The organism is Pontibacillus sp. ABV4_188 (genome assembly GCF_056311905.1).
In genome coordinates, this window is sequence record NZ_CM149975.1 from 2590935 (window position 1) to 2821620 (window position 230686).

General features: G+C 40.1%; 229 protein-coding genes, 7 tRNA genes, 1 other RNA gene, 1 pseudogene, 2 riboswitches and 1 other annotated feature (1 of these 241 running past the window's edge). Of the genes and pseudogenes, 53 read left to right on the forward strand and 185 right to left on the reverse strand.

The genetic code is table 11. From position 1 onward, the window contains the following. From ACYX4O_RS13400 to ACYX4O_RS13420, 5 genes are all read right to left on the reverse strand, one after another. Window positions 1-565, reverse strand: partial view of an ABC transporter permease gene (locus ACYX4O_RS13400; protein WP_476351571.1) — the 5' portion only. 515 nt of this gene lie to the left of the window's left edge; only the first 565 of its 1080 coding nucleotides appear in the window; the start codon lies at window positions 563-565; its stop codon lies off the left edge, out of view. Further along, window positions 558-1379 (reverse strand): ABC transporter permease subunit, encoded by an 822-nt coding sequence (locus ACYX4O_RS13405; RefSeq protein ID WP_476351572.1) that lies wholly within the window; start codon window positions 1377-1379, stop codon window positions 558-560. The genes ACYX4O_RS13400 and ACYX4O_RS13405 overlap by 8 nt, the downstream gene beginning before the upstream one ends. Before the next feature lie 156 nt (window positions 1380-1535). Next, entirely contained in the window at window positions 1536-3329 is a 1794-nt protein-coding gene (locus ACYX4O_RS13410) for a sulfatase family protein (RefSeq protein WP_476351573.1), read from the reverse strand. A 160-nt stretch (window positions 3330-3489) separates the two neighbouring features. Then, window positions 3490-4533 carry a zinc-binding dehydrogenase gene (locus ACYX4O_RS13415; RefSeq protein WP_476351574.1) on the reverse strand — a complete coding sequence of 348 codons (1044 nt, stop codon included), beginning with the start codon at window positions 4531-4533 and terminating at the stop codon, window positions 3490-3492. Between the two features lie 121 nt (window positions 4534-4654). Beyond that, window positions 4655-4852, reverse strand: a complete 198-nt coding sequence (locus ACYX4O_RS13420; RefSeq protein ID WP_036781972.1) for a cold-shock protein — start codon at window positions 4850-4852, stop codon at window positions 4655-4657. A 391-nt stretch (window positions 4853-5243) separates the two neighbouring features. Here ACYX4O_RS13420 and ACYX4O_RS13425 point away from each other — a divergent pair, with 391 nt between their 5' ends. Next, the gene (locus ACYX4O_RS13425; RefSeq protein WP_476351575.1) at window positions 5244-6368 is read left to right on the forward strand and encodes a 5,10-methylene-tetrahydrofolate dehydrogenase; all 1125 of its coding nucleotides are present in this window, start codon (window positions 5244-5246) and stop codon (window positions 6366-6368) included. Between the two features lie 104 nt (window positions 6369-6472). Here the strand turns inward: ACYX4O_RS13425 and ACYX4O_RS13430 are convergent, their stop codons facing one another. Further along, on the reverse strand, window positions 6473-7387 hold the full coding sequence (locus ACYX4O_RS13430) for a phosphatidate cytidylyltransferase (RefSeq protein WP_476351576.1): 915 nt from the start codon (window positions 7385-7387) through the stop codon (window positions 6473-6475). A 122-nt stretch (window positions 7388-7509) separates the two neighbouring features. Here ACYX4O_RS13430 and ACYX4O_RS13435 point away from each other — a divergent pair, with 122 nt between their 5' ends. Continuing rightward, the gene (locus ACYX4O_RS13435) at window positions 7510-8016 is read left to right on the forward strand and encodes a hypothetical protein (protein WP_476357133.1); all 507 of its coding nucleotides are present in this window, start codon (window positions 7510-7512) and stop codon (window positions 8014-8016) included. Window positions 8017-8685: 669 nt separating this feature from the next. On the opposite strand, the gene paaX is transcribed toward ACYX4O_RS13435, so the two are convergent. From paaX to ACYX4O_RS13500, 13 genes are all read right to left on the reverse strand, one after another. Next, the gene (gene paaX / locus ACYX4O_RS13440; protein ID WP_476351577.1) at window positions 8686-9567 is read right to left on the reverse strand and encodes a phenylacetic acid degradation operon negative regulatory protein PaaX; all 882 of its coding nucleotides are present in this window, start codon (window positions 9565-9567) and stop codon (window positions 8686-8688) included. A 117-nt stretch (window positions 9568-9684) separates the two neighbouring features. Further along, entirely contained in the window at window positions 9685-10461 is a 777-nt protein-coding gene (locus tag ACYX4O_RS13445) for an enoyl-CoA hydratase-related protein (protein ID WP_476351578.1), read from the reverse strand. A 12-nt stretch (window positions 10462-10473) separates the two neighbouring features. Further along, a complete protein-coding gene (locus tag ACYX4O_RS13450) occupies window positions 10474-11673 on the reverse strand; it encodes an acetyl-CoA C-acyltransferase (RefSeq protein WP_476351579.1) in 1200 nt (399 codons plus the stop codon). Next, on the reverse strand, window positions 11670-12536 hold the full coding sequence (locus ACYX4O_RS13455; RefSeq protein ID WP_476351580.1) for a 3-hydroxyacyl-CoA dehydrogenase: 867 nt from the start codon (window positions 12534-12536) through the stop codon (window positions 11670-11672). The genes ACYX4O_RS13450 and ACYX4O_RS13455 overlap by 4 nt, the downstream gene beginning before the upstream one ends. A gap of 93 nt (window positions 12537-12629) precedes the next feature. Further along, window positions 12630-14150 (reverse strand): aldehyde dehydrogenase family protein, encoded by a 1521-nt coding sequence (locus ACYX4O_RS13460; protein WP_476351581.1) that lies wholly within the window; start codon window positions 14148-14150, stop codon window positions 12630-12632. 18 nt (window positions 14151-14168) lie between these two features. Beyond that, complete coding sequence (locus tag ACYX4O_RS13465; protein ID WP_476357135.1) at window positions 14169-14942, reverse strand: enoyl-CoA hydratase-related protein; 774 nt, start codon at window positions 14940-14942, stop codon at window positions 14169-14171. A 10-nt stretch (window positions 14943-14952) separates the two neighbouring features. After that, window positions 14953-15729, reverse strand: coding sequence for an enoyl-CoA hydratase/isomerase family protein (locus tag ACYX4O_RS13470; RefSeq protein ID WP_476351582.1), 777 nt, complete (start codon window positions 15727-15729; stop codon window positions 14953-14955). Continuing rightward, the gene (locus ACYX4O_RS13475; protein WP_188655271.1) at window positions 15722-16030 is read right to left on the reverse strand and encodes an EthD family reductase; all 309 of its coding nucleotides are present in this window, start codon (window positions 16028-16030) and stop codon (window positions 15722-15724) included. Before ACYX4O_RS13475 ends, ACYX4O_RS13470 begins: the two co-directional genes overlap by 8 nt. Before the next feature lie 64 nt (window positions 16031-16094). Continuing rightward, the gene (gene paaD, locus ACYX4O_RS13480) at window positions 16095-16580 is read right to left on the reverse strand and encodes a 1,2-phenylacetyl-CoA epoxidase subunit PaaD (protein WP_476351583.1); all 486 of its coding nucleotides are present in this window, start codon (window positions 16578-16580) and stop codon (window positions 16095-16097) included. Window positions 16581-16605: 25 nt separating this feature from the next. Further along, complete coding sequence (gene paaC / locus ACYX4O_RS13485) at window positions 16606-17418, reverse strand: 1,2-phenylacetyl-CoA epoxidase subunit PaaC (protein ID WP_476357137.1); 813 nt, start codon at window positions 17416-17418, stop codon at window positions 16606-16608. Beyond that, window positions 17418-17768, reverse strand: a complete 351-nt coding sequence (paaB, locus tag ACYX4O_RS13490; RefSeq protein WP_188655273.1) for a 1,2-phenylacetyl-CoA epoxidase subunit PaaB — start codon at window positions 17766-17768, stop codon at window positions 17418-17420. The genes paaC and paaB overlap by 1 nt, the downstream gene beginning before the upstream one ends. Window positions 17769-17783: 15 nt before the next feature. Then, window positions 17784-18743, reverse strand: coding sequence for a 1,2-phenylacetyl-CoA epoxidase subunit PaaA (paaA, locus tag ACYX4O_RS13495; protein WP_476357139.1), 960 nt, complete (start codon window positions 18741-18743; stop codon window positions 17784-17786). A gap of 440 nt (window positions 18744-19183) precedes the next feature. Further along, complete coding sequence (locus ACYX4O_RS13500; RefSeq protein WP_476351584.1) at window positions 19184-19795, reverse strand: hypothetical protein; 612 nt, start codon at window positions 19793-19795, stop codon at window positions 19184-19186. A 158-nt stretch (window positions 19796-19953) separates the two neighbouring features. Between ACYX4O_RS13500 and ACYX4O_RS13505 the strand changes: the two genes are divergently transcribed. Both ACYX4O_RS13505 and ACYX4O_RS13510 read left to right on the forward strand, forming a co-directional pair. Beyond that, window positions 19954-21144, forward strand: a complete 1191-nt coding sequence (locus tag ACYX4O_RS13505) for a M14 family metallopeptidase (RefSeq protein ID WP_476351585.1) — start codon at window positions 19954-19956, stop codon at window positions 21142-21144. A 199-nt stretch (window positions 21145-21343) separates the two neighbouring features. Continuing rightward, window positions 21344-22759, forward strand: a complete 1416-nt coding sequence (locus tag ACYX4O_RS13510; protein ID WP_476351586.1) for a hypothetical protein — start codon at window positions 21344-21346, stop codon at window positions 22757-22759. 48 nt (window positions 22760-22807) lie between these two features. On the opposite strand, the gene ACYX4O_RS13515 is transcribed toward ACYX4O_RS13510, so the two are convergent. After that, window positions 22808-23530 (reverse strand): DUF421 domain-containing protein, encoded by a 723-nt coding sequence (locus tag ACYX4O_RS13515; protein WP_476351587.1) that lies wholly within the window; start codon window positions 23528-23530, stop codon window positions 22808-22810. A gap of 214 nt (window positions 23531-23744) precedes the next feature. Here ACYX4O_RS13515 and ACYX4O_RS13520 point away from each other — a divergent pair, with 214 nt between their 5' ends. From ACYX4O_RS13520 to ACYX4O_RS13530, 3 genes are read left to right on the forward strand one after another with little or no spacing between them, the layout of a single operon-like run. Further along, window positions 23745-25304 carry a spore germination protein gene (locus ACYX4O_RS13520; protein WP_476351588.1) on the forward strand — a complete coding sequence of 520 codons (1560 nt, stop codon included), beginning with the start codon at window positions 23745-23747 and terminating at the stop codon, window positions 25302-25304. A 13-nt stretch (window positions 25305-25317) separates the two neighbouring features. Next, entirely contained in the window at window positions 25318-26409 is a 1092-nt protein-coding gene (locus ACYX4O_RS13525) for a GerAB/ArcD/ProY family transporter (RefSeq protein ID WP_476351589.1), read from the forward strand. Next, window positions 26406-27575, forward strand: a complete 1170-nt coding sequence (locus ACYX4O_RS13530) for a Ger(x)C family spore germination protein (RefSeq protein WP_476351590.1) — start codon at window positions 26406-26408, stop codon at window positions 27573-27575. Before ACYX4O_RS13525 ends, ACYX4O_RS13530 begins: the two co-directional genes overlap by 4 nt. 32 nt (window positions 27576-27607) lie before the next feature. Here the strand turns inward: ACYX4O_RS13530 and ACYX4O_RS13535 are convergent, their stop codons facing one another. Further along, window positions 27608-28597: a sodium:calcium antiporter gene (locus tag ACYX4O_RS13535; RefSeq protein ID WP_476351591.1), complete on the reverse strand. Its 990-nt coding sequence runs from the start codon at window positions 28595-28597 to the stop codon at window positions 27608-27610. A gap of 136 nt (window positions 28598-28733) precedes the next feature. Between ACYX4O_RS13535 and ACYX4O_RS13540 the strand changes: the two genes are divergently transcribed. Beyond that, entirely contained in the window at window positions 28734-29927 is a 1194-nt protein-coding gene (locus ACYX4O_RS13540; RefSeq protein ID WP_476351592.1) for a cation:proton antiporter, read from the forward strand. Between the two features lie 579 nt (window positions 29928-30506). Here the strand turns inward: ACYX4O_RS13540 and ACYX4O_RS13545 are convergent. The 8 genes from ACYX4O_RS13545 to ACYX4O_RS13580 all read right to left on the reverse strand — a co-directional run bounded on the left by ACYX4O_RS13545 (window position 30507) and on the right by ACYX4O_RS13580 (window position 40607). After that, on the reverse strand, window positions 30507-31811 hold the full coding sequence (locus tag ACYX4O_RS13545) for a dihydrolipoamide acetyltransferase family protein (protein ID WP_476351593.1): 1305 nt from the start codon (window positions 31809-31811) through the stop codon (window positions 30507-30509). Between the two features lie 21 nt (window positions 31812-31832). Beyond that, window positions 31833-32816, reverse strand: a complete 984-nt coding sequence (locus ACYX4O_RS13550) for an alpha-ketoacid dehydrogenase subunit beta (RefSeq protein WP_188655285.1) — start codon at window positions 32814-32816, stop codon at window positions 31833-31835. Between the two features lie 15 nt (window positions 32817-32831). Further along, a complete protein-coding gene (locus tag ACYX4O_RS13555) occupies window positions 32832-33776 on the reverse strand; it encodes a thiamine pyrophosphate-dependent dehydrogenase E1 component subunit alpha (protein ID WP_188655322.1) in 945 nt (314 codons plus the stop codon). A gap of 69 nt (window positions 33777-33845) precedes the next feature. Next, window positions 33846-35267, reverse strand: a complete 1422-nt coding sequence (gene lpdA, locus ACYX4O_RS13560; protein ID WP_476351594.1) for a dihydrolipoyl dehydrogenase — start codon at window positions 35265-35267, stop codon at window positions 33846-33848. 14 nt (window positions 35268-35281) lie between these two features. Then, window positions 35282-36391, reverse strand: a complete 1110-nt coding sequence (buk, locus tag ACYX4O_RS13565; protein WP_476357141.1) for a butyrate kinase — start codon at window positions 36389-36391, stop codon at window positions 35282-35284. 11 nt (window positions 36392-36402) lie between these two features. Next, complete coding sequence (gene bcd, locus ACYX4O_RS13570; RefSeq protein WP_476351595.1) at window positions 36403-37497, reverse strand: branched-chain amino acid dehydrogenase; 1095 nt, start codon at window positions 37495-37497, stop codon at window positions 36403-36405. Between the two features lie 15 nt (window positions 37498-37512). Next, entirely contained in the window at window positions 37513-38418 is a 906-nt protein-coding gene (gene yqiS, locus ACYX4O_RS13575) for a phosphate butyryltransferase (protein WP_476351596.1), read from the reverse strand. Between the two features lie 110 nt (window positions 38419-38528). Beyond that, a complete protein-coding gene (locus tag ACYX4O_RS13580) occupies window positions 38529-40607 on the reverse strand; it encodes a sigma-54 interaction domain-containing protein (RefSeq protein ID WP_476351597.1) in 2079 nt (692 codons plus the stop codon). A gap of 139 nt (window positions 40608-40746) precedes the next feature. On the opposite strand from ACYX4O_RS13580, the gene ACYX4O_RS13585 reads away from it, so the two are divergent. The 3 genes from ACYX4O_RS13585 (at window position 40747) to ACYX4O_RS13595 (ending at window position 43861) form a co-directional block, all read left to right on the forward strand. Further along, entirely contained in the window at window positions 40747-40980 is a 234-nt protein-coding gene (locus ACYX4O_RS13585) for a DUF2627 family protein (protein WP_476351598.1), read from the forward strand. 243 nt (window positions 40981-41223) lie between these two features. After that, window positions 41224-43137 carry a DUF294 nucleotidyltransferase-like domain-containing protein gene (locus ACYX4O_RS13590; RefSeq protein WP_476351599.1) on the forward strand — a complete coding sequence of 638 codons (1914 nt, stop codon included), beginning with the start codon at window positions 41224-41226 and terminating at the stop codon, window positions 43135-43137. A gap of 1 nt (window position 43138) precedes the next feature. Beyond that, complete coding sequence (locus tag ACYX4O_RS13595) at window positions 43139-43861, forward strand: 3'-5' exonuclease (protein ID WP_476351600.1); 723 nt, start codon at window positions 43139-43141, stop codon at window positions 43859-43861. 104 nt (window positions 43862-43965) lie between these two features. Here ACYX4O_RS13595 and ACYX4O_RS13600 read toward each other — a convergent pair whose 3' ends face one another. The 29 genes from ACYX4O_RS13600 to ACYX4O_RS13740 form a co-directional block, all read right to left on the reverse strand. Further along, window positions 43966-45321, reverse strand: a complete 1356-nt coding sequence (locus ACYX4O_RS13600; protein WP_476351601.1) for an aspartate kinase — start codon at window positions 45319-45321, stop codon at window positions 43966-43968. A 375-nt stretch (window positions 45322-45696) separates the two neighbouring features. After that, window positions 45697-46482, reverse strand: coding sequence for a sporulation transcription factor Spo0A (gene spo0A / locus ACYX4O_RS13605; RefSeq protein WP_188655292.1), 786 nt, complete (start codon window positions 46480-46482; stop codon window positions 45697-45699). A 363-nt stretch (window positions 46483-46845) separates the two neighbouring features. Then, on the reverse strand, window positions 46846-48171 hold the full coding sequence (gene spoIVB / locus ACYX4O_RS13610; protein WP_476351602.1) for a SpoIVB peptidase: 1326 nt from the start codon (window positions 48169-48171) through the stop codon (window positions 46846-46848). 197 nt (window positions 48172-48368) lie between these two features. Next, on the reverse strand, window positions 48369-50102 hold the full coding sequence (recN, locus tag ACYX4O_RS13615; RefSeq protein ID WP_476351603.1) for a DNA repair protein RecN: 1734 nt from the start codon (window positions 50100-50102) through the stop codon (window positions 48369-48371). A gap of 29 nt (window positions 50103-50131) precedes the next feature. After that, complete coding sequence (gene ahrC / locus ACYX4O_RS13620) at window positions 50132-50581, reverse strand: transcriptional regulator AhrC/ArgR (protein ID WP_476351604.1); 450 nt, start codon at window positions 50579-50581, stop codon at window positions 50132-50134. Window positions 50582-50714: 133 nt separating this feature from the next. After that, window positions 50715-51527, reverse strand: coding sequence for a TlyA family RNA methyltransferase (locus tag ACYX4O_RS13625; RefSeq protein ID WP_476351605.1), 813 nt, complete (start codon window positions 51525-51527; stop codon window positions 50715-50717). Window positions 51528-51531: 4 nt separating this feature from the next. After that, window positions 51532-53424: a 1-deoxy-D-xylulose-5-phosphate synthase gene (gene dxs, locus ACYX4O_RS13630; protein ID WP_476351606.1), complete on the reverse strand. Its 1893-nt coding sequence runs from the start codon at window positions 53422-53424 to the stop codon at window positions 51532-51534. Between the two features lie 19 nt (window positions 53425-53443). Further along, the gene (locus tag ACYX4O_RS13635) at window positions 53444-54040 is read right to left on the reverse strand and encodes a hypothetical protein (protein WP_476351607.1); all 597 of its coding nucleotides are present in this window, start codon (window positions 54038-54040) and stop codon (window positions 53444-53446) included. Between the two features lie 703 nt (window positions 54041-54743). After that, window positions 54744-55628: a polyprenyl synthetase family protein gene (locus tag ACYX4O_RS13640; RefSeq protein WP_476351608.1), complete on the reverse strand. Its 885-nt coding sequence runs from the start codon at window positions 55626-55628 to the stop codon at window positions 54744-54746. Window position 55629: 1 nt separating this feature from the next. Beyond that, window positions 55630-55878, reverse strand: a complete 249-nt coding sequence (locus tag ACYX4O_RS13645) for an exodeoxyribonuclease VII small subunit (protein WP_188655299.1) — start codon at window positions 55876-55878, stop codon at window positions 55630-55632. Beyond that, on the reverse strand, window positions 55871-57223 hold the full coding sequence (xseA, locus tag ACYX4O_RS13650; RefSeq protein ID WP_476351609.1) for an exodeoxyribonuclease VII large subunit: 1353 nt from the start codon (window positions 57221-57223) through the stop codon (window positions 55871-55873). Before xseA ends, ACYX4O_RS13645 begins: the two co-directional genes overlap by 8 nt. A gap of 2 nt (window positions 57224-57225) precedes the next feature. Next, the gene (folD, locus tag ACYX4O_RS13655) at window positions 57226-58095 is read right to left on the reverse strand and encodes a bifunctional methylenetetrahydrofolate dehydrogenase/methenyltetrahydrofolate cyclohydrolase FolD (RefSeq protein WP_476351610.1); all 870 of its coding nucleotides are present in this window, start codon (window positions 58093-58095) and stop codon (window positions 57226-57228) included. 19 nt (window positions 58096-58114) lie between these two features. Next, the gene (gene nusB / locus ACYX4O_RS13660; RefSeq protein WP_476351611.1) at window positions 58115-58504 is read right to left on the reverse strand and encodes a transcription antitermination factor NusB; all 390 of its coding nucleotides are present in this window, start codon (window positions 58502-58504) and stop codon (window positions 58115-58117) included. A 170-nt stretch (window positions 58505-58674) separates the two neighbouring features. Further along, entirely contained in the window at window positions 58675-59631 is a 957-nt protein-coding gene (locus ACYX4O_RS13665; RefSeq protein WP_476351612.1) for a nuclease-related domain-containing protein, read from the reverse strand. A gap of 635 nt (window positions 59632-60266) precedes the next feature. Beyond that, window positions 60267-60686 carry an Asp23/Gls24 family envelope stress response protein gene (locus ACYX4O_RS13670; RefSeq protein ID WP_188655303.1) on the reverse strand — a complete coding sequence of 140 codons (420 nt, stop codon included), beginning with the start codon at window positions 60684-60686 and terminating at the stop codon, window positions 60267-60269. An 18-nt stretch (window positions 60687-60704) separates the two neighbouring features. Then, complete coding sequence (accC, locus tag ACYX4O_RS13675; protein WP_345239605.1) at window positions 60705-62060, reverse strand: acetyl-CoA carboxylase biotin carboxylase subunit; 1356 nt, start codon at window positions 62058-62060, stop codon at window positions 60705-60707. A gap of 12 nt (window positions 62061-62072) precedes the next feature. Further along, window positions 62073-62564, reverse strand: a complete 492-nt coding sequence (accB, locus tag ACYX4O_RS13680; RefSeq protein WP_476351613.1) for an acetyl-CoA carboxylase biotin carboxyl carrier protein — start codon at window positions 62562-62564, stop codon at window positions 62073-62075. Window positions 62565-62781: 217 nt separating this feature from the next. Continuing rightward, a complete protein-coding gene (locus ACYX4O_RS13685; RefSeq protein WP_476351614.1) occupies window positions 62782-63363 on the reverse strand; it encodes a SpoIIIAH-like family protein in 582 nt (193 codons plus the stop codon). 14 nt (window positions 63364-63377) lie between these two features. Continuing rightward, on the reverse strand, window positions 63378-64025 hold the full coding sequence (spoIIIAG, locus tag ACYX4O_RS13690) for a stage III sporulation protein AG (protein WP_476351615.1): 648 nt from the start codon (window positions 64023-64025) through the stop codon (window positions 63378-63380). Then, a complete protein-coding gene (spoIIIAF, locus tag ACYX4O_RS13695; protein WP_476351616.1) occupies window positions 64022-64642 on the reverse strand; it encodes a stage III sporulation protein AF in 621 nt (206 codons plus the stop codon). The genes spoIIIAG and spoIIIAF overlap by 4 nt, the downstream gene beginning before the upstream one ends. An 11-nt stretch (window positions 64643-64653) precedes the next feature. After that, window positions 64654-65832, reverse strand: a complete 1179-nt coding sequence (spoIIIAE, locus tag ACYX4O_RS13700) for a stage III sporulation protein AE (RefSeq protein ID WP_476351617.1) — start codon at window positions 65830-65832, stop codon at window positions 64654-64656. Between the two features lie 27 nt (window positions 65833-65859). Further along, window positions 65860-66249: a stage III sporulation protein AD gene (spoIIIAD, locus tag ACYX4O_RS13705; protein ID WP_207527690.1), complete on the reverse strand. Its 390-nt coding sequence runs from the start codon at window positions 66247-66249 to the stop codon at window positions 65860-65862. A gap of 13 nt (window positions 66250-66262) precedes the next feature. After that, window positions 66263-66469 carry a stage III sporulation protein AC gene (spoIIIAC, locus tag ACYX4O_RS13710; RefSeq protein WP_036782069.1) on the reverse strand — a complete coding sequence of 69 codons (207 nt, stop codon included), beginning with the start codon at window positions 66467-66469 and terminating at the stop codon, window positions 66263-66265. Between the two features lie 20 nt (window positions 66470-66489). After that, a complete protein-coding gene (gene spoIIIAB / locus ACYX4O_RS13715; protein ID WP_036782071.1) occupies window positions 66490-67002 on the reverse strand; it encodes a stage III sporulation protein SpoIIIAB in 513 nt (170 codons plus the stop codon). Next, window positions 66947-67924, reverse strand: coding sequence for a stage III sporulation protein AA (spoIIIAA, locus tag ACYX4O_RS13720; RefSeq protein WP_476351618.1), 978 nt, complete (start codon window positions 67922-67924; stop codon window positions 66947-66949). The genes spoIIIAB and spoIIIAA overlap by 56 nt, the downstream gene beginning before the upstream one ends. Before the next feature lie 337 nt (window positions 67925-68261). Further along, a complete protein-coding gene (gene efp, locus ACYX4O_RS13725) occupies window positions 68262-68825 on the reverse strand; it encodes an elongation factor P (RefSeq protein ID WP_188655310.1) in 564 nt (187 codons plus the stop codon). A gap of 25 nt (window positions 68826-68850) precedes the next feature. Further along, window positions 68851-69915 (reverse strand): M24 family metallopeptidase, encoded by a 1065-nt coding sequence (locus ACYX4O_RS13730; RefSeq protein WP_476351619.1) that lies wholly within the window; start codon window positions 69913-69915, stop codon window positions 68851-68853. Between the two features lie 12 nt (window positions 69916-69927). After that, window positions 69928-70359, reverse strand: coding sequence for a type II 3-dehydroquinate dehydratase (aroQ, locus tag ACYX4O_RS13735; RefSeq protein ID WP_476351620.1), 432 nt, complete (start codon window positions 70357-70359; stop codon window positions 69928-69930). An 85-nt stretch (window positions 70360-70444) separates the two neighbouring features. Beyond that, window positions 70445-70981, reverse strand: a complete 537-nt coding sequence (locus ACYX4O_RS13740) for a YqhR family membrane protein (RefSeq protein ID WP_476351621.1) — start codon at window positions 70979-70981, stop codon at window positions 70445-70447. Window positions 70982-71111: 130 nt separating this feature from the next. Here ACYX4O_RS13740 and ACYX4O_RS13745 point away from each other — a divergent pair, with 130 nt between their 5' ends. Together ACYX4O_RS13745 and ACYX4O_RS13750 are read left to right on the forward strand one after the other, a co-directional pair. Then, window positions 71112-72071 (forward strand): DUF1385 domain-containing protein, encoded by a 960-nt coding sequence (locus tag ACYX4O_RS13745; RefSeq protein WP_476351622.1) that lies wholly within the window; start codon window positions 71112-71114, stop codon window positions 72069-72071. 33 nt (window positions 72072-72104) lie between these two features. Continuing rightward, window positions 72105-72500: an SA1362 family protein gene (locus ACYX4O_RS13750; RefSeq protein ID WP_476351623.1), complete on the forward strand. Its 396-nt coding sequence runs from the start codon at window positions 72105-72107 to the stop codon at window positions 72498-72500. 19 nt (window positions 72501-72519) lie between these two features. Here the strand turns inward: ACYX4O_RS13750 and ACYX4O_RS13755 are convergent, their stop codons facing one another. The 4 genes from ACYX4O_RS13755 to ACYX4O_RS13770 form a co-directional block, all read right to left on the reverse strand. Then, window positions 72520-73410 carry a patatin-like phospholipase family protein gene (locus tag ACYX4O_RS13755; protein WP_476351624.1) on the reverse strand — a complete coding sequence of 297 codons (891 nt, stop codon included), beginning with the start codon at window positions 73408-73410 and terminating at the stop codon, window positions 72520-72522. Window positions 73411-73789: 379 nt separating this feature from the next. After that, on the reverse strand, window positions 73790-74224 hold the full coding sequence (gene mntR, locus ACYX4O_RS13760; protein ID WP_476351625.1) for a transcriptional regulator MntR: 435 nt from the start codon (window positions 74222-74224) through the stop codon (window positions 73790-73792). A gap of 73 nt (window positions 74225-74297) precedes the next feature. Continuing rightward, on the reverse strand, window positions 74298-75329 hold the full coding sequence (gene splB / locus ACYX4O_RS13765) for a spore photoproduct lyase (protein WP_476351626.1): 1032 nt from the start codon (window positions 75327-75329) through the stop codon (window positions 74298-74300). Between the two features lie 514 nt (window positions 75330-75843). Beyond that, window positions 75844-78399 carry a vitamin B12-dependent ribonucleotide reductase gene (locus tag ACYX4O_RS13770; protein ID WP_476351627.1) on the reverse strand — a complete coding sequence of 852 codons (2556 nt, stop codon included), beginning with the start codon at window positions 78397-78399 and terminating at the stop codon, window positions 75844-75846. Window positions 78400-79087: 688 nt separating this feature from the next. On the opposite strand from ACYX4O_RS13770, the gene ACYX4O_RS13775 reads away from it, so the two are divergent. Then, a complete protein-coding gene (locus ACYX4O_RS13775; RefSeq protein ID WP_476351628.1) occupies window positions 79088-79468 on the forward strand; it encodes a rhodanese-like domain-containing protein in 381 nt (126 codons plus the stop codon). 71 nt (window positions 79469-79539) lie between these two features. Here ACYX4O_RS13775 and gcvPB read toward each other — a convergent pair whose 3' ends face one another. The 3 genes from gcvPB to gcvT are packed head-to-tail and all read right to left on the reverse strand — an operon-like array spanning window position 79540 to window position 83455. Next, window positions 79540-80991, reverse strand: a complete 1452-nt coding sequence (gene gcvPB / locus ACYX4O_RS13780; protein WP_476351629.1) for an aminomethyl-transferring glycine dehydrogenase subunit GcvPB — start codon at window positions 80989-80991, stop codon at window positions 79540-79542. Next, window positions 80984-82330 carry an aminomethyl-transferring glycine dehydrogenase subunit GcvPA gene (gcvPA, locus tag ACYX4O_RS13785; protein ID WP_476351630.1) on the reverse strand — a complete coding sequence of 449 codons (1347 nt, stop codon included), beginning with the start codon at window positions 82328-82330 and terminating at the stop codon, window positions 80984-80986. Before gcvPA ends, gcvPB begins: the two co-directional genes overlap by 8 nt. A gap of 24 nt (window positions 82331-82354) precedes the next feature. Next, the gene (gcvT, locus tag ACYX4O_RS13790) at window positions 82355-83455 is read right to left on the reverse strand and encodes a glycine cleavage system aminomethyltransferase GcvT (protein ID WP_476351631.1); all 1101 of its coding nucleotides are present in this window, start codon (window positions 83453-83455) and stop codon (window positions 82355-82357) included. A gap of 97 nt (window positions 83456-83552) precedes the next feature. Then, window positions 83553-83633, reverse strand: a riboswitch (glycine riboswitch). Window positions 83634-83636: 3 nt separating this feature from the next. Then, window positions 83637-83729, reverse strand: a riboswitch (glycine riboswitch). A gap of 148 nt (window positions 83730-83877) precedes the next feature. On the opposite strand from gcvT, the gene ACYX4O_RS13795 reads away from it, so the two are divergent. Together ACYX4O_RS13795 and ACYX4O_RS13800 are read left to right on the forward strand one after the other, a co-directional pair. Then, complete coding sequence (locus ACYX4O_RS13795) at window positions 83878-85548, forward strand: DEAD/DEAH box helicase (protein ID WP_476351632.1); 1671 nt, start codon at window positions 83878-83880, stop codon at window positions 85546-85548. Next, window positions 85526-86380, forward strand: coding sequence for a YqhG family protein (locus tag ACYX4O_RS13800; RefSeq protein ID WP_476351633.1), 855 nt, complete (start codon window positions 85526-85528; stop codon window positions 86378-86380). Before ACYX4O_RS13795 ends, ACYX4O_RS13800 begins: the two co-directional genes overlap by 23 nt. A gap of 117 nt (window positions 86381-86497) precedes the next feature. Here ACYX4O_RS13800 and ACYX4O_RS13805 read toward each other — a convergent pair whose 3' ends face one another. The 3 genes from ACYX4O_RS13805 to ACYX4O_RS13815 are packed head-to-tail and all read right to left on the reverse strand — an operon-like array spanning window position 86498 to window position 87440. Beyond that, window positions 86498-86677 carry a YqzE family protein gene (locus ACYX4O_RS13805; RefSeq protein ID WP_036782096.1) on the reverse strand — a complete coding sequence of 60 codons (180 nt, stop codon included), beginning with the start codon at window positions 86675-86677 and terminating at the stop codon, window positions 86498-86500. 49 nt (window positions 86678-86726) lie between these two features. Next, entirely contained in the window at window positions 86727-87221 is a 495-nt protein-coding gene (locus ACYX4O_RS13810) for a shikimate kinase (protein WP_476351634.1), read from the reverse strand. A 12-nt stretch (window positions 87222-87233) separates the two neighbouring features. Then, window positions 87234-87440 (reverse strand): hypothetical protein, encoded by a 207-nt coding sequence (locus ACYX4O_RS13815; RefSeq protein ID WP_476351635.1) that lies wholly within the window; start codon window positions 87438-87440, stop codon window positions 87234-87236. A 111-nt stretch (window positions 87441-87551) separates the two neighbouring features. Here ACYX4O_RS13815 and ACYX4O_RS13820 point away from each other — a divergent pair. Next, window positions 87552-87851, forward strand: a pseudogene (locus ACYX4O_RS13820) (ATPase, T2SS/T4P/T4SS family); the annotation flags it as partial. Window positions 87852-88026: 175 nt separating this feature from the next. Here ACYX4O_RS13820 and ACYX4O_RS13825 read toward each other — a convergent pair. From ACYX4O_RS13825 to ACYX4O_RS13835, 3 genes are all read right to left on the reverse strand, one after another. Continuing rightward, the gene (locus tag ACYX4O_RS13825; RefSeq protein ID WP_476351636.1) at window positions 88027-88386 is read right to left on the reverse strand and encodes a hypothetical protein; all 360 of its coding nucleotides are present in this window, start codon (window positions 88384-88386) and stop codon (window positions 88027-88029) included. A 65-nt stretch (window positions 88387-88451) separates the two neighbouring features. Beyond that, the gene (locus ACYX4O_RS13830) at window positions 88452-89024 is read right to left on the reverse strand and encodes a hypothetical protein (RefSeq protein WP_476351637.1); all 573 of its coding nucleotides are present in this window, start codon (window positions 89022-89024) and stop codon (window positions 88452-88454) included. Next, window positions 89021-89248 carry a hypothetical protein gene (locus ACYX4O_RS13835; protein WP_476351638.1) on the reverse strand — a complete coding sequence of 76 codons (228 nt, stop codon included), beginning with the start codon at window positions 89246-89248 and terminating at the stop codon, window positions 89021-89023. The genes ACYX4O_RS13830 and ACYX4O_RS13835 overlap by 4 nt, the downstream gene beginning before the upstream one ends. 522 nt (window positions 89249-89770) lie before the next feature. Here ACYX4O_RS13835 and comGA point away from each other — a divergent pair. The 8 genes from comGA to ACYX4O_RS13875 all read left to right on the forward strand — a co-directional run bounded on the left by comGA (window position 89771) and on the right by ACYX4O_RS13875 (window position 93783). Beyond that, on the forward strand, window positions 89771-90763 hold the full coding sequence (gene comGA / locus ACYX4O_RS13840; RefSeq protein ID WP_476351639.1) for a competence type IV pilus ATPase ComGA: 993 nt from the start codon (window positions 89771-89773) through the stop codon (window positions 90761-90763). Continuing rightward, entirely contained in the window at window positions 90741-91808 is a 1068-nt protein-coding gene (gene comGB / locus ACYX4O_RS13845) for a competence type IV pilus assembly protein ComGB (RefSeq protein WP_476351640.1), read from the forward strand. Before comGA ends, comGB begins: the two co-directional genes overlap by 23 nt. A 14-nt stretch (window positions 91809-91822) precedes the next feature. Beyond that, a complete protein-coding gene (comGC, locus tag ACYX4O_RS13850) occupies window positions 91823-92128 on the forward strand; it encodes a competence type IV pilus major pilin ComGC (RefSeq protein ID WP_476351641.1) in 306 nt (101 codons plus the stop codon). Further along, the gene (gene comGD, locus ACYX4O_RS13855; RefSeq protein WP_476351642.1) at window positions 92121-92561 is read left to right on the forward strand and encodes a competence type IV pilus minor pilin ComGD; all 441 of its coding nucleotides are present in this window, start codon (window positions 92121-92123) and stop codon (window positions 92559-92561) included. The genes comGC and comGD overlap by 8 nt, the downstream gene beginning before the upstream one ends. Next, the gene (locus ACYX4O_RS13860) at window positions 92545-92886 is read left to right on the forward strand and encodes a hypothetical protein (RefSeq protein WP_476351643.1); all 342 of its coding nucleotides are present in this window, start codon (window positions 92545-92547) and stop codon (window positions 92884-92886) included. The genes comGD and ACYX4O_RS13860 overlap by 17 nt, the downstream gene beginning before the upstream one ends. After that, window positions 92846-93415, forward strand: coding sequence for a competence type IV pilus minor pilin ComGF (locus tag ACYX4O_RS13865; RefSeq protein WP_476351644.1), 570 nt, complete (start codon window positions 92846-92848; stop codon window positions 93413-93415). The genes ACYX4O_RS13860 and ACYX4O_RS13865 overlap by 41 nt, the downstream gene beginning before the upstream one ends. Further along, on the forward strand, window positions 93387-93647 hold the full coding sequence (locus ACYX4O_RS13870; RefSeq protein ID WP_476351645.1) for a hypothetical protein: 261 nt from the start codon (window positions 93387-93389) through the stop codon (window positions 93645-93647). Before ACYX4O_RS13865 ends, ACYX4O_RS13870 begins: the two co-directional genes overlap by 29 nt. A gap of 64 nt (window positions 93648-93711) precedes the next feature. Then, window positions 93712-93783 (forward strand) — tRNA-Gln (locus tag ACYX4O_RS13875). Between the two features lie 41 nt (window positions 93784-93824). On the opposite strand, the gene ACYX4O_RS13880 is transcribed toward ACYX4O_RS13875, so the two are convergent. Beyond that, window positions 93825-94211 carry a Spx/MgsR family RNA polymerase-binding regulatory protein gene (locus ACYX4O_RS13880; RefSeq protein ID WP_188651557.1) on the reverse strand — a complete coding sequence of 129 codons (387 nt, stop codon included), beginning with the start codon at window positions 94209-94211 and terminating at the stop codon, window positions 93825-93827. 195 nt (window positions 94212-94406) lie between these two features. Here ACYX4O_RS13880 and ACYX4O_RS13885 point away from each other — a divergent pair, with 195 nt between their 5' ends. Both ACYX4O_RS13885 and ACYX4O_RS13890 read left to right on the forward strand, forming a co-directional pair. Next, a complete protein-coding gene (locus ACYX4O_RS13885; RefSeq protein ID WP_476351646.1) occupies window positions 94407-95096 on the forward strand; it encodes a helix-turn-helix transcriptional regulator in 690 nt (229 codons plus the stop codon). Between the two features lie 92 nt (window positions 95097-95188). Next, window positions 95189-95431 carry a DUF2626 domain-containing protein gene (locus ACYX4O_RS13890; RefSeq protein ID WP_036782116.1) on the forward strand — a complete coding sequence of 81 codons (243 nt, stop codon included), beginning with the start codon at window positions 95189-95191 and terminating at the stop codon, window positions 95429-95431. A 36-nt stretch (window positions 95432-95467) separates the two neighbouring features. On the opposite strand, the gene ACYX4O_RS13895 is transcribed toward ACYX4O_RS13890, so the two are convergent. Beyond that, window positions 95468-96091, reverse strand: coding sequence for an MBL fold metallo-hydrolase (locus ACYX4O_RS13895; protein ID WP_476351647.1), 624 nt, complete (start codon window positions 96089-96091; stop codon window positions 95468-95470). A gap of 165 nt (window positions 96092-96256) precedes the next feature. Between ACYX4O_RS13895 and ACYX4O_RS13900 the strand changes: the two genes are divergently transcribed. Beyond that, window positions 96257-96439, forward strand: a complete 183-nt coding sequence (locus ACYX4O_RS13900) for a DUF2759 domain-containing protein (protein ID WP_036782120.1) — start codon at window positions 96257-96259, stop codon at window positions 96437-96439. A 43-nt stretch (window positions 96440-96482) separates the two neighbouring features. Here ACYX4O_RS13900 and ACYX4O_RS13905 read toward each other — a convergent pair whose 3' ends face one another. The 8 genes from ACYX4O_RS13905 to ACYX4O_RS13940 form a co-directional block, all read right to left on the reverse strand. Beyond that, window positions 96483-97256 carry an ABC transporter permease gene (locus ACYX4O_RS13905; RefSeq protein WP_476351648.1) on the reverse strand — a complete coding sequence of 258 codons (774 nt, stop codon included), beginning with the start codon at window positions 97254-97256 and terminating at the stop codon, window positions 96483-96485. A 30-nt stretch (window positions 97257-97286) separates the two neighbouring features. Beyond that, the gene (locus ACYX4O_RS13910) at window positions 97287-97985 is read right to left on the reverse strand and encodes an ABC transporter ATP-binding protein (protein ID WP_476351649.1); all 699 of its coding nucleotides are present in this window, start codon (window positions 97983-97985) and stop codon (window positions 97287-97289) included. A gap of 264 nt (window positions 97986-98249) precedes the next feature. Then, the gene (locus ACYX4O_RS13915; RefSeq protein ID WP_476351650.1) at window positions 98250-99137 is read right to left on the reverse strand and encodes a M14 family metallopeptidase; all 888 of its coding nucleotides are present in this window, start codon (window positions 99135-99137) and stop codon (window positions 98250-98252) included. A 177-nt stretch (window positions 99138-99314) separates the two neighbouring features. Beyond that, window positions 99315-101177, reverse strand: coding sequence for an LTA synthase family protein (locus ACYX4O_RS13920; RefSeq protein ID WP_476351651.1), 1863 nt, complete (start codon window positions 101175-101177; stop codon window positions 99315-99317). Between the two features lie 322 nt (window positions 101178-101499). Then, on the reverse strand, window positions 101500-102459 hold the full coding sequence (locus tag ACYX4O_RS13925) for an ROK family glucokinase (RefSeq protein ID WP_476351652.1): 960 nt from the start codon (window positions 102457-102459) through the stop codon (window positions 101500-101502). 5 nt (window positions 102460-102464) lie between these two features. Beyond that, a complete protein-coding gene (locus tag ACYX4O_RS13930; RefSeq protein ID WP_476351653.1) occupies window positions 102465-102674 on the reverse strand; it encodes a YqgQ family protein in 210 nt (69 codons plus the stop codon). 89 nt (window positions 102675-102763) lie between these two features. Next, window positions 102764-104218 (reverse strand): spore germination protein, encoded by a 1455-nt coding sequence (locus ACYX4O_RS13935; protein ID WP_476351654.1) that lies wholly within the window; start codon window positions 104216-104218, stop codon window positions 102764-102766. A gap of 67 nt (window positions 104219-104285) precedes the next feature. Further along, a complete protein-coding gene (locus ACYX4O_RS13940) occupies window positions 104286-105329 on the reverse strand; it encodes a M42 family metallopeptidase (RefSeq protein ID WP_476351655.1) in 1044 nt (347 codons plus the stop codon). Window positions 105330-105420: 91 nt separating this feature from the next. On the opposite strand from ACYX4O_RS13940, the gene ACYX4O_RS13945 reads away from it, so the two are divergent. After that, a complete protein-coding gene (locus ACYX4O_RS13945; RefSeq protein ID WP_476351656.1) occupies window positions 105421-106308 on the forward strand; it encodes a hypothetical protein in 888 nt (295 codons plus the stop codon). On the opposite strand, the gene ACYX4O_RS13950 is transcribed toward ACYX4O_RS13945, so the two are convergent. The 5 genes from ACYX4O_RS13950 to rpmG all read right to left on the reverse strand — a co-directional run bounded on the left by ACYX4O_RS13950 (window position 106272) and on the right by rpmG (window position 110409). Further along, the gene (locus ACYX4O_RS13950; RefSeq protein ID WP_476351657.1) at window positions 106272-107807 is read right to left on the reverse strand and encodes a rhomboid family intramembrane serine protease; all 1536 of its coding nucleotides are present in this window, start codon (window positions 107805-107807) and stop codon (window positions 106272-106274) included. The genes ACYX4O_RS13945 and ACYX4O_RS13950 overlap by 37 nt on opposite strands. 88 nt (window positions 107808-107895) lie before the next feature. Beyond that, a complete protein-coding gene (locus ACYX4O_RS13955) occupies window positions 107896-108084 on the reverse strand; it encodes a sodium:proton antiporter (RefSeq protein ID WP_476351658.1) in 189 nt (62 codons plus the stop codon). A gap of 53 nt (window positions 108085-108137) precedes the next feature. After that, a complete protein-coding gene (locus ACYX4O_RS13960; protein ID WP_476351659.1) occupies window positions 108138-109100 on the reverse strand; it encodes an L-lactate dehydrogenase in 963 nt (320 codons plus the stop codon). 120 nt (window positions 109101-109220) lie between these two features. Then, window positions 109221-109781 carry a 5-formyltetrahydrofolate cyclo-ligase gene (locus ACYX4O_RS13965; protein ID WP_476351660.1) on the reverse strand — a complete coding sequence of 187 codons (561 nt, stop codon included), beginning with the start codon at window positions 109779-109781 and terminating at the stop codon, window positions 109221-109223. Between the two features lie 478 nt (window positions 109782-110259). Continuing rightward, window positions 110260-110409 carry a 50S ribosomal protein L33 gene (rpmG, locus tag ACYX4O_RS13970; protein ID WP_036782142.1) on the reverse strand — a complete coding sequence of 50 codons (150 nt, stop codon included), beginning with the start codon at window positions 110407-110409 and terminating at the stop codon, window positions 110260-110262. 252 nt (window positions 110410-110661) lie between these two features. Between rpmG and ACYX4O_RS13975 the strand changes: the two genes are divergently transcribed. Together ACYX4O_RS13975 and ACYX4O_RS13980 are read left to right on the forward strand one after the other, a co-directional pair. Further along, entirely contained in the window at window positions 110662-111051 is a 390-nt protein-coding gene (locus ACYX4O_RS13975; RefSeq protein WP_476351661.1) for a hypothetical protein, read from the forward strand. Then, window positions 111048-111539 (forward strand): hypothetical protein, encoded by a 492-nt coding sequence (locus ACYX4O_RS13980; protein ID WP_476351662.1) that lies wholly within the window; start codon window positions 111048-111050, stop codon window positions 111537-111539. Before ACYX4O_RS13975 ends, ACYX4O_RS13980 begins: the two co-directional genes overlap by 4 nt. A gap of 491 nt (window positions 111540-112030) precedes the next feature. Here ACYX4O_RS13980 and ACYX4O_RS13985 read toward each other — a convergent pair whose 3' ends face one another. From ACYX4O_RS13985 to ACYX4O_RS14065, 17 genes are all read right to left on the reverse strand, one after another. After that, window positions 112031-112822 carry a DUF817 domain-containing protein gene (locus ACYX4O_RS13985; protein ID WP_476351663.1) on the reverse strand — a complete coding sequence of 264 codons (792 nt, stop codon included), beginning with the start codon at window positions 112820-112822 and terminating at the stop codon, window positions 112031-112033. Between the two features lie 229 nt (window positions 112823-113051). Continuing rightward, the gene (ltrA, locus tag ACYX4O_RS13990; protein ID WP_476357143.1) at window positions 113052-114311 is read right to left on the reverse strand and encodes a group II intron reverse transcriptase/maturase; all 1260 of its coding nucleotides are present in this window, start codon (window positions 114309-114311) and stop codon (window positions 113052-113054) included. Window positions 114312-114900: 589 nt separating this feature from the next. Continuing rightward, a complete protein-coding gene (gene phoU, locus ACYX4O_RS13995; protein WP_476351664.1) occupies window positions 114901-115557 on the reverse strand; it encodes a phosphate signaling complex protein PhoU in 657 nt (218 codons plus the stop codon). A 39-nt stretch (window positions 115558-115596) separates the two neighbouring features. Next, window positions 115597-116364: a phosphate ABC transporter ATP-binding protein PstB gene (pstB, locus tag ACYX4O_RS14000; protein ID WP_476351665.1), complete on the reverse strand. Its 768-nt coding sequence runs from the start codon at window positions 116362-116364 to the stop codon at window positions 115597-115599. A gap of 43 nt (window positions 116365-116407) precedes the next feature. Beyond that, the gene (gene pstA, locus ACYX4O_RS14005) at window positions 116408-117286 is read right to left on the reverse strand and encodes a phosphate ABC transporter permease PstA (RefSeq protein WP_476351666.1); all 879 of its coding nucleotides are present in this window, start codon (window positions 117284-117286) and stop codon (window positions 116408-116410) included. Window position 117287: 1 nt separating this feature from the next. Further along, window positions 117288-118232 carry a phosphate ABC transporter permease subunit PstC gene (gene pstC / locus ACYX4O_RS14010; protein WP_476351667.1) on the reverse strand — a complete coding sequence of 315 codons (945 nt, stop codon included), beginning with the start codon at window positions 118230-118232 and terminating at the stop codon, window positions 117288-117290. Window positions 118233-118337: 105 nt separating this feature from the next. Continuing rightward, a complete protein-coding gene (locus ACYX4O_RS14015; protein WP_476351668.1) occupies window positions 118338-119336 on the reverse strand; it encodes a PstS family phosphate ABC transporter substrate-binding protein in 999 nt (332 codons plus the stop codon). A 258-nt stretch (window positions 119337-119594) separates the two neighbouring features. Then, window positions 119595-121778 (reverse strand): peptidoglycan D,D-transpeptidase FtsI family protein, encoded by a 2184-nt coding sequence (locus ACYX4O_RS14020; protein WP_476351669.1) that lies wholly within the window; start codon window positions 121776-121778, stop codon window positions 119595-119597. Between the two features lie 80 nt (window positions 121779-121858). Continuing rightward, window positions 121859-123133 carry an MFS transporter gene (locus tag ACYX4O_RS14025; protein ID WP_476351670.1) on the reverse strand — a complete coding sequence of 425 codons (1275 nt, stop codon included), beginning with the start codon at window positions 123131-123133 and terminating at the stop codon, window positions 121859-121861. Window positions 123134-123323: 190 nt separating this feature from the next. Beyond that, window positions 123324-123935, reverse strand: coding sequence for a superoxide dismutase (locus ACYX4O_RS14030; RefSeq protein WP_476351671.1), 612 nt, complete (start codon window positions 123933-123935; stop codon window positions 123324-123326). A 251-nt stretch (window positions 123936-124186) separates the two neighbouring features. Further along, window positions 124187-124262 (reverse strand) — tRNA-Phe (locus tag ACYX4O_RS14035). A 160-nt stretch (window positions 124263-124422) separates the two neighbouring features. Continuing rightward, window positions 124423-124515: transfer RNA gene (locus ACYX4O_RS14040), tRNA-Ser, on the reverse strand. Window positions 124516-124536: 21 nt separating this feature from the next. Then, window positions 124537-124613: transfer RNA gene (locus tag ACYX4O_RS14045), tRNA-Ile, on the reverse strand. Window positions 124614-124620: 7 nt separating this feature from the next. After that, window positions 124621-124696 (reverse strand) — tRNA-His (locus tag ACYX4O_RS14050). An 86-nt stretch (window positions 124697-124782) separates the two neighbouring features. Then, a tRNA-Met gene (locus ACYX4O_RS14055) sits at window positions 124783-124859 on the reverse strand. Between the two features lie 2 nt (window positions 124860-124861). Continuing rightward, window positions 124862-124936, reverse strand: a tRNA-Asn gene (locus ACYX4O_RS14060). Window positions 124937-125515: 579 nt separating this feature from the next. After that, complete coding sequence (locus ACYX4O_RS14065; RefSeq protein WP_476351672.1) at window positions 125516-127171, reverse strand: Na/Pi cotransporter family protein; 1656 nt, start codon at window positions 127169-127171, stop codon at window positions 125516-125518. A 228-nt stretch (window positions 127172-127399) separates the two neighbouring features. Here ACYX4O_RS14065 and ACYX4O_RS14070 point away from each other — a divergent pair, with 228 nt between their 5' ends. Next, window positions 127400-127879 (forward strand): DUF1189 family protein, encoded by a 480-nt coding sequence (locus tag ACYX4O_RS14070; protein WP_476351673.1) that lies wholly within the window; start codon window positions 127400-127402, stop codon window positions 127877-127879. 29 nt (window positions 127880-127908) lie between these two features. Here ACYX4O_RS14070 and ACYX4O_RS14075 read toward each other — a convergent pair whose 3' ends face one another. Then, window positions 127909-129399, reverse strand: coding sequence for a methyl-accepting chemotaxis protein (locus ACYX4O_RS14075; protein ID WP_476351674.1), 1491 nt, complete (start codon window positions 129397-129399; stop codon window positions 127909-127911). Between the two features lie 357 nt (window positions 129400-129756). Continuing rightward, on the reverse strand, window positions 129757-130389 hold the full coding sequence (locus ACYX4O_RS14080) for an NfeD family protein (RefSeq protein ID WP_476351675.1): 633 nt from the start codon (window positions 130387-130389) through the stop codon (window positions 129757-129759). Between the two features lie 120 nt (window positions 130390-130509). Between ACYX4O_RS14080 and ACYX4O_RS14085 the strand changes: the two genes are divergently transcribed. After that, on the forward strand, window positions 130510-130896 hold the full coding sequence (locus ACYX4O_RS14085) for a LysM peptidoglycan-binding domain-containing protein (protein WP_476351676.1): 387 nt from the start codon (window positions 130510-130512) through the stop codon (window positions 130894-130896). Window positions 130897-130996: 100 nt separating this feature from the next. Continuing rightward, window positions 130997-132109, forward strand: coding sequence for a flavodoxin-dependent (E)-4-hydroxy-3-methylbut-2-enyl-diphosphate synthase (ispG, locus tag ACYX4O_RS14090; RefSeq protein WP_476351677.1), 1113 nt, complete (start codon window positions 130997-130999; stop codon window positions 132107-132109). Window positions 132110-132146: 37 nt separating this feature from the next. Here ispG and ACYX4O_RS14095 read toward each other — a convergent pair whose 3' ends face one another. Then, window positions 132147-132614 (reverse strand): hypothetical protein, encoded by a 468-nt coding sequence (locus tag ACYX4O_RS14095; RefSeq protein WP_476351678.1) that lies wholly within the window; start codon window positions 132612-132614, stop codon window positions 132147-132149. A 192-nt stretch (window positions 132615-132806) separates the two neighbouring features. Then, on the reverse strand, window positions 132807-133514 hold the full coding sequence (locus ACYX4O_RS14100; RefSeq protein ID WP_476351679.1) for a lytic transglycosylase domain-containing protein: 708 nt from the start codon (window positions 133512-133514) through the stop codon (window positions 132807-132809). A gap of 197 nt (window positions 133515-133711) precedes the next feature. On the opposite strand from ACYX4O_RS14100, the gene ACYX4O_RS14105 reads away from it, so the two are divergent. Both ACYX4O_RS14105 and ACYX4O_RS14110 read left to right on the forward strand, forming a co-directional pair. Then, entirely contained in the window at window positions 133712-133984 is a 273-nt protein-coding gene (locus tag ACYX4O_RS14105) for a DUF2624 domain-containing protein (protein ID WP_476357145.1), read from the forward strand. Window positions 133985-134104: 120 nt separating this feature from the next. Beyond that, the gene (locus ACYX4O_RS14110; RefSeq protein WP_476351680.1) at window positions 134105-135004 is read left to right on the forward strand and encodes a deoxyribonuclease IV; all 900 of its coding nucleotides are present in this window, start codon (window positions 134105-134107) and stop codon (window positions 135002-135004) included. A 222-nt stretch (window positions 135005-135226) separates the two neighbouring features. Here the strand turns inward: ACYX4O_RS14110 and ACYX4O_RS14115 are convergent, their stop codons facing one another. Next, window positions 135227-136555: a DEAD/DEAH box helicase gene (locus ACYX4O_RS14115; RefSeq protein ID WP_476351681.1), complete on the reverse strand. Its 1329-nt coding sequence runs from the start codon at window positions 136553-136555 to the stop codon at window positions 135227-135229. A 206-nt stretch (window positions 136556-136761) separates the two neighbouring features. Here ACYX4O_RS14115 and ACYX4O_RS14120 point away from each other — a divergent pair, with 206 nt between their 5' ends. Then, window positions 136762-137709: a 4-hydroxy-3-methylbut-2-enyl diphosphate reductase gene (locus ACYX4O_RS14120; protein ID WP_476351682.1), complete on the forward strand. Its 948-nt coding sequence runs from the start codon at window positions 136762-136764 to the stop codon at window positions 137707-137709. Window positions 137710-137747: 38 nt separating this feature from the next. On the opposite strand, the gene ACYX4O_RS14125 is transcribed toward ACYX4O_RS14120, so the two are convergent. The 23 genes from ACYX4O_RS14125 to rpsU all read right to left on the reverse strand — a co-directional run bounded on the left by ACYX4O_RS14125 (window position 137748) and on the right by rpsU (window position 159164). Next, a complete protein-coding gene (locus tag ACYX4O_RS14125) occupies window positions 137748-138245 on the reverse strand; it encodes a peroxidase-related enzyme (protein WP_476351683.1) in 498 nt (165 codons plus the stop codon). A gap of 17 nt (window positions 138246-138262) precedes the next feature. After that, window positions 138263-139384 (reverse strand): Nif3-like dinuclear metal center hexameric protein, encoded by a 1122-nt coding sequence (locus ACYX4O_RS14130; protein WP_476351684.1) that lies wholly within the window; start codon window positions 139382-139384, stop codon window positions 138263-138265. Further along, window positions 139377-140087, reverse strand: a complete 711-nt coding sequence (locus ACYX4O_RS14135; protein ID WP_476351685.1) for a tRNA (adenine(22)-N(1))-methyltransferase — start codon at window positions 140085-140087, stop codon at window positions 139377-139379. Before ACYX4O_RS14135 ends, ACYX4O_RS14130 begins: the two co-directional genes overlap by 8 nt. A 766-nt stretch (window positions 140088-140853) precedes the next feature. Continuing rightward, window positions 140854-141237 carry a cytochrome c550 gene (gene cccA, locus ACYX4O_RS14140; protein ID WP_476351686.1) on the reverse strand — a complete coding sequence of 128 codons (384 nt, stop codon included), beginning with the start codon at window positions 141235-141237 and terminating at the stop codon, window positions 140854-140856. A 101-nt stretch (window positions 141238-141338) separates the two neighbouring features. Beyond that, on the reverse strand, window positions 141339-141875 hold the full coding sequence (locus tag ACYX4O_RS14145) for a hypothetical protein (protein WP_476351687.1): 537 nt from the start codon (window positions 141873-141875) through the stop codon (window positions 141339-141341). A 100-nt stretch (window positions 141876-141975) separates the two neighbouring features. Then, complete coding sequence (rpoD, locus tag ACYX4O_RS14150) at window positions 141976-143100, reverse strand: RNA polymerase sigma factor RpoD (protein WP_188651484.1); 1125 nt, start codon at window positions 143098-143100, stop codon at window positions 141976-141978. A 36-nt stretch (window positions 143101-143136) separates the two neighbouring features. Further along, entirely contained in the window at window positions 143137-145011 is a 1875-nt protein-coding gene (dnaG, locus tag ACYX4O_RS14155) for a DNA primase (protein WP_476351688.1), read from the reverse strand. 453 nt (window positions 145012-145464) lie between these two features. Beyond that, window positions 145465-146271, reverse strand: coding sequence for a pyruvate, water dikinase regulatory protein (locus ACYX4O_RS14160; RefSeq protein ID WP_476351689.1), 807 nt, complete (start codon window positions 146269-146271; stop codon window positions 145465-145467). A 19-nt stretch (window positions 146272-146290) separates the two neighbouring features. Next, on the reverse strand, window positions 146291-146920 hold the full coding sequence (ccpN, locus tag ACYX4O_RS14165; RefSeq protein ID WP_476351690.1) for a transcriptional regulator CcpN: 630 nt from the start codon (window positions 146918-146920) through the stop codon (window positions 146291-146293). A 260-nt stretch (window positions 146921-147180) separates the two neighbouring features. Continuing rightward, window positions 147181-147924: a DNA repair protein RecO gene (gene recO, locus ACYX4O_RS14170; RefSeq protein WP_476351691.1), complete on the reverse strand. Its 744-nt coding sequence runs from the start codon at window positions 147922-147924 to the stop codon at window positions 147181-147183. A 26-nt stretch (window positions 147925-147950) separates the two neighbouring features. Beyond that, window positions 147951-148097, reverse strand: a complete 147-nt coding sequence (locus tag ACYX4O_RS14175) for a YqzL family protein (protein WP_476351692.1) — start codon at window positions 148095-148097, stop codon at window positions 147951-147953. 95 nt (window positions 148098-148192) lie between these two features. Continuing rightward, window positions 148193-149095, reverse strand: coding sequence for a GTPase Era (gene era / locus ACYX4O_RS14180; protein ID WP_476351693.1), 903 nt, complete (start codon window positions 149093-149095; stop codon window positions 148193-148195). An 832-nt stretch (window positions 149096-149927) separates the two neighbouring features. Then, on the reverse strand, window positions 149928-150299 hold the full coding sequence (locus ACYX4O_RS14185; RefSeq protein WP_476351694.1) for a diacylglycerol kinase family protein: 372 nt from the start codon (window positions 150297-150299) through the stop codon (window positions 149928-149930). After that, entirely contained in the window at window positions 150274-150741 is a 468-nt protein-coding gene (gene ybeY / locus ACYX4O_RS14190) for an rRNA maturation RNase YbeY (protein ID WP_476351695.1), read from the reverse strand. The genes ACYX4O_RS14185 and ybeY overlap by 26 nt, the downstream gene beginning before the upstream one ends. A gap of 2 nt (window positions 150742-150743) precedes the next feature. Further along, window positions 150744-152885 (reverse strand): HD family phosphohydrolase, encoded by a 2142-nt coding sequence (locus tag ACYX4O_RS14195; RefSeq protein ID WP_476351696.1) that lies wholly within the window; start codon window positions 152883-152885, stop codon window positions 150744-150746. A gap of 60 nt (window positions 152886-152945) precedes the next feature. After that, on the reverse strand, window positions 152946-153905 hold the full coding sequence (locus ACYX4O_RS14200; RefSeq protein WP_476351697.1) for a PhoH family protein: 960 nt from the start codon (window positions 153903-153905) through the stop codon (window positions 152946-152948). A gap of 3 nt (window positions 153906-153908) precedes the next feature. Further along, window positions 153909-155096: a sporulation protein YqfD gene (gene yqfD / locus ACYX4O_RS14205; RefSeq protein WP_476351698.1), complete on the reverse strand. Its 1188-nt coding sequence runs from the start codon at window positions 155094-155096 to the stop codon at window positions 153909-153911. Between the two features lie 16 nt (window positions 155097-155112). Then, window positions 155113-155400 (reverse strand): sporulation protein YqfC, encoded by a 288-nt coding sequence (gene yqfC / locus ACYX4O_RS14210; protein WP_188651467.1) that lies wholly within the window; start codon window positions 155398-155400, stop codon window positions 155113-155115. Between the two features lie 79 nt (window positions 155401-155479). Beyond that, window positions 155480-156013 carry a hypothetical protein gene (locus ACYX4O_RS14215; RefSeq protein WP_476351699.1) on the reverse strand — a complete coding sequence of 178 codons (534 nt, stop codon included), beginning with the start codon at window positions 156011-156013 and terminating at the stop codon, window positions 155480-155482. Window positions 156014-156047: 34 nt separating this feature from the next. Continuing rightward, a complete protein-coding gene (gene floA, locus ACYX4O_RS14220; RefSeq protein ID WP_036785767.1) occupies window positions 156048-157037 on the reverse strand; it encodes a flotillin-like protein FloA in 990 nt (329 codons plus the stop codon). Between the two features lie 12 nt (window positions 157038-157049). Further along, window positions 157050-158342, reverse strand: coding sequence for an NfeD family protein (locus ACYX4O_RS14225; protein WP_476351700.1), 1293 nt, complete (start codon window positions 158340-158342; stop codon window positions 157050-157052). Window positions 158343-158528: 186 nt separating this feature from the next. Then, window positions 158529-158975: a GatB/YqeY domain-containing protein gene (locus tag ACYX4O_RS14230; protein WP_188651461.1), complete on the reverse strand. Its 447-nt coding sequence runs from the start codon at window positions 158973-158975 to the stop codon at window positions 158529-158531. Between the two features lie 15 nt (window positions 158976-158990). Next, a complete protein-coding gene (gene rpsU / locus ACYX4O_RS14235) occupies window positions 158991-159164 on the reverse strand; it encodes a 30S ribosomal protein S21 (RefSeq protein ID WP_036785757.1) in 174 nt (57 codons plus the stop codon). A 425-nt stretch (window positions 159165-159589) separates the two neighbouring features. Between rpsU and ACYX4O_RS14240 the strand changes: the two genes are divergently transcribed. Further along, entirely contained in the window at window positions 159590-160519 is a 930-nt protein-coding gene (locus ACYX4O_RS14240; protein ID WP_476351701.1) for a Na/Pi symporter, read from the forward strand. Window positions 160520-160766: 247 nt separating this feature from the next. Here the strand turns inward: ACYX4O_RS14240 and ACYX4O_RS14245 are convergent. The 14 genes from ACYX4O_RS14245 to gpr form a co-directional block, all read right to left on the reverse strand. Next, window positions 160767-162124, reverse strand: a protein-coding gene (locus ACYX4O_RS14245; RefSeq protein ID WP_476351702.1) for an IS3 family transposase whose coding sequence is annotated in 2 segments (ribosomal slippage) — window positions 160767-161656 and window positions 161656-162124 — 1359 coding nt in all. Because the reading frame shifts where the segments join, the coding sequence is not laid out codon by codon here. Window positions 162125-162629: 505 nt separating this feature from the next. Further along, window positions 162630-163301, reverse strand: coding sequence for a deoxyribose-phosphate aldolase (gene deoC / locus ACYX4O_RS14250; RefSeq protein ID WP_188651457.1), 672 nt, complete (start codon window positions 163299-163301; stop codon window positions 162630-162632). Window positions 163302-163466: 165 nt separating this feature from the next. Beyond that, window positions 163467-164828: a tRNA (N(6)-L-threonylcarbamoyladenosine(37)-C(2))-methylthiotransferase MtaB gene (gene mtaB / locus ACYX4O_RS14255; protein WP_476351703.1), complete on the reverse strand. Its 1362-nt coding sequence runs from the start codon at window positions 164826-164828 to the stop codon at window positions 163467-163469. A 4-nt stretch (window positions 164829-164832) separates the two neighbouring features. After that, entirely contained in the window at window positions 164833-165585 is a 753-nt protein-coding gene (locus ACYX4O_RS14260) for a 16S rRNA (uracil(1498)-N(3))-methyltransferase (protein WP_476351704.1), read from the reverse strand. Between the two features lie 18 nt (window positions 165586-165603). Further along, a complete protein-coding gene (gene prmA / locus ACYX4O_RS14265) occupies window positions 165604-166542 on the reverse strand; it encodes a 50S ribosomal protein L11 methyltransferase (RefSeq protein WP_476351705.1) in 939 nt (312 codons plus the stop codon). 29 nt (window positions 166543-166571) lie between these two features. Continuing rightward, entirely contained in the window at window positions 166572-167696 is a 1125-nt protein-coding gene (gene dnaJ, locus ACYX4O_RS14270) for a molecular chaperone DnaJ (RefSeq protein WP_207527769.1), read from the reverse strand. A 187-nt stretch (window positions 167697-167883) separates the two neighbouring features. Beyond that, the gene (gene dnaK, locus ACYX4O_RS14275; protein WP_476351706.1) at window positions 167884-169710 is read right to left on the reverse strand and encodes a molecular chaperone DnaK; all 1827 of its coding nucleotides are present in this window, start codon (window positions 169708-169710) and stop codon (window positions 167884-167886) included. Between the two features lie 38 nt (window positions 169711-169748). Further along, a complete protein-coding gene (gene grpE, locus ACYX4O_RS14280) occupies window positions 169749-170330 on the reverse strand; it encodes a nucleotide exchange factor GrpE (RefSeq protein ID WP_308422049.1) in 582 nt (193 codons plus the stop codon). Window positions 170331-170453: 123 nt separating this feature from the next. After that, on the reverse strand, window positions 170454-171497 hold the full coding sequence (hrcA, locus tag ACYX4O_RS14285) for a heat-inducible transcriptional repressor HrcA (protein ID WP_476351707.1): 1044 nt from the start codon (window positions 171495-171497) through the stop codon (window positions 170454-170456). Window positions 171498-171584: 87 nt separating this feature from the next. Continuing rightward, the gene (hemW, locus tag ACYX4O_RS14290) at window positions 171585-172733 is read right to left on the reverse strand and encodes a radical SAM family heme chaperone HemW (protein ID WP_476351708.1); all 1149 of its coding nucleotides are present in this window, start codon (window positions 172731-172733) and stop codon (window positions 171585-171587) included. A gap of 161 nt (window positions 172734-172894) precedes the next feature. Beyond that, on the reverse strand, window positions 172895-174718 hold the full coding sequence (lepA, locus tag ACYX4O_RS14295) for a translation elongation factor 4 (protein ID WP_476351709.1): 1824 nt from the start codon (window positions 174716-174718) through the stop codon (window positions 172895-172897). 606 nt (window positions 174719-175324) lie between these two features. Then, window positions 175325-175681: a DUF3679 domain-containing protein gene (locus ACYX4O_RS14300; protein WP_476351710.1), complete on the reverse strand. Its 357-nt coding sequence runs from the start codon at window positions 175679-175681 to the stop codon at window positions 175325-175327. 14 nt (window positions 175682-175695) lie between these two features. After that, entirely contained in the window at window positions 175696-176874 is a 1179-nt protein-coding gene (spoIIP, locus tag ACYX4O_RS14305) for a stage II sporulation protein P (protein ID WP_476351711.1), read from the reverse strand. Between the two features lie 71 nt (window positions 176875-176945). Next, a complete protein-coding gene (gene gpr / locus ACYX4O_RS14310; protein WP_476351712.1) occupies window positions 176946-178049 on the reverse strand; it encodes a GPR endopeptidase in 1104 nt (367 codons plus the stop codon). 175 nt (window positions 178050-178224) lie between these two features. Here gpr and rpsT point away from each other — a divergent pair, with 175 nt between their 5' ends. After that, the gene (rpsT, locus tag ACYX4O_RS14315) at window positions 178225-178491 is read left to right on the forward strand and encodes a 30S ribosomal protein S20 (protein WP_345239781.1); all 267 of its coding nucleotides are present in this window, start codon (window positions 178225-178227) and stop codon (window positions 178489-178491) included. A gap of 739 nt (window positions 178492-179230) precedes the next feature. On the opposite strand, the gene holA is transcribed toward rpsT, so the two are convergent. Then, a complete protein-coding gene (gene holA, locus ACYX4O_RS14320) occupies window positions 179231-180268 on the reverse strand; it encodes a DNA polymerase III subunit delta (RefSeq protein ID WP_476351713.1) in 1038 nt (345 codons plus the stop codon). A gap of 340 nt (window positions 180269-180608) precedes the next feature. On the opposite strand from holA, the gene ACYX4O_RS14325 reads away from it, so the two are divergent. After that, window positions 180609-180743: a YqzM family protein gene (locus tag ACYX4O_RS14325; RefSeq protein WP_036785709.1), complete on the forward strand. Its 135-nt coding sequence runs from the start codon at window positions 180609-180611 to the stop codon at window positions 180741-180743. Between the two features lie 96 nt (window positions 180744-180839). Here ACYX4O_RS14325 and ACYX4O_RS14330 read toward each other — a convergent pair whose 3' ends face one another. The 3 genes from ACYX4O_RS14330 to ACYX4O_RS14340 form a co-directional block, all read right to left on the reverse strand. Then, the gene (locus tag ACYX4O_RS14330) at window positions 180840-183065 is read right to left on the reverse strand and encodes a DNA internalization-related competence protein ComEC/Rec2 (protein ID WP_476351714.1); all 2226 of its coding nucleotides are present in this window, start codon (window positions 183063-183065) and stop codon (window positions 180840-180842) included. A 16-nt stretch (window positions 183066-183081) separates the two neighbouring features. After that, on the reverse strand, window positions 183082-183660 hold the full coding sequence (locus ACYX4O_RS14335; RefSeq protein ID WP_476351715.1) for a ComE operon protein 2: 579 nt from the start codon (window positions 183658-183660) through the stop codon (window positions 183082-183084). 66 nt (window positions 183661-183726) lie between these two features. After that, window positions 183727-184305, reverse strand: coding sequence for a helix-hairpin-helix domain-containing protein (locus ACYX4O_RS14340; RefSeq protein WP_476351716.1), 579 nt, complete (start codon window positions 184303-184305; stop codon window positions 183727-183729). An 82-nt stretch (window positions 184306-184387) separates the two neighbouring features. Between ACYX4O_RS14340 and comER the strand changes: the two genes are divergently transcribed. Next, the gene (comER, locus tag ACYX4O_RS14345; protein ID WP_476351717.1) at window positions 184388-185209 is read left to right on the forward strand and encodes a late competence protein ComER; all 822 of its coding nucleotides are present in this window, start codon (window positions 184388-184390) and stop codon (window positions 185207-185209) included. Window positions 185210-185284: 75 nt separating this feature from the next. Here the strand turns inward: comER and ACYX4O_RS14350 are convergent, their stop codons facing one another. The 8 genes from ACYX4O_RS14350 to ACYX4O_RS14385 are packed head-to-tail and all read right to left on the reverse strand — an operon-like array spanning window position 185285 to window position 190323. Then, on the reverse strand, window positions 185285-186028 hold the full coding sequence (locus ACYX4O_RS14350) for a class I SAM-dependent DNA methyltransferase (RefSeq protein ID WP_476351718.1): 744 nt from the start codon (window positions 186026-186028) through the stop codon (window positions 185285-185287). A 1-nt stretch (window position 186029) separates the two neighbouring features. Beyond that, window positions 186030-186398, reverse strand: coding sequence for a ribosome silencing factor (rsfS, locus tag ACYX4O_RS14355; protein WP_476351719.1), 369 nt, complete (start codon window positions 186396-186398; stop codon window positions 186030-186032). A 3-nt stretch (window positions 186399-186401) separates the two neighbouring features. Then, a complete protein-coding gene (gene yqeK, locus ACYX4O_RS14360) occupies window positions 186402-186983 on the reverse strand; it encodes a bis(5'-nucleosyl)-tetraphosphatase (symmetrical) YqeK (protein ID WP_476351720.1) in 582 nt (193 codons plus the stop codon). Further along, window positions 186970-187539: a nicotinate-nucleotide adenylyltransferase gene (locus ACYX4O_RS14365; RefSeq protein WP_476351721.1), complete on the reverse strand. Its 570-nt coding sequence runs from the start codon at window positions 187537-187539 to the stop codon at window positions 186970-186972. The genes yqeK and ACYX4O_RS14365 overlap by 14 nt, the downstream gene beginning before the upstream one ends. Window positions 187540-187553: 14 nt before the next feature. Continuing rightward, window positions 187554-187844, reverse strand: coding sequence for a ribosome assembly RNA-binding protein YhbY (gene yhbY / locus ACYX4O_RS14370; protein ID WP_476351722.1), 291 nt, complete (start codon window positions 187842-187844; stop codon window positions 187554-187556). Next, window positions 187838-188686 (reverse strand): shikimate dehydrogenase, encoded by an 849-nt coding sequence (aroE, locus tag ACYX4O_RS14375; protein ID WP_476351723.1) that lies wholly within the window; start codon window positions 188684-188686, stop codon window positions 187838-187840. The genes yhbY and aroE overlap by 7 nt, the downstream gene beginning before the upstream one ends. Before the next feature lie 18 nt (window positions 188687-188704). After that, a complete protein-coding gene (gene yqeH, locus ACYX4O_RS14380; RefSeq protein WP_476351724.1) occupies window positions 188705-189805 on the reverse strand; it encodes a ribosome biogenesis GTPase YqeH in 1101 nt (366 codons plus the stop codon). Continuing rightward, complete coding sequence (locus ACYX4O_RS14385; RefSeq protein ID WP_476351725.1) at window positions 189793-190323, reverse strand: YqeG family HAD IIIA-type phosphatase; 531 nt, start codon at window positions 190321-190323, stop codon at window positions 189793-189795. Before ACYX4O_RS14385 ends, yqeH begins: the two co-directional genes overlap by 13 nt. A gap of 421 nt (window positions 190324-190744) precedes the next feature. Here ACYX4O_RS14385 and sda point away from each other — a divergent pair, with 421 nt between their 5' ends. From sda to sigK, 8 genes are all read left to right on the forward strand, one after another. Further along, window positions 190745-190885: a sporulation histidine kinase inhibitor Sda gene (gene sda / locus ACYX4O_RS14390; protein ID WP_084599643.1), complete on the forward strand. Its 141-nt coding sequence runs from the start codon at window positions 190745-190747 to the stop codon at window positions 190883-190885. 188 nt (window positions 190886-191073) lie between these two features. After that, on the forward strand, window positions 191074-193407 hold the full coding sequence (locus tag ACYX4O_RS14395) for a Na+/H+ antiporter subunit A (protein ID WP_476351726.1): 2334 nt from the start codon (window positions 191074-191076) through the stop codon (window positions 193405-193407). Window position 193408: 1 nt separating this feature from the next. Further along, window positions 193409-193747, forward strand: coding sequence for a Na(+)/H(+) antiporter subunit C (locus tag ACYX4O_RS14400; protein WP_476351727.1), 339 nt, complete (start codon window positions 193409-193411; stop codon window positions 193745-193747). Continuing rightward, window positions 193740-195221 carry a Na+/H+ antiporter subunit D gene (locus tag ACYX4O_RS14405; RefSeq protein WP_476351728.1) on the forward strand — a complete coding sequence of 494 codons (1482 nt, stop codon included), beginning with the start codon at window positions 193740-193742 and terminating at the stop codon, window positions 195219-195221. The genes ACYX4O_RS14400 and ACYX4O_RS14405 overlap by 8 nt, the downstream gene beginning before the upstream one ends. 6 nt (window positions 195222-195227) lie before the next feature. Then, a complete protein-coding gene (locus ACYX4O_RS14410) occupies window positions 195228-195704 on the forward strand; it encodes a Na+/H+ antiporter subunit E (protein ID WP_476351729.1) in 477 nt (158 codons plus the stop codon). Window positions 195705-195720: 16 nt separating this feature from the next. Then, a complete protein-coding gene (locus tag ACYX4O_RS14415; protein ID WP_476357148.1) occupies window positions 195721-196014 on the forward strand; it encodes a Na(+)/H(+) antiporter subunit F1 in 294 nt (97 codons plus the stop codon). Further along, complete coding sequence (gene mnhG / locus ACYX4O_RS14420) at window positions 195995-196363, forward strand: monovalent cation/H(+) antiporter subunit G (RefSeq protein WP_188651399.1); 369 nt, start codon at window positions 195995-195997, stop codon at window positions 196361-196363. Before ACYX4O_RS14415 ends, mnhG begins: the two co-directional genes overlap by 20 nt. Before the next feature lie 209 nt (window positions 196364-196572). Then, window positions 196573-197292 carry an RNA polymerase sporulation sigma factor SigK gene (sigK, locus tag ACYX4O_RS14425; protein WP_188651397.1) on the forward strand — a complete coding sequence of 240 codons (720 nt, stop codon included), beginning with the start codon at window positions 196573-196575 and terminating at the stop codon, window positions 197290-197292. A gap of 264 nt (window positions 197293-197556) precedes the next feature. On the opposite strand, the gene ACYX4O_RS14430 is transcribed toward sigK, so the two are convergent. From ACYX4O_RS14430 to ACYX4O_RS14440, 3 genes are all read right to left on the reverse strand, one after another. Continuing rightward, entirely contained in the window at window positions 197557-197790 is a 234-nt protein-coding gene (locus tag ACYX4O_RS14430) for a YrhC family protein (RefSeq protein ID WP_476351730.1), read from the reverse strand. 70 nt (window positions 197791-197860) lie between these two features. Then, a complete protein-coding gene (gene mtnN / locus ACYX4O_RS14435; protein ID WP_476351731.1) occupies window positions 197861-198553 on the reverse strand; it encodes a 5'-methylthioadenosine/S-adenosylhomocysteine nucleosidase in 693 nt (230 codons plus the stop codon). 55 nt (window positions 198554-198608) lie between these two features. Beyond that, the gene (locus ACYX4O_RS14440) at window positions 198609-199355 is read right to left on the reverse strand and encodes a YrrS family protein (protein ID WP_476351732.1); all 747 of its coding nucleotides are present in this window, start codon (window positions 199353-199355) and stop codon (window positions 198609-198611) included. Window positions 199356-199491: 136 nt separating this feature from the next. Here ACYX4O_RS14440 and ACYX4O_RS14445 point away from each other — a divergent pair, with 136 nt between their 5' ends. Beyond that, window positions 199492-199770 (forward strand): hypothetical protein, encoded by a 279-nt coding sequence (locus tag ACYX4O_RS14445; RefSeq protein ID WP_476351733.1) that lies wholly within the window; start codon window positions 199492-199494, stop codon window positions 199768-199770. 7 nt (window positions 199771-199777) lie between these two features. Here the strand turns inward: ACYX4O_RS14445 and ACYX4O_RS14450 are convergent, their stop codons facing one another. The 18 genes from ACYX4O_RS14450 to ACYX4O_RS14535 all read right to left on the reverse strand — a co-directional run bounded on the left by ACYX4O_RS14450 (window position 199778) and on the right by ACYX4O_RS14535 (window position 218862). Beyond that, entirely contained in the window at window positions 199778-201484 is a 1707-nt protein-coding gene (locus tag ACYX4O_RS14450) for a peptidoglycan D,D-transpeptidase FtsI family protein (RefSeq protein ID WP_476351734.1), read from the reverse strand. A 652-nt stretch (window positions 201485-202136) separates the two neighbouring features. Beyond that, a complete protein-coding gene (gene greA / locus ACYX4O_RS14455; RefSeq protein ID WP_476351735.1) occupies window positions 202137-202613 on the reverse strand; it encodes a transcription elongation factor GreA in 477 nt (158 codons plus the stop codon). A 186-nt stretch (window positions 202614-202799) separates the two neighbouring features. Beyond that, window positions 202800-203432 carry a uridine kinase gene (udk, locus tag ACYX4O_RS14460; protein ID WP_345239822.1) on the reverse strand — a complete coding sequence of 211 codons (633 nt, stop codon included), beginning with the start codon at window positions 203430-203432 and terminating at the stop codon, window positions 202800-202802. Window positions 203433-203577: 145 nt separating this feature from the next. Continuing rightward, the gene (locus tag ACYX4O_RS14465) at window positions 203578-204216 is read right to left on the reverse strand and encodes an O-methyltransferase (protein WP_476351736.1); all 639 of its coding nucleotides are present in this window, start codon (window positions 204214-204216) and stop codon (window positions 203578-203580) included. A gap of 120 nt (window positions 204217-204336) precedes the next feature. Then, complete coding sequence (gene mltG / locus ACYX4O_RS14470) at window positions 204337-205455, reverse strand: endolytic transglycosylase MltG (protein WP_476351737.1); 1119 nt, start codon at window positions 205453-205455, stop codon at window positions 204337-204339. A 448-nt stretch (window positions 205456-205903) separates the two neighbouring features. Then, window positions 205904-206188, reverse strand: a complete 285-nt coding sequence (locus ACYX4O_RS14475) for a DUF1292 domain-containing protein (protein ID WP_036785625.1) — start codon at window positions 206186-206188, stop codon at window positions 205904-205906. A 9-nt stretch (window positions 206189-206197) separates the two neighbouring features. Further along, on the reverse strand, window positions 206198-206617 hold the full coding sequence (gene ruvX, locus ACYX4O_RS14480) for a Holliday junction resolvase RuvX (protein WP_188651375.1): 420 nt from the start codon (window positions 206615-206617) through the stop codon (window positions 206198-206200). A 1-nt stretch (window position 206618) separates the two neighbouring features. Further along, window positions 206619-206885: an IreB family regulatory phosphoprotein gene (locus ACYX4O_RS14485; protein WP_036785619.1), complete on the reverse strand. Its 267-nt coding sequence runs from the start codon at window positions 206883-206885 to the stop codon at window positions 206619-206621. 90 nt (window positions 206886-206975) lie between these two features. After that, window positions 206976-209621, reverse strand: coding sequence for an alanine--tRNA ligase (gene alaS / locus ACYX4O_RS14490; protein ID WP_476351738.1), 2646 nt, complete (start codon window positions 209619-209621; stop codon window positions 206976-206978). A 379-nt stretch (window positions 209622-210000) separates the two neighbouring features. Continuing rightward, window positions 210001-211068: an AI-2E family transporter gene (locus tag ACYX4O_RS14495; RefSeq protein ID WP_476351739.1), complete on the reverse strand. Its 1068-nt coding sequence runs from the start codon at window positions 211066-211068 to the stop codon at window positions 210001-210003. 615 nt (window positions 211069-211683) lie between these two features. Beyond that, window positions 211684-211839, reverse strand: a complete 156-nt coding sequence (locus ACYX4O_RS14500) for a DUF3918 family protein (protein ID WP_188651370.1) — start codon at window positions 211837-211839, stop codon at window positions 211684-211686. A gap of 24 nt (window positions 211840-211863) precedes the next feature. Next, on the reverse strand, window positions 211864-212052 hold the full coding sequence (locus tag ACYX4O_RS14505) for a hypothetical protein (RefSeq protein ID WP_036785611.1): 189 nt from the start codon (window positions 212050-212052) through the stop codon (window positions 211864-211866). Window positions 212053-212197: 145 nt separating this feature from the next. After that, complete coding sequence (gene recD2, locus ACYX4O_RS14510; protein ID WP_476351740.1) at window positions 212198-214534, reverse strand: SF1B family DNA helicase RecD2; 2337 nt, start codon at window positions 214532-214534, stop codon at window positions 212198-212200. A gap of 15 nt (window positions 214535-214549) precedes the next feature. Next, complete coding sequence (locus tag ACYX4O_RS14515) at window positions 214550-215221, reverse strand: tetratricopeptide repeat protein (protein ID WP_476351741.1); 672 nt, start codon at window positions 215219-215221, stop codon at window positions 214550-214552. Between the two features lie 246 nt (window positions 215222-215467). Then, window positions 215468-216580, reverse strand: coding sequence for a tRNA 2-thiouridine(34) synthase MnmA (mnmA, locus tag ACYX4O_RS14520; protein WP_476351742.1), 1113 nt, complete (start codon window positions 216578-216580; stop codon window positions 215468-215470). Between the two features lie 13 nt (window positions 216581-216593). Then, window positions 216594-217739 (reverse strand): cysteine desulfurase family protein, encoded by a 1146-nt coding sequence (locus ACYX4O_RS14525; RefSeq protein WP_476351743.1) that lies wholly within the window; start codon window positions 217737-217739, stop codon window positions 216594-216596. Between the two features lie 21 nt (window positions 217740-217760). Then, window positions 217761-218180, reverse strand: coding sequence for a cysteine metabolism transcriptional regulator CymR (gene cymR / locus ACYX4O_RS14530; RefSeq protein ID WP_188651362.1), 420 nt, complete (start codon window positions 218178-218180; stop codon window positions 217761-217763). Continuing rightward, on the reverse strand, window positions 218113-218862 hold the full coding sequence (locus tag ACYX4O_RS14535) for a YczE/YyaS/YitT family protein (protein ID WP_476351744.1): 750 nt from the start codon (window positions 218860-218862) through the stop codon (window positions 218113-218115). Before ACYX4O_RS14535 ends, cymR begins: the two co-directional genes overlap by 68 nt. Window positions 218863-219143: 281 nt before the next feature. On the opposite strand from ACYX4O_RS14535, the gene ACYX4O_RS14540 reads away from it, so the two are divergent. Beyond that, a complete protein-coding gene (locus tag ACYX4O_RS14540) occupies window positions 219144-220421 on the forward strand; it encodes a replication-associated recombination protein A (RefSeq protein WP_476351745.1) in 1278 nt (425 codons plus the stop codon). Window positions 220422-220533: 112 nt separating this feature from the next. Beyond that, the gene (locus ACYX4O_RS14545; RefSeq protein WP_476351746.1) at window positions 220534-221253 is read left to right on the forward strand and encodes an RsfA family transcriptional regulator; all 720 of its coding nucleotides are present in this window, start codon (window positions 220534-220536) and stop codon (window positions 221251-221253) included. 33 nt (window positions 221254-221286) lie between these two features. Here the strand turns inward: ACYX4O_RS14545 and ACYX4O_RS14550 are convergent, their stop codons facing one another. The 5 genes from ACYX4O_RS14550 to ACYX4O_RS14570 all read right to left on the reverse strand — a co-directional run bounded on the left by ACYX4O_RS14550 (window position 221287) and on the right by ACYX4O_RS14570 (window position 226176). Continuing rightward, a complete protein-coding gene (locus ACYX4O_RS14550; RefSeq protein WP_476351747.1) occupies window positions 221287-222042 on the reverse strand; it encodes a tRNA threonylcarbamoyladenosine dehydratase in 756 nt (251 codons plus the stop codon). Between the two features lie 139 nt (window positions 222043-222181). Beyond that, window positions 222182-222373, reverse strand: a non-coding RNA gene (ssrS, locus tag ACYX4O_RS14555) — 6S RNA. Between the two features lie 81 nt (window positions 222374-222454). Continuing rightward, window positions 222455-224248, reverse strand: a complete 1794-nt coding sequence (aspS, locus tag ACYX4O_RS14560; protein ID WP_476351748.1) for an aspartate--tRNA ligase — start codon at window positions 224246-224248, stop codon at window positions 222455-222457. Between the two features lie 2 nt (window positions 224249-224250). Continuing rightward, complete coding sequence (gene hisS, locus ACYX4O_RS14565) at window positions 224251-225528, reverse strand: histidine--tRNA ligase (protein ID WP_476351749.1); 1278 nt, start codon at window positions 225526-225528, stop codon at window positions 224251-224253. A 103-nt stretch (window positions 225529-225631) separates the two neighbouring features. Then, window positions 225632-225861 (reverse strand) — a binding site (T-box leader). Between the two features lie 138 nt (window positions 225862-225999). Next, a complete protein-coding gene (locus ACYX4O_RS14570) occupies window positions 226000-226176 on the reverse strand; it encodes an RNA polymerase subunit sigma-70 (protein ID WP_476351750.1) in 177 nt (58 codons plus the stop codon). 164 nt (window positions 226177-226340) lie between these two features. On the opposite strand from ACYX4O_RS14570, the gene ACYX4O_RS14575 reads away from it, so the two are divergent. After that, window positions 226341-227834 carry an N-acetylmuramoyl-L-alanine amidase gene (locus ACYX4O_RS14575; RefSeq protein ID WP_476351751.1) on the forward strand — a complete coding sequence of 498 codons (1494 nt, stop codon included), beginning with the start codon at window positions 226341-226343 and terminating at the stop codon, window positions 227832-227834. Window positions 227835-227960: 126 nt separating this feature from the next. Here the strand turns inward: ACYX4O_RS14575 and dtd are convergent, their stop codons facing one another. Beyond that, the gene (gene dtd, locus ACYX4O_RS14580) at window positions 227961-228407 is read right to left on the reverse strand and encodes a D-aminoacyl-tRNA deacylase (protein ID WP_476351752.1); all 447 of its coding nucleotides are present in this window, start codon (window positions 228405-228407) and stop codon (window positions 227961-227963) included. A gap of 11 nt (window positions 228408-228418) precedes the next feature. Beyond that, entirely contained in the window at window positions 228419-230626 is a 2208-nt protein-coding gene (locus tag ACYX4O_RS14585; protein WP_476351753.1) for a RelA/SpoT family protein, read from the reverse strand. Window positions 230627-230686: the final 60 nt, after the last annotated feature.

Sequence of the window (230686 nt, forward strand, 5' to 3'; positions counted from 1 at the left end):
CTTCAACGTATTCTTTCTTCACAATTTCTTTTGTTTGTTTACGTACCGATGCAATTGTACTTGGCAAACTCAACACTGTCATCACAAAGATAAACACGTATATTAGCTCAATAGACTTAAGATTTGGATTGATGGTAATAGGTTGAAGAACAAAATATAAAATTAAAAACACCGGGATGTAACTAACGGAGTTTTCGACGGCTTTCCAAAAGGACCATTCTGATTTAAAAGACCCGGCATAAAGGCCAATCACACTACCTAGCACCATCTTAAGTAATGCTGTTGCAATTGCAATTCCTATTGTATATTTTGCCCCGTATAAAAGCTTTGTTAAGAGGTCGTACCCATACTTATCCGTTCCAAGTGGATAGTCAGGGACCGTAAATGCTTGCACAGGCGGTGCTACCACAATCCCTTTTCCGTCTACGATTTGATATTCTACTTCTACTTTATGATCTAAAGGGTGTAAAGCTAGATTTGGACCTGCTATAGCAATAAAGATAAACCCTAACACAAGGAAGAAGCCTATATACAATGGTAAATTCATTTGACGAATTCTATTCATAGATTAAACCTTTTCTGAATAAGAAGAGAATAAATTTCATAATTAGAAACACACATAAAGCAATAATGAGTAAGGCACATAACCCAAGTAACGTTGCCGGAAAATCCTTCACAGCAAATATGTAATGGGTCAATCCGATTACATTTAATAGATATTCTACGATAAATAGATTTCCAATCGTAAGGGATAGTCCCTTCGTCAATTCAGCATGTATAAATGGTTGCATATTTCGATACACATACTGCAAGTTAATCGTAGTGATATCCAATCCTTTCGAAACCGCTGTTCGAACATAATCTTCTCCACTTAATTGCAGAAAGCGAACATGTATAAGCTTCAAGAAATAAAGGGCGGGTGCAATCGATAACACTATTACAGGGAACCAAAAATGAGCTGTATTTTTATCGGGCATAAAACTCATCACACGAATGCCCGTCCATTGATAGATTTGAACACCAAGGACAACTGAAAAGATAATAATGATAAAATCAGGTATAATGGCAATCACTTCAATGAGCCCACGAAATAGACGAAATACTTTAAAACGAGCAACAAATAATCCTAGCACTAGTGCAAACGTTAATCCTAATAGCATAGCTACTAGTAAGAGGATAAACGTTCTGACCATGCGTTCTATAAATGCAGCGTCTATACGATTTAGCCAATCTATAGAAGGAATACTTTGCAACAGTTCAATCATCATTCCATACTCAATTTTTACACCTTCGAATGAATTTATAATTACAAATGGTGCAGAAGAAACAAACAACAAAATAAGAATCATTACCCCACCTTGTATGATCGAGTTTTTCATACTCCACCTCCCATACATATATTGCCATAATATTGTCATAATTGTAATAGTTTTCAGTAAAAAAAGAATAACCTAAGCGTCCAAATACGACACTCAGGTTATTAAAGTGGTTACTTTTACTGAATCATAATCATTCGTACTTTATCCCTTATTGATCTATCTATCGTTACAAGATGGCATACCAGGTACAGAGCCGCTTGTTGGAGATAATCGCTTTTGACGACATTGTTCTTCAAGTGCTGAATTTAATAGATTCATGATAACCCTTGATTCAGGTGTCTGAAACGCTTCGTTCGCTAAGTTCTCTTCTTCAAGAGGATCTAGAGTAAGGTTATAAAGCTCAAATTGATCAGGGACAGGCTCTTCCTTTGTTTCCGTAATACACAGACCTATCTTGTCGTCGCACTCTTTATAGCTTTCTCCTCGTTGTAGAACGGTCTGATCATCAATACCTGGATTACTCCAAAATTGTGGGTTATCAAAATATCTCGAAAACTTCCATACTTCCTCTGTCCGGTCTTTCCCGGTTAACAATGTTGTAATAATGGCTTCTATATGATTCGGTTGCACGACTGACTCATAAGACTTACCTGACACACTTACTTGATTCAACCCTCTAGTGAAATCGTCATCTGTCATAAAATAAATCGGTTCATTTGCACGGAAAAAATGCGTCTTCCCTTTCAATAATGGTGATAAATCACGCCCTACTAGTGGGTGCACTTCAGTATGACTTTTTGCTAATTCGTTCTGTATCTGTGACGGGTCTACACCAGCCAGCCCCAACATCGTTGGTAATACATCGACATGACTGGTAATCATGTCTGTACATTCTCTCCCCGAAAAAAGTTTAGGATTATGAATAATCAAGGGAACATGTATGGATTCTTCATACGTGTTATACCATTTCTGATAGAGTTCGCCATGCGCTCCTAACAATTCTCCATGATCCGATAAAAACAAGACTATCGTATCTTCATAGAAGCAAGACTGCTGAAGCGTCTTAAATACTTTTAGCATATCTTCATCGACCTTTTTTTGGAGGGAATAATAAAGTTGACGATAAAACAAATTGTCCCTTATTGGCTGCAAGGCAAGTGGGTAGGTACGCTTGTAGCTCTCTTGAGCATCAGGCTTCGTTGAAAGAGACTCATTACTCGTCGGGGCTTTAGGGATATGGGGAACAGATGGATCAATCGGAAAATTAAAAAGGGGACTAAGCTCTGTTAACTCTCCAAAAACTGCTATATCATGAGGATTTACGAAAGAACACATGATAAGCCAAGGGGAGAGATCCTCATCTGCTTCAAGAGAGTGAATTAATTGGGCGGTCTCATCTGCATAAATCTGGTCTCTCCCAGCAATTCCAATAGCTGCCGAAGAACCTGTATTACGCGGAGAACTGCCATGAGGTTCAGGACCCACCCATCCTGAAAAACCGTACTGATCTAAACGGTCTCCAAGAAGGTACTTATTTACGTTAGCCGGTATTGGCACCCCGGTTTGAGAGTAGCTTGGATATGCATTTTTCGTACCCGGAATGAGAATATCTTCTTCAGAAGCGTGCCATTTCCCTTTCCAAAATGTCCGATAACCTGCAGACCTGAAGTAATGGCCAAACGTTGGAACCGCGTTTGGATCAAGCCAAAACATATCCGGATCATAAGCACCCTTAGCTGCCCCACTCGTTTGTGTTACCCCATGCAAAGATGGATACTGTCCTGTATATAGAGTGGCCCGACTAGGTGAACAAGCTGTACTTCCAGCATAATGGCGTTGAAATTCCACCCCATTTTCCTTCAGGAGTTCTTGGGTAACAAGATATTCCTTTCGCCATTTCTTAATCTCAGCAGTCTCATAAACGGATGGGTACCGCTCCTGATCCACCATTAATATAAGAAAATTAGGCTTTTTTTGGCGCTGTTTTGATCCCTTCTCGAATTGACTCATCAGTTCTCCCCCTTACTGTTATGAAAATGACTCAACCTAATTATGTATACGTAACTGTATTCAAGTCTATTCAGTTAAAAGGGATCTTGCTGAGTTGATAATCTCTAAGCCAAAAAAAGAGAGAAGAACACACCGGCTCTTCTCTCATCACTTTCCTTTTCTATTCTTCTTCTGGTACCAATACAATTTTTCCAACTTTCCCAGATTGTTTAAAATATGTTTGAGCTTCTTTCGCTTCACTGAGTGAGAACGTTCGATCAAGCACTGGTTTAATTTTCCCTTCAGAGATCGCTTGAAGCATTCGCTTAAATTCTTCCCGCGTCCCTAATACGGATCCATAGAATGTAAGATGCTTTAAGTATAATGTTCTAAGATCAAGTTCAGTCTTCTGTCCGCCCGCGGAACCTGACGTACAAAACTTCCCGCCTTTTTTTAATACATGAAGAGAAGTATTAAATAATGGATCCCCAACTACATCAAGAACGGAGTCAATAGGACCACCATTTGCCTCTAGTATTTCCTCAGCTAAATTGTCTGACTTATACGAAACGACATGTGTTGCACCAAGTTCTTTCATCTTACCTTCAAGAGCCAAGTCTCCAACAACAGCGATTACCTTTGCTCCAAATACGCGAGCAGCTATTTGCACGTTTAGTGAGCCAACTCCACCGTTTGCCCCTGTCACCAAAACGGTCTCTGATGCGTTAGGCTGAATTTGCTCGACCATATGCCAAGCTGTCATTCCACTTACCGAAAAGACAGCACTCTCGACGTAATTCGTGAGGGGCATGTTGTAACACAAATCTGCTGGCCAAACAACATACTCAGCGTAACCACCATCATATTCTGATCCGATAAACGACATATCTTCTGAAATATGCTCAGACCCTTCTTCTCCACTTGAAGTGAACGGGAAAAGAACAACAGATTTCCCCATCATTGAATCACTTACCTCTTCTCCAACTTCCACAATCTCTCCCGTAATATCTGAACCTGGCGTACGTGGAAATTGCACCCCTTCTGGACGCCATCCGGATTTCGACCCAGTGCCATATGCTCCTTCTCTCATCCATATTTCTGTATTGTTAATTCCGCAAGCCATCACTTTAACGAGAACTTCACCAGATTTAGGGGTAGGTCTCTCAACTTCTCGAACCTCTAGTTTGTCTACTTCTCCGTATCCTGTTACTTGAACTGCTTTCATTAAAATCCTCCTGTTGATGCTTATTATGTATGTTTAGATTCCTATTTGTTGAGCTTAATTATTCATTATATCATAAAAAAAGAAGCTCCCCAATTGGAGAGCTTCTTTCCATTTCGTTCAATTACTTTTGAACGTTAGCAGCCTGTGGGCCACGGTCGCCTTCAACAACTTCGAAAGAAACTGCTTGGCCTTCTTCTAGAGTTTTGAAACCTTCTTCTTGGATAGCAGAGAAGTGAACGAATACATCGTCTTGACCTTCTACTTCAATAAATCCGAATCCTTTTTCTGCGTTGAACCATTTTACTGTACCTTGTAACATGTTTGTTGCCTCCTGCGTGGATCCAGTCCACATTGTATTACTATTATTGCTCTCTAAATTCATTCCAGACTAAAGTACTTTCTTCCGAGTAACTTTTTCTTTCATTATAAATCCGAACAAGAATAAGTAATTACTACTTTAACAGTGAGGGCTCATTTCGTCAACTAGATGCTTAAAAAAATTTATTTTTCTACTCCTTCCTCTAAGCCAAAATAGTGTTTTGAAACTAAAAAAACAGCCTCACTTTGTTAATACGCTCCAATTTGATCAGCCTTTATTCCTAAAACATTTTTCTAACATAATATATTCATATAAAACTAGTTTCAAATGAAAGAGTGAGTGGAAGATACATATTGTTAACTGATCAATAAGTGAAGGAGGTGAATCAGAAGTGAGTGACATTACAGTAGGATTAGTCCCTGCTCCAGAATTGCCTGAAAAGATGGCCCAAAAGTTAACTCAAATCCTACCCGGATTGCTAGTGGATCAGATCGATTCTTCTGTAGAGTGGGGAGTTGATGTAATCATTGACCCTATAACCGGAGCAGCTGAAACCGCTGATGAAATTATAGAGGAAACCGAAATTCGTAAACAAAAGAACAAATGGGATTATGCGATTTGCCTTACAGACTTACCGATTTATGAAAACGGTAATATTGTGCTAGCTGACATTAATAAAGGGCGTGGCATTTCACAAATATCCTTACCTGCCTTCGGCTCTGTTCCTATGAAAAAACGGCTTAAGGAAGTAGTTCTTGAAGCAATTAGTGAACTTCATTATTATCATAACAATACTTCTGAAGAACATCAGAGAAAAAAGAGAATTCCAAAACTTTTCTCTCCAATTCGCAAAATAGTGCCAGATGATGACGAAGACAACCTGCGCTATATTGTCATCCCTAAACTAAACGGAAGAGTACGTGTATTGATGGGAATGGTCTACGCGAATCGTCCATGGACAATCTTCCCTTCATTTAAAAGTGTTGTAGCTGTAGCTTTTGCGACAGGTACATACGGTTTAATCTTCCCAACTCTATGGCAACTTAGTGCAGCTTTTCAATCCATTCGTTTTATTGGTCTAATGCTGACAGCTTTATCAAGTATGATTATATGGATCATTTTAGCTCATAATTTATGGGAAAAACCTTCTCATCGTAGCAAATATAATTTAAGAAGACTTTATAACATCGTCACCGTTATAACTCTGAGCTTAGCTGTATTACTGTATTATGTAATGCTTCTCATCCTATTCTTCTTAGCCGTACGAGTCTTCGTACCTGCTGAATTATTTGCAGCAGAAGCTGGTTTAGAGGGTGAAGCAGGAATGATTGATTACATCAAACTTTCTTGGCTTGCCACTTCTGTAGCAACTCTAGCTGGTGCAATTGGAGCTGGTCTTGAGAATGATGAACTCGTTCGAAACATTACCTATGGATACAGACAGAAACGTCGGTATAAAGAAATACAAAACGATTCTAGTGACAATAGAGAAGCACACGAAACACAAGATGCGTAAGGCAGAAGCTAGTAAGCTTCTGCCCCTTTTTTGTAATACGTAAATGCCCAATTACTCTTTCAGCACCATTTGTTACTTGTGTTAAGATAAGTATTTATCTATTGTTACATAAAATCAAAGAAATACCTCGTAACATGAAAGAATACAGGGGCTGTATACGTTAAACTATCAATTCTGCTTAAATACTTACCTTGAAGGGTTTCAAATTTCTCCTTATCTCCTATAAGCAAATCTCGCTTCAGTACAGATACAGTCAAACTACCAAAATATCCGGTTATGCTAATTAGCACCCCAGACAAAACACCGTATTCAATACCAAAAGGAGTAAAATAGGGATAGAGTACATAAGAAACAATAGTTGTTGTGAGGAAGGCACCAATAAAACCTTCCCAAGATATATTAGGGTTAGACGTTGGCACAACTTTATGACGTCCAAAGTAAAGTGAAATAATAGAATGAACGACATCATTTACCTGCGTTAGAACAATTAGATACAGTACAAGATTCGGACCATACTCTGGCGATGCCGATGAATAAAATGCTAAGTGACTCAAACCAAAAACCATGAGCATCATACCCCATTGCGTAAAACTCACAGAACGCAAGAAACCTAATGTCCCTTTTCCAATAATTCGGGGGACAGGTAAGAATAAGAATACATAAATGGGAATGAAGACGATAAACATTCCATACCATCCTATATAAATCCAAAGAAATTGAAGCGGAATCATAAGATAAGACCATAAAAATAGCCGCCTATCTGATTTCCTTGTTTTCATCATGGAAAAGTATTCTTTCAAAGAGTAAAAGCAAAGGATCATTATGGAAAACAAAGAGACAATAGGGTTAAATAAAGTTGCAAAGCAGAAGATCACAAACATCCCCCACCATGTCTTCACACGAAACAAAATACCCGTAAAGTCTTTATCAGGCTGCTTCTTCTTAAAACCATAAAGAGCTAGGGTTGCTGTGCATAAACCGATAAAAACTACAGATAGGGTCACAATTTTTTCTATCATAGAATCCTCCCCTCCAAACACACAAACTACATCTATTTTAAACAATTTCTTATATAATGAAAATAAAGGAAATTCTAAGAAAGGGGAATCATACAGTGAATCACTTAAACTATGTATATATTATGCTATCTGATACAGGAACCCTCTTCACTTCGCTTATAAAGAAGTATACGAAAGCACCCTACAATCATGCTTCTCTTTCTTTTGACCCGCATTTAAAGGATATGTACAGTTTCGGCCGAAAGAACCCAAATAACCCCCTTAACGGAGGCTTTGTAAAAGAAGATATTGAGAACGGAACATTTAGCAAGTATCGTAATACCATGTGTGTAATTTATCGCCTTAAAGTTACTGACAGGGAAAAAGAAAAAATGAAAAGGATTCTTGAGGTTTTTCAGAGGAATAACCACAAATTCTTATATAATATCCTTGGGCTTGTTGGCGTGTCTATGAAAGAACCTGTGGAATTCAGCAATTCATATTTTTGCTCTCAGTTCGTCGCAGAAATACTGAACCGCTCTGGTATTCAACTATGGGATAAACTCCCTGCTCTTGTTACACCCGATGACTTCAGAGAGAACGATCGACTAGAACTCGTTTATGAAGGGCGATTGATTGATTACATATAATATCGATTACGGACTTCTATAAAATAGGCTCTGTTAAAGTTTAATGTTATTATTCTTTATAATAAGCTAGTTCAAGAATAGGGCAGGATTGTTGAAGACTCGAAGCTGAGACACTGCGTCGTGTATGTGGCCGTTACGCTTTTAAGTGCTAGGGCAGGCTAGGGGACAACTCGCTTTCCTGCGGGGAGCTGGGAAGCCTCCTCAATCGCTACGCGCTTTCCGGGGTCTCCCCTAAGCTCCCTACCCCGCGGGAGTCTCGCAGTCCCCTAGCCTGCCCTAACGTTTATGGGATGAACGGCCACTCATCAAGATCGCATTAAAGCCCCCACCTAACATATTCGGCTCGCTCCCGTCTCTCCCCATTTGGCAAAGGTGGGCCTGGAAATTGCGAGACTCCTGCGGGAGAAAGAGCTAGACGAGATCCCACAGAGAGCGAAGCGAACGAGGAAGCTCGACAGCTCACCCGCGGAAAGCGAGTGATTTCCAGGCCCACCTTACGCTCCATAAAAGTTGACGGGAGCGTTTCTCTATTCATAGCAAGACGAGATCCTTTTGAATTCAAGTCTTCCGTATAAGGGGGCTTATATGTAGCAAAATCAACACTAAACATTAACAGAGCCATAAAATTAAAAGACACACCTTTAAACAAAGGTGCGCCATACAAGTCTATTACTCTTTATCAAGCATAAGTGGATGAGATAGAACGTCGTACCCTTTATCTTTTAAGGTCATTTCATTCCCATCGCTAAAGACTTGCTCGAAAAAGCGGTTTGCGGGTTCTGCGAGTTCTTTGTAATAGTCACTAAAGAGGGAACCTGCGTAACTCCCATACCATTTCTCAGGTAAGAGCTCTTCTGGTAAGCCTGGGTCTATGAATAAGAATTTCCTATATTCGTGAACGAGTTTGGTTCGTTCTACAAAGCATTCTGCATCGCTCATGGCGCCACTTTTTATCTTGTTCTTATCAATGATAAATTTCTGACTGTAATGGGCAATAAATGCATTGTACTTCTCATTAATCTCGCCAATATCCCAACTATTCTCTACTAACCTCTGATTGTCATGAGGGCCATCGTAAGATGCTATGAAAAAGTCTACATATTCTTCAATCTCATACTTCTCAATGAGGGAATAAACTTTTTCTTCAAGCTGGTTGGGCGATATCCAAAGGCTGTTGGTCATCGTACCAAATCCGCTCCATACAAGCTCTTTCCGAAGTTCATCACGTAAGTTACGCTTTTCTTCTGGAATCGTGTAAAAAAGCATACGCCATTTCCCATCCCATGTTTCTGGATTTAATTTAAAAATACGATTCCCTGCTTCTTCCATCCGCTTTAAGCCTATGTCAGTTAGTGAATAGTAGCTTTTATTCCCTTGCTTCTGGGCCTTAAGCCACCCTTGCTTGCTCATACGAGAAATGGCTGCACGAACAGCCTGCTCATTATGACCAAACTCTTTCAGCAACCGAATCAAGCTCCCAATCCAGATTTTATTGCCGTAATGTCGTATATAATCCCCATAAAGGGTAAAAATCATTGATCTAGTATTCATCCCCGTAACATCCTTTATCTCTTTTTTCATCGTATTCAGAAAACTATTACGATTATATCATGAATATGGGAAAAGGCACATGAATTGAGGACGATCGACTCTTAAGATCTTTCACACTTAGTTACCTGTAAACTGAGGAGCACGTTTTTCTCCGAAAGCTTCTAAAGCTTCCACTCGATCTTTAGTCGGGATAGTAATCTCATAGGCTTTCGATTCAATCGCTAGCCCTGTACAAAGATCAACCTCAGCTCCTTTACTTATAGCATGTTTGGCTTGTTGTACAGCTACTGGTCCGTTGGCAAGCATGGATGATGCTAATTCCTTACATCGGTTTAACAAATTCTCACGCTCTACTACTTCCATAAGCAGTCCATACTTATACGCTTCCTCTGATGTGATCTTCTTAGCTGTTAAGATTAACTCTTTCGCTCTCATATCCCCAATTAAACGCGGGAGACGCTGGGTACCCCCGGCCCCTGGGATAATGCCCCAACTCGTTTCAGTAAGACCCATCTTCGTATCCGCAACAGCATAACGGAAGTCGCAAGCGAGCATAAGCTCAAAACCTCCGCCAAATGCATATCCATTCACAGCAGCAATGGTCGGTTGAGGTAGCTCAGCTACAGCTTGAAATACATCACCTATCTTTTTTACATTCCTCCGTACTTCTGCCTCTGTTAACGTCTTCCTTTCTTTCAAGTCAGCGCCAGCACTGAACGCTTTCTCACCTGCTCCTGTAAAGATCACACAACGCACATTAGGATGTACATGTAATCGTTCTACAACATCCCCAAGTTCTTGCAACATGGCAAAGTTAAAACAATTTAACGCTTCCGGTCTTGATAACGTTACATAAGCAATGTGATTGTTTATTTCCCAATGAATGCCTTCCATTATATATCCTCCTTATATGTTCTCAACAATCGTAGCAATGCCTTGACCTACTCCAACACACATAGTAGCTAGCCCAAGTTCTACATCTTGCTTTTTCATCTCATGGATAAGAGTTGTTAAGATCCTCGCACCACTCGCACCAAGAGGGTGACCGAACGCAATTGCTCCGCCGTTAACATTTACTCGTTCAGGTGATAACTCGAGCTGCTTCATGCACTCTAGCGATTGGGAAGCAAACGCTTCATTTAGTTCCACTAATCCAAAATCAGAAGAAGTAACTCCAGCACGAGCCATAGCCTTTCTAGTTGCAAAGATTGGTCCAAGCCCCATAATTCTCGGTTCTAGTCCCGCCGTTGCTGAAACGCGGTATTTAACAAGCGGTGTAAGCCCTAATGAACTGGCTTTTTCAGCGCTCATTATTAATAAAGCGGACGCTCCGTCATTGATTCCTGAAGCATTGCCTGCAGTAATCGTACCATTTGGGAAAAGCGGCTTCAGTGTGTTTAACTTCTCAAGTGTGGTCGTCGGACGAGGGTGCTCATCTGTTTCGATAACAATTTCGTTCCCTTTTCGATCGAAGTAAGTCACAGGAACGACTTCTTCATTAAACCTTCCTGATTCCATAGCAGTTTTCGCTTTTTGTTGACTATGGAAAGCAAACTCATCCTGGTCCTCACGTGTTACACCAAATTCTTTCGCAACGTTCTCTGCGGTCTCTGGCATGCTGTCTGTCCCGTATACTTCAGCCAAACGATCGTTAACGAAACGCCAACCTATTGTTGTATCAAACATCTCGCGATTACCGCGGGAGTATGATGTTTCAGGTTTCCCCATCACATAAGGGGCTCGTGTCATACTTTCTGTTCCACCTGCTATGAAAATATCCCCTTCTCCAACCATAATAGCCCTTGCAGCGTAATTCACAGCATCAAGACCAGACCCACATAAACGATTTAAAGTTGTGCCTCCTACTTCTACAGGCATTCCGGCTAATAAAGCAGACATCCTTGCTACGTTCCGATTTTCCTCGCCCGCCCCATTTGCATTACCAAATACGACCTCCTCCACTTCGAGAGCGTTAAGATCAGGATTTCGTTCAAGAAGAGCCTTTATAACCAGGGCTCCAAGGTCATCAGGACGGATATCCTTCAATGCTCCTTTGTACCTTCCAATCGGAGTGCGAACAGCATCTACAATGACAACTTCTTTCATACAAGTTCACCATCCTTTGAATAGTCATACACTCCGCGGCCAGTCTTTCGACCGAGACGTCCTGCACTGACATATTGTTCAAGGAGAGGAGCCGGGCGATATTTCTCACCTAACTTCTCATGTAAATATTTTAGGTTATTCAAGCGAGCATCAAGACCTACTAAGTCTCCAAGTTCAAAAGGCCCCATCGGATAATTCAGTCCTAATTTAATAGCTTTATCGATTTCCTCAGGGCTCCCAACCCCTTCTTGCAACATATAAAATGCTTCATTTCCAACGAGCGCGCTGATCCGACTTGTTACGAACCCAGGGAACTCGTTAACTACAACTGTCTCTTTCCCCATCTGGTGAGCAACATTTTGAATCACATCTGCTGTCTCGTCAGAAGTTTCTAACCCTCTCACGATTTCAACAAGAGGCATTTTATGAACAGGATTAAAGAAATGCATTGCAATAACTTGTGATGGCCTCTTTGTAAATGAGGCAATTTCAGTTGGACTCATCGTGCTTGTATTTGTAGCGAAATAACAACTTGCTGGAGAATACGCATCAGCCTTTTCAAAAACACTCTTTTTAATATCTGCTTTTTCAGGCACAGCTTCGATTAAAAGATCAGCCCCTGAAGCCGCTTCTTTTAGAGATGTAGAAAAGTGAAGATGCGCTTGAGCTTCGTTACATGCTTCTACCGACAACTTCTCTCGCTTAACCCCTTTATCAAATATGGAATCTAACTCCGCCTGTGCAGCGGTTAATTGTTCCTCTTGTATATCAACAAGTGTTGTTTCAAAACCTCCACAAGCGCTCACATACGCAATTCCACGCCCCATTACACCTGATCCGACAACGACTATTGATTTAACCATTATGTAGGCCTCCTCTTATTGGTTTGTACTTACCTTTTTGATGAAAAGAAAAGAATGCGAGGCGCTTGTTTTTAGCGCTCGCATTCTTTAACCTTATTCTACACCGAGTGGATTTAAAGGACGGTTGCCGTAGTAGGAAAGAATGCTCTTCGTTTCCGTATAAAGATCAAGCGTCTCTGTGCTCAATTCTCGGCCAAATCCTGACTGCTTATAGCCGCCAAACGGGGTTCCTGGGAAGGCTGAGAATGGGCAATTCACCATTACAATACCAGCTTTAATGCCATTCGCAACGCGTGTTGCCTTGCCATGATCCTTTGTCCAGATTGCAGAACCTAATCCATATTCGCTGTCATTTGCTAATTTAAGAACTTCTTTTTCATCGCTAAATTTCATTACGACAACAACAGGTCCGAAGATTTCTTCTTGAACCACTTTCATATCGTGGGTAACATCCGCAATTACGGTTGGCTCATACCAGTGGCCATTTTCAAATCCGTCTACTTTCGCTTCCTGTCCACCAGCTAGGATCGTTGCACCATCTTCTTTAGCTGATTGAACATATCCATCGATGACTTCTACCTGATCACGGTTAATGATGGAACCAATATGCGTACCTTTATCCATCGGATTCCCTAATACAAGGCGCTTTGTTTTAGCTACAAATTTCTCCATAAACTCATCATATATATCTTCGTGAACGTACATACGAGAGCGAGCTTCACAGGATTGACCCGTGTTATAGAAAATCCCAAATAAAGATCCGTCCACAGCAGCATCTAGGTCAGCATCGTTAAAAACAATATTAGGCGACTTCCCACCAAGTTCAAGCGTGACACGTTTTAGCGTTTCAGACGCTTTCCCCATAATGTTCTTTCCGATTGGTGTTGAACCTGTGAAAGCGACTTTATCGACACCTTTATGTTCAACAAGATAATTTCCTATCTCCGATCCGGAACCAGGAACGACGTTAACAACGCCTTCTGGTACTCCTGCTTCTGTACAGATCTCAGCCATAACGAGTGCTGTAAGAGGGGTAAGAGAGGCAGGTTTCACAATCACACTACATCCTGCCGCAATAGCGGGAGCGATTTTCCACGCAGCCATCATCATTGGATAGTTCCATGGAATAATCTGAGCACAGACACCTACCGGCTCTTTTTCTGTGTAGTTATGGAATTGACCTGGTACAGGATTCACTTCTCCTTTATGACCTACAATCGCACCTGCATAAAATTCAAAGTCTTCGATGGCTTGCATAACCTGACCTTGAGCAGCGGCAAGTGTTTTCCCACTGTTTAAAACTTCAAGCTCAACAAGTTCGTTAAATCGTGAACGCATTATGCCTGCAATTTTGTTCAAAGTGCGAGAACGCTTACCAACCGGGAACTTCTTCCACTTTCCATAATCAAAAGCATTTCGAGCTGCTTCAACTGCGCGCTCCGCATCTTCTGTTGTGGCTTTTGCTACTGTTGCAAGTGGTTCGCCTGTAGCTGGGTTGTATGTAGTAAATGTTTCCCCTGAAGTTGATTCAACCCGCGCTCCGTTAATAATCATTGAGTAGTGATCACGCTTCATTGCCATTTGTTCCATTTTCGTTTCTTGTGCAGTTGCCATTCCATCCACTCCTTCTTATTATTGTCCTTGAAATTCAGGCTTTCGTTTATTCAAAAATGCTTGAACACCTTCATGGTGGTCTTTTGTTAATCCAGCAATTCGTTGTCCATAAGCTTCTTTCTCAAGATAGTCATGGAGATCCATCTGCCAGCCGGCTTTCATATTCCGTTTGATAAGGCCAATTGCTTTTGTAGGCATAGAAGCAAGTCGTTCAGCAAACGCCCTTACTTGTTGATCCCACTCTGCTGCAGGAATAACCTTAGTTACTAGGTTGAGCTCTTTAGCCTCGTCAGCTGAGATTTTTTCACCTAATATGGCAAGCTCTAGCGCTTTGGCATGACCTACAATTTTAGGCAGGTTGTATAGGTTCGCCGCATCAGGTATAAGCCCTACATGAATGAATGCTTCTAGAAAACTAGCATTCTCGGAAGCTAAGCGGAAATCACACGCTATTGCTAGACTAAATCCAGCTCCAGCGGCTACACCATTTACAGCCGCGATAATTGGCTTCTCACAACGGTCAATCTCTTTGACCATTGGGCCGTAGCTGTTCCTGAGAACTTCACCAAGGTCTATGGATTCATCCACCCCGCTTAGATCTTGCCCAGAACAGAAGGCACGACCGGCACCGGTAATGACAATGGCTCTGACACCTTCGTCCGTTGAAGCCTCTTTCACCGCTTTACGAACATCATGATTCAGCTTATGAGTAAACGCATTTAGTTTATCTGGTCGATTCAAGGTGATTGTTGCTACGCCATTTAACACTTCATACAAAATGGTATCCCCCATATTGCCACCTCTACTTCCCTTTAAATTGCGGGCTTCGCTTTTCCATAAAAGCACTCATGCCCTCTTTTTGGTCTTCTGATGAGAATAACAAGTAGAAGTTTTTCCTTTCGAACTTCATCCCTTCATCAAGAGGGTAGTCCACAGCTTTATCTACTGCTTCTTTAATGAGTCTGACTGCTAATGGAGGCTGTTTGGCAACCTTTTTAGCATACTTCATCGTTTCTTCTAGGAGGAGTTCTGGTGCGATCAGACGATTGACAACTCCAAAATGAAATGCTTCTTTAGCAGACATCTTCTCTCCAGTCAGAAGCCATTCAAGGGCCTTTCGTTTCCCCATAATTTTCGTTAATTGCTGTGTCCCACCTGCACCTGGCATAACGCCAAGGTTCACTTCCGGGAAACCAAATTGAGCCGTTTCAGTCGTAAATAAAAGATCACATGCAAGAGCTAATTCAAAACCGCCTCCAAGGGCAAATCCATTTACAGCGCCTATAATCGGTTTCTTAATAGATAGAAGACGATCCCAATCAGCAAACTGATCAAGTAGTTCAAGGTCTATAGGAGAATCCCCAGCCATTTCATGAATGTCAGCACCAGCTGCGAAAGCCCTTCCCTTTCCTGTAATAACCATTACACCGACCTCTGGATCTCGATCGAAAGCAGTCATTAATTCCACCAATTCGCTTACCATCGGACGATTGATCGCGTTCAGAACTTCAGGACGGTTTAATTCAATAAGTCCTACCCCATCCACCACCGTCGCTTCAACGAATTGCAGATTATGCATCAACTTCCTCACCAATCATCATCGTGACAAGCTCTCCTGCAAATCCCATAACATCTTTACCAGAAGCTTTTGCTTCATCTGTCTTCATCGCTGTCTTTAACGCCTCATGGCTATCGTAGTACATTTCACACATAAGGTAATACTTACCTTCACCGCCCATTGGACTTCCGACGATTTTTGTTACTTTCATATCACGAAGTCCAGGGATTTTGGCCGTAATCGGGCTATGTGTATTCCAGTAATGCTCATCGAACGCTTCCTTGTCTTCCGGGTGTTTGTACAACGCGATCATTTTCACCATTTGTTCCATCTCCTTTAAGTTTTAATAGATTGGTTTCAAAGAATACTAGAATCTCGAGTTAGCCTTACATCGTTGAGACTGGCTTCATCGCTTCAAATGGATTTTTACAGGACTTGCAGTATAAAATACTTCTACAAGCTGTTGGACCAAAGATATTATCCATAGTTGTATAAGTTGAGCCACAATATGGACAATCTACATGCCATTCCCCTGTCGATTCCATTTTTGTAGGAGGAGGAGCAATACCGAAATCTTTCAAACGCTCTCTCCCTTGAGCTGTAATTCGATCAGATGTCCAAGGAGGGCTGTAAATGAACTTCACCTCTACCGATTGCACCCCTTCGATTGTGAGAAGCTCATTCTTGACGTTTTTCTCGATGATCTCAAGGGCAGGACATCCCATAAAGGTTGGTAATAAAGCTACATAAGCTTCGCCTTCTTCTACCTCCACGTGCTCCACCATTCCCAAATCGATTATACTGACAGAATCGATCTCTGGGTCTTTCACATTTTCTAACGCCTCTTCTACGGAATTCAACACAAGTGTCATAGACTTCCCCTCCCAATGATGCGTTTTACCAGATTGCTGCAGGGTCTTGTCGGTACACTGCACTAAGCGTTTTGATCGCATCCGTTAGATCTTCAGTATGTTCTAACGCTCGCCCATTTCCTCGTTTCATCATTGGTTCTAATGTTACTTGGACTCCACAATCATCACACATGGCTTCAACCTCATGTAGCCAACGCTTTTTTAGAAACTCTTCTCCTTCAATTAACCCTGCTTCCGTTATCTTTTTCTCGTGAGGCCCCAGTGCAAGAATTCCACCGACATCTTCCATTGAGCGTGAAACAGCACTAAGCATGCGCTCCCTGGCCTCTCCAGGAATTGTCACGAGCTGTTTAAACCACGTTTTCCAGTGCATCAAATGGTAATAAAGCTCCGTGTTCACTTTAATTGCAACATGGGAAAGCGGTTCATAGGATGATGATTGCAATGAATCAATTCGGATCTTTTTAGCTTGTGTGTAAAAGTAATGACGGACCACAGCAAATGCCCAGTCATATCGAGGTTCTTCCAAGTAGTGTCCTGGACCGTTCACCTCTTCAAGTAAAATGGCATTTCTTCGTTCCTCAGGCTTTCTAGCGTGAGCAAGATCATTTGCAACACCTAGTCCTAGGTCTTCTAGAAGTTGATAATACATCGTTGCGTGCCCCATCGTATCCTGACTAATAGAAGAAAAAGCAACATCTTCTTCAATATGGGGAGCAAGACCAAGCCATTCTGATCCTCTATAAGCCACGATAAAATCATCATCAGCCAACTGGAATAAAAGCTCTTTTAAAGCCTCTTCATGTCCTTGTGCTTTAACGTCCTCCGGTGTCTTCATCACTTGTCGTCCCCTCCCCATGACAATATCTCTTTCTCATCTAACATCCCTTGCTCTTTATCACGCCATTTTTTCTTTAAGTAACCATAACCTTTGGTGTTTCGATATTCCTTGTTATCCAAACGCTGCAAGGCTTCACGTTCTTCTTGATTAAACATGCGGATATCAGATCGCTTCACAACCCAAATATCCACTACTGGTTCTCTGCGCATAAAGTTTTCTTGCGCCATTACCACTGCTAGCTCATGGTTCGGTGCGAGTAAACTAAATTGATGCTGAAACGGTGATTTAAATGTACGTTTACTGAATACTTCAAACTCCTGATAAAATTCTCTTCCTTTATCCCCCACTACTTTTCCTCCTTCTTATATAGCTTCGTTTGATGGGCTTAACGCCTCTCGTACCCATGCGTTATTCTCATAAGAAAGTTGACGTAAGCGGAGGCGTTCTTTCGATTTAGGTCCATTGTTTCGGACGATTTCTTTAAATTCATTCCAATCTGGCTGCTTGTAAACCCAAAGCCCTTTTTCTTCGTCATATCGCATAGTAGGATCTGGCAACTCTAATCCAAGTGATAGAACCCTTGGAATATATTTTGTGAAAAAGTCTTGTCTTAACTGTTCATTGGTTTTCGTACGAATCTTGTATTTAATCGTAGTATCTTGCTTAGAGGAGCCGGTCGTGTCAGCTGCTGCTGGGCCGAAGAACATAAGTAATGACTCCCACCAGCGGTTTAAGGAATCCTGAACGAGCGCTTTTTGTTCTTCCGTTCCTTCAGCTAGTGCCATAATAATCGCTTCCCCGTGTTGAGCATGAAAGACTTCTTCTGCGCAAATACGTTGTAAAGCCCGTGCATATGGTCCGTATGAGGCTTTCAACATATTGGTTTGTGTAATGATCGCTGCGCCATCTACAAGCCAACCGATTAATCCTGCATCTCCCCAGGTTGGAGCTGGCATATGGAAGACGTTATGAAATTTAAGACGACCTGTGAACAGGTCCTGCATAATGTCTTCACGATTTCTCCCATAGGGTTTCATCAAGTCTTCGGCTACACGCAAAAGAAGCTGTCCGTGCCCCATTTCGTCTTGTACCTTTGCCATAATTCCAAGTTTCCTTCTTAAAGTAGGAGCTTTAGGTACCCACTCTTTCTCCGGTAACGCTCCCATAATTTCACTAATGCCATGCATCGAAATTAATTTAATTAACGTCATACGATATTCTTCAGGCATCCAGTCTTCTGCTTCAATCTTCTCACCCGCTTCAACCCTTTGCATAAAGTGATTATGCTTTTCTTCATCAGATAGGCGTTCAAAAACTGTCATCGTTGTCATTCAAGATCCTCCTTTTTCATTACGCTAGCTAAAAAACTTCCTCCATTTGTTCCTCAAAACCTCTTAACCACCCATTGCATAAATGGAAGACGAAACAAATAAAGCGCTTACAATTTACCTTTAATAAAAAATCAAATTTTACATTTGATTATATGACGGATTTTTATCGTAATTAAAAACTTCTGTAATACTATTTACAACAAACATACAGTTAAAATAGATAACTGTCAACATATTTATCTGAAAATTTTAATTAATTAAAATTAGTTATAGCTACTCTAGATCCTTCTACTGAAGGAAAACTCTCGTCTTGCTTCGTGTTGAACATGATCTTTGTAAGCTGAATGAAAAGCACTTGTTTATAAATAAAAAACGCCAAGCATGGTGATGACTTGGCGTTCTTTATTTGGACAAAATATAATTTTAATCAATTAATTCCCGATTCTATTCGTAATATATAGCGCTCCTTTATGAGTTACTATCATAAATATGGCCGAACCAATGAGATCCAACCTTGGATGTATCAAGACTGATTCAAGAGCGTTAAGAGGGATCCCTTCTGGTAGACAGTAGACAGTAGTTAAAGATGTCTCCACTCCAAACCATGCTCCCGCAAACAGAAATAGACAAGCGGGAGTTATCGCTAAGAAACTCCATTTGGCAATTAGGGGCGTTTGGGTAGAAGGATATATAAAGAAAGGGCGCCAAGCATCAATAGAGAGTGAAAAAAGAATCCAAGTTATCCAAGAACCTGATAGAAACTCTACTCCAATGAAAGGTGCAGCGTGTTGAAGCGTGAGAATGATGGAGAAAAGTGCTAACGATATTGGTGAGGTAAAGGCCATTTTTCTTGGGACAATTGATGACATACTATAAAGAATCATAGGAGGAATGACAAAATATAGAAAACTCACAAAAGCCATATGAACCGGGATCGATTGTATCGTGTTATACCCAAATATGCATCCAATCGAAATGAATAGTGCCGTTACCATCACGAATCCTTTAGCAGAATGGAAAAAGGAAAGTTTCATAACGTTCACCCACTTTCCCTCTCATCCTACGTCTTTAAGCTTGGATCTATGCTATTCTTTTGCCTCTAATAATACTCACTAATTTGCATAACCTTTCCAAATTAGTCTTCTTACAGCATCTAAACCTTCATATACTATAAAGATGCACGGCTAAGGAGGTTTTCAGAATGAATGTAACTGTACGTCAAGGTGATTCACTTTGGTATTACAGTCAATTGTTTGGTCTGCCGTTTCAGCTGATCGTGGATTCTAACCGGGACAGTAACCCCAATCAGCTTTTTATAGGTCAGTCTGTTCAAATCCCCGGATTTGTTACCACTAATGTGCGTATTACTGCAGGTGATTCGTTATGGTCAATCGCAAAGCAACGCGGTATCCCAGTTGATGCCATTTTAGTAACAAATCCAAACATCAATCCAAACACACTGCAAATCGGGCAACTTATTCGGGTACCCGTTCGAGTTACATGGCGAGTTGTAAATGGAAAAGAGAATTACACCTATGAGTTGATGATGAATGATATAAGACAGCTTGTTGCCATTTATCCTTTTATTATAAATGAATCAATTGGAAATTCTGTTATGGGGAAAACACTACCGGAACTTAGAATTGGAAGGGGTTCTAAACGCCTTCATATGAATGGGTCTTTTCATGCGAACGAATGGATTACAACACCTATTATTATGAGGTTCCTTAATGAATTCTTAGTAGCTTTAACAAATCAAGATCAGATTAGAGGAGTTAGCATGCTTCCATTTTATGAACTCGTTCTATTGTCTACCGTTCCAATGGTTGATCCTGATGGGGTAGATTTAGTGATTGAAGGATTACCTGATGAGGAGCCCTACCGAACTAACGTGTTAGATATTAATGAGGGAAGTACAGACTTTTCGTCCTGGAAGGCCAATATTAAAGGTGTAGATTTAAATAACAACTACCCTGCAAAATGGGAGATTGAAGCAGAACGGAAAGAACAACAGCCCGCTCCATTTAACTATCCAGGACCTTTCCCTCTATCAGAACCGGAGTCGATTGCGATGGCTGAATTAACTTACGCGAGAGACTTTGCACGAATTCTCACATTCCACACACAAGGCGAGGTGATCTTTTGGGGATTTGAAAACTTGGAGCCTCCTGAAGCAGAGGTGATCGTAGACGAATTTGCACGTGTAAGTGGCTATCGCCCGATTCGGGAAATAGACAGCTTCGCAGGTTACCGGGACTGGTATATCCAAGAATACCAAAGACCAGGCTATACGATCGAATTAGGCAAAGGCATTAGCCCCCTGCCCCTTACCCAATTTGATGAAATCTATCAAGAAGCACTAGGCATCTTCCTCGCCAATCTATACATGTAGCCTCTTTATCCCTTTATAGAACCACAGCGTGCCAGACACCGTTTATTGCACTAAAGGATTGCAGGGTGTCTGGCACGCTGTTTCTCTTTAACGTACTAAATTGCGCGAAAGCCTTTACAATGCACTTTAGGGGATAATTTGTGTACCTTGTGTTACGATATGAAAGCTAGCACTTCAGAGTCAGATTGGAGCTTTCATAATGATACGTTTTGCTAAAATAGGCTATACATTCTTTATTAGCTTATATGCTATTATGCACTTTTTTGTTTATTTTGCAGGAAACGAGTCTGCTTCGACCTTGTTATCTATATTTGGACTGTTCGCATTCTTGTTAGGATATTTCTTCTTGCCTATTAAGCAGGCATCGATTTCCCTACTCCTAATCGTGATTGCACTAATCATTCACTTTACAGCAGGGACCTCTCTCATAGACGGGATTGTATCAGGCTTTGGTGTAATGAGTGGCCTTATCGCGCTATTGCTCATTGTACCTATGATTAGTTGGGTTTTAGAAGAAAAGCCTTATATTGAAGCGGTCATTAACTTCGCCCAGAATCTTCTTAACACGAGTCGGAAATTTTACTTTGGGATGATGGTCATCACCCAAATCATTTCCTATTTCCTTCTATTCGGGTCTATCCCAATGGTATATGGTATGGTAAATGATTTTCTCAGCAACCAAAAAGGAGAGGCTTGGGAAAATTATAAAGGGACTGCCATGCTACGAGCTTTCTCCCTTACAACAATGTGGGTAGTTAGTATTCCGAGCTTCATCTTTGCTGTTGATGCTCTTGGAGCTTCCTTATCCTTATCTATATTACAAGGATTTGTCATTTCGCTCGCGGGAATTATGCTTTCTGTTCTCTTCTCTTATTACCAAGAACGCCATTATGGTGTAGATCTGACAGAGGGAATTCAAGAAGAATTAAGGAAGATAGCTGAAGAGAAGAAAGATGAAACCAAAGGGAATCGCGATGTATATGAATTTGCATTATTATTTATATCTCTTTTCGGGACGATTTTCCTTTTAAATGCATTATGGTCTGCGGAACTACTGCTTATTATCCCTATTGTGATCGTATTTTGGGTCCTTCTGTATTTCCTTGTTCGCACGAAGCTGTCTGCTATTATTACAAATGCGAAGACATATATACGTAAGGATATTCCTAATAAAGGTCAGCAGTTCTCCATTCTTCTCGCAGCAGGATTTCTCATTAACTCTGTTAATCAATCTGGGTATGGGACATACATTGTCGATGGGATCTTTTATCTAACAGATGCCGTACCTTTCCTAAACTTCTTATGGGTACTGCCGTTTGTAGTCATTATCCTTGGATTTATTGGACTCGGTCCCCTAACTGTTATTGTCCTTGTATCAGGAATTTTACAAGGTGTCGACTTACCGTATCCTCCGGAAATTGTAGTGCTTGGAATAACATCTGGAAGTGTCATATCCATTATGCTCTCGCCACTTATTCTGCCGTCGATTATATTAAGTTCTGTCAATCGATTGAGTATAATTAAGAATGGGCTGCTATTCAATTACAAATATGCCATTGCTTTTTATTTTATGGTACAAATCTATTTACAACTATTTATTGTGCTATTCTTGTAAAAAAAAGGTGAACCCATGTGGAGGTTCACCTTTTTTTAGTTTCAAACGTTAATGTTCAATCGGAGGAAGGTCATCTATTGTTGCTTCTTTTAAGGAAAACGTACAGACTCCTGTTGAGGTAAGTGCCCCATAGAAAACTCGACTTTCATCAGGGATATCTTGATGATTCATCTGTTCTCTTATCCAGCTCTCCTCCTTCCCCATCCTCCTCAGTACATCCTTTTGAATGATCCCATCTAAAATAATGGGAATCTCATAGTTATTTCCTGGTTTTTGAATATGTAAATCTGCACGTAACACAGGTTCAACATCAGGCTTTCGTTTTACCGACAAGCGTCCATTAGGTTCCACTATCGCCATTTCAACATCCGTCGTATGAAAAATACCTTGTTCCCTAAGCATTTGTAATACATTATCAACTGAGTATTGAATACGCTTCAAATTTGAACGTTTCCATTCACCATTATAAATCACAATGGTAGGCTCAAACGTTAACCATTTCCCAATCGTTTGCTTCTTCAGCTTTAATAGGACAATCGCTTTTTGAAGCAGTGCGATAACCATTATAGCAACTACCGTATGGATATGATGAATGTTTGGGTCAGCAATATCTGCTCCTACAACAGAGCCAAGTACAAGTACGGTTAGAAAATCAATAACAGGGAGTTCTCCGATAGATCGTTTCCCCATAAACAGCCCTATAGCAAGCATTAAAGGCAAGATGGTAACAATTCTTCCAATTACCTTCACGGAATCCATAACAATATCCATCTGATTCTCTCCTTTTTAAACAATGAGTTTGTAAATGAATGCATAATCTATCACCAAAATATCTCATAATAAACAAAAGGTGATAAAGATGAAAATCATTGTTGATCATTTACCAAGTATTCCCGTTTTAATAGGAGCTTTATTCGCCTGGGCCGTTCCATTTGGGATCAGGCAATTTGTCATTTGGCTACAAAAAGAGTAAAAGGAGTCTTCTATGAAAAAGTTTCTTAATCGATTACTCTTTCAACACGCACAAAAGAAATCAAAACATATAAACGAACCTATTGAGTCCTCTCCCCTTCACCAAGAAAGACTTACCGGGGAGTTACAGAATGACATTCAAACTATACAAGCTCTGCTTGGGAACAGCTTCGACCTTAAAATAGTAAAGTTTACATCAGATCCATATGCATATGACGGAGCTTTTTTATTCATTGAGGAATTAACAGATACGGCCGTTGTACATGAACAACTCAAATCCATCAGAAGTTTAAGTGAAACCACGTATCTATCGGTTTTAAGTCCTGAAACCATGCGGAGAGATGTATTGACGATCAGTGAATCCTCAATAGTCGACACTCTTCATCAGTGTATTTCACATTTATTACAAGGAAACACTCTCATTCTTTCTGACAATTTCAATGATGGTATTATTTTAAATTCGAGAAAGATGCCCCAACGCAGCATACAAGCTCCATCATCAGAATCTGTTGTTCGCGGACCAAGAGATGGTTTTGTAGAAACTCTCCTCTTAAACATAGGTTTAGTCCGAAAACGTTTAAAAGATCCAGATTTACAGCTAGATTATTTTAAAGTTGGGGAGCGTTCTAAGACAGACGTTGTCGTCATGTCTATAAATGGATTAACGAACCCTAAAATCGTCCAGGAAGTAAAAAACAGACTAAATAAAATAGACATCGATAGCGTGCAAGAGTCTGGTGTTATTGAACAATTAATTGAAGAGAATTCACTATCTCCTTTTCCACAGGTTCAGGTAACAGAAAGGCCGGACACTGTTGCAGGCTCCCTGGCAGAGGGAAGAGTTGCTATTATAGTGGATCATACACCCTTTGTGTTGATTGCACCACTTACCATTAATTCTTTTTACCAAAGTGCTGAAGACTACTATGAGCGGTGGATCTACTCCTCCCTCATTCGTATATTACGAGTCGCGGCTGCGTTAATTGCGCTATGTCTACCATCAATATATGTAGCTTTGATCTCGTATCATCAGGGTCTCATTCCTACTGACCTGGTTATTTCCTTAGCAGGTAGCCGAGAAGGTGTGCCCTTTCCATCAATTGTTGAAGCACTCCTAATGGAAGTCACTATTGAAATACTAAGAGAGGCAGGGATTCGTTTACCTAATCCAGTAGGTCAAGCCGTCGGAATTGTAGGAGGTCTTGTTATTGGAGAGTCTGCTGTCTCAGCTGGCCTCGTAAGTCCTATGATGGTTATTGTAGTAGCCCTAACAGCCATCTCTTCCTTCGCTTTACCTCAGTATTATGTAGGGGTTTCTTTACGTATTTTGCGATTTCCAATTATGGTATCGGCTGCGCTTTTAGGATTATACGGGATCGTAATGGCTCTTATCTTATTATCCATTCATCTAGTCCGCTTAAAAAGTTTTGGCGTGTATTATCTAGAACCCCTTGTTCCATACAATCCTAAAGGGTGGAAAGACATGTTTATACGTACACAAACAAAAAGCCTTAAATCAAGACCGGATATGCTTCATCCACAAGACAAGAAACGAATGAGCTCAAAGAATTAAGGGAGGACTACAAATGAAACCAGCTTTGAATTCAAGTGAGCTCACTCAAAATCAAGTTACGATTGGCATTAGCCTTACTGTTCTAGGGGTTGGTATGATTACTCTCCCCCGGGAAGTATTCACAGCTTCAGGTGCGGCCTCCGGTTGGGTGAGTGTTCTTCTAACAGGAATCTTAGCAGGTGGAGTAATGTTCTTAATGATTGCATTGAATAATCGATATCCAGGTATGTCTTACTATCAATATAATCGCATTATTGTTGGATCGTGGATCGGGGGATTCATAACACTCATTACATCCATTTACTATGTTACATTTGCTGCGTTTGAGACCAGGGCTATGGCTGAACTTATTCAGATGTTCATTTTAGACCGTACCCCCGTATCCTTTACTATGTTGATCTTTATAGGGACAGCTGTCTACTTAGTCCTAGGCGGATATTCCGCTATTTTCCGATTATTTGAGCTTTATTTTCCTGCTATTATTTTCTTCACTTTATTAATCATGATTTTAAGTGCTAATCAATTTGAAATGAATCACATTCGCCCTTTTTTTGAAGGTTTTTCACCTATTATGAAAGGGATGGGTGCTACTGTCTTATCCTTTGTCGGGATTGAAATCATTTTATTTATTCAAGCTTATATGAGAAAACCTGAACGTGCGAAGAAAGCAGTTGTATACGGAATAGCTATCCCGACTGCGCTATATGCCATTATTGTTATTATGGTCGGAGGCATTATGGGCGTTGGAGAAACCATGACCCTTGTTTATCCACTAATGGAGCTTGCCAAATCAATCGAAATACGAAACTTCTTTTTTGAGCGATTTGAAACGTTCTTTATTCCACTTTGGATTTTGTCTATTTTCACAACGTTAGCCATTGCCTTTTATCTAGCTGCTCTTGGGGTTAAGACAGTATTTAACGTAAAGAAAGAGACAGCTGTGTTCTCAATCATTCCGATTATTTATATCCTAGCCATGACTCCAAAGAATATAAACGAAATGTTTACAATGGGGGTTTGGCTTGGTTATAGCATGTTAGCAATTGGAGTTGGTATTCCCCTTATCCTTTTACTAGTCTCTATACTGAGGAGGCAGAAGCATTGAGGACCATTTGTATTTTAATTCTGGCTGCATTTATACTTACTGGTTGCTGGGATCACCGCGAAATCGAAGAGCTTGGCATCATTACTGGAGTTGCTATTGATCAACCAGAAGATACGGATCAATCTCATATGCTTTCTGTGACAAATCAATACGTCTTGCCACAGTCCATATCTTCACAAGTAAAAAGCGGGATCTCAGGTAATAAACCCTATGTTAACGAGACCGTTACGGCGCCATCCGTCCTGCAAACCATTCGAGAGCAATCAAAGTTTGTAAGTCGTCCACCTTACTATTACCATTTGAAGACGATTGTAATAAGTAAGGAACTTGCCGAAAGCACAGACCTTTTAAAGTTAACCTATTTCTTTAACAGAGACCATGAAATTAGAAGGAGTGTTCAAGTATTCATTTCAGACGAAAAAGCCAAGGATTTGTTCACCATTACTCCAGAAGAAGATAAAGTCCCTTCTATCTACTTAGACAAGATTACTCATAATTACGCAACAAAGACTGCTGAAATGGCTCCGTCTATTTCACTTGGCGATATGTCTAAATACTTCTCCCATCAAAAAAGTTTTGTTATACCATTCGCTTCACTCAAAGAGAACGCAGTCTATATAGACGGTGGTATTATTATTAATGCCGATTCAAAGAAAGCGGTTGGCGTTCTTACAAAAGATGAAACAAGAACGTTTAACTGGATAAACGAACGATCTCAAGGAGGAGTAATTGAAGTATTTGGTTTGAAAGAAGATCAAGAACACCCTTTCACTTTTGAAATAAAAAAAATGACCAGTAAGGTAAAACCATTTTATGAAAAAGGTGAATTGACCTATGACATTCACTTTTCCTTCCAAGGAAAACTTGGCGAAGATTGGAGCTATGCATCAGACCAGTTTGATCAAGAATATGTAGAGAAACAAGAAAAAGCAATTGAAGAAGACATACGCTCAATGGTTGTCCATTCTATCGAAAAAGCACAGAAAGAGCACAAAGTTGACTATTTTGAATTAATGGAACCTTTTCGTATAAACTATACAAAAGATTGGTACAAGGTTAAAGACGAATGGAACCAGTTTTTTACGAAGGCCACCTTCAATATTGATGTATCCGTAGTGGTAGAACATTATCAAGACGTGGGAAGAAAATTACCATTCACTCCATAAAAAAGGTCTACTCATCATGAGTAGACCTTTTTTTATTTCATCTGATATACAGCTAGCGTTGCAACAACATATAAACACACAATTAATAAAGGTGGTGTGATATAGAGAAGAGTTGAGCGCTCTTTCTTTCGTGTAATGCTGTACAAAATAACAAATACAACGATAATAGACGAAACACTTGTCACAATATTCGAAGGGCTCGCATGCGCTAGAAGGTTATTTTTGAAGTAGATTGCATCCGTAAATGACAGCAACATAATGTTAAATGCGTTACTGCCAAGCAACGAAGTAACCCCCATACTATAGTTCCTCAATTTTAAGGCTGTAATTACACTTACAGCATCAGGCAAGGAAGTGCTCGCGCCAACTAAAAAGGAACCGACGAAAGAAGAGCCTAAACCTGTAATAGAAGCGATCTTGTCAGCCGTTATCGTTAATACAGATCCAACAACCATAATCGCTACTGCACACAATGTGAAGCGTAACACAACTTGCTTATACGTATAATTCGCATACTTTTCATTTTTTCGACTTCTCCGTTTTACTTTCTCTTCAGTTTTTCGATTTACCCAACGTACCCCAATAATGTACACAAGTACAAGGATTATGGAGAAAAGACCAATATGGTATATCTGAGCGGGTACATCAATCATTAACCCTGCCACTACAATTAATGTCATAAGAATAACAAGGTAACTATAGAGCTTACTACCTATGTCCGCTTTGCCCATTATTTGTGTCTTGCGGTAAATGATATCTAATATGGCTAACGCTAATAAATTAAATAAATTACTTCCTAACAAGTTCCCGATTGCTAAATCAGGACTGTCTATTGAAATCGCTGTGACACTTGCTGTTAATTCAGGTAGGGAAATAGCTGCTCCAATCAGAATTCCCATAAATGAAGAGGAGGTTTTACTCTTTTCACTTAATCCATCCCCAAACATTGCTAACCTACTGGCTACAAAATAAGCTAAAATAGCTGATACAATAAATAATCCAAAAATTAAAAACTGACTCATTATTCACTTCTCCTAAGTAAAGGATTCGACTATTATCAATTCCCCCATAGAACTAGCGTAAACTAGAAGATTTTACCCATTTCAAAGGATTTAAAATTTCAAGATATGGGAAATGGGTAAATCAGGAGGTGCACACATGAATCCAACCCAATTAATCCTTTTACTGTTTATTGGTTATCTCGTTTTTAGCCTTGATAAAAGACAAGAAAATATCCCTGTTCCACCGGTTTTGGTGAGCATTGGAACTTTGCTCTCCTTCATTCCCTTTTTTCATTCAATTAACCTAACAGAAACAACTCTTTATGATGTATTCCTACCTGCTTTGCTCTTTACCTCTGCATATCGCTACCCGCCAAAAGCTTTAAAAGAACATGCAGGTCTGATTGCTGTATTAAGCACAATCGGATTGCTTTTTACTGCCCTTTTATTTGGCGCGATTACCTTTTTTATTGGCGGGATCGTTGTACCTATCACCTTCATTGGCGCGATGGTTGTGGCTTCTATTCTTACACCTACGGATCCAGTTTCTGTTGTATCCATCTTGAAGCAGTCTGCTGACAACCCAAAAATCGCCGATGTCGTCGAAGGAGAATCAATGATTAATGATGGCACGAGTATTGTCTTATTTACTTTCTTATCTGGTATGTTTATCCATGATGAGAATCTCTCACTAACTTCCTTTATAAATGAATTTCTTCTTGTTTCGATCGGAGGTATCGTTCTTGGAGTCTTCTGTGGGTTTGCTGTTAGTAAAGCCGTACACTTCACCCATCACAAAGAATACCAGGTCATGCTGAGTATTATATTAGCTTACGGCATTTTCCTTATAGCTGAGCACATTGGCGTTTCAGGTGTTTTAGCTACAGTAAGCGCAGGAATTATGTTGAGCTGGGAGTTTGATCACACTAATAAAGGAGACCATTACCGAGAATCTTTAGATGGCTTCTGGGACATTGTAGAACCTACCATTCTATCCATCGTCTTCTTGCTAATTGGGATTGAAGCTTCTAGATATTTGCTCTTTGACTATTGGTATTTATCTTTACTAATCTTTTTAGCCTCTCTTCTCATCCGTTATTTCGTAATGGTAGGAACCATAAAATTATTTCCTGCCTGGAGGCGAGAACTGAACGGTAGAGAAATTGCTCTTATAAGTTGGTCAGGAATTAAAGGGACCATGTCTGTTGTCCTTATCCTTACATTACAAGCCGAAAGCAGCGCTGAAGGAACCGACATCCTTTTGTCACTTTCCTTTTCAGTCGTCTTGATCTCCCTCATTGTCCAGAGTCTTGGAATCTTCCCTTTGAGCCGAGCTTTGTTGAAAAAGTAAAGTTAACTTTATATTTCCTTATAGTTTAGGCATTGTTGATTTTATTTGTCTCATATAAGCCTCCTTATACGGAATAATTGAAGCTGAGACACTTTTGGGTGGATTGGGGCGTTACGTTTGTTGAGTGCTTAGGGTGTCTGGGGAACGACTCGCTTTCCGCGGGCGAGCTGTCGAGCCTCCTCCCTCACTGCGTTCAGTCCGGGGTCTCGTCAACCTCTTTCTCCCGCAGGAGTCTCCCCGTTCCCCAGCCACCCCTGGCCATAAATTTACTAACGCCCTCAACTTAAGGGTGGTGAGAGTTGCAAGATTTCCCTATTCGGCATGTTTCCGTTACACCCTTTATGGCTGAGGTGGTTCGGGAAATTGCGAGACTCCTGCGGCAGTAGGAGCCTAGGGGAGACCCCGCAGAGAGCGCTAGCGAACGAGGAGGCTTCCCAGCTCGCCGTGGAAAGCGAGTGATTTCCCGAACCACCTTACGCTTCCATTAAGCAAACGGAAACATACTCTCAACCTTGTGTCTCTCAAAATCCAGTCCCCAATAAAAAACCCTCTGAGTTAAGGACTCAGAGGGTTTACTATTTAGTACACAGAAGTGTTTTCTTTTGTCATTGTTTCTAGGATCTCTTTTACGCGAGCTAGGAAATTACCAGCTACTAGACCATCTAGAACACGGTGGTCAAGTGATAAGCATAGGTTGACCATATCTCGGGCTGCGAACATCCCGTTCATATAGACCGGCTTTTTCACAATTGATTCAACTTGAAGAATGGCTGCCTGTGGGTGATTGATTACACCCATTGACTGCACAGATCCAAATGAACCTGTGTTATTTACTGTGAAGGTACCACCTTGCATATCATCATTGGTTAATTTTCCATTACGAGCTTTAGTAGCCAGGTCTGTAATGTCTTTTGCAAGGCCTTTTATGCTCTTATCATCCGCATCTTTGATGACAGGAACAAACAGTTCATTTTCTTTCGCTACGGCGATATTTAAGTTAATCGCTTTGCGTTGAATGATTTTATCGCCTGCCCATGTGCTGTTTAGCTGTGGATATTCCTTCAGTGCCTGAGCTACTGCCTTTACGAAGAATGAGAAGAATGTAAGGCTAAAGCCTTCTTTTTGTTTGAAATCTTCTTTAACAGAGTTTCGATACTCTACAAGGTTCGTTACATCCACTTCTACCATCATCCATGCGTGTGGGATTTCGGTTTTTGATTTGACCATATTTTGGGCAATCGCCTTACGTACTCCAGTGACCGGAATCTCAACGTCTCCTTCATTAGCTGTTGGTTGAGGACCACTAGATTGTTTAGCAGGTTGTGGCGCTTTAGCTTCTTTTGTTTCTTTTGCAGGTTGTGATTCTTGAACCTGCTCTTTTTGCTTAGGCGTTTCAGTTGCTTTAGGAAGATCGCCAGAAGCAATGATCTTCTCAATATCTTTTCGAGTAATACGTCCGCCACGACCTGAGCCTTGAACTTGATTCAGATCTATATCATTTTCTTGCGCCATTCGCATGACGGCAGGAGAATAACGCTTTTTCATCGGCTGATCTTCATCATCAGGTGATCCTACGCCATCTTTTTCAACTGGGGTCTCTGGTTTCTCGGAAGCACTTGATTCCTCTGAAGCCTCTCCAGAAGCCTCTGTTTCGATATAGCAGATTAAGTTTCCTACTTCAATCGTTTCTCCTTCTTCTGCAACGAGCTCGACAATTTTGCCACTAAAAGAAGATGGTACCTCTGCATTTACTTTATCCGTCATCACTTCAGCTATTGGGTCATACTTCTCTACTGTGTCCCCAACGGAAACGAGCCATGAACTAATTGTTCCCTCTGTGACACTCTCCCCGAGCTGAGGCATGTTAATCTTTTCTTTAGCCAACTGCTAGCCCCTCCTTCATTCCTAGAATTCAGCAAGATCACGCATTGCTTTTTCAACTTTATCAGGATTCATCATGAAATACTTTTCCATTGGCGGTGAGTATGGCATGGACGGTACATCCGGACCAGCCAATCGTTTAACAGGCGCATCGAGGTCAAATAAGCAATTTTCTGAGACAATTGCAGATACCTCACCGATAATACTACCTTCTTTATTATCTTCTGTAATAAGAAGAACTTTCCCGGTCTTCTTCGCTGCCTCAATAATAGCTTCTTGATCTAATGGGTAAACCGTACGAAGGTCTAGAATGTGAGCGTCAATGCCTTCTTCAGCCAGTTTCTCTGCTGCTTGAAGGGCAAAGTGAACACAAAGACCATAAGTAATCACCGTGATATCTGATCCTTCTCGTTTAACATCCGCTTTCCCTATAGGAAGGGTATAATCATCTTCTGGAACTTCGCCTTTAATTAAGCGATACGCTCGTTTATGTTCAAAAAATAAGACAGGGTCATCATCACGGATGGCAGCTTTCAATAGTCCTTTCACATCATATGGTGTAGAAGGCATCACAATTTTCAAGCCTGGTTGGTTTGCAAATACAGATTCAACAGATTGAGAGTGATAAAGAGCACCATGTACACCGCCACCATATGGAGCACGAATAGTCATCGGTACATTCCAATCATTATTTGAGCGATACCTTGTCTTCGCTGCTTCAGAAATGATTTGGTTAACAGCAGGCATAATGAAATCAGCAAACTGCATTTCAGCTACAGGACGCATTCCATACATCGCTGCACCAATCCCAACACCTGCGATTGCAGACTCTGCAAGAGGTGTATCGATTACGCGCGCTTCTCCAAACTTATCATACAGTCCGTCCGTAGCACGGAATACGCCTCCGCGCTTCCCTACATCTTCTCCTAACACAAATACTTTCTCATCGCGTTCCATTTCTTCATGCAACGCTTGTGTAACTGCTTGAATATAAGACATTACTGGCATATTCGTTCCCCCTCCTTACTCGTCCTCAGCGTATACGTATTTCAATGCGCTCTCAGCTTCTGCATATGGTGCTTGCTCTGCGTAATCAGTCGCTTCATTGATGAGAGATTTCATTTCGTCTTCTAACTCTTTGTCTTTGTCTTCCGTTAACACACCTACTTCTTGTAAGTATGCTTTAAAGGTAACAAGAGCGTCTTTCTTCTTCGCTTCTTCTACTTCTTCTCGCTCACGGTACGTACGATCATCATCATCACTTGAGTGTGGAGTCAGACGATAAGATACCGTTTCAATAAGCGTCGGTCCCTCGCCATTACGAGCGCGATCGGCAGCCCCTTTCACTGCTTCATAAACAGCAAGCGGATCATTGCCATCAACCGTATATCCCGGCATACCGTATCCAATGGCACGATCAGAAACTTTCTCACATGCTAACTGCTTCTCTAGCGGAACTGAAATCGCATATTTATTGTTCTCTACCATTACAATGACCGGCAGTTTATGAACACCTGCAAAGTTAAGACCTTCGTGGAAGTCACCTTGGTTGGATGACCCTTCTCCTAATGTTACTAAGGAAACGAAATTTTTCTTTTCCATCTTTGCTGCAAGAGCAAACCCTACAGCATGAGGAACCTGTGTTGTTACCGGAGAAGATCCAGTTATAATACGATTACTCTTCTGTCCAAAATGGCCAGGCATTTGACGACCACCTGAGTTTGGGTCTTCTGCTTTCGCGAATCCAGATAACATTAAGTCTTTGGCTGTCATACCGAAAGATAATACAACACCCATATCGCGATAATATGGAGCGACATAATCTTGTTCACGATCTAACGCATAAGACGCCCCTACTTGCGCTGCTTCTTGTCCCTGACAAGAAATAACAAATGGGATCTTCCCTGAACGATTTAATAACCACATTCTTTCATCAATGCGACGAGCAAGTAGCATCGTACGATACATATCTAATACTTCTTCGTCTGAAAGGCCTAGTTTTTGGTGACGATTCTCAGTCACAAAAATCCCTCCTTATTATCCGTGAATTTGTTTTCCGTCTACGGCTAAAGCCGCTTCCCCCATCACTTCAGAAAGTGTTGGATGAGGATGAATGCTATGTGCAACTTCCCAAGGAGTTGCATCTAATACTTTGGCGAGTCCGGCTTCTGAAATCATATCGGTTACATGAGGGCCAATCATATGAACACCCAGAAGGTCATCTGTATCCTGATCGGCAACGATTTTTACAAACCCATCAGATTTTCCGTATACAAGTGCTTTCCCAACGGCTTTAAAAGGAAACTTGCCAACCTTTACGGTGTAGCCCTGTTCTTTTGCTTGGTCCTCAGTTAAACCTACACTCGCAGCTTCAGGATTTGAATAAATACAAGATGGAACTTGCTCCATATTCATAGGCATGGGGTCTTGGTCTGTCATATGTTCAACTGCTGTAATGCCTTCATGGGAAGCTACATGCGCTAACTGCATACCACCTATAACATCTCCAATTGCATAAATGTGCGATTCCTTCGTTTGATAGAATTTGTTCGTTTGGATGGCTCCGTTTTCAACCACAATGTCCGTATTTTCAAGTCCAATATTATTTACATTCGGGGATCGCCCAACTGACACAAGCATGCGATCAGCAGAATACGTCTTAGTTTCACCCTTATGTTCTGCCTGAACTTCTACACCTTTTTCTTTCTTTAAGGTTTCGCCAAGAACTTTAGCACCTGTTACGATCTTGACGCCCTTTTTCTTCATAAGACGTGTCATTTCTTTCGAGATATCTTTATCTTCAGTAGGAAGAATACGATCGGTATATTCGAGTACCGTCACCTCAACACCAAAATCAGTCAGCATCGAAGCCCATTCAATTCCAATAACGCCTCCTCCAACAATAACAATAGACTCTGGAAGTTCTTCCATACTTAAAGCTTCATCAGATGTCATCACATATTCTTCATCTACTTCAAGTCCTGGAAGTGTTCTTGGACTTGAGCCGGTTGCTATTAAGACGTTTTTTGGTATGAGCATTTGGTTTTCATCCCCATTATTCATTTCAACAGAGATGGTTCCTGCAGAAGGTGAAAAGATACTTGGTCCCAAAATGCGTCCGAATCCTTCATAGACGTCAATTTTACCCTTTTTCATCAATCCTTTTACACCAGTATGTAACGTATCAATGATGGATTGTTTACGTTCTTGTACTTTAAAGAAATTAAGAGTGGGAGGTTCTGTCTCAACTCCAAATGTATCCGCTTTCTTCGTTTGTTCGAATACTTCTGCACTTCGAAGTAATGCTTTAGAAGGGATACACCCTTTATGAAGACAAGTCCCTCCTAACTTTCCGCTTTCAACAATTGCTGTTTTTAACCCCAGTTGAGAGGCACGAACAGCAGCTACATAACCACCTGTCCCGCCTCCAAGTACAACTAAATCATATTCATTAGCCAATGAAATTTCCCCTTTCATCCGATTGGGTTCGGATAGTGTTTCGGTTGCTCTTCTTGGCGTAACACACGAAGTGTCCCTTCATTGAGAGCTTGCAATTCATTTTCCCCAGGATAGATTAAGCAGTCAGCAATCCAGTTTACACGTTCAGTAATCATAGAAACAAATGATTTCCCAAAGGCGAGGCCTCCGGTAAGGGCAATTGCATCAACTTTACCGCCTAAAACGGCACTCATTGAACCGATCTCTTTTGCCACCTGATAAGCCATTGCATCAAAGATTTGACGAGCTTCTTCATCTCCTTCTTCAATACGCTTCTCTACTTCTCGAGCATCGTTTGTTTCCAGATATGCCATGATGCCACCTTGCCCTACTAGTTTTTTCATCACTTCTTCACGATAATATTCTCCAGAGAAACACATGGATACAAGATCACCAGCTGGAACGGTGCCCGCTCGTTCAGGTGAAAAAGGTCCATCTCCATGGAGACCATTGTTCACATCAATAACCTTACCATGATGGTGGGCACCTATCGTAATTCCTCCGCCCATATGAGTCACAATGACATTAAGCTCCTCATAGGGTTGACCAAGTTCATCTGCTACTCGACGTGCCACAGCTTTTTGGTTTAAAGCATGAAAGATACTCTTTCTAGGAATTTCAGGCACTCCTGAGATTCGTGCAACTTCCTCCATTTCATCCACTACGACCGGGTCTACAATAAAGCTAGGAATATTCAAGCTCTCAGCGATCTCATTAGCAATAATCCCACCAAGATTTGAAGCATGCTCTCCGTTATATCCCATTTTTAAATCATTTAACATTTCTTCATTAACTGCATACGTCCCCCCTTCAATAGGACGAAGCAGTCCTCCTCTTCCACATACAGCATCTAATTTTGAACTACTGATGCCCTCATGATGAAGGGCATCGAGTATGGTTTTTTTTCGAAATTCAAATTGATCGATGATGCGTGGGAATTGAGAGGTTTCTTCCGATGTATGGCGAATCGTTTCTTCGAAAATGCATTGGTCATCGTTAAATACTCCGATTTTAGTTGATGTTGATCCTGGATTGATGACTAGAACGCGATACGATTGTTGCAAGATGTTTCCCCTCCACTCCATACTTCGTTTCATTAACGGCGGCTTAAGATATTGTGACCGTTCTGTAAGAATTTACTTTGTGTTCTACGGCGTTTTTCAATACGCTCTTCAGCCATTCGGTCAGCTGCTTTGTATGTTGGAATGTTGTCACGACGAGCAATATCGAAAACTTCCATGACATTGTCGTAGAGACCTTCTACTTTCTTCATAGCACGTTCTTGGTTATACCCGTACAGCTCATCTGCTACGTTGATTACACCACCAGCATTAATGACATAGTCCGGTGCATACACAATGCCCATTTCGTGAATTTGATCTCCGTGACGCTCTTCTTTAAGCTGATTATTAGCTGCCCCTGCTATAACTTTAGCTTTCAATTGAGGAATCGTATCGTCATTAATTGTAGCCCCGAGCGCACAAGGAGAGTAAATGTCACAATCAACACTGTAGATCTCATCTGGCTCTACAGCTTTCGCTCCGAAATCTTCAACTGCGCGAGCAACTGATTCTTTGTTTATATCCGTTACAATGAGCTGTGCACCTTCTTCGTGCAGGTGCTTACAAAGGTTATAAGATACGTTTCCAACACCTTGAACAGCAATGACTTTTCCTTCAAGAGATGGAGAACCATAAGCTTCCATTGCAGCTGCTTGCATGCCACGGTAAATCCCGTAAGCTGTTACAGGAGATGGGTCACCAGAAGAACCAAACGCAGGAGAGATCCCTGTTACATAATCTGTTTCCTCATGGATTGTATCCATATCATGGACAGTTGTGCCGACATCTTCTGCTGTAATATAACGGCCATTTAACCCTTGAATATAACGACCAAAGGCACGGAACATTTCTTCATTTTTATCTTTTTTAGCGTCTCCGATAATAACCGCTTTACCACCACCAAGGCCTAATCCTGCAGCAGCGCTTTTGTACGTCATACCTTTCGCTAAGCGAAGGGCATCTTCAATCGCTTCTTCTTCACTATCATATGACCACATACGTGTACCACCAAGGGCTGGTCCAAGTGTTGTATCGTGAATAGCTATAATCGCTTTTAGTCCTGAAGCTTCATCTTGGCAAAATACTAGTTGCTCGTAATCGTATTCTTTCATATATTTAAAAATTTCCATGGTTCATTTCCCCCTCTATTTTTCTTCAGAAGTTAATAGTGCTAGCGCTAATGAATATAATTTACTTTCAGCTGTATCAGAACGTGACGTGAGAACAATTGGTGCTTTAGCACCGCTAATAACTCCAGCCACTTTCGCTCCAGCAAAATAGACAAACGATTTATACAAAGCATTCGCAACCTCAATAGCAGGAACGAGTAAAATGTCTGCTTGACCCGCTACATCGGATTGAATTCCTTTTTGACTGGCCGCTTCAAATGAAACGGCATTATCAAAAGCTAGAGGTCCATCAACTATACAATCTTTAATTTGCCCTCTTTTTTGCATTTGAGTTAAGGATGCAGCATCAATAGTTGCTTGCATCGTTGGATTCACAACTTCCACAGCTGCAAGTGGCGCTACTTTTGGCATTTTAATACCTAGCCCTTCGGCCACTTTCACAGAGTTTGATATAATTTGAGCTTTCTCTTCTAGTGTTGGGGTTATGTTCATCCCTGAGTCAGTTAGAAGAACAAAGCTGTCACGATTTGGCACTTCAAAAACCGCTACGTGAGATAACACCTTTCCATCTCTTAATCCAAACTCTTTGTTAAGGACAGCTTTCAATACCATTTTTGTATCGATTTGCCCCTTCATAACCACATCAGAGTAACCCTCTGACACTGATTTAACTGCTTCAGTTGCGGTTAGGGATTGTTCCGGAACGTGCTTCACGTCTGTTCTTTCATCAGAAAGGTCTAGCCCAACCATTTCTGCTACTTGTTGAATTTCGCTTTCATCACCCACAAGAAGAAAATTAGCAAGATCATGTTCTAAAGCGTGTTTTACTGCTGTTAATACTTCCTTGTCAGCCGCCTGGGCGACAGCTACTCTTTTCTTTGATTTTCGATCAACTTTTTTGAGTATGTCTTGCAATTTCACAAAATCACCTTCCCATCACTCTCACATTACTACTTATGCAAAAACCATGCCAACTTAATTGCTTTGAAAACGCTTTTTTCGACAACATCAGCAATGCAGTGTTTTGCATACTATGAAAAATCTTGCATGCTAGTTTTTTCAATTCCATATTTTTCAAGTTTATAATACAAGTTTCGTATCGAGACCCCTAAGGCTTTTGCTGTCTTGGTTTTATTTCCTTCACAAGACCGAAATGCCTCTCTTATAACCTTTCTCTCGTAATCTTCAAGCGACTGCTGCAATGTTTGCCCTTCCCATTCTTTTGAAGGTTCTTCTTTCAGCACAGGATTTTTAGGGTGCTCAAAAAGCTCAGGCAAGTGAGATAGCTTCACTTCCTCTTCATTCATATTCATATAAATCATAGCTCTACCGATAATATTCTCCAGTTCCCGCACATTTCCAGGCCAATTATATTGTTCTAAATAACGCAGGGCCTCTTCAGAAATATCATTAACATTACGGCCATAATCTTGGTTAATCTTATGGATTAAATGGTAAACCAAAGAGGAGATATCAACATTCCTTTCTCTAAGCGGGGGAATGAATATTGGCAATCGGTTAAGGCGGTAGTATAAATCTTCCCTAAAACTCTTATCCATAATGGCTTTCTCCATCTTTACATTAGTAGCCGCAATTACTCGCACATCAATAGAGATCGGTTTCGTCCCACCAACACGGACGATCTCATTCTCCTGGAGAACCCTTAATAACTTAGCCTGCATAGGCAAGGACAACTCGCCTATTTCATCCAAGAATATACTCCCGTGATTAGCTTCTTCGAAATAACCGCGTTTACCACCACGTTTAGCGCCTGAGAAAGCACCCTCTTCGTAACCAAACAATTCACTTTCCAATATCGATTCTGCAATCGCGGCGCAATTCACACGAATAAATTTATTATGCCGACGATTGCTTTCATTATGAATGGCATGAGCAAACAACTCTTTACCTGTACCAGATTCCCCTCTCAACAAGACCGTAGCAGGAGTTTTAGCACCTACCTTCGCTTGCTCAAGTGCAAGAGTCATTTCTGGCGAATCTCCAATAATATCATCGAAGGTATATTTAGCTTCAAGACTTCTTATAATTTGCCGAGCTTTTTTAAGTTCACTTGTTAATGAACGGATTTCTGATACGTCATGAAGAATACCTACACTACCTTTTAACTTTCCATCCACAATCACGGGAGCAACATTTACGAGAACTTCTTTATTCGAAGGTCCGACACTCATCCGCACCCCACGGACGGCACGCCTCGTCTGAAGAACACGCATATGCATACTTTCTCCCTCAGATATATCAGCCGTTGCAGGCTTGCCTACAATATCTTTTTCTGTAAGCCCTGTGATTCGCGTGTAAGCCGGGTTAATCATAATCCCCATTCCATTTTCGTCTACCACAGAAATCGCTTCTTCAGAAGAATGTATAATAGCTTCCAACATCGTTTTAACTTCTTTTAGATCCGTAACTTGCTCAGCCAAATCCACAACTTCTGTAATATCATTAAATACCGCGAAAGCACCTAAAACTTCTTGATTCGACCCGATAATAGGGATTCTCGTTGTAATAATCTTACGTCCATTTTCGAGCTCAAGCTTTTGATTTACTTCTTTACGGCGAACCCGCAAGACATGGGACAACCTTGATGTGGGAATTATTTCGTGAATAGGCTTGTCCATCGCTTCTTTTCTAGTCGTTCCTAGAATGCGCTCTGCACTCCTGTTCATAAATGTCACATCTTCCGATTGATCAATCACAATCATACCGTCATGAATGGCACTTAGAATGAGTTCTTGCTTATGAGTCTGCCTCTTAAGCTCTGACAATAATTCGTTCTTCTCTTCTAGCAGTTCTGATGTTATGTAAGCAACAGAACCAGGGATTACAACCGTTTTCTTCGACCTCGCCTGAAGCAACTCTTCAAAAACCTCTTCATCGCCCGTAGCTTCAATGACAATATCCACATCCTGATTCAAATGCCTTTTCCAATCTGTTCCCGTCGGTATACCCTCACGCCTCGCTAATTGCATACCAGGAGCCTGCTCTTCTGTATCTACAACAGCAACAATTTCCATCATTTCCGTGCCGCCTAAGAGGGTCAACAGAGCAGTCCCTCCTTTGCCAGCACCTACCACTAACACTCTCTTCATCCGCATCCACACCTTGCAATTATTTGCATACTTTTATCTTAGGTGAATCTGCACTTTTTAGCAAGCGTAAGGAGGCTAGGAAGACCTCAAATTCTCTGATATACTACAATTGGAAAGAGCAAAAAGGGGAGACAAACTAATGGCTCGATTTATGGCAATGGTGATCTTATTTGCTCCTGGAGCACTAGCTGTTTTAGGGTTCAAACTCATGCGTGATAGCTTGTTCGGAATCGTACAACCTCTTTTATTTCAGGTGTGGATTCAATTCGCATTCGGACTCCTCTTATTTTTAGGAGGATTAGCCTTTATTGGTGGATTCATTCTTTATCGTGACAAGAAATCCGGAAAGACTAAAGGACGCTTTAAAGTTTAAACAACAATAACACCCCATTAAGAAGACCACCCAATTGTTGGGGGTCTTTTTTTAAACGAACTTACCACACCCGCACCAAGGAATAATCAGTGCATCTAAAAGAGATGAATTTATTCTACACGTTGGTGATCTTTGATGCAAAGAATTCATGTTAACTTTCCTCACACTCTATGTAATATTCTACAAGTTGTTTACAATTTGGTATACTCTAATGAGGGAAAATTTTATTAAGGAGGGAATAGATTGGAGAAATATGTTGAAGTATTTAAACAACAATATCCATTTACAATGCTCACAGAATCACAATATGACCGTGTGTTTACTGATGCTACTGTAAATTCATATAAGAAAAATCAATTTATTTTTCACGAAGATGAAAAAGAGGAAGAAAGTGATATCTACTTTGTTCTTAACGGCCTAGCGAAAAACATCTTACATAGGTCGAATGGTAAACAACTTTCGATCCGCTATTACTACCCCGGAGATCTTGTGGGGATTATGATGATGTTAACGAGTGGAGAAATGAAATTTTCTGTACAGGCCCTCGAAGAAACGAAAGCCATTCGTTTTAAACGAGAACGCTTTGTTGAAATTATGTCTGAGAATCAGGCTTTCTCTAATATTGTCCTAGAAGGCATAAGCAATCTAATGAAGAGTTTATACCATGAAGTGAAATATAAAACGAGCGAGTTGGATGACTCAAGCTACGACCGAGACTTATTTAAGCAACGCGTTGTGTCCTACTCAGAAACCCCTACTACCATCCATCACAACGCATCCATCACAGAAGCTGTTAAAATGATGAAAGATGAGAAAGCTGGGGGGCTTATCGTTTGTGGGGATGACCAAGAATTGATCGGCGTTTTCAATTATCAAGACTTAATCCTCGCCTATTTGCAGGAAGATTTCAACGGACGAATAGAAGAGTACCTAAACGAAGAGCCTTACGCTGTTAATGACCAAGACTTTATTTATGACGCTTTATCATACTTAAAGCATAATCCCGCTGCGATTATACCCGTACTACACAAACAAAAAGTCGTTGGTCTGTTACGGCAAACATCATTTCTCAAGATGCAAAACTCTATATATTTTGATTTACGCTATCAAATCGGTAAAGCAAATTCGTTAGAAGAATTGACAAGTTTATCGCCTCGATATAATAGAGCCTTTCAGCAGTTCGTAGCTCAATTGTTAGATGACAACATGTTCGCTTATGATATATGCGAATTAATCTCGAGTTATAATGACGAATTGCATAAACAAATCTTACACTTAGCTGAAGAAGCCATGGTTGAGGAAGGGTATGGCACCCCTCCCATTAACTATTGTTTTATCGTTATGGGAAGTGAAGGAAGGAAAGAGCAGGCTTTCAGCACCGACCAAGACAATGGAATGATTTTAGATGATTACGAGCACCTTGAGAACAAGGAGGAAATCGATACTTTCTTTAAGATCTTTACTGAAAAAGTGAATTACATGCTAGAAACGTGCGGATTCCCTTTATGCAGTGGTGGCATTATGGCCAAAGAGAAAAAATGGCGTAAATCATTACAGCAATGGCACACTTCTATACAAGAATGGTTGGAGAAAATGGACGCTGAAGAGATCAGGGACTTCACCATATTTATGGATTTCAGACCTATTGTTGGAGATTTCTCTTTAGCTTATAACCTAAGAGAATTTGTTACACAAAAAATCCAACGTTCTTTAACGTTACAACAACTGCTTATGAAGGATACCCTACGTTTCCGTGTTCCAGTACAGCCGTTTGGTCGCATACATGGAACAGGGCGGTCTAAAGTATTAAATTTAAAAAAGGGTGCGATTATGCAGATCGTGAATGCCGTTAGGATTTACACAGTAAAATATGGTATTGATGACGTTAATACGATTAAACGATTGGATACCCTTCGTAAACATGAACGATTCCACCCAAGAGACACAGAGAATGCAAAACTTGCTTTGCATCGATTACTTAGTTTCCGCTTAAAAAGAAATTTACAACAAATACAACTTCAAGAAACACTTAACAATGATATTAGTGTTATGTCTCTTTCTAAAGAAGAAAAGAAAGTATTGCGAGAATCTCTGCTTATCGCCAAACGTCTACAGCAAGTACTTGAACTAAGCTACAACCGAAATCGGGTGGTTTAACGTGCTACCGATTGACTTAGAGATTTTAAAATATATTTTTTTCGAGAGGCACATGTATGCATTTAAGCTCAGACCTTACTTAAATACGAATCAATATCACGAATTATACGAAAAACTTTCTATTCAAGAACATAACGAAGATTTACTAAAGATGCCGATACAAGAAGCTCCCTTTACCATATTTGACTTGGAAACCACTGGATTGCTTCCTGAGTTAGGACATGAAATCATTTCTATAGGAGCGATTCGTATACAAGGGACTAGCCACGTTTCCTACAAACGATTCCATCAGTACGTTCGGCCCATACGACCAGTCCACCAACGAACGCTTACTCTTACTGGCATGACTCGCAAAGATCTCCAGGGAGGTCATACGTTTCTCGAAGCTTATGATGATTTTATGGAATTTAGTAAAGATACAATTCTCGTTGCCTATCCGGCGGCTTTTGATATGAAATTCTTGCAAACGTTACTCAAACGGTGGAAGCTACCAATAGACACACCACCCTCAATTGATGCTCAAAAATTGGTGAAAAAAATGTATCCAAATCACAAACACCAACTTGATTCAATGATTGCATCTTTTGGCATCACACAACTTGAACGACATCACGCCTTAAACGATGCTATAATGACGGCTGAACTGTTCCAACATATTCTTAATGATATTGACTCTTTTGGTATTAAGACTGTTGAAGATGCTATCAATTGGATTCAAAGCTAATAATAGGTGTATTTAAATGCTACACTCTACTTCATCATAAAAAGAGCTTGGATTCCCAAGCTCTTTTACTATTTTTATTCTGTTATAAACTCTTCAAACTCTAATTAATCCTCTTCAAAGAAAGCTTGATATAAGGAACGAACCGCTTCTTCAAGACGGTCAGCCTTTATACCGAACATCATTGATACCTCTGAGGACCCCTGGTTAATCATTTCGATGTTTACAGAAGCTGAAGCGAAGGCGCGTGCAGCCTTACTTGAAACACCGATCGTACTATCCATGCCTTCCCCTACAATCATGATCATCCCAAGATTCCGTTCAATTGTAACTGTATCTACACGCAGTTCTTCTTCAATTCGCTTAACGATAACCGCTTCTTTCTCAGGAGTTAACTGGTCACTTCGCATAATGACAGACATATCGTCTATTCCAGAAGGCGCATGTTCAAAGGAAATGTCCTCTTCTTCCAAAATTTGAAGTAAGTGACGACCGAACCCTTTTTCACGGTTCATTAAATACTTGCTTACATATAAGCTTAAGAACCCTTCATCACTAGCAATTCCAACCACAGGTTGCCCTTTAGCGGTCGAGCGTTCAGCAGAAATCATCGTCCCTTTGCGATCAGGATAATTGGTATTCTTTATACTCACCGGTATACGCGCTTTAAATGCCGGAATTAAAGCTTCATCGTGAAACACAGAAAATCCAGCATACGAAAGTTCACGCATTTCTTTATAGGTTAATTCTACAATTTCTTTTGGATTCGGAACAATGGTTGGGTTCACACAATACACTGAATCCACATCCGTAAAGTTCTCATATAAAGAAGCCTTTACGCCTGCAGCAACAATAGACCCTGTTATATCTGACCCTCCTCGCGGAAAGGCCATAAGTTGGTCATCCTTTGTATATCCAAAGAAACCAGGTATCACTAAAATTTCGTCACGCTTCCTTAATTCATACAACCGTTCATAACTTTCATCTAATACCTGAGCACGGCCTGGTTCATTACTAACAATAATACCAGCTTCTTTCGGATGAACATAAGAAGAGCTGTACCCTAATGATGTTAAATATTGACTAAGTACTTTCGCTAAGGTATCCTCACCCATTGCTTTTAAAGCATCCATTCGATGAGTATATACGGTTTCCCCCGATACAATTGAGCGTAGTTGGTCTTCTACCTCAGTTAACAATTCCTTAGATAAATTTAGGTTTGATAAGATATCACCGAAACGCTCCAAGACTAGAGAAAGAACAGTTTCATATTCATCACCGTGATAACTTCTTTCACCTAATTGAATTAGAAGATCAGTGACTTTTGTATCTTCTGAATGGCGTTTCCCTGGAGCTGAAACAACTATACATTTTCGTTGTGGATCTGATGTAATAATTGATGCTACTTTTTTTAATTGTTCTGCACTTGAAACAGAACTACCTCCAAATTTTGCTACTTTCATTTCGCTTCACCACTTCTTTTTCTTTTTGGCTCTAGTGAACACTTCTATGCATTAAATCACTATTTAAGTAACAGTTACAAGGATACCCTACAAAAAACATATTTGTGAACAGAGCTTAATTTTTTATATAATTTTTAATCTTATCACGAATACCAGAAAGACGTAAGATTATTTTCATATTTTTTTAATTTATTATCGCAATAATACAATAAAGGGTTAAAGCGAACATTAAGGAGTGCATGTTGCTCCATAACGTCTCCACTTCTTACCTGACCGTAAAAATCCATACCATCAAAAAACCAAAAAAAACGCTCTTCTCGAAAGGAGAAGAGACGCTTCATTCTAACCATATATATTTATAATAAAGACTAAAACTTACACTGCCATGTGCTCTAAACGTAATTTATCAGCGACCATCGCAATAAATTCGGAGTTCGTAGGTTTTGCTTTTGTCATGGAGACCGTATAGCCAAATAAGGAGGAAATGGAATCAATGTTGCCACGGCTCCACGCAACTTCAATGGCATGACGAATTGCGCGTTCAACACGTGATGCTGTCGTATTGTACTTTTTCGCAATGTCCGGGTAAAGAACTTTCGTAATGGACCCAAGCAATTCGATATCGTTGTATACCATAGAGATAGCCTCGCGTAGATACATATATCCTTTGATGTGAGCAGGTACACCAATTTCATGAATAATATTCGTAATACTTGCGTCAAGATTTAACTTCTTCTCCGGCTTCCTTTCACGCATGGAGCGGCCAGAACTTTCAAAGTTAGGTGCTAAACCGTATACTTGGCGTATGTGATCCCGAAGATTGTCTAAATCAAATGGTTTCAAGATAAAGTAAGAAGCACCTAAATCGACGGCTTTTTTGGTTGTCTCTTCTTGACCAAATGCTGTTAGCATAATTACATTAGGGAGTTTCTGTTTCCCTAACTCTTTCATCCGGCGGAGAACAGCTAAACCATCAACATGAGGCATAATAATATCTAAAATGAGAACATCTGGATCCATATCCTCTAACATCTCTAAACATTCCTGGCCATTATAAGCTGTACCAATGACCTCAATATCAGACTGTTCATCAAAATAGTCTTCGAGCATATTCAATAGTTCCCTGTTGTCATCAGCTAAGCAAACTTTAATTTTTTCCACGAAATTTCCTCCTTAATTTCTATTGCACCCGCTTTTCCTACAATAAAATTTCGACACTTGTTGGAAATATCCTTTTTTTCTCATAAGAAATGTAATCTTTTTTCGATATTCTTTAATTTCCTTCAATATACTCCCCTATTCGATAAAGTTCCACATTGTTAGCAGAGACGGTTTCGTTTGTCGAATTATCTTTATATTTATTATAACACCATCCCTTAAAATGGCAATGATTACTGATATATGAAATAAGTATACAAAATTCTATTTAATACCTAGTAAAAGACTACTCTTTAAAAAGTCATCGTACATAAACCCCTCTCATTTTTCGCAAAAAAAAAGACAGGATATAGTCGTTCCCTGTCTTTAACTCGCTTTTTGTTTTGGTTTCGAATTATAAATATCAATTCCGGCTTCGTGGAGCATCCATTCAATATGCACCCCGTAACCTGATGTCGGATCGTTTACAAATACATGGGTTACCGCTCCAACCACTTTTCCATCTTGAATAATAGGACTGCCACTCATCCCTTGTACAATTCCTCCTGTAACCTTAAGCAACTTAGGATCCGTAATTTTAACAATCATCCCTTTTGTCGCAGGAAACTTCTGAGGTACTGTACTTACAATTTCAACATCAAATTCTTCTACTTTTTCACCTTCTAAAACCGTTAAGATTTTAGCTGGACCTTCTTTCACCTGATGGGACAAAGCTATTGGCATCGGTTTGTCACGCAAGCCATTGTCGACTTGTTTGTCTAATTCACCAAATATCCCAAAGGGACTATTCCTCGTAATTGAGCCAATTCGGTTTTCTTTAGCAGAGAATCGTGCATGCTTTTCTCCTGGTACCCCATTACTTCCTTTATCTATAGAGGTAACATTGGAGCGTACAATCGTTCCTTCATGAATTTCGATTGGCTTTCTTGTATCCATATCGGAAATCACATGACCTAAAGCGCCATATTTTTTCGAGTCTGGATGGTAAAACGTCATCGTCCCTATTCCTGCAGCTGAATCCCTTATATACAAACCTATACGGTATTTAGAATCTTTATGATCATATTTAGGTGTCAAATTGGTTTCGAATGTCTCATCGTTTCGTTTCATCGTTAGTTTTAACGCTTCTTTGTCTTCTCCGGCTTTTTTTACAAATGGAGCAACATCGCTCATCTGCTTAATGTCTTTACCATTTATTTTAAGTAAGATATCTCCTACTTTTATTTTGGCATCTTCTCCGGGAGAAACTTTACCTGATGAAGTCTCCACTAAATGATGACCTACAATTAAAACTCCAAGTGTATGCAATTTTACACCAATTGACTGACCACCTGGGATCACTTTGAAATCATCCAGAACATTCACATTTACCTTCTTAATTGGGAGTCCCGACACTTCATAAAGAACGGAACTCTCGCCGACTTCATTGCCAATTAACGCGTTACCATCTTGACTAACAACAGTATCGCCTGCTTTGATTTTTGTTTCGGCTGATGCAAGTGTTGGAATGGTTCCTGGGTGTTGATCCTTAAAGATAGTCACCTGATCGGGGATCGAAAAATACGTTTGAACAGGTTTGAAAAACGGTACGCTAACAATAGCGACAAGGAGCAGGATACCAAGTGTCTTGCGAAAAACTTCAGTTACCTTCAAATAGTTCACTCTCCTTGCTCCCAACCCATTGCTTATCATTTTATATCTGTACTTATAATGTGGCCTTCTAGCCTCCGTTTTAAACCCTGCAAACATGAGAAAAACAAGGCATTCTTTCCTCTATTTCATTACAGTTATAGGTATAGAATCTGACAAATCGACTTAAGTTATACGTATAAAAGTTTTGTTTATTATTCACGAAAATGCAAAAAAGAAAAACTGCCGAATCGACAGTTTTATACGTGTTGCTTTTTAAATTTGTCAGCAAGATCGAGCAACTCGGTAGCATGATCTTTTGTAGTTTCCGTCATTTCTGCCCCACTAATCATGCGGCTCAGTTCTTCTACTTTATTTGGTGTATCTAATTCCTCTACTACAGTCGTTGTCCGATCGTTTTCAACCTCTTTGCGTATATACAAATGGGTATCGGCCATCGCTGCGACTTGAGGCAAATGAGAAATGCATAACACTTGTGATGCAGCTGAAATGCCATGTATCTTTTCAGCTATCGACTGCGCCACACGACCACTCACTCCAGTATCGACTTCATCAAAGATCACACTCGTGACACCCTGGTGCTTTGAGAATATACGCTTTAAAGCAAGCATAATACGAGATAACTCCCCACCACTGGCCACCTTATGAATATCTTTCAATGGCTCTCCTGGGTTAGTCGTAATCATAAACTTGATAAGATCATATCCATTTGGTCCAATTTTAACTGATTTCCCATCTATAACTGGGTCTTGTGCTGATCCTTCAGAGCTCGAAAAGTCTACTCCAAAAGCCGCTTTTTCTAGATGTAGATCTTTCAATTCTTCATGAATCGCATTCGTTAACTGGATGGAAGCTTCTTTACGTACTTCATGTAGTTGTTTTGCTTCTAAAGCAACGTCTTCAGCCTTTTCATGGATAGATTGTTCTAATTTAGAAACGTGGGTATCCTTATTTTTAATTTGATCAATTTCCTCTTCTACTGAAGCTACGTATTCTAAAATGTCATTTACACTTTGGCCATACTTTTTCTTAAGGCGGTTAATTTCGTTTAGCCTTGATTCTATTGAATCAAGCTCTTCTTCACTAAATTCCAGACCATCAAGCTGATTCCGCACTCCATGTGCTAACTCTTCCACCATGTAATAGTGATTAGCTAACTCCTCAGCCTTTTTCGCAATTTCATCATCATAATCCCGGGCATTCTCAAGAGAGGATAAAGCAAGAGACAACCAATCCATTGCTTTTTGTTCGCCATATAAAGCATTGTATCCATCATGAAGTCCCTTATAGATCTTCTCATGGTTCATTAATTTATTACGTTGCTCTTCAAGCTCATCGTCTTCCCCCGGTTTTAAGTTTGCCTGATCTAATTCATTGTATTGAAACTCTAAAAGATCAAGACGCTGCGCCATTTCCTGTTCGTTTTCACTTAATTCCTTATATCGTTTTTTCAAAGCGTCAAATTCTTTGTATAATTCTAAGTAGTCGGATTTTGCTTGACCTATTTCGTTACGATCGAATAAATCCAGCAATTCTATATGTCGATCCACATCCATGAGGGATTGGGTCTCGTGTTGTGTATGTATATCAATGAGGGTTTGACCAAATTCACGCAAAATAGCCAGCGTTACAAGCTTCCCGTTCACACGACAGATGCTCTTCCCGTTGGCACTGATGGTACGATTTAATACAAGCATTCCATCGTCTGCTATATCTACACCAAATATTTCCGCTTTATGGTAAGCTTGGTGGCGATCATGATCAACGTAAAACAGACCCTCAATCTCTGCCTTCTTCGTTCCATAACGAACAAATTCTGCTGAACCACGACCACCAGTAAGCAACTGGATAGCATCGATAATGATGGATTTTCCTGCTCCCGTCTCTCCAGTCAAAACAGTTAAACCCTCTTTAAATTGAACGGAAACTTCATCAATTATAGCAAAATCTTTAATGGATAATTCAGCTAACACAAGCTAGCACCTCAACTTTTCCAAAATGATTAAAGCATATCAAGAAAGCGATCTCGAATCTGTTTAGCGTCTTCTTCCGAGCGGCAAATAATTAAACATGTATCATCTCCACAAATCGTACCTAAAATCTCGTCCCAATCCAAGTTGTCCACGAGTGCCCCTACCGCATTCGCATTACCTGGAAGGGTCTTCATTACTATAAAGTGACCTGCCGTATCAATACGCACAAACGCATCAATCATTAACCTCTTTAATTTCTCCAACGGATTAAAGCGCTGATCAGCAGGCAAGCTATACTTGTAACGTCCATCAACCATAGGCACTTTTACTAAATGCAATTCTTTGATATCTCTTGATACGGTTGCTTGAGTCACGTTATATCCTAAGCTCTTCAAACGATCAACGAGATCATCCTGTGTTTCAATATCATTCTCAGCAATTAGTTCCCTGATCTTAATATGTCGTTGCCCCTTATTCATTCTATCTCCCTCTCTTCTTTCCCTGTTTCAGGTAGGATCAATCTTGAGTTCATAAGCGTCATTATCGCACCGGTAGAACCTTTAAAAAATGGGGCCACAAAACGTAGCCCCATTCGTTTAATCTATTCACAAATTAATGGGCATCGTGGGCTTCACGTACAATCTGTTCTACATCAACATTCGGTTGAATCATACCCTCATTATTACCCTTCCATCGTAAATGAGCTAAAAACTCAATATTACCATCCCCTCCGGTAATCGGAGAATAAGTAACTTCTTCTACAATGTAACCTGTTTCAGCTGAAAACTGTAACATGTCTGAGAGTACCATTTTATGAACCTTCGGATCACGTACGATGCCCTTTTTACCAACTTGCTCCCTACCTGCCTCGAACTGAGGTTTGATGAGAGCCACTACATCTCCATCATTCTCAATTAAAGTCCCAAGAACAGGTAAAATTAATTTAAGTGAGATAAACGATACATCAATTGAGGCAAAGTTTGGAATCCCCTTTGTTAAGTCCTCTTGTGTAACGTAGCGAAAGTTCGTGCGCTCCATTACCGTAACCCGTTCATCGTTGCGCAAAGACCAGGCCAACTGATTATACCCTACATCAATTGCATAACTTTGCGTAGCTCCATTTTGTAAAGCACAATCCGTAAAGCCGCCTGTAGAGGAACCAATATCGATAAGGATTTTATTCTTTACAGTAAGGTCAAAACTCTGCAAAGCCTTTTCTAGCTTAAGCCCACCCCTACTAACATAAGGAATGGCTTTTCCTTTTACCTGAATTGATATGGACTCATCCACTTTCACTCCGGGTTTATCCAACTTTATCGTTTCAGAAAATACTAACCCTGCCATAATTGTTCGTTTTGCTTTCTCTCTTGTTTCAACTAAACCTCGTTCTACAAGAAGTGTATCAAGTCTAACTTTTTTGCTCATTGCTTCAAGCCCTTTGCTTTTGTTCTGGTAGTATTTTTTTAATAGTGGATACAATATTTTCAGATGTAAGGCCAATTTCTTTGTAAAGTTCTTTCACGCTACCGTGTTCAATGAACCGATCCGGTACACCCATACGGTGAATCACCTGATTATAATATTGTTCTTCCTCTGCAAACTCTAGAACACCACTGCCAAAGCCACCTTTTAAAACAGCTTCTTCAATAGTTAGAAGTGGCATCGATTGTTTCATCAAATCATGCAGCATCGCTTCATCCATTGGTTTAATAAACCGAGCATTTACAACCTTAACAGAAACACCTTGTTTCTTTAGTTCTTCACTTGCTTTTAAAGCCATAGGAATTGTTGTTCCAAATGTAAGGATGGCAGCATCTGTACCTTCTTGCAGAACTTCCCATGATCCAATCGGGAGTGTCTCGAGCTGCTCGTCCATTTTCACTCCGAGTCCATTTCCTCTAGGGTAACGGAGAGCGATAGGTCCATCATCATATTCAAAAGCTGTGTTAACCATATGTTGACCTTCATTTTCATCTTTTGGCATCATAATCGTCATATTTGGAAGGTGACGTAAAAAGGCAATGTCAAACACTCCCTGGTGTGTCTCACCATCCGCCCCAACTAACCCAGCACGGTCTATGCCAAACGTTACATTTAAGTTCTGGCGACAAACATCATGTACTAATTGATCATAACCACGCTGCATGAACGTAGAGTATATTGCAAGAAACGGTTTCATCCCTTGTGTAGCTAAACCAGCTGAAACAGTGGTAGCGTGTTGTTCTGCAATCCCAACATCAAATAAACGATCAGGGAACTCTTCCCCGAATTTCTCTAATTTAGAACCAAGAATCATCGCTGGGGTAATGGCTGCTATACGGTTATCTGTACGAGCTTTTTTGCGAAGAGTCTCACTAATGACTTCACTCCATGCCGGAGGAGCATCTGTGGGTTTAATCTTTTCACCTGATTCGATTTTATATGGTCCAACACCATGCCACTTGTCCTTCTGGTCATTCTCAGCAGGATGATACCCTTTACCTTTTTGGGTCATCACATGGACAATTACAGGGCCATCTGTCTTCTTAGCATACTGTAAATTCTCCATCAGATCCTCGAAGTTATGGCCATCAACTGGTCCATAATAAGTAAATCCAAGTTCTTCAAAGAACATTCCAGGTAGCATAAAGTATTTCATGCTATCTTTTAAGCGTTCCGCAGCGTTAGCAAGCCTACCGCCCACTGCTGGAATTCGTTTCAGTACCCACTCTAATTCATCTTTCACCCAGTGATATTTACTCGCACTTCTCATACGGCCAAGTACATTGTGAAGCGCACCCACATTTTGAGCAATAGACATTTCATTATCATTTAGAATAACCGTAACATTTTTCTTCTCATCACCGATATGATTTAAAGCTTCAAGAGCCATACCACCAGTTAATGCACCGTCTCCGATAATTGGGAGAATAGAGTGGTCTTCACCTTTTAAATCACGGGCAATAGCCATCCCCATTGCCGCCGAAAGAGAAGTAGAGCTATGTCCTGTTTCCCAAACATCATGCTCACTTTCACATCGTTTTGGAAAACCGCATAACCCTTGATATTGACGTAATGTATCAAATTGGTCTGTGCGACCTGTAAGAATTTTATGAATATAAGACTGATGACCAACGTCAAATAGGATTTTATCTTTAGGGCTATCATACAGTTTATGCAGAGCAAGGGTAAGCTCTACTACACCTAAATTCGCTCCTAAATGGCCACCGGTAACAGATAGTTTCTCAATAAGAAAATTGCGGACTGAAGCCGCTAATTTTTCCAGGTCTTCATTAGAATATTCTTTTAAGAAGGATGGGTCCTTGATAGTATTAAGATCCATTCGGGATCACTCGCCTTCATCATGATTTTCTAGAGGATTTTTTACCTCTTGGTAAAATGGTAATGTTTAATTTTCTTTCCACAAGTGAAATGACCCGCGCTGCAAAGAAAATTATATCGGTTGAAGCATGGATTGCAAAGTATTTACCGAGCGCCTTGCCTCCAACTGTCACTGCCGCCACAATGCTTGTGAAAATCACTGAGATAACCAAATTGGTAGTTGAGTCTTCGGAATGCCCGAGAATAAATGTTAGACGCAAAACAACCATTGTTGCAGCTGTACCACTTATAACGCCAGCGATATCTCCAATTACATCATTACAAAAGCTAGCAAACCGATCAGCATTTCGAACAATCATAATCGCCTCTTTGGAACCGTTTACTTTTTCAGCTGCCATTGCATGAAAAGGGACTTCGTCTGCAGCTGTTGCCGCTATGCCTAGCATATCAAAGAATACTCCAATTGATACAATAACGAAAACGATAATGATCCCTAACAGATAGTAAACGTCATCTAATATATAATTAGAGATAACTGTAAAAATAGCCGCTAACACAAAAGTGATAACGGCGATCCCCAAGCTAAATTTTAAAGAATTTTTTAGTTGTGTCTTCATGGATTAACCTCTATATTTTTAATTCATTCATTAAATATGTATGAAAATCAGGATGGTCACCTAAAAGATAAAAACTGCGGCTTAGGTCCAGTAGGTTTTCCCAAGCGAGTACCATGTGTTGCCACATCGGCGGTTCCCCTTTAAACTCACCTTAGCACCGTCACCGATTACTAGACTGGATTGCCACTTAGTCCGCACTATAATCCCTTTTAGGTGTCATGGAACAGTCTAGGAGATTTCCTCGGCAGCCTTTAGCCGTTCCTTAGCCTCTTTTGCAGCGCTGATTTCATATGGTCGGGTAAGCGATCGAATAGTGGCCATCTATCTCTCACTCAAAAGCCATAATCCCCTCAGAGCCACTCAAGGCAGGCTACGCTGTGGACCGTTCTTCCCAAAACAATCTCACAGGTTCATACCCCATTTCATAGCAGACGTTTGAGAACAGCCTCCTACAAATATGGGCCTCCGCGGAAGCAGGGTCAACGCCCACATGCCATTGTGGATCGCCCCGCAACCTTAACTCCCAGCATCGACCCAAGGCTGGGCGCCTCAAGCCAACACAAGGAACTTCATCGATGTGCCCTTTGGCGGATTTTTAGGCCCGCCTTCAGGAACGGAGGGCCGACTAGAATACTGCACCATCCTGTTTGTAATACTAATATATCACAATCACTAAAATCACTCAATCCACATGCGCTGACAATTAATTCTTTCTATCACTGATAAAGTCAATAAGATCTTCCAAGAGTGTGCTTTCGACGCCTGCCTCTTTCAAGGCCATTCTTGCTCTTTCAGCATATTGGTTCTTATGCTCAATAGCACCTTCTAGGCCTAGCAATTGAGGATATGTACTTTTATTATTGGATACATCACTACCGACAGGCTTCCCAATTTCACCTTCTTCTCCGACTACATCTAAAATATCGTCTTGAACTTGGAAAAGTAACCCGATATATTTCGCATAAGATTCAATATGGTGTAACTGAGTAGAATCAGCACCACCAATAAACGCACCAGCTACTGCTGAAAAGCGAATCAGCTCACCCGTTTTATGTCTATGAATGGATTCAAGACCTTCAAGAGTAAGAGACTGGCCCTCAGCCTCCATATCAAGCATTTGACCTGCAACCATCCCCTCAGCACCACTTGCTTTTGAGAGTTCTCGGGTTAGAAATACTTTCTCACGATCGGTCAGGTGGTCGTTAGATGTCACAACATGAAAAGCTGCTGTAAGTAAACCATCCCCAGCTAAAATAGCTGTTGCTTCGTCAAATTGAACATGATTTGTTGGCTTCCCTCTTCTTACATCATCATCATCCATCGCTGGTAGATCATCATGAATCAATGAATACGTATGGATCATCTCCACCGCACAAGCAGGAGCAATAGCTCGATTTTCGTCTCCACCAAATGCTTCATTCGCAGCTAATAATAACACAGGTCGAATCCTCTTTCCGCCCGCTTCAATGGAGTACATTATGGAATCTCTTAACGTCTCAGGGATTTGCATAGAATAGATCTGTTGTTCCATTTGCTGGTTCAACAGCGAACGTTTTTCTTCTAAGAAGGATCCTAGTGTTTGGTTCACCTTATTCTTCCTCCTCAACTGAGAAAGACTCAAATTCACCCTGATCATTCATAATTTGTTGCATCTGCTTTTCGACATTATTGAGTTTGTCATTACAAACCTTAGAAAGTTTCATCCCATCCTGATAATAAGTAATGGCTTTCTCTAAAGGGACATCTCCCTCTTCTAACTTCTCAACGATTTGTTCAAGCTGCTTCATAGCTTCTTCAAAGCTCATTTCTTCTTGGTTCACTTGGTCTTTTTCACTCATGTTCTTCCTCCTTTTCCATACCCCATACTTGGCAATCTAAAACGCCATCTTGCACTTTAACTTGTATAGGATCTCCTGGTTGGACGTCTGAAATTGTCTTCACCACACCACCATCTTGATCAAAAGGAATAGCATAGCCTCTTTTCATGATTTCAAGTGGGTTTAACAAGGATAGTTTGTTTAACACCTGTGTATAACTGTTAACTTTGGACCGTTTTTCTTGATCCATCGCTCGATTCATTCGTTTTGTCAATTGAACAAAAGTATGTTTAGCTCCATCTAAAGAACGTTCTGGATGTTGCTGACGCAATCGATTTATCATCACATCAAAATCTTGCTTCTTTCGTTCATGTGTTAAGGATGATGACTTCTTCAACCGCTCAGAGAGGCGATCTAAATCTTGTTCCTTTTGCCTCATTAGTTGTTCTGGATAACGAAAGGCATAAGACTTCTGTAAGCGATTTAGACGTTCAATACCTTGACGATGTTGTACATGCAAGGCTCTTGTTAGTCTATTTTGCATTGAATGAATGCGCTCTAATACCTCTGTCTGAGAAGGAACGGCTATCTCCGCAGCTCCTGTGGGTGTAGGAGCTCTATAATCCGCTACAAAGTCACTGATTGTATAGTCCGTTTCATGTCCGACTGCTGAAATGATGGGTACAGTTGAATCGGCAATAGCTCTCGCTACGATCTCCTCATTAAAAGCCCACAATTCTTCAATTGAACCTCCACCTCGCCCAGCAATGATGACGTCAAAACTACCGAGTTCATTTACTTTTTTAATTGCCTGGGAAATAGAGTGAGCAGCATTTTTCCCCTGCACGAGCACAGGAAATACCGCTACTTTTACAAGAGGATAGCGTCTTTTAATAGTGGTTAAGATATCACGAACTGCAGCACCTGTCGGGGAAGTAATGACGGCTATGGACTCAGGATAAGGCGGGAGAGGTCGTTTTCTCGAATCTTCGAAAAGACCCTCTGTAGACAACTTCTTCTTTAACTCTTCATATGCAAGGTAAAGAGCACCTAAACCGTCAGGCTCCATATGCTGAACATAAAGCTGATATTGTCCATGGGGTTCATATACACCAATTTCCCCCTTGATCAAGACATTCATCCCATCTTCAGGCTTAAACTTTAAGCGCCGATTATTGCCAGCAAACATCACTGCATTCACCCGAGATTTATTATCCTTTATGGTTAAATACATGTGTCCACGGCTGTGGTGCTTAAAGTTAGAAATCTCCCCCTTTAACCAGATATCGGTTAAATGGGGGTCCGTTTCGAACTTACGCTTAATGTATTTAGTTAAGGCGGAAACCGTCAAATAATTGTCTTGCACAGTTAAGAACTCCTTTGAGGAATCTGATTAAGCTGTTTTGCCGCCTGTATTGTATTCTGTAGCAACATTGTAATCGTCATAGGTCCTACACCTCGAGGTACAGGTGTAATGTAAGATGCTTTTTCAAGCGCTGATTCAAAATCAACGTCCCCAGTAAGACTTCCATCTTCGATCCGGTTAACACCTACATCAATTACTACTGCACCATCTTTTATGTCTTCTCCTGAAATAAATCCAGGCTTACCAACAGCCACAATAAGAATATCTGCTTTTTGAGTAAATTCTTTGAGGTTCTTCGTTCGAGAATGACAATATGTAACTGTCGCATTTTCATTAAGGAGCATCTGTCCAATAGGTTTGCCCACAATGCGGCTACGGCCAAGTACGACGACATGTTTTCCTTCTAGGCTAATTCCTTTCTCTTTGAACATCGTTAAAATGCCAAGTGGAGTACAAGGTAAGAAGGTGTCTTTGCCTGCCATCATACGACCAATGCTTATAGGATGGAATCCATCAACGTCTTTACTTGGAGAAATGGCTTCAATGATCTCATCTTCATTGATATGGTCTGGTAATGGTAGCTGCACAAGAATCCCATGAACTTCAGAGTCATGATTAAGGCGATCCACTAAATCTAACAATTCTTGTTGCGTAACCTCTTCAGGAAGCTCAATGAGATTTGACTCTAAGCCAACTTGCTTTGAAGCTTTGTCCTTACCTCTTACGTAGGATAAAGATGCGGGATCGTTTCCAACAATGACGACCGCTAACCCAGGAACTACCCCTAGTTCACGGAGATCGGCTACCTCTTTCGTCATTCGCTCTCTAATATCTTCTGCTAATTCTCGTCCATAAATAATTTCTGCTGACACGGAATCCACCCTCTCACATTTAGTCAATCATTTTCTTTAATACACCGTTAACAAAACTACCTGACTTGTCATCGCCAAATGTTTTAGCTAGCTCAATTGCTTCATTAATGGAGACCTTGTCAGGGATATCTTCTTGATATTTCATTTCGTAAACGGCAATACGCATAATTGTTTTCTCTACAGATGCAATGCGATTAAACGACCACTTTTCAAGATGACTTGAGATCTGCTCATCGATTACTTCCTGGTTTTCTTTAACACCAAAAACGAGTTGATCCAGGAAAGCGTCATGAACTTGGCCATCTTCTTCCTCTAAAATGTTTTCAATCGCTTCGTTCGCATCCATTTCATTTATGTCCATTTGAAAAAGCGCCTGAAATGCCTTTTCTCTTGCTGTATGACGATTCATCATTCATTCTCCTTTATGTTTCTTTCCGTTAAGAATGATAACACGTAATAATCATAAATGCTATAAATAATAGAACGGCAGCGATTAAAAGCCCTATCATAATCTTTTCGGCGTTCATGGGATTTTATAGGAACAGCATACCCAAAACGATAAAGAGGTATCCGTGGTTGTTAGAGGGAATGCGGGGAGTGATACAGGAGAGATCTTTTGTGTCCGGAAGTTTGAAGGTTCATTTTGCTGAGGAAGTGCCTCGAAGCCCTGCTATCATCACGCTGCATAAAATCTCTAAATGTAGCATTGTTTATAGTAGGAAATCCTAAGAGGAAATAATCATATAATGTTTGCTTATGTGCATCAATAGAATAAAAGTAGCAGTATGGACATCGCCATCTTTTCTTTTTCCACATCATATGAAAAGCATTACATTTAGGGCACTCTACCCCTTTACGCAATTCATTATAAGAAACACCATACTTCTCCAACACATTTGTGGGGAGAGGAGGAGTGTGCGCATTAAGTATAATTTGATTCATTTTTTCAGGAAGTAGGTAATCTTTGGTGAACCGAGATTCCATTTTTATAATATTCTCTTGAAGATTTTCTACGTGCGTGATTGTATGCTGATGAGGGTTGTGCTCTGAAGCTTTAATAACAGAAGAAGGGTGTGTGAACACAATAAAATATTTAATAGGTAAGGGGATATTATGGAAGGTGAACCACTTTGACAAATGCCTCCGCTGGCGGCCAACTTGAATAAGAGGGTTAGGCAATCTTTCTTCACGTGAGTCTAACTTTCTGATTAGCTGATTAAACGTGGGGTCAAATTCAATTATGCCTGATATATTTTTTACTTCTAGTATAATTGCAACTCTCTTTGTGATAAGCAATGTATCAATTTGAAAGGCTTTACTTCCCTCTATTAACCTTAAATCATGAAAAATGCGAAAATCGTGATCAGGCAAATAGCTTAAAGGATAATCTAATTCCTGCTCTCCCCAATATCCTGCTTTTCTTTTGTTTATACTCTTTGTTACGAGTGATCTCTTTGTATGACGATCAGGCAACCTTTTTTCTAAAACCTCTTCTTGTCTAAGTATTAACGGAATACTCCTATTTTTAACAATCATTTAAAACTCCTCTCTTACATCAGTACTTTAATTATTATATTGTAGTAAAGTATAATATTCGACAATAGTTTAGGTTCCCCTGCTTTTTAATACAAATTATGTTAATTAAACCTATGAATGAGGGTACTGTATTAAAGTTCAAACAATTTACTTTTAGTTACTTCCGTGGGTTTTGGTCACTGCCCTCGCTTGGTTCGTCATTGCGATCTCCCTTTACTACACTCCGGCCCCTCTTTATGGCATTCCACCGACCTTTTTGGTCACTGCTCTCTCTTAGTACGTCATTCCGTTTCTCATTACTACATTCTAGCCCTCTTTATGTCATTCCCCCTCCCCTTTTGGTCACTGCTCTCGCTTGGTTCGTCATTGCGTTCTCCCTTTACTACATTCTGACCCTCTTTACGTCATTCCCCCTCCCCTTTTGGTCACTACCCCATCTTGGTTCGTCATTCCGTCTTCCTTTTACTACATTCTGACCCTCTTTATGTCATTCCCCCTCCCCTGTTGGTCACTGCCCCATCCGGTTCGTCATTCCGTTTCGTTATTCTTCCCTTTTCAATTAATTCTCCCTGCTCTTTATAGCATAAAAAACCACAAAGAAGACTCTGTCTCCTTTGTGGTTCATGGAATCCCGCTTATACGCCTGGGATCTCTTCTTCTTCTTCCTCTAGTTCTTCTTTCGTTGGTTCCATTTGGATGCCAACGATGTGAACGTTAATTTCTTTGATTTCAAGGGCTGTCATATTTTTAAGAGCCTGGCGTGTGCTGTCTTGAATCTTTTGGGCGGTTTGCGGAATGGAGATTCCAAAGTCCATCACAACATAAATATCAATTACGATACCTTCGTCAGATAGTTCAACTTTAATCCCTTTTCCGTGATTTTTCTTTCCGCCAAGTCGTTCCGCTACACCACTTGCGAAGTTCCCTCGCATGGATGCAACACCTTCTACTTCTGATGCTGCGATACCGGCAATAACTTCAATAACCTCTGGAGCAATTTCCACTTTACCTAAGCTGGAGTCATCTCCAACGTTTAATAAATGATTTTCACTCATTTTGGTCACTCCTTTGTGTTATTCCTCTTCCATTATAGTATAAGTTTCAAGGAATTTCGTATTAAAATCTCCTCCGCGGAAGACTTCGTGCTCCATCATGCGACGATGGAATGGAATCGTTGTATGAACGCCTTCAATCACAAACTCATCAAGAGCACGCTTCATACGGTCCATCGCCTCTTCTCGCGTGTTACCGTAAGTGATCAACTTCGCAATCATTGAATCATAATATGGAGGAATCATCCAACCTGGATACGCTGCGGAGTCAACACGGACACCGAAACCGCCTGGAGGAAGATACATCTCAATTCGACCTGGTGATGGCATAAAGTTTTTGAACGGGTTCTCAGCATTAATACGACATTCAATGGAATGACCCTCGAATTCAATTTGGTCTTGAGAGAATTGGAGCGATTCATTGTTTCCTACGCGAATCATTTCTTTAATCAGATCAACACCTGTAACCATTTCAGTAACAGGGTGTTCTACCTGAATACGAGTGTTCATCTCCATAAAGTAGAAGCTATTGTTCTTTTGGTCGAAGATGAATTCTACAGTACCCGCTCCAGAATAATTCACGGCTAAAGCTGCTTTAATCGCAGCGTCACCCATTTCAGCACGAAGGTCTGGATCTAGTGCTGGAGAAGGTGTTTCTTCAATTAATTTTTGCAAGCGACGTTGTACAGAACAGTCGCGTTCACCAAGGTGAATAGCGTTACCATGGTTGTCAGCCATAATTTGAATTTCTACGTGACGGAAATCTTCAATGAATTTCTCTAAATAGACACCAGGATTTCCGAAAGCTTTTTCTGCTTCGTTTTGTGTAACGCGGATCCCTTTTTTCAGTTCTTCTTCATTTCGTGCGACACGGATTCCTTTTCCGCCACCACCAGCTGTTGCTTTAATGATGACTGGATAACCGATTTCTTCAGCTACCTGAAGGCCATGTTCTTCGTCACGAATTAAGCCTTCAGAGCCAGGAACAACTGGCACTCCAGCTTCTTTCATCGTTTCACGGGCAACGTCCTTGGTACCCATTTTACGAATGGCTTGAGCGCTTGGGCCGATAAATGTAATGTTGCATTCATCGCAAATCTCAGCAAAATCAGGGTTCTCAGATAAGAATCCGTATCCTGGATGAATCGCATCTGATTCTGTTAGAGTCGCTACGCTCATAATATTTGTGAAGTTCAAGTAGCTTTCACTACTCAAGGTTGGTCCAATACAATACGCTTCATCTGCTAACTGAACGTGTAGAGATTCTTTGTCCGCTTCAGAATAGACGGCCACTGTTTCAATGTCCATCTCCTTACAAGCTCGTATAATCCGAACGGCGATCTCTCCACGGTTCGCGATTAAGATTTTCTTGATCACAGTTCCATCCCCTTATTCGGATTTCACTCGGAATAATGGTTGGCCATATTCAACAAGCTGACCATTTTCAACGAGTACTTCTACAATTTTACCATTTACTTCAGCTTCAATCTCGTTAAAGAGCTTCATCGCTTCTACGATACACACAACAGAGTCCTTCGTTACAACATCTCCGTTTTTAACGAAAGCTTCAGCGTCTGGTGAAGAAGCTTCATAGAATGTCCCTACCATAGGAGAAACAATCTCATGATCGTAATCTACTTTTGTTTCTTGTTGCTGCTCAGGTTTTGGTTCCTCAGCGGCTGGTGTTTGCTGTGGCTGTGGCGCAGGCTGTGCTGGTTGCTCTGTCACAGCGGGTTGAGCTGGTGCTGCTGTGCGCTCAATTACCTCTCCTGAATTCTTCTTCATTGATACGGTTGTTCCATTGCTTTCATATGTAAACTCATCGATAGTTGAATCATCGATTAATTTAATGAGTTCACGGATTTCTTGTACTTTTAACATATTTTGCGCACCCCTTCTATATTTGAAATGCATATTATTAACTGGTACTAATAACACCTCTTAACATTTTACGACAAAGAGTAGTAAAACTTCAACCTACTAGAAAGCGCTTACTACATCTTTTCTCTATTAGAAAGGGGTTTTCCTCTCCCTCAAATAAAAAATTAGACAGAAAAAAATCAGCTCTCGCACGCATAGGAGTGCGAAAGCTGACGTTTTACTTATCGTTAGGGATGTATTCGACTACAACTGGTACTGGTCCAAATTCATCATATACAATTTGGTGAATTTGACTGACGTCTTGTTTAGACATTTCATTTGCTTTAACTTTTACTAACACTTTTTCATCTTCTGCTCTCACAAATACATCTGGGTAGTTCGCTTTTGCTGCGATTGATTGTTTAGCAACCGATTCTTTTGTGCTTAGCTCACGAATCTTATCAATTTCATTTTTCGCATCGTTTACTTCATCAGCAGAAACTTCACTAGAAGCCATGATGTTCTCTAACTCTTCGATTTTCTTTGAGCGGCTATCCATAATGTCTAATTGCATGGAAGAGAAATATTGATCAGAAGACAGGCTTGATGTAGCAGTCCCTTCCCCTTCTGTTGCTACGTCTCCTTCTTGCGCTGTGGCATCCCCTTCAGTTGGTGTTCCAGCTGTTTGTTGATCAGCACTTTCTTCATCACCCATGTAAGCGAGTTCCCCTTCTGGTGGAGAAGTCATGTAATACACGCTTAATACAATCATCAAACTCAACATCGTTAGTAACCATACCGTTTGCTTTTTTAACATCATTCTTTCATTCCTCCTTATTTTTTCGGCATTACCGAAATGCGATGTGTAGGAACATCTAATGTTCGTGAAACTGTTTCAACAATCCACTCTTTCACTTTCATGTGATCAGCGCCTTTTGCTACAACCCCGACTCCCCTAACTAATGGTTTATCGGTCCTGATCAGTAATGGAGCTTCTTGGTCGCCTTGTCTTGTAACTACAATTTGTTCATCCTCAGTAAAGTCTTCAATCTTTCGTTCTCCACCACTCTTATCAGTTTCTGTGGTGTGTTGCTTGCTAACGGTTGTATTCTTTTCATACACTTTTGCTTCAGTAGAATCTAAGTTCACCATGACTTCAACTTCAGACACGCCTTGAATTTTCTCGAGGAGCTCTTTTAACTCCTTCTCGTAATACGTTTCCACCTCTGACATCAACATGTCTGCCTCGTCTTTTTTTTGCCCGAATGTTTCTTGTTCACTAGGTTGAACACTCTCTGTTTGTACAGGAGGCGATACTCCTTCACTACCAGCTTCATCACTTGTGAAGAAGTCTCCAACTAACAGAATAAGTAATCCTAGCAAACCAACCAGAACAACATAAGCTAGTTTAGTAGGCTTTTCTCCTTCTGGCGTCTTCAGCTTAAGCAATGAAAAGATATTGTTTAACGGATTTTTCTTCATTGAACCCCTCCTTCCCATTGTAAGATTAGCTGGTCTTCAGGAATGTCCCATGCCGATGAGAGATAAGATTTAACAGCATTTAGTGATTTTTTATCTTCCTGAGTCTCTGGCTGCTGATTAAGATCAATGACAATCTCCTCAACCTCATCAGTACCTGCTTTTTGATCACCACTTTCTTTCATCGTGACCGTAAGCGACTTCAACCCCTCTAGATTCACTTCTGCATCTTCTTTAAATTGGAAGGAAAAGTTTTGAATCTCTACGTTATGGTCATTCATCAGCTCCTCCTTCACTTCGTTTTCTAGCTGGACAGCCATCTGTTCTAAAATATATGCACGTTGTGAGGCTTGTATTTCTCTTTTCTTCTCTTCAATTGAATTTTTCATAGATTCTACCTCTGACTGATCATTCCATCTGTTCATTTCTTGCGTGAAAAACTGATCCATATTAACATCGAAAAGCTTAAAAACAGGCTGCAAAAATACAAGAATAAGAAGTAACCCTACAACTAGCTTGATGTATTTTCGAAAGGATGATGCAGGGAGTAATAGGTCGGTTACAAGCGCCAACAGTAAAAAGAGAATGATTTGTGTCACCCATTCGGTAATAAACGCCACCGATCCACCTCCTATCGAACCATCATTGTTAAGTTACTGGCAGCGACTAAAATGACAATTGCTAGGAAGAACATAAACGTTACAACTAGTAAAGCCGCGAAAACAAAGAGGATATGTTTACTGATTGTTTCCATAGACGCTATAACAGGACCACCACCGATCGGTTGCAGTATTGCAGCTGCCAGCTTATAGATAAGCGCAACTGCTAACACTTTTACTGCTGGAAATAACGCAAGTGCTAATATAATGAGGACACCCACAATCCCGACCGTATTCTTTAATAGGAGGGAAGCACTTAATACGGTATCCGTTGCATCTGTAAACATACGTCCTACAACAGGAACGAAATTGCCGGTAACAAATTTTGCTGTTTTCATTGCAACCCCGTCTTGTATAGCTGATGTCGCTCCTTGGACAGAGATAACACCTAAGAAAATGGTTAGAAATGCTCCAAGTAAACCTAAGCTAATATTACGTAATAGTTGCGCGAGCTGAGTAACCTTATACTGATCATTAATCGTGCTTACGATCATTAATAAAGCTGATAAAAACAATAATGGCAGCACTACGTTTGAGACGAGTAGCCCACTTGTATGAATAAGAAAAACGATAACAGGATGAAAAAAAGATACGGATAGCAGATTACCGAATGTTGCCATTAAGCCAAGCATTAAAGGTAAGAGAGCGATCATAAAACTACTCATCATTTCAACAGCATCTTTGGCATAAGAAACCGCTAAATGAAAACTGTTCAACGCTAACACAATGAGAACAAGATAGACGACTGCGTATGCTACTTTACTTACTGCTTGGTTCTCAAATGCGTTTTGTAAAGACTGAAGAATCATACAAAATAGGGTCAGAAAGATTAGAGTCCCCAATAACTTTCCATTGATTAGGAATTCATAGAATAGATATTTTAAAAGACCTAAAACCCAATCTTTAATGGAAAGGGAATCGCGATTTTCCATAAATTCGACGAAGCTCCCTTTTCGAATACCAGGTAGGTACCCTCCATATTCATCAACCACCTGGTTCCAGTACGATTGAATCTCTGTAAACGTAATGGGATCAATTGTTGGGCTTGTCTCTTCAGCCGGAGAGGTCTGAGCTTGTACTGGCTCTGACAGAAACAAGACAACACTACAAGTGAGTAAAACAACAACAATCATTTGTTGAATGAACTTCATTAATGTACAAGCCACCTCCTTAAAAGATTAAGCTGGAAGAAAGCCTAAAATCGTTTCAATAACAGCGGTCAAAATCGGTATAGCTAACACTAAAATAAAGACTTTCCCAGCCAATTCAATCTTAGAAGCTACTGATCCAAGCCCAGCATCTCGGGTAATCTGAGCACCAAATTCCGCAACGTAAGCAATTCCAATAATCTTTAAGATCGTCTCTACATACATGCCATTCACATTAGCTTTTTGGGCAATGTATTCTAGCAATGTAAATACCTCTGCAATTTCACGAATTAGAATGAGAAATATAATAATCCCTGTGAATAAAATGAGAAAAAAAGCAATTGATGACTTCTGTTCTTTTACAATGATCGTTAGCACACTTGCTACAAGGGCAAAGGAAACGATCTTAATAATCTCCATGTCTTCACCTGCCTTATCCTTGGAATAAAAAGACAGACTTAATTTGTTGGAACAATTCTTGCAAGCCGTCCATAACGATAAATAACACGATGATAAAACCAACTAAAGTTGCCCAGTGAGCAATGTCCTCTTTTCCCATTTGTTTTAAAACGGTATGGATCATCGCCACTACGATTCCCACCCCAGCAATCTGGAATAATATATAGGCCTCTCCGATCATGTCTTTAACTCCCTTCACCTTTACATGAAAAGCAATATAATCAATAAACCCGTCAAAAAGCCAAGGCTTTTTACCATTTTGCTATATTTGTACTGCTGTTCTTCCGCTTCTTTTAATTCTCGTTCTAAGTGGGAAATAGCTAGACGGATATGTTTCTGCTGGCCTGTGAAATCATGCTGTCCTAGCGTTTGACCAAACTGCTTCATGATTTCTTTCTCCCCCTCACCAAGGGCACTCAGGGGCCAGAACGACTGTATGCGTTGTTCCCATACATCATAGAGAGAAGCGCTGCTTTCTTTTAGTTGCTCGCTAAACTCATAGAAAAACCATGCCATCGGCTCAGGAATCTGTCGTGCTACTTTCTCACACGCTTCAATAACAGGTGAGTGTCCATAAAGAATCTCAGCCTCTAATACTTGTAACGCATTCTTTAGTTGACGAATTTGCTTAGGCCTTTCAGTGAGCCTTCGTGCAAATTCAAATCCTCCCCACGTTGTAGCGCACAGCAGGATTAGTGCTCCGATCCACTTCATATGACACACCCCTCTTTTTTAATGAGAGTAACTGACCATGTTGATCGAGAAGCGTCCTAACAAACCCCGGTTGCCGCTTCTTTTCAAGTATCACAAATCTCTCAAAAACCTCTTGCTCAAACAACGGTGTAAGGGATGGCCTCTTTTGCACAGAATCAAACCGATCCCCGTGAACCGTAGAAATGACTGTAACGCCTGCATATAATGCTTCTAAAAGTGCTTTTACATCTGCTTCACTTCCTATTTCATCTACAATGAGAATCTCTGGGGACATAGAACGGATCATCATCATCATGCCTTCTGCTTTTGGACAAGCATCCATAACGTCTGTCCGAAGTCCCAGATGATGTTGAGGTACTCCGTGAATACTCCCTGCAATTTCAGAACGTTCGTCAATGATTCCAACCTTCTTGGAAGGTATGGAACCTGTTCCCTGGCTCATAATCCGAGCCATATCCCTTAAGAGCGTCGTTTTGCCTGTTTGAGGAGGACCGATTAAGAGAGTATTCGTGTATTCACCATCATAGAGATCTTCTACTAGTGATTGAGCTACCCCTATTTTTTCTTTAGCGATTCGAATATTAAACGAAGCAATATGTCGAATGGCCTTGACTACCCCTTTTTCGGTGTTGACTTTCCCCGCTAAACCCACCCGATGGCCCCCTGGGATCGTAATATATCCCTCACGAAGCTCGTCCTCTAGTCGATAAATGGAATATTCTCCGAGTTGGTTTAATAAATAGTTCCCATCTTCTTCACTCGGAATAACAGCCGGGACCAATGTACTCTTATCATCATAGATGAGCTCTAATGGCTTCGTAATTCGAAATCGAATCTCCTGGAGACGGGTCCAATCTTCCTCACTAATTTTCTGAAGCTCTGATTGAATATAGGTCGGGAAAAGCCGCAAAATCTCTTTCATAGATCTCCCTCACAATCTTTGCACTTGTTTACTGTAAATTTATGCGTGTCCACCTAATTTATGACCAGAGATAGAAAAATGAGAGAGATCTCTATCAACTCTCTTTTACTACTTTAAAATAATAGATATCCTCCCGTCTGGACCTAATGAGACCGCTTTCTTATCCAATATAAAAACGCCTGAGGTTTGGAACCTTAGGCGTTTCATCTTATATAAATTTATTCATTTATGCTTCCTTATGCGGAGAACTCGAAGTAGAGTAAGTGCTGTTGTTTATCATCTGATAATACCCATAAAAAAAAGCTCTCCAACTAAGTTGGAGAGCTTTGAATCATTATTAGTTATTTGAACGGGAAACGTATTTACCATCATCTGTGCTGATTGTAAGAACGTCACCTTCATTAATGAAGAATGGAACTTGTACCGTAAGGCCTGTTTCAAGCGTTGCTGGCTTCGTACCACCGCTTGCTGTGTCACCTTTAATACCTGGTTCTGTTTCTGTAACCTGCAGGTCAACGTTTTTCGGTAGTTCAACACCGATTGTTTCACCTTGGTAGAAACGAACTTGAATTTCCATATTCTCTTTCAGGTAGTTTAATTCGTTCTCGATCTGTTTCGTTTGAAGCTCAACCTGATCATATGTGTCTGTGTCCATAAATGTATGAACGTTATCAGCAGAATAAAGGTATTGCATTTTGCGGTTTTCAATGTGAGCTTTTTGAACTTTCTCACCTGCGCGGAACGTTTTCTCTTGGATCGCTCCAGTACGTAAGTTACGAAGTTTAGAGCGCACGAATGCCGCTCCTTTACCTGGCTTAACGTGTTGGAAGTCGATCACTTGCCAGATCCCATTATCTACTTCAACTGTAAGACCTGTCTTAAAATCGTTAACTGAAATCATAATTGAATTTCCTCCCTAAATAAGCTTAAAGCGTAATTAACTCTTTTGAAGAGTGAGATAAACGCTCATTACCTGTTTCGGTTACAACTGTATCATCTTCAATTCTACAGCCACCAACATTTGGAACGTAAATGCCCGGCTCAACGGTTACAACCATTCCAGGTTCAAGCTTTTGCTTGTCGTTCCGGAATGATAACCCTGGGCCTTCATGAACATCTAGCCCAATACCATGACCTGTGGAATGACCGAAGTATTGTCCATATCCTTGTTCTTTAATATAATCACGAGTCAAGTCGTCCGCTTCTTTACCAGTAATGCCGGCTTTTATTCCATCCATTCCACGCAGCTGTGCTTGTAAAACTGTATCATAGATCTTCTTAAGCTCGTCACTAATCTCACCAACAGCAACTGTTCGTGTAATATCAGAACAATATCCTTTATATAAAGCACCAAAATCTAACGTGACTAATTCTCCAGATTGAATCTCTTTTTCAGAAGCCACACCGTGTGGTAAAGCAGATCGATAACCTGAGGCTACAATAATATCGAATGAAGAAGAAGTTGCACCTTGTTTGCGCATGAAGAATTCTAATTCATTGGATACGTCGATTTCTTTAACTCCTGGCTTTATGTAGGACAGGATATGCTCAAATGCTGCATCTGCTATCTTAGTTGCTTCCTTTAATATCTTAATCTCATCATCAGTCTTAATCAAGCGTAATTTTTCTATGATACTTGATGTCGGAACAAATTCCGCTTCTAATACAGATTGATATTGTTCAAACACACTGTAAGTCACATGCTGCTTTTCAAAGCCAAGCTTTTTCAGACCAAGCTCTTTCGCTTGATTTGCTACTTCTTCATGTATAGGTGTTTTATGTTCTACGATTGCGAAACCTGTAGTTTCATTAGCTGCTTGCTCTATATAACGAAAGTCCGTAATGAAAAACGCTTCATCCGCTGTTACGAGAACGACTCCAGCTGTTCCTGTGAATCCAGTTATATAACGACGATTACGATCACTTGTAATGAGTAAGCCGTCTAACCCTTGTTCTTCTATACTGCTTCTCAACCGTTTCAATGTATCCATATAATCCTCCCCCTAAAATTGTTCTATAAATGTTTGTGCTGCTAGCTTGTATCCAAATGAACCAAGACCTACAATCTGGCCATAGCATACAGGAGCAAGCAGAGACGTATGACGAAATTCCTCCCGTTTATGAACATTTGATATATGTACTTCAATCACAGGGAGGTCAACTCCTGCAATAGCATCCCTAAGTGCTATGCTCGTGTGGGTATAAGCTCCAGGGTTAAATATAATACCCACATCTTGTCCTATAAACGCATGAATCTTATCAATCAGTTCCCCTTCATGATTGGATTGGAAAGATTCAAACTCCCATCCATTTGCCTCTACCATATCTTGAATGGAGGCTTCGATGTCTTGCAAGGTGCCTTTTCCATACACTCCAGGCTCCCGTTTTCCTAATAGGTTTAAATTGGGGCCATTTAATAATAGAATTTTTTTCACTATCTGATCTCCCTTCCTGATTAATTAAGGGAAATATTCCGACTCTTTTTAGGATAACATAGTCGATGCAACATTTGGGAGTGATTTAGCTAGGCTGGTTGTTTTGCTGATAATCATATGAAATGGAATACCCGATAAACGTTCCATATAAAATAAATAAACATAAGCTAGTTACAATCGTATCACTATCTAGTTCCCCTAACTGGGGTACTGCTGAAAATACAGGTTGGAACAAGAAGAACACGATAAACCAAAGCACTACACCAAAAGCCATTGATGGCCATATGCCCTTTGTATTTTTTAGTAGGCCGAAGTACAACGTAGCGATTAAAAGCGAGACGAGACCTACAACTAATATAGCAATAAGTTCTCCTAACCATTTGCTACTCCATTCATTTTGTACAAAAGAGCGAATCACAAAGCTGCCAGCTGAAACCGAAGAGAAATTAAAGAAGTAGGCAATTGTACCAACAAAGCTCCATAGAACTCCCCCTACGAAACCTGTGACTAAAGATTTGCTGATTACAGACATAGGCGCTTCTTTTTGGTTTTGCTCTAAATCAGGATTTTGTTTTTCTTCTTGATTCTGTTGTTCTTGATCTTTTTGTTCTTGTTCAGACATCTCCATCACCTCACAGTTTAGCATGACCAAAATCGAATAATTCCATGCTTTTATTTAAGAGGACTAGAGGTGAGCGCTTTTTTCTAGTAAAATGAAGGAAATAGATAATCATCAAGAGGATGGTGTGGCAATGAGCGACAAAACTAAACCAGCTTACGGAGGGCAAGCCGTTATGGAAGGCGTTATGTTTGCTGGCCAAACGAGTTATGTCACGGCTGTTCGTCGAAAAGACGAATCAATTGAATATTTTGAGCTAGAACGGAAAGAATCTAAAATAGAGAAGCGTTTAAAGAAAATTCCATTTATACGAGGGCTTGTTGCGTTAGTTCAAGCAAGTGCGAATGGAACGAAACACTTAAACTTCTCTAGCGAGCGTTACGATGTAGATCCAAAAGACGATGAGACCATTAAGAAAGAAGAAGATTCTTCTAAACTCGCAATGGCAATCGGAGTCGGAGCTGTAGGTGTCTTATCCTTCTTATTTGGGAAATTGATATTTACCTTAACTCCTGCTCTTGTAGCTGAGTTATTCCGTTTTGCGATCCCAGGCAAAACCGGACAGGTTCTATTAGAAGGGTTAATCAAATTTATCTTTCTACTCGCATATATTTACCTTATATCCCTCACTCCTATGATTAAGCGAGTCTTTGAATATCACGGAGCTGAACATAAGGTGATTAATGCTTACGAAAACGGGAAAGAGTTAACTATCGAAAACGTCCAAAATCAATCCCGTCTTCACTATCGATGTGGCTCTAGTTTTATATTGTTCACGGTATTTGTTGGGATTCTATTTTATTTACTGCCGTTCGTAGCTACGGAGCCGATGTGGTGGCGAATGGTAAATCGTATTCTTTTATTACCATTTGTCATCGGCGTCTCGTTTGAAGTGTTGCAGCTAACAAACAAAGTGCGAAATGTACCTGGACTTAAAGTACTTGGATACCCTGGATTATGGTTACAGCTATTAACAACGAAAGAACCTAAAGATGATCAGGTTGACGTTGCGATACATTCTTTTAAAAAAGTTCTAGAGAATGATAAAAACGCTTCTAAAAGTGGTATACAAGGTAGTAAGGTCATCTCATAATAAAGGATGGAATGCTGAAGGGAGGAAAAAAAGTTGGCTCACAAAATTATTAAACCTCTTACTTATTTTATTATGGCGTTAGCTTTAATTGGCATAGTTGTTCGATTATTTACGGATACGACTAGCTTTTTAATGGATATTCTCGTCACAGTCTTATTTGCAGCAGTCATCATCGGAATTGTTTACTTTATTTTCTCAAGGCGTAATGGTGGGACTTCGAATGAAATGAAGCAATACCGAAAGGCAGCCCGACAATCGAAACAAAAATACAAACAACCGACGACCTCTTCAAGCATAGCAAAAAAAATAAAGCCTTCTACCATTAAATCTAAAGTGAGTAGTAAGAAACAAAAGCAAAGAAAAGAAGCCCCTCACCTTCGTGTGATTGAGGGAAATAAAAGTAAAAAGAAAAATCGAGCTTCCTTCTAATAGAAGCTCGATTTTTTCTTTATCCACCCCAATCTCTTAAGAAAGTGGCTGCATGTTTCTCTCCAAGAGAAATTAATTTATTAATAGAAGCCTCACTTAAATCAAAATCAGTCGTCTCCACATCTTCAACAGGAATGAAAATAATATCTACTGCATCTGCTTTATGAATATATCTCGCATCATGAGCCTGCTTCATCGTTACAAATAAAGCATGAAACATCTCAATCGCGTTTTTAATCTTACGGGCTGGCAGTTGATCATTTCCATTACTCAGCTTCATACCAAGAATCGGCCTCGTCCGTCGCTCTAAATTTGATGTGAACACCCAGAGCGGAAAATTACTTAAAAGCCCTCCATCCACAATCAGACTTTTCTTTTGGTCTTTACTAACCATCTGTTCTGGTATAAAGAAGTAAGGAAGCCCTGCACTCATTCTTACGGCTTTCGCCACAGTAAAATCATTTGGAGAGATCCCGTATACTCTTTCCAAATCATCTGGAATCACTACAATTCTTCCTAATGTTAAGTCAGAAGCAATTACCTTTAACGATCCTTCAGGAAGGTCTCTAAAAGTGTAGACCCCTTTTTTTCCCAACATTTCATATACCCATTCCTCAAGTTTCTTACCTTTATATAAACCCATCCGAAAATATAAAAACAGCCAATTTGAAAAAGGGAACCAATTCCCCATTTTAGGAGGATCTAATAACTTCTTGAGGTGCAGCTCACGGAATAATTGATGAATTTGCTTACTTTTATATCCAGCAGCAAGAAACGAAGCTATAATAGCACCAGCAGAAGTCCCTGCCACACGTTCAAATTGATATCCTTTCTGTTCGACAACTTCAATCGCACCTATAAAAGCAATAGCTTTCACACCCCCGCCTGAGAACACGCCGTCAATCTTCATAAGACGCCCCTCCTTCCCCCTTTATAACTATCTATAATCACGAATGACATGTCCTAGACCAGAAACAGTAGCATAAACGCCCTCATTTGTAAGATTGGTATCGTCATTCCCCCATGTTTTTAGACGTAGCATGATCCTTTTTGGTCATTGTGAACCGGCTTTCAACATACAGATGCCCTTTTACGTCACTGCTCGTTCAATTTTGGTCATACCTAAGCTCTTTTTAGTCATTCCTTCTTACCTTTATGAACAGTTCTTTTTAGCTTTGAGCACTTCGTGAACGCTTTACGACATTGCGACGTATGCTTAAACAGTCTTGAGCTCAAATCTAAGAAACAGAATAATAATTCATAAAAAAAACACCTGAATATTCAGGTGTTTATTCTTCTTTCGCTTGTTCTTCATTTTGCTGTTGAACGAGTCGTAATTGTTCGATGCATTGAGGGTTTTCTTCGAAGAATTGAACTAGATCACCAATGCGGTCAATGGAATTCCAGCTCATATGGTGTTCAATCCCCTCTACATCTTCATATATATTCTCTTTATTAACGCCGATAATTTGTAAGAATTGCTCTAATAGCTCGTGACGGTACACTAGCCGTTTGCCAACTTTTTTCCCTTTAGAGGTTAACACAAGTCCCCTATACTTTTCGTAATTCAGATACTGATCTCGGTCTAGCTTTTGTACCATTTTCGTAACAGATGATGGATGGACTTGAAGATTTTCAGCGATATCTGAAACTCGTGCATAGCCTTTATCCTCTATTAGCATATATATTTGTTCAATATAATCTTCCATACTTGGTGTTGGCATAAAAATCCTCCAATTCTGCCTCAGCCTACTGTTAAAAATGATACACTAGATTCCTTTCAATGACAAGATTGTCTTATGTGAAATAACTGATCTTACTATTCGGAAAATATTCGTTAATGTAGGCTTCCATCGTACTTTTAATATCTTCTTGAGTTTCAGTTGGATAGACGTATTTGCCAATGCCATAACGCCCCCATTTATACTTTCGCTCTTCTTCATCCATTTCAAGCTTTGACTTTGGATAACGCTGGAGGATCACGCGCTTAGCTGGCTTTGTGAAGCGATGCTGAATCAGTTCAAATGTTAAATCTTCCTCATCTACAGAAGATCCTTTCAGCTGCTCATGGAGATGCGCAAACATTTTGTGGTACCCTTCTTTCCACGTATCATCATATAAATAGATTGGGGCCACAATAAAACCTAACGGATACCCTGCATCAGCTACTTTTCTGGCTGCTTCTAGTCGCTTATCTAATGAAGAAGTGCCTGGTTCAAAGTTTTTTATGACATAATCAGCATTTATGCTAAAGCGAAAACGTGTGTGACCATTGTGCTCCGCATCTAATAAATGGTCTACATGATGGTATTTCGTAACAAAACGAAGGCGTCCTTTTTTCTGATCCCCCATAAATTCAATGGTCTTCTTTAATGAGTGAGTAAGGTGATCAATTCCCACGATATCTGACGTACATGCTGCTTCAAAGCGGGTTGGCTCATCACGTTCTAAGATGTATTGATGAGCCTGATCAAAGATTTCTTCTAAATTAACGTATGTTCTGATATATGGCTTTTTGCCAAGAGTTGTTTGTAAATAACAATAATGACAGTGACCCATACAGCCTGTGGCTAAGGGAATCGCGTACTCCGCTGAAGGCTTAGATGTATCAAATTTCAGTGTCTTCCTAACTCCTAGGACGAATGTATTCTTAGCGTTAGCATACTGTCGTAATTCATTATCTCCTGGGATTCCTCGCACTTGGTTATGGGAAGTTGTTTCTCTTATCTCAATCCCTTGGTCCTTGAACTTCTGATAGAGATCTTGTGCTAACTTATACTCCATCGCTCGTGGTTCGACGTATACAAGTTTAGGCATAAATGGTTTCATACAGTTCACTCCTTTATGCCTTAGTATCACCAACTCTTGTGAGGTATTGCTGGTAATGAATGTATCTTAAAGATTAAAAGTGCAGGCGTGGTGCCTAGGACCGTACGGATAAGTCAGCTTTTTGGAAAAGGCGATTAGCCTTTGGAAAAAAGATGACTTATCTCGCTAGGTCCTCCACGCCGGAACTGGATAGGCTCCTCACTCCGCGGGAGTCTCGTAGTCCCCAAGCCTGCCCTTATGTTAATTAGGTGAACGGACCCACTTATTATATTTGCTCTTAAACCGTCACATCCTGTAACTACTTCGAACGCCCCCACATCGTGCGGGGCGGCGGAAAGCGGATGATTTCTCAGACTGTCTTATGCTCAAATCTGTAAACTTAAGCATTCTCTCAGCTTTGAGCCTTCCATAAAAGGTGACAAAATGGAACACTCAACTACTATCATTAAAGGGAGACCTATATAAAAAGCGCGTTGAGAGTTTATACTCTCACGCGCTTTTTAAGGTTTCTTTCTTATAGTCCACACTTCAGCTGAGCGCCACAGTTTGTACATGTGTTACAGCCACCAGCGTCTTGAATTTTACCTTCGCGACAGACTGGGCATGTGTTGCCGACTTCAGAACCGATGGTTACATCCGTCTTATCTAATTCATGAACCGTATCCATTAGAACAACTTTACGGTCATCTTCAAATAGTTCTTGTTGTTCCTCGAATGAGTTGTCCTCTGCTTTGAGCGTAAGAACCTGAGCGTCACGGCTTCCGTCTACATAGACCGTTCCACCTTTTGCTCCTCCTCGGTACAAACGCTGATACACTTGTTCCACTTGTTCAACAGAGTATCCTTTTGGAGCGTTTACGGTTTTAGAAATAGAGCTATCCACCCAGCGCTGAATCACACACTGCACATCCGCATGCGCTTCTGGTTCAAGTTCCATTGCCGTTACGAACCAATCAGGCAGGTTGTTTGGATCTTGCTCAGGGTGTTGACGAAGGTACTCTTCTAAAATATCAGCCTTCACTTCGATAAACTTACCAAGGCGGCCGCTTCGGAAATAAGAGAAGGAGAAGTATGGCTCAAGCCCTGTAGATACGCCTACCATTGTACCCGTAGATCCTGTTGGAGCTACAGTTAAGAGGTGTGAGTTACGGATTCCGTAGTCTAGTATACCTTGGCGAATATCTTCAGGCATGCCTTGCATGTATCCGGTATTAATGAACTTCATGCGAAGCTCTTTGGTTTCTTCTTCTGTTTGACCTTCTAAGAACGGGAAACTTCCTTTTTCTTTTGCGAGTTCAATGGAAGTGCGGTAAGCGGTAGTGGCGATCGTTTCAAAGATCTCGTCCACTACTTTATTCCCTTCTTCAGAGCCATAGGCCGTTTCCGTGTAGATTAATAAATCGTGTAGTCCCATTACTCCAAGACCAATACGGCGCTCACCTAGAGCTTGCTTCTTGTTTTCTTCAAGGAAATAAGGAGTAGCATCGATCACATTGTCCTGCATACGCACACCTGTTTGAACGGTGTTTCTTAACTTTTCAAAGTCTACCACTTTCGCTTCTTTATCGGCTACAGAAGCAAGGTTAACGGCTGCAAGGTTACAAACAGAATATGGTGCTAGAGGTTGTTCACCGCATGGATTTGTCGCTACTACCTTATGTCCATAACTTGTTGCATTTGTTTTATCGTTCGCATTGTCAATAAAGAAGATGCCTGGCTCCGCTGAATAGGTAGCGCAGATATTGATTAAGTTCCATAGGTCTTTCGCTCTCATACGGCGATACGTACGAACTTTATATCCCTTATCCGCCCATTCGCGAACGTCACCAGATTCGTGCCACTCTTCATTGTACGCTTTCATTTCTTCTTTTGTATAACTCTCAACATCCGGGAAGCGAAGATCATACATTTCATCATTCTCAACAGCGTCCATGAAGTCGTTTGTTAAACAAACAGAAATGTTCGCACCTGTCAGGAACTCAGAGTTGTGCACATCATAATTTCCACCGAGATCTAGTTTTTCTTGTGCATCAGCAATGGCTGCATCTGTAAAGCCACCTCTTCCTTCAACGTTCTTATAATTGACGATGCTTTGATACATGTCACGCTCTGTTGCGGATAGAGGAGTAAATTTCAATTTGGCTTTCGCTTGTTGTTTGATGACTTCATCATCTACATTCTCAATCAAGAAGCGAAGGATACGTGGGTTTTGCATCTTCGAGATGATGAACTCCACGATATCTGGGTGCCAGTCTGCTAACATAATCATTTGAGCACCACGTCTTGATCCGCCCTGTTCGACAAGGTGGGTCAGTTTTGCAATATCATCTAACCAAGAAACAGAGCCTGATGATTTCCCGTTTACGCCTCTTGCAAGTGCGTTACGTGGACGTAGTGTTGAACCGTTTGTTCCAACACCGCCACCGCGACTCATAATCTCCATAACTTGCTTGCGGTGATCGGAAATGCCTTCACGGGAGTCTTGAATAAATGGCATGACGTAACAGTTGAAGTACGTTACATCCGTTTCAGAACCGGCTCCGTATAAAACACGGCCTGCTGGGATGAAGTTCAAGTTAGACAGCTCATTGTAAAACTGCTGGAATGATTCTTGTCTTTTCGCTTCATCAGTTTCAACAGCAGCTAGTCCAGTTGCGTTACGTTTAGCGATCTGCTCATAGAAAACCTCAAGAGGCTTATCAATAACGTCTAGTTTACGATTGATAATGCCTGTTTCTACTTCTTCTGGCTTATCAAGTACGCTTCTGAATTCTGGCTCTACTTTCACTTCAGCTTTTGCCTGTTGCCAATCAATTGAGACAATGTAACCTAATCCTCTAGCTGGGAATTTAGGATCGTCTTTAACCGTAAGTACAACAAAGTCCCCTTTAGTAAGCGTAACTTTCTCAGTATCTTTAAAAGCATAACGGTCTAGCATCACCAAACGGGATACACCAGCGTGTGTGATGTTCATATCCTCTGTTACCGGATGTACTTGTTGAAATAAACCGATATCTTTATTAAGTTGTTCTATGTTGATTTGATTCATTGTTTCATTTGCGGTTTGCATGAGCATACCTCTCCTCTACCATAAAAAAGTGTCGGTTGAACTCGACATAATCTAGATGATAACTCTTAAAAGCCCGTCGTTCAACTAATACATATAACATACCACAAAAACGAGTGAGCAAACAATATATTGTGTTCGACATTTTCGATACACCCATATATTGTGTTTTGAACAATGTATAGAAAAATTGTCAATCGCAAAATTCGCCAAGATTTGAAGCAAATAGAAGAAATATAAAGAGAAAAGATGCATTTATGGACAGAACGTATTTTTTTCAAGATTGCTCTTCATTACCTGTCTAGATCCTTCACACATACAGGATGATTGCTCACAAAAAATAATCCCTCATTTATTTAACAGCACTCCCTTTCATCTAATATCTCTACGATGAATCTCGAACGATTAAAAACCATATGTTGTTCGTCTTAATAACCGGAATAAAGAATCGATCATCTATTTATGGCCATTATTTATGTCTTACATATAGTTATAAGACTCCCTTCGCTTCTTCTATATGTAGAAGTTCCCCATCAAAAATTTCATCCAGTAGGAGACTTGACATACGCGTTATACTGACAATGTGAAAATTTAAAAGCACTACCTAATCTAGCTTTAGAAAAAAACTTTGAATCTTATTATAAAGCAAACTATAATAGAGAAAGAAGATAGAACTATAGGGGGAAGATTAATGACCGGATTATGGATACTACTTGGCTTACTTGTTGTCATTATCGGCTATGGCGTCATTAAGTATATGGCTCAACGTCGTTATTTGAAAACATTAACCTCTGAAGAATTCAGACAAGGTTATCGTAAAGCTCAATTAATTGATGTGCGCGAACCAAACGAATTTAAATCAGGCCACATTTTAGGGGCCCGTAATATACCCGTTACTCAATTGAAGCAACGCTTACAAGAAGTTCGCCCTGACAAACCCGTTTATCTATACTGTCAGAACGGATCACGCGCTGCTCGTGCTGCTACTCTCCTTCATAAGAAGGGATACAATGACTTAAATCAGCTACAGGGCGGATTTAAGAAATGGGATGGAAAAGTTAAATCAAGCTAAGCCTAAGAGTGATTTAATGTTTCCTTATTCAAAAAGACTCCTCAACATTGAGGAGTCTTTTCTTTGTTCATTTATTTCAGATAACGTAGAACAGGCTTACGAGCAGCAGTCGTTTCATCCATACGCCCTACAATCGTCGTATGAGGAGCTTCCTGAACAATTTCAGGATGATCTTTAGCTTCCTGATGAATTTGTCTCATTGCTTCAATAAACTCATCTAGCGTCTCTTTCGCTTCAGTTTCCGTAGGTTCAACCATCATGGCTTCTTCTACGTTTAACGGGAAGTAAATCGTAGGCGGATGATAGCCGAAATCAAGGAGACGTTTGGCCATATCAAGTGTTCTAACGCCAAGCTTTTTCTGACGCTTCCCTGATAGCACGAATTCGTGTTTACAATGCTGTGAGAACGGTAGATCAAAATCTTTCTCAAGTTCTCTCATCATATAGTTCGCATTTAAAACAGCGTATTCACTTACTTGCTTTAACCCTTTAGCCCCCATTGTCCGGATGTACGTATAAGCCCGAACATTAATTCCGAAGTTCCCAAAGTAAGGCTTAACGCGTCCGATCGAATCTGGACGGTTATCATCAAAGACGTAACGTTCTTGTACCTTTGTTACGATTGGCTTTGGCAGATATGGAGCTAAATCACTCTTCACTCCAACTGGACCAGAACCAGGACCACCCCCACCATGAGGACCAGTGAATGTTTTGTGCAAATTCAAGTGGACAACATCAAACCCCATATCCCCTGGGCGAGCGTATCCAAGAATCGCATTTAAATTGGCACCGTCATAATACAGTTTACCACCTGCTTCATGGATGATCTCGGCCATCTCTAAGATTTCTTCTTCAAATAAGCCAAGCGTATTCGGATTTGTTAGCATGAGAGCAGCTGTGTTCTCATCAACTACACGCTTTAAATCATCTAAATCAACAAGCCCTTTTTCATTCGATTTAACCGTTACTGCTTCAAACCCAGCTACTGTTGCAGAGGCAGGATTCGTTCCATGTGCAGAATCAGGTACAATTACTTTCGTACGATTATAGTCCTCATTCGCTTCGTGGTAGGCACGAATCATCATAAGTCCTGTCCACTCACCATGAGCTCCTGCAGCTGGTTGGAGGGTAACTTGATCCATACCTGTAATGGCTTCAAGAGATGTCTGAAGATCATACATTAAACCTAGTGCTCCTTGAACCGATTCAGGAGCTTGCATAGGATGAATGTGACTAAATCCAGGCATACGAGCTACATCTTCATTCATTTTAGGGTTGTACTTCATCGTACAAGATCCTAGTGGATAAAACCCTGAGTCCACACCGTGATTCCGTTTGGAGAGAGCCGTATAATGACGCATAATCTGCAGTTCACTTACTTCAGGTAAATCAGCATCGTCGCTTCTGACGTATGGGACTTCAATGTCTAAGTCTACCTCTGGTACATCTAAATCAGGCAAACTAAACCCTACGCGTCCTTCTTGACTATGTTCAAAGATGAGCGGAAAATCTTCGTTACGCATATACATCCCCCAATTCCTTCACAAATCGATCGATCTCTTCCTTTGTACGCATTTCGGTCACGGCTACAAGCATATGGCCACCTAAATCAGAATGGACCCTTTCTAGGTCAAGACCACCAATCATCCCTTTTTCTTGAAGCTTTTCATTTAATGTCGTTACAGAACCTTGAACTTGGAGAACAAATTCATTAAAGAAAGCATTTGAATACAACACTTGGAAGCCAGCATCTTCGAACTTCTTCTTCGCATAGCGCGCTTTTTGCATGTTTTGATAAGCCATTTCTTTAACGCCTTTCTTACCAAGCGCGCTAAGTGCTACAGATGTACCAAGTGCATTCAAGGCTTGGTTAGAACAAATATTAGATGTGGCTTTATCCCTTCTAATGTGTTGCTCTCGAGCTTGCAACGTTAACACAAAGCCTCTTCGTCCTTCTTCATCTTGTGTTTGGCCTACAAGACGCCCTGGAACTTTTCTCATTAGTTTCTTAGTCGTAGCGAAATATCCACAGTGCGGTCCACCAAACTGAGCAGGAATACCGAACACTTGAGTATCGCCTACAACAATATCCGCCCCAAATTTACCTGGTGGTGTGAGATACCCAAGGGCTAGAGGATTACTTGAAACAATAAACATTGCTTTTGAATCTTTTAAGATCTCTTGAACGTCTTCTAAAGGCTCAATTTGTCCGTAGAAGTTCGGATATTGAATGACAACCCCTGCAGTTTCTTCATCTAATTCATCCGCTAACATAGATAGGTTTGTTAATCCTTCTCTTGCTTCAATCTCAACCACTTCAATGTTTTGTCCCATTGCATAGGAATGAATAACTTCTAAAGAGTGAGGGTGAATCGCTTTAGATACAAGAACTTTTTTCTTTTTTGTTTGTCCAGCGCTTAACGTCACTGCTTCAGCAAGTGAGGTGCCCCCGTCGTACATAGATGAGTTAGATACTTCCATTCCTGTTAGCTCAGATATCATCGTCTGAAATTCAAAGATCGCTTGTAACTCTCCTTGAGAAATCTCTGGCTGATAAGGTGTGTAAGCTGTATAGAATTCGGAACGAGACAGTACATGATCTACAATGGAGGGAATGTAATGATCATAAACCCCTGCCCCCAGAAAAGATGTGTAGTCTTTCGTATTGATGTTCTCACCAGCTAGTTGAGCCAATTCTTTCATTAACTCTGGCTCGCTTGCGCTTGGCTTTATGTTTAACTCCCCTTTGAAACGAACCTTCTCAGGAATATCACTAAATAAAACATCTGTTGATTCAACGCCAATACTCTCTAGCATAGATCGTTTATCATGATCGGTCATGGGTAAATATCGAAATGTCATTGTAAAACCTCCCTATCCTTATCCTTACCGCTTATAAAAGGGTGTCGGTATAACTTTTGCTTTCAATAATCGTTTGCGAACCTGAACCAGGAGTTCCGTGTCGGGCTCCGTATATTGATTAGGAACAACGGCAAGACCTATATTTCTCTCTAATGTCGGAGACTGTGTACCTGTAGTAACAAAACCAATTTCCTTGTCGCCATCAAATACTTTATAACCGTGGCGTGGAATCCCTTTATCGATCATTTCAAGACCTACTAGTTTCCGGTTTGTTCCTTCTTCTTTTTGCTTCTTAAGAACATGCTTACCAATAAAGTCACCTTCTTTATCCACTTTGACAGCAAATCCAAGTCCAGCTTCAATCGGCGTAATATCTGCACTTAGTTCCTGACCATATAATGGAAGTTTTGCTTCAAAACGAAGCGTGTCCCTTGCCCCAAGACCAACAGGAAGTACCCCATCCTTCTCGCCTTCAGTAAGAATGGCTCTCCAAAGCGCTCCCCCCGCCTCAGGATGAATATAAATCTCAAATCCATCTTCTCCTGTATAACCCGTACGAGAAACAAGTGCTCCATGTTCAACACTACTAAAGGAGACATCCTGCAAGAATCGGAAGAATTTGATTTCAGAAAGATCCTGATCCGTTAAACGTTGCAAAATCGCTTCAGCCTTCGGTCCTTGAATAGCGAGTTGGACATATTGATCAGAAACGTCATGAAGCGTTGCGTTTTCCGTTAAATTTTCCTTTAGCCATTTGAAATCCTTGTCTGTATTCGCTGCATTCACCACAAGCAAATAGGATTGTTCCTGCAATTTATAGACAATCAGATCATCAACCGTCCCGCCATCTTCATAGCAAAGAAACGTATATTGCGCCCGGTTAGTTGTCAATTTAGTCACATCATTCGTGAGCATCTTTTGCAGATAAGCTTCACTTTCTGGTCCCTCTACTAAAATTTCTCCCATATGAGAGACATCAAATAGACCTGCGCTGTTTCTCGTTGCGTGATGTTCTTCTTTAATAGATGTAAATTGAACAGGAAGATCCCATCCTCCAAAGTCAACTGTTTTTGCTCCCCAATCCCCGTAATGAGGGTGAAGTGGTGTACGTTTTAAATCAGCCATTTTTAAAATCCCCCTATGTACATAATCGTTCGAACTTGCGCTATTTTTCTGAAAATTAAACATAAAAAAACAGAGAATACACGATTACCGTGTCATTCCCTGTCCGTTAACCAGAAAGTTTCGCAGTAGATCTTGGCTGCTTTCTTCTTGGGTGGCCTTACGTAGGCACTCTCCAGAGGTGCGTCCTACAAGAGTCTTTTTGCCTGAGAGATTCACATCACTGTTTGCTCCTTCGGCGCCGCCAAGTTACTGCGGTCTCTCCTCTTGTAATCATTCGCGATAATAATATTTTCATAAATGGTTCATACTAATTCATAAACATTACGGAATAGTAAACACTAGTTTACAAATTCACTGTCATTATATCACACGGTTTTTGGACTGTGCACAAAAATTTATTGCTTTTAAAGGTAGGGGTACGCATGAATCCATCTATACAGATCGATACGTCTATTGATCCAATAGTCGCAACGAACTTGCAGTCAGAAGGCCCTTTTGCTTCATGGGAACTATTCCAGATGGCTTATGAAACATCAAAGCATGTTGCAACACCTGAATTTAAAGGGCTACAATCACCTAAATACTTACCTCACGTCGACTTTCTCCCTCATCAATTAAATTGTGCTGAACAAGTGGTGGAAGAAATGAGCGGACGCGCAATCCTAGCAGACGAAGTAGGTCTTGGTAAAACGATAGAAGCAGGATTAATTTTAAAAGAATACATGATTCGTGGACTTGTCAAAAAAGTACTCATACTAGCCCCAGCCTCTCTCGTCAATCAGTGGGTACAAGAAATGAATCAGAAGTTCTATATCCCTGCAGCAGCCCAAAGAAAATCTGCTATATGGGACTATGATGTTGTCGTATCTTCTATTGATACAGCTAAGCGACCTCCGCACCGAGAGAAACTTTTAGAAACAGAATATGACCTTATTATCATCGATGAGGCTCATAAATTAAAAAACCACAAGACGAAAAACTACGCCTTCGTCCGATCACTAAAAAAGAAATACTGCCTTCTTCTTACGGCTACTCCGGTGCAGAACCACTTGGTTGATATTTTTAATTTAGTATCCATTTTAAAACCAGGTCACTTAGGAAACTATGAAGACTTCACAAAACGATTTGGAAGAAACCGAAACCAACTCTCAAATGATGAACATCTAAAAGAATTAGTTAAGAAAGTTATGGTCCGTAACCGTCGCGATGAAACAGGTGTCGATTGGACAAAGCGTAACGTAGAAACCGTCTATATTGATTTCACAGAAGAAGAAAAGAATGCTTACGAAAAGCTGTCTGAAGTTACAAGCGGAGGGATGGCTTTTTCCAACATCGTTCTGTTGCGAGAATTATGTTCAAGCCGTGAAGCGTGTTTTCTTTCTATTCAGAGTATGTTGAAGAATGAAGAGATCCATCCTTCAAGAGCCGAACAACTACAAGAGATGATTGGCTACATTGAGAAAATGCCTCATCACGCGAAAGCGCAAAAAGTGGTTGACTTAATCTCGAAAACGGATCAAAAATTCATTATCTTCACGGAGTATAGAGCTTCTCAGTACTATCTTCAGTGGTATTTACAACAGCACGGCATTACATCCGTTCCATTCAGGGGGGGCTTTAAGAGAAGTAAAAAGGATTGGATGAAGCAACTCTTCCAAAACCAAGCCCAGGTTCTGATAGCAACAGAAGCTGGAGGCGAGGGAATTAACTTGCAGTTCTGTAACAATATGATTAACTACGACTTACCTTGGAATCCGATGCGCCTCGAACAACGAATTGGACGAATCCATCGGTTTGGACAGAAAGAAGACGTTAATATTTACAACTTTGCCATTCGAGACACAATTGAAGAACATGTTCTTTCTCTTCTTTATGAGAAAATCCACCTCTTCCAAAGAGTCGTCGGGAATTTAGATGCCATCTTACAAAAGCTAGAGCTTGATAATTTAGAAGATGAAATTCAATCGATCTTTACGGAGTCTTCAACAGACGGGGAAATGAAAGTTAAGCTCAATAACTTATCTTCCGTTATTTCGTACGCGATGGAACAAGATCAGGAGGTGGAAATGGATGGAACAACAGGCGCTTCATAATTTCTTACACCGCTATTTTACCGCCAATGAATGCTCGATTTTAGAAGACCGTGATGGTGTTATGAAAGTTCAGTTAACAGAAGAGCAAGATGAGGTGCTGATGAACCGACCGTTTTACTGGAACTATGTAAAGAGGGTGAATGGAAGAGGGATCCCTATGCAAGTCACTTTTATTACGAACCCAAACCGCCGTGAAGAAAAAGGGGAATGGCTGCACTTTGGCTCCCCTCGTGTTCACCAGATGTTTCAGATGCTACGAAAAAAAGGGCAACTCACAAGGCAATATGAACAAGTAGAGACGAACCAACAGACAAGCCTTACGCCATGGCTTATCCTGAATGCATCGATCAATTATAAAGGGACGCAGAAACGACAGGAAATCGTCTCATTAGGTCTTCAGTTGATCAACGGAAGTATGATCCCGCAATTCATGGACCGTTTAGGCTCGATCTCCCTTTCCCCTAAGATTCCAGACTACTGCTTTACGTTAACACCCATTATTAAGCTGCCAAGTGCATTAAAACGGATAGAAGCCTATATACATGGAAACGTTACAAAACAAGACCTTTCTTGGGGCGAAGATGCATTACGGTTGTTAGAAGAAGAAAAACAATTATTAGAGCACTTTTATAAAAATGATGTTCAATCCGAAGATGATGAAGAGGAAGCTGTCGAGCAAAAAGCCGAAGCACTCGAAAGGCTCGAACGAGAGCAAAGCGCTCTTCAAAAACGATATGAACCTAAAATTGAATTAGACATAATTAATGCAGGAATGATTTATATTAGTCAGTCCACTTCCTCTAAATTGATTACAGACCACCTAAATAACTAAAAGCAGCGTCTGAATTATTTAGACGCTGCTTTTACCAATATATTGTGGTGCTTCAAAACACAAAAAAGTCGCATGATCTAATGAAGAACACGCGACTTTACTACTATGGAATGGATATTATTTAACATGCTTTTTAAACATAAACTTCAAAGCAAAAGGCAACATACCAAACCATCTAGAACTTATAGCTTCTTGTTGTTTCTTTTGTTCTTTTCTTTTCTTTCGTTCATCTTCAGGTAGATCCATATACTTCACAATTTCTTGAGTCATAAATTTCACATAGTCATTTCCAGACATAGATCCTCACCTCACATTAGGTGTACATCAGTAGTATGTCCAAAAATCCTTATTTTATAACGTCCACTACTTGAACAACGATCTCATCCACAGTCCGATCCGTCGTGTTAACCGTCACATCAGCCCATTCTTTATAAGTAGGCAGTCGCTTTTCAAACAAAGCACGCCTTTTAGTATGATCTTGATTCCAAAGCGGTCTGTTCGGATCCTCTTGTAGACGTTCTATAATCGTATCAAAATCAGTATGTAAATATATAATTTCACCGGAACTTTCCATCACAGCGTGATTACCAGGCGTTTCAATGATCCCACCACCAGTAGCAATAACTGCTCCTTTACTTTTCACTGCGCGTAAAGCTTCTGCCTCATACTTACGGAAAGAAGCTTCCCCACCTTCAGCAAAAATATCTGGTATGCTCTTGCCGTTCCTTTCCTCAATCGACTGATCTAAATCAATAAAAGGCTTTTGCAGTCGCTCAGCCAATTGTTTTCCGACGCTGGATTTACCACTTCCCATAAACCCAATTAAATAAATAGTTTGCAAAACTGCTCCTCCTTAGTGTAACTGCTGATCTAACGTGGCCTGAATCAATGTCATAAGCCTCGGAGACACAGAATTAGGATCAACCATGCCATCTTTCTCTGTTTTTACTTCCATAAGGTCTTTTAAAATTTCATGTTGAGCATCCCCAAGATCAACGCCACCTTGCTCCAATGCAAACTTTAGTGCATACACTCGTTCATGCAAAACTTCTCGATCCAACATCATCCACTCCTTTTGCCGTTTTATTTATCTTATCACAGCAAGACCCATGAGAGCCACGGGGGACAGGTTCATCGTCCCATCGTGTCACGCGAAATAACAAAATCCCGATGGCAAGGGATCATCCTGTTTACAGGCCTGACGAGAAGCGGAAAAACAACAACCCTCTATGCATTACTGCAAACATTATTAAAAGAACAGTCGTATCAGACCATTACACTAGAAGATCCCATTGAACAAAGACTCCATGATATTCTCCAAGTACAAGTAAACGAGAAAGCAGGTATGGATTACTATGCTGGTCTTAAGGCTGCCCTTCGGCATGACCCAGATATCTTAATGCTTGGAGAGATCAGAGATGAAAAGACGGCTCAATTTGCCTTTTACGCCGCTCACACAGGTCATCTCGTCTTTGTAATAGGAAGTTTGAATAAAAATTTGAATTTTCCTAAGAATATAAAAGGGCAGAGTGAGTAATATCCACCTGCCTCAATGATGGAATAGTCCATAAATTAGAAAAAATAAACCTATCCATATAAAAAGTCTTTATAACTAACAATAAGGACTTTTAGAATAATTAATTTTATTAACCCGGATTTGGGGCTCTAGAGATCTGAAGAAGCTTTCCATACTCTTCACCTTCGATGATATCAAACGAAATTTCATAAGTAACAGTATTTTTTTTAGTTAAATTCCAAACATTCCTATCTAAGCTAATTTTAAACTTTTGTTTTCCATCCTTTAGGTTATGTCCTTCAATTACATAAATAGTCTTACCCTCATCGTTTTTTTCCTCTAACTTCTTGTCGATTTTGAATAACATTGAATAATTTGTAGACTCTTTTGAAGAAGTATTTCCTGCATTAGAATCACTATTGCACCCTGATACTACTACCAGTAATGAAAACAAAGCCGAAAGAAATAACAAAAAATATTTCCACCTCATGTCTTCACTTCACCCCCTCTATTATTTAAAGGGGATGATAATTATCACCCCCTGCTTGCTCCATATTAGTAACCGTACTGTCTCCATTTGAAGTCATCTACATTAGATGCTTTTAGAGTTTCAGAAGAATCGCTTGTTGAAACTGAAACTGGTCCAATTCCAACAGAGAGCGAACCTGCACTGCCTACATTACTAATGTACTTAATCATCGCTCTGTTATCCGGGCTTGAGGTATTTGGATTCATTTCATAAGATAATGTTCCCTTGTAGTAACTGGAAGTTCCTGAGTAGGTGTTAGCATATCCATATAAGCTACTCTCATAAGATCTACCATCTATAGAGTCATACAAAGTCCACCCATTTGAACTACTAGTTCTGGTATATACTCTCCATTGTTGCGAGTTCGGAATAATATCAAAATCTTCAGTAGTAGCAAGCCCAAGATACTCGTCAGGGGCTGTCGATGCTTGCAGCCACTCAAACTCGCCAAATAAAGTTATTCTTCCATATTCATTAACTACTGACCATACGCTTATACTTAAATCATCCTTGGGTATAGTGGAAGATGCTCTCATTAGTTTATCTTTAGTATATTTTGAAGACTCAACTAATTCCCCATCTTTTTTAATGTAGTTCACTTCTTTATTTTTTGAATATCTACTATCTGAGTATCCTTGTTTTTGTATCTTTTGTAGAGCGCATCTTTTTGAGTATGTGAAAGTTCACTTAAGTCTGCTGAATCTTTAAAGTAAGGTTCTAAAAGATTATCAAGTTTCTTTTCACTTATTAATTTTCCTCCACTTACTTTTACCTTAGCTGAGATGATATCACTTGAGAAGCTTACCAAAAACAATGCTGACATTACTAATTTTAAAACATTATTAAATTTCAAAATATCCCTCCGCCTTTAGTATTTGTAATCGATTACAAATATAAGGTAACACAGGACGAAATTAATTGTAAATAATTTACAATTGTATTATCTATGTATTTTATTTTATCATTTTAAAATTTGCATCACTACAATGATTCCAATGATTAGTAATAACATAGTATGAAAATCATCAAAAAGCACTAACGAATTTTTTTCATTTTCTGTATCTTTATAGTAAATTAGAAGGAACTTAATTGGAGGCACAAAACACGAGAGCCACGGGGACAGGTTCATTGTCCCATCGTGTTTTGAATTTGAGAGAATGCTTCTGTTTGCTTTAACCGAGCGTAAGGTGGTAAAACAAAAACATGCAGTATGTGGCAACCTTGCACTTCGTACCACCATTAATGTTGACATCAACAGATCTTAGAAAAATTTTTAGAAAAAAGAAGGAATTCCTCTTAACTTGTCGAAACCTTTACCAAACCACAATAGGAGGTGTTTCATGGATTGAATTTAGTCACCCAGCAGTCTGAAGATATTTTATCTATAGCCACCACACAACGCTCTTCTGATATTCACTTTTGCCCAGAAGGTGATTTGGTTCATATTTACTTTCGAATCGATGGCTACCGCACCTTTTCCTCATCCCTCACCCGACAGCAGTACACACCGCTTCTTTCTTACTTTAAGTTCACATCAGGTATGGACATTGGAGAAACCCTCACGCCACAAGACGGGAAATCTCAGTATGTGAGCGGGACCCACTCGTATGATTTACGCCTTTCAACCTTGCCTCTTGAAGAAACCGAAAGCCTCGCCATTCGTATTCTCCCCCAGAAGGAAGACCTTCCACTTGAATCCCTTTTTTTATTTCCATCTCAAACAAATCAACTCAGGAAATGGATCGGCCGTCATACAGGAATCATCCTGTTTACAGGTCCAACGGGAAGCGGAAAAACGACAACCCTCTATGCCTTACTGCAAACATTATTAAAAGAACAATCGTACCAAACCATTACACTAGAAGACCCCATTGAACAAAGACTACATGATATTCTCCAAGTACAAGTAAACGAGAAAGCAGGTATGGATTACTACGCCGGTCTTAAGGCTGCCCTTCGGCATGACCCAGATATTTTAATGCTCGGTGAGATCAGAGATGAAAAGACGGCTCAATTTGCCTTTCACGCCGCTCACACTGGACATTTGGTGCTATCGACCCTTCACGCCAAAAATGCATATGGAACGATTTATCGCTTACTCGAGATGGGGATATCTAAAACGGATCTCGAACAAACGTTAATCGCGATTGCTTCTCAACAGCTAGTTCCTATTGTATGCCCGAACCCCCTCAAACAAAAGCGAACCGCTATTCTTGAAATGCTGGAAGGACATGAATTACAAGCAGCACTTGCCGGGCACTCCCCTTACAAATCACCATCGTACCCTTCATTTGCTAATCTGAGGAGGAAAGCCTATGCCCTTGGGTTCATTACGTAACTTTCCTAAGCCATTCTTAATTTATCGCGCTACGTCCATCCCTACAAAAATACAAATTCGATTTTTACAACGCCTCTCCCATCTTCTTACAAGAGGATATTCCCTTCAAAACTCTCTTGAGATTTTATCCTTCGATTCGAACTTAAAACCAACTATTAAGCAGTTGAAATATCATTTATTAGAAGGAGAATCTCTTGAAGACACACTTGAGGAATTAGGGTTCTCTAAGTATGTAGTTTCTTTCTTACATGTTTCTAAACTGGATAACCGCATTGAAGATGCTCTTGTCAAAGGGAGCAACCTTCTCCATAAACAACAAGCGTATCAAAAAAAATTCGTTAGCCTTATCCGCTACCCGCTTGTTTTATTTTGCTTAATTATTGGAATCATCATGTTCACCAAGCAGTTTCTTTTACCAACTTTTTTGCAACTGTATGCTTCTATGAATTATGAATCCGCAAAGGTCACCCAACTCATCAAAGGGTTAGATATTGTTTCAGCAATATTGCTTTGGTCCCTGCCAATAGCAGGAGTCATGATGGTAGTATGGATTTCTATAAAGAACCGTTTTACCCCTCAACAATTATCTTCTCTTTATGAACGAGTCCCTTTCATTAAAGGGTTCATCACAATGCAGACAACATTTTTATTCACTTACCACTTCGGCAGCCTGCTCCAATCGGGCGTTTCTGTTCAGAAAAGCCTCTCTCTTTTATCAACTTCTCACCACTTTCCAATCCTACACTTACAAGCTAGAGCTCTTTACGCAGAATTAGAGAACGGTACTTCTTTAGCATCAGGCATAAGAAAATGTTCTTTTTTAAAGGAGGACCTCGCTACACTCGTACACCAAAGTCAAAACGAAGGAAAACTCTCAGATGATCTACTCGTCTATTCTGAATGGACGATAGATGAGATTGAACAAAAAGCAGGTAAATTTCTATCCTTCATTCAGCCAGTCATGTTCCTATTGCTTGGTTTTAGCATTTTGTTTATTTACTCATCGATTATGATGCCAATCTTTGAATGGATGAAAACAATGTAGAAAGGATGTACTCTATGAACAACCAAAAAGGATTCACCTTAATTGAAATGCTAATTGTACTTATGATCATTGCCACCCTTCTCCTTGTCACTATACCGAACCTAGCTTCAAATAACTCCATGGTGGAAGCTAAAGGATGTGAAGCTATGGTCAAGCTAGCTGAAACACAAGTGCAAGCTTATAAAATTGAAAAGAAGAGCATGCCTGCTGACTTGGCTACGCTTGTGACAGAAGGGTATTTAGAACAAGAAACTTGCCCTGGAGGAGAGTCACTTACTTTAAATGAAGATGGGACGGTCACCCCAACTCTTAATGAATAACAACGAGCAAGGCTTTACACTAATTGAAATGATGGTTTCTTTATGTATTTTCGGGGTTATCGTTAGTTTAACGATCACACTGTCTGACCGCTTGTTTGTACAAGCACAAGAAGACCTTTTCTTAAAACAATTTCATGAGGATGTGCTATTTTTGCAGCAAGAAACAATGACCAAGCAACAAGAGCACAAGATCGTCTTCTTTACTACTAAAGGAGAATATAAGATGTATACAAGCGGCTATAGCGAGGTTGTGCTCACTCGATCCATTCCCCCTAGGTGGTCCATTCAGCTTAGGACGTTAAAAAAACCTCTGGAATTTCAAATGGATGGACAAACCGTTCACCCAGGAAAGATAGCATTCCTCTCTCCTCACAACACCTTTGTGGTTACATTCCCATTTGGAAAGGCGCGTTTTTATGTTACAAAACAATAAAGGAATGGCCCTTGTAGATGCATTGTATAGCCTTAGTTTAATGTTAGTTATTACGTTAAGTTTGTTCCCAATTCTACAAATTGTGTTTAGTAAGCAATATGAATTAGAGACTAGACGTAAAATGGCAGTCCATTTGCACAACGAGTTAATACAGCTTGAGGGGAATCTACCAGAACATGTAATAGAGGTTACTGTTAATGGTACACAGGGCTCATTACTTGTAGAGACAGAGCAAAACCAAGTAAAGGGATGCATTACTTGGAAGCTAGCTGAAAAAGGAGGGAATGAACATATTTGCTTTTATATCCCTCCTAAGGGGGAATAAAGGGTTTACGATGATCGAGGCGTTATTTGCTTTAATGATTGCGCTAAGCATTTCCCTCATGCTTCCGATCATTATGCAAGTACTCTCAACCACTCATTCAATGAGCTTTGTGGAGGATGCTAAGATCCACCAATTTTTCTTGTTTGTCCAAGAGGAGTTATACCATACAAGAGAGACTCACTTATCTCAACTAGGTATACAACTTATTCAACATGACGGGAAAGAGATTACGATTGAGCAAAGAGGTTCTAATATCATTAGGCAAGTAAATTATACTGGCCAAGAACGCCTGCTTTTTGATGTAAAAAAATTCTCTGCTAAACAGTTCCATGATTCCATCATTCTAGAGGTGGAACTTATAGGGGGTGAACACATTAAGAAACATTTCCATCTCTTTAAACAATCAGAACGGCTTTACCTTTCCTCTTTTACTGTCCATTACCCTTCTCACACTCCTTCTCATAAGCTCTTCCCTCTTGTCGTATGCGAACCGTGTTCAAATGACAGAAAACCATATCGAACAGCTTAAAATGGAAACCCTGTACGGACGAGCGCAACATAACTTCAATGAAAGTTGGATGCCTTTATGGAATGAAGAAGTGACACAAAAGTTATACACATATCCTGATGGAGAAGTAAATGTATTGTACAACCCTACTAGTGAAGATGAAATACAGGTCGAATACACCATCACAACAAATGAGGGATATCAGAAAACAATCAAACAACGGTTTCCCAAAGCTCAAAAAGACCCCTATTAAAATTAATAGGGGTTTCATGTATAACCACTTAAAAAATGTGGCATGATAATGGGTGTAAAGTCGTTGGGCTATAGCCAAGCGGTAAGGCAGCGGTTTTTGGTACCGTTACGCGCTGGTTCGAATCCAGCTAGCCCAGTCTATGTTTAAGCTGTTTCATGTATATGGAACGGCTTTTTACTATGAAATTTTCGTTAATGGAGGCATTTGCTTCACTTTTGTAATACTCTTTAACCCGTCTTCATTATACCCTACCACCAATTTCTTACCATCTGTCAGGATTGGACGGCGTAATAACTTTGGTTCGTTCATGACTAGAGAAATAAACTCAGAAACACTTAAATCTTCTACATCCACATTAAGGGACTTATATGTCTTCCCTCTTGTAGCCAGAATTTCATCTATGCCTTCTGTCGTTAGGCTTAAGATTTGTAAAAGTTCTTCGTAAGTAGGGGTTTCTCTAAAAATATGGCGCTCACTAAAAGGGACTTCTTGATCTTTCAACCAGGCTTTTGTCCTACGGCACGACGTGCAACTTGGGTATGTGTAAAATTTCAAATCACTCATTTGTTAACCTCTCCCTTTTTTCTATTCTATCGTTATACCTATTGTATAACCGTTGTATAACAATTGTACACTTATTTAACTTAATTTTTTTAAAAAAATTTGTACATTTATTTACAAATCATGGTTTAAGCCCTAGCCTAAAGCCCTTTGTTCTATAATGAACGTAGATAGCTTACTAATTGGAGGCGAATTTGTATGGATCATACATTAAAAATCACAAATGTATTGGCTGACTCAACCCGTTACTCAATCTATCAATACGTTACAAAACTTAACCAACCTGTTTCGGTTACAGATATTGCACAAACCTTTAGTATCCACCCGAATGTGGCGAGATTGCACCTATCAAAACTTGAGGATGTGCAACTATTGGTTTCAAGAACGAGGAAAACAGGTAAAGGAGGAAGACCAAGTCGTTTATATCAGCTATCTGAACAAGACGTTCATCTACAATTCCCTTACAGAGACTACCACCTTCTAGCACGGATTGCTTTGGAATCTCTTATGGAGTTAGGGATGGAAGGAGAAAGGACACTTTATTCAACCGGCTTCAAATACGGAAAAGCTATGTTTAAACAAAGTTTTGGAAATCAAAACCTTGAAAACTTTTCTGTTCATGAGAAAATAAAATGGTTAAAAGAGTCAGCATTTATCATAGGAATGTTCCCGAACTTTGAGTACATTAAACGTGAAGAGACAATCTTTTTTTCACTATCTAATTGCCCGTTCAAAGACTTAGCAAAAGAAAATCCTCAGGTAGTCTGTACGCTGCATGGATTCTTTTTAGAGGGAATGATGAGAGCTCTGTTTATGAATATTCAGCTTAAGGAAGTGCATAATATGATGGAAGGATGCGCTACTTGTTCTTATAAAGCTGCGTTATGATAAGGGTTTCATTTCATTTATTTACAATGCAGCAAGAGTCGTTTATAATTACCATGATAAGTCACCTTTGGGATAAAGGAGGGGGATTCAATATGGACCGGATGTTTCGCGTTCTTGGTTTCTGGACAGGAATTTTTACGGTTATGTTCTATGTCGGTGAGATGTACGATGCTACAGTTCTGTTCTTGGTGCAAACAGTCTTTTTCGTCACATTGAGTTATTTAAAACTTTCAGAGCGCATGTATATGTACATATTTGGCGCTTATTTAACCATTTTCTTTATCGGTTTCACTTATTATTCTTCGTTCTTATTAGAACCAGGTTTCAGACACTAAAAAAACGGCATCGTACCGATGCCGTTTTTTTAATGCTTATAGGAATGGGTTCATTACCTTTTCTTCACCTACTGTCGTAGCTCCTCCGTGACCAGGATAAACTGTCGTATCGTCATCAAGGGTCAACAGCTGTTCTTCTATACTCTGTTTAAGAATATCAAGGTCGCCTCCTGGCAAGTCAGTACGCCCTATCCCCCCTTGGAATAACGTATCTCCAGCAATGACAAAAGAATCATTTGGAAACACAAATGATACGCTCCCTGGTGAATGCCCGGGTGTATATCGTACATCAAATGTAAATCCATCAATCTCCATGTTTCCGATTTCAATTTCATGATCCGCTTCACGGGCCGTAATGAGTGGTGTAGCCATTTGGAAAAACTTCGATCCGTTTAATTCAGGTTTTCCTAACCAATCTTTTTCCTCTCTATGTAAATACACCGGAATATCGAAGTGATTCCTCACTTCATCCAGTGATCCAATATGATCAAAATGAGCATGTGTTAATAAAATAGCGATCGGTGAAATCTCTCGTCTTTCTATCATTCGAATGAGCTTATCCCCTTCACTTCCGGGATCTATGATAAGCGCTTTCTTTTCATGTTCAATAACATAGCAATTTGTTCCTAAAGGCCCTAGTGGCAACTGTTCAACGTTCATGTTCATTCCTCCTGAAAAAGTTTTCATAAACTGCATGTAACATCTCGACAAACACGTTAAAGTCGTTTAGAATGTATGAGGAGATAAGCTACGTTACATACTATTATAGTATTAAACAAGCGCGTCGTCTAAGACGATCGATTCGATCAAAGGGGGTTAGGGAATATGGTATTAGCTATTATGTTGCTTGTCGTAACAATTCTATGTGCTCTTGCAGTATTCCGCGAATTAAAAACAAACAATCTATTTGCTGTAGCTTTTGCTGGTATTTCTACTTTGGTTTTTGGATTCTTTTCCATTATGACGATTATTTCTCAGTTCACCTCTTCCGGTGGCGGAGGTCATTAAGCTAAAGGACCTAAATAAAAACCCTGCTTCCCGCAGGGTTTTTTTATTGGTCGAATTCCATGTGCTTAAGCTGCATTTTATTAGTATAGAAGTATTTATACATCATAAGCGTAATGTATATCGCGCTTAACGACACGGCAGAGAAAATACTTAAAGAGATTACAAGCTGATATTTAATAGCCATAATTGGACTTACTCCCCCTAATATTAACCCTGTCATCATCCCCGGCAATTGAACGAGTCCGATTGTTTTTAACTTATCAACATTTGGGATCAGAGAGGCACCAAGCGTCCTCTGTATGATAATCTGAGAAGCTTGCTTTGGTTCTGCACCAAGGGACAAAGCGGCAGTGAGTCTCCCCTCATTCTCTTTGAATTCACTTTTTAACCTCTCAAGAGCTAATCCCATTGCGATCATACTGTTTCCAATTACCATACCACTCATAGGGATCACTTCATTAGGTGTGAACTCAATCATGTCAAACAGCAACCAAAGACCAAGAACACTACCTTCAATTACAATCAAGCCTATAAAAATAACACCAAGAACTGAAGGCAGTCCCTTCCCCTTCTTCCTAGCGTGAAAGCTAGCAACGGTAATCATAATGGTGAGCATAAAAGGAATGCCGATATATGCAGGTAAATCAAACAAATACGTAAGTAAATAGCCGATAGCGAATAGTTGAATCGTCCCACGAATAGAAGACCACATAATCCCCTTGCTAAGACCTAGTTGATAGTAATAAGATAACGTCAAAGGGACAAGAACAAATACTACTAGAAACAATAAAGATTGATTAGATATCTCTGGTGACATGTAAGATTCCTTCCTTGTTTTATGTCCTGTTTAAGTCATGAAAGCTTTTAGTTCTTCTGTTTTCGGATCTGATAGAAGCTCTGTTAAATTGCCTTCTTCTATGATTTCTCCGTCTGATAAAAAGACCCCACGACTTCCTAAGCGCTTCGCTTGATCTAAATGATGGGTAACCATAATTAATGTTACCCCTTGTTCGACTGCTAACCCTTCTAATACTTGTTCAATTTCTTCAGTCGTGTGTTGATCCAATGCACTGGTCGGTTCATCCAACAACAAGACAGAGGGATTATTGGCCAACGTACGAGCTAATGATACTCGTTGTTGTTCTCCTCCTGAGAGTTGATCGACCGATCGTTCTATGTAATCAGCCGGAAGTTGGACAGCTTCTAATAAAGCTTCAGCTTTTTCTATGTTCCATTCACCATGTAGGGAGGGGCCATATTTCAGATTATCCAGTACCGTTCCAGGAAAAAGATTCGGGGCTTGCATAACTAGTCCTACTTCCTTACGAAGCTCGGTTATAGGATAACTTTGTAGGTCTTTACCTAAGTAATAAATACTTCCCTTTTCGGGGTCACTCAATCGATTAAAAAGGTGTAAAAGAGTGCTTTTACCAGCACCTGAAGGGCCGAATAACATCACATTGTCCCCTCTTTTAATTGAAAAGTTCAAACTATGTAAAGGAGATTTCTCCACATTATCAAACGTAAACAGCTTATCTTGTTCCAATAGCATTCACCCCTGGTCCATTTAGCAAGTTTTATACTAGACTTATTTTTATATACATAATCCCTTTCAGTTATACAAAACAGGCCCTCTGCTGAATATAATAGAAGATTGAGGCCTATTTTTTAGTATAACCTCTTGTTAACCCTTTATAAGGTCAGAAGAAAGGAATTAGTATCCCCCTCCCCATCATTGTTCACGTTTTTAAGTCATAGAAATTATGACATTCCCATATAGGGAAAGCAACATATAAGGATTAGTTGCACTTTACCTCAAAGGAACTGCTAAACTACGTGCACAAATTTCTTTTACACGTTTGTATTGATAAGGAAAAGTCGATAAGGGTAGCGGGTTAATTCCTTTACCTACTTCAATTGTATATCCCTCTTTGTTATAGTCCTGAATAAACCAGTCCTTAAACCCTGCATAACTGTCAATGGTTCGTACAGGCTCATAGCCACTTCCTTTATAAAAGGCTTCTACCATATAAAATGATCGTTCTGGTTCCATACCTTGATACCCCCAGTAGATCACCTCACCTTGAGAATGAAATGCTAATACCCGATCAAAGTTGCTCCGTTTCGTTAGTTCAGCCATAGCAATAGCTTCTGGTTCTGTTAAAGGTTGGTCTCCCGGATAATCCCTAAAACAAGGAGCTGTTGGTTTCCTTCCTTTCTCAATCTCCCAATTGGCTGGAAACTGATTATTCAAGTCTACACCTCTAATATTGGCCTTCCATGCAGCAAAAGTCTTGTTGGCACCATTCATCATCACTAAATTCTCGTGATTAGCAGGTGTAGCATGGAGTCCATGCATAAATAAGTCGACACCGTCGGGGTTTACCATTGGGACAACGGATAACGTTGTGGTTGCATACAATTCCCTGGCTTTGACCGATCCAAAATACTCATCCTCTTTTAAAGCCTTAGCATATGCCTTCAAGACCTTCATTAAAAGAGCGGTTGTCATCCATTCATTGGCATGAAACGATCCATTCCAATGAATGGATTGAGGTCCTTCCCCTATCTTCAATTCATATAACGGCTTACCTAACACCGAGTAGCCTATACTACTACATGTAATGGTCTGGTACTCACCGACCAACTGTTTCATATCAGCTTCTAAAACCTTAAAATCATAAGGGAATTGAACCATCCAACACTCCTCCTTCTTCTACTATTACTTTATTCAATCAAACCACTAGCATGAATAAACCAGCGTTAAGAATAACGTTTTGTTTATTTGGTGGCAGGGGACGACCGCGGGGTTTGTAATAGCTAATAAAAAGGCACTTCTGATAACAGAAGTACCTTTTTGTGATACATGATATTTTTAGTCCGCTACTGTTCCGTTTTGGAAGTCATAAAAGCGGAATAGGTCCCCGTAGACGATTTGGTCTGAGTAATCAAGCTCTTGTTGAGCTTTTTTCTGTAATGGTTTACATTGGTCGCCTTCTAGTTTTTCACCAGATTCTCGATCATAGCAATGACCATTAGCATATAAATAGTCTTCTGAGATAAAGCTACCGTCTCTTAATACGACAAATGGGTCTACATCGTCTGTAAAGAGATCTGTACCAAATTCAATATCGCCACCAGAATCAATACCTAGCATGCTTAGAATCGTTGGTTTCACATCCATTTGACCACTAGGCTTGGAGATAACTTTGTTATCTTCATGACCTGGGATATGAATGAAGAAAGGTACACGTTGTAGTTGAGTGTGCTCGTATGGTGTAATTTCTTTACCTAAGAATTGAGCCATCGCGTTGTTATGGTATTCACTAATACCATAGTGGTCACCATAGATCACGATGATACTATCTTCATACTCCCCTTCATCCTTTAGCTTCTGGAAGAATTGTTCAATGGATTCATCCATATAACGTACCGTAGTGAAGTATTGGTTTAGAGTTTTAGAACTCGAATCATACTTATCAATGTGTTGGTCTTCCTCAGGTAGCTCAAACGGGAAGTGGTTTGTTAGGGTAATGAACTTAGCATAAAATGGTTCTTCTAACTCTTTCAACATATCCACAGACTGGTCAAAGAACGCCTTATCGTTTAAACCCCACCCAATCGTATTCTCAGGGGTCTGATTGTAACTTTGCTCGCCAAAGAACTGATCATACCCTAAAGAATCGTACATAACGTCGCGGTTCCAGAAACTCTTGTTGTTCGCATGGAAAACAGCTGAAGAATATCCATTTTCACCAATGATCTCGGGTACTGCATTATACTCATTTTGAGAATGAGTAAAGAACACAGCACCACGACCTAGAGGATATAAAGAATTTTCCACAACGAACTCTGAATCTGATGTTTTCCCTTGCTCTGTTTGATGATAGAAGTTTTCAAAATAATAACTATCATCTATAAGATCATTCAGAAATGGCGTAATTTCCTTGCCGTTAATTTTCTTATTTATGACAAAACTTTGTATGGATTCAGCAGAGATATAAATTACATTCTTTCCTTCTGCTATCCCTTCAAGGTCCGATTCTTGATTACTTTTCACTTCTTTACTCACATATTCGCGGATATCGCTCATTTCACTTCCATCCGCTAACACGCGCTGCGCTTTGGTTTTGGAGTGAAGAGCCACATCGTAGATATGATAGTTAAATACACCAATATTCTTAACTAAATATTCACGGTCAAATGTGCGTTGAAAAAGCATGGGACGTTCAATCTCTGCAAGCACAAAGTTCGTCATTACAAGAGCAATGGCAATTCCTGCTGCTTTAAATTTCATGCCTTTAAATCGCGGTTGATCTTCTACCGCTACTCGTTTACTTAAATAATAGACAATCGCTACATCCACAAATAATAGCAGATCAGTTACATAAATTAACCCTAAGATACTTGAACCTAAATCTCCTACATTATTCGTTTGGAATAAGACTGGAATCGTTAAGAAATCAGTAAAAGAACGATAATATATGACATTAAAGTACAGGATAAGCGTCATAACTAATGATAAGTGCTTCGTATACTTTATTTGTCGTACTGGTTTAAGTAATACGACAAATGTAAAGAATAATACAGCTGTTGCAAATGGATTGATTGCTAATATAATCTCTTGCAAGAAGTTCTCAATGGAAAGATCAAAGATAAAACGATAAACAAAATACGTTTTAACACCAAAAAGCAAAGCAGCGACCAAATATAATGGAAGTGACTTTCTTTGAAGCATGTTCCGTTCCTCCGTTCTATAAAATATTCTATTGTTGGCTTCACATTTCATTCGTAATATTAACTAATATAACTAATTTCCACTTTCTAAAGTATTCTAAACAACCACTAGTCTATATGACGGTTATGATAACATAAAAGTTTCAACTATTTTCAACTAATTTTTTACATACGATTTAAACGATATTCATAACAATAGACGAATATGCATCATAAAGCCCTACACAACTAACAAAATCTCTTTTTACAAACAACAATTCTTTATAAACAAAGTAAAATCCTGTAACAAAGTGTTACAGGATCCCATAACTTTCTTCTACCTTTTATTGACGGGCTAAATAAGCCGCTCCAATGACCCCAGCGTCGTTGCCAAGAGAAGCAATAACGAATTCTACCGCTTCGCCTGTGCGCTGCAAAGTAAAGGTGTCAAATTTTGTGCGTAATGGATCTAAAAGCTGATCCCCCGCTTTTGATACACCGCCACCGATTACAATCTTAGAAGGGTTGATCGCTATAGCCATATTAGATATCGCTAATCCTAGTACCGTAGTTACATGATCTAACACATCTTTTGCCAACTTATCCCCTTCTGCTGCTGCTTCAAATACGTCTCTAGCTGACACTTCCCCTGTGTCATTATAGATGTCCTTTAATGAAGTAGAGCGTCCTTGTTCAATGCCATCAATAGCTGATCGTACAATGCCTGTAGCAGAAGCTTCTGTTTCAAGACACCCCGTCCTTCCACAATTACAGTTTCGTCCGCCTTCAGCTATTACGGTCATGTGACCAAGCTCTGCCACCGTTCCATTTGCACCGTGAAGAAGTTCTCCATTAGCTATAATGCCGCCTCCAACACCTGTACCTAATGTGTAAGCTAATAAATTATCTGCCTTATCTCCTGCACCTTTCCAGTACTCTCCTAATGCTGCGAGATTTGCATCATTTTCAATTCGAACATTATATCCCGTAGCCTCTCCTAACAACTTACTTAAAGGAACATCTCTCCAGCCGCCAATGTTTACAGCTTCATAGACAATTCCTTCTTCGAGACTAATATAACCAGGCGCTCCTACACCAATGCCTCTAAAATCGTCAAAAGAAAGCTCTAGCTTTCGTTGCTCATTCGCCATTGATGTGGCAATATCTTGCACCATTTTTTCTGGTCCGCCTTCTGAGACGGTAGGAATTTCCCACTTATGAATAATCTCGCCATTATATGTAACGAAAGCTAGTTTGACTGTAGTGCCCCCGATATCAATTCCTATTACGTGTTTTTGTTCCATGTCCTTCACCCTTCACCTCTGGCTTGTTGAACTTTTGAAATTTCTTGACGAAGAAGGAGAATAGCCATCTGAAAATCTTGGTCTGATACAAACTGTGATTTGTATAATTCTCGTATCTCCATTTCCATTAATTCTAAGTCAGCTATTCGATCCCCAATGTAAATGACTGTTCCAAATTTCAATAATAATTGTTGAATGTCATAAATCGATTTCATATCATCACCATTATATATTATAGCAAGCGTTCCCACTAAAAGAAATAATGAATCCTTGATGAATAATCGAACATAAAAAAACCCCAATCTTATCGATCAGGGTCTTGAGGGTGCAAAAAGGCAGGTCGTCTGTTTTTAAGTGGCATAGGTGAGCGTAAAATAACGTCGCGAAAAGCTCGGTAGGAAAATGGTAGAAATGGCCATAAATAGGCAGTCTTAAATGTGTTTAAACTCGTCAAATATAAAATCCATATCGTAGTACCGATTACAAGTCCCTTCACTTCAAATAGGGCTGTTACGATCAACAAACCAAGCCTCGTCAAACGGTTAGCTAAACTCAGTTCATAGCTAGGTGTACAATAAGTCCCAATGACTGCTGCAGCCAGGTAAAGAACAACCTCATTCGAGAACAATCCCACTTCAATAGCAACTTGGCCAATGAGTATTGCTGCCACTAATCCTAAAGCGGTAGCTAGGGCCGATGGGGTGTGAATGGCCGCCATCCTCAAGGTATCAATTCCAATCTCAGCTATTAGAAATTGAACAATTAGAGGTAAAACACCGAGCTCAGTGGGCCCTATATATTTAAGTTGTTCAGGTAATAACGTAGCATCAATAGAAAACAAGTAATACAACGGTAATACAAATATAGAGGCAAATACGGCGAAAAAGCGCACAAACCGCAAATAAGCTCCTACAGATGGCTTCTGTCTATATTCCTCCGCATGTTGCAAGTGATGCCAAAATGTGGCCGGAGTAATCATTACACTAGGTGATCCATCAATCATTAACAAAATATGCCCCTCATAGATATGGGCTGCTGCTGTATCTGGCCTTTCAGTATAGCGAATCGTCGGGTAAGGACTCCAATGCTGTCCGCTTAAAAATTCTTCTACTGTTTTTTCAGCCATGGGTAATGCATCGGTATCAATTAATTGAAGCGTCTCCTTTAAATGCTTTACCTTATCCAAATCTGCTACATCTTCTAGATAACATATACAAACGTCTGTCTTTGAGCGGCGACCAATTTGTAAATACTCCATCCTCAAGGAACGATCACGTACTCGCCTTCTTGTTAAAGCAGTATTGAATACAATTGTTTCAACATAACCATCTCTTGAACCTCTCACCACTCGCTCGATGTCAGGTTCTTGAGGTCCACGTACCGGGTACGTTCTAGCATCAATCATAATAATTTTATCATCTATGCCCTCTACAAGAAGAGCAGTAGGACCAGCAAGGACCCAATCGGTCGCTTCGTTTAAGTCCGTTTTATGATCAAGTTCTACATAAGGAAGATGTGTACGGAGTAACTTCTCAAATGGGTTTGGCTCTAATTGTTCTGGTTCAAGTTCTGATAAGAGCTTCATTAAATAATGAAGAATCTCATCTTTAACAAAGCCGTCTATCATAAAGAGGGCCATTCTTCGTCCTGCATACTCTAAGTCAAGTTGAATAATATCAAAACTCTTACCAACGCCAAGCCTATCCTTCATGTATTGGACATTTTCATCGTAATTGTTGAACATTGGCTGCTTTTCCATTTCATCACCCTGCTTTATAAAGGTCTAACCTCATTGTTTGCACAAACCTTTATAAGCATACATACAATTACTCAACAAGCTCTGATTGAACGTAAGCAAAGAGTAAATTAAACGTGTGTGCTAACGAGGATACATGCGTTCTCTCAAAGGCATGAGAAGCGTCAATCCCGGGGCCTATTAAACCGTGTTTCACATCCGCTCCAGCGCGTATTGCAGCAGAAGCATCTGACCCATAATAAGGATAGATATCAATCTCATACTCTACATCATTATGCTCTGCAAGCTGAACAAGATGTTGGCGAAGTCCATAATGATATGGACCAGAAGAATCTTTCGCACAAATAGACGCGACGTATTCGGTCGTTGCTTGTCCATCTCCTATAGCACCCATATCAACAGCTAGATACTCTACAGTCTCTTCTGGAATACTGGCATTTCCCCCGTAACCAATCTCTTCATTATTTGATATATAGAAGTGAGTGGTATATGGCAAAACCACGCCCTCCTCCTTTAGGGTGTCAACAAGATGCATTAAAATCGCAACACTCGCTTTATCATCTAGGTGACGTGACTTTACAAACCCGTTATCTGTTACTTGAAAACGTGGATCAAACGAAACAAAGTCCCCCACTTGAACGCCAAGGTCTCTTGTATCTTGCGCATTATGTACTTCAGCGTCTACACGCACTTCTATATTTTCTTGGTTTCGTTTAGCTTCTCCGCCATTTTTATAGACGTGAACAGAAGTTTGGTGCATTAAAATCGTGCCGGAGTATGTGGCTCCACTAGCCGTATGAATCTCACAATATTCTCCTTCAACGCTGTTCCAACGAAACCCGCCAATCATAGACAACTTCAATGTTCCATCAGACTTTACTTCTTTCACCATAGCGCCGAGCGTATCCACATGAGCCGTTAATAAACGCTGCTGTGAATTGTCTTCTCCTTCTAGCGTTGCAATAAGAGCTCCCTTCTTCGTTTTATAAGCAGGCACCTCAAGGTCTTCGAAATACGTTGCGCAGTGATCGATGCATGCTTCTGTGTATCCAGACGGACTAGGTATGTTCACAAGTTGTTCCAATATACCTGTTATCGCTTGCGTATGTTTCATAACAATCTCCCCTTTTCATTTTCATAACTTTCTATCTACTATCATACATATGAATGACACAGGATGTCCAAAAGAAAAGGGGACTTGCAAAATGAAGAAGATCATTTGGATTATACTTATTGGCCACGCAGTCGGCTTTTTTGTTGTGTTCCAATGGCTCCAGAATGATGCTCAAAATGTTGTGAAATACTTTCCGATTGATGAGAAGGTTTCTTTCGAGGAGACAAGCACATCTTTAAAAATGCTCTCTGAAAGTGACCAAGATGAATACGAAATTAACTGGACTACAAATTCTAAATTAAAGGAACCTGTATATCTACGACAGGATATTTCACTACTTTATGAAGATGGACGATTAAAAGGTGTACTAGGAAAATGGAAGGAAAATAGCCAGGATCTAGTGCAAGAAGAGAAAGTTCAAGGAGAAGATAGCGGTCATTATCAAGCCATTACGTACCATCATGGAGAGATTCATTACCCTGATGATCGTATTAAAAGTATACAAGATATGACTCAAAGCGAACTTTACGTCATTGACTCACCATTAACACCACTCGAGTCATTCACAGAACCAGAGAATCAGCAACAAATTGATTGGAAAGAAACACTCGACCGAGCTACTCAGCAACAGCTAGCGTATAGATGGAACCAACTCGTTACTCATTTCTCTATACCTTTGGAACAATATGAACGGATCCCACTTACCACTTTACCAGAATACAAAACAAAGCCCCTCCCTGGGATTGACATTGAACAGACTCAACAAGTCATCGGACAATTGTGGGAAGGACTTTATAAAAACTATATTCTTGATTTCACAGCTTCATCGAACCCCACAAACCAAACAAGCTATGTGCCTCTTATCTTAGCTGATAAAGACGGGAAGCACTTACTCGTTTTGTATGAGAACGCACGTGGGAAGAAAGAAAAATTACTTCAATATTACCCAGAACCTTCTAGCTCAGCCAAAAGTTCCTGATAATCTTCTGCTTCAGGGTTGATTTCTATCGCTTTTTGAACAGCATCGATTGCACGTTCTCTTTCTCCTTGCCTGGCATACAGCACTCCCAGGTTATAATGGGCTGAATCATTCTTTGGATCTAACTCCACTGAACGCTTTAAATCTGTAATAGCTTGCTTCACTTGATCTTGTTGGATGTATCCGTAGGAACGAATGAAGTATAAGACACTATTCTCGTTATTCTGTTCTTCTATTGCTTGATTAGCTACATCAAACGCTTGTTCAAACTGACCGTTTTCCTGATAATAGGAAGCAAGAACAGTTTCGGTATGAAGAGAGGAATCCTCGTTTGCTGCGAGGCCAGCCCAAACAAGGGCCCCAGCGACTGCTAAAACAGCCACAAAGCTCGACATTTGCGTAAGCCCATTTCTCTTCTTAGGAAAATGCACGAACGATGAGGCTAAAAAGCCCCCAACTAAACCGCCTAAGTGTGCACCAATATCAACTTGAGGAATCGCGAAGCTAAAGACAATGTTAATAATCAATATTCCAATAATACTACTTCCCATTGTTCTAAAGAATAATTTCTTATAAATCAACCCAAAGAACAATAGAGCTCCAAAAAGACCGTAGATGGCTCCAGAAGCACCAGCTGCAACGTTCTGAGAGAGGGCAAAGCTTGCAAGTCCACCAACAATACCACTTATAAAGTAAATCGCAAGAAATCGGACACTCCCAAACATCCTCTCAACGGCATTACCCAGGTAATAAAGAGCGAGCATGTTCAATAAAATATGAGCAAAACCAATATGGAGAAACATGGAGCTAACGATACGCCACCATTCTCCCTCTACAATGAGTGGGTTAAATTTAGCACCATAATCAATGAGTGTAGTCGTATTCTGGCTTCCACCATTAAGCTCTAATACAACAAACATTAGCAGGTTAATGGCAATAAATAGATACGTAAATATAGGTTTGCCACGGCTTAAAATAGCCTGCTGATCCTTGATGTTAGCCTCGATTGCTTGGTCAACAGCTCTTCTTAGCTTTGGCACCTGACGCTCCATTTCTTCTTCGTCTTCAGGTGGGAAAGGATTATCTTGAAGGTGTAAGGATTCATAAATATTCTCTAAACTTTGCTCCCTCTCTCGCTGCACAACGAAATTCGTATACATGCGCACAGGTTTTTTTGCCTTTATATGTACCGGATCTCTTTCCCAGTTATCAACGGGTGGGAATTGAGAAATATAGATTGAATATACATGAACTTCTCGCCCTATTAAAGTTTTCGTAAGCCTTTTTACTTTCTCAGCTACTACATCTTGATCACGTTTTAGGTGATTTGACCAATCAAAGGTTTGTTGTTTAAGTCGTATTATATCTGTACTCTTTCCTTTATTCTTCTCAAGCCACACTTCACGGCGGTCTCGATCAATATGGATCACTTCAAAACCGTGATTAGATATGAAGTTGTAGGTCATTTTCCAAAAGTAATAAATATCCTCTAAATACATAAGCCTCTCCCCTTTCTTTCATCTTACCAAATCCATAGTCATAGATACCAAAAAAAACGTTCAGCCGTATCTACGACTGAACGTTTTTTTAAAGGATGGACCGTCCTAAGACTTGTGGTAAGATCTTTTCTCTTAGATAAGGCATCCGCATACTCACACGAACAACAACTTTTCTTAATAAATCATACGCTAAAACGCCATTTATTATGCGATATTTGTATCGGTTCAACGCATATGCTCCTACTATTAAGAAGAATAACCATAGCATCATTCTCATCTTAACCCACCTACCCCTATTTGATAGGTTTAGTATGTGAAAAGAGAGAAATTTTATTCTTCGTTATATTTCTCTAGAACCGGGTTTAACGTTTCCCGTAGCACGCTTGCAGAATTGGCAAATTGAGCTTCTTCTACTTCGTCTAAATCGATCTGAAGAACTTCTCTTATTCCAGAGCGATTCACGATAGCTGGTACACCAATATAAACATCTTTCTCATCATATTCACCACTTAAATATGCTGAAACGGTCAGTATTGAATTTTCATTATGAAGAATAGCTTTAGTAAGCCTTACTAATCCCATCGCAATGCCGTAATAGGTAGCACCTTTTCGTTGAATGATATGGTAAGCAGCATCACGAACTCCTTCAAAGAGTGGAGCTAAGTCACGCTCACTATATTTCTCTGGATTGTCCTTAATTCGGTCATATACAGAGCGCCCACCTATGTTCGCATGACTCCATGCCGGAAGTTCAGAGTCTCCATGCTCTCCCATTATGTAGGCATGAACGTTACGGGAATCAACGTTAAAGTATTCTCCTAAAGAGTAACGAAGGCGAGCTGTATCTAAAATCGTTCCAGACCCAATCACTCGATGTTTAGGTAAGCCAGAGAACTTCCAAGTCATATAGGTTAAAATATCAACAGGATTTGTTGCTACAAGGAAGATTCCGTCAAATCCTGACTCCATCACTTGGTCTACGATGGATTTGAAAATAGCAGAGTTTTTCTCGACAAGATCCAACCGAGTCTCTCCAGGTTTTTGGTTGGCGCCTGCTGTTATAACGACAAGGTCAGCAGAAGCACAGTCACTATAATCGCCATACCAGATCTTCGTATAGGATGGAGCAAAAGCAAGACCATGATTTAGGTCCATTGCGTCGCCTTCTGATTTCTCTTTATTCACATCAATTAAGACGAGCTCGTCCCCCACACCTTGATTCAATAAAGCAAAGGCATAACTTGACCCCACAAAACCTGTGCCAATTAACGCAATACGATTAACTCTCTCCACTCTCCATCATCCTTTCTTCAAATGAAATCTTTTCCTTTTCCCTATTTACATTGTACATGACTGTTCAAACGCCAGAAACTAGAGAGAGCGCTTTCATTGTTAAGATATTGTTACAAATCTTTATAACCGAAATCCTTTTTCCGTTACAATATGATTTACAGGAACATCATAGTCCTCAAACGGTACCCTTTCTACTAATTGCGCCTCTGTCGCTAAAGCTACTGTTTGATTGGCATATGTAGCCAAGTACCGATCATAATAGCCTCCTCCGTACCCAATGCGATATCCGTTATAATCAAAAATTAATCCAGGGACGAGCATAAGATCGATGGAGTTAGGTTCATAGACCGGGCAAAGAGTCGGCACAGGCTCTTTGAGACCAAAATAGACCGTCTCTAATTGATCGAAAGAATTAAGCTCATGAAAATCTAGATGGCTTTCTTTCGGTGTACACTTTGGAACAACAACCTTTTTTCCTTCTTGCCAAGCCAACTCAATGATAGGCGAGGTCTCAACCTCATGTGCTTGAGCAATCGTACAGCCAATTGTAGAAGCCTCTTCCCATAATTGACTATTTAGAAGAGCCAAATAGATTTCTTGTTCTTTTTGCTTTTTCTCTTCCTCACTCATTTTCTTTAACACTTCTTTTCCATATGTACGCAATTCTAACTTTGTCTTCATCTGTACACCTCTTTCGTTACTATTTATTATCATTATTCTCATTAATCGATATAAGAGTGCTTATTTGGAATAGATTATAACCGACTACAAACGTTAGGTTTGTTGAATACTTGAAGATAAGAGTGTGGGGCCGTTACGTTTATTTAGTGCTAGGGGTGTCTGGGGAATGACTCGCTTTCCGCGGGCGGCCCCACACGACGTGGGGTCGTTCGACGTTGTCATAGGACGTGACGGTTTTAGTCGAACTTCCCCTTTCTTTTTAGAGCTTCCTCGGGAAAACCACTCTGTGGGGTCTCGTCGACCTCTTTCTCCCGCAGGAGTCTCCCCATTCCCCAGACACCCCTTATCAGAATTTGTATAACGTCCCCCTCAACTCCAAGTCTTCCACATAAGGGGGTATATATGAAACAAGTAAATAAACACTAACAAATCCTACATAAAAAACGATAAAAAAAACAGTAGGAGCTAATCCTACTGTTTACTTCGTTTCACGATGAAGAGTGTGTTTCTTCAAACGTGGGCAATATTTCTTAAGTTCTAAGCGTTCAGGGTTTGTACGCTTGTTTTTTGTGCTAATATAGTTGCGGTCACCAGTTTCAGTGCAAGCAAGTGTAATGTTTACACGCATCGTTTATCCCTCCAAATACCATTCTTTACTCTGTTTAATGTATTTACATACTTTATCAGACTTATTAATAGTATCAAATCATACTTATTCTTTCAAGGTTGTTTTACTCTTTTATTCGGTTAAGATGCATTTTTTATCTATTGTATTCTGAGGTAAGGTGAACTTAAAAATCTTATAAAACGAGTATATGGTCGGTTTTCTGCAGTGTCTTTGTATGATATAACTAGTAAAGAAATGAAATGAGGTGAAGAAATGATTTATATGTTTTTAACGTTATTTTCTGTAGCACTTGTTCTTTACATCCTCTCTTTCTTTACAAAGAGTCGAATACAAGATTTAGAAGAGCAAATAGAAGAGATTTCCTTAAATACAATCCAGGAAACCTATCAACTTAAGAAGAAAATGAAGGTTCTTGAAGAAGAACTTCTTATAGAAGAAGAGACAGGTTCATTTTACAAAGAGAACGTTCCTAGAGCGTCTAATGAGTATGATGGAGGTTCAGTCGGCCATAAGGTGTTAACCCTTTATCAAGAAGGATATACAACTAAGGAAATCGCTGAGAAGACATCTATGAAAGAACACGATATTTTCGTGACATTGCGCCAGCATTCAAGTGAGAAACAGCGAGGTGTGAACTCATGAAACACACACTAAGAGCATTCGCACTTGGCCTGTTAACAGCTACGTCTTTACTTGCTTTCGCCTATTCCCAACAAGATGTAAATGAAGCGAAAGCGACAGAACCATCTAAAGAAGATGCAGAAGCCCTGCTAGCAGAAAAAGGGTATGTGGTTTTAACGGAAAATAAATGGGCTAAATTAACTGAACAAGCTTCATCTATAGAAGAAACAGATACAAACACACAAGAAAATGATGAAACAGAACAAGAAACAACTCAAGATGATACCTCAGAGTCATCCAAAGTGAATGCTTACAAATTGTCTATTCAAGAAGGCATGGTCCCTGAGGACATTAGTCAAGTACTAGCAGAAAATAATATTATTGAGGATGCGGAAGCATTTAGACAATATTTAACAGAAAATGAGTTTAGTCGTTACATACAGATTGGTGAGTATACCGTTGTTGACCAAATGTCATTTTTAGAGATTGCAAAGATTATCACTCGCTAAGAAGTGGTTCTGAATTGAGTATCGAATTGCATAGCAATTTGATGCTCATTTTTGTTATGTGCACTTTTTTGATTGTCTCTGTTAATGGTTAGTGTTGATTTTGCTCCATATAAGCCCCCTTATATGGAACACTTGAAGTTGAAATATATCAGCAGGAAGGGGCCTTTACGTTTAAGAGTGCTTGGGCTTGCTCGGGGACAACTCGCTTTCCTGCGGGCAGCTGGGAAGCCTCCTCATTCGCTTCGCTCTCTGCGGGGTCTTCCCTAGGCTCCTTTTCCCGTGGGCAGAAGAGCCTATCTAGTTCCCCACAGGAAAGCGAGTGGTTTCCAGGCCCACCTTAAGCTCAACTAAAGTTAACGGAAACATTCTCTCAACTTCGAGTCTTCAACAATCCTGTCCTGTTCTTTAACAAGCTTGTTATAAAAAATAACAACATATAACTTTAACAGAGCCTTTTGATTATTGGCAGCATCTATCTCACTATTATGGATTTAGAGAGCTTGGCTCTTACTTATCCTAGTCGAGCTATTTCCTTTTACTTGCTTCAAGGTAGCCACTATAAGAAAACTCACGATTACTAGTAATAGCCACGAGCTTACTTTACCAAGATGGACTAAACTCCATGCTTCTGTCTGGTTAGGGTACTCCCAAGCCCCGAAGAATGTCGCGATATTTTCAGCTATCCATATGAAAAAACCGATGAGTATGAAGGAAAATACTATTGGCATTTTATAGCGACTTTCACTAATAGTATATGTAACCCATGATGGCCAAAATATAATGATCACAAGTCCAGATAGCCACCATCGGAGATCAACCCAATAATGATGTGTAAAGAAATTTAAATAGATTCCACTTGCAAGAGGCACAACCAACCACATCGGTGGCCATTTAACCAACTGGACGTTTAATCTCCTCCATGCCTGACAAAGGTAACTGGCTACACTTGCATACATAAATCCACTATATAGAGGAACTCCCAGCACCTTAGAATACCCCTCTTCCGGGTATGACCAAGACCCCATATGCACTTTAAAAAGTTCAAGGGTTAGCCCGATAAGGTGAAATAATGTAATGACCTTTAATTCATCTGACGTTTCAAGTCCAGACCGAACCATCCACCACTGCATGAATAAAAATATAATAAGCAGCCAATCATACCTCGGCAAGAAAGGTAGCGATACAACTTGTGTAATTGCCAAAGAAGCAAAAATAACAACTGGGAACAAACATGATAAAGCTTGTTCCCACCCAAAGCGAATGAATTGCTTTAAAACTCTCATATTTTGCCCCCAATGATTTTCTTACTTGATTATATGCCATTATTTATTGTACTACAATAAATAATTAATGCAAAACAACTTATTGCATTTCTCTTTACAGTCTAACTTCTTCTCACATATAGCCATCCTAGCAAGCTACCCTATCATTTCTAACAATCGAGTAGGAGGAGGTGACTAACCTCCGTCCTCTCACACCACCGAGCGTACGGGTCCGTACTCGGCGGTTTCTTTAAGTTTGACGTAAGAAAATATATCTTTGATATAAGCTACGAAGCCCTAAACGATTCCAGTAAGAATTGTTTAGGGTTTTGTTTAATATTGGGCTATTGGCGATTCGCCAATAGCCTTTCCTTGAATTTGCCCATTCGTGTGCTTTCCTCCTTGGAATTCCTAAGTGGATTAACTTTCTCTTCCTGGTTCGAGGAAGTTTCCAGTCTTTCCAAACGCACATCCTTAATCTGTGCCGTATCCAGGTATCAAGCGAGGAAAAGGCACTCTTCGTGTCAGCTAATGCGAAGTAACCACACCAACCAATTAAATATTTATTTAACTCTTTGATGCGTCGATCCATAGACCACCCTTTTGATCTGGATGTCAGTTCACGAACCTTTTGCTTCATCCTCCTTACACTCTTCGAGTGTATTCGAATCTTAGGGTTCCGGTTGTTTGTAAAGCTGAATCCAAGGAGATTTCTTCTCCAAGGTCGATCTACAGCTGATTTATTAAGATTTACTTTTAATTTTAGGTTTTGTTCGATGAACTCTGTAATAGAGTTCATAACGCGATGCGCTGACTTCTTTGATCCCACATAGATGTGGAAATCATCAGCGTACCTCACGAAACTAAGTCCTCTACTTTCTAATTCCTTATCCAATTCGTTCAAGATAATATTCGCTAGTAGTGGACTAAGTGGACCTCCTTGCGGGGTACCTTCTTGAGATTGAACCTTAACCCCTTCCATTAGAATACATGATTTCAGATAATGTTTAATGATTCGAAGTAAAGCACTGTCCTTGATCGTCTTTGATAGTAGTCCCATGAGCTTTTCATGGTTTACCTTATCAAAGAATGCTTCTAAGTCCATATCCACAACCCAGCGTTTACCCTCTCGGATAAATTCTTTGGCTTGTCTAACTGCTTGGTGACCGTTTCGATTTGGACGGAATCCATAGCTGTAATTTGAGAAGCGAGGATCAAATACTTTCGTGAGTTCTTGGGCAATCGCTTGTTGTATAAACCGATCTACCACAGTAGGGATACCCAACAACCGTACTCCACCGTCTGGTTTCGGGATTTCGACTCGACGTACGGGAGATGGCTGATAGGTTCCCATCTCAAGTTGATTTCGCAAAGTAGTCCAGTGATCAGTCACATACCTTCGTAGGTTTTGTACGGGCATATCGTCGACACCGTGACTACCTTTATTGCGTTCAACTCGCTTTAAAGCTTGTATGAGATTGTCCCGTGATAAGATTCGGTTCATCATAATTTAACTCTCCTACGCGAACGACAGTCTTTCTTCTATTCATACTCTGTTCCACCCTTCCAAAGTCCCCCGTGAACTTCATCACTTCCTCCTCTGGATAAGCTCGTTACGAGTTGTCTGTGTCTTTACAGAGGTATGCGTCCGAAAGGATCGTTCTTCCTTAAAGATTCAGTCCTTCCTAACTTATCTCGAGTTAAGTTAGTACTATGACTTCGGCTGACTTCTGTTGATTCAGTTACTCATCACTGAGTAGGTTACGAAGTGTACTTCGCTCATCAACAGACCTCCCCGGGTAAGGACGCACGCTTCCTTTCCATCACCGTCCCATTTACTGCCACTCCCTTTGGTCGTTGGACTTTGGTGTGTTTAGCCACCTTATCCAAGAGAGACAGCCTTTTATGAGATTCGTGTTCCTCGGTTCGGAAATTTGCCTCCGGCTTCCTTCAGATTCTGGGTCACCCCAAACACCCTTGCCTTTGGCTAACGGCTACAACGACCTTCACCGTTCGGGACTCTAACCCTAAAGCTTACGCCCATGCCGGGCACACTAAAAAGAGGCGGAATCTAAATTAGATTCCGCCTCTATATCATCTTATTCATTTAAATCGAACGTTTGACCTTTGACCAGATAGAAAATATACTCCCCAATATTCGTAATATGGTCAGCAAATCGTTCAATATATCGTGCTACATACGCCATTTGCATAATATGCTGGATCTTTTGCGGATTTGTTGCTGTAAGTTCAAGCATTTCCCGTGTAACTTGCCCGTACATTTCATCGACTTTATCATCCATCTCAGCTAGCACCCGAGCTAAAGAAATATCTTCATTCTCAAATGCTTTTGTTGCCGTGTCAACCATTTCCCTTGCTACGTCAAACATGTCATTTAAAGCTGGAGGGATAGAAATATCGTGTCCCTCTCCCAAGTGGATTGCACTTTTACTAACGTTTACGGCATGATCTGCCATACGCTCAAGATCAGCTGAAATCTTGATTGCCACAATCATTCTGCGAAGGTCCGTAGCAACAGGTTGCTGTTTCGCGATTAATAGAATGGCCTGCTCATTAATTTCTAGCTCTTTTCGATCAAGCTGATCATCTTGTTCAATAATCTTTTTCGCTTTATCGATGTCTTGAGTGTATAAAGCATCTAAGGCTTGTTCAAATGCATTCACTGTTTCTACAGCTAATTTCTTAATACTAAATTTCATCTGATCCATATCTTCATGAAACTGACCTCTCATCATACCCAATACCCCTTTCTACCCCTATAATAGAACTTTGCCTTAACCGAAACGACCTGTAATATAATCTTCTGTACGCTTATCAGTTGGATTAGAGAATAACGTGTTTGTATCTGTATATTCTACAAGTTCTCCACTTAAGAAGAAAGCCGTTTTATCAGATATACGAGCCGCTTGTTGCATGTTGTGAGTAACAATAACGATACTATAGTCCTTCTTCAACTCTTGAATTAACTCTTCTACTTTCAGTGTTGAAATTGGGTCAAGAGCAGATGTAGGTTCATCCATAAGAATGACATCTGGTTCAATAGCTAGACAACGAGCAATACATACACGTTGCTGCTGTCCACCAGATAGTCCATACGCGTTTTCATGAAGTCGATCTTTAACCTCATCCCAAAGCGCTGCACCCTTTAAACTTTTTTCAACGATTTGATCTAGTGTCTTTTTATCTTTAATACCATGAATTTTTGGTCCGTATACAATATTTTCATAAATCGATTTAGGAAATGGATTAGGCTTTTGGAAAACCATCCCGACTTTCGTGCGTAAGTCTTCAACTAAATAGTTTTTATCAAAGATATTCTTACCTCGGTATTCAATTTCACCTGAGGTTTTCACGACAGGAACCGTCTCTACCATACGGTTTAGCGTTTTAACGTATGTGGATTTACCACAACCTGAAGGTCCGATAATAGCGGTAACATCATTTTGTTTAATATCCATATTTATATCATAAAGGGCTTGGTTATCCCCATACCATAAGTTTAAATCTTTCACATTAAATACTGAACTTTTTGTATCTGCCATAATGACAAATCCTCCTTCAATAATCCGTTGACTCTATAAAGGTTTATAAACGTTTTGAGAACTTATTTCGAATAAATACAGCAATTGAATTTAGAAGTAATAAAATCACAAGTAATACGATAATTCCTGCTGAAGCTACATACTCAAATTCAGGCTGTGGAGCTTTTGTCCAGCTATAAATTTGAATTGGCATTGCTGTATAAGGATCGAAAATTCCGCTTGGAAGTGTGAAGATCGCCGTTGCTGCTCCTACCAGTAATAACGGAGCCGTTTCACCGATAGCGCGAGAAAGGGCAAGGATACCACCAGTTAAAATGCCAGGAATCGCTGCTGGAAGAACAATTCGTCTTACCGTTTGCCATTTCGTAGCTCCCATACCATATGAAGCTTCACGCAATTCATTCGGCACAGAACGGATGGATTCTTGTGCGGCTACTACAATTACCGGAAGTACTAGCAAGCCTAATGTAAGACCACCAGCTAGAACAATTTCACCTGTTTTGAAAATATAAACGAAAATAGTAAGACCTAATAAACCGAACACAATCGATGGTACACCGGCGAGGTTTTGCAAGTTGATTTGGATGAAACGTGTAAATTTCCCTCGTTTAGCGTATTCCTCCAAATAGATTGCAGTGGCTACACCGATAATCAACGTCACAGGCGCTGTAACAGACATAAGCCAAAGAGAGCCAATAACACCTGCTTTAATTCCAGCGCGGTCTGGACTTTGCGAAGTAAATCCTGTTAAGAAATCCATATCTAAGCTACCGAGTCCTTGAGTCAATATCCGATATGCTAGTGCGCCTAAGAATAATAAGCCGATAATCGTAGCAATAAAGAAGATCACTTTTGCAATCTTGTTCTTTAAGATACGACCACTCATCTTATTAGACACTGTATCTTTATTTATCAAAGCCATATTAGTACTCCTCTCTAAATCTTCGACTAATATATTGTGCAAGAAGGTTCATGATTAACGTGAATACGAATAGAGTTGTTCCTACTGCGTAAATGCTGTAGTAGATCGTTGATCCATAGGAAACATCTCCTGTTGAGACTTGAACAATGTACCCCGTCATCGTTTGAATCGATTGAGTCGGATCAAATGAGAATTTCGGAGTAGCACCTGCCGCAATGGCAACAATCATCGTTTCCCCAATCGCACGAGACATCGCAAGAGCGAAAGAGGCTACGATACCAGATAGTGCAGCTGGTATAACAACTTTTACCGTTGTCTCAAGTCTTGTTGCTCCTAGAGCCATTGCTCCTTCACGTAATACATTTGGAACAGCCCCCATCGCATCTTCCGTTAAGGAAGCTACCATTGGGACAATCATGATACCTACAACAATACCTGCACTTAATGCGTTAAAGAAAGAAAGGCCCGGAATTATTTTTTCCAACATCGGTGTTACAAAGGTTAAAGCAAAGAAACCATAAACAACTGTTGGAATTCCAGCAAGTACTTCTAGAACAGGCTTAAGCATTCTTCTAACTTTATCAGATGCATATTCACTCAAGAATATAGCTGAGGCTACCCCTAGTGGAATTGCAATGATCATGGCAGTTACGGTAATTAGCAACGTTCCACTAATTAATGATAGAATACCGTATGAATCACGCCATGGATTCCAATGAGTAGTTGTAAAGAATTCAATAACACTTACCTCCCTAAAGAAAGTAAATGTTTCAGATAATAACGTATATAGTATTCCTAATGTTACAAGTACAGATAGTGTGGCACACAGCAACAAAAGTTTAGGTACTAATTTTTCTACAAACGCGGTTGAGCTATTCGATTGTTTATTTTTCTCAATCCTCTCACTTACTGAGAGCCCATCCTGTTTATTTTTAGATGAAACCATTTGTGAAATCCCCTTTCAGCTGGAACATAGCAAAGTGAGGGGAACATCTTTCAACCCGTCCCCTCACCTTACACAGAACCAATTATCCAAGAAGTTTGCTAATGTTTATTTACCAGCTAGCTCTTTAACTTTATCAATTTGCTCTTGATATTTTTCTTCTGGAAGAGCAACATATCCTACTTCTTTAGCAGCGTCTCCTGCGTTTTCAAGTGTATACATTGTGTAATCATAAACTTGAGGCTTTTCTAGTGCACTTTCAACAACATATGTGAATAATGGACGAGAAAGTGGCTCATATTCACCGCTTTGAATTGTTTCTGAAGTTGGTTTAACTGGCTCAGCGTCTTCACCATTTTGAATTCCTAAAGCTTTTAGAGAATCTTCGTTTTGTAGATAGTATGCATAACCGAAGAATCCAATTGCATACTCACTGTTTTTGATACCGCGAACAAGTGTGTTGTCATCTTCAGATGTTTGTACATCTCCATCTTCACGCATTGCATTATCTTCAAGAATTACTTCGTTAAAGTAATCGAATGTACCTGACTGATGACCAGGTGCGAAGATCTTAATTGTTTCATCAGGCCAGTCTGGATTAATGTCGGACCATTTCTTTGTATCAGAACTGTCAAGGAAGATCTTTCTAAGTTGTTCAACTGTTAAGTTTTCAACAAAGTCATTCTCAGCACTTACGGCTACAGTAAGACCGTCATATGCAAGTGTAAGTTCATGTAAGTTAATATCATTTTCTTCAGCTTTTTTCTTTTCTTCTTCTTTAATCGGACGAGAAGCGTTAGATAAGTCGATCTCACCTTTAGTGGACTTTTCAAATCCGCCACCAGAACCGATAGATTGTAGTGTTACATTAACGTCTTGTTCTTTAGCTGCGTAACGCTCTTGAACATAAAGGGCCATAGGGTAAACAGTAGAAGAACCTGCTACTTTCACATCACCTGAAAGTGCTTCTCCACCGTCTGTTTCAGATTGTGTATCACCATTTGAAGTATCTTCCTCATTCTCACCTTCGCTGCTTCCACAAGCTGCAAGAGCTCCAAGAGCAAGGATAAGAGTGAAGATAAGTGCTAAATGCTTGAAACTTTTCATTTCTTTTTCCCCCTAAAATAAATGTTGAATTTTGTTGTTCAAGTGGGCTTGATCAACTCACAATGCTTATATTACAGATAGAGTTTTAACGGCATATGAACAAAATGTTAAGGTTGTGTAAATTGATCAATTCGATGTATAAAAACTTCTAATCCTCCTATCACATCAGTCTTATACCGCTTGAAGTTTCAATTAGTTTCTACAAAAAAAGAGAGGGTTATGCATTTGCATAACCCTCTCTACTTCCTTTATTCGTTATTATTCTGTTGGTTCATCTTCAGATTCCTGATTGGATTGCTCTTTATCTTTCATAGCTTCAGCGCGATTTTCTTTTAGATCATAATAGGCATCCATAGCATCCCGACCGATGTGTTTGTTGATTGGGTATTGAGGAGTATATCCACTAATAATTCCCGTGTTTGGAACTACAACAGCAAAGGCAACTTCTGGATTTTCAGAAGGAGAATACCCAACAAGAGTTAAGTTTTCTACATCTGTCGTACTTCCCACTCCAATAGGATTTCCATAATTATCACGAATGATTTCATATACTTTTGCTTGTGCTGTTCCAGTTTTTCCGGCAATGGAATAATCTACTTCTTCTCCAAAGTCTCTATAAGCAGTCCCCTCTGAAGATTGAAATACAAGTTCAAACCCTCTTTTCACACGATTAATGCTTTCTTGAGTCATAGATATTTTATTCAGAACATTTGGACTATAAGACTCAACGACAGGACCAAGGCCTTTAGATTGAACATCTGGCTCATGCACTTCAGTTACTAGTCGAGGTTGGATGCGATATCCATCATTCGCTATAGTCGATACATATTGAGCTAATTGCATCGCGGTATAGCTATCATACTGACCAATAGATAGATTAAGCATATCAGAAGTAACAGGGTCTTCTCCTTGAAAACCATATGATTCTGTACCGGCAGGCATATCAATACCGGTTTTGACGCCTAAACCAAATTGACTGAAATAATCTCTCATCACCTGAAAGCGTCCTGCCACAGTTTTTAACGGGTCATTTCTTACATAATGGTTATCTCCTGCCATTTTCATTGCAATCCTGAACATATAAACGTTTGAGGACATCTGAAGAGCTTGGTAATCATTAATTATGCCCATATTTCTATATGAGGCCTTTTCTTCAGTTCCCTTAATCTTTATTGGGGTGTCTAACATTCTTTCCCCATGATTTACAACTCCAAAATCATAACCGGCTAAAAGAGTAGCACCCTTGACAGCAGAACCAGGTGGATATTGCTGGGTGATAGCCCCCAAAGAGAAATCTTGGAAATAAGGCTCTTCGTCGCCTTCACCACGATTGTATTTCTGTCCAGAAACAGCTAGAACTTCCCCTGTGTCTGGCTCCATCATAACAACCATCGCTTCACTCATGTGTTGGTTTTGCACAGGAAAACGAGTTATCGCTTCTTTTAAGTGCTTCTGCACAATTTCATCTAACCGTTTTTGAAGTTCTATATCAACAGTCAAACTTAAATCTTTCCCACGCGTGCCTTCTTGAATAACTTCCGAATTTATAACCTCTTGATCACTGTTAACGGTATGTTCAATCTTTTCCTTCTGACCTTTTAATACCATTTCATAACGTTCTTCTAAACCACTAGTGCCTACTCGATCATTAAGGCTGTAGCCTAGAGACATAAAGTAATCTTTTTGGTCTTTAGGTACACCAGACATGTTGACACTTCCTAAATAGTTACGGAACGTGTCCCCATATGGATATTCCCTTTGCCAATCTGTACTAACATTAATACCCGGGAGTTTATCAAGGTTTTCTGCAACCGTTGCGTACTCCTCTAGCGTAACGTCTTCATTCTTTACAATATGAGGAGAAAGAGAATAAGCACTATCTAATTCACGCTTAATCGCAATAATCTCCATTTCTTCATCTGAGAATTGAAGGTCTTGTTCTGGATCAATGCGATCTAACAGAATTTCATAAGGCGTATCCGCATCTGTCTCTTGCTCCTCTTCTGTATACGTTTGTTCCTCTACAGATAACCTTTCTTTTATGGCTTTATTATCTTCGTTATTGACTAAGATCCAATAGTCTTTCTTATCACGAAGAGTTACTTTCTTTGTATCTTTTTCAATCATAGGCGCTAACTTTTTGGCAATCTCCAGATGCTTCGCCTGATTGGTGGATTTCGGTGGTGTGTATGTAATGGCGTAAAGTGGTGAATTGTCCACAATTACATTACCAAAGCGATCATACATCTTCCCTCTCGGTACTGGTGTCTTTGTCGTGTCATTTGTTGTTCGATCAATCTCTTCTTGTGCTTCAGCACCGTGTAGAATTTGTACCATCCCAAGCTTTAACACGACTCCTGAGAACATAAGAAAGATAATAAAGAATAACACATTTAATCGAAAGGGAAGATGAGACTTCTTCTTATTGTTCTTTTTCCCCATAAGTCTCTCCTCCTCTAATAAACAGTTTGAGACTATTATAGCATTTTTGGCTAAATTTCACTATAAAACAGAAGGACTGTTTAACGATTATCATTGTCAGCAAGCTTGTTCTTCACAAAAATGGACTCCTCTTTCGTATCAACCGGAAAATGAACATCCTTTATAAAGAAGTAAATAATGAAATGTCCTGATCCGACAATCATTAAAATGTACGGAATGATGGTTTCCGGTGAAAAGAAAGTAATACCTGTTAAAAATATAGCAATTGAAATGACTCGCCCCAGGTTTAGGAACAGTTCCCTTACAACAATATATTCAATTCTCATCTCACCAGCATGCCAAGCTTTTCCTATTACATCATATGTCAGTGAAATATACGGAACGAATAGAATTGGATACGCAATGCCTATAATAGCCGCATATATTAGAAGTGTGGGATAGCTTAAGTGAATTAAAATTAAATAAAGTGACAAATACAGTGTTAATCCTCCGACAAATATAGACCACTTACGTCGTTTAGGTTTTATAAACCGAGTAGCCAGGTAATAAAACAAAAATGCAAAACCAGAAAATACAAGGTTAAAGGTTCCTAGCGCTAATTCACTTTGTGTTGTGATGAATACCCAAATGGATATCACAAAAAGGAACGTTCCTTCTCGTAATCCTTGGAACGTATGAGCATACAATATTTTGTTCCAGTTACGATCTCTTTTTCGTTCATGTATGATCCTTTTAAAAGAGAAATTACCCTTAGCAGATCTTCTTTTAAGAAAGAAACTACACACTACAGCAAGCACGAACAAGCTAAGAGAAATTGTAAAGATTACCGTATATCCTGTGTTAGCAGCTAATCTGGAGATTATAAATCCCGCTAAAATCGGTCCCACCATTCCTCCAAAAGATTGCAGCAATCCTAAGAAGCCATTGAAAAAATCCCTTGTATCGGGCTCAGTAATTTCAAACGTTAACACATTAAAAGCGAGCCAGTAAAATCCATAGCCTATTCCTAAGACAGAGCCTAGTACGATTTTATAACTTGCTGCCTGTTCCCCAAAGAACAAAACAGTTAAGAAAAATAAAGAGAGGAATATAACGCCAAGCCGCAATACGATTACACGATCCATACGTTTAGCCCATCGACCTGCTAATATAAAGGTTAAGGGCTGCATAATGTAAATGGATAAATTGTAGAGCGCAATCGCCACGTATTCCCCTGATTGCTTCCATAAGTAAATATTCACAAATGTATTGGACAAGAAAATCCCTAACGCATAGAGTCCTCCAATCGATAGCAAAAGAATTAAATCTCGGGTTACTTCGACTTCACCTAAAATCGCGTTTAATCCTTTCTTCATATATATACGCCTCCTACTCTGTCTTTAGTGTTTTCAAATAGGAGGCACTTATACCTTATTACACCCAAGTAACAAGAAACGGCTATAACAGTCCAGTGAGGGAATGAACTAGTGAATAACCTTTCCCAACAAAAAAATCCTGAACCTCTATAGTAGAAGTTCAGGATTTTGCTGGTTTTAATTCGATCTATTATTTAGCTGCAGCGTAACGCTTTGCAACTTCGTCCCAGTTTACTACATTCCAGAATGCTGCAATATAGTCAGGACGACGGTTTTGATAGTTTAGGTAATAAGCATGCTCCCAAACATCAAGACCAAGGATTGGCGTTTTGCCTTCCATAATTGGTGAATCTTGGTTTAATGTGTCCATTAGTTCAATTTCACCGTTATTAACTACTAACCAAGCCCAACCAGAACCGAAGCGTCCAGCTGCTGTAGCTGCGAATTTTTCTTTGAATTCATCATAGCTTCCGAATTTACTCTTAATCGCGTCAGCTAATTCGCCTGTTGGCTCACCGCCACCATTTGGGGACATGATTGTCCAGAATAGAGAGTGGTTAGAGTGACCGCCACCGTTACGACGCACCGCTGTACGGATGTCTTCTGGTACTGCGTTTAGGTCAGCAATTAGTGCATCAAGTGATTTATCTTGAAGATCTGCATGACCTTCTAAAGCATTGTTAAGCTTGTTAACGTAACCTGCGTGGTGTTTTGTGTGGTGGATGTTCATTGTTTCCTTGTCAATATGAGGTTCAAGCGCATCATATGCGTAAGGTAATTCTGGTAATTCAAATTTAGCCATTTTGAATCTCCTCCTTAAATAGTATGTAGTTCCTTCTTAGTACCGATCCGGTCATGAAGGTTACAATGTAAGCGTATCAAAGGTCCAAGCCATCTGCAAATGTTATGCATTGCAAAAAGGCTTCAACGCGCACATAGATATAATAACCTTTTCTCCAAATTTTAAAACATAAAATGTATGTTTCCTCTTGCTCAAATTGAGCAAAAAAAAGACAAGCATTTATGCTTGTTTTGGAATGTATCTTATATAAATGGTGGCTCGGGACGGAATCGAACCGCCGACACACGGATTTTCAGTCCGTTGCTCTACCGACTGAGCTACCGAGCCATTTAGACTTCACATATCTTGTGAGTACTCATAAAAGCAAATTGTAAGAATCTTTGATTTGCGGTTATCAAATTATGATTAAAACAGCAAAAAAGATAAGTCATTTAGAAAATAAAAAAGAACGTTATCTGACTTCCGTTCTTTAAGAAGAAAATAATAATGGCGGAGGAGGAGGGATTCGAACCCCCGCGGGGCGTTAACCCCCTGGCGGTTTTCAAGACCGCTCCCTTCAGCCAGACTTGGGTACTCCTCCGAGCTAAAATATGACTAAGATTGGTGGACCCTGCAGGACTCGAACCTGCGACCGATCGGTTATGAGCCGATAGCTCTAACCAGCTGAGCTAAGGGTCCAATCTTATGGGGCGATTGATGGGGATCGAACCCACGAATGCCGGAGCCACAATCCGGTGCGTTAACCACTTCGCCACAACCGCCATAATTCTTAAGTTGTCTATTTCAAGATTGTTCTTTATAACATAAACTGTGTTTATGTTATTTTATAAGAAAAACAATTTATGTATGGTAGCGGCGGAGGGGATCGAACCCCCGACCTCACGGGTATGAACCGTACGCTCTCGCCAGCTGAGCTACACCGCCATTGGCTCCAACGGCAGGATTCGAACCTGCGACCGATCGGTTAACAGCCGATAGCTCTACCACTGAGCTACGTTGGAATAATTAAAACGTCTCTTTAACGACACAACATAATATATCATGCATTGTTTAGAGTGTCAACAACTTTTTTGCTCCCAAATGAAGCAACACGAATAATATAGCATGGTATGCCCTCTTTGTACAAGGGTTTTTTAATAAAAACTTTAAAATTTTTATTCACTTGTCTTTTTTTCATCTATAGCCTTCTATTATAAATACAATGTTAAAAATATATTTAAGGATCTCTCAACAAATATGTGTGTACTTTTCATATTTAATTAGAAGGACTATGTGAACGACTGTCTTTCAGGAGGCGGGCTTTTTGCTTGATGTTAGAGACGCTCGTCTAGACTCGTTTGCCACTCGTCCTGACGTTATAGCATTGCGACCAGACACTTTCCTCCCTCGTTCTGACGTTATAGCAGCGCGTCCAGACACTTTCCTCCCTCATTACGACACTTTTCGCGCGTGTCCTGACTCTTTCGCCTCTCTTCCCGCCACTTCAGCCGCGTATCTAGTCGCAAAAAGCGAGTAGCCTCTCAAATAATCAACCATAGTAAAAAGCCCAGAGCAAATGCTCTGGGCTTCTCTAATATAAATTAATGCTGTTTTCCGCCTAACACTTCTTCTGCAATGTTTACAGCGTGATCTCCAATACGCTCCAGGTTACTAATAATATCAACAAATACGATACCAGCAGGTCCTGTACAAACTCCCTCGTTCATACGAAGGATATGCTTCTTACGATAAGATCGCTCATATTGGTCAATCTGGTTTTCTTTTTGAACAACAGCAAGTGCTTCTTCGCGGTCCATTGTTTCTAAAGCTTTCATAGCTTGTTTTACAGTAATCAGGGTTAGATTAATCATATCATTCAAGTCTTCTTGAGCTTGTTCTGTAAGATGCACTTTGTTAGAGATCTTATAGTCAACAAGTTCAATGAGGTTCTCAAAGTGGTCCCCAATACGCTCAATATCACGTACAGAATCTATAAGGGCAGAGTGTTTATGACTTTCTAATTCAGTTAATGAATAACTCGATAAGCTAACTAAATACTCTGTAATGTTACGGTCAAGATTGTTAATTCCTTCTTCATACTGCATAGCTTTGTTAGCATGCTTCGGACTATGATTATTCAAGTATTGACTCGTTTCCTCTAGCCCTTTATATGCGAATTCTCCCATGCGCATAACTTCTGACTTCGCTTGATCTAATGCAAGGGACGGAGATTGTTCTAGGAAGATTGGATCAAGATGCTTAGGCTTTTGATCAATCTCAACATCATCTCCAGGAATTAATTTCGTTACAATGACAGCCAACAGAGCAATGAATGGGAATTGGATCGCAGTGTTTGTAAAGTTAAAGATTCCATGAGCAAATGCAATAGTCATTGGTTCATTCAAGTCCAATTTATCTTGTAGATATGAAATGAATGGAATATATAAATTAATAATCAATAAGAAGATTGTAGTTCCGACTACGTTAAAGATTACGTGCGTAAATGCAGCACGCTTAGCAGCAACGCTTGTACCAATTGCAGCTAGAACAGCTGTAATCGTTGTACCTATATTGTCCCCGAATAGGACTGGTAAAGCTGCGCTTAGTTCAATAGCATCTTGTTCAAATAAACTTTGAAGAACGCCAATCGTTGCGCTTGAACTTTGAACAATCACCGTAAACAAGGTACCAATAACAACACCAAGAATTGGTTGATCACTCATACTTACGGTTAAGTCTTGGAAAGTTTCCAAACTACGTAATGGTTTCATTCCAGTACTCATTAGTTTCAAACCATAGAATAACGAACCAAAACCAAATACGGTTTGTCCTAAATAAGTTACTTTCTTATTCTTAAAGAAGAATAATAGTATTGCACCTACAGCTATAATCGGGAGTGCGTACTCCTTTATTTCTATACCAATTATAAATGCGGTAACTGTAGTACCAATGTTGGCACCCATTATAACACCTATTGCTTGTCTAAGTGTCATAAAACCTGCGTTAACAAGGCCGACAGTCAGTACTGTGGTCCCCGAACTGGTTTGCAAGAGAATGGTTACAATGATACCCGCCAGAACACCCATAAATGGATTTGTTGTAAATCGGTCTAAAATCTCGCGCAACCGATCTCCTGCTGACTTTTGCAAGCCATCACCCATGTACTTCATTCCGAAAAGAAATATTCCAAGTCCTCCAACAAACTGAAATATTATCTCTTGAACATTTATACCTTCCACAAATATTGCTCCCCTCATCCAAGATTTTTGTCTATTTGTGTAGTTTTTTAAAACCCTCAACCATTATTAATTAAAGGTAAACGTTTTGTAAAGGTATTTCACACTAATCTATTGAAAATTTACATTAGCTTAACATTCGGATAAAAAAACTGCTGTTTTTTATAGTTTTCTCTCCTTTTTCTATTGCTTAGGGCGAAAAAGGTTCGCTATGATAGTAGTGATAAACAAATAATAGGTGGTAGAAATATGAAATTATCAAAGCAATTTTTATATAGCCTTTACTCATTTAAACGGGTGTCAGCTTTTAGGATGTTAAAGGTTGGAAAGCCTATTGGTTACATCTTTTTCCTTACCCTTCTAACCATGATCCCTGTTCTATTAGGGGCTCTATTCGACACACGTTCCACCGATTCTATTGATACCCTTCCTTTACCAGTTGAACTCATCATTTTGTATGTTATTAGTACGAGCATTAAATTCATTGATGTATCCATTCTCGCCTTTATTGGACTTGGCATCAACGCCTATCTAAAACGTAACATCCAGTATAAACATACTTGGACGCTTTCCGCTTATGCCATTACGATTCCAACTTTATTATTAGCTATCGTTGAGAACGTTGGTTTCATAATAACCGGGGATTATGTCACATATATGGCCTTATCCACTATAATTCTTTACGCAATTTTACGATTCATACCTAAACCTAAACATAGGTCTGCATAAAAACTCCGAAGTCTTAGACTTCGGAGTTTTTAAGTGGTTTGATTTTTATTTTCCGCAATGGCGCCAAGTTCTTGTGATACAGATACCAATTGATTTCTCACTTCATTGGTTTCATTCATTTGAGCTTCTTGCATGTCAGCGGCATCCACTAATTGTTTCGCAGATAGAAGGGTTTCATGCGTTGTTTGATGAAATTCAGTGAAGATCGCCTCCATTTTCGGTAACATTTCTTCCGCTTGTGTAACCTGCACCTTTGAATGGTCTAATTTTTGATTAAAGGATTCAATATAAGAAGAAATCTGATCAAATGATTCTTTCGAATGATACGCATGGTCTAAATGTTTTGTAAGTTGCTCGTACATCTCATGGAATTCTGAAGCTAAATAATGACTGATGGTGAGTGTCTGATTCATCTTATCATTGATTTCAAGTGCCGCTTCTTTAGAGTTATCAGCAAGTTTCCTTACCTCACCTGCCACTACAGCAAACCCTTTTCCTGCTTCACCTGCTCTTGCAGCTTCAATTGTGGCGTTTAAGGCTAAGAGCTTTGTACGTTCAGCGATTTCCTGTATCATCTTACCAGCTTCTCCAATAGTAACGGTATATGCTTCAAACTCATTAATTTTTGAAGTCATCTGCTTGAACCCTTCATGGTACGTATCTAGTGTATTCATTATTGAAGAAACGCCTTTATTCCCTTCTTCAACTGACTTATTTATTTCCTGCTGATCCTGATACATTTCATTGAAAGATTGTAAGAGGATATGTAATGAATTTTTTAGCTTCTCAAATACATCCGTCTGTTCTTCAAATGCTCCTTCAGTGCTCTTTGTACCTTTAATTACCCTATGTAGTTCTTCTTTCATATCAGACTGAGACAAAGCTAACTGCTCAGAAGAAGCTGATAATTCATCATTTGTTCCCCCAAGAGAATAGACAGCAGTTTGTATGTTATCGAGCATCTCAGTAATTGTATGTATAAGTTCCTGATAGCTTTTTGATAAAGAACGTATCTCTGGAATACTTGAATGGACAGTATCAGGTTGAGTAAACGTCCCTTTTCTAGCTTTCCGCATCACATCTTGGAGGGTTAATAGCGGTTTAAACATCTTACGCATAAAATAAAAAACAAATAGGAATACACCGGCCAAAGAAATGATTCCCGCTGTTAAGGAGTATTTGGCTAATTGATGAACGGAATACATGTAGTCCGCCACAGGTACACCAATAAGGAATATGCCTTTAAGTTCTTGTACTGAACCGTAAGCAAATATGTAGTCCTCACCTTTCCACGACGCAATACGAGAACCGTTTTCCTCAGTTCTAATTTCTTTGATTAGCAATTCATTGAACGAAGCTTTTTTTGATTGTTCTAATGGATATGAATCTACCCCATCTTGAGTAATGATATTTATAGACGCTGAAAAGCCATCTTGAACCAATTCAAATTGTTGAGATGATATATACTCCCTCATACGCTCTTTGAAGACTTGTTCTTCGCCTACTAACGCAAACATCATATTTTCAGCATTCTCCCTCGTTACATCAACTTCACGTTCCAGGCGATCTCTAACTAATTCAAGCTGGCTTTCTTTTGCTTTAGAATAAGATAGCCAACTAACCAGAGAGATAGAACCTAAAAAAAGTACGCATATAACTAAGGAAACCCTAGCTTGAAAAGAAAGCGACATAAAATGAGGTCGAGGTACATTTTTAAGGCGCTCCTTAAGCTTGTTAGGTTGTATTCTTTTAAAAAATGAAAAATGTCTAAATAATGGCACTCCTAACACCCCGTTAGAAAATATTTCTTGTACACCGAAGAGTATGCATGTTAACTATTAACGGAGTGTAAAAATGCCCTTAAATTAACGTTAATTTTATGTCTTTTTGACCAGGATTCTAGTCCCATCTACTTGTTCGACTACAATCTCTTCATCCTTCTCAATCCAATGTCCATTTGATACAGCGCTATATTCCTGATCTCCAATTTTAATTGTCCCAACAGGTCTTAACTGCGTAAGGGTGATCCCTTTCTCCCCACTTAAGTTCACGTAGCTTTCATTCAATGAATTGTAACCCGCTTCTGAAGAAAGCTTGTCAACAAGCGTAATTTTTGTCCATAAATCCCTTTTTGGAAATACTCTTAAGAATAACAAAGAGCTTATGGCACCAATAAGCACACCGCACACTCCATAAGCTCCTGTTACCCAGTCAGGAGCACTCATACCAACTACGAGCAGCATACTAATACTACCCACCGTTGTAAGAGTCCCATCATTAATGACTTTAGCATCCAAAATAATCAGAGCCAGACTAATGACATATACAATCATCATAATGACGAACATGCTCGGGTCTAAGTGTGTAAGAAAGTAAAATGTGATAAAAGCGATGCCAACCACACCAAAAATGCCCCTCATGTTGACGAACAATTCTCCAAATAAAAATAAAGTGCCAAGTCCCGTTATTACTAAAGCAAGCCACGCCGCATCTATTGCAATCACAATCATTCACCCCTTTTTATCTATTTATTTAAATATACGTTTGTTTCCATGATTTTGTTTCAAAAAAAGAATGGAAATTCATTTATTTGTAGAACTATTACTACAGGCCAAAAGGGAGTGAGCAAAGTGAATCCAATTCTGAAAAGAATGCTTTTCATTGTTACAATGATTCTGTTTTTTGTTAGTATTGGACATGATCTGACTACTGGTACTTTTCCTAAAGAACTTGTCTCCAAAGCCGAAGATCAAGAAGCAAATGTAAATCAAGAATCACCAAAGAGCTCAGACACTAGTTCTGAACAGGAACGTTTCCGCGTTGTTGAACACCGTGTTAAAGCAGGCGACACTGTGTTATCTATTATGGAGAAGTTAAATCAGGAGGGTCCACCTGTTACGATTGAACAAATGCTTGCTGATTTTGAATTCATTAACAAAGGACAAGATCCCAACACCATTAAAATGAATCAGATCTACTTGTTCCCTTATTACCACAAAAACGAAAAACATTCGTAAATTGAAGACTCGTGACTTCATATTTTTTTCGTTTGCCCTTATAATGAGTGTGGTATCTTTATAATCAAGAAACATCGCATTTGTAAAAAGGAGCGATTATATGCCTATAACACACAGAAAAGATACGCGTCCTGTACGCGTAGGCGACCTTGTAATCGGTGGAAGCAATAAAGTTGTCATTCAGTCAATGACCACAACAAAGACACATGATGTAGAAGCAACTGTTGCTGAGATCGAAAGACTAGAAGAAGCTGGTTGTCAGGTCGTCCGCGTTGCTTGCCCAGATGAGCGAGCTGCTGACGCTATTTCTGAGATAAAAAAACGAATCAATATTCCACTCGTAGTCGATATTCACTTTGACTATAAATTAGCATTGAAAGCAATAGAAGGTGGAGCAGACAAAATCCGCATCAACCCAGGTAACATCGGAAAGCGTTGGAAAGTTGAAGCTGTTGTAAATGCAGCTAAAGCTAAAGGCGTGCCGATCCGAATTGGTGTTAACGCAGGTTCACTTGAGAAACGTATCTTAGAGAAATATGGTTTCCCAACGGCTGAAGGTATGGTTGAAAGTGCTTTACACCACATTCAAATCTTAGAAGAATTAGACTTCCACGATATTATTGTATCGTTGAAAGCATCTGATGTACGCTTGGCTATTGATGCTTACGAAAAAGCAGCTGAACAGATTTCTTATCCATTACACTTAGGAATCACAGAATCTGGTACACAATTTGCCGGAACTGTAAAAAGTTCTGCTGGTTTAGGCGCTATCCTTAATAAAGGGATAGGAAGCACAATGCGGATTTCACTAAGTGCAGATCCCGTTGAAGAAGTTAAAGTAGGTCGCGAACTATTAAAATCATACGCACTTGCAGATAATGCAGCCACTTTAATTTCTTGCCCAACTTGCGGGCGTATTGAAATTGATTTAATTTCAATTGCAAATGAAGTTGAAGAGTACATCTCCACGATTAAAGCCCCTATCAAAGTAGCTGTACTAGGGTGTGCTGTTAACGGTCCCGGGGAAGCACGCGAAGCCGATATTGGTATCGCTGGTGCACGAGGAGAAGGATTGTTATTCCGACACGGAGAAATCATCCGTAAAGTTCCTGAAGAAACCATGGTCGAAGAACTTAAAAAAGAAGTCGATCGTATTGCTGAAGAGTACTTTGCCGAAAAGGCGAAGGAAGCTACTGAAGCAGAAGCAAAATAACTCATTCAAAAAAGCTGGCCAAATGGCCAGCTTTTTTTTAAAATGGAGCAAATACAAGAGAGAGAACTACAGATATAGCCCCAGCGACAATCGCAGTGTTCCCGAGCGTCTCTGCTCCTCTGCGCCTTGCCATAAATCCGACAATAATCCCTGCAGCCCCAAGAATTACTGGTAAGATGAAGAAAGAGACAACTGAAAGAACTACCGCTAACCATCCCATACCTGCATGAACATCATTGTCCATATCAGATTCTTTCTCGTCAGATTTAATCGGTTCACGAACCGTATTAGCATCAATCGCTGCTTCTTGAGCGAATTCTACGTCCCCGGTTCCGGCGTAAACTCCACCATCAGCTACCTCTACTTCATTATAAGCTTCATCGTAAGATTGACCATCATCAATCTTTTTCATCTCACTCTCTTTTTCATCCCCGTATTGAGGGCCTTCTTCAACGTGTTCTTTATGATCATGGTTTTCTTTTTTATGCTTATCTTCATATTCCATATACATCCCTCGCTTTCTGTAGAGGTGCACACTTAGCTTGTGAGAAATCAGGAAGAACTATGATGGTACATTTTTCAAGAGTCAGGTACCTAATTTAAAAGCCGAAAGTTCCCATACCTTTACCGTTCACCACCAACAAAGCTCTCTCTTTCATCAAAAAAAGAGCCCTCTAAAGGACTCTTTCTAACCATATTAAGGTGCTACAGCAACCGCATCATGCGTTTTTGCTTTTTGCTGTATTTCAACAGCATACCAACTTTCAGCATGCCCATTCTCTTCTTTATATTTTTCTAATCCTCCCATGCCTCGGTGGTAGGCAGTTAAGGCTTCATCCCAATTGCCATACTCATGGTGAAGATAATCAAGGTAGATTAGTGATAATTGCATAGCATAATAAGGATCAAACAGAAGTTCTTTCTTATAAGGTAGATCCCCCATATCCGCTATCCATGGTGCTGTATTGGTCATAAATTGAGCCATGCCATAAGCATGTCCATACTTAGTTTCAGGCCCTACAAGGGTCGGATCAAACGTACCACCTGTCTCGACTTTTAGCAATTCATATACAAGATAAGGATTGATATCATAGCGTTTTGATTCTCTTGCTAAGTATAGAGCCCAGGATTTATTAAATTCTCCCTCACTTTCTGAAACCATCCGATCGGCAGTTTTTTCAAGTTCGGGCCACATGTCATATCCATTTTTTTCTTTAAACTCAGTAGGCATAGCGTTTAAGTACTGATTTTGGGATTCTAAATCTTTAACCTGCGCTTGCAGGTTTTCATTTTTTGCTTGGAGCTCTTTTGTTTGTTCTCCGTAAAAATACATAACAACAATAAAGAACAAAGTAATATATAAACAAACTAAAAGTAGCTGAACATAAGGTCTTGCACGATCCACAAAATCCCCTCCTCTTTTAAATTTTCTATATAAGTGATGAGTCGAAAGGACCTAAACTATATTAACGACACTTATATTGAAATGCAATAAAAACACTTCAAATCCAAATACATCCATCTTTTTTAACACATTTCCTATTCAATGCTCATAGGCTACTATGTATAGCACTGCGCAAATGAGGTGATGTTTTGAAAAAAGTGATCTCACAAGTAGTAAAACAAAAAATTAGAGACCTGTCTGTTCACGATCTCTTAGAACAAAGCCGTCAATTCAATGTCCCCCTAACGAAAAGCCAAGCTACTGAGATTGTAGCCTTTTTAAAAAGTTCAAATCTTAATCCATTAGACGAAAAAGATCGAATGAAAGCATTAAAAAAATTAGCTCAGATTACGGATCCTAAAACGGCTCAAAAGGTAAATAAGATCTTCCAGGAAATGATTAAAGAAAACGGACTTTCACACTGGTTTTAACGCCTTGTATAAAGGCGTTTTTCTTTTTGTATTCTATTTGACCAACAGCGCCAAGTTATTTATAGTAGTATAAGTTGCAAATATTGTATTCTTATACGTTTAATAAGGAGCTGACAAAGCATGCTAAAGCTAGGATCACACGTTTCCATGAGTGGAAAGAAAATGCTTCAAGGTGCAAGTGAAGAGGCTGCATCCTATGGAGCCAATACATTCATGGTCTACACTGGTGCCCCTCAAAACACAAAAAGAAAAGCCATTGAAGAATTAAATATAGACGCAGGCCTTGAACATATGAGCCAACATAACATCGACGAGCTAGTCGTTCACGCCGCTTATATTATCAATATAGGTAATACCGTTAAACCACACGTATATGAGCTTGGCGTTGACTTCCTATCAAATGAAATTGAACGAGTAGAAGCCCTGCAAAAAGCATCTCAAATTGTCTTACACCCAGGATCTCACGTCAGCCAAGGTGAAGAAGTAGGACTCAATCAAATTATCAAAGGCTTAAATGAAGTATTTGAGAACCATCCTAATACAACATGTCAAATTGCCCTTGAAACCATGGCTGGAAAAGGGAGCGAAATCGGTCGCAACTTTGAACAAATCGCTAAAATCATTGACGGGGTTAAGCACAATGAACACTTGTCCGTGTGTTTTGACACTTGTCACACACATGATGCTGGTTACGATATCGTTAACGATTTTGACGGTACCCTCAACCATTTCGATAAAACAATAGGACTAGATCGCCTAAAAGTTCTTCATATCAATGATAGTAAAAACGAGCGCGGGGCAGGGAAAGACCGTCACGAGAATATCGGTTATGGACATATCGGATTTGACGCTTTAAATTATATCGTTCATCATCCACAGCTCTCTGATCGACCTAAAATCCTTGAAACGCCTTATGTAGGTGAGGATAAAAAGAACAAGAAACCTCCTTATCAATATGAAATTGAGAGCTTACGCAATCAAACCTTTACGGATTGGCGATCTGAATTACTACAGTCGTAATAAACAAAACCATTATTTTGCTATCTGCGCAAAATGATGGTTTTTAATATTTTCCCATGCTTTTATACTTACTTACCTTTATGATGTGACTTTAAACCTAAATTGCGATATTTTTATATAGCATTGTAGGAAACCATCACATTCAAGCAGGGACTGGTTTTACGTGAATAAACAAAAGCACCAAATTGCATTAGCAATTTGGTGCTTTTTTAGTAAATAAAACTATCTTTTCTTATTTCGCTGCCTAGCTTGTTGTTTATTTAATTTCTTTTTAATCTGTTCTTGCTGGTATTTCATTTTTTTCTTGTAACCAGGCTTCACTTTTTTCGGTCGCTTTACGCGTGTCCATGCTTCTTTATCTGTATCGTTCTCATCAATTTTACGTGTCGAACGCTGATTCCGATCTTTAACAGGCACGAATTCACCTTTCTTAATATCGTAACTATCAAACGTTAAGCCTGAATTCTCCAATTTCTTAATAAGAGATTCATCAGTTTCCGTGTAAAGGTTGATCGCTGTTCCTTCAAGTCCAGCTCTGGCAGTACGACCTACACGGTGAATATAAAATTCTTCTTCTTTCGGTAGATCAGCATTGATAACGTGACTAACACCTTGAATATCAATACCGCGAGCAGCAAGATCGGTTGCCACAATATACTGATAGCGCAAGTTTTTAATATCTTTAACTACACGCTTTCTCTCACGCGGTGTTAAACCACCGTGAATAACCCCAACTTCTAAGCCTTTATCCATCAGTTCTTGTGCTAATTCATTTGCCCGTTCTTTCTTATTGGCAAATATAATAGCTAAATAAGGATGGATTAGTTTTGTAATATTCATTATCATATCTGCTTTATCTCTATGGCGCAGTGGTATGAGGCGATGCTCCATCTTCTCCGGAGAAGGTTTCTCTTCATCAGCTTGAATATAAGTTGGATTCTCCAAGTACTTTTTCAAAAATGGCTTTAGTTTGACAGGAATCGTCGCAGAAAATACGAGCAACTGTAAATCAGCTTGCATACGAACCAACACTTGATCGACATCTTCAATAAAACCTAAATCGAACATCAAATCAGTTTCATCAATTACAAAAGAAGAGGCTGTATAGACGTCAAGAGCTTCTTCTTGAACCATATCAAGGATCCGCCCTGGTGTACCGACTATGATGTGAGGCTGATCTTTTAATTTGTCTATCGTTTTCTGTTTGTCAGTCCCGCCTATTAGAAGCTTGGCCTTTAGAGCATCTCGGTGTTCAGATAGCTGCACCATTTTACGCACTTCATCATAAATTTGGGTCGCAAGCTCCCTTGTAGGAGCGGTAATTACGGTTTGAACTTCTTTACGCGAAACATCTATTCCATTTAATAAAGGGATGAGATAAGAATGAGTCTTCCCTGACCCTGTATGTGATTGTCCAATTAAACTTTCTCCTCGTAAAACGGAAGGGATTACTTTCTTTTGAATCGGTGTAGGCTCATGGAAACCTAACTGATCCACCATATCAATCATCTCTTTCGTAAGAGCCATTGATTTAAATGTTTGAACTGTCATATTCGTACTCCTTTTCGATCGCTGTTGCTTTCTCATTATAGTAGAGTTCTCTCTATTATACCATCTTTACTCCTGCTACACTTAAGGATTTTTAGTGGCTTCTATCTCAAAGAATGGTCTAACTTTGTATTCTGCCCCATTTCCCTTTATAATATGAGGGAGATATGATATTTTCGAACTCAAGAGGAGTAAGAGGGGGAACAAAGATGGAAGTCATTAAAATAGCTCCAAGAGGCTATTGTTACGGAGTAGTTGACGCTATGGTCATAGCTCGTAATGCCTCTAAGGATCCAAACTTACCTCGTCCTTTATATATTTTAGGTATGATTGTTCACAATCAGCACGTAACAGATGCATTTGAGAACGAAGGCGTTGTAACGTTAGATGGTAAAAATCGTTTAGAATTATTAGAAGATATTCATGAGGGAACTGTTATTTTCACTGCCCATGGTGTCTCACCTGAAGTGAAAAAAAGGGCCGAAGAAAAAGGACTAACCGTCCTTGATGCTACGTGTCCTGATGTTACAAGGACACATGATTTAATTCGTGAAATGGTTGCTGAGAATTACGAAATTGTATATATAGGCAAACGAGGCCACCCTGAGCCTGAAGGTGCTCTAGGAGTTGCTCCTGGTCACGTGCACCTCATTCAAGATGAGGAAGATATTAAAGACTTGTCATTAACGAGCGAGAAGATCCTCGTCACAAATCAGACGACTATGAGTCAGTGGGACGTCTACGATATCATGGAAAAAGTAAAAGAAAAGTATCCCCAAACCGAAATCCATCAAGAAATTTGTATGGCTACCCAGGTTCGTCAAGAAGCAGTAGCAGAACAAGCAGGGGAGGCTGACCTCACTCTTGTTGTAGGTGATCCAAGAAGTAACAACTCTTGCCGTCTTCAGCAAGTATCGGAAGAGAAAGCAGGAACCACAGCTTACAGAATAGCCGATGTTAGTGAAATTGAACTTGAATGGTTAGAAGGCGTTCAAAATGTCGCCATAACAGCTGGTGCTTCTACGCCAACTCCGCTAGTAAAAGAAGTAATCCGTTTCATTGAGAACTTCGACCCTTCAAATGAAGATACATGGGAGCGATCTTCTAAAGTGGAACAGCGTAAAATTCTTCCTAAAGTAAAAACGAAAAAAAGCTAACAAAAAAGGATGCCCATTGAGGCATCCTTTTTATTGTCTTATAAACCAAGGCCAATTGATATTTGATTTGTGTAGCTTGTATAGGCAATTACGTGATTCACTTCTACGATCTCTTTATCAGATAAACCTATATTTCTTAACGCTTCCACATCTTCCTTTTCCACTTGAACAGGCTTAGCTATTAATTTCTGTGCATAGTGTAGCATTAAAGTTATTCGCTGATCGAAATAACCTTCTTCAAAAGAAGAAAGCTTTGAAAGTATATCTTTGTCTCCTGTAAGCTCGATCAACAACTGACTATGACTTTTCTTACAAAATTCACACCCATTATGCATCGAAACAAAAGTGATAAGCGTTTCGCGTTGAACTTCTGTTAGAAACGTTTCTTTGACAGCTTGTTGAACAGGAGTAAACGCTTCTAATAGTGAAGGACTTTTCGCAATAAGTCTGTTGAATAATGGCAGTGGTTGTTCTAAATGACTAAGTGCTTCCATTTGTTTAATCTCAGTTTGTTTAGCCGGTTTAATCCATGGCATAGTACACATGCCTCCTTTTACATAAACTGAAATGGTTCTGTATGAGCTTCTGAAATTATCACATCTGTTGAAATTTGCTTTTGTTCAAATTTCGCCTTAAGAAAATCATGCACAGCTTTCTTCATAACTTTTTCTACATGGTGTCCCGGGTCTATTACATTTAATCCCATACCAAGAGCATCATGGGCTACATGGAAATATAAATCGCCAGTTACAAATACATCTGCTCCCTTACGTTTAGCAGCAGAAATGTACTTATTTCCATCTCCCCCCAATACGGCCACATTCTTTATCATTTTTTTCTTATCCCCGACTAAACGTAAAGCTGGTACGTCAAAGGCTTCTTTTACACGTTCGGCAAATGATTCAAGCGTCACGGGTTCATCTAGTTCTGCCAAACGACCTAGCCCTTTCTTTTCACCTTGAAGCTCTAAAGGATACACATCGTAAGCTACCTCTTCATAAGGATGGGCTTCTTCCATTGCTTTTAGGACTGTTTTCAATCCTGATTGGGGTACGATTGTTTCCATGCGTACTTCATCTACTTTTTCTATCTCTCCTTGAGTACCTATGTAAGGATCAGTACCTTCTTCAGGTTTAAATGCTCCAACCCCAGGTGTTTGGAAAGTACAGTGGCTGTAGTTTCCAATATGACCAGCCCCAGCATTTCCAAGAGCTTCTCTCACTTCATTCTCATGAGTTTGTGGAACAAATACTACAACTTTATAAAGGCGTTCTCTCTCTGTTTCAATTAGTACATCTTTAACACGTACTCCTAACGCTTCACACATGGCATCGTTAACGCCACCCCAAGCTATATCCAAGTTCGTATGTGCAGCGTAAACGGTAATATCATGTTTGATGAGTTTTTGAACAATCCGACCTTTTTCATTGTCTGGACTTACTTGTTTTAAAGGTTTAAAAAGTAATGGATGGTGGGCAATGATTAGATCTACATTATTCTCTATCGCTTCATCAACTACGTTCTCTAATACGTCAAGCGTTACCATTACCTTGTTTACCTTCTTATTCAGTGTCCCGACATGAAGGCCCACAGGATCTCCATCAAAGGCTAACTGCTTAGGGCTCCACTCTTCAAACCATTTGATAATATCTTGACCTGTTGCTACTTTACTCATTGGTGATCTCCTCCTGTATCCAATTATATTGGGTTTCGAATTCTTTCACTTTATCGAGATCGGGTTGCTTCGCCTGCTTCATTTGATTTAAGACAAACTTTAATTTGTCAGCTTCCCCTTGCCATTTAGAAATAAACGCTTCCGACTGTTCTTTTCGCAAAAAAGGACCGAATAGAAGCTCTTTTTCACGGTCTACCCCGTAAGGCTTCCATGGAGCCTCACTACGATCCCCTATCAAGACTTCATAGATATGTCCATCTTCTTCAATAATTGTCTCTTCAATAAGCTCATATCCATTATGTAAGAACCATAAACGAACGACTTGAGCATCTAAATTGGGCTGGGCGATAATCCTTTGCACCTTCCCTAGCTTTTCTTTGCCTTCCTCTAAAATGGTCTTAATCAATTTTCCGCCCATTCCAGCGATTGTTACAAGTTCAACTTCATTCTCATTTAATACACCAAGACCATTTCCTTTTCTGACCGTTACCCTATCATTTAACTGTTGCTTGTTGATATGGGACTGAGCAGACTGAAATGGACCATCGTTCACCTCTCCGGCGATAGCTCGAGCATTAGGGTCACGCTCACACACATAAGCAGGTAAATAAGCATGGTCTGAACCAATATCTGCAAATGTAGCCCCTTTGTAGATAAATGAGGCTACCGCTTTTAATCTTCTCGAAAGTTCTGTTTGTTTCAATTATCTCACCACTTTACTGAAATCTATTAATAGTCTTACCACACCACGAATAAAAAGTACAAGACATTTTCTAGGTTAGCATCTTTTCCGGCAGAAAACGATCCCGTCAAGGTGTTCTATATAAGCTCCCATATATGGACAAACGTCGATGGGATATTTATGCTCTCCTATAGATAGAGACGTTTCCGTCAGCATGAATAGAGCGTAAGGTGGGCCTGGAAATCACTCGCTTTCCGCGGGCGAGCTGTCGAGCCTCCTCGGGGAAACCACCCTGCGGGGTCTCGTCTACCTCTTTCTCCCGCAGGAGTCTCGCAATTTCCAGGCCCACCTTTGCCAAATAGTGTGAGACGGAAACGCGCCATATTTGAGAGTTAGGGGGGATTAAGAGCAACTTAACTAAGGGGATTCGTTCACCTCATTAAGGTTATGACAGGCTTTAGAATTGCTAAACTCCGTCGGGTTGGGGGAGCCTTTCCAGTTCCGGAGTCGAGGACTTAGGAACCACGCCTGCACTTTTATGCTAGGAGAGCCGGGAGAAAGCGAATGCGACTAAGAAAGCCCCCAGTTCGCCGTGGAAAGCAAGTGATTTCCTGAACCAGTTCACGCTCTAACAACGCAAATGTAAACATTCCCATAGCTTCGAGTATTCAAGATTACCCCACATTTCATTAGGAAAGACTCTAAGTAGGTTACGTGTATCTCCGACAGCTTTTCAACTATAAAAAAGAAAAGCCTTCTGCTAGAGCAGAAAGCTTTTCTTCTTTGGTTATTTCTTTTCAGATAGCCATTTTGATACAGCTTCTGTCTTTTCAGCATTCAAGTCCTGAGCAGGCATTCCACCTTGACCATTTTGAATGATTCCTTTGATATCTTCTTTGGAAAGCTTACTTCCAATGGTCTGAAGGTTAGGACCTACTTGACCTGATAGATCTTGCCCGTGACATCCTGCACACGTTTGAGAATAAATTTCTTCAGGGTTAGCAGCACCTGCATCGCCACTTCCGCCATCTTCAGCCGTTTTCTCCCCTTCGCCTTCTTTACCTTCCCCCGCTTGATCCATTTGGTTTAAACCTACAAAACCAATAATAATCATAAGGGTTAAGCCAAGTACAGCAATTAAAGCATAAGGCATAACTGGGTTTCGTTTCATGCTTATTTCCTCCTTATGTAATCCCCATTTCCACGGTTAGGACAAACTACATATATTTTACTTGAAAACGCTACTATAGAAAAGGGAAAAAGATGTTAATTCTAAAAAAATATAAACAGTAACCACATTACAATGCCTATAATACCTGATGCAATAAGGTAAAACACTTTCTTCCAAACACCTGCAAAAATCCATAATATGCAATTCAATAAAACCGTTATATGAAGCAAAATCATTTGTTGAGCACTTATTTGCACTAGATAAACAGAAAATATGAATAAAATTAATAAGAAAACAATGATTGCAATATGTACATAAATGGAGTTTGCCTTCTTAAAATACCAATATCCAAATGCAGTGAAGGTGAAAAAAATCAAATGTAAACCAATTTGCATTAGCATGGATATTTCAGTAAAATAAATGACAAGAACCGAACTCGGAAGAAGTGATAACAGAATTATTACACAGATGAAAGTGAACCACGATTTATGCGGAAACGCTTTCTTATCTGACGTTACATCTTCCTCTCCTTCAGTATATAGAGCAAGCAAGAAATCGCAATATTCCTTAGGAAGCAACTGATGGGTTTTCCAGTACTGAATTTCCTTTACAATAACTCGTTTCCGTGTGTCTTCCAATAGGCTACACCCCTTGAGGATCAAGGATAAAAAATACACAGCCATTGTGCACTTGTTAAGTACACAATGACTGAGTTGTTTATGGCATTATCAATTTACTCTATTCCAAGAAATCCTTTAATCGTTTGCTACGACTAGGGTGACGCAATTTACGAAGTGCTTTTGCTTCAATTTGACGGATTCGTTCTCGTGTAACACCAAACACCTTACCAACTTCTTCAAGTGTTCGTGTACGCCCATCGTCCAAGCCGAAGCGCAAGCGAAGAACGTTTTCTTCACGATCTGTTAATGTGTCAAGAACATCTTCTAGTTGTTCCTTTAACAGCTCATATGCTGCATGATCAGATGGTGATGTAGCTTCCTGGTCTTCAATGAAATCTCCTAAGTGAGAGTCATCTTCTTCACCAATTGGAGTCTCTAATGACACAGGCTCTTGAGCAATTTTCAAGATTTCTCTTACTTTATCAGGTGTGAGTTCCATTTCTTCTGCGATTTCTTCAGGAATTGGCTCACGACCAAGATCTTGAAGCAATTGACGTTGTACACGAATTAATTTGTTAATAGTCTCGACCATGTGCACCGGAATACGAATTGTACGGGCTTGGTCTGCAATAGCACGTGTAATTGCCTGACGAATCCACCATGTTGCATACGTACTGAATTTGTAACCTTTACGGTAATCGAATTTCTCAACAGCTTTAATCAGACCCATGTTCCCTTCTTGAATCAAATCAAGGAACAACATCCCTCTACCAACATAACGTTTCGCAATACTTACTACAAGACGAAGGTTGGCTTCAGCTAAACGACGCTTAGCCTCTTCATCGCCGTTTTCTATACGTTGTGCAAGGTTGATCTCTTCTTCAGCAGATAGTAAGTCCACACGACCAATTTCTTTTAAATACATACGTACAGGGTCATTAATCTTAACCCCAGGCGGGACGCTTAAATCATTTAAATCAAACTCTTCTTCCTTATCCAGTTGTTTCATGCTTGGATCTGCTTCAGAGTCGCCGATAATTTCGACACCCTGATCACTTAGATATTCATAAAACTCATCCATGGCTTCTGAATCTAGCTCATAACTGGATAAGCGTTCAGCTACTTCTTCATAAGCTAAAATACCACGCTTTTTCCCTAATTCAAGCACCTGTTCCTTCGCTTGTTCTAGGGTTAGCTCATTCTCTGTTGATTTTGAACTTGATGGCTGCTTTTGCTCTGCCATGAGTCCCCCTCCTTCCAAACTTCCTTCTATACCAAACTATTGAGATTTTAACTGCTTCTTCAGCTCAATGATCCTCATTGCGATTTGCGCTGCTCTCACTGGATCATTTTGACGTTCAGCTTCTTTCTGTTCCAGCTCAAGCGATGAAATACTCTCTTGTTCACTTCTTTTATTAGAAATGACACGTATATAATCATTGATTTCTGCATCACTAAGGTCAGGCTGAAGCTTTAACATAGCAATTTCACTTACTAAACTTTGTAATGAAGCATCTGGTAATTGTTCAATAAATTGTCCAGGGTTGGCTTCATAACCTTCCTCATAGTAAGCGTAAAGATATGTCACAATGACCTGATGCTCATTTAAATTAAAAGCTCCGCCTAATTGTTCCTGCACCTTATAAGACACAGAGGCATCATGCATCATATAATAAATCAATTGCCGCTCAGCATTATGAAATGCTGGAAGCAATTTCTGTTTCTTTGTAGAAGCTTCTTTGTAATTATTAGTATAGCTAGTCTCAGGATTCTTATCCTTATCAAGCCCTTGCTTTTTTCGACGATTTATGATTTCTTGTTCTAAAACATCAATTGAAAGATCATATTCGCCTGCTAGTTCTCTAAGATAATGATCCCTCTCTAGTGGTTTACTGATTTTAGAGACTTCATCTAACACACGTTCGATGTATTGAATCCGATCTCCTTCATTTTTTAAGTTAAACCCTTGCTTCAAGTGGTTTATCATAAAACCCATATACGTCACAGCTGCATCTAGTACATGCTTTCGGAAGCTTTCACTTCCGTATGACCGTATATATTCATCGGGATCTGATCCATCTTTCATTTGTGCTACTCGTACATCACACCCTACTTTTTTCAGTAGGTTAGCAGCTTTATAAGATGCATCTTGGCCTGCTCTATCAGCATCATAGCACACAACTACCCGTTCCACATACCTACGAATCAACTTCGCCTGTGGCTCTGAGATTGCTGTACCTAAAGTGGCTATACCATGTTTAATACCACCTTGGTAAGCAGATATAACATCCATTTGTCCTTCAAATAAGACGACTTCATTTTGTTTTCGTATCTCTGAACGAGCTAAATCGAAATTATAAAGTAACTTCCCTTTTTGGAATAAATCCGTTTCTGGGCTATTTAAGTATTTAGGCTCGCCACCATTTACGCTACGTCCACTAAATGCGACTGTCTTCCCTTGATGGTTTCGAATGGGAAAAATGACTCTGCCTCTAAAACGGTCACCGTAATGACCATCTTCTCGATATGAGAGCAAGCCTCCTTTAACCATCGTTTGAGGATGGAATCCTTTATTCTCTAAGAATTTCATTGTAAATTCTTTAGAGTTTGGAGCGAATCCTAACTGAAAAGCATCAATAACTTCATCAGACAATCCTCTTTCTTTTAGATGCTCATATCCATCTTTACCTTCTTTTGTATGTCGCAACAAATGATGGTACAATTTAGTTAACCAGCCATGCGCCTCAAGGAGTGTTTGGTTTTCCTGATGCTTTGGATCAGATTGATCTTGATCACCAGTATCCTGTTCTGGTACATGATGGCCACTTTTATCAGCAAGAATACGGATCGCTTCCTGAAAGGAAACGCCTTCGATCTCGCGAATAAAGGTGAGAACATTCCCACCCTTTCCGCATCCAAAGCAATGAAAGATTTGCTTATCGGAAGAAACGGAAAAAGAAGGAGTTTTCTCATTATGAAAAGGACAAAGGCCGAAATAATTCCGACTTTTCTTTGTAAGTTGAACATATTCACCGACAACATCTACAATGTCGTTGGAGTTTCTAATCTCCTCGATGATATTTTCTGGAATGCGGTTAGACATACAATCACCATGTTTACTTTTTATTCTAGAAGGAACATAAAATCCCTTCAATATTCGACAAGATTTTTCAAGTCTTGCACAAATCCTCACTAGTCCTTAGGTCATACGATTACTTTGTAATCCCTTCGATCCGTAAGAAACGTGAGATATTAATGACCTCCCCCGTTACTTTAGAACTAAGAGACTCCCATATAGTTATCTTTCGACAATTCCTAGAAGGATGCCGGCTATAGTCATGTATTCTACATTCCTGTCAGGATTCCTTCTCTAAGAAAATAAGTTTTAACTTTCTGAAAAGTCATTCCTTCTACACAAGTTACGGGACATAGCATCCATTCCCCACTATTTCCTTACGCAAACCATAGAAACATTTTTTCACAAAATACAATTATAATACAATAAAGATTGAATTACCACGATTTTTTTGTTAAAACAGCGGATATTTTTACACCATATCGACATAAATGCAAGAGAAAACACAGGCGCACAAACCTGTGTTTTGTTTTAAGATTTAGAGTGGATACGATTCAGAATCGTATTGGCAGTCTCCTCTACAGCTTTATATGAAACATCAATTACATCACAACCTATACGGTCAACCACAGAATTAAAGTGATCTAACTCATGATGGATGCGTTCCATATTAGCATAAGTAGCTTGGTCGTCCAATCCTAAAGCTTTCAAGCGCTCTTTTCGAATATCATTTAACTTCTCTGCGCTAATTTTTAAGCCAATGCATTTAGAAGGATTTACTTTAAAAAGCTCTTCAGGAGGATCAACTTCAGGAACGATTGGCACATTGGCTACCTTTAAGCGTTTATGAGCCAAGTATTGAGATAATGGAGTCTTAGATGTTCTTGAGACACCTATTAAGACAACGTCTGCTTTCAAGATTCCTCTTGGGTCTCTACCATCGTCATATTTCACCGCAAATTCAATGGCTTCGACACGTTTAAAATAATCTTCATCTAACTTATGCACTAAACCAGGTTCTAAACGAGGCTTCTTTCCATACTGTTCTTCGATTTGGTCAATAAATGGACCTATGATATCAATCGCTGTTACACCATGTTCTTTAGCTTCTTGCAATAAGTATTCTCGGAACTCAGGAATGACTAGTGTGAAACCAATCATTGCCTCGTGATCTCTCGCTTGAAGTACTGCTTCTTTCAATGTAGCTTTATCTTCAATATAAGGAATACGTTGGATTTCAAAGTTGCTATTATTAAACTGACTTATAGAAGCTTTTACAACTAGTTCAGCTGTCTCTCCTACAGAGTCTGACACAACATATACAATCGGTTTGCCCATTCTTTCCCCTCCTCACATCTTAGATCCGTTCATCACGACCTAATTCTACTAATGCTTTCGTTAAATTCGTTTTTGTTAATCGTCCAATTACTTCATAACCATCTTCATCATTTTTCACCACTGGTAATGCATCAATTTGCTTGTCGATTAGCATTTGGCCTGCTTCTAAAAGTAAATCCTCTTTATAACATATCGTTACATTAGGCATCCTTGTCATTATAATATGAACAGGAATCTCCCGTAAATCTTGATTACCTATACTCGTACGTAGTAAATCTTTACGAGATAAGACACCTACTAACTTAGCATGATCATTGACCACAAAGAGTGTTCCAACATCCTCTAAAAACATGGTACATATCGCATCATAAACAGAAACATTCTCGTGCACGACAACGGGAATAGATTGAAAATCTTGGACTTTAAACTTTTTTAATTTCTCCGTAAGAAGCTCAGATCCCGTCTTACCAGTATAAAAGTAACCAACCCTTGGTCTTGCATCCAAATACCCCGCCATTGTCAGTATAGCTAAATCAGGTCGGAGTGTTGCTCTTGTTAAGCTAAGTCGCTCTGCTATATTTTCACCCGTAATAGGACCGTTCTCTTTCACAATCTCAATAATATGTTCTTGCCGCTGTGTTAAATCCACCTTTTCACCACCTCTTACTTTGTGTCATACTATTTTAAATATTATATCTCATTTTAGATCGAGTGGGAAGAACAGTCCTCCCCACCAACCTAGAGAAGAGCGAAAGGTTTTTTTACACCTTATCAAAGCACAACCCTAAAAAGTGAAAAACCTCGTCCCTATACCTCTAACATCGAGGGATAAAGACGAGTTAATTTCATGGTTATCTATTATGCGCTTAGATAGAATACTGAACGGTACTTCAAATGTCAAACATTACGCTAATCTTTCAACCAGTCCAACTGATTTAAGAACTTTTTCGATTTTAGATAGTAACCACCATAACGATCATAGTATTCGGATATCATTTGTTTAAGACGGTCCTTATTCTCTTGTTTGACGGATATGTTCCCAACTCTTGTCACGTCAACCTCTAGACAAATACGGAGTAGTTTCAAAAGATTTGGCGCAAGTCCATAAGAGTAAGAATCTAAATGACGGCACCTTGTACACAAGATACCTCCTTCTTGCACAGAAAATGAAAAAGGCTCCTCTTCATTCCCACAATTCACGCATCGGTGAACTTCAGGTGCAAAGCCGCCTTTACGAAACATCTTCATTTCATACATGAATAGCAGAATATCTAGATCTTTATCTTCTGTAATCCAAATAAACGTTTGTAAGAGCTGCTGAAACAAAAACGGATCAGGCTTATTTTGCTCCTGCAGCTTATCAGTTAGTTCTGCCATATAAGAAGCATACGCCGTTTTCACGATATCTTCTCTAATGGAACGTAAGGAATACAGCACCTCTCCTTGTTGCAACGTTCCCATATTTGAGCCCATTTGTACAAGAAAAGATGCATACACGAACGGTTGGGTTATTGCAGTTAACCGGCTCTTAGGTTTTTTAGCCCCTCTAGCCATTACTGCAATCTTGCCCTTTTCTCGCGTGAACAAGGTGACAATTTTATTCGTTTCCCCATAATCACCTGTTCGAATGACAATCCCCTCTACCTTTTCCAACAATTTAACTCACCTAACTTCTTTCTCTACAACTGTGGATCAAATTCCGCATATTCTTCGTTGTGTTCCCGAGCTTGTGAACCTTCACTATCAGTCGTTTCTAGTTCCTTCAATAATAAATAGGTTTCAATGTTTCCTGTTTGACTAAAAACTTTCCATGTAAAGTCGAGCACAAGAAACCCCACCTTTCTATTGGATTAAGAAAATGTATGATTGACCTTAGATTGACCGTAAAGCATGACACTCATGTACCTTAATATTTTCCAAATTAATATTCGTCTTGTCGATATCCATACTCTTGTAGGTGATTAGAGCGATTACGCCAGTCCTTTTGTACTTTTACAAAAAGTTCTAAATAAATTTTCGTACCAAGTAAAGATTCAATATCTTTACGAGCTCTTTGACCAATTTCTTTCAACATAGAGCCTTGTTTTCCAATAATAATGCCTTTTTGACTAGAGCGTTCAACAATAATGGAAGCTTGAACATTCACTTTTTCATTCTCACGTTCTTCAATTCCTTCTATCACAACGGCAATCGAATGAGGGACTTCTTCCCTTGTTAGATGCAATGCTTTCTCACGGATTAATTCACTAATAACAAAGCGTTCAGGGTGGTCAGTAATCATGTCTTCCGGGTAAAACTGCGGACCCTCTGGCATTTTCTCAACCATTAGTTTGAGTAAGTTATCTACATTGTTTCCTTCTAACGCAGAAATAGGTACAATCTCTGCAAATTCGTATTTTGTACGATACTCATCAATGATTTTAATTAACTCATCTGGATGAACTTGATCTAGTTTATTTACAATAAGAAAGACAGGCTGTTTTACCTTCTGAAGCATGTTAATAATAAACTCATCTCCACGCCCAAAACCTTCTTTAGCATTAACCATAAATAAGACAAGATCTACTTCGTTCAAGCTTTGTTCAGCTACATTAACCATGAAGTTCCCTAGTTTATGTTTTGGTTTGTGAATTCCTGGCGTATCTATAAATACCAATTGGGCATCGTCTTGTGTATAGACCCCTTGTATCTTATTTCGAGTCGTTTGTGCCTTGTCGCTCATAATAGCAATCTTCTCACCAATTACTCGATTCATAAATGTGGATTTTCCTACGTTAGGTCGTCCGATGATGGATATAAATCCTGATTTGAATTCTGATTCCATGTTGTATCCTCCATGCTTAGATGATTATTCCTTAAATCAACTTTGATTTTTTTCTATTTTACTACAAATTTACCTTCATTTCATGCAATCGACAAAAGCAGTTACGAAATTACAAGAAAACAAAAGGGATTCATCGCACTACAAATTATGCGAAATTTCGATTCCCCACACCCCATTTGGATTCTCCATGAAGTTGAGATAATGCTTCCGTTTGCTCAAATTGAGAGTAAGGTGGTTCGGGAAATCACTCGCTTTCCGCGGCGAGCTGGGAAGCCTCCTCGAACGCTTTCGCTCTCTGCGGGGTCTTCCCTAGCTTAAAAGTGCAGGCGTGGTGCCTAGGACCGTACGGACAAGACAGCTTTTTGGAAAAGGCGTTTAGCCTTTGGAAAAAAGATGACTTGTCTCGCTAGGTCCTCCACGCCGGAACTAGATAGGCTCCCACTGCCGCAGGAGTCTCGCAATTTCCCGAACCACCTTTGTCATATATAGAGAACGGAAGCACGCCATGTAAAGGAGTGAATTGTTGAAAACCCACCATACTCGAGATGAGGGGGCGTTACACATCTTCTGATAAGGGGTGTCTGGGGAACGGGGAGACTCCTGCAGGAGAAAGAGGTCGACGAGACCCCGGAGCGAACGAAGTGAGTGAGGAGGCTCGACAGCTCGCCTGCGGAAAGCGAGTCGTTCCCCAGGCACCCCTACCACTCAATAAACGTAACGACCCCACTTATAATAAAGCGTATCGGCTTTGAGTCTTCGAGATTACTGCTCCATTGTGGAGCAAGTCTCCATCAAATAAAAAAAGACCTGGAAAAAGAGTTCCCAGGTCTTCTTAGAATAGTTTAGGAAGAAATATAATACACGCAATAATAACAGAAGCCAGCGCGGCAACGAGTACCGCTCCAGCTGATATGTCTTTAATTTCCCCTACAAGGGGGTGTTGTTCTGGCGATAAGAAATCCATAATTCGTTCAATAACTGAATTAATCATTTCTAATATAATGACCATTGCCATAATTGTAATGACCGCTACCCATTCCCAGGCAGCTAAGTCAAGAAGCAAGCCAGCAAGAACAACAATGGCCGATACAGATAAATGAATCCTAAAATTTCTTTCTGTTTTCAGAACTTCCCACAGACCTTGAAAAGCAAAGGAAAAGCCAATCAACTTCTTTTTTTTAGCTTCGTTTGAGTCCGAACTCATGTAAGATTTCCTCTTGGCGTGAGAACATTTTCTTTTCGTCCTCTTCATTTAAATGGTCATACCCAAGCAAGTGTAGGAAACCATGAAGAGCCAAAAAGCCAAGTTCACGCTCATAAGTATGGTTATATTCCTCAGCCTGTTCCTTTGCTCGGTCAACAGAAATGACAATATCTCCGAGGAGAAGTGGCATTTCTGCTCCCATAATCTTCATTTCCCCGTCTCCTTCTTCTTGCATAGCAAAAGAGATGACGTCAGTTGGTTCGTCCTTTTGACGGTAATTCCGGTTGATGATTTGAATTTCATTGTTATCAACAAAAGATACCGATAGCTCGGCTTCATCTGTTACATTCTCCTGGTTTGAGGCGAAATCTAAGATGCGTTGAATTAAATCAATGTAATCTTCTTCTACAGAGTTTGTTTCATCGTGGAAATCAATGTACATGTTTATGCCTCCTTAACGGTTGCTTTAGATTCTGGATATTGTATTCTTGAGTGAAATATACCTTGTAACGTCTCACAAATCGCTATTTGTATTCGTTCCAGGTCCTTTAATGTTAAAGGACTATTCGACAATTGTCCATCTAAAAGACGGTCAATGATAATCGAATGAACCAAGTTTTCAATGTCTTCTGGTGAAGGGGTTTTAAGAGATCGGACAGCCGCTTCTACTGAATCGCATATACACACTATTGCTGCTTCACTTGACTGTGGTTTAGGCCCTGGGTAACGATAGTTCACTTCTTCGACGTTTTCGTTTTCTTGTTTCGCTTTGTGGTAGAAATACTTTAAAAGCGTTGTGCCGTGGTGTTGTTCTGCAATGTCAATAATTTCTGTTGGCATCTTATGTTTTCGTAGCATTTCAGCCCCAGTGTAAGGATGGCCAATAATAATTTCCGCACTTTTCTGAGGCTCAATCAGATCATGAGGGTTCTTCATCCCCATTTGATTTTCAATAAAGTATTGCGGCTCTTTCGTCTTACCTAGATCATGATAATAAGACCCTACTCGAGCCAATAAACCATTCGCTCCTATAGCCTCACAAGCCGATTCACTTAAATTCGCAACCATCACACTATGATGATACGTCCCAGGGGTTTGCGTCAATATCTTTCGAAGTAAAGGATGATTTGGATTAGATAACGTGATCAACAGTGTATCTGATAGCATGCCCAATCCCGCTTCAAAGAATGGCAATAATCCAAAAGTGAGCACAGAAGACAAAAATGCCGACAGAACCGCATATCCTATCGTTATCGTAGTACCAGAGAGTGAAATTGGCTCGTAGGTCAATAATACGAAAACCACCACAAGAGCAATATTCACAACCGTCACTCCGAAACCAGCTTTAAGTATGGATGTCTTATCTTTTACATTATGAAGAAATATAATCGCAGCTAGTTGTGAGAACATAAAATATATGCCCGCTTCAACATTTAATGTCCCAGGAATTTGCTGATTAAAAAAGATGGTACCAAAAATCGCATACATAATACTTAAAAATATAGCCATTCTCTCATGTATAAGAAGCGTTATCAGCATCGCCCCAGCAGCAACGGGTACAACATAATACAAATCATCAATAGAAGATTGAAAAACACTCCCAAGCTTCATCATTAGAAAGACTAAGATACTAATAAACAGAATGGCTAACACCTTACCATTATCCAAACCGTCAGTCTTGCTCATTCTTTTTAATTCATAGAGGAGGACTCCTATAGAAAGAATGATTAATAATATAAGACCTGAATAAGGATACCAGTTGCTTTTCCCATCTAATAACCCGACTAATTTTAACCGTTCATATATATCATTAGAAATCGTTTCCCCTTGAAAGACTAACACCTGTCCTTGCCTTATCATAACCGGATCAACATCATTAGCTGCTTCGTTTTGAGCTTGGATTTTTTTATCTTCATCGATAAATGAATTACGAACAATCAAAAACTCTATTAGCGATTGCACTGCCTCTTTCAGGTCAGGATCAAAACTCTTGTACTGTAACTCATTCTTTACCATTTCAATAGATGAGGCAACATCCTCTTCTCGCACACCAGAATGTAACACGTCTTTAACCGCATTAGAAAGCATTTCCTCAGCTACGTTTCGCTGATCAGCTGGTGCATCTAGCAAGCGCTCTAGGACCTCTGGGGTAACTTGCTTTGTAATGTCTTCAGATAGCATAGATTGAAGTTTTTCAACATCATTTTCTACAGGATCAGATTCATTTCCATCTACTTGGTTTTCTGATCCCTCTTGCTCATCAATCACTTCAACTGCGTTAAATATTTCTTCCATGTAGTTAATACGGGTATTCGTGATGAAATTTCTGATGGTGTATACATCATCGACAGATTCCATAGCTTCATCTCGTTTTTCCTGCGTTTTATCTTTATCTTCTACATTAATCGGAGAAAGAATCGTATCTTTAGCCGTATCCAATCTATCTACATCGTAGGTTTTCGTTTGAACATTTGTAAAAGCAAGTAAAAAAATGACCAGCGCCAGGATGGTCATAGATACTCCAATGGTAATCCACACATTCTGAAAAACATTCCCCTTGATGAACTGATTCCACCAGTTTCTCACCAATTTCCCCTCCATTATCTTATACATAGAAAGAAGACCCTTAAAAAAGGGTCTTTCTACTTACTGTTCATCTTCATATGCATCAATAACTCTTTGAACAAGTGGGTGACGGACAACATCTGATTGTTCTAAGTAGGAAAAGGCTATACCTTTAATACCAGATAGGCGCTTTTCTGAAGCTTTTAGTCCTGAAGTAACACCTTTTGGTAAATCTACTTGGGTGATATCCCCAGTAATAACCATTTTAGAACCAAAACCAAGCCTTGTAATGAACATCTTCATTTGTTCTGGTGTGGTATTCTGAGCTTCATCTAAGATTACAAAAGCATCATCCAATGTTCGACCTCGCATATATGCTAGAGGAGCAATCTCTATTGTTCCACGCTCCATTAATCGAGCAGTATGCTCTGTTCCAAACAAATCATGCAGAGCGTCGTATAAAGGTCTTAAGTAAGGATCTACCTTTTCTTTAAGGTCTCCTGGTAAAAATCCTAGACTTTCGCCAGCCTCAACGGCTGGTCTTGTTAATATAATACGTTTGACTTCATTATTCTTTAATGCCTGCACAGCCATAACTACAGCAAGGTAGGTTTTACCCGTTCCGGCAGGCCCTATGCCAAACACTAAATCATGAGTTTTCATTCCAGAAACGTAATTTCGTTGACCAAGTGTTTTAACTCGAACAGGTTTTCCTTTTGCGTTTCGGATGATCTCATCTTCAAATAACGTTTCAAACTGTTGAAGTTCGTTTTTCTTAGCCAGGTCAATGGCATAGATCACATCACGCTCAGAGATCGTTAATCCTTTACGAATGATCGTAAGCAACGCATGAAACACTTGTTCTACCAACATGACATGTTCTTTGTTCCCTGACACACTTACATGTTCGCCTCTCGTAACAATGGATACACTTAATTGAGATTCCATTTGTTTCAAGTTACGGTCGCCTGTCCCAAATAAGGCTAACGCTTCATTCGGATTATCTAATTGAATGTCGATTGTACGTAAATCTTCCTGCATGCTTCAGTCTCCTTGAGTGATAGGTTGAGGTTTAGAAATATCTTCATGAACTTTAAAATATAGGATTAATTTTACTTTACCATTCTCTTTCTGACGGTGCAAAACTTTTTGGGCAATAATTTTGGAATTTTGTGGGATATTCTGCTTTAATTCCATCTCAGCTTGTTTTACCCCTATTTGCAACGCTTCTTTATCTGTTCGGGATTCTTTATACAATTCCGCTTCAGAGATCTCTTTAGAAGAGAATTTAATGGGTAATTCCCATTTAAATAAATAGAATGGTTTATTATATTCCTCTTCATGCATGCGCTTAAACTCAGGTTCTTTGAATCCCCAAATCGGCACTCTTACGCCCCCTAGCTGCACACCATAGTGCGTTTCCTTCTCACCGGTAATGACTTCATATTGCACATTCAAAGGAACAACCACTTCACTTTTGTACCATGTCTCTGCAATAACCTCACCTTCAGCATGGACAAGGGTCGGCTCTTCTTCTCGTCCAATTGCTCCCGAGACCAGTAAATCTCCAGATTCCACATAATCATTCAGTTCAACCGCTGGTTCTCCCTTTTCAACATACATATCAACAATAATTCCTTTTTTACGAGCATAAAGACTTTGCGGACCACCTTCTTCTGGTTCTGTAACAATCGTTTTTTCTACACCTTCTAAGTGATAGGTCGTACCCTTTTCGGTGACGCCGATCCACAAAAGTTCAGGCACATCAGCTAAAAGTTTTTGTTGCATTTGTCCAGGGGTTTCAATCGTAAACTTCCACGCCCCTCGTTTAATTCCATAGTCTTTTAAATTCTCTTTAATTTTATACTCTACCTCTGGGGTAACCCCTTCTATCTTAATGCCCCACACCATGTTTGAAAGAAGGAAAATTGCAATCATCCCAAGCACCAAGCCTGCTACAAGCGACCTTCTTTTAAGTAAAGAACGAAGTAAGAAAGGAAGACCGTGCCTGTTCTTGAAGCGAATTTTATAATCTAATTGACTTCGCAACTTTTTTAGTACTGGTACATCTTCCAAACGCACATTTGCTTCACATGTAAACTCGTCTATCTTTTTCACATTCCAAACAGAAATTCCATTCTCAACGCAACGGTTGAGAAAGAACTCCGGAAATTTACCTTCAATCCTAAGCGTCGTGTACCCAGTGAAGAAAACCCCTTGCGTAATTTTCATACATACCTCCTAACCGTTAGCCATTTTGATCTATAAAGGTCACTTCATGAATGGTTCCCTCAAGCAAGATCTCTTCCGGGAGCATCATACGAAGCACAAACCCTTTCCCTTTGATCAACAACTGCCCTTGCTTCAATTTCAGGCGTAATTCCTCATCAGAGAAAGAGATTAATCCCTTATGATTTTCCACATATGCATGTATTTGTCCGATGGTTGTTATTCTTGGTAGTTCGAGGATGACATCAGTTGGTAAATCAAGTTGTTGCGATAGCCAATTCCCTATACGTTGTTGCCATTTTTTCATTCGAGTGTGCCCCCTCTCACATACATATCTATGAAAAAAGCACGAAATGTATCACTACATTTCGTGCTTTCACTAAGGCTTATTTTTTTAGATGTGATCGGTAAGGATTCATGGAACGGGGTTTTCCTAACACTTCAGCCATGACAACACTTTCAGCAAGCTTCTTTTTCGATACATTTTGCAAGCCACTCACCTTTACAGAAGGTTGTGATTTGCTCCCTTTAAGATAAGGTACTTTTTTACCCCTCTGATAGCTTGGTTGAGTTGGTTGATCCGGGATCGCGTCATGCTCTCCCCCGATTTCTCCTTTAAAGGCTTTCTCGTCTTGATTCTCCGCTTCTGAACTTTCACCCTTTTGTTCACGTTGAATACTCCTGTAACGCTCTCTTTGCTCTTCTGCGTACGTTTTTAAATCTTTCACCTTTTCTCGATCTACAGAAGGTTGAGGAGAAGATGGAGTGGCTTCCCCTTGAGCGGGACGATTTTGTGCAGGTTTCTTTTTTTGCTCCTTTTGCTCATCCTTCCCTAAATTAGTCAGGAAGGCAAAAACACCAGCAATGATCGGCAACAAAATTCCTATGTTGCTAAAAATGAGATCAAAAATATCTCCCATTCGTAATCAGTCCTCCCAGATAGGACTTTAACCTCTATTTGTCCTCTTCTTCATTTTCGTTATTCATCTTACCAATTACATCACGCATATCGGTATCCGCCTGTATATTCTTCAAATTGTAGTAATCCATAACACCAATATTTCCTGAGCGTAACGCTTCGGCCATAGCAAGCGGAACTTCTGCTTCGGCTTCCACAACTTTCGCTTGCATTTCTTGAACACGTGCGCGCATTTCTTGTTCTTGCGCAACTGCCATGGCACGACGTTCTTCTGCTTTAGCCTGAGCAATATTCTTATCGGCTTCAGCCTGGTCTGTTTGAAGAATCGCACCAATGTTTTTACCGATATCTATATCAGCAATATCAATGGACAAGATCTCAAACGCTGTTCCAGCATCAAGACCTTTACTCAATACGTTTTGAGAAATACGATCCGGGTTCTCTAATACTTGGTTATGGTCCTTAGAGCTACCAATAGTACTAACAATACCTTCACCTACTCGAGCAATAACGGTATCCTCACCAGCACCACCGACAAGACGATCAATATTCGCTCGAACAGTAATACGGGCTTTTGCTTTTACTTCGATTCCATCCATTGCTACACCAGCAATAAATGGTGTTTCGATTACTTTCGGGTTAACGCTCATCTGAACAGCTTCTAATACATCACGACCAGCTAAGTCAATGGCAGCACAACGCTCAAAACTCAGTTCAATATTAGCGCGCTGAGCTGCAATAAGTGCATTTACCACGCGGTCAACATTTCCTCCTGCGAGGTAGTGACTTTCAAGTTGATTGGTATCTACATCCACACCAGCTTTATGCGCTTTAATCAACGGATTAATAACGCGACTTGGAACGACTCGACGTAATCTCATTCCAATAAGTGTAAAGATGCTAATTCTAACCCCTGCTGCCAAAGCACTAATCCATAGCATGATCGGGATAAACGTGAACAATACAGCAAGAGCTATAATGATAACTGCAATAAATATAATTGGTACCAAACCTTCTGATAACATAACTATTCCCCCTTATTCTTTTTCTTGTTTTACTTCTCGAACAACAATCCGAGACCCTTCTACTCTTACTATTTTGATACTTGCTCCTGTAGAGATGAAACTTCCTTCTGTTACAACATCAACTCTTTCATCGTTGAATATTCCAGTACCAGACGGTCTTAGTGGCGTAACAGCTTCACCTATATTTCCTGTGAGATCCTCTCTATTATTAGATGAGAGGTAGCCTTTCTCTGAGGAAGTAGAGTCACTTAAAACAATGTTTCTCAAGAACCCTTTATCAAATCCTATCGTCTTGAATAAGATAACAGAGCCTATAATCGCCACAATAATTGCAATGAGGAGACTCATCGTCATATGACCAACATTATCCGTCGACATAAACAAGGACCCTACCACTCCACCTGTTCCAATAATCCCGAGAATTCCACCCGGGACAAAGAACTCTAGAACGATACACACAACTCCTAAACCAAATAAGATAATCGCTTCATAACCTGCAAGTCCTGCAATCATATGTCCGTAGAAGAACAACCCTAAAGCGAGTAAACCCATGGATCCGGCAATACCAAATCCAGGGGAGTAAAGTTCTGCAACAAACCCCAAGCTAGCTACAGAAAGCAAAATAGGTACGACAACAGGATGAGTAATCAAACGAGCCAAACGCTCAGTAAAGGTGGGATTAGTCGTAATGATATCAGAGTCCGATAATCCTAGTTCTGATAACAATTGTTCTCTTGAATCAACTACCCCTTCTGCATACCCTACTTCTAGAGCTTCAGCTGCACTTAGTGTAAGGTACTTCCCTTTTCCTGCCTTATATTTCGGCATATCAACGTCTGGGTTAGCCATCGCTTCTGCATATAACGGATCTCTATTATTTAATTCGGCTGCTGTACGCATTTTCTTTACCCAATCAGATTGCGCTTTTTTACTAGCTGCATTCCCATCTGAAGTGATAACTCCTGCTGAGCCCATGGTTGTATTTGGTTTCATATAAATTTGATCAGCATTTAGTGATATGTATGAGCCTGCAGATAGGGCTTCTTGAACGACATAGGCAGTATTTGGAATTTCAATAGATTGAAACAAATTTGCAATCTCAGCCGCCGCATCCACTCTTCCACCAGGGGTGTTTACTTCAAAAATAATGTGATCAGCATCTCGGTCTCTTGCTTCATTTACACTTCTCTTTAAAAAAGAAGCAAGCCCCTTCTCCACCGTTTCTGTAATCGGAACAACATATACCGTTTCTCCTTTTCCATCTGCGGAACTCGCGGGACTAAGAAATGAAACCAATACTAACATGAGCAGCGACAAAACCATAGAATACCTTAGTATCCTTCTCATAATCCCCCCCCTTTCTCTCTTATTATATACGAGTTAGAGGAACTAAACGTTTCATGATAATAAATTTTATATGCATTTTATCCTAGTTCTTTTAAAAAAGCCAATTATACGAAAAAAACCGCCTTATTAAAAGGCGGTTCTTGTTTAAGATAAATGTTTTTGTACAAATTTGTTAACTAGAGAGCCATCCGCTTTGCCTTTTACTTTAGGCATAATGGCACTCATCACTTTGCCCATATCCTGCTTAGAAGAAGCACCGACTTCAGCAATCGTTTCTTGAACGATAGCGTCTAATTCATCTTCAGAAAGCTGTTGGGGCATATATGATTGAATGATTTCAATATCTCTCTCATCTTTTTGCGCAAGATCATCACGACCTGCACTTTTGTACTCTTGGAGGGAATCTTTTCGTTGCTTTATCTCTCGAGACAAAACAGTTAATTCTTCTTCCTCAGTCAATTCATCTTTTCCAAGTTTTAAAGCTTCATTTTGTAAAGAAGACTTCACCATACGTATGACGGATAGTCTTTCTTTCTCTTTGTTACGTAAAGCCTCTTTCATATCTTGGTTTAGACGCTCAAGTAATGACATCTACCTTACACCCTCTTACTTACGCTTTCTAGCGGCTTCTGATTTCTTCTTACGACGGACGCTAGGCTTCTCGTAATGTTCACGCTTACGATACTCAGCTAGTGTACCATTCTTAGATACGCTGCGCTTGAAGCGACGAAGAGCATCTTCAAGAGACTCGTTTTTACGCACGCGAGTGTTGTTTGACATGCTATTACCCTCCCTCCAAAGCAAAAAAGACAGTTTCAATGAACACGTGAGTATCTTTTCCTCACATGCCTTTGACAATTATAAACCATTCTCCAGACAGATTCAACTATTTTTATTAAGGATCGGATCATTCGGAGAATTATATTGTCGTTGCTCTGTCATATCTTCCACTTTAACATAAGTTGCGCAACCAAGATAGAGGGTAATGCTTAATTTCGATAAATTGGGTCATCCTTCTTCTTTGACACTCGGATCGCAATGTGTAAACCATTAGCAGTTAATGCCACTACGGTCACCTATGTATCCCACGTCTTGTCGTGTGGAGCAGCCCACAGAAAGAGAGTCGTTCCAATAACAACATTAAAAAATCCTTTTCTGTCATGAATTTAAGTCTTGTCCATAGTATGGTATAGAGGTGAAGAACCGTGGCTGATTTAATTACACTTTTTACTGTTTTCTTAACCATTTTTTTATTTGGTATGACTGTTTTGCGAGTTGGTTTGTATCAACTATCTTATCGAAATATGAAAATGTTCCTTCAACGGTTTGCGAACAATCCATTCAAAGGAATGCTTGCTGGTATTGTTGTAACAAGTGTATTACAAAGCAGCTCAGCTACTATGGTAATTGCCATTGGATTAGTTGCTGTAGGGGTACTCAATTTCAAACAATCTATTGGAATTATTCTAGGAGCTAACATTGGAACGACTGTTACGGCTGAATTACTTACATTCTCAAATTCAATCCCACTTTGGCCTCTGTTAATTATTGGAGCAGTATTACTAATCATCCCTAAACAAACATGGTTTGGAGCTGGTGGAATCGTATTTGGTTTAGGATGCATTTTTGTTGCTTTAAACGGATTCGAAACATTAGCAGAACCTTTGAAGCAATTTCCAATCATTCAAGATAGTCTGGCCTATACAAATGACTTTCCTAATGCCAGCATATTAATTGGAACAGCCATAACAGCTATTATACAATCATCTACGGCAGCTACAGGGATATCCATGAGCTTTTTAAACGAAGGTATTTTTAGTCTCACATCAGCTATTGGAATAATGCTAGGTGCCAATATTGGAACTTGTATCACTGCCTGGGTGGCTTCACTCGGAAGCAATTATGAAGCTCGGCTTGTTGCTATGGCTCACATCTGGCTTAATGTCTTAGGCGTATTACTGTTTGCGCCATTCATAGATGAACTTGCAGCATTATCTCAATGGCTATCAAACGAACCCGCTCAGCAACTTGCTCATATCTCTGTTGTGTTTAATGTTTTGTCTTCACTAATTGTTTTACCTTTTGTCCGACACTTCACTAAATTTGTTATGTTCGTTCATAAATATAAAGAATGATGTTTTGTGAACATATAATCTTTTTTAGGCGCTGTTAATGTTCATTGTTGATTTATTTGTTTCATATAAGCCCCTTATACGAAAGGCTTGAAACTGAGGTAGAGATGTCTTGCGATAGAGGTAGATAGGTTTTCGTCAGCTATAATGGAGCGAAAGGTGTGCCTGGAAATCACTCGCTTTCCGCGGGCGAGCTGTCGAGCCTCCTCGGGAAAACCTGCACTGAACCCACAATTTTGGTCATATGTATTTAAGCTGCAGTCTGGCCTTGTTCTCTATAGGTAACAGGGCTCTTTCCGCCGAGCTTCATTTTAATTCGCTTATGGTTGTAATAATAGATATACTGGTCCAATTCTTGTTGGAACTCTTCGATGCTTTCAAATGTTTGATTGTACAGAAGCTCTGTTTTTAAAATACTAAAGAAGTTTTCAATGACGGCATTATCATGGCAGTTTCCCTTTCGAGACATACTTTGCGTAATTCCTTTAGATTCTAACGTTTGGCGGTACTTTGGAATTTGATAATGAACTCCTTGATCAGAATGCATAAGCAGCTCATCATCTTCCTTAACATACTGGAACGCATCTTCTAACATGGTTTCCACAAGCTTGTATGTCGGCCTGAAATCAAGATTGTAGGCAATAATTTCACCATTAAATAAATCTTGCACAGGTGAAAGATACATTTTTTCTCCTAGGACTCTGAATTCCGTGATATCCGTTACCCATTTTTGATTTGGGCCTTGAGCTGTGAAGCTGCGATCGAGGATATTATCTGCCGTTTTGCCTACTTGTCCTTTGTAAGAGATGTATTTCTTGCGTCGTACGGTGCTTTTCAACCCTAGTTCTCTCATAATACGAGCTACTTTTTTATGATTAATTTGGTGGCCACGATTCAAAAGTTCCATATGGATACGGCGGTAGCCATAACGGCCATAATGGTCATAGTATATGGATGAGATGGTTTCTTTTAGTTCACTATCTGGATCCAGCTCATTCATCTTTTGGGCCTGGTAATAATACGTATTGCGTTTCATCCCGGCAACTTGAACCAGGAGTTTTACCGGAAATTTATGCCTTAGCTCGTATATTACTTGCGCTTTGGTTTGGTTGTCTGCTGGTCTTTTTCTTGAACTAAGGCTCTTAACTTTTTTAAGTACGCATTTTCAGCACGAAGGTATTCTAGCTCTTCCTGCATTTTTTTCATATCTTGGTTAGATGGTTGTTCTGACTGGTTTTGATCCTTAGATGAATTCACTCTAGGGCGCCCCTTTCCTGATGATTCAAGGGCCTCGACACCGCCTTCTTCCCACTTCTTTTTCCATCTGCGAACCATTGAGAAATCAGGGATTCTAAAGATGGCTGAGGCTTCCCGAATCGAATAGTTTTGGTTTTCGATCATCTGAATTACCTTCATTTTAAAATCCGCAGGGTAATTTGTATAGGGTGGAATAAAGGCTTGGTCACCGTGATACTTATAAAGCTTCACCCAATATCGGATAACGGAATCATCGATCCCAAGCTCGTTAGCTAAATCTTTATAAGTCGTAATTTCACTCAAATAGCATACCGCAATGTCTTTTTTCATAGCTGATGTAATAGTATTCACCATCGCACCTCCTGTTTTTGATTATGACCAAAAACAAGGGTCCACTTCAAACCACCCTGCGGGGTCTCGTCGACCTCTTTCTCCCGCAGGAGTCTCGCAATTTCCAGGCCCACCTTTGCTAAATGGAGAGAGACGAAAACGCGCCATATTTGTGAGGTAGGTGGCTTAAGAGCAACTATAATAAGCAGATCCGTTCACCTAATTAGCTTCAGGGCAGGCTTGGGAATTGCGAGACTCCGCGTAGCGATTGAGGAGGCTTCCCAGCTCCCCGCAGGAAAGCGAGTGGTCCCCGAGCCTGCCCTACCACTTAAAAGCGTAACGGCCACATACACTACGCGGTGTCAGCTTCGAGTTTTCAACAATCCTGCCCTAATGTTGAACAAATCTATTATATGATTAACAACAGCAAACTTAACCAGAGCCTTTTTATAATACACATTATAAAGATCAAGATTAAATACTAGAAAAAAAGGTGCCCTCCTAGGAGGACACCCTTGTTTAGTTATTAATAATCTGAAGTTCCTTGTCCACCTGATACGATGGATACACCTGCACTAGCACCAATGCGAGTTGCGCCTGCTTCAATGACAGCGTCTGCCCCTTCACGGTCGCGAACGCCTCCAGAGGCTTTTACTCCCATGTCTGGCCCTACTGTGTTACGCATTAGTTTAATATCTTCAACTGTAGCGCCACCGCCTGAGAAGCCTGTAGACGTCTTAACGTAATCTGCTCCAGCAGCTTTAGCTAATTCACAAGCTGTTACTTTTTCTTCGTCTGTAAGAAGAGACGTTTCAATGATAACCTTTGTTAAAGCATTGCCTTCTGTCGCGCGAACAACAGCTTCAATGTCAGCTTGAACAGTTTCTTTATCCCCACTCTTTAGAGCGCCGATGTTAATAACCATGTCTACTTCTGTAGCTCCGTTTTCAATGGCTTGTTTTGTTTCATAAGCTTTTAATTCTTTTGTATTTGCTCCTAGAGGGAAGCCAATAACCGTACAAACTTTTACGTCTGTATCTTGAAGGCGTTCGTAACAGAAAGGTACCCAGTAAGGGTTTACGCATACAGAAGCAAAGCCATATTCTTTTGCTTCTTGGCAAATCTGTTCAATTTTTTCCTGTGCTGTATCTGGTTTTAATTGTGTATGATCAATCATTTTAGCTAATTTAGCATCCATTTTAATCTTCCTTTCTTACTTGGGTTGTCCGTACCTCTTTCATCTTAGCATTATGTCTTTAAAAATGCTACTCCCCCTCTATTAAATCGCTTACTTTATTGTTTCTAAAAGTGGTTATGTCATACATAAAAAGACCTTACTGAACACTCAGCAAGGCCTCTTCTTTTAGGAAGATAACTCGATCGAATCGTCTGTTAGACTAGGTCGGTCCATCACCCGGACAAATTGGCCTGCATTATAAGGGTATCCAGCTCTAGTAAGCTTAACACGGACAATTTCTCCTACCATCTCTTCTTTTCCTTCAAACACTACTTTTAAATAATTATCGGTATAACCAACGTACCGGTTGTCATTTTCATCGTCTTTAAACTTCTCTTCTGGTATAACTTCAAGGACTTCTCCGTCATACTGTGATGCATATTCTTTAGCTTGTTGGTTAGATAATTCAATAAGTTGGTGAACCCGGTCGTTCTTAACTTCTTCATCCACCTGGTCATCCATACGAGCAGCGGGTGTCCCTGTACGCTTCGAGTAAGGGAATACATGAAGTTCAGAATAACCGATCTCTTGAATGAATCGATACGTTTCATTAAATTCTTCTTCCGTCTCACCTGGAAATCCAACGATAACATCTGAGGTAATCGCAAGGCCTGGTAATGCCTCTTTAATACGGTCCACTCGTTCTTTGTAAAACTCAGTAGTGTATTTACGACGCATACGTTTAAGTACCGTGTTTGAACCTGATTGAAGTGGAATATGAAGATGACGAACGATCTTATCAGACTCACGTAGAACATCAATTACATCGTCTGTTATTTGACTTCCTTCAATAGAGGAAATACGAATCCGCTTTAAACCTTTTACCCTCTTGTCTAATTCACGTAATAGCATAGCAAGATTATAATCTTTCATGTCCTCGCCGTAACCGCCTGTATGAATTCCGGTTAGTACAATTTCTTTATACCCTGCATCAACAAGCTGTTGAGCTTGTTGAATAACTTCTTCAGGGTCACGCGAACGCATTAAGCCACGAGCCCAAGGGATAATGCAAAACGTACAAAAGTTATTACAGCCTTCTTGAATCTTCAAGGAAGCTCGTGTTCGGTCAGTGAAAGCAGGAACATCAAGCTCTTCATATGTTCGTGTTTTCATAATATTTGTAACACCATTAATAGGTTGGCGTTCTTCCTGATATTGCTTAATGTAGTCTAGCATTTTACGTCGATCTTGTGTCCCTACCACAATATCTACACCAGGAATGTCCATAATCTCAGCCGGAGATGTTTGTGCATAACACCCCGTCACACAAATAACAGCATCAGGATTTTTACGAATGGCACGTCTAATCACTTGACGACTCTTCTTATCCCCTGTGTTCGTTACTGTACATGTGTTAATCACGTATACATCAGATGAGCGATCAAAGTCCGTGCGCTCATATCCTTCTTCTTTGAACAATTGCCAAATGGCTTCCGTTTCATAATGGTTCACTTTACAACCTAGTGTATGAAAGGCTACTGATGGCATAGGATCACCCCAATTCCTCTAATTGATAGGACAGAGCTGAAAGAAAATATGTAGCAGCGGTTTCTGTTCTTAATATTCGTGGTCCCAAACGTACCGCTAGCGCCCCCGCTTCCTTCAGCGTCTGCACTTCTTGTTCACTGAATCCGCCTTCTGGTCCAATAATGACGAGAATACGCTGACCTTGCTGAATTTTCGTAAGAACTTCTTTTAATGATCGATAGGATTGACTTTTCGCCTCATCCTCATAAGCAAATACAACCCAATCATAGTTAGGCTGAAGAGCTATTAAATCTCCTAAGGAATGCAACTCAGAAACAGAAGGGATCATCGTTCGATGAGATTGTTCGCTCGCTTCTTTTGCAATTTTTTGATAGCGTGTTATTTTCTTTTGTGATTTCTTTTGATCCCATTTTACAATGGAGCGCTCTGCTTCAAAAGGGATAAATTGAGACGCTCCGAGTTCCGTTCCCTTTTGAATCACATGCTCCATTTTATCTCCTTTAGGTAACCCTTGCGCAATTATAACAGAGGCTGGAAGCTCTTTTTCCTCTTCCAGCCACTCTACAATCTGACATGTGACAGTGTCTGTCGTAATATCAGTAATTTCACATTTAGCTAGGTCACCCTCCGGTGTACAACATAAAATATGATGTTCAGGCTTCATTCGCATTACCTTTCCAATGTGATGTACATCTTCTCCGGTAATAACGACTTCTGAGTCATCCCATCCTGACGAAGGAACAAAATAACGTTGCACAATGGGCACCTGCTTTCTTTATGGTTTACGTGCGATAATTGATGTCCAGTCTTCCATTACATTAACTTCAACAATTTCAAAACCAGAGTCTATAAGTTGATCCTTAACTAGCTGACGCTTGTTCTTAATAATTCCAGAAGTGATAAAGTAACCCCCAGACTTCAGTTTAGCGAAAGCATCATCTGTAAACTGGACGATAATTTCAGCTAAAATGTTGGAAACAATTAAGTCGGCTTCAACATCAACACCTTGAAGTAGGTTGTTTTGTTTTGAGTCGATTTGGCTTTCCACATTGTTTAATTTAGCATTAATCGTAGTACTCTTAACTGCGATATCGTCTAAATCAAAAGCATGTACATGCTTTGCACCCAGAAGTACTGAAGCAATACTTAAGACTCCAGAGCCAGCTCCTACGTCCATAACTAGATCATTTTCCTCTATATACTGTTCAATCGCTTGGATACTTAAAACAGTAGTAGGGTGCGTTCCTGTACCAAACGCCATACCTGGGTCTAGTTCTATAATGATTTCATCACTTGAAACAGGCTCATACTCTTCCCAAGTGGGGATGATTGTTACCTTTTCTGAAATCTTGACTGGTTTATAGTACTTCTTCCAAGCTGTGGCCCAATCTTCCTCATTCAGCTCACTTATTGTGACATGATTATGACCGATATTAATATCGAATTCAATTAGATTGGTAATCGCATGTTTAATTTCTTCTACTGTTTCCCCTAAGAAACTATTCACGGGAAGGTATGCTTTTACATACACACCTTCTGCCGGATAGTCTTCAGGATTTAATTCATAAATCTCCCCCAGAAACGTATCTCGTTCTTTGACAAGGTCTTGAGGGTCCTCAATTACTACTCCACTAGCCCCTGCCTCATGAAGGATGTTTGATATGGGTTCGATTGCTTCATTCGTTGTATGAATACATATTTCAGACCATTTCAATGGGATCAACTCTCTTTACTCTGGATTCCTTATTCCCCTTTAAAGGCACGCTTCACACGTTGGAAAATGTTGTCGTGTTGCTCTTCTGTAGGTTGGTTGCCACTAATATCATGGAACTCACGAAGTAATTCTTTCTGACGATCCGTCATGTTCGTTGGTGTCACAACACGAATCTTCACATGTTGGTCGCCATGACCATATCCACGAACGTTTGGAGCACCCTTTTCTTTTAGGCGGAACGTCTTCCCATTCTGCGTACCTGCTGGGATCTTAAGCTTCACATTTCCATGTACAGTTGGAACTTCAATTTCGTCTCCAAGTGCAGCTTGCGTAAATGTCAGAGGCATCTCGCAGAAAATATGGTCTCCTTCACGTTTGTAAAATTCGTGTGGACGAATTTGAACAACTACATACAAGTCACCTGCAGGACCACCGTTTTCGCCCGGCTCACCTTGACCAGATACGCGAATACGCTGTCCTTCATCAATACCAGCTGGAATAGAGATGTGGATGTTTTTACGTTTCGTAACTCTTCCATCTCCTCCGCACGTATTACACTTATCTTTGATAATCTGCCCTGTTCCTTCACAGTGGTGACATACACGGCGGTTTACTACACGTCCAAATGGCGTATTTTGTTCCTGGTTTAACTGACCTGCACCTTGACAGTGGGAGCAAGTTTCCGGTTTTGTCCCTGGTTTTGCACCAGATCCGTCACATGTTTCACATTCTTCTTCTTTTGGAATTTGGACATCCGTTTCTTTACCGAATATAGCTTCTTCAAAATTTAACGTCATTGTATATTGAAGGTCTGCACCTCTACGAGGAGCATTCGGATCACGACGGCGTCCTCCGCCACCGAAGAACATGTCAAAGATGTCTCCAAAGCCTCCGAAGTCTTCGGCTCCACCAAAGCCTCCGAAACCACCCTGGTTAGGACCTGCATGACCAAATTGATCATATTGTTGGCGTTTCTGATCATCACCTAGTACATCCCAAGCTTCCTGAGCTTCTTTAAACTTATCCTCAGCATTGTCTTCTTGGCTGACATCTGGGTGATATTTTTTAGCTAATTTACGATACGCTTTCTTAATTTCATCTTTAGAAGCATCCTTAGATACACCTAAAATCTCATAATAGTCGCGTTTACTCACTGAAGATCACTCTCCCGACTCTCTACTCACATAAAGTTTATATTAACATGGTTTCATATTCGATTCAAAGTTAAATCAGTATCATTCTTCCCTTTATTAGGGGAACAACATTCATGCAGTAAAAAAGTCAAAGCCAAGATACCCCCTGACTTTGACTTTTTTTATCTGACTAACCTAATTTGGTTGCTTACTTCTTCTCGTCTTCGTTTACTTCTTCAAAGTCTGCGTCTACAACGTCTTCTTCTGACCCTTGGCCTTCAGAACCTTCTTGGGCTTGTTGAGCTTGTTGTGCTTGCTCATACATTTTTACAGAAAGCTGTTGCACTTGCTCTTGAAGAGCATCTTTCTTCTCACGGATTTGCTCAAGGTCTTCACCTTCAAGTGCCGTTTGAAGTTCAGATTTAGCAGTCTCAGCATTTTGCTTATCTTCTTCTGTTACAGATTCGCCAAGATCTTTGATTGTTTTATCTGTAGTAAAGATTAGTTGATCTGCTTCGTTACGAAGCTCTACTTCTTCACGGCGCTGTTTGTCCGCTTCAGCATTTTCTTCAGCTTCTTTAACCATTTGCTCTACTTCGTCTTCAGAAAGACCAGAAGAAGATTTAATCGTAATGGACTGTTCTTTGTTTGTACCTAAATCTTTTGCTCCTACGTTAACGATACCGTTCGCATCAATATCGAAGGATACTTCGATTTGAGGTACACCGCGTGGTGCTGGTGGGATATCAGTTAATTGGAAACGACCAAGTGTCTTGTTATCTTGTGCCATTTCACGCTCACCTTGAAGTACGTGGATATCTACAGCTGTTTGGTTATCAGCAGCAGTAGAGAACGTTTGCTTCTGGCTTGTAGGAATTGTTGTGTTACGCTCGATTAGCTTCGTAGTCACGCCACCCATTGTTTCAATACCTAGAGAAAGTGGAGTAACGTCTAGTAGAACAACATCTTTAACGTCACCTTGAAGTACGCCACCTTGTACAGCTGCACCAAGTGCTACTACTTCATCAGGGTTAACGCCTTTAGAAGGATCTTTGCCTACTTCTTTCTTAAGTGCGTCTACAACTGCAGGAATACGCGTAGAACCACCTACTAGAAGTACTTTATCAATGTCACTAGAAGACATGTTTGCGTCTTTAAGCGCACGACGAGTTGGTTCCATTGTACGTTCTACTAAACTAGAAGAAAGCTCTTCGAATTTAGCACGAGTAAGGTTCATTTCTAAGTGAAGTGGACCTGCTTCTCCTGCTGTAATAAATGGAAGAGAAATCTGTGTTTGAGCTACACCAGAAAGGTCTTTCTTCGCTTTTTCTGCAGCGTCTTTAAGACGTTGTAGTGCCATTTTATCTTTAGAAAGATCAATGCCATTTTCTTTCTTGAATTCTGCTACCATGTGATCGATGATTACTTGGTCGAAGTCATCCCCGCCTAGTTTGTTGTCACCAGCAGTTGATACAACTTCGAATGTACCGTCACCGATGTCTAGGATTGATACGTCAAACGTACCGCCACCAAGGTCGTAAACAAGAAGAGTTTGATCTTGTTCTTGGTCAATACCGTATGCAAGAGCTGCTGCTGTAGGCTCGTTAATAATACGCTCTACTTCAAGACCTGCAATTTTACCAGCATCTTTAGTAGCTTGACGCTCAGCATCGTTGAAGTAAGCTGGAACTGTGATTACAGCTTTTTCAACTGTTTCACCAAGATAGTCTTCTGCGTAAGACTTGATATACTGAAGGATGATAGCAGAGATCTCTTGTGGAGTGTGCTCTTTTCCTTCAATTTCTACTTTATAGTCTGTACCCATATGTCTCTTGATCGACTGAATTGTGTTAGGGTTTGTGATTGCCTGACGTTTCGCAACCTCACCAACCTGACGTTCACCATTCTTGAATGCAACAACTGATGGAGTTGTGCGACTACCTTCTGGATTTGGAATTACTTTAGACTCTCCGCCTTCCATTACAGCGACACAAGAGTTTGTTGTACCTAAGTCAATACCAATGATTTTACTCATGACAAATTTCCTCCTTTATCTTCATATGTAGAGTGAGCTTATTGATTTACCTTCACCATTGACGGGCGAATAACGCGGTCGTTTAGCTTATAGCCTTTTTGAAGCTCCTCTACGACAACATTTGATTCATAGTTTTCATCTTCAACTTGCATAACAGCCTGATGCATGTGAGGGTCAAATTCTTCCCCTACAGCCGGAATCTCTTCCAAGCCTTCTTTTTCCAATGCACTCTTAAGCTGTTTATAAACCATGTTCATACCTTCTGCATACTTCTCATCTTGAGCTTCAACTTGAAGCGCTCGTTCGAAGTTATCAAGGGCAGGTAATAGCTCCTCAATAAGTGATTGAGATTTATATTTACGGTCGTTCTCACGATCTTTCTGCGTGCGACGACGGAAATTATCATAATCTGCTTGTAAGCGTAACAAACGTTGGTACGTTTCATCCTTCTCTTGCTGAAGTTTAGCTACCTCATCCATTTCGTTAGCCTCTTCTTCAACAACTTCTTGTTCAGGATTTTCAACGACCTCTTCTTGTTCGACTTCTTCTGTTTGTTGTTTATTTTCGTCCATGTTTGTCACCTCCTCTAAAGCTCGTTCATTTACACCGGTTAAGAATATATCAGAAATTGAATCTAAACTAAACCGATAACCCTTCAATTTTGGTTAATTTTTATAAAAAGTCAATTCAACCAACTAAACAATAGTAAAAAGAGAACAGACGTCCAAAAATGCCTTTATCATCTATTCCCCAGTTGAACCTTTTTGATACCAGGAATGGAATGTTTCGGTCATACGGTCTGAAAGTAAACTCAATAAAGAAATGACTTTTGAGTATTCCATCCGAGTAGGACCTAGTAAAGCAATCGTCCCTAGCTGAGTATCCCCTATTGAGTAGGATCCTGTAATAATACTTAAATCCTTCATGGCATTTACTTCATTTTCGGTACCAATCGATACTTTAATATCACTGGAATTATGACGAAGTAAGTGAGCAATCTCTGTTTCTTCTTCAATCATCGAATACAGCGTCCTCACTTTGTCAATATCCCTAAATTCCGGCTGCATAAGAATGTTGGTCTTGCCGCCAACATAAAGCTTGGCAGGCTGTTCGTCAAATAGAGCAGCTCGTAAATACTGATAGGCCTTTTCAAATTCGCTTGTATGCTTTTTAAGAAGTTCGGCTATCTCGGTGTTTAACTTATGATGCAAGTAAATAATCGGCACACCATTTAGCCGCTCATTTAAGATGTTAACCATCTTCTCTAAGTCAGCTGGTTTAATTTCTACAGGAATCGTGAAGGACCTATGCTCAACATGACCTGTATCTGTTACAAGAATCGCAACTGCAGATATTTGAGATAAGGGGATGATTTGTAGTTGCTTTAACTTTGTCTCGTATACTTCGGGTCCAAGGATAATTGACGTATAATTCGTCAACTCGGATAACACCCGCGCAGACTGCTGAACGACTTGTTCAAATTCAACCATTTGATGATTAAACGCCTGCTTCACAAACGTTTTCTCTTGCCCAGACAAACTAAATGGTGACATCAAATGGTCGACATAAAAGCGATACCCTTTCTCAGAAGGAACCCTTCCTGAGGAAGAATGTGTCTTCTCTAGGAAACCAAGTTCTTCTAAATCAGCCATTTCGTTACGAATCGTAGCTGAACTATAGGATACATTATCTTTCTTTGAAATCGTCCTTGATCCTACAGGTTGCGCAGACTGGATGAAGTCATCAATAATTACTTGTAATATCAACAATTGTCTCTCTGTTAACATGATGATCACCTCTGTTAGCACTCTTTGATTGCGAGTGCTAAATCTAATAATAAATTATCAAATGCCTCGCTCCTTGTCAACGATAATTCACTGAAGCTTTTCATCTTCAATCAGGAATTGAGCAAATACTTCATTCCCAAAAAGGCGGCCCTGTGTTGTCAGGGCAACATGGTCTTCTGTTTCTGTTATCCAGTTTTTCCTCTTTAGATAATCTAATTCACTCGAATAAAGTGAATGGATGGAACGTCCAAAGCGATTCTCAAATTCATTCATAGATACTCCACTTGTTTTACGCAATCCAAGGAACATTTGCTCTTCCATCTCTTCTTTATAGTGCACTGGTTCAACGTGCAGTCGAGGAAGGCCTGTTTCCTTGCCCTTCTTTGTATACTGGTTTAAAGGTTTGATATTTACTGTTCGCTCCCCTGGTAAATACCCATGTGCTCCAGCACCAAACCCATAATAATAATCATTGTTCCAGTACGTTAGGTTATGCTTGCTTTCAAAACCTGGCTTTGCAAAATTACTTATTTCATATTGATAAACACCCTTTTGGTTCATCTCACTCATTAAAAGCTCATACATTCGTGCTTCTTCTTCTTCAACAGGTTTATGCAACTTCCCTTTTTTATGACGAAGGTAAAAGATGGTCTTCGGTTCAATTTGTAACGAGTAAGAAGAATAATGAGGAAGATCTAGTGCTAGAGCTTCATCAATTGTTTTCTTAAATTGGTCATATGTTTGCCCAGGAAGTCCGTACATTAAATCAACTGATACATTTTCAAATTGTTGTTTCTCAAACAGGCGGAGGCTATCATAGACGTCTTTTACACGATGATTTCGGCCTAACTTCTCAAGAAGTTCGTCATCAAATACCTGTACACCGAACGAAATGCGATTTACTCCGTATTCTTTGAGTAACGCTAGTTTCTTCTCGTCAAATTCACCAGGATTGGCTTCAAACGTATACTCAAGTGGCCCCTCAACATCGAAAGACTTTGCGATTATTTTAAGCAGTCTCTCAAGTTGATCGTGCGATAGTGCCGTTGGAGTACCTCCCCCAACAAAGATTGTTTTCATTTTTCGTTTCTCTGTACCAACTGCAGTAACAATCTCATTCTCTAATGCATCCAAATATTGATCTGCAAGTTCAGGATTATAGAAGAACTTTGTAAAATCGCAATAATGACAGATCTTGTGGCAAAACGGTATGTGAATATATGCTGATGTAATCATGTTCGTCACGTTCCTTTAAATAAAGTAGCTTTGTTAACGCATTTAAAATTAACTATATCAGTTCTACATGCGTCACCCTTGCAGTAAAACACAAAAGGTAGCAAAGTTGAAAGCATAAAAACCGCAAGAAATCTCCTGCGGTTTTTACTCATTAATCCTTATTAATCGTCAGAATCCATCTCAAGCACGGCCATAAAGGCTTCTTGCGGTACTTCAACAGACCCAACCATCTTCATTCGTTTTTTACCTTCTTTTTGTTTCTCTAACAACTTACGCTTACGAGAAATATCCCCGCCATAACATTTTGCAAGTACGTTTTTACGCATTGCTTTAATGGTTGAACGTGCCACAATTTTATTCCCGATTGCTGCTTGAACAGGAACTTCGAATTGTTGACGTGGAATGAGTTCAACAAGCTTGCTAGTAATCGCTTTTCCTCGGTCGAACGCGAAATCTCTGTGAACAATGAAGGATAAAGCATCAATAGTGTCTCCATTTAACCAGATATCCATTTTCACGAGATTCGATGCACGATAGCCTGCTAAGTCATAGTCAAAGGAAGCATAGCCTTTTGTTTGAGACTTGAGCTGATCAAAGAAATCATACACTATCTCAGACAGCGGGATATCATACGTGATATTTACACGGTTGTCGTCAAGATATTGCATATCTACGAAAGAACCACGCTTCTTCTGACAAATTTCCATCACAGATCCTACATAGTCGTTCGGGACCATCACGGTTGCATTTACAAACGGCTCACGAACTTCACTAATTGACTGAGGATCGGGCATCAAGGACGGATTATCAACCGTAACGGTTTCCCCATCAGCAAGTTCTACTTCGTAGATTACACTTGGCGCAGTTGTAATAAGTTGAATATTAAATTCACGTTCGATACGTTCTTGTATAATCTCCATGTGAAGGAGCCCTAAGAACCCGCAACGGAAACCAAACCCTAATGCCTGAGACGTCTCAGCTTCATACTGAAGGGAAGAATCGTTAAGCTCTAGGCGCTCTAGTGCTTCACGTAAATCATTGTAATTGTTCGCATCTACCGGGAACAATCCGCAGAACACCATCGGATTCAAGCGTTTATAACCTGGTAATGGTTCTGGCGCTGGATTGTCTACTCTGGTAATCGTGTCACCTACACGGGAGTCACTTACGTTTTTAATTGATGCTGTTAAATATCCAACATCCCCAACAGTTAATTCATTTTTAGGAGTTGGCTTTGGATTAAACACACCAATTTCGTTTACTTCAAACTCTTTTCCCGTTTGCATCATTCGAATTTTTTGACCAACTTTAACAGAACCTTCCTTCACCGCAATCGACGCGATTACACCTCGGTAAGGATCATATAAAGAGTCAAAGATTAAAGCTTTCAATGGATCTTCCGGCTCACCAATAGGGGAAGGAATACGTTCTACAATGGCTTCTAATATCTCTTCAATTCCTTTACCCGCTTTAGCTGAAGCTAAGATAACCTCATCTTTGGTTACACCAAGAAGATCTTCAAGCTCCTTCGTCACACGTTCTGGATCAGCCGCTGGAAGATCTACTTTATTAATAACTGGAATAATTTCTAAATCATTATCTAAGGCAAGGTAAAGGTTCGCTAACGTTTGAGCCTCAATCCCCTGCGCCGCATCTACTACCAAGATAACCCCTTCACACGCTGCTAAACTACGGGATACCTCATATGTAAAATCGACGTGCCCTGGTGTATCAATCAGGTGAAATAAGTAATCTTCTCCCTTATGAGGAGAGCTATATCGCAATTGAACTGCGTTTAATTTTATGGTTATACCACGCTCACGCTCTAAATCCATCGCATCAAGAAACTGCTCTTTCATCTCTCGTTGCGTTAAAGCTTTCGTTTTCTCTAATATACGATCGGCTAATGTCGATTTGCCGTGGTCGATATGAGCGATAATTGAAAAATTACGCACATTCTCCTGTTTAATCTTGTCGCTACTCACATTCATCACTCCTACTTTAATCCGAAACCATAGCTAGCTTAGATTATAGCAATGTAGAGGAAATACTTCAATAACGAAAAGCGCAGGCGACTGTTCAGCCCCGTACGCATAAGCAAAGTGCCGGAAGTGGCGTTAGCCACTGCAGGTAGTTTGCTTATGACGCTAGGGGCTAGGAGCCGGAGCTAGACATCATCGAAAAGCGCAGGCGGGGTGACCAGTGGAAAAAGGAAGCTCGACTAAAACCGCCGCGTCCTGCGGCAACGTCGAACGACCCCACCTCGTGTGGGGCCGGATAAGCAAGATGGCGAAAATAAGCGTAGCTTATTGTAGTCATATTGCTTATCGCGCTAGGCCCTCCCCGCCGGAGCTAGATCTCATTCGAAAAGCGCAGGGGGCTTGTCCAGAGGCGTACGGATAAGCAAACTGGCCGGAAGTGGCGCTAGCCACTGCAGGTAGTTTGCTTATCTCGCTAGCCTCTAGCCCCCGGAGCTGGACATCATCGAAAAGCGCAGGCGAGGTGCTCAGTGAAAAGAGGAAGTTCGACTAAACCACCATGTCCTATGGCAACGTCGAACGCCCCCACCTCATGTGGGGCCGGACATGCAGCTAAAAGAAAGCAGAGAATATGTGATAGATCGTGTAGATGATTGTATTGTAAACCCAGTTCACTACGCTTTCTAAGGTGACAGCTAGTCTTTGAAGGCCGCGGGCTTCGTTGTGGTCCTTGTATTGCTGTTGCTTTTCCTGCACCGATACTTGTGCGAAGTCTTTACCTAAAACTTGCACCTCATAATCCCCTGTTTCCAATTTCTCCGTTTGGACAGCTTCTTGAAATGTACCACTTGAGAAGCCTCGCATCTGAATCATCCCAATGCTAGCTTGATTCATACCGACCAAAACGCCGCCGAGGAATAAAACAATCATAATTAGAAAGGTTATTGTGAAGCGCACCATATCGGTCATCTCCTTATTTCTCCTTACTCATCCCCATTTACTTTTTCCGCTTGCCAATAAAAATCACTAAACACATCTGCAACGGCATCCGCACTTCGATAAAGTTCTTCTAACGTATTTTCCACTCCACCAAACTCAATAAGAATAGCATTTTGAGATAAGTCCTGATTAAACTTCCCATTTGTACCAGAACCCTTTTTCGTCATAACCCCTCGGCTTAGACCGGGGTATGCCTTTTCCATTTTCTTGTGAAGGTCATTCGCTAGTTTTAAATTTTGTTCATAATGGGCATACTCTCCCCCAATTACGAAGAAGATTCTCGCAAATGACTGTCCATTTATATCAGTAGTCGTATATTGTTTATCAATGGAGTCCCTGTGAAGGTCAAAATAATATTGTAAATCCCCTTCTGTACTCATTGCTTCTTGCACAACAGTCCTCGACATTTCATACGACTCGTAATACTCCATACCTTTGTCTTTAAGTTTCTTTGTTATATCTGTTTTGTCTACTTTAGCGCCAATGCCATTATCCTCTAAGCTCTGAGCCAAACGATCCCCAATAAGTGTAATATTCGCTTTAGAATGAAATGCATCTGTTGCGCCTTCTGGAAGAAGCGGGAAATAAGATTCTCGGTTATGGGTATGGTAGATCAACACAACATCCCTATTACCAGTAGTGGGTAATGCTTGATCAGAAGAAGGTGGATCTGATTGTTCATCCGGCTGCTCTTCTGTAACGATTTCCGTTTCCTCTTTGTCGAAAATCTCCATAGGAGGAGCTGATTCGACTGCCATCGTCGTGTAGTCCGTTCCCTCACCTGCTACCACAATTTGACCATCAAATGTTGAAAATCCTGGCAACTCCCTACCCAAAAGTGAACGCGGATCATCAGGCTGAATACTTGTAGCAGTTTGAAAAATCATTTCAGAGATACGCGGATCTTCATATCCATCTGGGTGCGCCCCCTGAAATACGCGGTTCTCCATGCTCATTAAATGTAAAAAAGAGGAACCATCTATCTGACTTGTCCACGTATGCAATGTTGAAGAGGACAGTCGATAAGCTGGCTGTATAGATGTCAGTAAACCGATTAATAAAAAGACTCCCATTAAGCCTATTAGGTAAATCCCACTTCGTTTATACCATTTTTTCAATTCTCTATGAACAAGCGTTAAGCCATTAGAATTCAATGAGGTCACCCTTCCTCTCATGTTTCCTAACTCTAGTAAACTTTATGAAAACTAGAGAAAGAGTAGAACCTCCTTCTATCTTATCTTGTAAAAGAATCTTCTGTGTCTGGCTCCACATCTTGATGTAAGGCAGCGTTTAGTCCACTTGCGACAACATGAGCCATATCTTTCATAAACCCGTCTACTTCTTTAGGTGTCACCATTAGATTGTGACCAATAGGAGTGAGGACCTCTTGAATAAGTGCTCTTTTCTCTTGAGCTGACAATCCACCGATCATGCCCATTACTGCTTTACGTTGTTCTTCACTTGGCAGATCTTCTTCAGTTAATTCTTTTCTCTCACCAAAATCCATACCAGCAGGAGTTAAAGACTTAGATGGTTTCTCTCTCTCATCCCACTCACGCCCAAAATGTTTTAGCATATAATCAATCGTGTCACTTGTAATGGTTACAGCGTCTACCACAGTCGGGATACCTAAAGAAATGACCGGAATCCCTAAGGTTTCTTTACTTAATTCTTTACGTTTGTTGCCCACACCAGATCCTGGGTGAATCCCTGTGTTGGAAATCTGAATCGTGCTATTCACACGGTCAATTGAGCGAGAAGCTAATGCATCAACCGCTATGACAAAGTCTGGTTTCACTTTCTCAATTACACCAACTATAATATCGCTTGTCTCTATACCTGTTACCCCCATTACACCCGGGGTAAGGGCTGACACAGGACGAAAACCTTCATCGACCGTCTCAGGCTGAAGTTCAAACATATGGTTCGTCACAAGCAGTTTATGAACTACCATGGGACCAAGTGCGTCAGGTGTAACATTGTCGTTCCCTAAACCTACTACGAGACATGTTGCATCGGTAGCTACATTACATTTAATAAGTAACTCTTCTAATTCTCTCGCTACTACAGAAGCTGTATGATGCATAAGGCTAGTATCATGTTTTCGTATACCTTGAGATTCAATGGTAATATAAGAGCCCGGTTTCTTACCGATTTGTTCTGCCCCATTTTCATCAACTTCTACATAAGTGACCTTTATGTCCTCAGCTTCCTTTTTCTCTTGAACACGTACTCCCTCTCTATTGCTAGAGCCTTGATCCTTTTGATCTGAAACCATGTCTTTTGCTTCAACAGCTAAATCTGTACGAATTTGAAACTGATCTAGATTCATTGACATGCGAAAACCCTCCGTTTTTTTACTAGGATGCACGTCCATTTTGGCTTTCATACATAATAGAAAATCACACGGTATTATATTTATGTTGAAAACTGCTGTGTGCTCTGATAAAATGTCTCTTGTTCGAATAAATGCTCTATAAAGCAGGTTCAATTTCTCCAGGAGGTGAAAATAGATGGCTAATATCAAACAAGCTAGAAAACGTGTTATTACACAAAACAACCAGCGCGCACAGAACAACTCTTTCAAATCTGACGTTCGTTCTGCAATGAAGCGTGTTGACAACCTAGTTGATAACAACAAAACTGACGAAGCTAAAGAAGCTTTCAAAGATGCTGTACAAAAGATTGATAAGGCTGTAGGCAAAGGTCTTATGCACCGCAACAAAGGTAACCGTCAGAAAGCTCGTCTTTCTCGTCGCGTTAAATCCGTTACAGCGTAAATAAGTCATTCCGTTTTTATGACCAACCAACAAACGATCCTACTAAGAGGGTCGTTTTTTTATGCAAAAAAGAGGATGCTACAATGAGTAGCATCCTCTTTTTTGTCGACGTTAAGATACATCAGCTGAAAGGGCTCTTACTTTTATAAGTGCTTGGGCTTGCTCGGGGACAACTCGCTTTCCTGGGGGGAGCTGGGAAGCCTCCTCATTCGCTACGCTCTTTGTGGGGTCTTCCCTAGGCTCCATATCCCGCGGGAGTCTCGCAGTCCCCGAGCAAGCCCTGGCTTTAAATTAGTGAACGGCCCCACACCATGCAGGCTCATTCCACGTGGTCCCAAGACGTGAGGATTTTTGTCGAACTTTCCCCTTTCCTTTTGCAGCCTCTTCGAGAAACCATCCCTAATTATCTCATGGACAAAAAGTCTTCAGCTGTCTCATGGGCAATCTCCTCAACGACTATACCTCTCTTTCCTGCCAGTGAAGATTGCAGATTTTCTTATATCACATGTTTCCGTTACACCATACTTGGCAAAGGTGGTTCGGGAAATTGCGAGACTCCTGCGGCAGTAGGAGCCTAGGGGAGACCCCGGAAAGCGCGGAGCGATTGAGGAGGCTCCCCAGCTCGCCGCGGAAAGGGAGTAATTTCCCGAACCACCTTACGCTCCAATAACACATACGGAAACTTCCTCTCGCTTTCAAAGCCAACAAAAAAAGCAACCTAATAGAGGTTGCTTTTTAGTTACGCTCTTTTCTTTTTAACATGGACAAGTTGGTATAAAAGAAGTTCAAAGGCTAAGTTCTTTTCCATTCGACCTTGTTTCATCGATGCATCCGTGTCGGTAAGGAGTTGCATGATGGTTCCTAGTTGTTGTTCGTTAAAGCCGCGGGCTCTTCCTAATGCCATTTTTATTGCAAATGGGTGGGCTTTAATTTGTTGCGTCATTTGATTCTGTGTATATCCTTTTTGCTGAAGGAGTTTTGATTGATAAATCAGTCTAAATTGAGAAGCCAATAGAGCGAGCAAGGCAATGGGTTCTTCATTTTGTTTCTCAAGGTCTTTATAGATCAATATGGCCTTCTCCACGTTTTGATTCATGACGGCATCTACCAACTTAAGAGCGGAAGACTGGGAGTTGTGTGCAGCTAACAAATCTGCCACTTCCTTTGTGATTGTTCCGCCTTCTCCAACATATAAGGCCATCTTTTCTAACTCATTTTGAATAGACATAAGGTTTGTCCCGTTTTCTTGAATAAAAACATCAATGGCAGGGGATTCTATGTCTATATGTAAACCTTTTGCTAAGCTTTGTACCCAGCTGGCCATTTCGTGTTCTTTAAGGGATTGAAAAGGAATGACCTTCCCTGATTTCTTCATTTGCTTAACGATTTTCTTACGTTCATCAATTTTCTCATAAGGTGCTATAAAAACTACAATGGAATACTCGGCAGGTTGTTCTAAATAACGTTGCAACACCGAGACATCATGTTCAATTTGCAATTTATCAGGTTTGGCCTTTAAAAAACTTGGATTTTTACACAACAATAGCTTTCTTTCTCCGAGGAAAGGAAAGGTTTCTGCATCCATCATTACTTCTTGTATAGGAACTTCTTCTAAATCATATACAGATAAATTTACATCTTGCTCCTCATCTGGCACAGCATTTTTTACAAGAGCTTGCTGAATATCCTGGATCAGGTAGGTTTCTGTTCCATATAGTAAGTAGACTGGATCAAATTGTTTCTTCTTTATTTCTTTAAGGGCATCAAAATATACCATCGTACCTTCCTCCATTCGGTTCTAACAGTATGGTATATGGAAATCGGAAGGCTTTCAAGTGTAGAATTATACATAAGTTTTAGCAAGACTTATTATGCAGAAGAGGGAAATGGCTCCCATTCCCCCCAAGTCATCTATATAAACGCATCACCTCGACCCCTAGGTAAGCCCAGGTGATAACGATGTTTTGACCGATACTTATAGCCTAGCCAAAACGAAAAAAACTATGGGTGTTAACTCTTGTCAACAAAGGGAACCGTATAATAACGAAATCTTCATGCATTGTAGATTTTTTTTATGAAACCGTTTATACTAATAACTGGTATAGGAGGGGTTAAACGTGAACGAGTTCAAAAAAGAAGTTCAATCACCAACGAACGACGTTGTAGACTCTGCCAAAGGATTCGCGTTTTCGTTCATCTTTTTCTTTGTCATTTTCGCGATTGGCGTGGGTATACGATTAATCGGCAACTAGTACTTAAGCAACAGAGTATGAAAGAGGCTGTCAACACAGTCTCTTTTTTATGTTTGTATAAAAGAAGGAATAAGGGAACATTTAGTACAGAATATCCTATGGCAAATGACTATAAAATGTACCTGTCCCACCAGAAAATTGATAGATCACCGCTCCTTTCTGATCTGTACGTATAATCTTTATCCCTTCTTTAGTCAACCGGTCTATCACCTGTTCATGAGGATGCCCATAACGATTGTTAAGCCCAGCGGATATAAGAGCTACCTTTGGAGTTAGATTATCCAACCATTGTCCGCCTGTAGAAGTGTCACTGCCATGGTGGGCAACTTTAAGTACATCTACATCAAGGTCGTGTGCTAAAGAACTGATATCTTCTTCCCCTTCTTTTCCAACATCTCCAGTAAACATCCAATCCATTCCACCAAGCGTGAAACTCATGACTAAAGAGTTATCATTTTTGTCTTCTGACTCCTGAATTGGATAAAGAATATCAAAAACGGTGTCTTCAATAACGAAGCGATCCCCACTACTAACTTTCTTCCACTTCTCTTCTTTTATTGGAAGATCCCCTTTAAAAAAAGGACTTGTTATTAATGTATCGACACTGAATGAAGTGAACACTTCCAAAGCTGCACCAATATGATCCTGATCAGCATGCGTCAAAAGCAGCGTGTCAACTTTACTTATCCCCCTTTCATGAAGATAAGGCTCGATGATTCTTGTAAACGTATCATCTTCTCCTTCTTCTAGCACACCTGCAGCATCGATCATCATGACATGACTCCTATTAGGCCACTCTATAATGAAACAGTCCCCCTGACCTATATCAAGCATCGTGACTCGTCCTGGTGAAACCAAATACGGCACACTCGCCTCTGCTATTAAAACAAAGGACAAACCAACGCCCCATAAAAAAGATTGCCTTTGCTTTCCTACTTCCCATCTCTTCATCATCCACACAAACGCGATTACAAACAAAAAGATACTAACAATGGACATCTGGCCAGTTACCCATTCCACAACAAACTCATCCATCCCTTTAAGCGGAAGGAAGTATATCTCTAATGACTTCTGAAAAACAGCATCTAATGGATTAAGCAACGAGGAAGGTAAAATATATACTCCTACGAGAAAAACGAAACATATAGGAAGAAAAAACACAGACATTAAAGGGACAAACAGGAGGTTAGCTAAAAGAGAAAGTGGGTTAAAGACATAAAATGATTGAAGTTGTAAGGGGAGAACCACTAATTGGCATAAGAGGGATATCCTAAGAAGGGTATCGACTGGATGAGCACTTAAACTAATCCATTTCTTTGACACAAGAATGGCAAAGGTGACAATAAATGAAAATTGAAAGCCCAGTTGATGAATAAGCGAAGGTTTAAAAATGAGAATACTACAAAAAAGATAACTAATAATGTCTGTCATGGGCCATCTCTGTTTAAAAAGTGATAACAGCATAGCTACTTCGGCCATACAAACAGCTCTGATTACAGACGGTGCGCCCCCTGCAAACAAAATATAAATTGGGAGAAGAAACAAAAGGCATATGATTAACTTACGCTTCGTTAAAAAGGAAAAACGAAGGGTGAGATAAGAGAAGAGTGCAATACACAACCCGACATGAAGGCCAGAGATAGCCAGCAAATGAGAAAGACCCCACCGCTGAAAAAGATCGATGGTCTCATCCGATAAATCACGATCTTCTCCAAAAATTAAGGCTTTCACCCATGATGATGTTAAAGGGGAAAGGTTTTGCTCTAAGGTGCTTAAAGCTTGTTTCCGTTTTGAAAACAATTCCTTATACCAGCTCCCCCCATGGCAATGTAACTCAGAAGGATCCACAATAATCGTCCCATGTACACCTTTATGAAGCATAAATGCTTCATAATCAAATTCTCCAGGGTTACGGGCATATGGGTAACGCTCTATTTCACCAGACAGAGAGCACCTTGATCCAATTTGAACGGATCTATAGTCGAGAGATGAAAAAAGGAACGCATTCCATTTTTGTTTCGTTTGATCATCCTCAAAAATGAAGGAGGTATAGTCTGATGTAAATGTAGGATTTTCTGTAACAACACCATTTATTTGCACTACAGCGGTAGATAAGGGTGGAGGAGTAAGAGGTTTAAATGATTCAGTAGTCGAACAAACCATAAAGAGAATACCACATGCAAGTAATAAGAAGCGTTTAGCCGGACGGAATATGATCACACCGCCCAGCACTAAAAATCCGCCCAACCAACTATATGAAATAGGCGCGAGGTAAACGCCTAGCGCTGAAGCTATAGCAAGCCAATAGCCATTTCCTTTCACAGTCCACCTCCCCCCATTACGTTGTTATGTGGTGAGAGGAGAATAAGTTCATAGCTTCTTCTTTCAAGCTTTCTATTTCTTCTTTAGATGCGCCTGCATGAGATAAACGTTCGATTAGTCCATTGATATATTCAAGTTTTTCAAGAGCTTTAGGATCGACTCCAGTTTCTTGTACTTCTACATGAACTGTCTGGACACCAGCTTCCTTGAACAACTCAATAGCATACGGATGATTTTTATAATCTTGTGCGTAGTAAACAGTTTGGATCCCTGCTTGAATTAACGCTTTACAGCAGTGGAGACACGGGAAGTGGGTAACATAAATTTCAGCACCTTCTGTGGCGACACCAAATTTGGCACACTGGAGTAAAGCGTTCATCTCCGCATGAATCGTTCTAACACAATGGCCATCAATGACATAGCACCCTTCATCTATACAATGGACACTCCCTGAAACACTTCCATTATATCCCCCTGCAATCATTCTCTTGTCACGTACCACTGTGGCACCTACAGCTAACCTTTCACACGTGCTTCTAAGAGCTAATAAATGACTTTGAGCCATGAAATACTGATCCCAAGAAATACGATTCATTATCGATCACCTTCTCTATTTTCATTTCCATTCAGTGTACTGCTTGTCTAGTTTTACGTCAATCGACTAAGGAACCTGAATATCTTCTATAAATCCCTCTAATGTCTTCTCTCCAATACCACTAACTCGGAGAAGGTCATTAACATCTTGAAAGGGTCCATTTTTCTCCCTATATTCAAGAATCGCTTTTGCCTTGGCTTCCCCAACACCCGATAAGGTTTTTAACTCTTCTAATGTGGCTTGATTAACGAAAACCTTTTCAGACATATTCCCTCCGCTTTCGCCAGGGGCTGTTCCTCCCCCTTTAGCAAGAACGATTACAACCATCTCATCTTGGACACGCATCGCTAAATTAACGGATAAGGGATCTCCCGATGATGTAAGACCTCCCGCCATTCGAATGGCATCCTCCACCCTACTCCCCTCGTCTAGATGGTATACGCCAGGTCGTTCAACCTCGCCCTTAACATCAACATACATAAGTGTTCTTTCAATTGAGGCATTCACTTCAGTTGTTTTTTCTTCCTTCTCTTCTTTATGGTTTATTACGAACTCATCATCAGGAGGGGAATTTGGCCAAAGCATCCATAAGATAAATCCTGCCAAAACAGCTATAGATAGAAAATACTTGTAGATTCGACTCATAAACGATCTACCTTCTTTCATATATTTGTTAACGGAACAGTATTTGCATGAAGAGATTACCATGTAAAGGAGGGGACCTAACATGAAGTGGGGCATTATTGGTACGGGGAATATGGGCAAAATCTTGACAGAGGCTTGGATTGATTCTGGAATGATCGAACCAGAGCAGCTTTATGTAACAAATCGAACCCTTTCAAAAGCAAAGTTATTACAACAAGACTACCCAGGTATTACGGTTTGTGAAGGAGCTGATGCAGTAGCAAAAGAAGCCGACATGCTTTTCATTTGCGTCAAACCTTTGGATATTTACCCCCTTCTCAAGAAAATACAACCTTATCTAACTGAGCAGCAGTGCTTAGTTTCTATTACAAGTCCTTATAGTGTAGAGGATCTTGAACAAGAAGTACCATGCCAGGTGGTTCGGTGGATCCCAAGTATCACAAACCGCGCTCAATCAGGTGTAACTCTGTTAACATTTGGAGAACGTGTATCTCCTTTAATGAAAGCTTATGTGGAACAGTGTTGCAAGACATACTCTAAGCCTGTTGAAATTAAAGAAAACGTTACTCGCGTTTCTTCAGATATCGTATCCTGTGGTCCAGCATTTTTTAGTTACTTACTTCAGCGTTTTGTGGATGCAGCTTGTGAGGAAACGAAGATTTCTGAACACGAGGCCACAACTATGGTTACAGAAATGCTAATTGGCTTTGGAAAGCTTCTAGAGGAAGGACATTATTCGTTACCTACTCTTCAAGAAAAGGTTTGTGTAAAGGGAGGGGTAACAGGAGAAGGGATAGAAGTTCTTGAGGCAGAAACAGGGAAAATGTTTCATCATGTTTTTCAGAGGACTCATCGAAAATACGACCAAGATAAATGGGAGTTAGAAGAACAAAAGCGGGATTAATACTTTATTCTTCATCATTCAACAAAACCCTTCAAAAAAATAAAACCGGAGAAGAGTATTTACTCTGCTCCGGTCTTATTTCTTGCATATGAAAAAAATCCGATCATTTTCTTGTTCATCATATCCCGCTTCTTGCGAGAAATCACTATGGATACCTAGTACATCAAAGCCACAGTCTTGCAGCCATGACACGTAAGTTGAAACAGGAAACGTTCTTTGGTTGTGATATTCATCAAATCGTTCATATAGATCGTCTTTCTTTACAAAGAACGTTAAATCATGTGTAACAGAATGATCTTCTTCGTTCTCATCACAGAACCAGATGTAGCTAATATCATCTGTAACGGTACCAAACGTTTGACCACTAAGGTACTCATCTATATACCCCGTTGAATGAACATCAAATAAGAACAAGCCTCCTGGTTTAACCACGTCATAGGCATGCTGAAACGTTTTCTGGATTTGTTGCTCGTCTGTAATATAGTTTATTACATCGCAATAACTAATAACCATGTCATATCGAATCGGTATATCTAATGTTGTTATATCTTGCTTGATCCATTCCACAGAAGCTTTTTGTTCTGTTGACTTCCGATTGGCTACAGCTAACATGTCTTCTGAAAGATCCACACCTGTAACGTTGTATCCTTCTTTAGCTAAACGTATCGAGATCTCTCCAGTTCCTGCTCCAAGGTCTAATATGCTTTCTACCTTTGACCCAGTAGAACGAATCGAGGATTGGGTAAAGGTTACCCAATCCTGATAAGGAACTTCTTCCATCAATTCGTCATAGATCTCAGCAAAACGACCATAGCTCATATTACACCTGGTCTTGATTTGGTGTGATTTCTTGCATGCTGTAGGAAGGTGCATCTCCCCATAGACGCTCTAGGTTATAGTAGTTACGCTCATCTTTATGGAAAATATGACACACCACGTCGTCTAAGTCGACAAGTACCCAACGAGATTCCTCAAAGCCTTCCATTCGTTTAACAACCATGCCCTGCTCTTCTGCCGCTTCCTTAATTCCTCTTGCAATTGCTTGCACTTGTCGTTCATTTGTACCATGGCAAATAATGAAATAGTCTGCAATTAAAGACACATTTTGCATGTCCATCGCAACAATATCTTCTGCTCGTTTATCTTCACATGCCTGAGCGGCAATTTTCATAAGTTCCTTACTTTCCATTTTTTACTTCCCTTCTTGTTTGCTATTCTTACGCTTCGTTAAAGCGTTATACGCATAAAATGTATCCGGATAAATGGGTTGATTTTTACTCATTAAAAAAGCAATAGTATTCTTCGATGCCATCCAGCATCCATAATCTAAGCTGACCTGAGCGGCCTCCCTTACATCGTCAACACCAGGGAACTTACGTCCAGGCTCAATGTAGTCAGCCAAGAAAATTACTTTATCCAAAGGTGTCATATGCGTACGACCTGTTGTGTGGTAATGGATGGAATCTAATACTTCCACATCTGTAATCCCTACTTCTCTTTCTACCAGTAAAGCTCCTACAGGACCATGCCACAACTCATGATGGTAGTGCAATAGATCCTTTGGTAAATAGGTTGAAGTAATCCATTTCTTCATCTCTTCTCTCGGTCTGTATTTCGCATAGTCATGAAAAATTGCTGCTATTTCTGCCTTCTTTTCATCCACTCCATACATACCTGCTAATTCAATAGCAGTCTCCATTACCCTCACTGTGTGATCATAGCGCTCTTGCTTTAGGTGAGGTTTTAGTATAGCTAATGCTTCATTCTGCTCCATACAATCCTCGCTCCTTTATATAAGATTCTACAGATTGAGGTAATAAATACCGAGCTGAGCGTCCCTGCATCATTCGTTCTCGAATAAACGTAGAAGACACTTCGAATACCGGTATATCAATGGTGTGAATAGGATATGGAGACGATAGTTCATGTCCTTTGCGTTTGACCCCAACAAAGGTGATCATTTCAACTAATTCATCAATTCTATTCCACTTTGGCAAGTATTCAACCATGTCTCCTCCCATTATAAAGTAAAATTGGATATCCTCAAACTCATCTATTAATGTCTTAACCGTATCAAACGTATAAGAAATTCCCGAGCGTTCGATTTCAATTGTATTTATTTTAAAATGGGGATTAGAATCTATGGCTATTTGTGTCATCTCTAAGCGATCATTCACTTTTGTATTGGTTGCCGTTTTATGAGGAGGATCATTCGAAGGAATAAACCATACCTCATCAAGCCCAAGTTCCTGGTACACTTCTTCTGCTATGAGTAAATGTCCCATATGAGGAGGATCAAATGTACCACCTAACAATCCAATTTTCTTCATACTAAACTCCTTTATTACGGTAGTTTAATCTGCTTGTTCTCATCTGACTCTTTATAAAGAACGATTGTATTTCCGATGATTTGAACAATGTTTGCGTCTACTCCATCAGCAATATCCTTAGCTACTTCGTCTTTATCTTCGAAGCAATTTTGCAAAATGCTGATCTTAATAAGTTCTCGTTTCTCAAGAACATCAGATATTTGATCAATCATATTCTCATTCACACCTGTTTTTCCCACTTGGAAAATCGGGTTCAGATGATGGGCTTTTGATCGTAAAAATCGTTTTTGTTTTCCTGTTAACATGTTGTATCACCTTTCAATTGCTGTTCAAATTTAGTTACAATATCGTTTGCTTCTACAAACGTTTCTGTCCATTGCTCAAACGCTAAGGCCGCTTGATAAATAAGCATACCATGACCATGTAACACCCTTGCTCCTCTGTTTTTGGCTTCTTTTAAAAGAGAGGTCTCAAATGGTTTATACACAATATCACTAACTATGGCATTAGGCTTCACATTTCGTAAAGATATAATTTGACCACTTTCATTAGGAGTCATACCTACTGAGGTCGTCTGCACAATAAGATCGTAATGTGAAAGACCCTCTTCAGCTTCTTCAAGTGAAAGGACAGAAGATTCCATGCTTCCACAACGTAATGCACGCAGTGCTTCTCCTCGCGAGGCTGTACGATTAGCGATGTCTATGACAGGGGCACCAGCCTCCGCCAACGCTCTATAAATTCCTCTCGCTGCTCCTCCTGCTCCAAGGATCAACACCTGAGTTTTCTTTAAGTTTGTATCCGGATATTCCTCAAGGAGAGAGCGAACATATCCTTTGCCGTCTGTGTTATATCCGATCCATTTTCCATCTTGGACGATAACGGTATTGACTGCCCCAACAGAGGAAGCGTAAGAATCTATTTCATCCAGATAAGGAATAATCTCTTCTTTATATGGCACGGTGACGTTAAAACCATCTACTTCAACCACTTTCAATGCTTGAAGTTTACCTTCCAATGCTTCAGGACTCGTTTCAAATATACGGTAGGCTCCCTGTTCACCTTGCTTTTTAAGAAACTGTTCATGAATCCAGGGAGACTTGGAATCTCTAGCTGGGCAACCGACTAGTCCAAATAAATAGCCCATAGGTAATCCCTCCTAGTTTTAGATTAATGAAGAACGAAGGGAAACGCGCACACCTTCTGGTAAATGAGCCGTCACAGTAACTCCACCATGTGGAACTGTAATCCAGCCAAGTCCAGAGAATACAATATCCGTTTTATCTTCTAGAACTTGAAAGCTTTGGGCCTTTAGAGGTGGCAGCTGTGACTTTGTATCTTGATCAGGAGGAGAGAGTAATTCTCCTAAATGAGTCTCGTAAAGCTCATCTGCTTTTTCTAACTTTGTACGATGAATGTTTAGTTGATTTGAAAAGTAACAAACAAAAGAATGCTTCTCACCTTTCGTAAAGTCAAGCCTTGCCAGCCCACCAAAATAAAGGGTTTGATCCTCATTCAACTGATAAACCCGTGGCTTAATTTCTTTCTGAGGCGTAATAACTTTTAAATCCTTCTCTGATACATAATGCGCCATTTGGTGCCTGTTAATCACACCTGGTGTATCAAATAAAGACGCCTTTTCATCAAGAGGAATATCTATAAATCCTAGTGTAGTCCCAGGGAAATAAGATGTGGTAATTGCTTCTTTCTCTCCTGTAGAATCTTGGATTAAATGATTAATAAACGTTGATTTCCCTACGTTTGTACAGCCAACAACATATACATCTTTCCCACGGCGTTGTTGTTCAATGGATCCGGCAACTTCTTCCATCCCTTCGCCAGTCTTTGCTGACACTAGGAATACATCATTCACTTTAAGTCCTTGTTCTTTAGCAAGACGCCTCATCCACTGTTTAACTTTATTATGGTTAACGGACTTCGGCAATAAATCGACTTTATTGCCAACTAGAATAATGGGCTTATTCCCTGTGAAACGTGGCAGTCCTTGAATAAAACTTCCATTAAAATCAAAGATATCCATCACTTTCACAATCATCCCATCCGTATCACGGATTTGGTTCAACATACGAAGGAAGTCGTCATCTGTTAGATCAACATCTTGCACTTCATTGTAATGCTTTAAGCGAAAGCATCGTTTACAAATAACTTCTTCTCGCTCTAGAGCAGAAGCAGGAGCATATCCAGGAGCTTTTGGGTCTTGCGTCTGAATCTCGGCTCCACATCCATAGCAAATTACTTTTTCCATTCTTTATCCTCCCAATTAAGCATTCCTCGACTTTTCATCCAACCTAAGATCTGGCGTTCAATTTTTCGATTGACCCTTGTCCATAAACCATCAGTCTGAACAATGGGAACAACTAGAACCGTATGGAACTCTGCACGATTCCCTCCTAAAACATCAGTCAGTAGTTGGTCTCCGACAACAACGACTTCTTCCTTATTTAAATTCATCTCTTTTCTAGCTTTGCGAAAAGCTTTACCAAGCGGCTTTCTTGCACTGTGTATAAATGGAATATTTAAAGGTTCAGAGAAGAAAGTTACGCGACTTTCGTTGTTATTTGAAACGACTGTTACTTGAATATCGTTTTCTTTCATTAATTTGAACCATTGTACAATTTCTGGTGTTGCATCTGCTTGATCCCAAGCAACAAGCGTATTATCTAAGTCTGTTATGATTCCTTTAATTCCACGTTCCTTCAATTCAGAAGGTCTAATTTCAAACACAGATTGAACATGTTCATCTGGAAGAAACTTCTTTAACACCTTTATCACCTCGTTTTTAGCCTATTCCCGTACAAATGGACTACCTATCCATGATATAAAATTTATCCTTCCCTTTCAAAAGAAAGTTTACTTTCAAATAGAAAAAAAGCATATTTTATGTGCAAACTACTCAGTCAGAAGAAAAACCGTTCGACAAATTCCTACAACATTTAAGTTGTGGATAACTCTATACACAAAACACACAAGGTAACCATCCCATTTGTGTACAAATTTACCAGTTTACCCACAACTTATATACAGTTGGTTGTGGATATGCATGGTGTTGTAGGGCTATATGATTCGTGATACATTTAGTTCACACTAAAACAAAACATAATCTTACCACATATAAAGATGAATCTACATAGTCAAGTAAATTTATTTGCGGGAGGTGTGAGCCAACACATTGTTGGTGAATGCTATGGAACATTTATCAGATGAATTGCTCATAGAATCATACTATAAAGCCACAGAACTTAACCTCAGCGCAGAATTTATTAAGCTTATTGAAGAAGAGCTACAACGGAGATCAATCATTCAGAATATTAAAAGAACAAGCTGAACCTACTGCCTATTGCTACTTGCAATAGGCTTTTTTAATTGTCACAAAATCGTCAAACTCATTTTAAATAGTATAAAGTTGCTTCTTACCTCTTATTTTTATTACAATGGAGTGGATATTAGCATCTTGAAAACCGTATGTTAAAAGGGCATATTCTTTTATTCATATCGAGGGAGGACTTAGACTGAATGTTAACCGCTATTTTTTTACCACTGATTTTAGCATGCTTTATACCATTCCTAAGTAAATGGAAAGATTCCATTCACACAGGCTGGTTCGTGCTACCTATTCCCTTCAGTATATTTGTTTACCTTATCATGCAAGTAGGTACACAATTTTCTCCTTTTGAGCGATCTTATTCTTGGATCCCATCCTTACAAATTAACTTTGATTTGTATCTAGATGGACTAAGTTTATTGTTTGGACTGCTCATTAGTGGTATTGGCTCACTAGTTGTACTTTATTCTGTTTATTACTTACATAAGAGTGAACAGTTAGGCCATTTCTACGTGTATTTACTTATGTTTATGGCTGCCATGTTCGGAGTCGTATTCTCTGATAATGTATTTGCACTCTATACGTTTTGGGAACTTACTTCCCTTTCTTCCTTTCTTCTAATCGGATACTGGAATCACAGAAAGGGATCAAGGTATGGAGCATTGAAATCAATGCTGATTACTGTATTTGGAGGTCTTAGTTTACTGGGTGGACTATTACTCTTAACCATAGTTACAGACACTACAAGTATTCAGGCTATGATGGATCAGAAAGAAACAATTATTAACAGCCCACAATTTGGTTGGATATTAGGATTTATATTCTTAGGTGCTTTTACGAAATCAGCACAATTTCCATTCCACATTTGGTTACCAGATGCAATGGAAGCCCCTACTCCGGTTAGTGCTTACCTTCACTCAGCCACAATGGTTAAAGCAGGTATATTCTTAATCGCCCGCTTCTTACCAATCTTCTCACTGAGCGAATGGTTCTTTATTATTGTTAGCACAGTAGGAATCGTTACCTTATGTTGGGGTTCATTTATGGCTGTTCGTCAAACAGACTTAAAAGGCATATTAGCCTTCTCCACTATAAGTCAATTAGGTATGATTATGGCTATGCTTGGGTTTGGAACGAAGGTTGCTGTATTCGCAGCTGTATTTCATATCTTAAACCACGCTACATTTAAAGGAAGCTTGTTCATGGTCGCAGGGATTATTGATCACGAAACAGGCACACGAGACATACGTAAATTAGGCGGTCTCATGACGCTCATGCCTATTACAGCAACACTTGCGGTGTTTGGTACTTTCTCTATGGCAGGTGTTCCTTTACCATTCCTAAATGGGTTCTACAGTAAAGAGCTTTTCTTTGATGCTTCCTTGCATCTTAAAGGAGAAGGGCTTGCCCAAACGCTTGCTACCATTATCCCTTACCTAGCTGTATTTGGTAGTATCTTTACATTTGTATACTCCATGTACCTGTTCTTTGGGACATTCAGAGGAGAATACAAAGAGAAAGAGTTGCCTCAAAAGCCACACGAGGCACCGATTGGGATGCTTATCTCCCCTATTATCCTTGTGCTTTTGGTCATTACAATCGGGTTAATTCCTGAGTTGTTTAACAGCGCATTAATCGATCATGTAGCAGAAGCAGTAAAAGGGGAACCGATGGAGAAACACATTAAATTCTGGCATGGATGGGATGGCAAACCTCTTCATATGTCACTTATAGTTGTCGCGCTCGGCGCACTGCTTGTGAGCTTCCGTTCTTATTGGGCAGGAGTATATAAAGCAGTCCCAGGTGCTTTAAGTCTAAACAAAGTTTACGACTGGTTAGTGGATCGTACTGAGAAGTATTCAAGTACGATTACGAACGGATATATGAATGGATCTTTAAGACGCTATGTACGCCTCTTGTTAATCGCAATCCTTCTTGGGACAATCGGTACAATGCTTCTTACGAATGGATTAGCTTTAAATCCAACAGATGTAGAAGACGTTACCTTCCCTGAAATGCTAGTTGTTATCATGATGGTGCTTGCAGCACTCGCTACCATCTTTACTAATAACCGTATCGCAGCTATCTTAATACTTGGTGTTGTCGGCTATGGTCTTGCCATCTTGTTCGTTCTTTACAGAGCACCAGACTTAGCCCTAACGCAACTTATCATTGAAACGGTTACGGTTGCCTTATTCTTACTTGTCTTTATGCACCTACCAGAACTTCGGAAGCGACATGAATCAGCAGGGACAATACTGATCAACGCTTCTATTGCAATCCTGTTTGGTGCAATGATGACGATCGTCGGCATTTCTTCTTATAACAGTAAATGGTTTGAACCCATTTCAGATTATTTCCTTGAAACGTCTGTAAAACTTGGTGGCGGCCACAACGTGGTTAACGTAATCCTTGTTGACATGCGTGGATTAGATACATTGTTTGAAATTACGGTATTAGGGATTGCAGCACTTGCGATCTTTAACATGATTAAGCTTCGCCGTAAGAAGGGGGCGAAAGAATAAGATGGAAATGATTACGTCCCTGTTAGCGGGTATCCTCTTCGCAACAGGAATTTACAACTTACTGCAAAAGCAGTTACTACGCATTGTCATAGGAACAGCTCTTATATCTCACGGAGCTCACCTATTCATTCTGACAATGGGGAAGTTAAAGCGAGGAAATCCTCCTATTCTTGTGGAAGGGGTCGAGGATTACGTCGACCCGTTACCGCAAGCATTAATCTTAACGTCTATTGTTATTAGTTTTGGTGTCACAAGCTTCCTACTTGTTCTGGCTTACCGTGCAGCCAAAACGAATGACACCGACAATATGGACGAGTTAAGGGGTACCGATAATGAGTAATTTAGCTGTTTTACCAATCTTACTACCACTATTAGCTGGTATTATTGTTGCGTTTTTCAACACAAAACTGAATGCGGTCCGTTTGTTTTCAAGAATTATAGCCATCCTTAACCTTATTGTTGTTACTTACATCGGTTGGGACGTCTATCAGAACGGTACAATCATTCTTGAAACGGGTGGATGGAAGGCACCTTATGGAATCGTATTAGTGGGCGACATGTTAGCCATGCTCCTTGTGGTCACAACAAACATTATTGCTGTAGCATGCGTCTTCTTTGCCTCCAAATCGTTAAGTGATAAGAAAGAATCGTTTTACTTTTATACGTTTTTCTTCTTACTCATTGCAGGGGTATCTGGTGCATTCTTAACAGGAGACCTATTTAACCTTTTCGTATTCTTTGAAGTCCTCCTAATGGCTTCATATGGTCTTATTGTATTAGGAGGAGAAAAGGTTCAATTAAGAGAGTCACTGAAATACGTTCTCTTAAATCTCTTCTCTTCTATGCTTTTTGTAACTGTTATATCATTCTTATATTCAGTAGTCGGTACGGTTAATATGGCTCAAATTGCTGAACGCGTTCAGGAAGTTGAGCAAAAGGGAATCTTAACTACGATCGGAATTCTATTGTTCTTCGTCTTTGCTACAAAGGCAGCTGTGTTTCCATTGTATTATTGGTTACCAAAGTCATATATTGTACCAAACCCAGTAGTTTCTGCTCTATTTGGAGCATTACTCACTAAGGTCGGAATTTATTCGATCCTCAGAACATTCACAATTATCTTTAATCACGAAGTGGATATTACACACCAGTTCTTCCTCTGGTTAGCTGCTTTAACCATGCTGTTTGGAGTAATTGGTGCACTGTCTACTCATAACATTAAACTCATTGTCGCTTACAACATCATTCCGGCCGTTGGTTTTATGTTAATGGGTATTGCTCTGTTTACAGAAACTTCAGTAGCAGGGACCGTGTATTATTTAATTCACGACATGATCGTAAAGGGAGCGCTATTCCTACTCGTTGGTGCCGTTGCCATATTAGCTGGAACAAGTGATTTGAGGAAGATGAATGGACTCATTCATCACTACCCTGTCATTGGGTGGTTGTTCTTCATAGCAAGTATTACATTAGCCGGTATTCCTCCGTTTAGTGGATTTATTGGAAAGATCCTATTAATGCAAGGCGGTTTAGAAAAGGACCAATATGCAGTTGTAATTATTGGACTTTTAACAAGTTTACTCATCCTTTTCTCTATGATTCGCATCTTCATTCAAGGCTTCTGGGGAGAGAAAGACGAAACATTTACTCCTGATAAAAAAGGAGCGCGAGGCTTTACATGGCCTATCGCATTTCTTGTCTTCTTCTCGATTTATTTAGGAGCCGGAGCAGAAACCGTTTATCCAATTGTTGAGGAGATCTCAAAGTCCTTATTAGATCCTTCTCAATACATTGAGTCTGTATTAAAGGAGTAAACCAATATGCCTTTTCAGATCGTATTAAATATTATTATTGCTATTATGTGGACGTTCCTTCAGGAATCGTACACATTTGGTAGCTTCTTCAGTGGTTATTTATTCGGGATTCTGCTGCTATTTACACTGCAGCGTTTTATCCCCGATGAGTTTTATATGAAGCGCTTTTTAAAGATTATTAGCCTTATCTTACTATTTATAAAAGAACTCCTTTTATCAAATGTGACAATATTAAAATGGGTTTACAAACCTAAGTTAGATATGGAGCCAGGGATATTCGCCGTACCTGTTGACCTAAAAAGCAATTGGGAGATCACACTGTTAGCGAACTTAATTACGTTAACTCCAGGTACACTCTCTATCGCAATCTCAAATGATCACTCTTATATTTATGTTCACGCCATGAATATCGAAGACGTAGAAAGTGAGATCAACTCCATTAAAGAATCATTCGAACGAGCGATCAAGGAGGTGACAAGATAAGATGTTGACTGTAGAAATGACAAAAGAGATGCTTGAGATTGTCACAGAAGTCTGTATTGTCGTAACGTCGATCTCTATCATTCTTTTGTTATACAGAGCTGTTGTAGGCCCTACAAACCCAGATCGTGCCGTTGCATTAGATACGATTGGGATTAACCTTATGGCCCTTGCTGGATTGATTGCCATCTATCTTGTTACGACACAATTAAACGATGTTATATTACTAATTGGAATTTTGCTGTTTATCGGAACTGTAGCCATAGCAAAATTCTTAGAAAAGGGTGTTATTATTGAGCGGGACATGGATTGAAATCGTTTGGGACCTCATTATCATGGTGTTCTTACTAGCAGGTACCTTCTTCATCATTTCCTGCTCGATCGGAATCATTAGGTTCCCAGACGTCTACACAAGACTCCACGCTGCTACAAAGGGTGCCACTCTTGGGGTATCAGGGATTATGATTGGTGCTTTCTTATTCCTTTATATTGAACACGGAATGATTAGTGGGAAGTTAATATTAGGGATTATCTTCGTTCTATTAACTGCTCCTGTGTCCGGTCATATGATCTCAAGAGCTGCTTACCGCAGTGGAGTTCAGTTATGGGATCACAGTATTAAAGATGATTACAAAAAGGTCGTTGAATCAGACGATAACTAACCAAGAAAAGCGTTCAGCTGAGTCAGCTGAGCGCTTTTTTTGGTTATTAAAATTATCAGGTAGATGACTAGGGACCGGAAAGCTTATGCGAGGTTGAAACAATCCCCGACTGGGCTGTATTTCATGAAGGACAGACACTTTTCTCCATATAAGCGCATAAGGTGACTATATAGGCCATTGCCTAAATGTATATGTGGAGGTGTATGCGCTTGTCTAGTTTATTGTCTGCACTCGCTCTATTTATTAAAGACACCCTATTCTTCGTATCTTACGTTAAAAACCACGCCTTTCCGCAACCCCTTCCACCAGAAGAAGAAGCCAAATGCCTGCAAAAGATGCAAGAAGGGGATGAGGAAGCCAGGAATCGACTCATTGAACACAACTTGAGACTAGTCGCACATATTGTAAAGAAGTTTGAAAACACAGGAGAAGATAACGAGGATCTGATTTCAATTGGAACAATTGGTTTAATTAAAGGGATTGAAAGCTTTTCTTCTGGGAAGGGAACCAAACTGGCAACCTATGCGGCACGTTGTATTGAAAATGAGATTCTCATGCATTTAAGAGCTTTGAAGAAAACAAAAAAAGATGTTTCCTTACAAGACCCTATCGGTCAAGATAAAGAAGGTAATGAAATTAGTTTAATTGATATATTAAAAGCTGAGAATGCAGATGTTGTAGAATTGATACAATTAAATATGGAAGTGGAGAAAATCCAAGAATACTTACAAATCTTAGATAAAAGGGAGAAAGAAGTTATTATCGGTCGATATGGGTTAGGGTTAAAAGAAGAAATGACGCAAAGAGAAATCGCTAAGACATTAGGAATTTCAAGAAGCTACGTGTCCCGGATTGAAAAAAGGGCTTTGATGAAAATTTTTCATGAGTTTTACAGAAAGGAACACCAGAACACTTCTCATAACGGTTAGGAAGAGCCTAACACAAAAGCTATCTCTCTTTCATATGGTATAGCAAATACCTATAAGAGAGGTGAATATCTATGGGATATTGTGGCTATGCAGGATACCCTTACACCCCCTATCCCGTCCCATACCCATATCCACCTTATGGAGGTTATGGCTTAGGGTTAGCAGTGGTGTTGCTCATCTTATTGCTAGTGCTAGGCGGAGGGTATTATTATTATCAGCTTGCGTAATTCAAAAAACAGATTCAATGAATATTGAATCTGTTTTTTATTGAGACTCCTGATCTTGTAATACTTGGCTACACTTCTTCCAGCGTAAAGTGAAGAAGAAAGCGGCTCCCATACTTACTGTAGTAAGCCCCATCATAAGAGCCCCATAATCAGATTCAGTTAAATAAGTGGTGATAAGTGTGCCAAGATAAAAATACACACTTAATATCAGTAGCGTTATAATAAAACGAGAGTAGTCTTCCATTCTTGCTTTCAAATGATCTTTATTCATGTAAAAACCTCCCCCTGTGTCCATTATAATAACACGGATACAGAGAGAGGTGATTAGTGAAATATTGGAATTATAATTGACGAAGCATACCTTGAATAAGAGTTGCTGCGTTTTTTCCGGCTGTCTCTAAGTACTGATCAAATGAAACATTAGATTCTTTCCCTGCAATGTCAGACAAAGAACGAATGATAACAAAAGGCGTTCCATAGTGATGGCTTACTTGCGCAATCGCAGCCGCTTCCATTTCAGCAGCTTGTAATTGAGGGAACTTACCTCTTACAAATTCAACACGCTCAGCTTCCTGCATAAACGAATCACCAGTTGCAATTAACCCTCTTACTGTGTGAAGATCCGGCAACTCCACAGCAGCTTTTTCAGCAACTTGTACAAGTTGTTCACTAGGCTCATAAAAGGCAGGCATATCAGGTACTTGTCCGTACTCATAGTTGAAAGCAGTCACATCCACATCATGGTGACGTACCTCAGAAGAAATAACTAAATCCCCTACTTTCAACTCCTTAGCAAATCCACCTGCTGATCCAGTATTAATAATATGAGTAGGTTGATAACGCTCATGCAAGATCGTAGTGGCCATCCCTGCGTTTACTTTTCCGATATTAGATTTCGTAAGAACGACGTCTCTTCCTTCTAATTGACCCTTATAAAACGTACAACTGGCTACCGTTTCTTCGTGTTCAATCATCATGTTACTCTTTAATAGTTCTACTTCTTCATCCATTGCTCCAATAATACCAATTGTCAATTCTATCTCTCCCTTTATGTCCTAAACCGTCTTTATTCGAAACTTTCTACTCGTTCTAAGATTGAGACTTATATTTATTTTCTTTGATGACCTCTACCTTCATAGGCTTCCATCCTTTTCCTTCTACCCATGCTGTATACACTCGGTAAGTCTTTTTGTCAGCTTTATCAGAGATCGTCGCTACAGCTGTTTGATTATTTCCACCATTGTGTACCCTCCATAGAGTAGAATTATCCTTTGAAAGTCCAGAACCTAGATAAATGGACTCCACCATTTCATTCCAGTCTTGAGTCGTATCATCAAAGGTTGCTACATGTTTACCTTCTTGTTCCGTCTCAATCGCTTTCCATTTATCTTGATACACTTCTATAACATTATCCTCTTTAGTAACCGAAGGAATATCTATGTACTCATCAGAATCTACTGTTTTTTCCTCTGTTTCTTCTTGATCTTCAGATTCCTCATTTGAATCTGATTCTGAACGTTCTTCCTCATCTGAAGGTTGCTCTTCTTCTGAAGCATCTTCTTTGTCAGAAGGTGAATCCTGAGTTGTTTGAGTAGCCTCTTCTTTGTTACCTTCCTGCTCTTTGTCTTCCTTATCAGAATCCGTTTGATCCACTTCATCTTTTTGACTAGTAGAATTCACATCTTCCTGCTTCCCATCTTCCTTTGCCTCATTGCCTCCGAATGGCCACACAATTATGCCAATCAATAAGACTACAAATACCAAAGCCAAAGCACTAAAGCCTGTCACTAATTTCGTATTCTTCCGCTTCTTTTCATAAAGATTCACTCGACTCATTCTTCTTCCCCCTTTGATTCATTATACTATGCAAAATGGATAGAACCAAGATTTCCTACAAAAGGTTTTGTGTTTTTTGTCGATTGTTTACTAATTTTGATGAATTGGAGGAATAGATGCTCTTTTGTCTAATATAATGATTACAAGAATAGAACATAAGGTGGTGGAGCAAATGAACGTGACTAACTTTAACCAAAAAGCTTGGAATTTATCTCATTTCAGTAAAATCGGATATTGTAAAGAGGAGAAACGTTTATGCATCTACTTCCTTAACGGGTTTACGATGGAAGTATACGATGTGGAAGAAAAGGTTGTGTTTCAATTGATTATCAGTCTAGAGAAAGAAGCATTTGTACGAAATATATTGGCCTCACACTATTGCATCTCTTTCTATACAACCCCATTGCACGCCTGAAGGGACCCTACTCAAAAGCTGGGTCCCTTCTTTTCATCTCTTCCTTATTTTCTTGTTCATATAGATAGGATACCATGTCTTTATATACTGAATAGGTAGGCCCTGGTTTCTTGGAATTCAGAGTAACTACAACCATGGCGTACTTTGGTTGATCGTAAGGGAAATAGCCTGCAAACCAATGGTGAAAAATCTCTTTCTTAAAGCCATCCTCATTTTCTACTTCAGCAGTACCTGATTTTCCAGCTATGTTCAGCCCTTGTAAACTACTGGCTGTCCCTTGTGCAGTAGGTACTTGTTGCAACAACTCTTGTAACTTTAAAGCACTATATGAGGAAAGACGATTATCCAAATCCTTATGTTCAGGAAATTCGATAAACTCTGACCCATTCTTATACAGAATATCCGTCACGCCCCGTACTTCCTTCTTAATCCCATCAGATGCTATCGTCGCCATCATGTTTGTCATAGATAAAGGACTCATCTTAACATCTAGTTGACCGATAGCCGTTTGCGAAATAGCTAGTGGCACCATTTTCTGTGGGTCCACTCCCCATATTTGATTGCGATCTTCACGCCCAAATTGCTTAAATTCCTTGAGACGGAATAGATCCCCCTTCCAACCAACAAAATCTGTAATACCAAGTTTAGCGGCATAATCTTCAAGCACATCTTCATCTTGAGCCATCATTTCATTGGCTATCTTCGCAAACGTGTAATTACAACTTTGCGCAAAGCTTTCTTCAAATGTTAAAAAACCAAGTGAGCGACTTGGCTCTTTCCCTTCATTTATACTTAAATCACAATTATAAGTCTCTCGTATATTTATGTTAGGGTGTTCAATAGCAGCAGCAGCCACAACTGTTTTAAATACAGAACCAGGAGAATAACTTTTTATCATATGATTTTCATATCTATTTGGATCATTAGAGTCCAATTTAGGACGGCTTACCATAGCGAGAACATTTCTTGATTCTATATCCATTAATACTAATCCGCCCTCCTCCATATCTGAAGCATCTATTAATGTTTCAGCGTGTTGCTGCAGGCCAAGGTCAAGGGTCGTTTTTACCTGAACAGGATAATATGGATCTTGTTGTCCTAAGTAGTTTACATTTAATCCAAACAAAGGATCCCCTTTTCCATCTACATGATATAATAACTTTTCTTCATCTTTAGACGACAAGAATTCTTCAAATGTCTCTTCTAACCCTGACGCCCCTTTTCCTCTTACAACCCCTAAAAAATGAGTCGCCACTTCAGGGTCCCCATGCCTCGCCCTATTCACTGCAATCATCCCCGGAAAATTAAGATCTTGAAAGGCTTCATATTCCTTTTCAGTTAATGTGCGCCCTAGTTGATCGGACACATAAAAAGGCTCTTCACTCTGCGCAATCCATTGCTCCAATTTCCAAGAAGGCTCATTCACTAGTGCCGCTACATCTTCAATTGGAACATCGATATCTTTAAGAAACGGAAAAAATACAACGTCTAATTGAGGAGGGTTCGTCACTGAAACTCCATTATGATCCAGGAAACTCCCCCTCCCATTATGGAGAAGAACAGACTGTGTACGTTGTTCTACACTTGCTTCTAATAAATTCACATCTTTCTTACCAAACCGCTCTGTTGAGAGTAATTGAATGTCGGCTAATCTATATAAAAGAACACTAAACAGCATGATTAAACTTATAGCTACAACTATCGTTCGCTTCACCTTCACAACACGTCACCTCACGCATCATTATCTCCAGTCTAATGACGCACTAAACCCCTCAGACACTCGTAATTCCATAGCACTCTGTAATTACATTCCATCTACGCTTTCTTTTATAGAATGCTTGAATTCAAGACGGTTCTATTTTGCGATAGATAGAGACGTTTCCGTCAGCTTAAATGGAGCGTAAGGTGGGCCTGGAAATCACTCGCTTTCCGCGGGCGAGCTGTCGAGCCTCCTCGGGAAAACCACCCTGCGGGGTCTCGTCGACCTCTTTCTCCCGCAGGAGTCTCGCAATTTCCAGGCCCACCTAGCCAAAAGGGTATAGACGGAAACATGCCTAATTTAGGAGGTATGGCATGGCGCTTAAGAGCAATTACAATAAGCCGGTCCGTTCACCATATTAACGTCAGGGTAGGCTTGGGGACTGCGAGACTCCCGCGGGGTGAGGAGCCTAGGGGAGACCCCGGAAAGCGCGTAGCGATTGAGGAGGCTTCCCAGCTCCCCGCAGGAAAGCGAGTGGTCCCCAAGCCTGCCCATGCACTCTTTCAGCAACGGACCTATCCTATTCTTGACTATGCTTATCTTAAGGAGAACAACATAAAAAAGCCCATTGGAGAGGGACTCCGATGGGCTTGTCTGTATTTATTTACTATTCAACACTAACAATCTTAACGTTGATTTCGCCACCAGGTGTAGCGACTGTAACTTTTTCTCCAATGGTATGTCCTAAAAGACTCTTAGCCATTGGGGAGTCGTTTGAGATTTTTCCTTCAAACGGGTCAGCTTCTGCACTTCCTACAATTGTATATGTTTCTTCATCACCGTCAGGAAGTTCTTGGAATGTGACAGTTTTACCAAGTGAAACCTCGTCACTATTTCCAGAATCGCTTTCGATGATTTCTGCATTACGTATCATATTTTCCACTTGGGAAATACGAGATTCCACAAATGCTTGCTCATCTTTAGCAGCGTCATACTCTGAGTTCTCGGAAAGGTCTCCGAATCCACGAGCAATTTTAATTCTTTCCACAACTTCTTGACGCTTTTCTGTTTTCAAATACTTCAGTTCGTCTTCTAACTTCTGCAATCCTTCTTCGGTCATATAATAGCTTTTTTCTTCAGACATCTTCAATCACTCCTTCATACAATACAAAAAGAAATACCCAAATCCTTATATAAAAATGAGCGGCACAATAGCTGTGCGCTCAAACTAAACGTTATTATTTTATAAAAGAAATTGGCGTTCTAGAACTACTACCACATATCATGGCAGATTTTTAATCCGTTTTCAACAATTTTATCTATTTATGCTCTATTTTCCCTTTTCTTGGATAATGGTCTTGATTTTAGAGGCCATTAAGTCGATTGCAACATGGTTTTGTCCACCCTCTGGGATGATGATGTCTGCATACCGTTTCGTTGGCTCTACAAATTGAAGATGCATAGGTCGTACAACGTTAATGTACTGCTCAATAACCGAGTCAATTGTTCTGCCTCTCTCTTTAATATCACGCAAAAGACGGCGAACAATACGCACATCTGCATCTGTATCAACAAAAACTTTTATATCCATTAAATCACGAAGACGTGGGTCCTCAAGAACCATGATTCCCTCTAAGATAATAACATCTTTAGAATCAACTGGAATAACTTCGTCTGAACGTGTATGGATTTTGTAATCATACACTGGCTTTTCTACAGATTCTTTCTGAATGAGCTTTTTCACATGCTCGATTAGTAAATCGTTATCGAAAGCGAGTGGATGGTCGTAATTGGTTTTTAGACGTTCCTCAAACGGTAAATGGCTTTGATCTTTATAATAATAATCTTGTTCCATCATCAAGATTGTTTTGTCGGTGAACTGCTGAATAATAGAACGGGTAACGGTTGTCTTCCCTGATCCAGTTCCACCAGCAACACCTATGACTACGGGCTTATCACTCATGCTGCTTCTCCTTTCGATTGTTCGTCCGATTATGTTTCAAGGCAATAGAATGATCTAGTTCCTATTCCCTTTCATACTGAGCATTAGCTATTTATCATTATGCTCAATATTTATATCACTAGCAGTACCTCTAACTTCTCTATCTCTATTTCTTTACACTAATAGCTACTCCGTCTCCAACTGGAACGATTGTAGTTTGATAATCTGGATGCTGGACGAGCCATTCATTATAGGTCCTTATTTTACGAGCAATTTTTGCAATATTAGAACCATCATCTGGATCATCTGCAACAAATCCTTTAAATAACACATTGTCAGAAATCACCATGCCGTTTGGTTCTAGTTCAGGCGTAAATAACTCGAAGAACCTTTGATATTGCCCTTTAGCTGCATCGATAAACAATACATCAAATGGCCCTTTTGCTTTCAGACTATCTGCTAAATCAAAGGCATCTCCATATAATACATGGACACGATTTTCTAAACCTAGTTTATTTATATTTCGAACAGCTTCGTTATATCTTTGTTCATCTCTCTCAATAGATACAACTTCACAATTTGGATAACTCTTCGCCATTTGAATGGCTGAATATCCAATTGCTGCACCGATCTCTAATATTCGTTTAGGTTGTTTAATTCGAATCATTTGCTGCAAAAATTCTATACCTAAGGGTTCCATAATCGGTACATGATTCTCTGTTGCATAAGATTCTATTGCCACAATGTCTTCTTCTCTTTGGTCAATAGTTTGCATCAAATAGTGTTCTAATTTTGGATCGATCATACCTCTTTCCCCCCTTAACATAGAATTAAATCACATATTCCTGGTTTGTCACAACCCTCTTATTTTAGCATAAAAAAAGTAGGAAATGCGAGAGGTTTTCCCCTCACATTCCTACAAATATTAATTAATATATTTATTTTTCTTTTTGTTATGCTCTTCTAACGTTTCAGAATAGTAAATCGTACCATCTGAAGCAGCTAAGAAATATAAATTGTTTGAATCGACTGGGTTCACGGTTGCTTCAACTGCATTTTCTGCAAAGTTTGAAATTGGCCCAATTGGCAAGTCTTTTACATGATAGGTGTTATAAGGTGATTCCACTTCTAAATCTTCGTACAATACTCGATCTTTATGTTCACCTAACGCATACAACACTGTTGGATCTGTTTGAAGAGGCATCCCTTCTTCTAAACGGTTGTAAAACACTTCCGCAATTTTTTGGCGATCTTCTTTGGTCTTGGCTTCATTTTCTACCAGGGAAGCCATAGTAACCCCTTCATGAACGGTTAATCCACGATCTTTCATATTAGCGATATAAGGTTCGAGAACCTTCTTTGTTTTATTAATCATTTTCTCTACAATTGCTTCTACCGTAGGATCCTCTTCATAGAAATCATAGGTTGCAGCAAATAAATATCCTTCAAGAGGCGTTCTAATTTCAGGATCTAGAATCGCTTCCGTTAGAATAGATGGATGTTTATCAATTAACGATTCAATATACTCAGGGTCATTCACTTGCTTCATAAATTCTTCTTTTTTAATGCTCGTCTTTTTGGAATAAATATCAGCAATTTGTTCAACTGTTTTTCCTTCTGGAATGGTTACCGTTAATAAAGGATCTTTCACCACTTTACCTGTCTTTAATGCTTCAATGAGTTCCTCAAGCGTCATAGCTTGGGTGAAGGAATATTCACCTGCTTGGAATCCTGCTTCGTTTTTAAACTTCACATAGAATCGAAACACGCGACTATCCTTAATCACATTTTGTTCTTCTAAAATGGAGGCAATTTGTGATACGGAAGAACCTATCGGTATTTCTACCTTTTCTTTTGTCGTGTCATCTGGGTCTACCGGTTCTAAAGCGGAGCTTATGTAGACATACCCCGTAATCCCGACAACAGCTATTACCGTTATAACTACAGCGAGTACGATGGCTACGATTTTACGAACAGTTTTCGCTTCCGCACTACGCTTGGTTTGGTTATCTTTCATTGGATCATCATGATTCGACGAAGACATGACATTTCCTCCTTCCATCCGCTATATTATACTATAATTCCCCTTTGTGTTTCTATCATTTGCTGAAAATTTACATCTTTCGATTTCTGGTTTTGTCGTATACAGAGGACTTGAAGTTGAGATAATGTTCCCGTTTACTCTTATTGAGCTTAAGGTGGTTTGGGAAATCGCTCCCTTTCCGCGGCGAGCTGGGGAGCCTCCTCAACCGCTACGCGCTTTCCGGGGTCTCCCCTAGGCTCCTACTGCCGCAGGAGTCTCGCAATTTCCCAAACCACCTTCTCCAGAAGTAAGAGGAACGGAAACATGCCGTAGGAGTGTTCTATGCTACCACCCGACTGTAGAATCGTTCGTCCCTCCAAACACTCAATAAAAGTAACGGGCCCTATTCTCATCCTTCATATTGGACACATTTAGACACAAAAAAAGAGGCCCTTTAAGGGCCTCTTTTTTATTCTTGTTCGTCTACTAGTGTGTTTAGTACTTCTTCAACCATTTCCCACTCTTCGTCAGATTCGATCTGGTATAGAGCTAGGTCATCGTCGTCGTTTTCTTTTTCTTGGTAACGGAAAGCAAATACTTCAACTTCTTCGTCTGATTCCTGTTGCTCTGCTGGAACCACAGCGATATAAGAGTGACCTGTTTGGTCTACATCGAAGCTGAATAGTACTTCAAATAAATGTTCTTCACCGTTTTCATCTGGAATAATAATGCGCTCTTTTTCTTCTAAACTCATCGTAACACCTCAATTTGAATTAGCATCTAAATAACTTTGTAAAATCATTACAGCAGCCATCTTATCAATGACTTTTTTTCGTTTACTACGACTAACATCTGCATCTAGCAACACGCGTTCTGCTGCCATTGTAGTTAGTCGCTCGTCCCATAAAACCGCTGGAACGTTGAAGTAAGCTTCTGACTTTTCTGCGAAGACTTGAGAAGCTTCACCTCTTGGTCCAATCGTACCATTCATGTTTTTCGGAAGTCCAATAACTAGTTTACTCACTTCATGTTCTTTCATGTATGGTTCTAGTTTTTTAAAGGCATCTTCATACTCACCTTCTGTCCAGCGAAGGGTTGTTAACCCTTGCGCTGTCCAGCCAAAAGCATCGCTTACTGCGAGCCCTATTGTTTTTTCTCCTACATCTAAAGCAATTGTTTTCATGTTAACCCTCTTGTTGTTGTTCTAGATAGAATTTCACTAGTTCTTCGATCAATTCATCGCGTTCCATCTTGCGAATTAAATTCCGTGCATCTTTGTGACGAGGAATGTAAGCAGGGTCCCCGGATAATAAATATCCCACGATCTGATTGATCGGGTTATACCCTTTTTCCCTTAGAGCTTCATGAACCGAAAGCAAAACCTCTTTCACATTTTCATCAAACGGTTCTTCTGGAAAATTGAATTTCATTGTTTTATCCATGGAACTCATACAATCACCTCTCTATAGATGTACCCACATATCGCTTACATGTAAGCTTCATTTTGAGAATACAGCTAGTTTTTTACTATCTATTTCCTATTATCCTTGATTTGCAACGGTTTGAACATATGTTTTTGCATAGTTTACCGCTTCTTCTACTTGATCAGGATTTTTACCACCAGCTTGTGCCATGTCTGGACGGCCGCCTCCGCCGCCTCCGCAACGAGTCGCTACTTCTTTAATTAGATTCCCTGCGTGATATCCTTGATCGATTAAATCTTTTGTTACACCTGATACTAACTGTACTTTACCATTGTTAACAGATGCAAGAAGAATAATGCCTGAAGTTACTTTTTGTTTTAGATCATCTAACATATTCCTTAGTGCATTCATGTCGGATACGTCGACTTGCTTAGCTAATAGGGAAACGCCTTCTACTTCTTCGAATTGATCTAAAATAGAAGATGCTTCAAGGTTAGATATTTTAGCAGAGAGAGACTCTTTCTCTCTTTGTACGTCTTTCATTTCTTGATATAATCCTTCAATACGCTCTGGAACAGTGTCTGGCTTCGTTTTTAATAGGTCAGCTGCTTTGTTTAATAGAACTTCTTTTCCGTTCATATACAGATAGGCACCTTTTCCAGTAACAGCTTCTATACGACGAGTACCTGCGCCTATGCCAGATTCCGTAATAATCTTAAACAAACCAATTTCCGCTGTATTGTAAACGTGACAACCACCACATAGTTCTACAGAGTAACCGCCAACTTTAACAACACGCACTTCATCTCCATATTTCTCTCCAAACAGAGCCATCGCGCCCATGTCTTTCGCTTCTTGCAAGGTATGGTTATCGATTGCAACTGGTATGGACTCCCATACTTTTTCATTCACAGCTGTTTCAATCTGCTCGATCTCTTTTTCAGAAACAGATCCAAAATGAGAGAAGTCAAAACGTAAACGATCACCCGTTACAAGAGAGCCAGCCTGATTAACATGTTCACCTAGAACATCTTTTAGAGCTTGGTGCAACAAGTGGGTCGCTGTATGGTTTTTAACTACGTGAGAACGATTACCTCGTTCTACTGTCGCTCTTACCTGTTCACCTTTTTGAATCGTTCCTTCTTGAACGATCGCCCGATGTAGGTTTTGACCATTTGGCGCTTTTTGAACATCTTGGACTTCTAGTGTTGCAGATTCCGTTTGGATATATCCTTTATCGGCAATCTGTCCACCACTTTCTGCATAGAAAGGAGTCTTGTCCAGGAAGATATAAACCTCTTCACCAGCTTGTGCCTCAGATGCGAAATCTTTATTCTTAACAAGCTCTGTAATGGTAGTATAGGTTTCAAGATTGTCATAGCCCACAAATTCACTAGCTACTGTTACTTCCCCAAGCACACCTTCTTGTACAGACATAGAGTCTACTTTCTGACGAGCATTACGAGCTCGCTCTCTTTGACGTTCCATTTCTTGACGGAAACCTTCTTCATCAAGAGTGAATCCAGCTTCGTGCACGTATTCCTCAGTCAACTCTTTAGGGAACCCGTAAGTGTCATATAAACGGAATACTTCTGTTCCCGGAAACACGCTCTTCCCTTTAGCTGTCTCTTCTTTAATAATTTCTGTCAGTATGGATAAACCATCGTTTAACGTTTCATGGAAGCGCTCTTCTTCATTTTTAACGACTGTCTCAATAAAGTCTTGCTTTTTCTTCACTTCCGGATAGAAATCTTCCATGACATCTGAGACATGTTCAACTAACTTAAACATAAATGGTTCATGAATGCCAATTTGTTTAGCATAACGCACTGCACGACGTAGCAAGCGACGAAGCACATATCCTCGACCTTCATTGGAAGGAAGCGCTCCATCTCCAACAGCAAACGTCACGGTACGAACGTGGTCTGCAATAACCTTAAAGGAAACATCTTTTTCTTCGTCTTTACCATATGTTGTATCAGCTAACTTTTCAGTATGCTCGATGACGGATTTGAATAAATCTGTTTCAAAGTTTGTTGGAGTATCTTGAATAACAGAGACAATACGTTCTAGCCCCATCCCTGTATCAATGTTTTTCTTTGGAAGTGGTGTATAGGTGTCATCTGGATTATGGTTAAACTGGGAGAACACCAAGTTCCAAATCTCTAGATAACGCTCATTTTCCCCACCTGGGTATAACTCAGGGTCTTTTGGATCGTTACCATATTTTTCACCACGATCATAGAAAATTTCTGTATTCGGACCACTTGGGCCTTCACCAATATCCCAGAAGTTCTCTTCAAGACGAATGATGCGCTCTTCCGGTACACCTACATCATCTTTCCACATGTTAAAGGCTTCATCATCTTCTGGGTGAACCGTTACGGATAACTTCTCTGAATCGAAACCAATCCAATCAGGGCTCGTTAAAAATTCCCAAGCATATTCGATGGCTTCTTTCTTGAAATAATCTCCGATTGAGAAGTTTCCAAGCATTTCAAAGAATGTATGGTGACGCGCTGTCTTACCTACATTTTCAATGTCATTCGTACGGATCGACTTTTGCGCGTTTACAATACGAGGGTTGTCAGGGATCACGCTACCGTCAAAATATTTCTTTAAAGTTGCTACCCCACTATTAATCCAAAGTAGTGTTGGGTCTTCGTATGGAACAAGAGATGCACTAGGCTCAACGCTATGTCCTTTCTCTTTAAAGAAATCAAGGAACATTTGGCGCACTTGTGCAGAGGTTAATGTTTTCATGAAAGGGGCCTCCTTAATATTTCGAATACAATCACGTATAGATCGAGTATGTACAATAGAACATAAAAAACTCCCGTCCTGCATTATATGCAGGGACGAGAGTTATCGCGGTACCACCCTGATTATGAATTCAAATGGAATTCATCACTTCATGTAGAGTTTATTTATCCTCTACTTTCGCTATAACGGAGCGAAACCCGGCAGTGTTTACCTGCACTCAGGAATTAGCGTTCCACAGCCCTTCATCAAAAACTCCTTCCAGCCAAGGGAGTTTCTCTCTAGTCAGATGGTCTGCTATGTACTCGATCCTTCTACGTATTGTTTATCCGATTCAAGTCATTTGTTTATGCCAAAATTATAGAAAACAAAATGCGAAATGTCAACGTTCTTGCCGAAACATCTTTGTATGATGAATAAGGACTCGAATAATAGTGAGAACGGGAACTGCTATAATCATACCGATAATACCACCGATCTCTCCCCCAATTAACAGAGCAAAGATAATAAGGACTGGGTGCATGTGAAGACTCTTTCCTACAATAAATGGTGACAATAAGTTACTTTCTATAAGTTGAACGATAAATACAGCAATAACGACGAAAAGCACCATTTTCGTCGACATCGTAAATGCAATCACCACAGCTGGCACCGCTCCAATAATCGGACCAAAGTAAGGAATAATGTTGGTAATTCCCATAACCCCTCCAAGTATTAAAGGAAACTTCATACCAATCAACCACAACGCAAGCATTGAAATCAAGCCAACAAATAAACACACAAGAAGCTGTCCACGAATGTAACTTCCTAAACTTTTATCGATATCACGTAAGACCTCTTTCCCCTCGTCGCGGTACCGCTTTGGAGTTAATTTATAAAGCGTTGTAGACATAATTGGATAATCTTTCAACATGTAAAAAACGAGAACAGGAATGACCGCAAGAATAATGAATACATCGAACATACCAGTTAAACGGTTTCCAATAGAAAGAATGAAATCCTCACCCAGTTGTTCTACATTGGTTAACATAACATCCATGCGATCATGAACCGTCTCCGGAAGGAACGATGTCCGTTCATACATCTCATAGATCCACTGCCTATATGTTTCAACAAACCCAGGTAAACTTTCACTTAGGCCTTTAATCTGTTTTAAAAATAACGGATAAGCTTTATATACCACATATCCCATTCCACCAAAAAAGAAGATATAAATAACCGTTATTGCAAGCCAACGGGGAACATTACGATGATACAACCCCTCTACTACAGGATGTAGCAAATAAGCAATAAACAAGGACACAATGAATGGGATAAAAAGACGAAGTAAAATTTGTAAAAACGCCTCATAAAAAGGAAAGAGCTTTACCATTAAATATACGATTAATAACACTAATAACACCAATACAGACCTATAGATCCATTGAAGCGTTAAAGATCCTTTCCCCATACATGTTCACCCCACTCTCCTATTTATATTAGGTTGAATGGTTTATGAAGCTTTTATACCTATCGCTTACAGATTTTCTAGGCAAGATATTACCCAACCTCTCCCACAAAATCCCCATTAGCATAAAAAGGGCCGTTACGTTTGTTGAGTGCTGGGGGTGTCTAGGGAACGACTCGCTTTCCGCGGGCGAGCTGTCGAGCCTCCTCGTTCGCTGGCGCTCTCTGTGGGGTCTCGTCGACCTCTTTCTCCCGCAGGAGTCTCCCCGTTCCCCAGACCCCCCTTGCTATAGTTGAAGAACGCCCCCCCACATTTTAAGGGAGGGGAAGTGTGGCGATTCCCCACACACAGCATGTTTCCGTTACATCATGTATGGCAAAGGTTGTTCGGGAAATTGCGAGACTCCTGCGGCAGTAGGAGCCTAGGGGAGACCCCGGAAAGCGCGAAGCGATTGAGGAGGCTCCCCAGCTCGCCGCGGAAAGCGAGTGATTTCCCGAACAACCTTACACTCAATTAAAGCTAACGGAAACATTCACTCAGCTTCGAGCGTCCTCGAAATAGGCATATTTGAAAATAAAAACAGGCCCCGCGGTGGCGGGGCCTGTTTCTTTATTTAGCTTAGCGGAAAGCTTTACTTACTCTCTTACGCATACGCTTCATTGACCGTTTTGAGAACATATCGGAGAAGTCTTTCTTGCGACCTCTTTTCGACCTGGAGTAAAGTGCGGCTGCGCCCACTCCAAGTGCTGCAAGAGAAGAGAACGTTCTGTTCATTCGCTTCACCACCCGTAAATGGATTTACCATTGGGCTGTTTGCTCTTCGTCTCCAAACAAGTCATCTAGAGAGCTTAGGGAGCCATCTTCTTCAACTTGGTGTACGTGAACCTTGCCTTTAGTAGTGGAAAGCTCTATAAAGCAGGTCCAACAGTAATATTGGTTATTTCCAATTTTCCCGATATCTTTTCGCTTACAGTTTGGACAATGCATGTGGGCAACTCCTTACTCTTGTAAGTTCTAGTTGCCATTATTGCCCGGAAAAAGATCAGTCATACACTTTTTTAGATGAATTTACTGGCACCCAATGGTATGCTCCACAATGAATCATTTGTGGAACAGTTATAGTATGTGCGGTTTACATGAAGTCATAAGGGGAAAGTTCTTCCTCATCTAAGTCTTCTTCACCTTTCACTTCAGCTTCCATATAAACCTTAATTTTATCAGGTAAATCCGTGAAACGTTGGTTGGTGTCCACCGTATCTACCCCTCTCTTGAAAGCATCCTGGTCTCCGCAAATGATAAGGGATTGTTTACTTCTTGTCACAGCAGTGTATAAAAGATTTCGCTTAAGCATACGGCTATATCCTCGCACTATAGGTAAGATGACAATGGGAAACTCACTCCCTTGTGACTTATGGATAGAGGTACAGTAAGCGTGCATGAGTTGATTAAGATCTTTTCGAAGGTATTCTACTTCTTTTCCTTCAAACGAAACAACAAGTTTTTCTTTTTGTTCTTTCGTTTCATCAGCTCTGTAAATCGCGACGATCTCACCAATATCCCCGTTATATACACCAGACTCAGGTTGGTTCACAAGCTGGATGACTTTATCACCGGAACGATAGGTCAGATCATCTTTCATTTTTATTTCCCTACGTTGTCTAGAAGGAGGGTTGGCTAATGCTTGAATTTCCTGATTCAGCTGATGAATACCATTTTTTGTTCGATACATAGGTGCAAGGATTTGAATATCCTTTAATGTGTGTCCTCTTGCCATAGCCTTTTGATAAACTTGCTGAATGACAGGTAGCACTTGCGGCTCATGACAAGTGATAAAGGAAAAGTCATGGGACTTAGCTAAAGACTCTTCGTCACATTTCCCTTTTTTCATATCATGCGCCAATCGAATGATTTGTGACCCTTCTTTTTGACGATATACTTCTTGAAGCTGTGTGGCCGGTATGTAATCAGTCGACAATAAGTCAGATAAAACTTGTCCTGGACCGACAGATGGCAGTTGATCTTCATCCCCAACCAATAACACCTGCATATCAGAAGGAATCGCACGAAATAGTTGGTTCGCAAGCCAAATATCAACCATAGAAAATTCGTCTATAATTAAGATTTTCCCACTCAGTTGATTATTCTGGTCTTTGTCAAAGGACTCCCCGCCTGTCCACCCAAGCAAACGGTGGATCGTTACAGCTGGTAAGCCTGTTGACTCATTCATACGTTTAGCGGCTCTTCCCGTTGGGGCCGTCAGAAGGAATGGGAACGGTTCATCTTTGCCATAATCAGCAGGTTTTAAAGACTTTCGCTTCAATTTAGCATAAGCATTTACAATACCTTTAATAACCGTGGTCTTTCCTGTACCCGGTCCACCTGTTAAGATCATCATTTTAGAATGGAGAGCTTTCTCAATTGCATCAAACTGCTCTTTCCCGTAACTTATGCTCTCTTCTTCTTCAATTTCTCCAACCACTTTCATTAACTCTGCTTGTGTAAATTCTTCTTCAAGCTCCGAGAGCATAACTCTGTGGAGTTGCTTAGCAAATCCCACTTCCGCAAAGAAAAGGGATGGCAAATAAACTTTCTCCTGCTCCACTAACACTTTCTCATCTTCGACAAGTTGTGCTATTTCTCGGGAAATAATCTCGTGTGTAATAACACCAGATGAGCCTTGTAGAATGCTTAGTACTTCATCTTGCAAAGCTTCAAAAGTCATATAAACATGCCCATGACTACTGCCTTGATTTAAAGCATACATACAAGCTGCCTGAATTCTTGTAGGATGATCAAATGCAATATTATTCTGAGAAGCTACTTCGTCTGCTCGTTTAAACCCAAACCCCTGAATATCAAACACAAATTGATAAGGGTCTTCCTGCAGAATTTCAAGCGCTTGATCTTGGTACGCTTCATATATTTTCTGAGCCATTTGTAAGCCAAATCCATATTCGGATAACCCAATAACAATATGCTCAAAGCCCTGATGTTGTTTCAAATCGGCAACAAGCCTATCAGCTTTATCTTGTTTAAGCCCAGGTACATCTTTCAATACAGAAGGATCTTGAAGGATGCGACTAATGGTTTGTTCCCCAAGTATAGCGACGATATTTTCTGCGGTTCGTTTTCCTATACCATAAAATAAATCACTTGATAGGTATCCTACTATGCCCTCTTTAGATGTCGGAACTTCCTTTTGATAATGATCCACTTGGTACTGCTCGCCAAATTTCGGATGGTTTGTCACACGCCCGTAAAACGTATATTGCTCTCCTTCATCTAATGGTGAAAAGTGTCCTTTTAATACGATTTCCAATTCATCAAAAGATTCATTTGTATCGATGATTTTAACCAGTGCAATGGAAAAGTGTTCTTCATCATTATGGTAAATCATCCGCAGAGGTTCCCCTTTGATGAAGCCTTTCTCCGGTTCAAAATTCTCTTCTAATTGCTTCTCCATTGCCATAGGGTTCTACTCCTTTTATTCTCCCTGATTTTGCTCTAGCAGCTCTTCTACTTTAGCTTTTGCATTGGCTGCTAGCATGTGATCCGGCTGAATATCAATAGCCAGTCCAAAATGTTTCAAAGCTTGTTCTGGGTCTTCTTTATAAAGATAGGATACACCTAAGTTATAATGAGCATCACTGTGCTCAGCGTTTAGCGTTAGAACTCTCGTGAACGTTTGGATTGCTTCATCAATCATACCTACTTGCGCAAGGCAAAGGCCATATTGAAAATGCACTTCAGCATCATCTGGTGAGAGCTCTGTAGCACGTTGTAAATAGGCAAGAGCAAACTTGAATTGCTCCTGGTACAATAAACTTAGTCCAAGCATATAATAAGCATCACTTTCTTCCAAACCTTTTTGAATAGCTTTTTGAAACGGTTCTACAGCTTCTTCGTATTTTTCTTGTTCGTAATAGACATTACCTAGTCCGTAATGAGCCGTTGCAACGTCTTCATTCAACTCAATCGCTTTTTTAAAGAATCGCTCAGCTCGCTCCCGATCATTCATGTGTAACAAGAGATTTCCAAAGTTCACATAACCGAGTGGTTCATTTGGGTTCTCCTCAATTGCTTGCGTAAATGCCTGTGCTGCTTCTTCATATTGTTGCTCCTGCATATATTGAATACCTTGTGTTAAGTAATCCATGTAATTCCTCCTAATCAAAATCCTATTTATTATCTTCTAATTTAATTGTTTAAAAATGCTATCGAATCTGCTCTTCTTCTCTCAACATTGTATCAGATATTTCATTTATGTACTTGGTCGCATAAGAGAGAGTAAATGATTTTAATTCAAACATAGCCTCTTTAAAAAAAGAGGTGCCCCATAACGGTGCCCTTTCATGACCATTAGTCATTAGGGGGAATACTCGGTTAGGGACATCCTCTTATATTATCCTACATATGTTAGATATTCGCCATTCTTCTCAATTTGATCAATGGTTCCGCCGCCAAGACAAACTTCTCCGTCGTAAAATACAACAGCCTGTCCTGGAGTCACTGCTCGTTCTGGCTCATCGAATACAACTTTAACGCGCCCATCTTCAAGCGGGGTAACGGTAACTCCACTATCTTTTTGGCGATAACGGAATTTTGCAGTACATGTGAACGTTTCGGTTGGTACGACACCAGTAGACCAGTTTAATTCAGAGGCTTCAAGACCATCTGAATATAAATGATCGTTATGGTAACCTTCTCCGACGTAAAGGATATTCTCTTTTACATCTTTACCAATTACAAACCAAGGCCCACCTGGACCTCCGATGCCCAGACCTTGACGTTGGCCTAATGTGTAATACATTAACCCATCGTGCTTACCTTTTACTTCTCCTTCCATGGTCTCCATATTCCCTGGTTGAGCAGGAAGATATTGACTAAGGAATTCTTTGAAGTTACGCTCTCCGATAAAGCAAATGCCTGTAGAATCTTTCTTAGTGGCTGTTGCCAATTCGTGTTCTTTGGCAATTTCACGAACTCGTGATTTCTCAATATGCCCAAGTGGGAACATGACTTTAGAAAGGACATCTTGAGAGAGTTGATTTAAGAAATACGTTTGATCCTTATTATCATCAACACCACGTAGCATTTCATAACGCTCTCCATTATGATGAACTTGTGCATAGTGTCCTGTAGCTAAATAATCGGCGCCAAGAGACATCGCATGGTCCATAAAGGCTTTGAACTTTATCTCCTTGTTACACATTACATCTGGGTTTGGAGTACGCCCTTTTTTATATTCATCTAGGAAATAAGTGAAAACTTTATCCCAGTATTGTTTCTCGAAGTTTACTGCATAGTAAGGAATATCTAATTGATTACAAACACGAATCACATCATCGTAATCTTCTGTAGCTGTACAGACTCCATTTTCATCTGTATCATCCCAGTTTTTCATAAAGATCCCTACTACATCATATCCTTGTTCTTTCAATAGAAGTGCAGCAACAGATGAGTCAACACCACCTGACATACCGACGACTACCCTTGTATCTTTCGGATCTTTCATTGTTGTCACCACCCTAGGTTGTCTTTGTTACTCGCTTCACGATAGAAGCAACTTTTTCTGCTCCCTCACGAACATTATCCTCGGTGTTCTGAAGGCCAAAGCTAAATCGAATCGAGTTTCGTGTACGCTCATTTCCCTCGCCAAACATTGCACTTAATACGTGAGAAGGCTCAATGGAACCCGCAGTACAAGCAGAACCACTTGATGCGGCAATACCCGAGAGATCAAAGTTAGTAAGAAGCGTCTCTACGTTAGCACCATGGAAACTGACGTTTACGATAGTTGGAAGGTTAATACGGTCCCCATTCACTTCATAAGAAACGTCTTGTTCTTTGAGTGTATCCATAAAGATCTTCTTATACAGTTTGTATTGCGTAAGACGAGCTCTTTGCTCTTCTCCAACAAGCTCAACAGCTTTAGCAAGACCAGCTACTGCTGCTGTATTCTCAGTACCAGGACGGCGTTTCCTTTCTTGCTCTCCACCATGTTGTCTTGCTTCAAGCGGAATCCCTTCCTTGGCATATAAACACCCTACACCTTTTGGTCCATTAATTTTATGACCAGAGAAGGTGAGCATGTCTACATTTAAAGTACTCACGTCAATAGGCATTGTTCCAAACGCCTGAACAGCATCAGTATGGAATAGCGCCTGATGATCTTCAAGAAGAGCTCCCATTTCTGCAATAGGTTGGATCACACCTGTTTCGTTATTAACATACATAACAGAAACAAGTATTGTATCCTCTCTCAGTTCACGTTTAAAGTCATCAATTGAAATTCGGCCTGATTCATTAACCGGCAAATACGTTACATCAAAACCTTCAGATTCAAGATATTCAGCTGCATGTAATATAGCATGATGTTCGATAGAAGTTGTAATAATATGCTTGCCATTATGCTGGTTCGCCTTTGCTCCTCCTATTAGAGCAAGATTATCGGCTTCAGTACCACCACTTGTGAAAATAATATCTTTTTCATTCGCATTTAAAAAGGAAGACACCGATCGGCGAGCGTCATCTAATATCTTACGCGCTTTACGCCCATAGACATGAACACTTGATGGATTCCCAAACGTCTCTTCCATCACAGGAACCATTGCCTCAATGACTTCCTTCCTCATAGGAGTTGTTGCCGCATGGTCAAAGTAAATTGTATTCATATAAGAGACCCTCTCATTTCTTTAAATATAGAACATGTACGCTTCTTGCTCATCAGAATCGTCATGTTGAGCAAGGTCGTGCAACGTTGTCGTATCTAGAACATCTTTCACAGCATCACGGATCCGCATCCAAAGAGCTTGTTTCGCCGGCTCTTCGTCTTCGATACCCTCAACTGGACTGATTGGTCCTTCGAGTACCCGTATAACATCACCAGAAGTAATTTGATCTGGGTTTCTTGTTAACATATAGCCGCCATATGCACCACGAACGCTTCGTACTAAACCTGCATTTCTAAGAGGAGCAATAAGCTGCTCCAGATAGTGTTCGGATAAATTGTTTTCTCGAGCAATGGATTTTAAAGATATCGGACCATCACCGTATTTCTTGGCTAGCGCGATCATGATGGTCAGACCGTAACGTCCCTTGGTAGAGATTTTCATGAGCTTCACCTCTTCGTATCATATAGTCTAATAATTTCTTAGTTTGGGGTAAAGAATACCCAACAATCGTTCCAAGACCTAGTGCGATGACGACCGTGCCGACACCAACTGGCCCCCCTAAAAGCCAACCTAAAAGGAATACTGTCACTTCAATACCATTTCGTACCCATTGGACTTTCCAGCCAGTTAAGTCACGGATTACTAACATTAAGCCATCTCGTGGACCAGCTCCTAGCCCTGGAGCGACGTAAATTCCAATTCCATATGCCAAAACCGTAATCCCCAATAAGAAGACAGCCATGTTACTCCATAACGTTTCCGGGGATGGTAGCACGTAGTTAAAAATATCAATGAAGACACCAATAAGAAGCATATTTAATATTGTACCAATTTGGGGCCATGACTTTGTGACAATCGATGTAAAACCGACAACCACTAAACCAGCAATAATGGACCACGACCCTACGGTTAATCCGAATTGTTCATGAAGACCTACATGGAAGACATCCCAAGGCCCAATTCCAAAACGGTCTGCTTTAATCGTTAGAGATATCCCTAACGCTAGAATAATAAGCCCTACAACAAAAAAAGACCAACGTATGAATGTTGCACGTTGAGTAAATGTTTGCTTCTTCACCGGATCTTTTGCATGAACACGTTTATTCTCTGTAGTCATATTCATGATCCTTTCTGTATAGAGAGAGCGTAATCACTCCTATTTTAACACCAATAGATATTATAGCACGAATGGCAACCTTCTTGCATTTTATCGCCTATATCTTTACCCTTTAAGAATAATCCATAGATTTCGGGGTTTTAAGAAAATGTTGCCGTTCCCTTTAGTTAAGTATAAATCAGACCTTAAAGCGAGGGATTCCCGAGCAACCTCAACCCCTCGCCCTAAGTAAGGGCCTATCCATATTGATAGATGAATAAATTCAGATTGTAAAGGAGCGTGTCCCTTTGAGCCAGCAACCTTTAGCATTTCGTATGCGACCGAAACATATTGACGATATTATTGGACAGAAACATCTTGTAGGAGAAGGGAAAATGATTCGTAGAATGGTAGATGCCAAACGTTTAGCCTCTATGATTCTTTTTGGGCCTCCAGGTACAGGCAAGACTTCAATGGCGATGGCACTTGCAAAAAGCTTAAACTTGCGCTTTAAAACCTTGAATGCTGTCGTAGATAAGAAGAAAGACATGGAGATCGCTGTAGAAGAAGCCAAAATGTCCGGTCAACTAGTCTTGATTCTAGATGAGGTGCACCGACTGGATAAAGGGAAACAGGATTTCCTTCTTCCACATGTGGAAAGCAATTTAATTACGCTTATTGGCTGCACAACGAGTAATCCCTATCATTCCATTAACCCAGCTATCCGTAGTCGTTGTCACTTATTTGAAGTTGAACGGTTAGATATTGAAGATGTGAAGGGGGCCATTAACCGAGCTATTGGTGATGAAGACGATGGACTAGGCCACTTAAATATCCACATATCGAACGCAGCCATGGAGCACTTCGCTCATTCTGCAAATGGTGATTTACGAGCTGCACTGAACGGCTTAGAACTGGCAGCTTTTTCAACGCCTGAGAATGAATTTGGACAAATAGAAATTGATCTTGATACAGCTGAACAGTGCATGCAAAAGAAAAGTTTCTCCCATGATAAAGACGGAGACGCTCATTATGATGTACTCTCAGCTTTCCAAAAATCGATCCGTGGTAGCGATGTTAATGCTGCTCTACATTACTTAGGCAGACTCATTGAAGCAGGTGATCTCGATAGTATTGCGCGTAGAATGGTTGTGACCGCTTATGAAGATATAGGATTAGCGAACCCGCAAGCAGGTCCAAGAGCAATGGCAGCGGTTGAAGCTGCCGAGAGACTTGGATTTCCTGAGGCTCGTATACCACTAGCTAATGCAATTGTAGAACTTTGTTTGTCACCTAAATCAAACTCAGCCTACAAAGCACTAGATTCTGCCTTGTCAGATATACGCAAAGGAAAAAGTGGTGAAGTACCAGCCCATCTTAAGGACGCTCATTATAAAGGGGCAGAAAAGTTAGGAAGAGGAATTGAGTATCAATATCCACACAATCATGAGAATAGCTGGGTTGATCAACAATACCTACCTGACTCTATTAAAAACGCGCTCTACTATTCACCTAAGAAGACAGGTAAGTTTGAAAAAGGGCTTGCCCAAGTGTACGAAACGATTCAAAAACAAAAAAAGAAGTAATTATTTGTATAATACCAGGTATATTTTCGATCTTCTCTCCCCATAATAGGAACAACATTAACAAACTAGTTCTAGTAATTTCATCGGTTTATTAGAAAAGGAGAGAAAGATTATGGTAAAAGTAAGACAAGATGCTTGGTCCCATGAAGACGATTTGCTATTAGCAGAAACGGTTCTGCGTCACATTCGTGAAGGCAGTACACAATTGAGAGCTTTCGATGAAGTGGGGGACCATTTAAATCGTACATCTGCAGCTTGTGGCTTTCGTTGGAATGCAGAGATCCGCAAGAAGTATGATCAAGCTATTGATTTAGCTAAGCGTCAGCGCAAAGAAAAGAAACGCGCTCTTGCTAAACAACAAAAAGTTGCTACAACATCTACCCCATCATATACAAGGGAAGAACATCAACTGCCTGCACCTTCTTCTTCTCTAATTGTGGAAGAAGAAGAGTTAGAGGCTGTAGCTATAGAAGCTCCTAATTATGCAGAAACCGCCGTCTACCAAGAAGAAGTACCGGTTGTTTCGTTTGATCACATTATTCGTTCATTAAAAGAACTGAAACGCCAAACCCAAACTACGAACCAATCAAAATCTCAAATGAAGCAAATTGAAGAAGAAAACCAGCAATTACAAAACGAAAACAATCAACTACAAAATAAACTCCGTAAAATGGAGAAACAATACCTTATGATTCAAGAAGACTATCAAGTATTAATGCAAGTGATGGATCGAGCTCGAAAAATGATTGCATTTGATGAAGACGAACAGTTCTCATCGAAGCCCGCTTTTCGTATGGAGAAGAACGGGAATCTTGAACAAGTAGCTCGCTGAGAGTAAACAAAAACCCGGCTTTCGCCGGGTTTTTTAGTAGCGTTCAATAGTAATGGGTTTTAAGATCTCTTGTACGACATGACTAGCCATAATTAACCCCGCTACTGAAGGAACAAAGGCATTAGAAGACGGGGGCTGCTCCGCTTTCCGAGTGTTCGGATTTTCTGGAGTAATTTCTTGACGAACCTCTTCTCGAATTTTTATAGGCTGTTCCTTAGAGAAAACGACTGGAATCCCTTTTTTGTACCCTTCTTTACGCAGTTTAGTGCGAATGACCCGTGCAATCGGATCATAACTTGTGTCAAAAATATTAGCAATTTCAAATTTAGTAGGGTCCATCTTATTTGCAGCACCCATAGATGAAATGATTTGAATATCACGGTCGATACATTGTTTAATGAGATGAATTTTGTATGAGATTGTATCACTTGCATCGACTACAAAATCTAAGTCGTGTTCAAATAAGCGCTCATACGTTTCGTCGGTATAAAACATATGTAAACGAACCACTTCACAATCAGGGTTAATATCCTTAACGCGCTCAGCCATTAAATCCACCTTAGATTGACCAATAGTAGACATTAAAGAGTGGATTTGGCGATTTATATTTGTTATATCCACATCATCTTTATCAATGAGTATTAATTTACCTACTCCACTTCTTGCTAAAGCCTCAACGCTGAAAGAGCCAACTCCCCCTATCCCAAGAACGGCAACAGTGGCGTCTTTCATTAAGTCTAACCCTTGTTGACCAATGGCTAGCTGATTTCTCGAAAATTGATGAAGCACTTGGCTCACTCCTCTTTAACGTAATCTATGACCTAGTATTCCTTTTCCAACAGTTCTATAAACCCTGCCAAAAAAACGGAAGCATAAAAATAACCTTAAGGCTACCCTTAAGGATGTTTAGTAACGTATGTAAAAGAAAGCCAATCCCAATCGTGCCGTCACAGTCCAATGTTTTGAACCCCGCTCTTGGCAAGTGGGTGCTTTGTTCTGTAATTTATGCGTCCTCTAAGTAAGTGAAACAAGGCTTGCATGCCTTACAGAAACTTCAAGCTCCCGTAGTTCAAAATGTTCGGTCAAAACGATTGTTGGATGACGTACACATCAGGATCGGCTTGTTTACTTTGTAATCAAATCATAGCATAACTAATGAATGTTGGCAACAAAAAGGGACGTTACAGTATGATTACAATTCTTACTGCTTGTCTGATTGTTCTTGCTTAGCCTTTTCATTAAGTTCAAGGTGCAATTCTGTTAATTGCTCTTGGCTCACAGGTCCCGGAGCTTGAGTCATTAGGTCTGAAGCAGAAGCTGTTTTCGGGAACAGTATCGTATCCCTTAAGTTAGAGCGGTCCGCTAGAATCATAACAAGACGGTCCAATCCTAGCGCGATCCCGCCGTGTGGAGGTGCACCAAATTCTAAGGCCTCTAATAAGAATCCAAATTGACTTTGAGCTTCTTCTTCAGAGAATCCTAATACTTTTAGCATTTGGTCCTGAACTTCCTTCTCGTATATACGAAGACTTCCTCCGCCTAACTCATAGCCGTTTAATACCAAGTCATAAGCTTGAGCGCGCACTTCTTGTGGCTCAGTTTCAAGTTTATCGATATCCTCGCGCTCAGGCATTGTAAACGGGTGGTGAGCTGCGAAATATCGACCTAGGTCTTCATCATACTCAAATAATGGCCAGTCTGTTACCCATAAGAAGTTAAACTGCGTTTGATCAATCAGATCAAGCTCTCTTCCTAGCTTTTGACGAAGAGCGCCAAGACTATCATGCACAACAGAAGTTTTATCTGCTACAAATAGAAGCAGATCACCATCTTCAGCTGCAAGAGCAGTAGTAAGGCTAGTAGCTTCTTCTTCACCAAAGAATTTAGCAATAGGCCCTTTTAATTCGCCCTCTTCTACCTTCAACCAAGCCAGTCCTTTTGCATCATAAATCTTAACAAATTCCGTTAGCTTATCAATGTCCTTACGGGAGAAGTCACTTGCTTTCCCTTTTACATTAATACCGCTAACAGTACCGCCTGTTTCTACAGCAGACCTGAATACTTTAAAGCCTGAATCCTTCACAATTTCAGATAGGTTGACTAACTCTAGACCAAAACGAGTATCTGGCTTGTCCGAGCCATAACGGTCCATAGCTTCATCATAACTCATGTGCTTGAAAGGTGTTTCAATTTCTACACCTTTTGTCTCTTTAAGCACTCTCTTCATCATACGTTCTGTCATGTTTTGAATTTCTTCTTGGGACATAAAGGATGTCTCAATATCTACTTGTGTAAATTCTGGCTGGCGATCCGCACGTAAGTCTTCGTCACGGAAACAGCGTGCAATTTGATAATACTTTTCAAAGCCTGACATCATAATGAGCTGTTTAAACAACTGCGGTGATTGAGGCAATGCATAAAACTCTCCTTCATGCACACGACTTGGAACTAAATAGTCGCGAGCCCCTTCAGGAGTACTCTTTGTTAGCATTGGCGTTTCCATTTCTAGAAATTCTTCGCTGTTTAAGAAATTACGAATGGCTTGTGTTGTTTTATGTCGAAGCTTAAACGTTTCTTGTAACGGGTTACGGCGTAAATCCATATAACGATACTTAAGACGAAGATCTTCTGCCACATCTGTTTCATCATGTAATTGAAATGGTGGGGTTTTAGACTTGTTTAAGATGGTAATGTCAGTTGCTAATACTTCCACTTTACCTGTAGCTAACTGATGGTTAATCGTTGCTTCATCACGCGCAACAACTTTCCCTGAAATTTCAACAACATACTCTGTACGAACCTTATCTGCTGTCTCAATTGCATCGTTAGAATCTTCAGGGTTAAATACAACCTGTACTAATCCAGAACGGTCACGAAGATCAATGAAAATTAATCCACCAAGGTCACGTCTCTTTTGAACCCAGCCTTTTAATAGAACCGTTTCTCCTATATGGCCTTCTCTAATTTCCCCACTTAACTGGCGATGTTCACTCATGATTACTCCCCCTTAAATTCCTTCTTCATATACTCAACAACATCGGCTAGCGCAATCGTTTCCTGATCTCCAGTCGCCATACGCTTTACATTAATTTGCCCATTAGCAAGCTCGTTCTCACCAAGAACCAACACATATTTAGCCTGAAGTCGATCTGCTGATTTAAATTGAGCTTTAACTTTTTTACCAGCATAATCTTTATCTACTTGAATTCCTGCCTTTCGAAGCTGATAGACAACCCCTGCAGCCTCTTTCTCGGCTTCTTCTCCAAGAGCTACAATGTAACAATCAAGCTTCTCTTCTAATGGCAGGGTCACACCTTCTGCCTCTAATGCCATTAATAGGCGTTCAATACTCATAGCAAAACCAATACCAGACGTTTCTGGACCACCTATTTCTTCTACTAAGCCGTTGTAGCGACCGCCACCAGACAGTGTAGTAATAGCTCCAAAGCCTTCAGATTCACTCATAATTTCAAACGCAGTATGATTGTAGTAATCAAGACCACGAACCAAATTCGGATCAATCGTATAAGGGATTCCCATTTTATCAAGATAGCTCTTTACTTTTTCGAAATACGTGCGAGAGTATTCATTTAAGTATTCAAGGATAGACGGTGCTGTTGACATTGCAGGGTGATCCTTATCCTTCTTACAATCCAATACGCGCATTGGATTTTGATCAAGTCGTACCTGACAATCTTCGCACAATTCCTCTCGATGAGGATCAAAGTGGGATATGAGTGCTTTCCGGTGTTCTTCACGGCTTTCCTGATCACCTAAGCTATTCAATACAAGTTTAAGGGACTGTAAGCCAAGCTCCTGGTAACTATTCATTGCAAGAGCAATTACTTCAGCATCAATTGCAGGGTCATCACTGCCCAAGGCTTCAATTCCAAATTGGACAAATTGTCGCATGCGCCCTTGTTGAGGTCGCTCATATCGGAACATTGGTCCAAAGTAGTAATATTTAGTTGGCTGGTTAGGTAAGCCATACACTTTATTCTGAACGAAAGAACGTACGACTGAAGCCGTCCCTTCAGGACGAAGAGTAAGACTACGACCTCCGCGATCCTCAAATGTATACATCTCTTTTTGAACGATATCTGTAGTGTCACCTACACCACGTTGAAATAACTCTGTATGCTCAAAAATTGGGGTACGAACTTCTTTATAATTATAGCGACGACATACGTCTGATAATACAGATTCTACAAACTGCCACTTCTCAACTTCTCCAGGCAATATATCCTGGGTACCACGAGGTCCTTTTAGACTCATGTACACTCCTCCTAAATGATATAAATCTTATTGTTTATAATTGTGACACGATTCTATAGGCATATAAAAACTCCCGCCCCATATTCGATACACAAAGATATCGAATAGGGACGGGAGATATTACCCGCGTTGCCACCCTAGTTGAAGTATTTATACTACTTCCGCTTTAACAGTTAACGCCTGTTACGTCCGACACCTACTAACCCTTCGCTTTCGATGCGGAACCTAAGGAATGTCTTTCACTAAGGCAATTCAGGGAGATACTTTCAGCCTAATGGTATCTCTTCTCTTCTCCAAACGTCCCTTAGCTACTCTTTCCATCAACGGTACTCAATATAGATGTATGTGAAAAAGTACTTTTTCTAGCCTGATAAGAATTTTAATACGGCTTTCATATAATTTCAACACTTTTTTCCTACATACATGTATGAAAGGAATTGTTTATTATCATAATGTTGACGTCATGGAATGTCAAGCACGATCCATGCTCTCTTTCAATTTCTTAACATCTTTTAAAGAAACCCCAAATTCCTCGGCCATTTCCATGCGTGTTAGATGCGGTTCTTTCTCTAAAAAGTCATGAAACTGAACCCCGAATACGCCTTTACTTGCTTGTGATGAGTTTGAATGCTTACGACTTTGCCTCATAATTAACACCTCTTTGCGGCTTTTTATCTATTTTCCCCAAAGCGGCATAAAAAATTTCACAACAGGAAAGGTTTTTTTATAAGGATGTCGAAAGAAGATTAATACTCGTGTAATAAAAATAAAAAGGAGGCATATTTACCTTGCTTATACGACGCAGTACCGCCATGCTCTTTTTGGTAATGGTTAGTTCATTATTCTTCTTGAGCACGGAAATCAATGCAGCACAGAAAGCCACCATTAATGTTGAGCCTCTAAACGTGAGAAGTGGACCTGGATTAACTTATAACAAAGTAGACCAAGTGCATAAAGGGGAATCATTTACTGTTCTTCAACAGAAAGACAAATGGGTTCAAATTCAACTCCATGATAAAAAAGGGTGGGTTGCAAAATGGCTCATCAGTTTAAAGGAAGACACTCGTTCCTCTTCTACTTCAGTCGTCACATCCAACGTTGATGACTTACGAGTAAGAAGTGGAGCTGGCACATCTTACAGCGTGATTGGTTCCATGGATCAAGGTGACACCTACCCACTTAAGAGTACATCTGGAAATTGGGTACAACTCTCTTACAACAATGAGAGTGGCTGGGTTTGGAAACAATTTGTTTCGACAGAACAATCAGTTGAATCAACGAACGAAACAGCCGTCTTAAATTCCTCTCAAACTCAGTCTCAACCTAAGGCCGAAAAGGGAGAAATCATCATTAAAACACCCGTTTTAAACGTAAGAAGTGAAGGTAATTTAGGAGGTAAAGTAGTAAGTCAAGTTAAAGAAGGGGAACAGTATGCGTACATACAAGAAAAAGGTTCTTGGTTTGAAATTAAATACACTTCAGGTAAAACAGGCTGGGTAGCGAACTGGCTTGTAAAGAAGGCCCCCTCAAAACCTGAAGAAACTCATTCTGTGACCTTATTGTATAATGGTACAAACATCCGAAAAGGTCCATCCACTAACACGAGTATTGTCGGAAGAGGATCTAAAGGACAACAATTTAACGTCATCAGCCATGGAAACAAATGGTATGAAATAGAATATAACGGCGGATCAGCATACGTTGCTGACTGGATTGTTACTAGTCGCTCCTCAAGTGTTGAAGAGCTATCAAATGAAGAACAAAGCATCGCCGGAAAGACTATTGTGATTGACGCTGGTCATGGCGGACGAGATGTAGGGACGATTGGCCATGATGGAAATTATGAGAAGAACCTTACGTTAAAAACTGCAAAGCGTTTAGCGGAACGTTTGGAGTTAGCCGGAGCAAAGGTGATCCTAACTCGCCCGAATGATTCCTATATTGCTCTTAGCTCTAGAGCCATAAAATCAAACGTATTAGGAGCAGACGCTTTCTTGTCTCTTCATTATAATAGTTTCCCGCAATCCCCAAGCGTATCTGGCATTGGAACTTATTACTATCATAACCAGCATAGAGCGTTTGCTGAAGCTGTACAAAATGGTATGGTCAAAGCAACTGGACTGAGAGATAGGCAAGCCAAGTTTGGAAACTTTCACGTCATTCGAGAAAATCGCCAACCTGCCTTACTATTAGAATTAGGGTTCTTGTCCAATCCACAAGAAGAAGCATTCGTGCACACGAAAGGCTTCCAAGATAAAGTAACGAATGGGATCGTTCAAGGAATTATTGATTATTTAGGCGAATAATTCCATGTACATTACCCTCTAATTGAAAAAACGCTCCACGTCTTATTAAGACGTGGAGCGTTTTTATATATGTGGAGTTTATTTACTAGTGAAACACCTATAAATCTCCTCTTAACGTGTTCTACTTTAACGATCTTTACTTTCTAATATTAATGTGACAGGCCCTACATTTGTTAGCTGAACATCCATCATCTCACCAAAAGCACCCGTTTCAACAGAAATATCTTGGTCTTTGACAAAGGAATTGAACGATTCATATAATTCGTTTGCAGGCCCTGGTTTTGCAGCGTTCATAAAGTTCGGACGTCTCCCTTTACGAGTATCTCCATACAATGTGAACTGTGAAATAGAGAGCATTTGTCCCCCGATATCTTTTAAGGATAAGTTCATCTTACCTTCTTCGTCCTCAAAGATTCGGAGGTTCACTATTTTGTCTGCAAGATATTTAGCATCTTCTTCTGTATCCTCATGCGTTACCCCTAGAAGGACCACAAGGCCATTATCTATTTTACCTGTCACTTTGTTTTCAACCGTTACGCTAGCATTACGACCACGCTGAATTACTGCTTTCATACGAACTCTCCTTACTGCAGGACACGACGAACTGTGTATACATCTGGAATCTGTTTAATTCGATCAACAACTTTTCGTAAATGATTAATGTTTTGAATCATAATAGTCATGTGAATCGTTGCCATTTTATTACGATCTGATCTTCCTGTTACAGCCGTAATGTTTGTCTTAGTTTCATTAACAGCCTGAAGAACCTCATTTAGGAGTCCTCTTCGATCATATCCTGAAATTTCTAAATCAAGGCTATATTGTTTGCTGTCTTCTCCATTATTCTCCCATTCCACTGGTAGGAGTCTGTTTCTGACATCATCTGTTTTGACGTTTGGACAATCAGAACGATGGACAGAAACGCCGCGCCCTTTCGTGATATAACCTACAATGTCATCACCAGGCACAGGGTTACAACAGCGAGAAAGCCTTACGAGTAAATTATCTACACCTTTTACGCGCACGCCTGAATCCTTCTTCTTCTTAGATGGTGTCGGGCGTTTAATATCGTTTTGAACACCTTCAAGTGTCTCTTCAAGATCTTTTTCTTTATTCTGCTTACGACGAATTTTCTCCGTTAGGCGAGTTGCAATCTGAGCAGCAGTTATTCCCTGATACCCAACAGCAGCGTACATATCATCATCATTTGTGAAGTTAAACTTCTCTGCAACCCGGTCCAAATTATCAGCAGTAAGCACTTCTTTCGTCTCAAGATCCATCGAACGGATTTCTTTCTCGACTAGCTCTTTACCTTTAGCGATGTTTTCATCACGACGTTGCTTCTTGAAGAATTGCTTGATCTTATTCTTAGCCTGCGACGTCTGACTAATCTTAATCCAGTCCTTTGATGGACCGTAAGAATGTTTAGACGTCATGACTTCCACGATGTCCCCTGTCTTTAATTTATAATCAAGAGGTTCCATCTTACCGTTTACCTTAGCTCCAATCGTTTGGTTCCCAACTTCTGTATGAATCTTATAGGAGAAATCGATTGGAACAGAACCAGAAGGAAGCTCTATTACATCTCCCTTTGGAGTAAAGACGTACACCATGTCAGAGAACAGATCTACTTTAAGGGACTCCATGAACTCTTCAGCATCATGGGTTTCGTTCTGCCACTCCAAGATTTCTCTAAACCATGTTAAACGTTCATCAAAGGATTGGGTATTAGACTCTACACTTAATCCTTCTTTATAAGCCCAGTGAGCCGCAATTCCGTATTCAGCAATGTCATGCATTTCATGTGTCCGGATTTGAACCTCTAAAGGATCACCTTTTGGTCCTATAACCGTTGTATGAAGAGATTGATACAGGTTAGGCTTAGGCATCGCAATATAATCTTTGAACCGTCCAGGCATTGGCTTCCAGCACGTATGAATAATTCCAAGTACTGCATAGCAATCTTTAATGCTATTCACTAATACACGAACAGCCAAGAGGTCATAAATTTCGTTAAACTGTTTGTTTTGCAACACCATTTTTCGGTAAATGCTATACAAGTGTTTTGGACGTCCGGAGATCTCCGCTGTAATATCCACCTCATCAAGTTGGTTATTAATCTCGTCCATAACTTCCCCAATATAGTACTCTCTTTCATTACGCTTTTGTTTCATAAGATGAACAATGCGGTAGTACTGTTGAGGGTTTAAGTAACGAAGTGCGGTATCCTCTAATTCCCATTTAATTGTAGATATCCCCAAGCGATGAGCTAACGGTGCAAAGATCTCGAGTGTTTCGTTAGAAATTCTGCGCTGCTTCTCAGGGGGTAAATGCTTTAGGGTTCTCATATTGTGCAAGCGGTCTGCTAATTTAATGAGAATGACACGAATATCCTTCGCCATAGCGACAAACATTTTACGATGATTCTCTGCTTGTTGAGCTTCTTTTGACTTATATTTAATTTTCCCTAACTTTGACACACCATCAACGAGCATTGCCACTTCTTCGTTAAACTGATTCTTTAGCTCTTCTACGGTAACGTTTGTATCTTCCACAACGTCATGCAAGAAGCCACCAGCAATCGTTACAGGATCCATTTCTAGTTCAACGAGAATACTCGCCACTTGGACAGGATGAATAATATACGGCTCACCAGATTTACGGTACTGTTCCTTATGCGCCTCTTGAGCAAATTCATAGGCACGTCGAACAAAACCTGTATCTTCCTCAGATAAATACTGGCTCGCTTGTTCTACCACTTCATCAGCTGTCAAAATTTTATCTTTAGACATCCTATCACCTGATTATTAGAAATTCGTCATAGGTATAGACGTAGCATATATATGTGTTTA

Excerpts from the sequence above, each read along its gene's own strand:
- ACYX4O_RS13905 (WP_476351648.1), bottom strand. The coding sequence starts at position 97,256 with ATGTCACCAGAGATATCTAATCAATCTTTATTGTTTCTAGTAGTATTT.
- nusB (WP_476351611.1), bottom strand. The coding sequence starts at position 58,504 with ATGAATCGTCATACAGCAAGAGAAAAGGCATTTCAGGCGCTTTTTCAA.
- hemW (WP_476351708.1), bottom strand. The coding sequence starts at position 172,733 with ATGATTACATCAGCATATATTCACATACCGTTTTGCCACAAGATCTGT.
- ACYX4O_RS13510 (WP_476351586.1), top strand. The coding sequence starts at position 21,344 with ATGATACGTTTTGCTAAAATAGGCTATACATTCTTTATTAGCTTATAT.
- ACYX4O_RS13985 (WP_476351663.1), bottom strand. The coding sequence starts at position 112,822 with ATGAGAGTTTTAAAGCAATTCATTCGCTTTGGGTGGGAACAAGCTTTA.
- ACYX4O_RS14300 (WP_476351710.1), bottom strand. The coding sequence starts at position 175,681 with ATGACCGATATGGTGCGCTTCACAATAACCTTTCTAATTATGATTGTT.
- bcd (WP_476351595.1), bottom strand. The coding sequence starts at position 37,497 with ATGGAAATTTTTAAATATATGAAAGAATACGATTACGAGCAACTAGTA.
- gcvPA (WP_476351630.1), bottom strand. The coding sequence starts at position 82,330 with ATGACATTTCGATATTTACCCATGACCGATCATGATAAACGATCTATG.
- ACYX4O_RS13430 (WP_476351576.1), bottom strand. The coding sequence starts at position 7,387 with ATGATAGAAAAAATTGTGACCCTATCTGTAGTTTTTATCGGTTTATGC.
- ACYX4O_RS13665 (WP_476351612.1), bottom strand. The coding sequence starts at position 59,631 with ATGATTGTTAAAAATAGGAGTATTCCGTTAATACTTAGACAAGAAGAG.
- hisS (WP_476351749.1), bottom strand. The coding sequence starts at position 225,528 with ATGAGTCTAAAAGGACCTCGTGGTACCCAGGATATATTGCCTGGAGAA.
- ACYX4O_RS14475 (WP_036785625.1), bottom strand. The coding sequence starts at position 206,188 with ATGAGTTTAGAAGAAAAAGAGCGCATTATTATTCCAGATGAAAACGGT.
- era (WP_476351693.1), bottom strand. The coding sequence starts at position 149,095 with ATGGAATCAGAATTCAAATCAGGATTTATATCCATCATCGGACGACCT.
- recD2 (WP_476351740.1), bottom strand. The coding sequence starts at position 214,534 with ATGGCAATGGAGAAGCAATTAGAAGAGAATTTTGAACCGGAGAAAGGC.
- ACYX4O_RS13740 (WP_476351621.1), bottom strand. The coding sequence starts at position 70,981 with ATGTCTGAACAAGAACAAAAAGATCAAGAACAACAGAATCAAGAAGAA.
- floA (WP_036785767.1), bottom strand. The coding sequence starts at position 157,037 with ATGTTATCAGAAGGTTTGGTACCAATTATATTTATTGCAGTTATCATT.
- ACYX4O_RS14570 (WP_476351750.1), bottom strand. The coding sequence starts at position 226,176 with ATGAGGCAAAGTCGTAAGCATTCAAACTCATCACAAGCAAGTAAAGGC.
- deoC (WP_188651457.1), bottom strand. The coding sequence starts at position 163,301 with ATGGATGCTAAATTAGCTAAAATGATTGATCATACACAATTAAAACCA.
- ACYX4O_RS14200 (WP_476351697.1), bottom strand. The coding sequence starts at position 153,905 with ATGCAGGAAGATTTACGTACAATCGACATTCAATTAGATAATCCGAAT.
- ACYX4O_RS14120 (WP_476351682.1), top strand. The coding sequence starts at position 136,762 with ATGGAAGTCATTAAAATAGCTCCAAGAGGCTATTGTTACGGAGTAGTT.
- ACYX4O_RS14025 (WP_476351670.1), bottom strand. The coding sequence starts at position 123,133 with ATGAAGAAAGGATTAAACGCGATTTTAGGTGAAGTCGAAGTAACCCGA.
- gpr (WP_476351712.1), bottom strand. The coding sequence starts at position 178,049 with ATGTCAATGAATCTAGATCAGTTTCAAATTCGTACAGATTTAGCTGTT.
- ACYX4O_RS13635 (WP_476351607.1), bottom strand. The coding sequence starts at position 54,040 with ATGAAGACACAACTAAAAAATTCTTTAAAATTTAGCTTGGGGATCGCC.
- ACYX4O_RS13415 (WP_476351574.1), bottom strand. The coding sequence starts at position 4,533 with ATGAAAGCAGTTCAAGTAACAGGATACGGAGAAGTAGACAAACTAGAG.
- ACYX4O_RS13800 (WP_476351633.1), top strand. The coding sequence starts at position 85,526 with ATGGAACAACAGGCGCTTCATAATTTCTTACACCGCTATTTTACCGCC.
- ACYX4O_RS13980 (WP_476351662.1), top strand. The coding sequence starts at position 111,048 with ATGAAACACACACTAAGAGCATTCGCACTTGGCCTGTTAACAGCTACG.
- ACYX4O_RS14575 (WP_476351751.1), top strand. The coding sequence starts at position 226,341 with ATGCTCTTTTTGGTAATGGTTAGTTCATTATTCTTCTTGAGCACGGAA.
- ACYX4O_RS13535 (WP_476351591.1), bottom strand. The coding sequence starts at position 28,597 with ATGAGTCAGTTTTTAATTTTTGGATTATTTATTGTATCAGCTATTTTA.
- hrcA (WP_476351707.1), bottom strand. The coding sequence starts at position 171,497 with ATGTTAACAGAGAGACAATTGTTGATATTACAAGTAATTATTGATGAC.
- mntR (WP_476351625.1), bottom strand. The coding sequence starts at position 74,224 with ATGCCAACACCAAGTATGGAAGATTATATTGAACAAATATATATGCTA.
- ACYX4O_RS13900 (WP_036782120.1), top strand. The coding sequence starts at position 96,257 with ATGGTATTAGCTATTATGTTGCTTGTCGTAACAATTCTATGTGCTCTT.
- comGB (WP_476351640.1), top strand. The coding sequence starts at position 90,741 with ATGCCCTTGGGTTCATTACGTAACTTTCCTAAGCCATTCTTAATTTAT.
- comER (WP_476351717.1), top strand. The coding sequence starts at position 184,388 with ATGAAGTGGGGCATTATTGGTACGGGGAATATGGGCAAAATCTTGACA.
- ACYX4O_RS14365 (WP_476351721.1), bottom strand. The coding sequence starts at position 187,539 with ATGAAGAAAATTGGATTGTTAGGTGGTACATTTGATCCTCCTCATATG.
- ruvX (WP_188651375.1), bottom strand. The coding sequence starts at position 206,617 with ATGAAAACAATTGCTTTAGATGTAGGAGAAAAAACAATAGGGCTCGCA.
- ACYX4O_RS14495 (WP_476351739.1), bottom strand. The coding sequence starts at position 211,068 with ATGGGGAAAGGATCTTTAACGCTTCAATGGATCTATAGGTCTGTATTG.
- ACYX4O_RS13975 (WP_476351661.1), top strand. The coding sequence starts at position 110,662 with ATGATTTATATGTTTTTAACGTTATTTTCTGTAGCACTTGTTCTTTAC.
- ACYX4O_RS13930 (WP_476351653.1), bottom strand. The coding sequence starts at position 102,674 with ATGAAATCGATTTATGACATTCAACAATTATTATTGAAATTTGGAACA.
- ACYX4O_RS13915 (WP_476351650.1), bottom strand. The coding sequence starts at position 99,137 with ATGGTTCAATTCCCTTATGATTTTAAGGTTTTAGAAGCTGATATGAAA.
- ACYX4O_RS14020 (WP_476351669.1), bottom strand. The coding sequence starts at position 121,778 with ATGGGGAAAAAGAACAATAAGAAGAAGTCTCATCTTCCCTTTCGATTA.
- ACYX4O_RS13455 (WP_476351580.1), bottom strand. The coding sequence starts at position 12,536 with ATGGTTAAATCAATAGTCGTTGTCGGATCAGGTGTAATGGGGCGTGGA.
- rpsT (WP_345239781.1), top strand. The coding sequence starts at position 178,225 with ATGGCTAATATCAAACAAGCTAGAAAACGTGTTATTACACAAAACAAC.
- ACYX4O_RS14110 (WP_476351680.1), top strand. The coding sequence starts at position 134,105 with ATGCTAAAGCTAGGATCACACGTTTCCATGAGTGGAAAGAAAATGCTT.
- ACYX4O_RS13730 (WP_476351619.1), bottom strand. The coding sequence starts at position 69,915 with ATGGATACATTGAAACGGTTGAGAAGCAGTATAGAAGAACAAGGGTTA.
- ACYX4O_RS14160 (WP_476351689.1), bottom strand. The coding sequence starts at position 146,271 with ATGGGCAAACCGATTGTATATGTTGTGTCAGACTCTGTAGGAGAGACA.
- alaS (WP_476351738.1), bottom strand. The coding sequence starts at position 209,621 with ATGAAAACATTAACCTCTGCACAAGTGCGCCAAATGTTCCTTGATTTC.
- ACYX4O_RS13410 (WP_476351573.1), bottom strand. The coding sequence starts at position 3,329 with ATGAGTCAATTCGAGAAGGGATCAAAACAGCGCCAAAAAAAGCCTAAT.
- greA (WP_476351735.1), bottom strand. The coding sequence starts at position 202,613 with ATGTCTGAAGAAAAAAGCTATTATATGACCGAAGAAGGATTGCAGAAG.
- spoIVB (WP_476351602.1), bottom strand. The coding sequence starts at position 48,171 with ATGATAAGCAATGGGTTGGGAGCAAGGAGAGTGAACTATTTGAAGGTA.
- aspS (WP_476351748.1), bottom strand. The coding sequence starts at position 224,248 with ATGAGTGAACATCGCCAGTTAAGTGGGGAAATTAGAGAAGGCCATATA.
- yqeH (WP_476351724.1), bottom strand. The coding sequence starts at position 189,805 with ATGGAAAAAGTAATTTGCTATGGATGTGGAGCCGAGATTCAGACGCAA.
- ACYX4O_RS13825 (WP_476351636.1), bottom strand. The coding sequence starts at position 88,386 with ATGAGGTGGAAATATTTTTTGTTATTTCTTTCGGCTTTGTTTTCATTA.
- ACYX4O_RS13955 (WP_476351658.1), bottom strand. The coding sequence starts at position 108,084 with ATGAGAATGATGCTATGGTTATTCTTCTTAATAGTAGGAGCATATGCG.
- comGC (WP_476351641.1), top strand. The coding sequence starts at position 91,823 with ATGAACAACCAAAAAGGATTCACCTTAATTGAAATGCTAATTGTACTT.
- phoU (WP_476351664.1), bottom strand. The coding sequence starts at position 115,557 with ATGATGAGAGGTCAGTTTCATGAAGATATGGATCAGATGAAATTTAGT.
- ACYX4O_RS13865 (WP_476351644.1), top strand. The coding sequence starts at position 92,846 with ATGAACATATTTGCTTTTATATCCCTCCTAAGGGGGAATAAAGGGTTT.
- ACYX4O_RS14125 (WP_476351683.1), bottom strand. The coding sequence starts at position 138,245 with ATGCCATGGATTAAACCGGCTAAACAAACTGAGATTAAACAAATGGAA.
- ACYX4O_RS14350 (WP_476351718.1), bottom strand. The coding sequence starts at position 186,028 with ATGAGCTATGGTCGTTTTGCTGAGATCTATGACGAATTGATGGAAGAA.
- ACYX4O_RS13515 (WP_476351587.1), bottom strand. The coding sequence starts at position 23,530 with ATGGATATTGTTATGGATTCCGTGAAGGTAATTGGAAGAATTGTTACC.
- ACYX4O_RS13580 (WP_476351597.1), bottom strand. The coding sequence starts at position 40,607 with ATGAAGAGAGTGTTAGTGGTAGGTGCTGGCAAAGGAGGGACTGCTCTG.
- paaX (WP_476351577.1), bottom strand. The coding sequence starts at position 9,567 with ATGAATACTAGATCAATGATTTTTACCCTTTATGGGGATTATATACGA.
- splB (WP_476351626.1), bottom strand. The coding sequence starts at position 75,329 with ATGAAACCATTTATGCCTAAACTTGTATACGTCGAACCACGAGCGATG.
- spoIIIAC (WP_036782069.1), bottom strand. The coding sequence starts at position 66,469 with ATGATCGGAGAGGCCTATATATTATTCCAGATTGCTGGGGTGGGAATC.
- ACYX4O_RS14525 (WP_476351743.1), bottom strand. The coding sequence starts at position 217,739 with ATGAATACAATTTACTTTGACCATGCGGCAACAACTCCTATGAGGAAG.
- dxs (WP_476351606.1), bottom strand. The coding sequence starts at position 53,424 with ATGGATCTTAATACTATCAAGGACCCATCCTTCTTAAAAGAATATTCT.
- ACYX4O_RS13940 (WP_476351655.1), bottom strand. The coding sequence starts at position 105,329 with ATGAAACATACGCAAGCGATAACAGGTATATTGGAACAACTTGTGAAC.
- ACYX4O_RS14500 (WP_188651370.1), bottom strand. The coding sequence starts at position 211,839 with ATGAACAGAACGTTCTCTTCTCTTGCAGCACTTGGAGTGGGCGCAGCC.
- ACYX4O_RS14400 (WP_476351727.1), top strand. The coding sequence starts at position 193,409 with ATGGAAATGATTACGTCCCTGTTAGCGGGTATCCTCTTCGCAACAGGA.
- ahrC (WP_476351604.1), bottom strand. The coding sequence starts at position 50,581 with ATGAATAAGGGGCAACGACATATTAAGATCAGGGAACTAATTGCTGAG.
- ACYX4O_RS13935 (WP_476351654.1), bottom strand. The coding sequence starts at position 104,218 with ATGGAAAAGCAGCCAATGTTCAACAATTACGATGAAAATGTCCAATAC.
- ACYX4O_RS13920 (WP_476351651.1), bottom strand. The coding sequence starts at position 101,177 with ATGCTTCAAAGAAAGTCACTTCCATTATATTTGGTCGCTGCTTTGCTT.
- pstA (WP_476351666.1), bottom strand. The coding sequence starts at position 117,286 with ATGGCTTTGATAAATAAAGATACAGTGTCTAATAAGATGAGTGGTCGT.
- ACYX4O_RS13525 (WP_476351589.1), top strand. The coding sequence starts at position 25,318 with ATGAAACCAGCTTTGAATTCAAGTGAGCTCACTCAAAATCAAGTTACG.
- ACYX4O_RS14485 (WP_036785619.1), bottom strand. The coding sequence starts at position 206,885 with ATGAGTTCCATGGATAAAACAATGAAATTCAATTTTCCAGAAGAACCG.
- ACYX4O_RS14465 (WP_476351736.1), bottom strand. The coding sequence starts at position 204,216 with ATGATCGATCCAAAATTAGAACACTATTTGATGCAAACTATTGACCAA.
- ACYX4O_RS13450 (WP_476351579.1), bottom strand. The coding sequence starts at position 11,673 with ATGAAAGAAGTTGTCATTGTAGATGCTGTTCGCACTCCGATTGGAAGG.
- ACYX4O_RS13965 (WP_476351660.1), bottom strand. The coding sequence starts at position 109,781 with ATGAAGACAAAGTTAGAATTGCGTACATATGGAAAAGAAGTGTTAAAG.
- ACYX4O_RS13885 (WP_476351646.1), top strand. The coding sequence starts at position 94,407 with ATGGATCATACATTAAAAATCACAAATGTATTGGCTGACTCAACCCGT.
- yqeK (WP_476351720.1), bottom strand. The coding sequence starts at position 186,983 with ATGGAGCAGAATGAAGCATTAGCTATACTAAAACCTCACCTAAAGCAA.
- ACYX4O_RS13745 (WP_476351622.1), top strand. The coding sequence starts at position 71,112 with ATGAGCGACAAAACTAAACCAGCTTACGGAGGGCAAGCCGTTATGGAA.
- ACYX4O_RS13895 (WP_476351647.1), bottom strand. The coding sequence starts at position 96,091 with ATGAACGTTGAACAGTTGCCACTAGGGCCTTTAGGAACAAATTGCTAT.
- paaD (WP_476351583.1), bottom strand. The coding sequence starts at position 16,580 with ATGACACTTGTGTTGAATTCCGTAGAAGAGGCGTTAGAAAATGTGAAA.
- ACYX4O_RS14095 (WP_476351678.1), bottom strand. The coding sequence starts at position 132,614 with ATGGAATATGAAGATAAGCATAAAAAAGAAAACCATGATCATAAAGAA.
- ACYX4O_RS14340 (WP_476351716.1), bottom strand. The coding sequence starts at position 184,305 with ATGAGTCGAATCTACAAGTATTTTCTATCTATAGCTGTTTTGGCAGGA.
- pstC (WP_476351667.1), bottom strand. The coding sequence starts at position 118,232 with ATGGTTTCATCTAAAAATAAACAGGATGGGCTCTCAGTAAGTGAGAGG.
- ACYX4O_RS14225 (WP_476351700.1), bottom strand. The coding sequence starts at position 158,342 with ATGTTAGTATTGGTTTCATTTCTTAGTCCCGCGAGTTCCGCAGATGGA.
- ACYX4O_RS14015 (WP_476351668.1), bottom strand. The coding sequence starts at position 119,336 with ATGAAAAGTTTCAAGCATTTAGCACTTATCTTCACTCTTATCCTTGCT.
- cccA (WP_476351686.1), bottom strand. The coding sequence starts at position 141,237 with ATGAAACGAAACCCAGTTATGCCTTATGCTTTAATTGCTGTACTTGGC.
- efp (WP_188655310.1), bottom strand. The coding sequence starts at position 68,825 with ATGATTTCAGTTAACGATTTTAAGACAGGTCTTACAGTTGAAGTAGAT.
- ACYX4O_RS14130 (WP_476351684.1), bottom strand. The coding sequence starts at position 139,384 with ATGAGTAAAGTAGCAACAGGTCAAGATATTATCAAATGGTTTGAAGAG.
- ACYX4O_RS14030 (WP_476351671.1), bottom strand. The coding sequence starts at position 123,935 with ATGGCTAAATTTGAATTACCAGAATTACCTTACGCATATGATGCGCTT.
- spoIIIAA (WP_476351618.1), bottom strand. The coding sequence starts at position 67,924 with ATGAAAGAGATTTTGCGGCTTTTCCCGACCTATATTCAATCAGAGCTT.
- ACYX4O_RS14080 (WP_476351675.1), bottom strand. The coding sequence starts at position 130,389 with ATGATTGTGATTGCAATAGATGCGGCGTGGCTTGCTTTAGTAATAACG.
- ACYX4O_RS14070 (WP_476351673.1), top strand. The coding sequence starts at position 127,400 with ATGAAATTATCAAAGCAATTTTTATATAGCCTTTACTCATTTAAACGG.
- ACYX4O_RS14065 (WP_476351672.1), bottom strand. The coding sequence starts at position 127,171 with ATGAGGGGAGCAATATTTGTGGAAGGTATAAATGTTCAAGAGATAATA.
- pstB (WP_476351665.1), bottom strand. The coding sequence starts at position 116,364 with ATGGCAGATACAAAAAGTTCAGTATTTAATGTGAAAGATTTAAACTTA.
- ACYX4O_RS13860 (WP_476351643.1), top strand. The coding sequence starts at position 92,545 with ATGTTACAAAACAATAAAGGAATGGCCCTTGTAGATGCATTGTATAGC.
- paaA (WP_476357139.1), bottom strand. The coding sequence starts at position 18,743 with ATGACAGTTTTTGAACGCCTATCTGATGAAGAAAAGCATAATCACTTT.
- sda (WP_084599643.1), top strand. The coding sequence starts at position 190,745 with ATGGAACATTTATCAGATGAATTGCTCATAGAATCATACTATAAAGCC.
- ACYX4O_RS13445 (WP_476351578.1), bottom strand. The coding sequence starts at position 10,461 with ATGGAAGGCATTCATTGGGAAATAAACAATCACATTGCTTATGTAACG.
- ACYX4O_RS14215 (WP_476351699.1), bottom strand. The coding sequence starts at position 156,013 with ATGGGAGATATTTTTGATCTCATTTTTAGCAACATAGGAATTTTGTTG.
- ACYX4O_RS14440 (WP_476351732.1), bottom strand. The coding sequence starts at position 199,355 with ATGAGTCGAGTGAATCTTTATGAAAAGAAGCGGAAGAATACGAAATTA.
- ACYX4O_RS13465 (WP_476357135.1), bottom strand. The coding sequence starts at position 14,942 with ATGGGGGATACCATTTTGTATGAAGTGTTAAATGGCGTAGCAACAATC.
- gcvT (WP_476351631.1), bottom strand. The coding sequence starts at position 83,455 with ATGGCTGATTTAAAACGTACACCACTTCACCCTCATTACGGGGATTGG.
- mtaB (WP_476351703.1), bottom strand. The coding sequence starts at position 164,828 with ATGCCATCAGTAGCCTTTCATACACTAGGTTGTAAAGTGAACCATTAT.
- ACYX4O_RS13625 (WP_476351605.1), bottom strand. The coding sequence starts at position 51,527 with ATGAGCAAAAAAGTTAGACTTGATACACTTCTTGTAGAACGAGGTTTA.
- ACYX4O_RS14335 (WP_476351715.1), bottom strand. The coding sequence starts at position 183,660 with ATGAATCGTATTTCTTGGGATCAGTATTTCATGGCTCAAAGTCATTTA.
- ACYX4O_RS14445 (WP_476351733.1), top strand. The coding sequence starts at position 199,492 with ATGATTACAAGAATAGAACATAAGGTGGTGGAGCAAATGAACGTGACT.
- spoIIIAE (WP_476351617.1), bottom strand. The coding sequence starts at position 65,832 with ATGAAGTTCATTCAACAAATGATTGTTGTTGTTTTACTCACTTGTAGT.
- holA (WP_476351713.1), bottom strand. The coding sequence starts at position 180,268 with ATGGTATATTTTGATGCCCTTAAAGAAATAAAGAAGAAACAATTTGAT.
- ACYX4O_RS13645 (WP_188655299.1), bottom strand. The coding sequence starts at position 55,878 with ATGAGTGAAAAAGACCAAGTGAACCAAGAAGAAATGAGCTTTGAAGAA.
- rpsU (WP_036785757.1), bottom strand. The coding sequence starts at position 159,164 with ATGTCAAACAACACTCGCGTGCGTAAAAACGAGTCTCTTGAAGATGCT.
- ACYX4O_RS13600 (WP_476351601.1), bottom strand. The coding sequence starts at position 45,321 with ATGAAAGTAGCAAAATTTGGAGGTAGTTCTGTTTCAAGTGCAGAACAA.
- ACYX4O_RS13775 (WP_476351628.1), top strand. The coding sequence starts at position 79,088 with ATGACCGGATTATGGATACTACTTGGCTTACTTGTTGTCATTATCGGC.
- ACYX4O_RS13540 (WP_476351592.1), top strand. The coding sequence starts at position 28,734 with ATGAATCCAACCCAATTAATCCTTTTACTGTTTATTGGTTATCTCGTT.
- ACYX4O_RS13925 (WP_476351652.1), bottom strand. The coding sequence starts at position 102,459 with ATGGAACAAAAACACGTAATAGGAATTGATATCGGGGGCACTACAGTC.
- gcvPB (WP_476351629.1), bottom strand. The coding sequence starts at position 80,991 with ATGCGTAACGAAGATTTTCCGCTCATCTTTGAACATAGTCAAGAAGGA.
- ACYX4O_RS13520 (WP_476351588.1), top strand. The coding sequence starts at position 23,745 with ATGAAAAAGTTTCTTAATCGATTACTCTTTCAACACGCACAAAAGAAA.
- ACYX4O_RS14405 (WP_476351728.1), top strand. The coding sequence starts at position 193,740 with ATGAGTAATTTAGCTGTTTTACCAATCTTACTACCACTATTAGCTGGT.
- udk (WP_345239822.1), bottom strand. The coding sequence starts at position 203,432 with ATGAGTGATAAGCCCGTAGTCATAGGTGTTGCTGGTGGAACTGGATCA.
- ACYX4O_RS14395 (WP_476351726.1), top strand. The coding sequence starts at position 191,074 with ATGTTAACCGCTATTTTTTTACCACTGATTTTAGCATGCTTTATACCA.
- ACYX4O_RS14545 (WP_476351746.1), top strand. The coding sequence starts at position 220,534 with ATGGTAAAAGTAAGACAAGATGCTTGGTCCCATGAAGACGATTTGCTA.
- ACYX4O_RS13890 (WP_036782116.1), top strand. The coding sequence starts at position 95,189 with ATGGACCGGATGTTTCGCGTTCTTGGTTTCTGGACAGGAATTTTTACG.
- ACYX4O_RS13880 (WP_188651557.1), bottom strand. The coding sequence starts at position 94,211 with ATGAGTGATTTGAAATTTTACACATACCCAAGTTGCACGTCGTGCCGT.
- ACYX4O_RS14410 (WP_476351729.1), top strand. The coding sequence starts at position 195,228 with ATGCCTTTTCAGATCGTATTAAATATTATTATTGCTATTATGTGGACG.
- ACYX4O_RS13945 (WP_476351656.1), top strand. The coding sequence starts at position 105,421 with ATGAAGAAGATCATTTGGATTATACTTATTGGCCACGCAGTCGGCTTT.
- aroE (WP_476351723.1), bottom strand. The coding sequence starts at position 188,686 with ATGGGCTATTTATTTGGACTAGTCGGTTGCCCAGCTAGAGATTCCAAG.
- ACYX4O_RS14115 (WP_476351681.1), bottom strand. The coding sequence starts at position 136,555 with ATGACAGTTCAAACATTTAAATCAATGGCTCTTACGAAAGAGATGATT.
- yqfD (WP_476351698.1), bottom strand. The coding sequence starts at position 155,096 with ATGAAAATTACGCAAGGGGTTTTCTTCACTGGGTACACGACGCTTAGG.
- ACYX4O_RS14415 (WP_476357148.1), top strand. The coding sequence starts at position 195,721 with ATGACAAAAGAGATGCTTGAGATTGTCACAGAAGTCTGTATTGTCGTA.
- ACYX4O_RS13870 (WP_476351645.1), top strand. The coding sequence starts at position 93,387 with ATGACAGAAAACCATATCGAACAGCTTAAAATGGAAACCCTGTACGGA.
- ACYX4O_RS13470 (WP_476351582.1), bottom strand. The coding sequence starts at position 15,729 with ATGCATAATCTGCAATTCGTTGAAGCGACGGTGGTGGATGGGGTAGGA.
- ACYX4O_RS14075 (WP_476351674.1), bottom strand. The coding sequence starts at position 129,399 with ATGATGTTTGCGTTAGTAGGCGAAGAACAAGTCTTCAAAGAGCGTATG.
- ACYX4O_RS14505 (WP_036785611.1), bottom strand. The coding sequence starts at position 212,052 with ATGCATTGTCCAAACTGTAAGCGAAAAGATATCGGGAAAATTGGAAAT.
- ACYX4O_RS13755 (WP_476351624.1), bottom strand. The coding sequence starts at position 73,410 with ATGAAGATTGACGGCGTGTTCTCAGGCGGGGGTGTGAAAGCTATTGCT.
- rsfS (WP_476351719.1), bottom strand. The coding sequence starts at position 186,398 with ATGGAAAGTAAGGAACTTATGAAAATTGCCGCTCAGGCATGTGAAGAT.
- ybeY (WP_476351695.1), bottom strand. The coding sequence starts at position 150,741 with ATGTACATTGATTTCCACGATGAAACAAACTCTGTAGAAGAAGATTAC.
- mltG (WP_476351737.1), bottom strand. The coding sequence starts at position 205,455 with ATGTCTTCGTCGAATCATGATGATCCAATGAAAGATAACCAAACCAAG.
- accB (WP_476351613.1), bottom strand. The coding sequence starts at position 62,564 with ATGTTAAAAGTACAAGAAATCCGTGAACTCATTAAATTAATCGATGAT.
- ACYX4O_RS14585 (WP_476351753.1), bottom strand. The coding sequence starts at position 230,626 with ATGTCTAAAGATAAAATTTTGACAGCTGATGAAGTGGTAGAACAAGCG.
- ACYX4O_RS13950 (WP_476351657.1), bottom strand. The coding sequence starts at position 107,807 with ATGTATTTAGAGGATATTTATTACTTTTGGAAAATGACCTACAACTTC.
- ACYX4O_RS13475 (WP_188655271.1), bottom strand. The coding sequence starts at position 16,030 with ATGGTGAAAATGATCGCGTTGTACAAACACCCGGAAGACAAGGAAGCG.
- spoIIIAG (WP_476351615.1), bottom strand. The coding sequence starts at position 64,025 with ATGAAGAAAAATCCGTTAAACAATATCTTTTCATTGCTTAAGCTGAAG.
- dnaK (WP_476351706.1), bottom strand. The coding sequence starts at position 169,710 with ATGAGTAAAATCATTGGTATTGACTTAGGTACAACAAACTCTTGTGTC.
- paaC (WP_476357137.1), bottom strand. The coding sequence starts at position 17,418 with ATGAAGACACCGGAGGACGTTAAAGCACAAGGACATGAAGAGGCTTTA.
- ACYX4O_RS13555 (WP_188655322.1), bottom strand. The coding sequence starts at position 33,776 with ATGTATCGTACGATGCTACTTGCTCGTCGCATTGATGAAAGAATGTGG.
- ACYX4O_RS13670 (WP_188655303.1), bottom strand. The coding sequence starts at position 60,686 with ATGAGTGAAAATCATTTATTAAACGTTGGAGATGACTCCAGCTTAGGT.
- dtd (WP_476351752.1), bottom strand. The coding sequence starts at position 228,407 with ATGAAAGCAGTAATTCAGCGTGGTCGTAATGCTAGCGTAACGGTTGAA.
- ACYX4O_RS13460 (WP_476351581.1), bottom strand. The coding sequence starts at position 14,150 with ATGGCAACTGCACAAGAAACGAAAATGGAACAAATGGCAATGAAGCGT.
- ACYX4O_RS13550 (WP_188655285.1), bottom strand. The coding sequence starts at position 32,816 with ATGCCAGTAATGTCTTATATTCAAGCAGTTACACAAGCGTTGCATGAA.
- yqfC (WP_188651467.1), bottom strand. The coding sequence starts at position 155,400 with ATGAAAAAATGGCAACAACGTATAGGGAATTGGCTATCGCAACAACTT.
- rpoD (WP_188651484.1), bottom strand. The coding sequence starts at position 143,100 with ATGGCAGAGCAAAAGCAGCCATCAAGTTCAAAATCAACAGAGAATGAG.
- ACYX4O_RS14535 (WP_476351744.1), bottom strand. The coding sequence starts at position 218,862 with ATGAATATGACTACAGAGAATAAACGTGTTCATGCAAAAGATCCGGTG.
- ACYX4O_RS13405 (WP_476351572.1), bottom strand. The coding sequence starts at position 1,379 with ATGAAAAACTCGATCATACAAGGTGGGGTAATGATTCTTATTTTGTTG.
- ACYX4O_RS13795 (WP_476351632.1), top strand. The coding sequence starts at position 83,878 with ATGAATCCATCTATACAGATCGATACGTCTATTGATCCAATAGTCGCA.
- spoIIIAD (WP_207527690.1), bottom strand. The coding sequence starts at position 66,249 with ATGGAGATTATTAAGATCGTTTCCTTTGCCCTTGTAGCAAGTGTGCTA.
- ACYX4O_RS13835 (WP_476351638.1), bottom strand. The coding sequence starts at position 89,248 with ATGTCAGCATTGTTTTTGGTAAGCTTCTCAAGTGATATCATCTCAGCT.
- yhbY (WP_476351722.1), bottom strand. The coding sequence starts at position 187,844 with ATGTTAACAGGAAAACAAAAACGATTTTTACGATCAAAAGCCCATCAT.
- ACYX4O_RS14185 (WP_476351694.1), bottom strand. The coding sequence starts at position 150,299 with ATGAGTTCGGACTCAAACGAAGCTAAAAAAAAGAAGTTGATTGGCTTT.
- ACYX4O_RS13685 (WP_476351614.1), bottom strand. The coding sequence starts at position 63,363 with ATGATGTTAAAAAAGCAAACGGTATGGTTACTAACGATGTTGAGTTTG.
- ACYX4O_RS14430 (WP_476351730.1), bottom strand. The coding sequence starts at position 197,790 with ATGAATAAAGATCATTTGAAAGCAAGAATGGAAGACTACTCTCGTTTT.
- ACYX4O_RS13770 (WP_476351627.1), bottom strand. The coding sequence starts at position 78,399 with ATGCAAACCGCAAATGAAACAATGAATCAAATCAACATAGAACAACTT.
- ACYX4O_RS14230 (WP_188651461.1), bottom strand. The coding sequence starts at position 158,975 with ATGTCATTACTTGAGCGTCTAAACCAAGATATGAAAGAGGCTTTACGT.
- rpmG (WP_036782142.1), bottom strand. The coding sequence starts at position 110,409 with ATGCGTGTAAACATTACACTTGCTTGCACTGAAACTGGTGACCGCAAC.
- ACYX4O_RS13435 (WP_476357133.1), top strand. The coding sequence starts at position 7,510 with ATGCTATCTGATACAGGAACCCTCTTCACTTCGCTTATAAAGAAGTAT.
- ACYX4O_RS13505 (WP_476351585.1), top strand. The coding sequence starts at position 19,954 with ATGAATGTAACTGTACGTCAAGGTGATTCACTTTGGTATTACAGTCAA.
- buk (WP_476357141.1), bottom strand. The coding sequence starts at position 36,391 with ATGGAGTGGAGGGGAAACATCTTGCAACAATCGTATCGCGTTCTAGTC.
- ACYX4O_RS13805 (WP_036782096.1), bottom strand. The coding sequence starts at position 86,677 with ATGTCTGGAAATGACTATGTGAAATTTATGACTCAAGAAATTGTGAAG.
- ACYX4O_RS13420 (WP_036781972.1), bottom strand. The coding sequence starts at position 4,852 with ATGTTACAAGGTACAGTAAAATGGTTCAACGCAGAAAAAGGATTCGGA.
- comGD (WP_476351642.1), top strand. The coding sequence starts at position 92,121 with ATGAATAACAACGAGCAAGGCTTTACACTAATTGAAATGATGGTTTCT.
- ACYX4O_RS13585 (WP_476351598.1), top strand. The coding sequence starts at position 40,747 with ATGGCTCGATTTATGGCAATGGTGATCTTATTTGCTCCTGGAGCACTA.
- mnmA (WP_476351742.1), bottom strand. The coding sequence starts at position 216,580 with ATGAAAGATCCGAAAGATACAAGGGTAGTCGTCGGTATGTCAGGTGGT.
- ACYX4O_RS14515 (WP_476351741.1), bottom strand. The coding sequence starts at position 215,221 with ATGGATTACTTAACACAAGGTATTCAATATATGCAGGAGCAACAATAT.
- cymR (WP_188651362.1), bottom strand. The coding sequence starts at position 218,180 with ATGAAAATCTCTACCAAGGGACGTTACGGTCTGACCATCATGATCGCG.
- ispG (WP_476351677.1), top strand. The coding sequence starts at position 130,997 with ATGCCTATAACACACAGAAAAGATACGCGTCCTGTACGCGTAGGCGAC.
- spoIIIAB (WP_036782071.1), bottom strand. The coding sequence starts at position 67,002 with ATGAAGTGGATCGGAGCACTAATCCTGCTGTGCGCTACAACGTGGGGA.